Source organism: Myxococcus qinghaiensis (assembly GCF_024198215.1).
Lineage (GTDB): Bacteria > Myxococcota > Myxococcia > Myxococcales > Myxococcaceae > Myxococcus > Myxococcus qinghaiensis.
The window spans coordinates 1-230218 of sequence record NZ_JAKCFA010000013.1 but is presented as its reverse complement, the minus strand read 5'-3'; the positions used below and the strand labels follow the sequence as shown (position 1 = coordinate 230218).

General features: G+C 69.9%; 184 protein-coding genes (1 of these 184 cut by a window edge). 96 read left to right on the top strand and 88 right to left on the bottom strand.

Going from position 1 to position 230218, the window contains the following annotated elements; all coding sequences use genetic code 11:
• The 3 genes in view from LZ199_RS25040 to LZ199_RS25030 are tightly spaced (each overlapping or abutting the next) and all read right to left on the bottom strand, a layout consistent with a single transcriptional unit that may run on beyond the window.
• Nucleotides 1-368 carry the 5' portion of a type II toxin-antitoxin system HipA family toxin gene (locus tag LZ199_RS25040; protein ID WP_253996266.1) on the bottom strand. The gene continues 190 nt to the left of window position 1, outside the view, so the window shows 368 of its 558 coding nt (coding positions 1-368); its start codon is at nt 366-368; its stop codon lies beyond the left edge, outside the window.
• Nucleotides 299-718: a HipA N-terminal domain-containing protein gene (locus LZ199_RS25035; RefSeq protein WP_253996265.1), complete on the bottom strand. Its 420-nt coding sequence runs from the start codon at nt 716-718 to the stop codon at nt 299-301. The genes LZ199_RS25040 and LZ199_RS25035 overlap by 70 nt, the downstream gene beginning before the upstream one ends.
• Nucleotides 705-1046 (bottom strand): helix-turn-helix domain-containing protein, encoded by a 342-nt coding sequence (locus tag LZ199_RS25030; RefSeq protein WP_253996264.1) that lies wholly within the window; start codon nt 1044-1046, stop codon nt 705-707. The genes LZ199_RS25035 and LZ199_RS25030 overlap by 14 nt, the downstream gene beginning before the upstream one ends.
• Nucleotides 1047-1515: 469 nt before the next feature.
• On the opposite strand from LZ199_RS25030, the gene LZ199_RS25025 reads away from it, so the two are divergent.
• From LZ199_RS25025 to LZ199_RS24990, 7 genes are all read left to right on the top strand, one after another.
• Complete coding sequence (locus tag LZ199_RS25025; protein ID WP_253996263.1) at nt 1516-2037, top strand: hypothetical protein; 522 nt, start codon at nt 1516-1518, stop codon at nt 2035-2037.
• Between the two features lie 198 nt (nt 2038-2235).
• Nucleotides 2236-2601 carry a VOC family protein gene (locus LZ199_RS25020; RefSeq protein ID WP_253996262.1) on the top strand — a complete coding sequence of 122 codons (366 nt, stop codon included), beginning with the start codon at nt 2236-2238 and terminating at the stop codon, nt 2599-2601.
• A gap of 247 nt (nt 2602-2848) precedes the next feature.
• A complete protein-coding gene (locus tag LZ199_RS25015; protein ID WP_256569411.1) occupies nt 2849-4165 on the top strand; it encodes a CapA family protein in 1317 nt (438 codons plus the stop codon).
• Nucleotides 4166-4267: 102 nt separating this feature from the next.
• A complete protein-coding gene (locus LZ199_RS25010; RefSeq protein WP_407667244.1) occupies nt 4268-6565 on the top strand; it encodes a membrane dipeptidase in 2298 nt (765 codons plus the stop codon).
• Between the two features lie 203 nt (nt 6566-6768).
• Entirely contained in the window at nt 6769-8856 is a 2088-nt protein-coding gene (locus LZ199_RS25000; protein ID WP_253996259.1) for a putative metal-binding motif-containing protein, read from the top strand.
• A 174-nt stretch (nt 8857-9030) separates the two neighbouring features.
• Nucleotides 9031-9843 (top strand): hypothetical protein, encoded by an 813-nt coding sequence (locus LZ199_RS24995; RefSeq protein ID WP_253996258.1) that lies wholly within the window; start codon nt 9031-9033, stop codon nt 9841-9843.
• On the top strand, nt 9840-11936 hold the full coding sequence (locus LZ199_RS24990; protein WP_253996257.1) for a putative metal-binding motif-containing protein: 2097 nt from the start codon (nt 9840-9842) through the stop codon (nt 11934-11936). Before LZ199_RS24995 ends, LZ199_RS24990 begins: the two co-directional genes overlap by 4 nt.
• Here the strand turns inward: LZ199_RS24990 and LZ199_RS24985 are convergent.
• Nucleotides 11921-13228, bottom strand: a complete 1308-nt coding sequence (locus tag LZ199_RS24985; protein ID WP_253996256.1) for a chloride channel protein — start codon at nt 13226-13228, stop codon at nt 11921-11923. The genes LZ199_RS24990 and LZ199_RS24985 overlap by 16 nt on opposite strands.
• Nucleotides 13229-13449: 221 nt before the next feature.
• On the opposite strand from LZ199_RS24985, the gene LZ199_RS24980 reads away from it, so the two are divergent.
• Complete coding sequence (locus LZ199_RS24980; protein WP_253996255.1) at nt 13450-14538, top strand: SGNH/GDSL hydrolase family protein; 1089 nt, start codon at nt 13450-13452, stop codon at nt 14536-14538.
• A 96-nt stretch (nt 14539-14634) separates the two neighbouring features.
• Here LZ199_RS24980 and LZ199_RS24975 read toward each other — a convergent pair whose 3' ends face one another.
• Complete coding sequence (locus LZ199_RS24975) at nt 14635-15555, bottom strand: hypothetical protein (RefSeq protein WP_253996254.1); 921 nt, start codon at nt 15553-15555, stop codon at nt 14635-14637.
• A gap of 95 nt (nt 15556-15650) precedes the next feature.
• Here LZ199_RS24975 and LZ199_RS24970 point away from each other — a divergent pair, with 95 nt between their 5' ends.
• From LZ199_RS24970 to LZ199_RS24950, 5 genes are all read left to right on the top strand, one after another.
• Complete coding sequence (locus LZ199_RS24970; RefSeq protein ID WP_253996253.1) at nt 15651-16307, top strand: hypothetical protein; 657 nt, start codon at nt 15651-15653, stop codon at nt 16305-16307.
• Nucleotides 16304-17950: an apolipoprotein N-acyltransferase gene (gene lnt / locus LZ199_RS24965; RefSeq protein ID WP_253996252.1), complete on the top strand. Its 1647-nt coding sequence runs from the start codon at nt 16304-16306 to the stop codon at nt 17948-17950. The genes LZ199_RS24970 and lnt overlap by 4 nt, the downstream gene beginning before the upstream one ends.
• A gap of 258 nt (nt 17951-18208) precedes the next feature.
• Nucleotides 18209-19372, top strand: coding sequence for a bestrophin family protein (locus LZ199_RS24960; protein ID WP_253996251.1), 1164 nt, complete (start codon nt 18209-18211; stop codon nt 19370-19372).
• 104 nt (nt 19373-19476) lie between these two features.
• Nucleotides 19477-19887, top strand: coding sequence for a hypothetical protein (locus LZ199_RS24955; RefSeq protein ID WP_253996250.1), 411 nt, complete (start codon nt 19477-19479; stop codon nt 19885-19887).
• Between the two features lie 217 nt (nt 19888-20104).
• Complete coding sequence (locus tag LZ199_RS24950; protein WP_253996249.1) at nt 20105-20248, top strand: hypothetical protein; 144 nt, start codon at nt 20105-20107, stop codon at nt 20246-20248.
• 59 nt (nt 20249-20307) lie between these two features.
• On the opposite strand, the gene LZ199_RS46745 is transcribed toward LZ199_RS24950, so the two are convergent.
• Nucleotides 20308-21834, bottom strand: a complete 1527-nt coding sequence (locus LZ199_RS46745) for a GMC family oxidoreductase (protein ID WP_253996248.1) — start codon at nt 21832-21834, stop codon at nt 20308-20310.
• 165 nt (nt 21835-21999) lie between these two features.
• Between LZ199_RS46745 and LZ199_RS24940 the strand changes: the two genes are divergently transcribed.
• Nucleotides 22000-22905: an alpha/beta hydrolase gene (locus LZ199_RS24940; protein WP_253996247.1), complete on the top strand. Its 906-nt coding sequence runs from the start codon at nt 22000-22002 to the stop codon at nt 22903-22905.
• 10 nt (nt 22906-22915) lie between these two features.
• Here the strand turns inward: LZ199_RS24940 and LZ199_RS24935 are convergent, their stop codons facing one another.
• The 18 genes from LZ199_RS24935 to LZ199_RS24845 form a co-directional block, all read right to left on the bottom strand.
• Entirely contained in the window at nt 22916-24373 is a 1458-nt protein-coding gene (locus LZ199_RS24935) for a reverse transcriptase family protein (RefSeq protein WP_253996246.1), read from the bottom strand.
• A gap of 409 nt (nt 24374-24782) precedes the next feature.
• On the bottom strand, nt 24783-26627 hold the full coding sequence (locus tag LZ199_RS24930; protein WP_253996245.1) for an SWIM zinc finger family protein: 1845 nt from the start codon (nt 26625-26627) through the stop codon (nt 24783-24785).
• A complete protein-coding gene (locus LZ199_RS24925) occupies nt 26624-33154 on the bottom strand; it encodes a HEAT repeat domain-containing protein (RefSeq protein WP_253996244.1) in 6531 nt (2176 codons plus the stop codon). The genes LZ199_RS24930 and LZ199_RS24925 overlap by 4 nt, the downstream gene beginning before the upstream one ends.
• 41 nt (nt 33155-33195) lie before the next feature.
• On the bottom strand, nt 33196-35925 hold the full coding sequence (locus LZ199_RS24920) for a hypothetical protein (protein WP_253996243.1): 2730 nt from the start codon (nt 35923-35925) through the stop codon (nt 33196-33198).
• Between the two features lie 117 nt (nt 35926-36042).
• Nucleotides 36043-36882 (bottom strand): phospholipid scramblase family protein, encoded by an 840-nt coding sequence (locus LZ199_RS24915; RefSeq protein ID WP_253996242.1) that lies wholly within the window; start codon nt 36880-36882, stop codon nt 36043-36045.
• Between the two features lie 54 nt (nt 36883-36936).
• Complete coding sequence (locus tag LZ199_RS24910; protein WP_267145161.1) at nt 36937-40281, bottom strand: carboxypeptidase-like regulatory domain-containing protein; 3345 nt, start codon at nt 40279-40281, stop codon at nt 36937-36939.
• A 59-nt stretch (nt 40282-40340) separates the two neighbouring features.
• The gene (locus tag LZ199_RS24900; RefSeq protein WP_323389810.1) at nt 40341-41030 is read right to left on the bottom strand and encodes a lysophospholipid acyltransferase family protein; all 690 of its coding nucleotides are present in this window, start codon (nt 41028-41030) and stop codon (nt 40341-40343) included.
• 99 nt (nt 41031-41129) lie between these two features.
• Entirely contained in the window at nt 41130-42683 is a 1554-nt protein-coding gene (locus tag LZ199_RS24895) for a cyclic nucleotide-binding domain-containing protein (RefSeq protein ID WP_253996241.1), read from the bottom strand.
• A 224-nt stretch (nt 42684-42907) separates the two neighbouring features.
• Nucleotides 42908-46159, bottom strand: a complete 3252-nt coding sequence (locus LZ199_RS24890) for a carboxypeptidase regulatory-like domain-containing protein (RefSeq protein WP_253996240.1) — start codon at nt 46157-46159, stop codon at nt 42908-42910.
• Nucleotides 46160-46286: 127 nt separating this feature from the next.
• Nucleotides 46287-49280, bottom strand: coding sequence for a carboxypeptidase regulatory-like domain-containing protein (locus LZ199_RS24885; RefSeq protein WP_253996239.1), 2994 nt, complete (start codon nt 49278-49280; stop codon nt 46287-46289).
• Nucleotides 49281-49679: 399 nt separating this feature from the next.
• Complete coding sequence (locus tag LZ199_RS24880) at nt 49680-52898, bottom strand: AAA family ATPase (protein WP_253996238.1); 3219 nt, start codon at nt 52896-52898, stop codon at nt 49680-49682.
• Nucleotides 52895-54151: a metallophosphoesterase family protein gene (locus LZ199_RS24875; RefSeq protein ID WP_253996237.1), complete on the bottom strand. Its 1257-nt coding sequence runs from the start codon at nt 54149-54151 to the stop codon at nt 52895-52897. The genes LZ199_RS24880 and LZ199_RS24875 overlap by 4 nt, the downstream gene beginning before the upstream one ends.
• 88 nt (nt 54152-54239) lie before the next feature.
• A complete protein-coding gene (locus LZ199_RS24870; RefSeq protein ID WP_253996236.1) occupies nt 54240-57497 on the bottom strand; it encodes a carboxypeptidase regulatory-like domain-containing protein in 3258 nt (1085 codons plus the stop codon).
• Between the two features lie 68 nt (nt 57498-57565).
• A complete protein-coding gene (locus tag LZ199_RS24865; RefSeq protein WP_253996235.1) occupies nt 57566-57766 on the bottom strand; it encodes a hypothetical protein in 201 nt (66 codons plus the stop codon).
• 132 nt (nt 57767-57898) lie between these two features.
• Entirely contained in the window at nt 57899-58768 is an 870-nt protein-coding gene (locus LZ199_RS24860; protein ID WP_253996234.1) for an SAM-dependent methyltransferase, read from the bottom strand.
• A complete protein-coding gene (locus LZ199_RS24855) occupies nt 58765-59502 on the bottom strand; it encodes a hypothetical protein (RefSeq protein ID WP_253996233.1) in 738 nt (245 codons plus the stop codon). The genes LZ199_RS24860 and LZ199_RS24855 overlap by 4 nt, the downstream gene beginning before the upstream one ends.
• Nucleotides 59499-60854: a sensor histidine kinase gene (locus LZ199_RS24850; protein WP_253996232.1), complete on the bottom strand. Its 1356-nt coding sequence runs from the start codon at nt 60852-60854 to the stop codon at nt 59499-59501. Before LZ199_RS24850 ends, LZ199_RS24855 begins: the two co-directional genes overlap by 4 nt.
• Nucleotides 60851-61168 (bottom strand): hypothetical protein, encoded by a 318-nt coding sequence (locus LZ199_RS24845; RefSeq protein ID WP_217911304.1) that lies wholly within the window; start codon nt 61166-61168, stop codon nt 60851-60853. Before LZ199_RS24845 ends, LZ199_RS24850 begins: the two co-directional genes overlap by 4 nt.
• A gap of 388 nt (nt 61169-61556) precedes the next feature.
• On the opposite strand from LZ199_RS24845, the gene LZ199_RS24840 reads away from it, so the two are divergent.
• Genes LZ199_RS24840 through LZ199_RS24830 form a run of 3 tightly spaced genes read left to right on the top strand, consistent with a single transcriptional unit; the run spans nt 61557 to nt 64069 of the window.
• On the top strand, nt 61557-62456 hold the full coding sequence (locus tag LZ199_RS24840) for a halocarboxylic acid dehydrogenase DehI family protein (protein ID WP_253996231.1): 900 nt from the start codon (nt 61557-61559) through the stop codon (nt 62454-62456).
• Nucleotides 62453-63352, top strand: a complete 900-nt coding sequence (locus LZ199_RS24835; protein ID WP_253996230.1) for an alpha/beta fold hydrolase — start codon at nt 62453-62455, stop codon at nt 63350-63352. Before LZ199_RS24840 ends, LZ199_RS24835 begins: the two co-directional genes overlap by 4 nt.
• Nucleotides 63353-63403: 51 nt before the next feature.
• Entirely contained in the window at nt 63404-64069 is a 666-nt protein-coding gene (locus tag LZ199_RS24830; RefSeq protein ID WP_253996229.1) for a hypothetical protein, read from the top strand.
• Between the two features lie 41 nt (nt 64070-64110).
• On the opposite strand, the gene LZ199_RS24825 is transcribed toward LZ199_RS24830, so the two are convergent.
• A complete protein-coding gene (locus LZ199_RS24825) occupies nt 64111-64845 on the bottom strand; it encodes a TRM11 family methyltransferase (protein WP_253996228.1) in 735 nt (244 codons plus the stop codon).
• A gap of 239 nt (nt 64846-65084) precedes the next feature.
• Between LZ199_RS24825 and LZ199_RS24820 the strand changes: the two genes are divergently transcribed.
• The 3 genes from LZ199_RS24820 to LZ199_RS24810 all read left to right on the top strand — a co-directional run bounded on the left by LZ199_RS24820 (nt 65085) and on the right by LZ199_RS24810 (nt 67488).
• Nucleotides 65085-66083: a slipin family protein gene (locus tag LZ199_RS24820; RefSeq protein ID WP_253996227.1), complete on the top strand. Its 999-nt coding sequence runs from the start codon at nt 65085-65087 to the stop codon at nt 66081-66083.
• A gap of 154 nt (nt 66084-66237) precedes the next feature.
• Nucleotides 66238-67023 carry an alpha/beta fold hydrolase gene (locus tag LZ199_RS24815; RefSeq protein WP_253996226.1) on the top strand — a complete coding sequence of 262 codons (786 nt, stop codon included), beginning with the start codon at nt 66238-66240 and terminating at the stop codon, nt 67021-67023.
• A 24-nt stretch (nt 67024-67047) separates the two neighbouring features.
• Entirely contained in the window at nt 67048-67488 is a 441-nt protein-coding gene (locus LZ199_RS24810) for a hypothetical protein (RefSeq protein WP_253996225.1), read from the top strand.
• 24 nt (nt 67489-67512) lie between these two features.
• Here LZ199_RS24810 and LZ199_RS24805 read toward each other — a convergent pair whose 3' ends face one another.
• The 4 genes from LZ199_RS24805 to LZ199_RS24790 form a co-directional block, all read right to left on the bottom strand.
• Nucleotides 67513-68094, bottom strand: coding sequence for a GNAT family N-acetyltransferase (locus tag LZ199_RS24805; protein ID WP_253996224.1), 582 nt, complete (start codon nt 68092-68094; stop codon nt 67513-67515).
• A gap of 36 nt (nt 68095-68130) precedes the next feature.
• Nucleotides 68131-68502, bottom strand: a complete 372-nt coding sequence (locus LZ199_RS24800; protein WP_253996223.1) for a type II toxin -antitoxin system TacA 1-like antitoxin — start codon at nt 68500-68502, stop codon at nt 68131-68133.
• A gap of 227 nt (nt 68503-68729) precedes the next feature.
• Nucleotides 68730-69449, bottom strand: coding sequence for a molybdopterin-dependent oxidoreductase (locus LZ199_RS24795; RefSeq protein ID WP_253996222.1), 720 nt, complete (start codon nt 69447-69449; stop codon nt 68730-68732).
• Nucleotides 69442-70119 carry a cytochrome b/b6 domain-containing protein gene (locus LZ199_RS24790; protein WP_253996221.1) on the bottom strand — a complete coding sequence of 226 codons (678 nt, stop codon included), beginning with the start codon at nt 70117-70119 and terminating at the stop codon, nt 69442-69444. The genes LZ199_RS24795 and LZ199_RS24790 overlap by 8 nt, the downstream gene beginning before the upstream one ends.
• A 204-nt stretch (nt 70120-70323) precedes the next feature.
• Here LZ199_RS24790 and LZ199_RS24785 point away from each other — a divergent pair, with 204 nt between their 5' ends.
• A complete protein-coding gene (locus LZ199_RS24785; protein ID WP_267145160.1) occupies nt 70324-72933 on the top strand; it encodes a right-handed parallel beta-helix repeat-containing protein in 2610 nt (869 codons plus the stop codon).
• Between the two features lie 8 nt (nt 72934-72941).
• On the opposite strand, the gene LZ199_RS24780 is transcribed toward LZ199_RS24785, so the two are convergent.
• Complete coding sequence (locus LZ199_RS24780; protein WP_253996220.1) at nt 72942-73793, bottom strand: class I SAM-dependent methyltransferase; 852 nt, start codon at nt 73791-73793, stop codon at nt 72942-72944.
• A gap of 75 nt (nt 73794-73868) precedes the next feature.
• Here LZ199_RS24780 and LZ199_RS24775 point away from each other — a divergent pair, with 75 nt between their 5' ends.
• The gene (locus LZ199_RS24775; RefSeq protein ID WP_253996219.1) at nt 73869-74993 is read left to right on the top strand and encodes a serine hydrolase domain-containing protein; all 1125 of its coding nucleotides are present in this window, start codon (nt 73869-73871) and stop codon (nt 74991-74993) included.
• Here LZ199_RS24775 and LZ199_RS24770 read toward each other — a convergent pair.
• Both LZ199_RS24770 and LZ199_RS24765 read right to left on the bottom strand, forming a co-directional pair.
• Nucleotides 74974-75879, bottom strand: a complete 906-nt coding sequence (locus LZ199_RS24770) for an SRPBCC family protein (protein ID WP_253996218.1) — start codon at nt 75877-75879, stop codon at nt 74974-74976. The two genes, LZ199_RS24775 and LZ199_RS24770, sit on opposite strands and share 20 nt — an antisense overlap.
• A complete protein-coding gene (locus LZ199_RS24765; protein WP_253996217.1) occupies nt 75876-76223 on the bottom strand; it encodes an ArsR/SmtB family transcription factor in 348 nt (115 codons plus the stop codon). The genes LZ199_RS24770 and LZ199_RS24765 overlap by 4 nt, the downstream gene beginning before the upstream one ends.
• Before the next feature lie 104 nt (nt 76224-76327).
• Between LZ199_RS24765 and LZ199_RS24760 the strand changes: the two genes are divergently transcribed.
• Complete coding sequence (locus LZ199_RS24760) at nt 76328-77293, top strand: hypothetical protein (RefSeq protein WP_253996216.1); 966 nt, start codon at nt 76328-76330, stop codon at nt 77291-77293.
• Nucleotides 77294-77314: 21 nt separating this feature from the next.
• Here the strand turns inward: LZ199_RS24760 and LZ199_RS24755 are convergent, their stop codons facing one another.
• Nucleotides 77315-78676 (bottom strand): porin, encoded by a 1362-nt coding sequence (locus LZ199_RS24755; RefSeq protein WP_253996215.1) that lies wholly within the window; start codon nt 78674-78676, stop codon nt 77315-77317.
• A 349-nt stretch (nt 78677-79025) separates the two neighbouring features.
• Between LZ199_RS24755 and LZ199_RS24750 the strand changes: the two genes are divergently transcribed.
• The 7 genes from LZ199_RS24750 to LZ199_RS24720 all read left to right on the top strand — a co-directional run bounded on the left by LZ199_RS24750 (nt 79026) and on the right by LZ199_RS24720 (nt 87879).
• Complete coding sequence (locus LZ199_RS24750; protein WP_253996214.1) at nt 79026-80162, top strand: porin; 1137 nt, start codon at nt 79026-79028, stop codon at nt 80160-80162.
• A 106-nt stretch (nt 80163-80268) separates the two neighbouring features.
• Entirely contained in the window at nt 80269-80358 is a 90-nt protein-coding gene (gene kdpF / locus LZ199_RS24745; protein ID WP_141641721.1) for a K(+)-transporting ATPase subunit F, read from the top strand.
• Between the two features lie 10 nt (nt 80359-80368).
• Nucleotides 80369-82087, top strand: coding sequence for a potassium-transporting ATPase subunit KdpA (kdpA, locus tag LZ199_RS24740; protein ID WP_253996213.1), 1719 nt, complete (start codon nt 80369-80371; stop codon nt 82085-82087).
• Nucleotides 82088-82090: 3 nt separating this feature from the next.
• The gene (gene kdpB, locus LZ199_RS24735; RefSeq protein ID WP_253996212.1) at nt 82091-84151 is read left to right on the top strand and encodes a potassium-transporting ATPase subunit KdpB; all 2061 of its coding nucleotides are present in this window, start codon (nt 82091-82093) and stop codon (nt 84149-84151) included.
• Between the two features lie 20 nt (nt 84152-84171).
• Nucleotides 84172-84795, top strand: coding sequence for a potassium-transporting ATPase subunit KdpC (kdpC, locus tag LZ199_RS24730; RefSeq protein ID WP_253996211.1), 624 nt, complete (start codon nt 84172-84174; stop codon nt 84793-84795).
• 82 nt (nt 84796-84877) lie between these two features.
• Nucleotides 84878-86041 (top strand): sensor protein KdpD, encoded by a 1164-nt coding sequence (locus LZ199_RS24725; protein ID WP_253996332.1) that lies wholly within the window; start codon nt 84878-84880, stop codon nt 86039-86041.
• A complete protein-coding gene (locus LZ199_RS24720; RefSeq protein ID WP_253996210.1) occupies nt 86038-87879 on the top strand; it encodes an ATP-binding protein in 1842 nt (613 codons plus the stop codon). The genes LZ199_RS24725 and LZ199_RS24720 overlap by 4 nt, the downstream gene beginning before the upstream one ends.
• A 54-nt stretch (nt 87880-87933) precedes the next feature.
• On the opposite strand, the gene LZ199_RS24715 is transcribed toward LZ199_RS24720, so the two are convergent.
• On the bottom strand, nt 87934-88398 hold the full coding sequence (locus LZ199_RS24715) for a hemerythrin domain-containing protein (protein WP_253996209.1): 465 nt from the start codon (nt 88396-88398) through the stop codon (nt 87934-87936).
• Nucleotides 88399-88751: 353 nt separating this feature from the next.
• Here LZ199_RS24715 and LZ199_RS46740 point away from each other — a divergent pair, with 353 nt between their 5' ends.
• Together LZ199_RS46740 and LZ199_RS46735 are read left to right on the top strand one after the other, a co-directional pair.
• The gene (locus LZ199_RS46740; RefSeq protein WP_323389805.1) at nt 88752-90230 is read left to right on the top strand and encodes a Tox-REase-5 domain-containing protein; all 1479 of its coding nucleotides are present in this window, start codon (nt 88752-88754) and stop codon (nt 90228-90230) included.
• A gap of 11 nt (nt 90231-90241) precedes the next feature.
• Nucleotides 90242-90961: an immunity 52 family protein gene (locus LZ199_RS46735; RefSeq protein WP_323389804.1), complete on the top strand. Its 720-nt coding sequence runs from the start codon at nt 90242-90244 to the stop codon at nt 90959-90961.
• Between the two features lie 37 nt (nt 90962-90998).
• Here the strand turns inward: LZ199_RS46735 and LZ199_RS24695 are convergent, their stop codons facing one another.
• Nucleotides 90999-92351: a sigma-54-dependent transcriptional regulator gene (locus LZ199_RS24695; protein WP_253996329.1), complete on the bottom strand. Its 1353-nt coding sequence runs from the start codon at nt 92349-92351 to the stop codon at nt 90999-91001.
• A gap of 242 nt (nt 92352-92593) precedes the next feature.
• On the opposite strand from LZ199_RS24695, the gene LZ199_RS24690 reads away from it, so the two are divergent.
• The 7 genes from LZ199_RS24690 to LZ199_RS24660 all read left to right on the top strand — a co-directional run bounded on the left by LZ199_RS24690 (nt 92594) and on the right by LZ199_RS24660 (nt 97974).
• Nucleotides 92594-92959: a hypothetical protein gene (locus LZ199_RS24690; RefSeq protein ID WP_253996208.1), complete on the top strand. Its 366-nt coding sequence runs from the start codon at nt 92594-92596 to the stop codon at nt 92957-92959.
• 140 nt (nt 92960-93099) lie between these two features.
• The gene (locus LZ199_RS24685; protein ID WP_253996207.1) at nt 93100-93465 is read left to right on the top strand and encodes a hypothetical protein; all 366 of its coding nucleotides are present in this window, start codon (nt 93100-93102) and stop codon (nt 93463-93465) included.
• Between the two features lie 184 nt (nt 93466-93649).
• Nucleotides 93650-94006 (top strand): hypothetical protein, encoded by a 357-nt coding sequence (locus LZ199_RS24680; RefSeq protein WP_253996206.1) that lies wholly within the window; start codon nt 93650-93652, stop codon nt 94004-94006.
• Between the two features lie 95 nt (nt 94007-94101).
• Entirely contained in the window at nt 94102-94596 is a 495-nt protein-coding gene (locus tag LZ199_RS24675; protein ID WP_253996205.1) for a PTS sugar transporter subunit IIA, read from the top strand.
• A 319-nt stretch (nt 94597-94915) separates the two neighbouring features.
• Entirely contained in the window at nt 94916-95410 is a 495-nt protein-coding gene (locus LZ199_RS24670; RefSeq protein WP_253996204.1) for a PTS sugar transporter subunit IIA, read from the top strand.
• A 95-nt stretch (nt 95411-95505) separates the two neighbouring features.
• Nucleotides 95506-96582, top strand: a complete 1077-nt coding sequence (locus tag LZ199_RS46495) for a saccharopine dehydrogenase family protein (RefSeq protein WP_323389803.1) — start codon at nt 95506-95508, stop codon at nt 96580-96582.
• Nucleotides 96583-96813: 231 nt separating this feature from the next.
• Nucleotides 96814-97974 carry a methyl-accepting chemotaxis protein gene (locus LZ199_RS24660; RefSeq protein ID WP_253996203.1) on the top strand — a complete coding sequence of 387 codons (1161 nt, stop codon included), beginning with the start codon at nt 96814-96816 and terminating at the stop codon, nt 97972-97974.
• A gap of 65 nt (nt 97975-98039) precedes the next feature.
• On the opposite strand, the gene LZ199_RS24655 is transcribed toward LZ199_RS24660, so the two are convergent.
• The 8 genes from LZ199_RS24655 to LZ199_RS24620 all read right to left on the bottom strand — a co-directional run bounded on the left by LZ199_RS24655 (nt 98040) and on the right by LZ199_RS24620 (nt 110236).
• Nucleotides 98040-99695: a formate--tetrahydrofolate ligase gene (locus tag LZ199_RS24655; protein WP_253996202.1), complete on the bottom strand. Its 1656-nt coding sequence runs from the start codon at nt 99693-99695 to the stop codon at nt 98040-98042.
• A 73-nt stretch (nt 99696-99768) separates the two neighbouring features.
• Nucleotides 99769-100809: a sulfite exporter TauE/SafE family protein gene (locus tag LZ199_RS24650; protein ID WP_253996201.1), complete on the bottom strand. Its 1041-nt coding sequence runs from the start codon at nt 100807-100809 to the stop codon at nt 99769-99771.
• Entirely contained in the window at nt 100806-101708 is a 903-nt protein-coding gene (locus tag LZ199_RS24645; RefSeq protein WP_253996200.1) for a rhodanese-like domain-containing protein, read from the bottom strand. Before LZ199_RS24645 ends, LZ199_RS24650 begins: the two co-directional genes overlap by 4 nt.
• Nucleotides 101709-101838: 130 nt before the next feature.
• Nucleotides 101839-102546 (bottom strand): MBL fold metallo-hydrolase, encoded by a 708-nt coding sequence (locus LZ199_RS24640; RefSeq protein WP_253996199.1) that lies wholly within the window; start codon nt 102544-102546, stop codon nt 101839-101841.
• 171 nt (nt 102547-102717) lie between these two features.
• Nucleotides 102718-104004, bottom strand: a complete 1287-nt coding sequence (locus tag LZ199_RS24635) for a sigma-54 interaction domain-containing protein (protein WP_253996198.1) — start codon at nt 104002-104004, stop codon at nt 102718-102720.
• 36 nt (nt 104005-104040) lie between these two features.
• Nucleotides 104041-105264, bottom strand: a complete 1224-nt coding sequence (locus LZ199_RS24630; RefSeq protein ID WP_253996197.1) for an NAD(P)/FAD-dependent oxidoreductase — start codon at nt 105262-105264, stop codon at nt 104041-104043.
• 312 nt (nt 105265-105576) lie between these two features.
• Complete coding sequence (locus tag LZ199_RS24625; RefSeq protein ID WP_253996196.1) at nt 105577-108303, bottom strand: DUF748 domain-containing protein; 2727 nt, start codon at nt 108301-108303, stop codon at nt 105577-105579.
• 349 nt (nt 108304-108652) lie between these two features.
• Entirely contained in the window at nt 108653-110236 is a 1584-nt protein-coding gene (locus tag LZ199_RS24620; RefSeq protein ID WP_253996195.1) for a TolB-like translocation protein, read from the bottom strand.
• A 326-nt stretch (nt 110237-110562) separates the two neighbouring features.
• Between LZ199_RS24620 and LZ199_RS24615 the strand changes: the two genes are divergently transcribed.
• Nucleotides 110563-112251 carry a DUF885 domain-containing protein gene (locus LZ199_RS24615; protein WP_253996194.1) on the top strand — a complete coding sequence of 563 codons (1689 nt, stop codon included), beginning with the start codon at nt 110563-110565 and terminating at the stop codon, nt 112249-112251.
• Between the two features lie 10 nt (nt 112252-112261).
• On the opposite strand, the gene LZ199_RS24610 is transcribed toward LZ199_RS24615, so the two are convergent.
• Nucleotides 112262-112720, bottom strand: coding sequence for a fibril protein (locus LZ199_RS24610; RefSeq protein ID WP_253996193.1), 459 nt, complete (start codon nt 112718-112720; stop codon nt 112262-112264).
• A gap of 287 nt (nt 112721-113007) precedes the next feature.
• Between LZ199_RS24610 and LZ199_RS24605 the strand changes: the two genes are divergently transcribed.
• Nucleotides 113008-113505, top strand: coding sequence for a hypothetical protein (locus LZ199_RS24605; RefSeq protein WP_253996192.1), 498 nt, complete (start codon nt 113008-113010; stop codon nt 113503-113505).
• A 13-nt stretch (nt 113506-113518) separates the two neighbouring features.
• Here LZ199_RS24605 and LZ199_RS24600 read toward each other — a convergent pair whose 3' ends face one another.
• The 4 genes from LZ199_RS24600 to LZ199_RS24585 all read right to left on the bottom strand — a co-directional run bounded on the left by LZ199_RS24600 (nt 113519) and on the right by LZ199_RS24585 (nt 120007).
• Nucleotides 113519-116095 carry a carbohydrate binding family 9 domain-containing protein gene (locus tag LZ199_RS24600; RefSeq protein WP_253996191.1) on the bottom strand — a complete coding sequence of 859 codons (2577 nt, stop codon included), beginning with the start codon at nt 116093-116095 and terminating at the stop codon, nt 113519-113521.
• A 95-nt stretch (nt 116096-116190) separates the two neighbouring features.
• Nucleotides 116191-117351 carry a 4-hydroxy-3-methylbut-2-enyl diphosphate reductase gene (locus tag LZ199_RS24595; RefSeq protein ID WP_253996190.1) on the bottom strand — a complete coding sequence of 387 codons (1161 nt, stop codon included), beginning with the start codon at nt 117349-117351 and terminating at the stop codon, nt 116191-116193.
• Nucleotides 117352-117521: 170 nt separating this feature from the next.
• Nucleotides 117522-119612, bottom strand: coding sequence for a M56 family metallopeptidase (locus LZ199_RS24590; protein WP_253996189.1), 2091 nt, complete (start codon nt 119610-119612; stop codon nt 117522-117524).
• Nucleotides 119609-120007 carry a BlaI/MecI/CopY family transcriptional regulator gene (locus tag LZ199_RS24585; protein ID WP_253996188.1) on the bottom strand — a complete coding sequence of 133 codons (399 nt, stop codon included), beginning with the start codon at nt 120005-120007 and terminating at the stop codon, nt 119609-119611. The genes LZ199_RS24590 and LZ199_RS24585 overlap by 4 nt, the downstream gene beginning before the upstream one ends.
• Nucleotides 120008-120405: 398 nt before the next feature.
• Here LZ199_RS24585 and LZ199_RS24580 point away from each other — a divergent pair, with 398 nt between their 5' ends.
• Complete coding sequence (locus tag LZ199_RS24580; RefSeq protein WP_253996187.1) at nt 120406-121332, top strand: hypothetical protein; 927 nt, start codon at nt 120406-120408, stop codon at nt 121330-121332.
• Between the two features lie 59 nt (nt 121333-121391).
• The gene (locus LZ199_RS24575) at nt 121392-122048 is read left to right on the top strand and encodes a hypothetical protein (RefSeq protein ID WP_253996186.1); all 657 of its coding nucleotides are present in this window, start codon (nt 121392-121394) and stop codon (nt 122046-122048) included.
• A gap of 90 nt (nt 122049-122138) precedes the next feature.
• Here LZ199_RS24575 and LZ199_RS24570 read toward each other — a convergent pair whose 3' ends face one another.
• Nucleotides 122139-122957 (bottom strand): sterol desaturase family protein, encoded by an 819-nt coding sequence (locus tag LZ199_RS24570; protein ID WP_253996185.1) that lies wholly within the window; start codon nt 122955-122957, stop codon nt 122139-122141.
• Between the two features lie 313 nt (nt 122958-123270).
• On the opposite strand from LZ199_RS24570, the gene LZ199_RS24565 reads away from it, so the two are divergent.
• On the top strand, nt 123271-123540 hold the full coding sequence (locus tag LZ199_RS24565) for a hypothetical protein (RefSeq protein WP_253996184.1): 270 nt from the start codon (nt 123271-123273) through the stop codon (nt 123538-123540).
• Nucleotides 123541-123557: 17 nt separating this feature from the next.
• On the opposite strand, the gene LZ199_RS24560 is transcribed toward LZ199_RS24565, so the two are convergent.
• Together LZ199_RS24560 and LZ199_RS24555 are read right to left on the bottom strand one after the other, a co-directional pair.
• On the bottom strand, nt 123558-124706 hold the full coding sequence (locus tag LZ199_RS24560; RefSeq protein ID WP_253996183.1) for a hypothetical protein: 1149 nt from the start codon (nt 124704-124706) through the stop codon (nt 123558-123560).
• Nucleotides 124707-124725: 19 nt separating this feature from the next.
• Complete coding sequence (locus tag LZ199_RS24555; RefSeq protein ID WP_253996182.1) at nt 124726-126153, bottom strand: vWA domain-containing protein; 1428 nt, start codon at nt 126151-126153, stop codon at nt 124726-124728.
• A gap of 286 nt (nt 126154-126439) precedes the next feature.
• Between LZ199_RS24555 and LZ199_RS24550 the strand changes: the two genes are divergently transcribed.
• The 3 genes from LZ199_RS24550 to LZ199_RS24540 all read left to right on the top strand — a co-directional run bounded on the left by LZ199_RS24550 (nt 126440) and on the right by LZ199_RS24540 (nt 130498).
• A complete protein-coding gene (locus LZ199_RS24550; RefSeq protein WP_253996181.1) occupies nt 126440-127927 on the top strand; it encodes a M91 family zinc metallopeptidase in 1488 nt (495 codons plus the stop codon).
• Between the two features lie 393 nt (nt 127928-128320).
• Nucleotides 128321-129841 carry a M91 family zinc metallopeptidase gene (locus tag LZ199_RS24545; protein ID WP_253996180.1) on the top strand — a complete coding sequence of 507 codons (1521 nt, stop codon included), beginning with the start codon at nt 128321-128323 and terminating at the stop codon, nt 129839-129841.
• 12 nt (nt 129842-129853) lie between these two features.
• Entirely contained in the window at nt 129854-130498 is a 645-nt protein-coding gene (locus tag LZ199_RS24540) for a hypothetical protein (protein WP_253996179.1), read from the top strand.
• 7 nt (nt 130499-130505) lie between these two features.
• Here the strand turns inward: LZ199_RS24540 and LZ199_RS24535 are convergent, their stop codons facing one another.
• Complete coding sequence (locus LZ199_RS24535) at nt 130506-131165, bottom strand: hypothetical protein (RefSeq protein ID WP_253996178.1); 660 nt, start codon at nt 131163-131165, stop codon at nt 130506-130508.
• A 6-nt stretch (nt 131166-131171) separates the two neighbouring features.
• Entirely contained in the window at nt 131172-134033 is a 2862-nt protein-coding gene (locus LZ199_RS24530; RefSeq protein WP_253996177.1) for a PAS domain S-box protein, read from the bottom strand.
• 226 nt (nt 134034-134259) lie between these two features.
• Between LZ199_RS24530 and LZ199_RS24525 the strand changes: the two genes are divergently transcribed.
• Nucleotides 134260-135999: a sensor histidine kinase gene (locus LZ199_RS24525; RefSeq protein ID WP_253996176.1), complete on the top strand. Its 1740-nt coding sequence runs from the start codon at nt 134260-134262 to the stop codon at nt 135997-135999.
• Between the two features lie 27 nt (nt 136000-136026).
• On the opposite strand, the gene LZ199_RS24520 is transcribed toward LZ199_RS24525, so the two are convergent.
• Both LZ199_RS24520 and LZ199_RS24515 read right to left on the bottom strand, forming a co-directional pair.
• Nucleotides 136027-138552: a sensor histidine kinase gene (locus LZ199_RS24520; RefSeq protein ID WP_253996175.1), complete on the bottom strand. Its 2526-nt coding sequence runs from the start codon at nt 138550-138552 to the stop codon at nt 136027-136029.
• Nucleotides 138553-138652: 100 nt separating this feature from the next.
• Nucleotides 138653-139168 (bottom strand): GreA/GreB family elongation factor, encoded by a 516-nt coding sequence (locus LZ199_RS24515; protein ID WP_141641679.1) that lies wholly within the window; start codon nt 139166-139168, stop codon nt 138653-138655.
• A 189-nt stretch (nt 139169-139357) separates the two neighbouring features.
• Here LZ199_RS24515 and LZ199_RS24510 point away from each other — a divergent pair, with 189 nt between their 5' ends.
• The 3 genes from LZ199_RS24510 (at nt 139358) to LZ199_RS24500 (ending at nt 142213) form a co-directional block, all read left to right on the top strand.
• Nucleotides 139358-140860, top strand: coding sequence for a DUF6891 domain-containing protein (locus tag LZ199_RS24510; protein WP_253996174.1), 1503 nt, complete (start codon nt 139358-139360; stop codon nt 140858-140860).
• An 81-nt stretch (nt 140861-140941) separates the two neighbouring features.
• Entirely contained in the window at nt 140942-141223 is a 282-nt protein-coding gene (locus LZ199_RS24505; protein ID WP_253996328.1) for a rhodanese-like domain-containing protein, read from the top strand.
• 81 nt (nt 141224-141304) lie between these two features.
• Nucleotides 141305-142213, top strand: coding sequence for a DMT family transporter (locus LZ199_RS24500; protein ID WP_253996173.1), 909 nt, complete (start codon nt 141305-141307; stop codon nt 142211-142213).
• A gap of 15 nt (nt 142214-142228) precedes the next feature.
• Here the strand turns inward: LZ199_RS24500 and LZ199_RS24495 are convergent, their stop codons facing one another.
• The 3 genes from LZ199_RS24495 to LZ199_RS24485 form a co-directional block, all read right to left on the bottom strand.
• Entirely contained in the window at nt 142229-143164 is a 936-nt protein-coding gene (locus LZ199_RS24495) for an alpha/beta fold hydrolase (protein ID WP_253996172.1), read from the bottom strand.
• Between the two features lie 201 nt (nt 143165-143365).
• Nucleotides 143366-143845, bottom strand: coding sequence for a peroxiredoxin family protein (locus tag LZ199_RS24490; protein WP_253996171.1), 480 nt, complete (start codon nt 143843-143845; stop codon nt 143366-143368).
• Between the two features lie 76 nt (nt 143846-143921).
• Nucleotides 143922-144161 (bottom strand): hypothetical protein, encoded by a 240-nt coding sequence (locus LZ199_RS24485; protein ID WP_253996170.1) that lies wholly within the window; start codon nt 144159-144161, stop codon nt 143922-143924.
• A 217-nt stretch (nt 144162-144378) separates the two neighbouring features.
• Between LZ199_RS24485 and LZ199_RS24480 the strand changes: the two genes are divergently transcribed.
• The 4 genes from LZ199_RS24480 to LZ199_RS24465 all read left to right on the top strand — a co-directional run bounded on the left by LZ199_RS24480 (nt 144379) and on the right by LZ199_RS24465 (nt 148680).
• The gene (locus tag LZ199_RS24480; RefSeq protein WP_253996169.1) at nt 144379-145728 is read left to right on the top strand and encodes an AHH domain-containing protein; all 1350 of its coding nucleotides are present in this window, start codon (nt 144379-144381) and stop codon (nt 145726-145728) included.
• A 9-nt stretch (nt 145729-145737) separates the two neighbouring features.
• Nucleotides 145738-146304, top strand: coding sequence for an imm11 family protein (locus tag LZ199_RS24475; RefSeq protein WP_253996168.1), 567 nt, complete (start codon nt 145738-145740; stop codon nt 146302-146304).
• Between the two features lie 111 nt (nt 146305-146415).
• The gene (locus tag LZ199_RS24470) at nt 146416-147717 is read left to right on the top strand and encodes a phytoene desaturase family protein (protein WP_253996167.1); all 1302 of its coding nucleotides are present in this window, start codon (nt 146416-146418) and stop codon (nt 147715-147717) included.
• Between the two features lie 3 nt (nt 147718-147720).
• Nucleotides 147721-148680, top strand: a complete 960-nt coding sequence (locus tag LZ199_RS24465; protein WP_253996166.1) for a sigma-70 family RNA polymerase sigma factor — start codon at nt 147721-147723, stop codon at nt 148678-148680.
• 117 nt (nt 148681-148797) lie between these two features.
• Here LZ199_RS24465 and LZ199_RS24460 read toward each other — a convergent pair whose 3' ends face one another.
• Nucleotides 148798-149592 (bottom strand): prolipoprotein diacylglyceryl transferase, encoded by a 795-nt coding sequence (locus LZ199_RS24460; RefSeq protein WP_253996165.1) that lies wholly within the window; start codon nt 149590-149592, stop codon nt 148798-148800.
• Between the two features lie 636 nt (nt 149593-150228).
• Here LZ199_RS24460 and popC point away from each other — a divergent pair.
• The 3 genes from popC (at nt 150229) to LZ199_RS24445 (ending at nt 155101) form a co-directional block, all read left to right on the top strand.
• The gene (popC, locus tag LZ199_RS24455) at nt 150229-151656 is read left to right on the top strand and encodes a subtilisin-like protease PopC (RefSeq protein WP_253996164.1); all 1428 of its coding nucleotides are present in this window, start codon (nt 150229-150231) and stop codon (nt 151654-151656) included.
• Nucleotides 151657-151719: 63 nt separating this feature from the next.
• Nucleotides 151720-152133, top strand: a complete 414-nt coding sequence (gene popD, locus LZ199_RS24450) for a PopC secretion inhibitor PopD (protein ID WP_253996163.1) — start codon at nt 151720-151722, stop codon at nt 152131-152133.
• Nucleotides 152134-152746: 613 nt separating this feature from the next.
• Nucleotides 152747-155101, top strand: a complete 2355-nt coding sequence (locus LZ199_RS24445) for a transglycosylase SLT domain-containing protein (RefSeq protein WP_253996162.1) — start codon at nt 152747-152749, stop codon at nt 155099-155101.
• A gap of 55 nt (nt 155102-155156) precedes the next feature.
• Here the strand turns inward: LZ199_RS24445 and LZ199_RS24440 are convergent, their stop codons facing one another.
• The 9 genes from LZ199_RS24440 to sitA5 form a co-directional block, all read right to left on the bottom strand.
• Nucleotides 155157-155903, bottom strand: a complete 747-nt coding sequence (locus LZ199_RS24440; protein WP_253996161.1) for an SDR family oxidoreductase — start codon at nt 155901-155903, stop codon at nt 155157-155159.
• 214 nt (nt 155904-156117) lie between these two features.
• The gene (locus LZ199_RS24435; RefSeq protein ID WP_253996160.1) at nt 156118-157335 is read right to left on the bottom strand and encodes an aminotransferase-like domain-containing protein; all 1218 of its coding nucleotides are present in this window, start codon (nt 157333-157335) and stop codon (nt 156118-156120) included.
• Nucleotides 157332-157814, bottom strand: coding sequence for an Lrp/AsnC family transcriptional regulator (locus LZ199_RS24430; RefSeq protein WP_253996159.1), 483 nt, complete (start codon nt 157812-157814; stop codon nt 157332-157334). Before LZ199_RS24430 ends, LZ199_RS24435 begins: the two co-directional genes overlap by 4 nt.
• Before the next feature lie 337 nt (nt 157815-158151).
• Nucleotides 158152-158391, bottom strand: coding sequence for a membrane protein insertion efficiency factor YidD (yidD, locus tag LZ199_RS24425; protein WP_253996158.1), 240 nt, complete (start codon nt 158389-158391; stop codon nt 158152-158154).
• A gap of 107 nt (nt 158392-158498) precedes the next feature.
• Nucleotides 158499-158732, bottom strand: coding sequence for a DUF4177 domain-containing protein (locus LZ199_RS24420; RefSeq protein ID WP_253996157.1), 234 nt, complete (start codon nt 158730-158732; stop codon nt 158499-158501).
• Nucleotides 158733-158970: 238 nt separating this feature from the next.
• Entirely contained in the window at nt 158971-159909 is a 939-nt protein-coding gene (locus LZ199_RS24415) for a TraB/GumN family protein (RefSeq protein ID WP_253996156.1), read from the bottom strand.
• 75 nt (nt 159910-159984) lie between these two features.
• Nucleotides 159985-160395 carry a hypothetical protein gene (locus LZ199_RS24410; protein ID WP_253996155.1) on the bottom strand — a complete coding sequence of 137 codons (411 nt, stop codon included), beginning with the start codon at nt 160393-160395 and terminating at the stop codon, nt 159985-159987.
• 87 nt (nt 160396-160482) lie between these two features.
• Complete coding sequence (locus LZ199_RS24405) at nt 160483-161091, bottom strand: hypothetical protein (RefSeq protein WP_253996154.1); 609 nt, start codon at nt 161089-161091, stop codon at nt 160483-160485.
• A 22-nt stretch (nt 161092-161113) separates the two neighbouring features.
• Nucleotides 161114-162580 (bottom strand): SitA5 family polymorphic toxin, encoded by a 1467-nt coding sequence (gene sitA5, locus LZ199_RS24400; RefSeq protein WP_253996153.1) that lies wholly within the window; start codon nt 162578-162580, stop codon nt 161114-161116.
• A 269-nt stretch (nt 162581-162849) separates the two neighbouring features.
• Here sitA5 and LZ199_RS24395 point away from each other — a divergent pair, with 269 nt between their 5' ends.
• From LZ199_RS24395 to LZ199_RS24370, 6 genes are all read left to right on the top strand, one after another.
• On the top strand, nt 162850-163587 hold the full coding sequence (locus LZ199_RS24395; protein ID WP_253996152.1) for a TetR/AcrR family transcriptional regulator: 738 nt from the start codon (nt 162850-162852) through the stop codon (nt 163585-163587).
• Nucleotides 163588-163598: 11 nt separating this feature from the next.
• Complete coding sequence (locus LZ199_RS24390; protein ID WP_253996151.1) at nt 163599-164594, top strand: 3-oxoacyl-ACP synthase III family protein; 996 nt, start codon at nt 163599-163601, stop codon at nt 164592-164594.
• A 15-nt stretch (nt 164595-164609) separates the two neighbouring features.
• Nucleotides 164610-166163: an acyl-CoA synthetase gene (locus tag LZ199_RS24385; protein ID WP_253996150.1), complete on the top strand. Its 1554-nt coding sequence runs from the start codon at nt 164610-164612 to the stop codon at nt 166161-166163.
• Between the two features lie 91 nt (nt 166164-166254).
• A complete protein-coding gene (locus tag LZ199_RS24380; protein WP_253996149.1) occupies nt 166255-166854 on the top strand; it encodes a hypothetical protein in 600 nt (199 codons plus the stop codon).
• Between the two features lie 180 nt (nt 166855-167034).
• The gene (locus tag LZ199_RS24375) at nt 167035-168693 is read left to right on the top strand and encodes a hypothetical protein (RefSeq protein ID WP_253996148.1); all 1659 of its coding nucleotides are present in this window, start codon (nt 167035-167037) and stop codon (nt 168691-168693) included.
• Nucleotides 168694-168695: 2 nt separating this feature from the next.
• A complete protein-coding gene (locus LZ199_RS24370) occupies nt 168696-169877 on the top strand; it encodes an alpha/beta fold hydrolase (protein WP_253996147.1) in 1182 nt (393 codons plus the stop codon).
• A gap of 421 nt (nt 169878-170298) precedes the next feature.
• On the opposite strand, the gene LZ199_RS24365 is transcribed toward LZ199_RS24370, so the two are convergent.
• Nucleotides 170299-171321: a lipase family protein gene (locus tag LZ199_RS24365; RefSeq protein ID WP_253996146.1), complete on the bottom strand. Its 1023-nt coding sequence runs from the start codon at nt 171319-171321 to the stop codon at nt 170299-170301.
• Between the two features lie 153 nt (nt 171322-171474).
• Here LZ199_RS24365 and LZ199_RS24360 point away from each other — a divergent pair, with 153 nt between their 5' ends.
• A complete protein-coding gene (locus tag LZ199_RS24360) occupies nt 171475-172512 on the top strand; it encodes a synaptic vesicle VAT-1 family membrane protein (protein ID WP_253996145.1) in 1038 nt (345 codons plus the stop codon).
• Between the two features lie 27 nt (nt 172513-172539).
• On the opposite strand, the gene LZ199_RS24355 is transcribed toward LZ199_RS24360, so the two are convergent.
• Nucleotides 172540-172776: a hypothetical protein gene (locus LZ199_RS24355; protein WP_253996144.1), complete on the bottom strand. Its 237-nt coding sequence runs from the start codon at nt 172774-172776 to the stop codon at nt 172540-172542.
• Between LZ199_RS24355 and LZ199_RS24350 the strand changes: the two genes are divergently transcribed.
• From LZ199_RS24350 to LZ199_RS24340, 3 genes are all read left to right on the top strand, one after another.
• The gene (locus LZ199_RS24350) at nt 172775-175972 is read left to right on the top strand and encodes a serine/threonine-protein kinase (protein WP_253996143.1); all 3198 of its coding nucleotides are present in this window, start codon (nt 172775-172777) and stop codon (nt 175970-175972) included. The genes LZ199_RS24355 and LZ199_RS24350 overlap by 2 nt on opposite strands.
• Nucleotides 175969-176847 (top strand): sigma factor-like helix-turn-helix DNA-binding protein, encoded by an 879-nt coding sequence (locus LZ199_RS24345; protein WP_253996142.1) that lies wholly within the window; start codon nt 175969-175971, stop codon nt 176845-176847. Before LZ199_RS24350 ends, LZ199_RS24345 begins: the two co-directional genes overlap by 4 nt.
• Nucleotides 176848-176948: 101 nt before the next feature.
• Entirely contained in the window at nt 176949-178214 is a 1266-nt protein-coding gene (locus LZ199_RS24340; protein ID WP_253996141.1) for a matrixin family metalloprotease, read from the top strand.
• Nucleotides 178215-178408: 194 nt separating this feature from the next.
• On the opposite strand, the gene LZ199_RS24335 is transcribed toward LZ199_RS24340, so the two are convergent.
• Nucleotides 178409-179833, bottom strand: coding sequence for a hypothetical protein (locus LZ199_RS24335; protein WP_253996140.1), 1425 nt, complete (start codon nt 179831-179833; stop codon nt 178409-178411).
• Nucleotides 179834-179843: 10 nt separating this feature from the next.
• On the bottom strand, nt 179844-181502 hold the full coding sequence (locus LZ199_RS24330) for a hypothetical protein (protein ID WP_253996139.1): 1659 nt from the start codon (nt 181500-181502) through the stop codon (nt 179844-179846).
• 249 nt (nt 181503-181751) lie between these two features.
• On the opposite strand from LZ199_RS24330, the gene LZ199_RS24325 reads away from it, so the two are divergent.
• The 3 genes from LZ199_RS24325 to LZ199_RS24315 all read left to right on the top strand — a co-directional run bounded on the left by LZ199_RS24325 (nt 181752) and on the right by LZ199_RS24315 (nt 185718).
• On the top strand, nt 181752-182405 hold the full coding sequence (locus LZ199_RS24325; RefSeq protein ID WP_253996138.1) for a hypothetical protein: 654 nt from the start codon (nt 181752-181754) through the stop codon (nt 182403-182405).
• A 143-nt stretch (nt 182406-182548) separates the two neighbouring features.
• Complete coding sequence (locus LZ199_RS24320; RefSeq protein ID WP_253996137.1) at nt 182549-184129, top strand: LVIVD repeat-containing protein; 1581 nt, start codon at nt 182549-182551, stop codon at nt 184127-184129.
• A 65-nt stretch (nt 184130-184194) separates the two neighbouring features.
• On the top strand, nt 184195-185718 hold the full coding sequence (locus LZ199_RS24315) for an acyl-CoA synthetase (protein ID WP_253996136.1): 1524 nt from the start codon (nt 184195-184197) through the stop codon (nt 185716-185718).
• 29 nt (nt 185719-185747) lie between these two features.
• On the opposite strand, the gene LZ199_RS24310 is transcribed toward LZ199_RS24315, so the two are convergent.
• Nucleotides 185748-186932, bottom strand: a complete 1185-nt coding sequence (locus tag LZ199_RS24310; protein ID WP_253996135.1) for a hypothetical protein — start codon at nt 186930-186932, stop codon at nt 185748-185750.
• Between the two features lie 305 nt (nt 186933-187237).
• Here LZ199_RS24310 and LZ199_RS24305 point away from each other — a divergent pair, with 305 nt between their 5' ends.
• The 3 genes from LZ199_RS24305 (at nt 187238) to LZ199_RS24295 (ending at nt 191165) form a co-directional block, all read left to right on the top strand.
• Nucleotides 187238-188770, top strand: a complete 1533-nt coding sequence (locus LZ199_RS24305; protein ID WP_253996134.1) for a ricin-type beta-trefoil lectin domain protein — start codon at nt 187238-187240, stop codon at nt 188768-188770.
• Nucleotides 188771-189048: 278 nt separating this feature from the next.
• Complete coding sequence (locus tag LZ199_RS24300; RefSeq protein ID WP_253996133.1) at nt 189049-189777, top strand: response regulator transcription factor; 729 nt, start codon at nt 189049-189051, stop codon at nt 189775-189777.
• Nucleotides 189774-191165, top strand: a complete 1392-nt coding sequence (locus tag LZ199_RS24295) for a sensor histidine kinase (RefSeq protein ID WP_253996132.1) — start codon at nt 189774-189776, stop codon at nt 191163-191165. Before LZ199_RS24300 ends, LZ199_RS24295 begins: the two co-directional genes overlap by 4 nt.
• On the opposite strand, the gene LZ199_RS24290 is transcribed toward LZ199_RS24295, so the two are convergent.
• Both LZ199_RS24290 and LZ199_RS24285 read right to left on the bottom strand, forming a co-directional pair.
• Nucleotides 191166-191768, bottom strand: coding sequence for a DUF2378 family protein (locus LZ199_RS24290; RefSeq protein WP_253996131.1), 603 nt, complete (start codon nt 191766-191768; stop codon nt 191166-191168).
• A gap of 103 nt (nt 191769-191871) precedes the next feature.
• A complete protein-coding gene (locus LZ199_RS24285; protein ID WP_253996130.1) occupies nt 191872-193512 on the bottom strand; it encodes a methyl-accepting chemotaxis protein in 1641 nt (546 codons plus the stop codon).
• Between the two features lie 542 nt (nt 193513-194054).
• Here LZ199_RS24285 and LZ199_RS24280 point away from each other — a divergent pair.
• Complete coding sequence (locus tag LZ199_RS24280) at nt 194055-194420, top strand: helix-turn-helix transcriptional regulator (protein WP_253996129.1); 366 nt, start codon at nt 194055-194057, stop codon at nt 194418-194420.
• 52 nt (nt 194421-194472) lie between these two features.
• Here the strand turns inward: LZ199_RS24280 and LZ199_RS24275 are convergent, their stop codons facing one another.
• Genes LZ199_RS24275 through LZ199_RS24260 form a run of 4 tightly spaced genes read right to left on the bottom strand, consistent with a single transcriptional unit; the run spans nt 194473 to nt 199413 of the window.
• Nucleotides 194473-195999 (bottom strand): response regulator, encoded by a 1527-nt coding sequence (locus LZ199_RS24275; protein ID WP_253996128.1) that lies wholly within the window; start codon nt 195997-195999, stop codon nt 194473-194475.
• The gene (locus LZ199_RS24270) at nt 195992-198040 is read right to left on the bottom strand and encodes a hybrid sensor histidine kinase/response regulator (protein ID WP_253996127.1); all 2049 of its coding nucleotides are present in this window, start codon (nt 198038-198040) and stop codon (nt 195992-195994) included. The genes LZ199_RS24275 and LZ199_RS24270 overlap by 8 nt, the downstream gene beginning before the upstream one ends.
• A complete protein-coding gene (locus LZ199_RS24265) occupies nt 198037-198723 on the bottom strand; it encodes a hypothetical protein (RefSeq protein WP_253996126.1) in 687 nt (228 codons plus the stop codon). The genes LZ199_RS24270 and LZ199_RS24265 overlap by 4 nt, the downstream gene beginning before the upstream one ends.
• Nucleotides 198724-198750: 27 nt before the next feature.
• A complete protein-coding gene (locus LZ199_RS24260) occupies nt 198751-199413 on the bottom strand; it encodes a cobalamin B12-binding domain-containing protein (RefSeq protein ID WP_407667241.1) in 663 nt (220 codons plus the stop codon).
• Between the two features lie 281 nt (nt 199414-199694).
• On the opposite strand from LZ199_RS24260, the gene LZ199_RS24255 reads away from it, so the two are divergent.
• Genes LZ199_RS24255 through LZ199_RS24245 form a run of 3 tightly spaced genes read left to right on the top strand, consistent with a single transcriptional unit; the run spans nt 199695 to nt 201628 of the window.
• Nucleotides 199695-200180, top strand: a complete 486-nt coding sequence (locus LZ199_RS24255; RefSeq protein ID WP_253996124.1) for an RNA polymerase sigma factor — start codon at nt 199695-199697, stop codon at nt 200178-200180.
• Nucleotides 200177-201004, top strand: a complete 828-nt coding sequence (locus LZ199_RS24250) for an ActD-like protein (protein WP_253996123.1) — start codon at nt 200177-200179, stop codon at nt 201002-201004. The genes LZ199_RS24255 and LZ199_RS24250 overlap by 4 nt, the downstream gene beginning before the upstream one ends.
• A gap of 6 nt (nt 201005-201010) precedes the next feature.
• The gene (locus tag LZ199_RS24245) at nt 201011-201628 is read left to right on the top strand and encodes a peptidase (protein ID WP_253996122.1); all 618 of its coding nucleotides are present in this window, start codon (nt 201011-201013) and stop codon (nt 201626-201628) included.
• Nucleotides 201629-201636: 8 nt separating this feature from the next.
• Here LZ199_RS24245 and LZ199_RS24240 read toward each other — a convergent pair whose 3' ends face one another.
• Nucleotides 201637-202137 (bottom strand): DUF6748 domain-containing protein, encoded by a 501-nt coding sequence (locus LZ199_RS24240; protein ID WP_253996121.1) that lies wholly within the window; start codon nt 202135-202137, stop codon nt 201637-201639.
• A 261-nt stretch (nt 202138-202398) separates the two neighbouring features.
• Here LZ199_RS24240 and dnaN point away from each other — a divergent pair, with 261 nt between their 5' ends.
• Both dnaN and LZ199_RS24230 read left to right on the top strand, forming a co-directional pair.
• Nucleotides 202399-203505: a DNA polymerase III subunit beta gene (dnaN, locus tag LZ199_RS24235; RefSeq protein ID WP_253996120.1), complete on the top strand. Its 1107-nt coding sequence runs from the start codon at nt 202399-202401 to the stop codon at nt 203503-203505.
• A gap of 305 nt (nt 203506-203810) precedes the next feature.
• Nucleotides 203811-205019, top strand: coding sequence for a hypothetical protein (locus tag LZ199_RS24230; RefSeq protein WP_253996119.1), 1209 nt, complete (start codon nt 203811-203813; stop codon nt 205017-205019).
• Between the two features lie 26 nt (nt 205020-205045).
• Here the strand turns inward: LZ199_RS24230 and LZ199_RS24225 are convergent, their stop codons facing one another.
• The gene (locus LZ199_RS24225; protein WP_253996118.1) at nt 205046-206308 is read right to left on the bottom strand and encodes a DUF1990 family protein; all 1263 of its coding nucleotides are present in this window, start codon (nt 206306-206308) and stop codon (nt 205046-205048) included.
• Complete coding sequence (locus LZ199_RS46730; RefSeq protein WP_253996117.1) at nt 206301-206942, bottom strand: DUF1990 family protein; 642 nt, start codon at nt 206940-206942, stop codon at nt 206301-206303. The genes LZ199_RS24225 and LZ199_RS46730 overlap by 8 nt, the downstream gene beginning before the upstream one ends.
• 124 nt (nt 206943-207066) lie before the next feature.
• Between LZ199_RS46730 and LZ199_RS24215 the strand changes: the two genes are divergently transcribed.
• A complete protein-coding gene (locus LZ199_RS24215) occupies nt 207067-207357 on the top strand; it encodes a hypothetical protein (RefSeq protein ID WP_253996116.1) in 291 nt (96 codons plus the stop codon).
• A gap of 19 nt (nt 207358-207376) precedes the next feature.
• Here the strand turns inward: LZ199_RS24215 and LZ199_RS24210 are convergent, their stop codons facing one another.
• Nucleotides 207377-208486: a DNA alkylation repair protein gene (locus LZ199_RS24210; protein WP_253996115.1), complete on the bottom strand. Its 1110-nt coding sequence runs from the start codon at nt 208484-208486 to the stop codon at nt 207377-207379.
• A gap of 238 nt (nt 208487-208724) precedes the next feature.
• Between LZ199_RS24210 and LZ199_RS24205 the strand changes: the two genes are divergently transcribed.
• Nucleotides 208725-210644: a sensor histidine kinase gene (locus tag LZ199_RS24205; RefSeq protein WP_253996114.1), complete on the top strand. Its 1920-nt coding sequence runs from the start codon at nt 208725-208727 to the stop codon at nt 210642-210644.
• A gap of 105 nt (nt 210645-210749) precedes the next feature.
• The gene (recF, locus tag LZ199_RS24200) at nt 210750-211889 is read left to right on the top strand and encodes a DNA replication/repair protein RecF (protein ID WP_253996113.1); all 1140 of its coding nucleotides are present in this window, start codon (nt 210750-210752) and stop codon (nt 211887-211889) included.
• A gap of 4 nt (nt 211890-211893) precedes the next feature.
• On the opposite strand, the gene LZ199_RS24195 is transcribed toward recF, so the two are convergent.
• Nucleotides 211894-212292 (bottom strand): hypothetical protein, encoded by a 399-nt coding sequence (locus LZ199_RS24195; RefSeq protein WP_253996112.1) that lies wholly within the window; start codon nt 212290-212292, stop codon nt 211894-211896.
• Between the two features lie 384 nt (nt 212293-212676).
• Between LZ199_RS24195 and LZ199_RS24190 the strand changes: the two genes are divergently transcribed.
• The 6 genes from LZ199_RS24190 to LZ199_RS24165 all read left to right on the top strand — a co-directional run bounded on the left by LZ199_RS24190 (nt 212677) and on the right by LZ199_RS24165 (nt 218661).
• A complete protein-coding gene (locus LZ199_RS24190) occupies nt 212677-213177 on the top strand; it encodes a hypothetical protein (protein ID WP_253996111.1) in 501 nt (166 codons plus the stop codon).
• Nucleotides 213174-213995: an MlaE family ABC transporter permease gene (locus tag LZ199_RS24185; RefSeq protein ID WP_253996110.1), complete on the top strand. Its 822-nt coding sequence runs from the start codon at nt 213174-213176 to the stop codon at nt 213993-213995. Before LZ199_RS24190 ends, LZ199_RS24185 begins: the two co-directional genes overlap by 4 nt.
• Before the next feature lie 6 nt (nt 213996-214001).
• Nucleotides 214002-214826 carry an ABC transporter ATP-binding protein gene (locus LZ199_RS24180; protein ID WP_253996109.1) on the top strand — a complete coding sequence of 275 codons (825 nt, stop codon included), beginning with the start codon at nt 214002-214004 and terminating at the stop codon, nt 214824-214826.
• Nucleotides 214823-216043, top strand: coding sequence for an MlaD family protein (locus tag LZ199_RS24175; protein ID WP_253996108.1), 1221 nt, complete (start codon nt 214823-214825; stop codon nt 216041-216043). Before LZ199_RS24180 ends, LZ199_RS24175 begins: the two co-directional genes overlap by 4 nt.
• Nucleotides 216044-216259: 216 nt before the next feature.
• Complete coding sequence (locus LZ199_RS24170; protein ID WP_253996107.1) at nt 216260-218479, top strand: peptidase domain-containing ABC transporter; 2220 nt, start codon at nt 216260-216262, stop codon at nt 218477-218479.
• Complete coding sequence (locus tag LZ199_RS24165) at nt 218476-218661, top strand: hypothetical protein (protein WP_253996106.1); 186 nt, start codon at nt 218476-218478, stop codon at nt 218659-218661. Before LZ199_RS24170 ends, LZ199_RS24165 begins: the two co-directional genes overlap by 4 nt.
• Here the strand turns inward: LZ199_RS24165 and LZ199_RS24160 are convergent.
• Together LZ199_RS24160 and LZ199_RS24155 are read right to left on the bottom strand one after the other, a co-directional pair.
• The gene (locus LZ199_RS24160) at nt 218647-219609 is read right to left on the bottom strand and encodes an ATP-grasp domain-containing protein (protein ID WP_253996105.1); all 963 of its coding nucleotides are present in this window, start codon (nt 219607-219609) and stop codon (nt 218647-218649) included. The two genes, LZ199_RS24165 and LZ199_RS24160, sit on opposite strands and share 15 nt — an antisense overlap.
• 52 nt (nt 219610-219661) lie before the next feature.
• Nucleotides 219662-219841 (bottom strand): hypothetical protein, encoded by a 180-nt coding sequence (locus LZ199_RS24155; RefSeq protein ID WP_253996104.1) that lies wholly within the window; start codon nt 219839-219841, stop codon nt 219662-219664.
• Nucleotides 219842-220000: 159 nt separating this feature from the next.
• On the opposite strand from LZ199_RS24155, the gene LZ199_RS24150 reads away from it, so the two are divergent.
• The 4 genes from LZ199_RS24150 to LZ199_RS24135 all read left to right on the top strand — a co-directional run bounded on the left by LZ199_RS24150 (nt 220001) and on the right by LZ199_RS24135 (nt 224447).
• Nucleotides 220001-220912, top strand: coding sequence for a zinc metalloprotease (locus tag LZ199_RS24150; RefSeq protein WP_253996103.1), 912 nt, complete (start codon nt 220001-220003; stop codon nt 220910-220912).
• 112 nt (nt 220913-221024) lie between these two features.
• Nucleotides 221025-222320, top strand: a complete 1296-nt coding sequence (locus tag LZ199_RS24145) for a M20/M25/M40 family metallo-hydrolase (RefSeq protein ID WP_253996102.1) — start codon at nt 221025-221027, stop codon at nt 222318-222320.
• Between the two features lie 82 nt (nt 222321-222402).
• Entirely contained in the window at nt 222403-223563 is a 1161-nt protein-coding gene (locus tag LZ199_RS24140) for a pyridoxal-phosphate-dependent aminotransferase family protein (RefSeq protein WP_253996101.1), read from the top strand.
• A gap of 272 nt (nt 223564-223835) precedes the next feature.
• On the top strand, nt 223836-224447 hold the full coding sequence (locus LZ199_RS24135; protein ID WP_253996100.1) for a TIGR02265 family protein: 612 nt from the start codon (nt 223836-223838) through the stop codon (nt 224445-224447).
• Between the two features lie 60 nt (nt 224448-224507).
• Here LZ199_RS24135 and LZ199_RS24130 read toward each other — a convergent pair whose 3' ends face one another.
• Nucleotides 224508-225233, bottom strand: coding sequence for a ferritin-like domain-containing protein (locus tag LZ199_RS24130; RefSeq protein WP_253996099.1), 726 nt, complete (start codon nt 225231-225233; stop codon nt 224508-224510).
• A gap of 13 nt (nt 225234-225246) precedes the next feature.
• Entirely contained in the window at nt 225247-225948 is a 702-nt protein-coding gene (locus LZ199_RS24125) for a ferritin-like domain-containing protein (RefSeq protein WP_253996098.1), read from the bottom strand.
• Nucleotides 225949-226612: 664 nt separating this feature from the next.
• Between LZ199_RS24125 and LZ199_RS24120 the strand changes: the two genes are divergently transcribed.
• From LZ199_RS24120 to LZ199_RS24110, 3 genes are all read left to right on the top strand, one after another.
• Nucleotides 226613-226981 (top strand): response regulator, encoded by a 369-nt coding sequence (locus tag LZ199_RS24120; RefSeq protein WP_253996097.1) that lies wholly within the window; start codon nt 226613-226615, stop codon nt 226979-226981.
• A 131-nt stretch (nt 226982-227112) separates the two neighbouring features.
• Nucleotides 227113-229254 (top strand): cation:proton antiporter domain-containing protein, encoded by a 2142-nt coding sequence (locus LZ199_RS24115; RefSeq protein ID WP_253996096.1) that lies wholly within the window; start codon nt 227113-227115, stop codon nt 229252-229254.
• 5 nt (nt 229255-229259) lie between these two features.
• The gene (locus tag LZ199_RS24110; protein WP_253996095.1) at nt 229260-230078 is read left to right on the top strand and encodes a helix-turn-helix domain-containing protein; all 819 of its coding nucleotides are present in this window, start codon (nt 229260-229262) and stop codon (nt 230076-230078) included.
• The last annotated feature ends 140 nt before the right edge of the window (nt 230079-230218 follow it).

Here is a 230218-nt window from a genome sequence, read left to right as displayed (position 1 = left end):
TTGGCGCGGCGATTCTGGGCGCTCCCCACTTCCATGGCGAGGTCCCGCTCGGTGCTGGCCTGGGGCATGGGCGTGAGGTCATAGGCGGGAGACAGGCTCCATTCCGAGCCGGTGGCAATCAGCGCATGGTTGCGGGGATGGTCATCCACGTTCGAGATGAGCGCGTTGAAGACCATCCGAGAGAACAGCTCGCGCAGGTCCTCGTCGGGATGGCCCACCCAGCGCTTCAGCTCATCCGCCAGTCGGATGTATGACCATTTCGAGCGGTCCAGCGGATTCTCGTCGGCGCGGAGGACCGTCAGGGCGCTGACCATGCGGTGCCGCAAGTAGCCTTCGCCCTCAAGGCGTTTCCGGTCGAACCGGCGCACCAGCAGGACAACGCACCCGCTCGGTCCTCGGGGGAGTGGAGCAGGAAGTCGACTTCGGTCAGCGCCGTGCGCCCGAGCTGCCGTTCGATGACCGTGCGCCCCCAGGCATCGGGTGAGGAGTCGCGCAGGGCACCAAAGATGCCGCCGAGCCTGGCCGTTTCGAATGTGCCCGAGCGCAGGGCGAGCTCGAACTTCTCCAGTTCGACCGCACGCGGATTGGCGAGGTAGCTGTTTCCGTAGACGAAGCGGCCGACGTTGTCCTGCTGGACGAACAGCCCGCAGGTGACGACGTCCAGGGTGCCCGGAAGCTGGAGATAGACGTAGCAGCGGGCTTCCTCAGAAGTCGGCATCGAGTCCTCCCGATGACCGGACTCGCTTCGGTTGGCGCGCCAGCTCCAGCGTCTTTCCCACGTCGTCCTTGTCCGGCGCGCCGAGGTTCTCGAATTCTCGCTCGAGTCCCAGCGCCCACAAGGCGGCGAAGTAGGCGCTGATCGCCGTGGTGGGGTTGCCCGCTTCAATGCGCTGGAGTGTCCCGAGCGCGAGCCCCGTCTTCTTCGAGAGGTCCGCCTGCCTCAGGCCTCGTCGGATGCGAGCTCGCATGATGTTCTGCCCCAGGCGACGGACCGCGCGGACCACATCCAGGGGCGTCGTCTCGGGGGTGAGGTTCTGTCGGGGCATGGTTCAATCAACTGGGCATATGTCGTGGTCAGATCCAATCTAGTGATCTGAAAATGGGTTTACAGCCAATCTATTGATTTTCGAGGCGTTGGGTCGCAGACGCCTGAGAGGACGGGCCTGCATGGTCGCATGAGCGGCAGACGGGCCTCGCCGCGATGAGCGTTGAAGCGTGCTCGCGGCAGCTCCGGATTGAGTGGACTCCCATGCGCTCCCACGCCCCTGGGGACATGCGGGGCACTGGTGCCTGTACCTTCGAACCAGGACAGCATCCACGGGGTAACGGAACCAGTCGCTGGCGCGTGTATCAACGGACGATGACTCAGGGCGGATGGGCAAGAAACAGCGCCTGCTCCGTAGGCTTTACGTGACGGAAGTGACGGAAGTGACGGAGCGATGGGTGTTGCTCCGAAGGCTTCCGTTACGAGCCTCACGTCCGTGAAGTGTCGTCACTTCGCTAGGAGCCGTTGTCATGACGTCCACCGTTCTCTTCAAGTCCTTGTCTGGGTTTTTCCTGGTGGTGTCCCTGTTCGTCACGGCGGAGGCGCGGGCGCAGACCGTTCTCCTCACGTGTGTCGGGGCGGAAGTCACCGAATTCGAGCCGGGCCTCACCAACACCGCCAAGCCAACCCACGTCTCGGCCATTGGCACCCACGGGTGTGCGGGGTTGCCGCTGAACCTGCCCTCCGCCGTCGCCACCACGGAGGCGGATGGCATCATCGGCTGTGGGATTGGCCAGGCGACCTCCACGATTCAAATCAAGTGGAGTGACAACACCGTGAGCGTCGTGACGGGCACCACCGTGGTGAACTTGAAGCCGGCGGGGGAGAACGTCATCGTCCTCACCGGGACGGTGGTGAGCGGCCGGTTCCTGGGGGCGACGGTTCTGCGCACGCTGACGCTGCTCAACACGGATCCATTGGGATGTTTCACGGCGGGGGGCGTCACCGACGTCGCGGGCCCTGTCACGCTGGTGGTGGCGAAGCTGTTCTGACGGCTGGGTGCACGCCGGGGCGGCGTCGGGCAAGTGCCTCGCCTCGGTGCGCAGTCCTGTCGTATCCTCAGGACCGGTCGAAAAACGGCGGACCGGTTCGGTGAGCCCCGGTCACTCCCATGGTGGGAGCGCTTGTTCCTCCTTCACGGATGAGAACCCCCGGCCTTGAGGGCATCGCCATGCCCCGAGGGTCTCACCATGAAGCTGAACCACATCGACCTGCAGGTCCCCGACGTCCAGTGCACCGCGGCGTTCTTCGAGCGCCACTTCGACTTCGAGCACACCAGCAACCGAGCCTCCCCGGCCATCGCCATCCTCACGGACCGCGAGGGCCTGGTGCTCGTGCTCCAGCGCCTCAAGTCGCCCGCGGAGAAGTACCCGGAGGGCTTCCACATCGGCTTCCTCGTCGACGACGAGGCCACCGTGCTCGCATTCCAGGAGCGAGCACGCGCCGAGGGGCTCGAGGTCAGTGACGTCATCCGCAACAACCGGGGGACGATGGTCTACTGCCAGGCCCCCGGCGCGCTGCTCGTCGAGGTGGGTGTCTGGCCCCGCGCGCGCTGACCGGAGCCAAGGCGCCGTGAGCCAAGGCGCGTCGCGCCGAGCGACGATTCCTGTCGCCGAGCGCGGCGCGCCCCCGTCGGATGTGGCCGAGACGCGGCGCGTCTCCTCGGTGGGCCAGTGACGGGACTGCGCGGGCGCGAGCATGAGGCGGGGCGGCGCTCACCCAGGGTGTCCACGGCCAGGGATTCTGTGTCCGTGGAGGGGGTGGACTAAGGTGACAGGCGTGCCTTCGCCCGCGCTGTTGCTCATGCCCCTGCTGCTCGCCGCCGCGCCCGCCTCGCATGTCGAGCTCGTGTTCGGTGGGGATGTGATTCCGCACGGCGAGGTGAAGACGGTGGCGAAGCTGCACGCGCGCACCGGGGCGGTGCCGCCCGCGGGTGGAGTGGCGCCGTCGCTCAACAACGAGGGCTGGGACCATGTCTTCGGTCCCATCGCGGACGTGCTGCGCACCGCGGACGTGGGCGTGTTGAATCTGGAGACGCCCGTCACGGACAACAAGAAGGCGGTGACGCGGGAGCTGCTCTTCAACGCGCCGTCGGCCATGGCGCGAGCGCTCGCCGCCGCCGGGGTGAAGGTCGTCTCCACCGGCAACAACCACGCGAGGGACCAGCTCCCCACGGGGCTGGTGGAGACGCTGCGCCACCTGGACGCGACAGGCCTGCGCCACACGGGCACCGGCGCGACGAGGGACGCGGCGTGGGAGCCCGTCATCATGGGCGTGCGCGGAATGAAGGTGGGCTTCCTGTCCTTCACGCGACTGCTGAACGGCTTCAGCAATCCGAAGGACGCGCAGTCGCCGCACGTGGCCTACGTACCGTACCCCGCATACCGCCTGCACCGGGGGCTCACCACCGACGAAGCGGTGGAGAAGGTCCGCGCTGTCGCCGCGCGCTGTGACGCGCTCGTCGTCCTGGTGCACTGGGGGACCGAGTACGCCGACGCGCCGAACGCCGAGGACCGCAAGCTGGGCCGCGAGCTGCTGGACGCCGGAGCGCTCGCGGTCATCGGCCACCATCCGCACGTGCTCCAGCCGCTGGAGGGCTACACGACGGCGGACGGGCGCAAGGGCCTCATCGCCTTCTCCCTGGGCAACCTGGTGGCGAACCAGGACCGCTTCTACCACCACGCGCCGGGCAAGAAGGGCGAGGCGGGGGACAAGCGCGACTCCATGCTGCTGCGAGTCTCCCTGGCGCGCTCCGGGCCCGGAGCGCCGGTGGTGCTGGGGGACGTGGCGGTGCTGCCGGTGTGGATTGAGAACAACGCGGTGGGGCGCAAGCGCAAGGAGCGGCGCAACATCCAGCCGGTGCTCATCGACCGGGAGCTGGAGGCGGTGACGGAGCGGCTCGCGGCGCTGGCGGCCCGGCCCGCGCCGTTGGACAAGGAGACCCGCGCGGAGAAGGCGCTCCTGGAGAAGCGGCTCGTGGGCTCGCAGCACCGGCGCACGCGCATCCTCCGCATGCTGCCCGAGGGCTTCGCCGTGGCCTCCTCCCAGCTGCGCCAGCGCACGGCCTTCGTGCCGCCCGCGCCGGGGACTCGGAGCCTGGCGACTCAGACGGCGCCGTAGCGGTGCGGTACCGTTGCGTCAGTTACTGAATGGCGACGGCTGGCTTGAACTTCGGGTGTCGGGTGGCGCTAAGTGGGGGGCTCCACTTGCAGGGAGTCCCCCATGTCCCGTTCGCGTCGTCTTCGATGGTGTTCCACCTGGGTCTTGGCCATGGCGTTGTCGTGCGTGCCGGTGGAGGAGGAGGGACAAGCGCCCGCCGAGCCCCTGGACACGGAGGAGCAGGCGCTGGGCGTGCCGGGCTTCGCGGAGCTGCACCACCACATGTTCGCGGAGGAGGCGTTTGGCGGGGGCTGGTTCCACGGCACCGTCACGGACGCGCTCACGCGGTGTGACGGCGGGTGGCCGGAGAGCGACCACGCTCGGGTGCGGATGGACTTGAGCCACCTGCTCAACCTGTGTCCGAACTCGAGCAACATCGACCTGCGCGGGGTGCCGGTGCTGTCGCAGTTGTTCGGCGTGGCGGGGGCGGTGGGCTCGGAGTTCCTGGGGAAGATTGAGGGCACGGAGGGGGACACGGGCCTGCACGACGGGCGGCGCGACCCGAACACGGAGTGGCCGCGCTGGGACACGATTGCGCACCAGCAGTCGTGGGAGGGGTGGCTGCGGCAGGCGCACCAGGGCGGCATGTCGCTGGTGGTGGTGTCGGCGGTGAGCAACGGCTTCTTGTGTGAGGCGCTGCCGCCGCAGAACCGCACGCGGCCGTGTGACGAGATGGTGGACGTGGAGGTGCAGTTGCAGAAGGCGCGCGAGTTCGCGGCGACTCGGGACTGGGTGGACCTGGCGCTGACGCCGGCGGACGCGCGGCGCATCATCTCCGAGGGCAAGCTGGCGATGGTGCTCTCCATCGAGACGAGCAAGCTCTTCGGCGCGAAGGACTGGCGCGCGGAGCTGGAGCGCTTCCACGGGTTGGGAGTGCGCACGTTGCAGCCGGTGCACCAGTTGGACAACCGGTTTGGAGGCGCGGCGCCGCACAACGCCATCTTCCAGGCGGCGCAGTTCATCGAGAACTGTCACATCGACACGGACTGTGGGCTGACGGTGGGAGGCATGACGCTGGGCTTCGACGTGGACGGCAGCTGCCGCAACGTGAAGGGCCTGACGGCGGAGGGGCAGTCGCTGATGCAGGCGATGATGGACAAGGGAATGCTCATCGACCTGGCGCACCTGTCGGAGAAGGGCGTGCGGGATGCGTACTCGGTGGCGGAGCGCAACAAGTACTACCCGCTCTATGTGAGCCACGGGCACTTCCGCGAGGTGATGAACGGGAAGCTGGCGGAGAACGAGAAGACGACGCCGGCGTGGGTGGTGCAGATGTTGCGGCGCACGGGTGGCATGTTCGGTCTGCGCACGGCGCATGACGAGACTCGGACGTATACGAAGTCTGGAGTCGCGAACAACTGCCAGGGGTCCACGCGTTCGTTCGCGCAGGCGTACGAGTTTGGCCGTCAGGGGTTGAAAGTGCCAATGGCGTTTGGCGCGGACTTCAACGGGTTCATCCAGCAGACGCGGCCGCGGTTTGGAGACGACGGGGCGTGCTCGGCGGGGTTCCAGGCGGAGGCGGATGCACAGGCGCGTCAACAGACTCTGCAGGGGCCTGGGCGGTTGGGGACGCCGTTCGACGAGCAGGGCCTGGCGCACGTGGGCCTGTTGCCGGACATGGTGAAGGACTTGCGGAACCTGGGGGTGAACACGGCGGGGCTGACGGGCTCGGCGGAGACGTTCATCCGGATGTGGGAGCGCACGTCGGTGGTGCGCACGGGGATGGCGGACGCGGCGCTGGATATCGACACGTCTGGGGTGGCGGCGTGGGTGAAGCCGGAGGACCGCGAGGGGGCGTACCCGACGGTGTGTGGGAAGCCCTATTCGCCGGACAGCAAGGAGCTGAATCAGGAGTGCCGGTTCGACGACGAGTGCTTGAGCGAGCAGTGCACGTCGGTGTTGTGCAGCACGTTTGATGGGCGGTGCGTGTGCAACGGGGACGAGGATTGTGGAGGGGTGGGGTACTGCCAGAAGGACACGCCGGGGAATCCGGCGGACAACGACTGCGTGCCGAAGAAGGCGGACTGGAGTTCGTGCAGTCGGGATGGGCAGTGCCAGTCGGGGGAGTGTGGCGGGTGCGCGGACACGGTGGGGTGGTGCTACACGCCGCGGTCGAAGGCGTACGGGCAGACGTGCAAGTCGGATAACGAGTGCACGACGGACCGGTGCAGCGCGGACTGCTACGTGAATCCGACGGGGAGTTGCCTGTGTGACAGCGACTCGCACTGTGGTGCGAGCCAGTACTGTGGCTGGGGGCTGAACTCGGGCAAGTGCCAGAACAAGAAGGGCCGCGGGGCGGCCTGCGGCTCCGGGCGCGAGTGCCAGTCGGGGGAGTGCCGGTGGTCCTTCACGTGTAAGTAGGCGTCAGCCTTGGGGATGCTGGGGGCGAGGAGCCCCTGGCGTCCCTGGGTGCGGGTGGGGGGCTCGGAATCTTGGATGCTGGGAGAGGGGGGCGGGGGCCTGTGTGCCTGGACGGCCGGGCGGGAGTTTTGCGGGGGGAGTGGCAGCGCGGCGGGGCGGCTTGGGACAGGCCGCCGGAGAGAGGCTGGGGTAGAGTGCGCGCCATGCGTCGCCTCCTCCTATTCGCGCTCCCCCTGTTGGCCGTGGCCTGTTCCAAGGAACAGTCGAACGTCGCCATCAATATCGACTATACGCCGAGCTTCAAAACGGGCTGCATCGCGGTGCAGATCCAGGATGCGGCGAACGCGGCGAACATCACCGAGACGAAGACCTTCACGGACCTCGCGAACAGGTCGCCGCCATTGAAGCTGGGGGTTGCCCTTCCAGTGGGCTGGGGCACGAAGGTGAACGTGACCATGACCGCGCATGAGCAGAACTGCGCGGGCAAGGAGGTGGCCAGGGTTGTGTTGCCCGTGGACCTGGCAGGCGAGGGAGAGAAGTCGCCGATCACTACGGACAGGCTCAACGCCCCTGACGAGGATGGTGATGGGTACGTCGCCAGGCAGGCGGACGACAAGGGCGGCACGGACTGCGATGACAGCGGACCTAATGCCAAGCTGAGGTTCCCGGGCAACCCAGAGGTCTGCGACAAGGTGGACAACAATTGCTCGGTTAATGATGTGGCGGACGAAGGGCTCGACAAGAATTGGTACCTGGACGCGGACGCCGACGGCGTTCCCAGGGGGCCTGACTTCATCACTCAGTGCGATGAGCCCGCCGGGAACTATATCGAAGGGTATGCCGAAGCTGGGCCGTTCGACTGTGATGAGACCAGTGTGAATGCAGCCAAGCGATTTCCGAACAACGAAGAACTCTGCGACGACATCGACAACAACTGTGTGGATGGTATCGACGAAGGGTTCGCCCCACCGAGGAACCAGTCGTGCAATTCCGAGTGCGGAGGCATGACGATGTGCTCGGCGGACGGCAAGGCCGTGGTGTGCAGTCAGGCCCCCGGGCGGTACTTCTACCCAGACAAAGATGGTGATGGTCAGGGGGCCGCTGGGTCGACCCGTATTTTGAAGTGTGGGACTGCCGCAGCGGATCCTGACACGGTTTCCAACGATGACGACTGTGATGACGCGGACCCTGCGGCGCGCGAGGGTCTTGCGGAAGTGTGCGATGCCATTGACAACAATTGTGATGGGACCGTGGACAACACTACTGCGGTGTCGTGCGGTGGCACGCTGAAGGACGTGGTCAATCATCATGTGGGTGGGAATTCACACGACTGGAGGACGGTGTCGACGGGGTCGAATGGCTATCCGGTGTGGATTGCCGGTCGCGGAGGCAAATTGGCGGTGCGCAGGACGGCCAACAGTAAATTCGAGAGTTTCAGCTTCGGGGATGGGACTGGTACGCCACCGGATGGAAGCCTGCCGCCCAACAGCAACAACTGTGGCAATGCGAATTGGACAGTCTCCTGGGTGAACTCCGAAGGTACTGTGTTCCTGGGCGGCGAGAATGGAGCGTTGGCCATCCGTACCTTGAATGCTGCTGCCTTGTGCGGCCCAGGCGCCGTTACAATTCCCTGTGACAACATCACAGGAATGGTGGGCTTCGAGGCTGGAGGGGTGACCACCATCTACCTCACTGACACCTCAGGCCGTTTGATCAAGTGGGTGGTAGGTGGTAGTCCGCAGCACGTCTTGGTGGAAGATAGCAGCATCAACTACTACGGCATCCACGGCCTGAGTGAAAACTTCCTGCTGGTGTCAGGGGGAGTCACGTCAGGGGATCTTGGCCAAGCGTTTCAGTCCTATAGCGATAGCATTCCCTCCGTGTTGCTCTCGACCCAGCCAAACAATGGGGAGGGCACCGCAAACGCGGTGTGGATGGGGAGGCCTGACAAGGCGTGTGCGGTGGGTGATGGAGGATTGGCGTGGCGCTGGGATGGCTCGACGACGTGGAATCAGGCTGAATCCTCGGGGACGACGGTTGATTTCAGCAGCGTGGTGATGCGGTACGACGTGCTGAACACGTCGAACCCGCTGAACAACCAGTGCTACATCGTGGACAAGAGTGCGAACGGCAAGCTGCGCCGGCTGACTCCGTTTGGCTGGGCCAAGCCGTTGGACCTGCTGCCGTCGGACAGGGCGAACGTCCCCCTGCGAGACATCGCCATCACCCCGACCGGGGACCTTTGGATCGTTGGTGACGATGGCCGGGTGTTCCACTACCCAGAGCCGTAGTCGTCGCTCGGGACCTGCCACGCTTCGGGCCTGATGGGTCGGAGCGTGGTGTCTTGGACAGGAAAGGGCTGTCTGAATTTTCCGTGGTTCCGTGGTCGGACTTAGAGTCCAGGCATGTCCAAGTCATGCCTGTGGGGGGAATGCCTAGCGGTCTTTGTCTGCGTGTCAGTGGCCATGCCGCTGCGCGCGCAGGGAGCCGAAGGCGAGGTCCAGCGCCAAATCAAGGAGGCCATCCGCCTCTACGAGGACCTCGAATACGAGCGTGCTCTGGAGCGACTGAAGCACGCCAGTCGCCTGCCGCACGGCCCTGACGAGGCAGTCTCCCTGTCCCTGCTGCGCGGCATCATCCAAGCGGACATGGGAAGGTGGGAGGCGGCGCGCAAGGACTTCCGCGAGGCGCTCCAACGCCAACTTGACGCGACGCTTCCTTTGCACGTCTCGCCCAAGGTGAGTGGCGAGTTCGAGGCGCAGCGCACGAAGGTGCGTGAGGCCACGGCCGGTCGACGAATGGCCGCGCCTCCAGTGCCCACGCCGCAGGTGGTCCAAACCGTGCCAGAGCCTGTGGGCGCGAAGCCGCTGGTCACGGAGCCAGAGGTGGTCCGGCCGGACCTGACTCCTCCCAGCAGGGAAGAGAAAGCCCCACCTGATTGGGCAACAAGTACCGAGGCGGAGGATGTGGAGCGCGTGTCCCAGGGCGTGCGCATCGCGGGACGCCGGGTTCCGGTGGTGAGCTGGGCGCTACTGGGGGCTGGAGTCGCGGCGGGTGGAGTGGGGGCGGTGTTCGGGCTGTCATCGCAGAGTCAGGTCGACGATGCGCGGGCAGGACAGCTCAAGGACCTGGAGGCGAATCATTCACGTGCGCAGGGAAGTGCCCGGACGGCGAACATCCTCTTCGGCACGGCGACCGCCGCCGCAGTTGGTGCGCTGGCGACGTGGCTCTTGATGGACTTCGCCGAGGAGCCCGTGGCCGAGGGAGGTGCGCGATGAGCCGCACGGTGTTCCTGGTTGTGTCTGGCCTGCTGGTTCTTGGAGGTTGTTCCGTGCCGAGCCTCGTAGAACTCGAGGCCGAACGAAGTATCCCTGTCACGGTTGATTACTCGCCGAGCTTCAAGGCGGGCTGTATCGCGATGCAGGTCCAGGATGAGGCTAATCTGGCGAACGTCGCCGACCTGCAGACCTTCACGGACCTCGCGAACACTGCCCCTCCAGTATTGCTCAAAGGCCTTCGCAGGGGGAACTCGGGCACCAGGGTGCGGGTGACCATCACAGCACACGAGCAGACGTGCGCGGGCAAGGAGGTGGATAGGGTGATGCTGGCCGCAGACCTGTCGGGCGAGGGAAAGAAGGAGTCGCTCACTGCGACCCTCAACACTCCGGATGAGGATGGCGATGGGTACGTCGCCATTCTAGGGGACGGAAAGGGCGGCACGGACTGCGACGACAGTGGTCCGAATGCGGCACTGCGCTTCCCGGGCAATCCCGAAGTCTGTGATGCATTGGATAACAATTGCTCGGGAGTGGCGGACGAGGGGCTCGACAAGAACTGGTACCTGGACGAGGACGGAGACGGAGTGCCCCGTGGGCCCGACTTCGTTTTGTCATGCACGTCGCCAAGTGGTAATTACATACGGTATTCTGCGGCAGGCCCGTTCGACTGCAGAGACTTTGGCCCGGATGCGGCGAAGATGTTCCCTGGGAACTCAGAGAAGTGCGACAATGTCGATAATGACTGTGACAACATTATCGATGAGGAATATTTCTCCGTAGGGGCGACTTGCAATGCCGAGTGTGGAGGCGTGACGGTGTGCTCGGGGGATGGCAACTCCGTGGTATGCAGTCAGGATCCCGGGCGGTACTATTACACAGATAAAGATGGTGATGGGCAGGGCGCCGCTGGGTCGAACGCTACTTTGAAGTGTGGGACTGCCGCAGCGGATCCTGGCACGGTTTCCAATGACGACGATTGTGACGACGTGGACCCTGCGGCGCGCGCGGGTCTCTTCGAGGTGTGCGACGCGATTGATAACAACTGTGACGGTGTTCTGGATAATACCGCGCTGGCGTGTGGTGGCACGCTGAAGGATGTGGTCAATCATCACGTAGGTGGGAGTTCCCACGACTGGAGGGCGGTGTCGACGGGGCCAAGTGGCTATCCGGTGTGGATTGCCGGTCGCGGAGGCAAATTGGCGGTGCGCAGGACGGCCGGTAGTAAATTTGAGAGTTTCAGCTTTGGGGATGGGACCGGTACGCCGCCGGATGGAAGCTTGCCGGCCAATAGCAACAACTGTGGCAATGCGAATTGGACAGTCTCCTGGGTGAACTCCAACGGAGCTGTGTTCCTGGGCGGCGAGGGGGGATTGCTGGCCGTCCATACAGGAGATACTGCTGCCGCGTGCGGCACAGGCGCCGTGACAATTCCCACTGACAACCTAACGGGGATGGTGGGCTTTGAGGCTGGAGGGGTGACCACCATCTACCTTACTGACAGCTCAGGCCGTTTGATCAAGTGGGTGGTGGGTGGCAATCCGCAGCACACCCTGGTGCACGACAACAACATCAACGTCTATGGACTCCACGGGCTGAGCGAGAACTCTCTGCTGGTGTCGGGAGGGAGCACGGGAGGCAGTACTGGGCAGGAGTTTTTATCCTATGCCAATGGTAATCCCTCTGCGTTGCACACGAGCTTGCCGAACAAGGGGAGCGGCTTTGCGAACGCCGTGTGGATGGGGAGGCCTGACAGGGCGTGTGCGGTGGGGGATGGAGGGTTGGCGTGGCGCTGGGACGGAGCGACGACGTGGAACAGGGCTGAATCGTCGGGAACGACGGACGACTTCAGCAGCGTGGTGATGCGGTACGACGCCCAGAACACGTCGAACCCATTGAACGACCAGTGCTACATCGTGGACAAGGGTTCGAACGGAAAGCTGCGCCGCTTGACGCCCTTTGGTTGGGCCAAGCCGCTGGACTTGTTGCCTTCGAACCGAGCGAACGTTCCCCTACGAGACATCGCCATCACCCCGACAGGCGAACTCTGGATCGTCGGTGACGACGGCCGCGTATTCCACTACCCGGAGCCGTGACCTCCCGGTCCTGAGTCCCCGGGCCTACGGGGCCCGGGGTCCTCCAGCTCCCGCAGTGGCACCCACCGCTCCAGCAGCGGCCCGCCGTGCTTCCTCCGGCCAATCCGCTGCGACGGATAGATCCCCCGGTGGCCCGTCAGCAGATACGCCACCGTCGCCACAATCATCACGTGTGGCAGCACCCCCGCGCCCACCAGCTCCACCGCCATGATGGACAACGCCAGCGGTGTATTCGCCGCGGCCGCGAACAGTGCCGCCATCCCCACTGCGGCCCCCAAATCCACAGGCAACCCCAACACCCGCGCCAGCACATTCCCCAAGCTCGCCCCAATGAAGAACAGCGGAGTCACCTCTCCGCCCAGGAACCCCGAGGCCAGCGTCACCACCGTGAACGCCAGCTTCCACGCGAACGCTGACACCGGCAGCGCCGGGTCCTCGAACGCCCGCACAATCCCCGGCACCCCCAACCCCAGATACGCATCCGTCCCCACCCACAACCAAAGCAACACCACCGCCGTCCCACCCATCGCCATCCGCAAAGGCAACCACCGCACCCGCTGCTCCAACACCGCCTTCACCCGGTGCAGCCCCTCCACGAACACCACCGCCACCACCGCCACACCCACTGCGAACACCAACCACTTCCCCAACACCTGCGCTGTCAGCGGCAACACCCCCGGCACCGGATACACCGTGTGGTGAATCCCCAATCCCCGCGTCACCAAGTCCCCCACCACCGAAGCCACCAGCGCCGGCAGCAGCGCCTCGTACCCGAGCCGCCCCACCACCACGACCTCCAACCCGAACACCGCCCCCGCCACCGGCGTCCCGAACACCGACCCGAAGCCCCCCGCGATTCCCGCCGCCAGCAGCTCCCGCCGCAAGTCCGCCCCCGCCCGGAACCGGTGAGCCACCCAGTCAGCCAGGCTCCCACCCATCTGCACCGCCGTGCCCTCGCGCCCCGCGCTCCCGCCAAACAGGTGCGTCAGCACCGTCCCCACCAACACCATCGGCGCCATCCGCAGCGGCACCTGCGCATCCCCCGTGTGCACCGTCTCCAGCACCAGGTTGTTCCCCCCGCGCACCGGCCCACCCCACTTCGCGTACACCGCCCCCAACACCCACCCCGCCAACGGCAGCGCGTACACCAACGCCCCCTGGCCCTCCCGAAGCCGCGTCGCCGCGTCCAACAGCCACAGGAACCCCGCGGACGCCACGCCGCACACCACCCCCACCAGCGCCCCCAGCACCAACCACTGCCCCAGGACTCGCGCTCCTCCCGTCCACCTCACCCGGCCTCCCTCCCCATCTGTTGAAACATCGTGAAACACCGCGTCATACGTCGCGACGCGTCAGGAATCAGACACCCCAAGGGCGCGACACTTTGGGTTCCATGCAATCCTCGAATTCTGACTGCTCGCGTTATTCCAGTTTGCGGGTGATTCGTGAATCGACGGCGTGTAGCCTTCGGTTTCCCCCTACATCCCCCCAGCGGGAAGAAAAGAGAGCGGGCATGTCCTTCCGTCGCAATGGGCTGTCCTTCGCCGCCGTTGTCGCTGCCGCCACGGTGAGCGGTAGCGCGATGGCGAGCACCATCAACCAGAACACGTCGTGGACCATCGACCGGTCCACGTCCACGACGAAGTATCGCGTCGTGGCGTACGGCGACTCCATCTATGCCGGCTACAACGGCGGCATCGGCGGCGTCGCGCGCCGCGCGGCCCCCGTCGTCCAGGGCGAGTACCTGGCGAAGCTGTGGAACACGGACATCGAGGTCATCCGCCGCACGAAGTCCGGCGCGAAGGCCGACGACATCTACAACAACAAGATTGTCTCCGAGCGCTCGTACATGCAGACGGCGAACACCCGCGCCGTGATGTTCGAGATGTGCGGCAACGACTACCTGCAGGCGCGCAGCGCCTTCACGGACCAGACGGGCACCTGTAACTACAGCGGCCTGGAGGCGGCGCTGGCGGCCTGCACCACGTACACGGAGAGGGCCATGCAGGCCATCAACCAGTACGCGACCTCCGCCAAGGTCAAGATTGTCTCCAACATCTACTACCCGGGCTTCGCCGCGGACAACGTCCAGACGGCCTGCCGTGACTCGGCCACGGGCGCCACCATCAACAAGCAGGTGAAGTTCCTCCCCCTGCTGGCCCGCAGCAACTGGCGCACCTGCAACCTGGCGGCGCGGTACGGCTTCCAGTGCGCGGACTCCTTCGCGGAGATGATGGGCGCGGACTACGACTCGAACGGCGACGGCCAGGTGGACTCGGCCGCGCTGCGCTACCGCGCGGGTGAGACCGAGGACGCGTACGTGGCCCGCATCACCGGCGCGCTGCGCTCCACGCTGCGCGACGCGAACACGCACTTCGTCAACGCGTCCACCAGCTACGACTACATCCAGTCGGACAACACCCACCCGACGTACTTCGGCACCACCATCAGCGTGAGCATCTTCTCCGGCTCGGGCTCCGGCACCGGCGCGCCCCAGTTCACGGACGCCCAGGTGGTCGACGGCAAGAACCCCGAGTGGAACAAGACGGGCCACGAGCGCATGGGCTGGGAGAGCGCCCGCTTCAACCCCGCCGCTCCGTGATTCTCGCGGCACCTGCCTTCGGCGGGTGAGCTTCACCTCGAGGCCTCCGATGCTCGCACAGCGTCGGAGGCCTCTTCGTTTCCAGCGCCGCTCACGTCACATCAGGAAGCGCGACGCGGTGAAGGCCATGATGCCCGCGTAGTACACCAGCCGGCACACCCACTCGGCGCTCCGCCGCGCGCCGCGCGTCCACGACGGCACGAAGCGCGCCGCCGCCAAGGACACCAGCTCCGCCACCCCGCGCCAGAAGCACGCGATGAGCAGCAGGCTCAGCGTCACCGGCGCGTAGTAGCGACCGAACGAGCGCAGATACGCCGTCAGTCCGTTGAGCTGGTACTCGCCGAACGGACCGCCGAAGGCGATGTACTGGTGCGCTCGGAAGAAGATGCCCGCGGGCACGAGCGGGAAGACGACCAGCTTCAGCACCAGGTGATACCAGCGCTTGCGCCACAGCTCCCGACGCGCGCGCCCGTAGCGGACCAGCGGATGCACCACCGCCGCGCCCAGCGAGCCCTCGCGTTGCCCCAGCGCCACCAGCAGCGGCACCGCGTCCTCGACCTCCAGGCCGTACTCGAGCGCTCGTCCTGACTTCAGGCGCAGAGTCAGTCCGGGCCCGGGGAGCGGCAGTCGCCAGGGGCGCACGGACTCCACGGCGTCGAGCGGAATCTCCAGCCGGGCGCCGTCGCGCAGCGTGAGCGTCAGGGTGCTGGCACCGACCTCCAGCGTGGCGCGGGCCTGGGAGCGCAGCGCGGCGACGAGGGCCAGGGGCAGGCCTCCGCCCAGGACGAGGCTCCACACGAGGGGCTCGGCCTTGAGCGTCTCCGCGCCTTCGATGATGTCCCACAGCAGCCAGGCGGTGAAGAAGAGCAGGCTTCCCACGGTGACGAAGCGGGCCGACATCGCCACGCCGCGTCGCGCGGAGGTCCAGGCGTGGAGCGTGAAGCGCTCGGGCTCGGCGGTGGGCGCGGCTGTGGGCGGCGCGCTGACGGGGAGGGTGTCGACGGAAGGGGAGCTCATGGCGCGAGGGGCGGGGAGGGGTCGCCGGCAGAGGCCACATTGCCTCGGCGAGAGGGTGTCCGTAGCATACGCAGCGCGGAGGTCTCACGGCGAGCATGCGGCCGCAGCACCCATCCCCTGAAAGGCGTGTCGACAGCGACGGCGTCACCCATGTCGCCCCGACTCGCTCCTCCTCCGGAGGCGGTGTCGCGCGGTGGCTGGTGGGCGGCGCGCTCGTCTTCACCGTGCTGTGCATCGCGCTGAGCGCGTGGCTGAGCGCCTCCGACGTGGCGGTGGAGGGCGAGCCCTTCGTCGAGGCCCCGCCTCCTCCCGTCGTCGAGCCCGCGCCCGTGGTGGCTCGCGCTCCCGTGCGCAAGCCTCCCGTGAGGCAAGCGCCGCAGGGCGACGCCACGCCTGTCATGGGCGAGCCCACCGCGCCACCCGAGCCCGCCACGGAGCCCGACGTGCCCTCCTCCGGCCCCACGGGGATTCAGCTCTATCGCCCCGGCACCAAGCCGCTCAAGCGCGGCCTCGTCGTGCCCGAGGGCTTCGAGCTGCCTCCCGGCTACGTGCGCCACTACCAGTCCACGGACGAGGGTGAGCGCGTGGAGGCCATCCTGATGTTCCATCCGGACCACCAGCCGGTGGATGCGAACGGGCAGCCGCTGGAGATTCCCGAGAATCGCGTGGTGCCCGCCGAGCTGGCTCCCCCGGGCATGCCGGTGCGCATGTTGGAGCTGCCCAAGTCAGACGAGTCCAAGGACTCGCCTTGACGCTGCTGGGGCGAGAGGACGCGTCGTCCGGCCGTCGCTTCGTCTGGAATCTGGGCGCCGTCGTCGCGACCACCGTGGCGTTGTGGGCGTTCTCGCTGCTCCGGATGCCGTGGACGTTGCTCGGCTGGTTCGCCTTCGTGCCGTGGCTGGTGGTGGTGGACCGGGCCCGCTCCTCGCGCGAGGCGCTGCTGCTGGGCGCGGGGCTCAGCGTCACCTTCAGCGCGGCGGTCTTCGGGTGGTTTCCGAGCGCGCTGCAGTCGTACTCGGGCGCGCCGCTGTGGCTGTGCTGGTTGTTGATGATGCTCCTGGCGCCGGTGTTCCAGCTCCAGTTTCCCCTCACGGCGCTCGCGCGACACTTGGCCCGGCGCGCGGTAGGGAATCGGGCCCGGTGGCTGCCGCCCATGGTGTGCGTGTTGGTGTACGTGGGCGTGGAGTGGCTGGCGCCCAAGCCCTTCGCGGACACGCTGGGGCAGGGGTTCGTCTACTCGCCGCGACTGCGGCAGCTCGCGGACATCGCGGGCGCGCCCGGGCTCACGCTGGGGTTGTTGGTCGTCAATGAGTGCCTGTTCGCGATGGGGCACGCGTTCCGGACGCGCGGGGCGCCAGGTGCGCTCAGGCCCCTGACGGCGGCGGTGGCGCTGGTGGTGGCGATGCTGGGCTATGGCTCCTTCCGCCTCTCCCAGTACCAGGACGAGCGGAACCCCCAGTCCGCGCTGGTGGTGGGCGCGGTGCAGGCCAACATCACGAACTACGAGAAGCTCAAGGCGGAGCACGGCGCGTACGAAGTGGTGCGGATGATTCTCGACACGCACTACGCGATGTCGGACGCGCTGCTTCGTGAGGCGCCGGTGGATGTGCTCATCTGGCCGGAGACGGTGTACCCGACGCCCTTCGGTGTGCCCAAGAGCGAGGCGGGCGCGGAGCTGGACGCGGAGATTTCCGCCTATGTCGCCGCGCGGAACGTGCCGCTCATCTTCGGCTCGTATGACGTGGAGGGCGGACAGGAGTTCAACGCCGCCATGTTCCTGTCGCCGGGTGAGAAGGAGGGCGAGGCCCCGACGCGCAAGGTGTACCGCAAGTCGAAGCTCTTCCCGTTGACGGAGTGGGTGCCGGAGCTCATCGACTCACCGAGCCTGCGCGAGTGGCTGCCGTGGACGGGGCGCTGGACGCCGGGCCCGGGGCCGCGAACGGTGATGCTGCGCCGGCGCGACGGGCGGATGCTCACGGTGGCGCCGCTCATCTGCTACGACACCATCTTCCCCTCCTACGTCGCGGAAGAGGCGGAGGTCGCGGACCTGCTGCTCACGCTGTCGAATGACTCGTGGTTCGGGGGCACGCACGGGCCCAGGTTGCACCTCACGCACGCGGTCTTCCGCAGCATCGAGACGCGCCGCCCCCAGGTGCGGGTGACGAACTCGGGCATCTCCGCGCTCATCGACGACACGGGCGAAATCCTGACGGAGATTGGCGATGGCCAGCGCGGCACGGCCGTCATGCGCGTGCACTGGCACACCGCGAGCCATTTCCTGGCGCGCATGTGGGGCAACTGGCTGGGACCCGTGGCGCTGATGATGGCGGTGGCCTTGTTGGGTGGCGCGGTGCTCGGCGGCGCGGTGCTCGGTTCACGGAGCGACCGGTACTGACGAGGCCGTGCGTGGTTCGTCAGGGCCGCGTGGCTCGGACTCGGTGCTGCTGCTCGCGGGCCGTGACGTGGCGACAACGGCGGAGGCAGGGGCGGGCTTCCGGAGTGGCTCTGCTCGCTCCAGGACACTTCGTCACCCGGCAGCGCGTCTGCGTGACACATCCGAGTGACGGCCTGACGTGGGCCGTTGTCGGCCCGCACCGTCGGCACTAGACGCTCCGCGCAGAGGCGCCTCACTCAGGAGCGGAGCACTCGCACGATGATTGTCGGTCGGCGGCTGTCGTGGCACATCATCCTGCGGTACACGGGCATCCCCGTCGCGGTGCATGTCTTCTTCGCCCTCGCCATCATCGTGGGCTATCGCGTGTTCCACGCGTCCTGGATGGCGGTGCCCGCGATGCCCATCTCCGTGCTCGCCGCGGCGCTGGGCGTGCTGCTCGCCTTCCGCAACAACTCCGCCTACGACCGCTGGTGGGAGGCCCGCACGCTGTGGGGCGGCGTGGTGAACTGGTCGCGCACCTTCTCACGCCAGGTGCTCACGTTGCTGCCCCGGCCCGGGCACGAGCCGGGCGACGCCATGACGGAGCTGGAGCTGGCCGCCGTGCCCTCGCGTCTGCTGCGCAGCGCGGTGGAGCGCCCCGGTGCCCTGCTGGCGGTGCGAGGTACCCGGGCGAGCGACGGCGCGGTCCGCGACAGGTTCGGTCAGGCCCGGGTGCGCGCCGCGGACCGCGACACGCCGGCCGACGTCGCCGCGCTCGGCACGCCGCTGCAGGAGCAAGGAGAGCCGCGCGGAGTCATCACCCGCATGGTGGAGGACATCACCGAGGACGCGCGCGAGCTGGTGTACGCGCAGATGGGCTTCGTGCACGCGCTGCGCTGCCACCTGCGCCGACAGGACCCGCTGCCGGAGATTGTCTCCTTCTTCCGGCCCGACGTCATCGGGGCCCTGCGCGAGGAGCACAACGTCCCCTCCGCGATTCTCCTGTGGATGGCGACGCGCCTGCGCCGCATCTACGGACAGGTGTCCGACCCGCAGAAGGTGCTCTTCCTCCACGTGACGATGGACCGGACGCTGACGGAGCTGACCAACCTGCTGGGCGCGTGTGAGCGCATCAAGAACACGCCGCTGCCTCGCCAGTACGACAGCCTGCTGTTCGCGATGACCCGCGCCTACCTGGTGCTGCTGCCGCTCGGTGTCGTGGAGGAGCTGGGCTGGCTCACCCCCGTCGTCACCGCCATCATCGCGTTCCTCTTCATCGGACTGGATGCTGTCGGGCGCGACATCGAGACGCCCTTCGAGGACGACGTCAGCGACACGCCGATGACGGCCCTCAGCAGGACCATCGAAATCAACCTGCGGCAGATGCTCGGGGAGAACGAGCTGCCCCAGCCCGTGCAGCCCAAGGACGGGCTGCTCTACTGATACTGAGGCCGCGAGCTTCTCGAATGGGCCCTGTCAGCGCCGCGCCGTCCGTGCCGGCGGCCCGCGTTGCGGCAGGGGCGGACGGGGCGTATACCCGAGGCATCGTGTCCGGACTGTCTCGGCTCCTCACGCTCGTGCTGCTCCTCGGCTGGCAGGTCGCCGCCAGTGGTGTGGCGGGGCTGGGGCACTACTGCGAGAAGCAGGTCCAGACGCGCGCTTCCAAGTGCCGCTGTCATGAGCACTCGAAAGCGGACTCCTCCCACGCGGACTCCCACGGCCAGCCGACGCTCCAGTGGGACTGCTGCGAGGAGCCGCACTGGGACCTGCCTGCTCCCCTCGAAGGCAGTGTCTCCAGCGCCAGTGTCTTCGTCGCGCCGCCTGTGGCTGTACCGCCGGTCGCCTGGCTGCCGCTCAAGGCGCCCGAGCGGGGTCCTCGTCGCTCCCTGTCCCTCTGGAACGTGCCCCCGTCGCAGGGGCCTCCTGTCTTCCTCCGCATCCGCACGCTGCTCCTCTGAGCGCTCCGGCGTACGAGGCTGGCTCGTGGTGCATCCTCGACTCGACGGGTGTCGTGTCGAAGGCCCCATGACTGTCGCCCCGTGCCCTGGGCGAGGTGCCTGTGTCCCCGTGACTTGGGGCGCGCGCGGCCTCGCCTCCTGAACGCAACCGAGGAGCCGTGTGCGCGAGGTCTGTCGCTCCGGCTCGCCGTCAGCCCGACTTCAGAAGAGCGAGACCATGGACATGATTTGGGAGTTGATGATTGGCACTGTGGTGTTGACGCTGCTCATCGTGGTGATGACGCCCGCGATGTGGAGCTCCAGAACCAGCCTGCGCGAGAAGCCCAAGGAGCACGAGAAGCCCCCAAAGCCCGACGCATGAGGCCTGGCTTCGAGGACGCGGCCACGTGCAGCGAGGTGGTCGCGTCCCTCGTGTCAGGCCTAGAGTCTGCCGGCCTTCAGCTCGTCGACCAGGTGCGCGCTGGCTCGCACGGCGAGGGCCATCATCGTCAGCGTGGGGTTCTGGGGGCCCTGAGAAGGGAAGCAGGCGCCGTCCATGACGAGGAGGTTGGGGACGTCCCAGCTCTGGTTCCACGGGTTGAGCACGGACGTCTTCGCGTCAGTGCCCATGCGCGCGGTGCCCACCTCGTGGATGGCCATACCCGGCGTGGACAGGGTGTCGTTCACCTTCTCCACCGTGAAGCCCGCTTCCTTCATCATCTCCTGGCACGACGCCACGGCGTCCTTGCACATCCGCAGCTCGTTCTCTGAGTGGCGGCAGTCGATGTGCGCCGCCGGAATCCCCCAGCGGTCCTTCACCGTGGCGCTCAACGTCACGCGGTTGCCCGCGCGCGGCACCATCTCCCCGAAGGGGACGAAGTGGCAGCTGTCCGCGAAGGTGAAGACCTGCACGCCGTAGCCCCGGGCGAAGCCTTCTTCTCGAGACGTGACGTTGCGGAACTGGGGGATGTACGCCCAGCTCTGCTCGGCGCGCTGCTGCTCGGGCGGCAGGTTCATCTTCGCCTCGATGCCGAGCAGGTACGTGTGGTCCATCAGGTTGCGGCCCAGCTGCCCCGAGGAGTTGCCCAGCCCGTCCGGGAACGCCGCGCTCTTCGAGTTCAACAGCAGGCGCGTCGTCTCGATGGTGCCCGCGGCCAGAATCACCACGCGCCCGTGCGCCTCGTGCGTCTTGCCCGTGTCGGTGTCGACGTAGGTGACGCCCGTGGCCTTGCCCGTCTTCGCGTCGTGCAGCACCTGGTTCACCACCGCGTGGGTGCGCAGGGTGAGCCGGCCCGTCTTCAGCGCGGCGGGAATGGTGATGGGGGCGCCCGCGGTGCGACGGACGACGACGCGGCGCTCGGGCCAGCGGCGCTCCACGTGCGCCTTGAGGTGCTGCTCCGCGGGGTTCATCGCGATGGAGGAGGCGAAGATGGAGTCGGGCAGCGTGTCCAGCCCGTCCGCGTTGCCGGAGAGGCCCATCCACCGCTCCACCGTCTCGTAGTGCGGCGCCAGCTCCGCCAGCGTCAGCGGCCAGTCCGGGCCCTGGCCATCCTGCCCGCCTGCCTTGAAGTTGAAGTCAGACAGCCGATAGAACTGGCGGCCGTGCGCCTTCACCGACGTGCGCCCACCGACCTGCCGGGCGCGAATCCACGCGAAGGGCGCGTCGGGCGGCGTCGTGTAGGGATTGTCGACGTCATCCACGAAGGCGTGCGGATGGAAGGGCCACGCGAAGGTGGTGGACTGCACCGACTGGCGCTGCTTGCGCGCGCTGTCCGTCTCCGCCTGGTAGCCGAGCAGCTTCTGACGCAGGCGGTGCCACACCCAGAGCATGCGGTCCGCGCGGTTGCTCCGCCCGGCCTCCAACACCAGCACGTTCAGCCCCGCCTCCGTGAGCTGCTTGGCCGCCCAGCCGCCACACGCTCCGGAGCCCACCACCACCGCATCGAAAGTCTTCTTGGACGTGCTCACGACATCCCTGCGAGTGCAAAGGGGGTGCGCGGTACGCGTCACCGCGAGTTGAATCACCTCAGTGTAAGCTGGGCCGCGCGAGGTTGACCATGGACGCCCCCCTGTGTCGCGGGTGACTCGCGTGTGCTGGACGAGCAGCCGGGCAGGACCCGGGGAAGGTGTTTCATGAAGTGGTGGCGAGTCGTCGCGGGCGTGCTGGTGTTGGGGGTGCTCGTCGCCCTGGCCCTCTTCGGACGGGCCCTGCGTCACTCGGAGGCGTACTTCCACTATCCCCGCACGCCCCCCGCGCGGCCCGCGGACTTCGCGCAAGCGCAAGACGTGCGCCTGTTCACCGAGGATGGGTTGGAATTGCGTGGCTGGTATTCACCCTCGCGCAACCGCGCCGCCGTGGTGATGGCGCATGGGTTATCCCAGACACGCGCGGACCTGCTGCCGGAGGCGCGCATCCTCCGCGACGCGGGCTACGGCGTGCTCCTCTTCGATTTGCGCGCTCACGGTGAGAGCCAGGGCGAGACGTCCACGTGGGGTGACAAGGAGCGGCTGGACGTGCGCGCCGCGCTGGCCTTCGTGCGAGCCCGCCCTGACGTGGACGCGGAGAAGGTGGCGGCGCTCGGGTTCTCGATTGGCTCCGCCGCCGTGGCGGAGGTCGCCGCGAAGGACTCGGGCGTGCGCGCGGTGGCGCTGTTGTCGCCGTTCAACACGCTGTGGCTGGCGGCGGCGTATGACTTCCGCCGCTTCGGCTTCGTGTCCCAGTCCGGCGCGCTGGTGCCCTTCTGGCGTCGGGGAATCGCGCTCGACGAGGTGCGCACCATCGACGCGGTGGACCACATCCGTCCCCGGCCGCTGCTCATCGTCATGGGCACGGAGGAGTCCGGTCAGCCGCTCGCGGACGAGCTCTTCGCCCACGTGCGCGAGTACGCGCAGACCTGGCGGATAAAGGGCGCGGGGCACGGCGGCTTCAGTGACGTGGAGCCCCAGGAGTATCCCCGCCGGCTGCGCGCCTTCTTCGACTCGGCGCTGCTGGCGGGCGGGGAGGGTGCTTCCGGAAGCGCGGCCCCTGCGGTGCCCTGACGACTCCGCGTCAGGCGACCTTCGGAGCTTCCTTCTCGCGGGCCTCGAGCTGCTCCAGGTCCTTGAGGAAGGCGCGGCCCTTGTCCGCGTCCGTCATGTAGACGAAGGCGGCCATGCCCTTGAGCTGCTCCAGGGACTCGCCCTCGCGGCCGGGCTTGCCCTTCTGGCGGTTGTGGATGGCGGCGCGCAGACGGCGCACCGTGTCGCGGGGGACTCGCGCGGTGGCCACGCCGTCGCGGGCCTTGTTCACCACCAGCCCTGTCACTTGCTGCCGCGTGCCCTTGCGGCTCACCCGCGTCTTGTCCGGGTGCACGGTGAAGCCCTCGGCCTCCACCACTTCCTTCACGCGCGTGAGCAGCACCGACACCGCGGGGCCCTGCGCCCGCTTCGCCTTGGGCTGCTTCGTCTTCGTCCAGGAGAAGGTGAGGTCGTCCGCGTAGCGCGTGTAGATGAAGCCCAGGCGCTTCGACAGCGCGGACAGGCGCTTGTCCAGCTTGAGGCACAGCGCGTTGGTGATGCCTGGAGACGTGGGAGCGCCCTGCGGCAGCGCGCGCGGACCCTTGGCGACGTAGAGCGTCTTGCCTCGGAACTGCACCGTCTCGCGAGGCGCCTCGGTGGCCATCAGCGACAGCAGCGTGGCGGTGTTTTCTTGGAGTCCGCCCTTGCGCAACAGGCCCTTCACCCGCCGCCACGTCACGGTGGGGAAGAAGTCCTTCAAGTCCACCTTCACCACGACGTCCGCGCTGTGGTGGGCCAGTGCGTTGGTGAGGATGGAGCGTCCCGAGACGAAGCCGTGCGCCGCGCCGTGCACGGGCAGCCGCTCCACCACGTTGGACAGCACCCAGCGCTGGGCCTGCTTCAGCTCCGGCTTGGGGGACGTAATCGTGCGCGTGCCACCGTCGCGCTTGGGGATGCCCCAGCTGATGTAGTGCGAGCCGGTGTCCACCTCGCGGTGGAACGCGAACCAGCGCAGCTTGGAGACGCTGAGTCCGAGCGCCTTGGCGAGCGCGTCCACGGTGCCCAGCTCCGGCAGGCCGTTGGCCTTCGCCCGCTCCTCGCGGTGGGCCACGTCGAACTTGTCGGAGCCGGCGTCTTCCTTCCAGTGCACGCCAGCGCCCAGGTGGCTGATGTGCGTGGCCTTCCAGGCCTCATGGGCATGTCGGCCCAGGGCGCGGAACTCGGCGGCCTCGGCCTTCTTCTTCTCCTTCCAGGCCGTCTTCTCCTTCTCGGACGCCTCGGAGAAGTCCAGGTCCGCCACGGCGAGGCCGCGCGAGACGAGCTGGCCCTGGGCCCACGCGTCGGCGCCGCCCGCTTCGGTGATGGCCTTCCAGCGGATGAGCAGGGCTTCGTGCGCGGCGTGGCGGGCCTCGCGCTGGGCGACCGCGTTGGCCGTGGACGCCTGGGGCGCGGGCGTGGCGACAACCTGCGGCGCTGCTGCGGGGACGAACGACTCCAGCCTGGCGGTCATTTCAAGAACCTCGAGGGGGCGCGTCGGCGTCGGACAAGACGGGCAGTCATCGCGAGCAGTCGAGGGAGGCCAGGAAAGCACCACCATCTTACCTGGTGCACGGTAGCCTCACCGGCTCTCCCCTCCTAGTCACTACGGCCGGGGTGGGCAAACGGCGGTCGCGTCGTTGGTTCCGCTGCCCACCCCGGCCGTAGTGACTAGGAGGGAGAGAGCCAAGAACAGGCTACCTTGCGGAGAGTGTCCTGCATTCCAACCGGAGCGGCGCAACGCCGCTCCCGCGCTCGAGGCGCTCAGGCTGATGAATTCCAGACCTCTCTCGGCTGCTCGCGCGTGAAGCGCGTCTCATCGTGTCTTCCGTCGCACCTGCCCTTTCGGCCGCTGCGTGAGCGGCCGAGCCGTGAGTGGGGGTTTACACCAACGCCGATGCCGCGTCGATGAAGCCTTCAGCCGAAAGCTTCTCCAGGCGCGTGAAATACGCGGTCCGCGCTTCCGTGTCCGTGTCGAACCAGAGCCGCTGATGACGCGCCTCGCCAGTGCGAGGGCCCCACTCCACGGCGACGACCTGGCCGTCCAATGACACGCGATACACCAGCTCCTGTCCGCTCTCCGCGTCGCGCCGCACATACGAGCGCGTCTCCGCGCGGATGAGCTTGCGACCCTCGGGCGTCTTGCGCAGTGCCTCTTCCTCGGCGCGGCGGCGAGCGTAGGCCAGGCGCAGCGCGAGCTGATGCTCGCAGGGCCCCTCGCGCATGCCGGAGCGGCGGAAGTGAGGACACCCGCAGGACGCGTCCTTCACGCGGCCTTCGAGGTCCAACGTGAAGCTCGGGAAGAAGCTGCGCACCGCCTCGCGGTCCACCACTTCGCCGTGGATGCGGGTGCCTTCGCCGACGATGTCATGCACCTTCGTCAGCTTCACCTCGCCCGCGCCCGGGCCGCCGTCACCGAGCAGGCGGTGGGCCCGCGCCTCGCGCTCGCTGCCGAAGCGGATGACGGACTCGTCCACCGGCTTCGCCATCAACTCGCGAGGACGGTACTGGCCCTTGGCGACGTCGAAGAGGATGCGGCCTCGCAGACACTCCAGTTGGAGCGCGGCGCGCACGTGCTCCTTCGACGCGCTGCCCGCCGCCGCGACGAGCGTGTCGAAGGGCTGGGGGCCGTCCGCGCGCAGCTTGTCGCGCAGCTTCTCCGCGAGTCCGTCCGGCACCGCGCGGGGCATGAGGACATCGAAGGCCGCCGCGGAGGACCAGCCGCTCTCCGTCCAGCCCGTGAGGCCCAGCGTCAGCGTGGCCGCGCCCATGTCGATGACCCAGAACACCGGCAGGCCGGGGCCCATCAACTGGAGCCGCACCGACTTCGCGTGGGGCAACAGCCGGGCGAGCGCCACCAGACGCTGACGGCCGAACGTCCTCACCACGGCGGGCGCGGTGCCGTTGTACGTGCCGCCATGGCACTCCAGCACCAGCTCCCACGGCTCCAACACGAGGCGAGGCGCGGCGCCGGGGACCAACTCGAAGCGCAGCGCGCGCGGGGCCTTCTTCGCCTTGCGGGTGCGCAGCGCGAAGAGGAGGTTGTAGAGGTCGATGGGCGCCAGCACGCAGGAGCTGGCCGGCAGCGTGGCGGCGGACTGCACCTGGAGGAAGCCGCGCAGCCAGGCGTGCGGCACGTCCACGTTGCGAGGCTCGCGGGCCGTCTTCGCGGGCAGGGCGACGTGGGCCTCCAGCGACACGGGCAGGTAGGTGCGCAGCCGGTCCATCCGCGTGGCGAGGTTGGCCGGGACGTCCAGGAAGGTGGAGCCGTGCGCGGCCTCGCGGCCCTCGAAGAGGCTGTTGTCGAAGGACAGGCGCGCGTAGGCGCTCTCGTCGCGGGAGAAGACCTCCAGCGACACGCTGTCCGGGTCCACGGTGAGGACGGGGTCCAGCACCTCGTCCTGCTTCTCCTCACCGTCGAGCGCGTTGTCGAGGAACGCCTTCTGCGCCTCCCAGATTTGCGCGCTCGCCCGCTTCCCCTTCGACATGAGGTAGGCGAGGTACGCGGTGCGGTCCTTGCCCCGGTAGCGCAAGTCGCTGGAGAGGATGCCGAAGGCGGCGGTGAGCGCGTCGCGGAAGAGGGCTGCGTCCTTCAGCTTTCCGCGCACGCCCACGGTGCCGCGCGAGCCCTCCAGGGCCAGCAGCACGCGGGACGCGTCGGACGTGGACTCCACGTCGCTCGCGGTGGCGTAGCGAAGCTCGACGGGGTGCCGGGTGGCGGTCGTCACGACGGGGTTCCTTCCTTCCGGTTCCGCGCACGCTCGACGGCGCGACGTGCACGTTTGTGGGCGCGCCACGCGGCCTTGCGCAGCTCCACGGACTGAGACTTGTCGAAGGCGGCCTCGTGCAGCAGCTTCGCCGCTTCGTCACTTCCGAGCCGACCCAGGCCGGCCCACGCTTCCTGCTTCAACTCCGGCTTCGCATTCTGCGCCAACGCCTTCAACGGAGCGATGGCTCCGTGGCCCAGCAGCGCGGGCTCGGCGAGGCGACGGCCCTCGGAGGTGACGAGCGCCTCGGCGGGCACCTTCGCGCCCGTGGGGCCCAGGGCCACCGGGTCGAAGGGCTTCACCTCCAGCGCCCACGTCGCGGCCTTCTCCGGCGCCAGTCGCGCCAGGGCATCCGCCGCCGCCGAGCGCACCCGCGCGTCCGGGTCCACCAGCGCGCCCTTGAGCGCCTCGGCCGAGGCCGCGAGCTCCTTGGCGTTGGTCAGCACGGCGCCAGTGTCCTGGCCCACGAGCTTGAGCGTCGAGCCCGCCGTGCCCAGTCGAGACAGCACCCGCGCCGCCTCCTGCCGCACGGTGGCTGGAGACGCCGCCTCGCCACCCTGGAGGAGGGCGCGCGCGGAGTCCGCCAGGCTGGCCGCGCCCAGTCGAGAGCCCGCCCACAACAGCCGCTCCCACGCGGTGGCCAGCACGTTGCGCTTCTCGCCCGGGGGCGAGGCCGTCCATTCGGCCGCCGTCTTCCGCTCGGCCGTCACCAGCGCACGGGACAGCGCGGCGACGTCCACCTGACCGGCCTGACGCGCCTCACCGGTCCACGTGCCCACCAGCAGCGCGGCTTCCTGCCGGGCCTCCGGCTTGTCGTTGGCCAGCAGGGCCACCGTCTCCGGCACGGGCAGCGCGCCGCGACGGGCGAGTCCCCGGCGCAGTCGCAGCCGCAGCTCCTCGTTGGTCAGCGTGGCGAGACGCGGCACGAGCAGCGCCGGGTCCCCCTCGCGCGACAGGTACGCCGCGGCGGGCTCGGAGATGTCCTCGCTGATGCTGGCCACGGCGAGGAACTCGACGCGGGTGCGCTCCTTCGGGAAGAGCGCGTCCAGCGCCTTGCGCGCTTCCTGGCGCAGGTCCTCGTCGCCGTCGTCGAGGATGGTGGCCAGCGTGGCCTCCGCCTCCACGTCCTTCAGCTTGCCCAGCTCCTGGGCAATGGTGATGCGCACCTCGTCGCGGGTGCTCGTGTCGAGCAGCAGCGCCTCCAGCTTCACGCGGGCGCGCTCTCCGCCGATGGCGCGAAGGCCCTTCACGCCGGCCTCCTGCAGCTCGGAGGTGGAGCCCTCCACCGCGGCGGCCTCCACCTTCTCCTCGACGCGACGGCGCTCCTCACCCTCGGGCAGGCGGCCCGCGAGACGGCCCAGGCCCTCCAGCGCCGCCCACACCATGGACGGCTCGGTGGGAGCCTCGGGCGTGCCACCCGCGGCCACCGTCTCCAGCTCGCTCAGCGCGCGCGGGTCACCCAGCGTGCCCAGGGCGAGCAGGGCGCGCTCGCGCTGTCCATCCTCACCCGCCCGGGAGTACAGCAGCAGGGGCCGCAGCGCGCTGGCGCCGCGCAGGTGCGCCACGCCCTCGGCGGCCGGGAGCATCAGCTCGCGCGTCCCGCCGCGCAGCACGTCCTCCAGCGGACCCACCGGGATGCCGTGCTCGACGACGCGCTTGGAGTACAGCGCCACCGCCTCCGCGCGCACCGCCACGTCCCGGTCCGAGAACAGGCCCACCAGCAGCTCGGCCTGCCCGGCCTCCGTGCCGTGCTCCAGCTCCTTCAGGGCCGCCAGCCGCACCGCCACGTCGTTGGACTTCACCGGCGAGCGGAGGAAGCGCACCGCGAGCGCGGCGTCCCGCTTCTTCACGTCCGGAGGGCCCGCGATGTTCATCGCGGCGGCCACACACGCGACGCGCACCGAGCTCGTGTCGTCCTCCACGCTCCGGCGCGCGAGCACATCCAGCGCCTCCGCGCGCTTCGTCTGTCCCAGCGCGGCCACCAGGCGCAGCCGCTCGTTCGCCTCCGTGGCGACGGCCACGCGCGCGGCCAGGGCGTTCACCGCGGAGGGCGTGGCCAGTCGGGCCAGCGCCTCCGACGCGCGCTTCGCCACGGCCGACGTCTCCGAGCGCAGGAAGGAGGCCAGCACCTCCACCGCGCGGTCATCCCCGCGCCACGCCAGGAGCTCCGAGGCGCGCAGGCGCAGGTCCTCGTGCTCGCTGGCCATGGCCCGGCCCAGCGCCTCGGTGACGCGTGAGTCGTTGGCGCCGGCCAGCCGCTCAATCACCCCGACGCGCAGGTCCGCGTGCTCACTGCCCAGCGCGGCCAGCAGCGGCTCCAGGCTTCCGGCCGGGCTGAGCTTCTCCAGCAGCTCGAAGGCGTAGCGACGCACGTCCGGCAGCGGCGAGTTGAGCGCGGCGGTGATGCGCGGCTTCGCGGCGTCGCCACGCTCGGCCAGCTCGTCCAGCGCGGCACGAGCCACGTCCGGCGCCAGCGAGGCCAGGGCGAGCGACAGCGGCTCATCGCTGCCCGCGGGGAACAGCTCCTTGAGGCCCGTGAGGGCCGCCTTGCGCACCAGCTGGTGCGGGTCCTCCAGCGCGCGCAGCAGCGCGGCGACGGCGGCGGGAGTCCCTGCGAAGCCCTCCAGCGTGAGCTTCACCACGCGGTCCACGGCGTCGCGGCGGACGCGGTGTCCCTCGTCGTCACCCGCGGACACCTGCCGCAAGAGGCCCACGTACGCGCCGAAGGCGAGCCGACGCAGGTGCTGCCGCTCCGCGCTGGCGGCGGCCTCCGGAGAGGCGCCCGGCGTCCCCGGCTTCACCGCCGAGAAGAGCCGACGCAGCCAGCTCTTTCCCTGGCCCTGCACGGGCGAGGCTCCAGGGGCCGTGTCCGGCTTCCACGGGGCCTCCAGCGTGCGCGGGCGGGCGACCTTCTGGGCCTCGCGGAAGTAGTCGAGCGGCTTGTTGCGCAGCAGCAGCACCTGGGCCGCCGCGTAGCGCTGCTCGGGCTGCTCGCTGGAGAGGGCCTCGGCGAGCCCCACCATGCGCTTCGCGCGCTCCTCCTCGGCGGGCCACTCCTTCATGTCGCCGGCCTTCTCAGGGCGCGGCGGCAACAGTCCCTCGACGAGGTTCGTGCGGTACGCGTCCGTCTCCGTGCGCAGCTCCAGCGCGCGGGCCGCGGCGTAGCGCACCTCCGGCCTGCCGCTGGACAGGGCGCTGGCGAGCAAATCTGGCGGCTCGCCGCGACGGCTGGCGCGCAAGTCACGGGCGAGGACGATGGCGAACACCATCTCCTGCACCTCGCGGGCGCGGTCCTCCAGGCCGTGCAGGAGGCCACCGTCGCCCTCGGGGCCCAGGGCCGCGAAGGAGAGGATGGCGCCCAGGCGGATGGGCAGGTGCTCATGGCGCAGGTTGCCGGTGAGCACGGGCAGCGCGCGCGCGTCACCCAGGCGCGACAGGCCGTCCGCGCCCCACGAGCGCACCGCCACGTTGGCGTGGCCCAGCGTGTCCAGCAGGTAGCCCTCGTCGCCCCGACGGCCGGCGGTGGCGAGGCCTCGCGCGCCCTGCTCCTGGAGGTCGCCCAGCTCGCTGGGCACCAGCACGGTGGCGAAGAACGACAACAGCCGGCGCGAGCCCAAAGAGGCCAGCGCGCGAGCGGCGCGGATGCGCAGCGGGATGAGGTACGCCGGAGTGTAGAGCCGCTCCAGGTCCTTGTCGGTGATGAGCCCGCGCATCGGCTCGATGATGTCCTCGGCGCCGCGCGGGGCGAGCAGCTCCGCGGCCCGCACGCGCACCTGCAACTCGCCAGCGGCGATGCCCGCGAGCAGCGGCCCGTTCTCCCCGGGCACCAGCTTGTCCAACGCCTCCAGCGCGGCGACGGCGACGACGACTTCCTCGTCCTGCACGCGCTTGAGCAGCGGCGAGCGCAGCGTCTCCACCGGGGCGTGCACGGAGCCCTTGGCGCCCAGCACGCGCACCGACGGGTGCGTGGACGCGAGGGCCGCCAGGTGCGGCTCCGGCTTCTCCTTGCCGACCAGCTTCACCCACGCTTCGTACGCGGCGGTGGCCACGCCCGCGTCGCGGTCCTCCACGGACTTCTTCAGGCGCTCCTGCGCCCAGCCCTCGGTGCCGCGCTGCGAGAGGACTTCCACCGCGCGGCCGCGCAGGTCCGGGAAGCGGCCGGCGAGCGCCCGGTCCAACGCCTTCTCCGGCACCTTCTCGTTCCACGCCCACAGCGTGCGGAAGGCCTCGCCGCGCACCTTGGCGGACTCGTCCTCCAGCGCGTCGCCGAGCAGCGGCTCCGCGCCCTGCGTCGCCGCGCCCAGCTTCACCAGCCGGTCCAGGCCGCGCACGCGCACGTCCTCGTGGCCGGAGCGCAGCGCCGCCTCGGCGGAGGACAGCGGCGCCTCCACGTCCAGCGTCACCACCGCGTCCAGCGCGGCGGCGCGCACGTCCGCGTCCTCGTCGTCCAGCATCCACACCAGCCGCTCGCGAGCGCGGGCGTCCTGGAGCGCCTGGAGGGCGGCGGCGGCCTGACGGCGGATGGGGGCTTCCGGCTCGCGGGAGAGCTGGAGCAGCGCGCCCAGCGCCCGCGCGTCACCCAGCTGCGCGAGGCCGCGAGCACCGCGCACGGCGGTGTCCGGCGTGCGGCAGGCCATCGCGGCCAGCAGCGGCTCCAGGTCACTCTCCGCCAGCGCGCCACCGACGGCGCCCTGCGCGGGCATCGCGTCGCGAGCGGCCTGCACGTCCGCGTCGGTGATTGTCAGGGCGGCGCCGCTCGGGCCGCGCGAGCGCGCGACGAGTCGCCGGGCCACGTCCTTGACGGAGCGGGCGAAGTCCTCGTCGCGAGCCTCCAGCGCATGGGCCAAGGCCCGGCGCTCCAGCACGCGGATGGTGAAGGCCACGCGGCGCACGTCCGCGTCCGCGTCGTCCAGCGCCCGAGCCACCAGCGGCTGGAGCTGCGGATGACCCAACAGGCCCGCTCCGGCGGCGCGGATGAGCACCTCCACGCGAAGCCGCGCGGGGCCGCGCTCGAAGGCGGTGCGCAGGGGCTCGGTGTTTCCGCCCGGTGTCACCTCGGAGAGCGCGTCCAGGGCGGCCAGGCCCACGGCGGCCTCGGTCTCGCTCAGCTTGCCGGCGATGAGGCCGGGCACCAGCGGAGAGGTGCCGCCCAGCTTCGCGAGCCGGCGCAGGCCCGCCACGCGCATGTCCACGAAGCGCGAGTCCAGCGCGGCGCGGGGCGCGGCCAGGGGCGACTCCGTCTCCAGCACGTCGAGCGCCTTGAGGGCCTCCTCGCGCACCTGGGGATGGTCGTCGTTGAGCCGCTCGCGCAGCTTGGGGCGCGCGGCGGTGCGGCCCCTGGCGGCCAGCTCGCGGGCGGCGAGGCGACGCACCTCCGCCTCCTTGTCCGAGCCGAGCACCTGGAGCACGAACTCCAGCGCCTCCGGCTCGTCCAGCGCGGCGGCCTCGCGCACGGCGGCCTCGCGCTTGGGACGGCCGGCCTTCACCGACTCCGTGAGGAGGTCCAGGCCGTGCTGCGAGATGTCCTGGTCATTGCCCGGCTTGCCGTCCGTCTCGATGCCGAAGCGGAACGCACGCCGGTCGTCGCTCGCGGTGAAGACGGAGCCCAGCGCCGTGCGCGCCGCGCGCGGGTTGGCGGGCGGCATGAAGGCCAGCGCATTCACCGGCTTGCTGCCGCAGTCGAACGTGCGCGGCTTGCGGCGCTCGTCCACCCGCCACACCTTCACCTTGCCGTCGCTGCCCGCGGACCAGATGCGGTCTGAAGGCTCCTCGTCGTCCTTCGCGGCGGGCGTGGGCGGGAAGAGCAGGGCGAGCACGGAGCCGGCATGGCCGGAGTCCTTGTCGCCGCGCACCTCGAACTCCACCGCGCCGACGAGGTACCAGAGGCGCAGCTTGCCGTCGTCGCCACCGGAGACGAGCCGTCCGTCGCGAGGCGTGAAGGCCAGCGCGCGCACCGCGCCCTCATGGCCCACCATGTCCCGGCGCTCACCGGAGGCGCGCGTGAAGGAGCGCACCACGCCGTCGTCACCCGCCGTCGCGACATACGTCCCGGACGGGTCCACCGCCACGGCGCGCAGCGGCTGGGGCGACGCCTTCCACTCGTGCAGCTTGCGCGTGGAGTCCCACTCCCAGCCGCGCACCACGCCATCCGCGCCCGCGCTGAAGAGGACCTTGCCGTCCGGACTGGAGGCGAGCGCGGTGACACCGCCGGGGTGCGCACCCTCGAGCTGCCACTGCACGTTGCCGTCGGCGTGGGTGCCGAAGCGCAGCGTGCCGTCCGCGCAGGCGGCGGCGAAGCGCTCACCCGACAGGGCCAGGGCATTCACGGCGGCGGGGAGCTCGGTGCTCCACAGCACCTTGTTGGTGCCCGGCTCGAACGCGGTGACGTGGCTTGCGGCGGAGGCGCGAGCGCCGCCGAGCAGCAGCACCCGGGGGGTGGCCGCGAGGGCTCGGAGCTTCTCGATGTTGTAGATGGCCAGGACAATCATGGTGTTCTTTCGAGGCTCGTTGGGAGCAAGTGACGCGAGGCTCAGAGGCCCCCGAGCTGCGCGCTCGGATGCGCCGTGCGCAGCTGGACCAGGGACGCAAGACAGCTCTGCCACTCACCCTTCGCCAGCGAGCCGGTGAACTCCCCCAGCACGGGCGACACGACGCGGGCGAAGTTCTCGTCCTCCAGGCCCAAGTCCCGCACCAGCTCAATCACGCGGCGCTTGGCGACGCTGGCCGACAGGCGCTTCTGCACCTCGCCCTCGCGCGCTTCCTTCGCCCGGCCCGGAGGCAGGCCGAACAGCATCTTGCGCAGGAAGTCCCGCAGCGCCGCGACGTCCGCGAAGCGCTCGCCGCCACCCGCCGACGGAGCCTCCTTCGCGCCCGCCGGCTTCCAGCCCTCCGGCAGGTGCGTGGGACGGTGCTTCTCCCAGAGCAGGCGCACCGCGAACAGGCCCACCTCGCGGTCCGCGCTCTGCATCAGCCACGCGAGCCGCTCCGCGCCGCCCAGCCGCGCGTAGTGCCGACGGATGAGCTCCACCGCCACTTCGCGCGTGCTGCGCTTGGTGCTCTCCGTGAGGGAGAAGACCTTCACCGCGTCCAGCTCCTCCGGGTGCAGCACGTAGCGGGCGTCAGCGCCGTCCTCGCCCGCGCGCAACAGCGCGTCATAGGCCAGGTTGCGAATCTCCTTCGCCTCCGACTCGGCCAGCTCGTACACCCGCGTGTGCCAGCCCCAGGCGCGCAGCTCCGCGCGGGTGATGGCCAGGGCGAAGCGGCGCACGTCGTCGCGCGCGTCGAACAGCGCGGGCCACAGCTTCTCCGGCGTGTACGCCTTGCGAGGCGCCTTCGGCTTGAGCTCGTACGACTTCGACTCCGGCTGCTCCGGGCCGATGACGGGGTGGTGGCAGCGCAGGTACGTCTGGGCGAACGTGCGCACGGGCACCGGCTGCTTGGCCCCCAGCGCCAGCTCGAACAGGCGCTCCAGGCCCGCCGCCGCGTCACCCGTGTCGCTGAAGTCCGCCGGCACCACGTACTCCAGCAGGTAGCGGTGGGCGAAGTCGTGCAGCGTCGGGTCCGCCCGGCGCGCGAGCGCCAGCAGCCAGGGCACCGTGAGCTGCCGCGCGGTGAACAGCTTGCGGTTGCCCAACAGCGCCAGCGCCACTTCCCGGTGCTTCGCGCTGAAGACCAGCCCCTTCACCTTCTCCACGTCCAGGCCCGGCAGGCTGTCCGCGCGCTTCAGCCACGTCGCCATCTGGTCGCCGAACGTCGGGTTCGCCGCCTTGTCCAGCAACCACTCCGGACCTATGACCGCGGGCGTGTAGGCCGACAGCGCCTTCACCACCAGCCCCTCCACCGGGTAGCGCTTCTTCTTCAGGCGCGGGTCCTCGAGCAGCTCCTTCCAGAAGGCCACCGGCATCTCCCCGGCGGCGTACTTGGAGGACACGAAGCCCTTGGCCCAGTTGAGCTGCTCGGAGGTGCCCAGGTACATGTCCCGCAGGAAGCCCGACGTCAGCTCCGCGCGGTCGAACGACTGCTCCAGCGACTTCGCCGCGAAGGCCGCCGTCGGCTTGTACGACAGCAGCCGGCCCAGCAGCTCCAGCCCCAGCTCGCGCGGGTTGCGCTTCTCCAGCACCGCGGCGGCGAAGGACTTCACGTCGCTCTCGCCCCGGGCCACCAGCTCCGCCAGCCGGTCCGCCGGCAGGTCCTGCGCGTGCGCCCGCGCGTACTCAATCGCGTACGTGCGCGCCTTGCCACTGGGAGACAACAGCAACGCGAGCACCGCTTCGTGCAGGCCCAGCGCGCGCAGCTTGCCCTGGTGGAACTCCGGCGAGCCCTGCAGCGTCTCCACCAGGAAGTCGTGCGCGCTGCCCAGCGGCCTGCGCGCGAGCCGGTCCAACCACGCGGGCGTCACCTTGCGCAGCGTCTCCGGGAAGTCCTTGCGCAGGCCCTGGATGGCGAAGCGCGCGGCCGGGTCCGACAGACACGTGTCGAGCAGCCGCATCAGCGGGTCCGGCGAGCGCTTCCACGCGTCGGGGAACGCGCGGTGCTTCAGCGTGTCGTTCGGCGGCTGGATGGCGAAGCTGCTGGCGGTGTAGCTGCCGCTGCCGTGGGCCCAGATGTGGTGGGCCACCCAGACGGAGTACCAGGTCGTGTCCTCGTCGTAGTGACGCAGCACCTCCGCGGCGAACTGCGGATACAGCTCCGGGACGGCGGCTCCCAGGTGGCGCAGGTAGCGCCACGCGCGGCGGCGCAGGTACTGGAGCGTGCCGCCGGAGACCTCGTGCCGGTACGCCTGCCGGCGCTCCACGTCGAAGCGCCAGGCGAGCACGCCGAACAGCTCCGCGTCGTGGTTGGCTTCCGCCAGCTTGTAGATGCGCTTGAGGCCGCCCCACAGGCCGAACTTCAGGTCGGCCGCGCGCGCCACCTCCAGGATGACGGCGCGGGAGGCGTCGGTGTTCTTCGCGTAGAGCGAGACGAGCAGGTCCGCCAGCGCGAGCCGCGCGGGCTGGGGCAGGTCCTTCTGCGCCTGGAAGCGCTGCCACGCCTCGGCGGAGGCCTCGCGGCGACTGGCGGAGTTGTAGCGGGCCTGCGCCTGGGAGAGCGAGCGCAGCAGCTTCTCGAAGGTGAAGGCGTCCTTGGGCGGGGCCTTGCCTTCCTCGGGCTCGGGCTCCGACTGCTCGAGGAGGGCGAGCACGGCATCGGCCAGGTCCGGCGACTCCGCCTGGGCCAACCGCTCGAGGTCTGCTGCGTTCAGCGCATCGCTCGTCGACATGGGCCTGGGGACTTACCACAAGCCGCCTGCCTGGACAGCGATGGAGCGCTCGCGCCTGGGAGTTCTCGGTTTCGGCTGTTCCGCGAGTCCACCAAGCCAGCGAGCCACCGAGCCCGGCTACGAGCCCAGGTCGAACAAATCTCCGCCCCCACCGAACATGGAGCGGTTCTTCCGGCTGTCGAAGTACGTCAGGTCCACGAGCAGCGCGGTGGCCAGCACCATTTGACGCAGCCTGCCGTCGTTGCACGCGGGCTGGAAGTCCAGGCTGAAGTTGTCCGCGTCGCTGAAGGCCTCCTGCAGGAGCCCGCTCCACTTCTTGCGGATGACGGCGACCTCTTCACCGCGCTGGAGGATGCGGAACGTCCAGGGCTTGAAAAGGGGGCCCTCCGCGGTGGCCATCAGCACGCCCGCGGGCGAGAGGATGTCGAACTGGCGGCCGAAGAAGCGGAAGCGCTGGACGATGGTGCCCATGAGCCGGCCGTCCCACGCCGTCACCTCCGCGCGCGCGAAGAGGATGTGCCAGGGCAGCTCCATCGCCAGGGCCAGCGTGCCGCCCACCGTCATGCACTCCAGCCGCGCGCGGTAGAAGGGCCAGAAGTTGCGCTTGAGCCGCGACGCCCAGCCCTCGCCCGTCTCGCCCACGTACACGGTGTTGCGGCCCTCCGCGTCGCACACCTCGTAGCGGTTCTTCCCCTCCCAGCCGATGAGGATTTCGAGCGCCTCCCGGAACTGGCGCATGCGCACCTGGGCCGCCGTCAGCACGGCCTCCAGCGACAGGCGCAGCTCCACGCTCATGTAGCGCGGGTCTCCCGGAGGGCCCTTGCCGGCGAGCATCTCCTGGGGCGGCTCTTCCTGGAGCTGGGGGCCTCCCTGCTCATCCGCCTTGGGACGCGGCGCGCGCGCGCCCCAGTCCAGCTCCAGCTCCGCGTCGTTCCCGGCCCATGGCTTGTTGCCCATGTCGCGGAGCCTTAAGCGGCGCCCCCACGGGACGCAAACGGGGCGCTTCGGACCTCAGGGGGAGTCCGGCAGGGGAAGCCAGACAGGAGGGAGGTCCAGCGTGACGGCGCCCTGGGCGGGCAGGTCCACCTCGCCTCGGTGGATGACCCAGCTCGGGCTCATGTGGTTCCTGCCCATCACGACGTAGGTGTAGTGGCCCGCGGGCAGGCGCTCGAACGTGGAGTCGAAGTCCGACGCGGAGGCAATCCCCAGCGCGTCCGAGTAGCGCTCCAGCTCGCCCATGTCCTTCGGGACGGGCACGGTGCCGGAGAACAGGTGGTAGCGCACGGCCATCACCGAGGAGGTCGGGTTCATGACGGCGAAGGGCGGAGGGCGCAGCTTCAGCGACGCGCCGCCGGTCAGCGCCTGGAGGTGGAGCTCCTTGCGCTCGCCAGGGCCCAGCTTCACGCGCTGGGGCATGAAGCGGAGGGTGTCTCCCCGGGACGACGTCGCCGCCCTGGCCACGAGGGAGTACTCCCCGGGCGCCAGGCCCGTCGCGTGGAAGGCGCCCCCGTCCTCTTCCATCATGATGGAGTCCGAGCCGATGGGGGACAGGGGGTGCAGGTGGAGGAAGGTGCTGATGAGCCTGCCCTCGTGGTCCTTCACCGTGCCGTCCAGCCGGGCGCCCGTGAGCAGGCGCAGCTCCAGCGTCGTCTCGCCCGGGCCCACCTGCTGGCTCAGCGGCAGGTAGTCCGGGTGGGAGAGCTCCACGCGGAAGGCGGTGCCCGCCTCCAGGGGCGGCAGCACGAAGGCGCCATCGGGGCCGGTGCGCGCGTGCGCCAGGGACTGGGTCTCCTCCGATGCGTCTTCCTCGCCCGAGGACGCGGGGACGACGACGTTCGCCTGCACCTCCACGCCGACCACCGGTGTGGACGTCGCCGCGTCCAGCACCCGGCCGCGCAGCCGGCGTCCCGCCTTGAGGACCACGTCACCCAGGTCCGTGTCCCGCCCCGCCTCCACCTGGACTTCCCGCAGCACGCGCGTGAGGCCCGGCGCCTCCAGCGTCACCCACACTCGGCCCGGCTCCTCCACGGCGATGTGGAAGGTGCCGTTCGGCTCGCGAAAGGACTCCTCGTTGACGTCGAAGCGGGTGATGGGCGTTCCGTCCTCGCGCACCAGCCGGCCCCGGATGCCGCCCTGGTAGCGCAGCACCAGCCTCACGTTCGTCGTCCCGGCCGCCACGAGCACCTGGGGCGTTCGCGAGCGGGCCCCGTCTTCGTCCTGAAGCGGCTCCGCCATCAACTCGAAGCCCTCCTTCCTGACGCTGAGCTTGCACGCGCCCGGCGACAGGTGGTCGAACGTGAAGCGCCCCTGCGCATCCGTGGTGACGCTGGAGCCGTCATGCAGGGCGTAGCGCCCATGGTGGAGGAACCTCGGCTGGAGCGTCTGCTCGCTCAAGACGTATGCGTGCACGTCGGCGCCGGACATCGGCTTGCCCGCTTCGTCCACGACGAGGCCCGACAGCGACAGCCCCGGCTCCAGGCTCAGCGTCACCGTCTTCGTCTCCGCGCCCTGGAGCACGACGGGGAGCCGCGCGCGTGGCGGGCCCCCCCGGGTGCGGAAGGCTCGCAGGGAGTACCGGCCCGGAGGCAGGCCCCGCAGGCTGAAGTGGCCCAGCTCGTCGCTGGTGACCTCGGCGGAGGAGGCGGAGTCCTGGCCGTCTTCCCACAGCGAGACTTGAATCGACGACAGCGGAGCGCCGCTGGTGTTCACCACGGTGCCCTCCACGCTCGCGCCCCGCCGCATCACCAGGCGCACGTCCCGGGAGGGGGCCTGCGCCTCCTTCCACTCCGTCTCCAGGAAGCCTGGCGCCTGCGCCTTGAGGCGATGGAGCCCCGGCTCGCTCAGGTTGAGCACGAAGCGCCCCTCCTCTTCGGTGGAGGCGTAGGCCGTCTCCGCGTTGTTGGCGAAGTCGTCCAGGTCCTCGGCGGAGTCCGGGGTGCCGTCGCGCCGCGGCCCTGGCCCGGTGCGCCACTTCATGGCGGTGACATCCGCCTCCGTCAGCGGGTTTCCCTCCGTGTCGGTGACGAGCCCCTCCAGGACGAACGCGCGCTTCAGGGTGAAGTCCAGCGGCGCCGGCTTCTGTGTCACCACCACGTCGCTCACCGAGAGCTGCTGATAGCCCTCGGCGAACACCGAGAAGTCGTTGTGGCCCAGCGTCGCGGAGTGGAACACGAAGCGCCCGTCCGCCCCGGTGTCGACCTGGGTGGTCATGGACACGTCTCCGTGGGTGTCCAGCGTCACCTTCGCGTCGGGGACAGGTTGCCCCGCCTCGTCGCGCACCACGCCCTCCACCGTGACGACGGTGCCCAGGTGCACCGTCACCTCCGCCTCGGCCTGCTCCTCCGCGAGCGTGGTCTCCGTCTGCCCCCGGTGGTCGCCCTGCTCCGCCCGCAACACGTAGTCGCCCGGTGCCACGTCCTCCAGGACGAAGCGCCCCTGGGCATCCGTGATGCTGGTGAAGGGGGACTCGGCGTCAGGCTCTGGCTCGTACTCGCCATCGTGGACCCGCACCCGCACGCCCGCGACGGGGCGCTCGTCCAGGAGCACCTGGCCCACGATGCGCCGGGGCCGGTGCAGCACCAGGTCCTCGGCCGAGAGGTCCTCCGCGATGAGGTCCGTCAGGTGCGCCGTCAAGAACCCCGGACTGGAGACGACCAGCGCGTAGTCGCCAGGAGGCAGGGGCCCCACGCGGAAGCGTCCCTCCGAGTCGGTGCGGGTCTCGAAGTAGCGCGAGTGCTCGGCGTGGAAGAGCGTCACGCTGGCGTCCGCCACGGGCCGCACGGCCTCGTCCACCACGCGGCTGGTGAACACGTCGCTCGGCTGGAGGATGAGCTCCACGGCCTGTGAGCTCGTCGCCACGTCGAGCTCCAGCGCGGAGCCCTGGGGCCCCATGGCCCACAGCGCGACGCTGCCCTCGGGCAGGCCTTCCAGCACGAAGGTGCCGTCCTCCGCCGTGGTGGCGCGCGTCAGCAGGGGCGCGGCGCCGCGCCCTTCGTCGATGAGGCCGCGCAGCGCGAGCAGGGCCTGGGGGTCCACGCAGGCCGAGGAGGACAGGGGCGTCTCGGCGTCCTGGCCGCAGGGGAGGGCGGACAGCGATTCGCCGGGCAGGGCTCGCGACGCGGAGACCTCCACGCCCCGGACGGGCGCCCCTTCGTCGGTGAGCACGCGGCCCCGGAGGGACAGCGCGCCGCGCGGCGGAGGCGAGGGCTCGCGGGGGCCGGGCAGCTCCCGGGAGGTTGGCCTGGAGGTGGAGGGCGCGTCGTCGCCGTCGGAGGGCGCGCGGAAGGTGATGACGGCGATGACCGAGCTCAGGCCAATCACCCCGAGCATGAGCCCCACCATGGCTGGCCTTCGCATGGACCCCTCCCGTTGGCCCCCCAGGCTAGCAGGGCGCTCGGGGCGAAGTCGCCGGGGGCTCAGGTGCGGGCGGGGAGCGACTCCAGGCGGGCCTTCTCGGTGGCGATGAGGTCCCGGACGTAGTCACGCAGGACGGCGACGTCGTTGAAGCCGTTGATGTCCACCGGGGGCATGACCTGCACGTGGCAGTGGGCGGAGGTCTGCATCACCAGGCCGTGCTTGGGCAGGACGCGCGCCGTGCCGGTGAGGACGATGGGGATGACGGGGCAGCGCATCTTCAGGGCCAGCGCGAAGGCGCCATCCTTGAAGGGCTTGAGCTGGCCGTCCGCGGAGCGCGTGCCCTCCGGGAACATGAGGATGGGGACGCCGCGCTCCAGCCAGCGCTCACTCAGCCGCATCATCTGGATGATGCTCGGCTTGTCGCCGCGCACCAGGGGCACGTAGCGGTTGAGGCTCATGTTCCAGCCGATGAGCGGCAGCCGGAAGTTGGCCTGCTTGGAGACCCACTTGAAGGGGCTGTACAGGCCGAAGAGGACGAGGATGTCGCCCAGCGACTCGTGGTTGGCCACGAGCACCGCGGGGCTGTTCCACGGCAGGTGCTCGCGGCCGTCCACCCGCAGGTGCCACAGCGGGTTGACGTAGAAATACAGCTGCGCCCAGAAGCACGAGTACAGGTGCAGCACCCGGCCGTTGCGGTCGAACGGCGTGGTGACAGCCCACACCACGACGGCGCCGAGGAAGAGCACCACGCTGGAGAGCGCGAGGAACGCCCAGAAGAGGATGGAGAACAGGAGTCGAATGGCGCCCGCAGTGTGCCACAGGGTTTCGAGGGGTGGGGAAGTGAGTTGTCACGCCCGCGCGTGCGGAGTGTTCGCGGGTGGCCGTGCCCATGGGCGCGTCAGGTCCACGGCGAGCTGGAGCTCCGGCGACGCCAGCCGTGGCAGCACGACGAGCCGCGTGTCCTCCAGGGTGACGACGGGGAGCGGGCGCTCCACCTCCAGGAGCAGGGCCCCTCGGGCCGTCAGCCGGGGCGAGGCATGCGCCAGCTCCACCGCGCCCAGCACCATGAACAGATGGGAGCCCGGCTCCAGGAGCAGCTCCCTCCTGGGGGCGAGCACGTGCTCCTGTCCCCGCAGCAGCCACGCGCGGCGCTCCTTGCGGCCCAGGTGGGAATAGCGGAGCCGGCCCCGGACCAGGTCGTCGAAGCGGCGCTCCGCGAAGGTGCCCCAGACCCGCCGGCTCAGGTCCGCGTCCGACTCCAGCAGCTCGCGCAGCGCGGCGCCCGGAATCCGCACCACGGTGGACGCCGACGCCGTGCGCACCGAGGCGGAGCGCCGCCCGCCCGCGAGCGTGGACTGCTCTCCGAACACCGTGCCGCTGCCGAGCTGGTTCACCAGGTCCTCGTCGGCGCCGTGGGTGGCGAGCACGTAGGCGGCGCCGCGCGCCAGCAGGTACAGCTCATCGCTCATGTCGCCCTGGCGGAAGACGAAGTGGCCCGCGGGCAGCTCCTGCACCTGGGCGCGCGCGGCGAGCGACTCCAGCGCGCGCGTGTCGAAGTGGGCGAACAGCGGAGAGGCGCGCAGCTGTCGGGCCACCGTCGAGCGCAGCAGGCGAGAGCCTCCGGGCAGCCGGTATGCGAGCTTCATGGCCGGCTCCACGGGCTTGCGCAGGACGCGCCCGCTCATGACGCGCAGGACGCTGAGGACGTTGCCCATCGTCACCGGCGCGAGCGTCAGCAGCCCATGCCCCAGCGTGTAGCCCGGGTTGGTTTCGAGGAAGAAGCGCGCGGACCGCTTGTCGCACTGTTGCCAGTAGTCCTGCTCCACCTCGGACTCGCGGGTGCGCCAGCCCACGTGGCGCAGCAGCGGGTTGCGCGCGTCGACAGGGGCCAGTCCGAACTGGGTGCCCAGCTCGGCCAGGAAGTCGCGCAGCCTGGGCGGCACGGGCTGTTCGTGACGCGGCCACAGCTCGTCGCAGTACTTCGCGAGCAGGGCATAGCTGGACGGGTGCACCAGCGCGCCCAGGTAGTACGCGGGGCGGCCCGGGTGGCGGAGCAGATATCTGAGGATGAGGGACAACCCGAAGCGCGTGTTGGTGTTGCCACCCCGGTAGGCGCGCAGCGAGCCGGCCTCCGCGCGGAACACTGCCGTCGTCACGCCGTTCAGTTGCTTCTCGAAGACGTGCAGTGCGAAGTAGCCGACGAGTGTGCCCTCGTCGTTGCGGTGGAGCTGAATCCAGGTGTGCTCGGCGGTGGAGTCCACCACGTACTTCGCGAAGCCCTCGCGCTCGACTCCCTCGAAGATTTCCTGGTGCACGGCGTACAGCGCGTCCGTCAGGCGTCGCCGCTGCTCGGTGGACAGGGACTGGGGGGTGACGACCTCGGTGCTCGCGATACGGGACATGGTGGGGCGGCTCTCCGTTCTTCTGGCGGCGGACCAGTGCGGCTCCGCTGCCAGGTAAGTCCGGACACGCCGCGCGACGGTGCTCCCGAGCGTGGATGCCGAGTCCTCAACGTCGAGCGCGTTTCAGGGCCTGCGCGCGCGTTCGAAGATGATGCGAGCCCTTGTACGAAGGTCTGGTTCGTTCCCTGGCCCTGTTGAGTGGGCGCGAGGCGGACGAACGGGATTCACTGCTTGACGGCCTGCCATGTCGGCGTCACGTCGCGCACCACCGTGCCCGCCTCGGGGATGTCGATGTCCTCGCGATGGCTGCCGCGCCAGTCGTTGGTGATGAGGATGAGCGTCAGCTTTCCGGACGGGAGGTTCCGGAAGGTCCTCGTTCCCTCCTTGCTGACTTCATGAGGAAGGGAGCGTTCGCGCAGTGACGAGAGGTCGTAGCCCTGTCTGGGCCAGGGGGCCTCACTGGGGACGAGCGCCAGGGTGAAGAGCAGGGGGCTGCTCACGCGCAGCTCCAGGGTGGCGCCTTCGGAGCGCGCCTTCAACGTGATGGAGACTCCACCGCTCGCGGGAATCTGGACGCGCCGCGACTCGTAGCTTTCCAGATGCCCTTCGCCTGCGGAGGCGTGCACCCGCCAGGTGCCTGGCGCGATGTTTTTCACGACGAAGGGGCTCTCGGCGGGGACCTCGATGCTGTAGGGGGGCGACTCCTCGTCTTCGCGGTCCAGGAAGACGGTCGCACTCGTGGGCTGACCCTTCGCGTCCAGGACGGAGAACTCCACCCGCGCGCCCTTCTCCAGACGCACCGTGAGGTCCTCCTGAGAACCAGGGGGCAGGTTCAGCTTCGTGGAGAGATAGCCGTGGGCCTGGACGTTCAGCGTGGCGGAGCGCTCGTCCACACGCTCGATGGTGAAGCTCCCATCCTCCTCGGTGTAGGCCTGGGTCCAGGTTGAGGAGGGGTGGAGCCTCACGCTGTCGGAGTGTTCCATGTCCGGGACGAGCAGGGCGCTCTCCACGGGAGCAGAGGTCTCCGCGTCCAGCACGCGTCCGGCCACCTTGCGTCCCGCGCTCATCCGAAGCTCGCCCAGGTCCACCACCTCCGTGTCGTGAGGCACCTCGACCTGACGGAACACCGGCGCCAGGTCCTTCGCCTGAAGGATGACGGGCCACGAGCCCGCGCCCACCACGTCCAATGAGAACTCACCTCGGGGATGCTCCACGACCTCCCGCATGAGCCGGAAGCGCGTGAGGGGCTCGCCGTCCGGGCCCACCACGCGCCCGTGGATGCGCGCCTGTCGCGACATGACGAGGCGGACAGGGGGGCCGCCTTCATGGGCATGCAGTGAGTCGAGCCCGGGTTTCCCGCCGGTGGACAGGTGGGGGGCGAGGCGAAAGGACTCCTTCTTCACGCGCAGTTCCACGTCCTGGCTCGGCAGGTTGCGCAGCGTGAAGCGCCCGTCCGTCCCGGTCCGCGTGAGGAGGTCCACGGTGTGGTGGCGATAGCCCGCGCGCCACTTGGGGGTGGAGTCCGGCGGAGGCTCGAGGAAGACGTCAGCTCCGGAGAGCGGTTGCCCCTGGGTGTCCACCACGGTGCCCGACAGCGTCCAGCCCGCCGCGAGGCGCAGGTCCACGTGGGTCTCCTGCCGCTCTCTCAGCTCCAGGTGTCGGGTGACGAAGCGCTCCACGGCGCCGGATTCATGGATGGCCTCGAGTACGTACCGTCCTGGCTTCATGCCCCCGAACGCATAGTGGCCCTGTGCGTCGGTCCGAGTCTCACTCAGCACGTCCGGCCCGGGGCTGCTCGTCGTGCCTTCTTCGGGAGGTTCGCTCGACAGGCGCACGAGGAGCCCGGACAGGGGCGTGTCCAACTCGTCGAAGACCCCGCCGGAGACAGTGGCTCCTCGTTTCAAGACCCAGCGGACCTGGGTGTCGGGGGCGCGGACCTGGAGTTCCTCCATGCGGAAGCGAGGCTCGTCGAGCAGCTTCAGGAGGAAGGACCCCGGCGTGGGGAAGTTCAGGTGGAACCGGCCCTGTTCATCCGACGTGGCCTCGTAGGGCGCGAGGAGGAGCGTGTCGTCGGTGTCCTCGGAAGGAGGGTTGTCGACGGTGATGCGCACGTCCGGGACGGGGCTGCCTGCTTCATCGACGAGGACCCCGTCGACCCAGAGTGGGATGCGCAGCGTGAAGTCGAGCTGCTTCGTGTCGGGGCTCAGCTCCGCGAGGGATTCGCCGGTGGGAAAGTGTCGCGGGGAGGTGAGCTCCAGCTCATGGGGAGCCAGGGCCAGCGGGCCGAGCCGATAGTGGCCCGTGGCATCCGTGGTCGTCTTCACGTACCGGGGCTGGAATCCGCGCTCCTGGATGTGGACGAGTGCGCCCTCGATGGCGGCTCCGGCTTCGTCCTTCACGGTGCCTTCCAGCATGGCCCCAGGGCTCAGGTTCAGGATGACCTCCTCCTTGGAGTCGTGGGTCCACATGTGGACCTCGGCCCTGCCGTGATGCTCGCCCTGGGTGGCCTCGAGCCGGAACATTCGAATGGAGAGCGCCTCGAAGGTGAAGCGCCCCTGGGCGTCCGTGGTCTCCTGCTTCGAGGACAGCAGGGGAGGGACGATGCCCCGCTCGTTGAAGGTGATGTCTCGCAGGTGGACTGTCGCGTGGGGGACGGGGGCGCCCTGTCGCATCACTCGACCGACGATGCGATGGGGACGCAGGAGCTTCACGGGCTCGGCGAACCAGGAGTTCTTGAGGTCGGGAATCCAGCCGTCCCTGGAGAAGGCGAGGGCGTAGTCTCCGACCGGCAGCGGGCCGATGCGATAGCGACCGTCCGCGTCCGTCTCCACGTCGAAGAAGCGCGTGAAGCCTTGATGCACGGCCGTCACCTGGACCTGGGGCAGGGCCGCGAGGTCCTCGTCGATGACCTGTCCCTCCAGGAACACGCCGTCTTCGAGCCGGAGCTGGAGTCCCTCCGTTCCCGCGACGACTCCCGGTTGCAGCCGCGCACCTCGCGGGTCGAGGGCCCAGAGGGTGAAGGTTCCTTCGGGGAGCTGGTCGAGGGTGAAGCGGCCCTCCGTATCCGTGACGGTCTCCGCATACAGAGGGGCTTCTCCTTGTCGGGAGAGGAGCAGCTCCAGCGTGGTGGCGGGTTCCGTGAAGAAGCAATCCGCGAAGTCGTGACGGTCTCCGCGACGGTGGGGCAGCACGTCCTCACACGTCAGCTCGGAGAGCGTCTGATGTGCTTCGGAGCGCGTGGCGGAGATGCGGACTCCCGCGAGGGGACCGTGGTCTCCGTGCACGATGCCTTGGATGCGCAGTGCACCTTCGACCCGTAGCGCGGGCGCGGGGAGGATGAGGCCCGTGCTCTTTCGAGGCGCGGGGGCTCGGCGAGAGGTGGGCGCATCTCCTGACCTCAGGAGGTAGGGCACTCCCAGCGTGCCCAGCAGCGTGAGCACTCCGAGGATGAGCGCCACCCGTCGCCACTTGTGCATGTCTCGTCCACTCGCCACGTCCGTGAGCGTAGCAGTGGAGGCCCCCGGGGCGCTGACGCGAACCTCGCGGGCTCCTCACCTACGTGCGTGTCGTGTGTCGATGCGATTCGTGAGACTCGACAAGTCTCTACGGGGTGAGGCGCTTGAACCGCTGCCATGCAGGCGTCACGTCGCGCAACACCGTGCCTTCCTCGGGGATGTCGATGAGTTCCCAGTGGATGTATTCCTGGTTCGGCCTCATCAGGACGAGCGTCACCTTGCCAGGAGGCAGGTCTCGAAAAACCCTGGCTCCGGAGTCGCCGAGCTGGCTGGGCAGTCCACGGCTCTCCAGCCCACTGACGTCACTGGCGCTCTCTGGCAGAGGGACTTCACCCACGAGGAGGATGGGGCTCAAGCTGTCATCGGTCTTCACCCCCAGCTTCAGGGTTGCCCCTTCGTGCCGGGCCTTCAGGGTGATGGCAACCCTCCCGCTCGCTGGAACCTGGACGCGTTGGGGTGCGTAGGTGGCGAGACGCTTGAGGCGAGCGACGGCGCGCACCTGGTAATCGCCGGGTTCCAGGTCTCGCACGACGAGCTGGCCGTTCTCTGGGATTCGGATGGGGTAGGCGGCTATGGCCTCGCCATCGCGGTCCAGGTGGACGGTGGCACCGGTGGGCTGCCCCCGCGCATCCAGGACGGAGAACTCCACCCGCGCACCTCGCTCGAGGAGCACCGTGAGACCGTCCAGCGGACCGGGTGCCAACGTCAGTTGCTTCACAAGGTAGTCACTGGCCTCGATGAACAGGGTGAGGGGACGCTCCTCCACGTTGGGAAGCGAGAAGGAGCCATCCCGGGTTGTCTCCACCTGTGCCCCGAGACTTTGGAGTGGCTCTCCGCGCATCAGGTCTGGAGCGACGCGAAGTGTGGCGCCCTCGATGGGGGTGGACGTCTCCGCGTCCAGCACGCGCCCGGCCACCTGGCGTCCAGGGCTCATCCGCAGCTCGCCCAGGTCCACGACTTCAGACGCGTCATGCAGTTCGACGCCTCGGGATATCGGCGCCATGCCCCGTGCCGTGATATCGAGGCGGAGTGAGCCTGGGCTGTCCACGTTCACGGAGAACTCACCGCGTGGGTGCTTGACCTCCCAGGGCATCTTGAAGTGAGTGATGGGCTTTCCGTCGGGGCCCACGACGCGCCCCAGGACGCGCCCCTCCCGCTTCATGACCAGGCGCACGTGGGTGTCACCTTCGCGGACGAGAAAATCCCCGAGGTCGTGGTGGCCGCCCGTGGAGAGGTGGGGCGCGAAGCGGAAGCCCGTCTTCCATACGCGCAGCTTCAATCTTGGGTGCTGGAGGTTCCGCAGCGTGAAGCGTCCATCGGTCTGCGTACTGGCGGAGGGCGGCCCTTCACAGCTCGTCTGACGACGTCGCCATTCAGGCGTCTGCTCCGAAGTCTCGAGGATGCTGACCGCGGCTCCCGCGATGGGCTCGCCGGCGGTGTCCTCGACGATTCCCGACAGCGTCCAGCCCGCGGCGAGGCGCAGGTCCGCTTGCGCTTCTTCCTGGTCGCGCAGCTCCATCGATTGAGAGGCGCTGCGCTCCACGGCTTCGGATGCGTGGATGGCTTCGAGCACGTACTGCCCCGACTTGAGCCCCCCGAGCGTGTAATGGCCTTGTGGGTCCGTCGTGGTTCCGCTCACGGGGAACGCATCGGACTCCTTGCTCCACAGGCTCACGCTGACTTCAGGCAAGGGTGTCCCCAGCTCATCCCAGACCGTCCCCGCGATGCTCGTCCCCTTCTTCAGGACCCAGCGGACCTTCGTGTCGGGAGCCTGGACCTGAAGTGAGTCCTCCACGAAGTGCTCTGACTGGGCCTTCAGGGTGAAGGTGCCAGGCAAGGCGAAGTCCAGGTGGAACCGTCCCTCTCCATCCGACTGGGCGTGGTGGCTGGGAAGTGATGGGTCGAGGGGTTTTTGCGGCTCCTTGTGAATCTTGATGGTGACGTCCGGAATCGGGCGACCTGCCTCATCGAGGACGACGCCATCGACCCAGACGGTGGGGCGGAGCGTGAAGTCGAGTTGCTTCGCGCGGGGACCCAGCTCGGGGATGGCGTGCTTGATGCGAAAGTAGCCACCCTTCAAGACCTCGACCTCATGGGGCCTGAGGGGCAGAGGACCCGTCCGATAGTGGCCAGCGGCGTCGGTTCTCACACTCGCGGCTTCGTTGTGGTCGACGTCACTGACGGTGATGGTGGCTCCTTCGATGCCAGCTCCAGCCTCGTCCCGCACGGTTCCTTCAAGAAGGGCCGCACCGCCCAGCTCCAGGGTGACCTCGGACGAGGTCTCAGGGACCGTCAGGTCGACCTCGGCCAGGGCGTGTTGCTCGTTCTGGATGGCACTGAGCTGAAAGGGATGGGGCGGGATGTCTTCGAAGGTGAAGCGCCCCTGCTTGTCCGTGATGCGCATCGCGGTGGGAGGGCTCCTGGAGTACCGCCGGGTGACGTCATGCAGGGAGACCGTCACGTTGGGAGCGGAGGCGCCCTGGCTCAACACCTGGCCGGTGATGCGTCTGGGGCGAAGGAGTGTCAGGGGATTGTCGAGCCACTGGTTCTGCAACGTGGGAAGCCAGCCGTTTTTCGCGAAGGCGAGGGCATATTCTCCGGAAGGAAGCGGACCGATGCGGTAGCTGCCGTCCGTTCCCGTTTCCCCGTCGAAGAAGCGGGTCGACTCTTCATGCACGACCATCACCCGGACCTGGGTCAGGGGCGCGAGGTCCTCGTCGATGACCTGTCCCTCCAGGAACAAGGCTTCTCCGAGCCGGAGCTGAAGTCCCTCCGTGCCCGCCGCGACTTCCGGCTGGAGTCGTGCGTCGCGCGCTCCGATGACCCAGAGCGTGAAACGACCTTCGGGCAGGTTGTCGAGGGTGAAGCGACCGTCTTCCGTGGTGAGCGCCTCCGCGTACACGGGGGCTTCGCCCTGGCGTGCGAGGAGCAACTCCAGGGTGGTGTCTTCCTCATCGAAGAAGCACGCTGGAAACTTCGCGTGACTCCCGTCGGTGTGCCGCCGCAGCACCTGCGCGCAAGGTAGCTCGGAGAGGGTTTGACCTGGCTCGGGGAGCGTGGCCGTGACGCGGACCCCGGCCATGGGACCTTCATCTCCAACGACGATGCCTTGGATGCGCAGGGAGCCTTCGGCCCGTGGCGCGGGTGCAGGCAGGATGAGGCTTGTGCCCCCGCGAGGCGCGGAAGCTCGGGGCGCGGATGGGGCATCCCCGGGCTTTGGCGAGAGCCACATGCCCAGCGCCCCCGCCAGTGCCAGTGCTCCGAGTGTGACCGCCATCTTCCGCGACGTCCGCATACCGCCTCCGCTCGCCACGCTCACGACTGTAGCAACGGCTGTGGCCAGGGCACTGACACCCAGGTTGGGATTTGGTTCGCGCGGCGATGGTTTTTGTTGCGACGTGCTGTCGCACGACGGGGGTACGGGCGCATGTGCGGGGCCTCACCCGCGCACTCCCATGCCCGCTTCAGGGGAGTATTTGAGTCAGACGGCGCGGAGCGTGGCGGCGGAGTCTCTGGACTCCAGCGTTTGCGTCTGTGCGCCCTCGGCCTCGAACAGCTCGCGCAGCCAGGGGTGGCAGGTGAAGGCAATCACCTGCTGGTGCTCGGCGAGCTGAGCCAGGAGCTGGATGGCGCTCCGGGCCCGGCCAGGGTCGAAGTTCACCAGCACGTCGTCCACGATGAGCGGCAGCGCGCTCCGCGTCTCTCCGAAGTCGCGCACCACCGCGAGGCGGAAGGCGAGGTAGAGCTGCTCGCGGGTTCCTCGGGAGAGCTGGGCCGCGCTCCAGTCCCGCGCCCCGTCACTCACGCGCAGCTCACGCTCGTCACCTGCGGGGATGAACACGCGGCGGTAGCGCCCCTCCGTCAGCAGGGCGAAGTGCTCCGAGGCGAGCTGCACCACGCGCGGCTGCTGCTCCTCCTCGAAGCGCCGACGCGCGCGGCCCAGCAGGGCCAGCGCCAGCTTGTCCTCGGCGTAGCGCGTGGCGAGCTCCGCCACCTTCGCGCGCAGGGTCTCCTCCTGGATGCGCAGGCGCGCGAGCAGGTCGTCGTTCTCCCACTGCTCCAGCTGGTTCTGGGTGGCGCCCTGCTCGGTGAGCACCTCCTTCGATTTCTCCTGGGCCTCCGCATGTCGCGCGCGCACCTGGCTCAGCACCGTGCGCAGACCTTCTTCTCCGCCCAGGGCGCGCAGGGCCTCGCGGGCCTCGGTGTCGGACAGGCCCGTGCGAGCCTCGATGCGATGGGCCAGCTCTCGCGCGCGGTGGGTGAGCTCCGCGTACCGGTGTGCCTGCACGGCGCGTCGACGGAAGGTCTCCTCGTCACCGCCGCCTCCCTCGGCGAGCAACGCGGCGAGAGCGGCCTCCTCCGTGCGACACAGCTCATCGAGGCGGGCCTTCTCCTCACGCAGCTCGCGACGACGCTCCTCCGCCGCGCGCCGCTCCGTCTCCTGCGCGCGCGCCGCTTCCAGGGCCGCGTTCACTCGCATGACCACCAGGTCCATGGACCCTGATGACTGGGACACAGGCGCTTCAGCTTCGGGGAGGATGCCTTCCGCCGCCAACGCTCGCAGTCGTGAGACCACGTCCGCGCAGGCCGCTTCATCCGCGGACAGCGCCGCTTCGTCCGCGACCAGGTCCTGCCACCGCTGTCGCAGCGCCGAGGCATCTCGCCACAGGGCCAGCGCCGCCTGCGCGGGGAGCCCCGCCGGGAAACGTCGCGCCGACAGACACGCGGTCAACTCCGCGCTCAGTGACGCGTGTCGCGCCTCGTGCCCGCGCAGCAGCTCATCCGCCTGTCGTTCATCACGCAGGGCCAGGTCATGCGTGGCGCGCAGCGTGTCCCGCTCGCGCGACAGCGACTCACGTCGCCCCGCCTGCTCCAGTGTCTCCTCCAGCGCGCTCTCGCGGGCCGTCATGTCCGAGGACGTCGCCGCCGGAGACAGCCCCGCATCCGTCGCGGAGGCGAGCAGCTCCCGCCGCGCCAGCTCTTCGCGAGCCACATACCCCGCGAGCTCCACGCGCAGCCGCTCCTCCTCCTGCTTCCGCGAATGCTGCTGAGCCTCCCGCCCCTCACGCTCCGCATCACGCGCGGACTCCACCTTCCGCCGCGCGAACTCCAGCAGGCCCGTCAGCACCAGCCCACCCACGAGCCCCAGCACGCCCACCCCCGTGCCCCCGAGCAACCACGCCGCCACCGCGAGCGTCACCGCCACGGCCGCCGCCACCGGCACCAGCCACACTGGAATCACCGGGCTCGATGAACTCGGAAGCTCCGTCACCGGCCCCCGCAGCCCCTCAATCCGCCGCCGAGCCTCCATCTTCTGCTCACCCAGCCGCTCCAGGTCCGCGCGAGCAACGCGCATCCGCGCCAGCCCCGCCTGCTGCTGCCGCACCTGCGCCGGCCGGACGTCAGGAAGCGCCGCGAGCTCCGACTCCGTGCGCGTCAGCACGCCCTCCAACCGCTCCCGCTCCGAGCGAGCCCGAGCCAGCGCCCCACCCACCTCGCGCCGCCCCGTCTCCTCCACGTCCAGCCGGGATGACAGCGCCTCCAACCCCGCGCGAGCCCCCGCGCTCAAGTCCAGCGCCACCAGCCCCGGCCCATCCACGCCGAGCCCCAGCTCCTCCAGCGCCGACTCCACCTGACGCCGCTTCATCCCCAGCGCCGCGCGCCGCGCCGGCAGCGCCCGCACCAGCTCCGAGCGCTCCGAGTACGCCGCCACCGCGGCCCGCAGCGCATCCTCCCGCCCTCGCACCGGCGAAGGAGCGGACAGCCGCTTCAGCTCCGCCTCCGTGGAGACCAGCCGCTCCGCGAGCCGAGCCACCTCCGCCCGATAGCTCCCGCTCCGTTGGAGTGCATCCTCCAGGCGCGCCTCTCCGCCCTCGGGGAACGTCTCCAGCGAGGGAAGGGACTCCAGCTCCGCCCGGGTCGTCGCCAGCGAGGAGACATCCCCCAGCGCCAACTCCAGCCGAGCCAGTCGCTCCAGCTCGCGGCCGTCCTCGCGCACGCGCGAATCCAATCCCCCCAGCTCCACGCCAAGCGACTCCAGCCGCTCCCGCTTCGAGAAGTAGAGCGCGGGTCGGTTGCCCACCTCGCGGAGCTGCTCCTGCACCTCCTCCAGCTCACGCAGCTTCACGTTCAGCTCGGGGTTCGAGCCATTCGGCTTGTAGAGCTGCTCCGCGTTCTTGCGCAGCAACGTCATCGCCTCCGGCAGGCGCCGAGCCCCCCGCATGCTCGCGGCGACCAGGGCCTCGGAGGCGCCGCGCTCCTCGGTGAGTTGCTCGAACCCCGCGAGTTCCTCCAGCCGGAAGGCGAAGACATCGAAGAACAGCTCGCGCGTGACATGGCCTCGCGCTTCCTTCAGGCGTTCCTCGGACACAGGCTCGCCGTCCGGCCCGAGCACCGTCAACGTCTCCGACTTCCGTCCCCGAGGCGCCGCCATGCGCCGCACGAGCAGCGGCCCCATGCCCGTGGAGAGTCGAAGGTCTCCGCCGAAGGGAGCATCGTCCTCGGCAGGCGCGTACCGCTCCGGACTCCCGCGCTTCTCGAAGCCGAACAGCACGGCGCGCAGGAAGGCGAGCAGCGTGCTCTTGCCCGCCTCATTGGGTCCGTAGAGCAGGTGTAGCCCGGGCCCCAGCTCCAACGTCAGGTCCGAGAAGTGCCCAAAGCGCCGCACTCGCAGCGTGTCGATGCGCAACCCTGGCTTCATGCCCCCTCCTCCTCTTCGTGCAGCGCCTCCACGCCCAGCAGGCTCGCGCGGGAGACCCACTCCATTCGTGGCGCCTCCAGCACATCCACCCCCAGGCGCTTCAGCCGCTGGCCCAGACTGCCCAGCGCCTCCTGCTCCCACAGTCGCGCCAGCGCGGCCGGGTTTTCTTCCAGCGAGCGCGCTTCTTCCAACAACGTGCGCGCGAAGCCGCCTTCGGCCTGGAGGGCTTCCCAGTCCAGTTCCGGACGACTTCCATCCCGCAGCGACTCCAGCAGCACCGGCGGATGTCCCTGCGCCAGCCGCGCGCGCAGGTCCGCCTCCAACTGCGCCAGCGCTCCGGGCCGCGCCAGCTCGCGATGCAGCGGCCCGCGCCCTGTCAGCACCAGGCGCACCGCGTGGCCATCCAGCTCCCGCGCGCACTCCGCCTCCACCACCTCGCCCACCGTGCCCAGCAGCGCATCCAGCGTGGCCACTCCCGTCAGCGGCACCTCCAGCCGATGCCAGCGCACCGTGTCCACCGGCACGAAGCGCCGCCGCATGCCGCCGTCCTCCACCTCCACCAGCACGCAGCCCCGCTCGCCTGTCTCCAGCGCGTGTCGCCCCTGCGGATTGCCCGGGTACACCGCGATGCCACCGCCGGGCAGCATCAGCTCGGCGCGCGTGTGCACGTGCCCCAGCGCCCAGTAGTCCAGCCCGCGCGCGCCCAGGCCCGCGGGCGTGCAGGGCGCGTAGTTGGCGTGGCCCTCCGCGCCGCCCAGGTTCGCGTGCAGCAGGCCCACGCTGAAGCCGTCCCCGGTGCGACGGAAGCGCGCGGACAAGTCGTCGCGCACCTCCACGTCCGGGTAGGAGATGCCCTGCACGCGGCACAGCCGTCGTCCCTCGCGCCGCACCTCCGCCTCCTCCCAGTCCGGACCGAACACCTTCACGGAGGACGGCAGTCCGAGCGTCCCGGTGTCGCCGCTGAGCGGATCATGATTGCCGTGGACGATGAAGGCCTCGATGCCCGCGTCGTGCAGCCGGCCCAGCTCGCGCCGCAGCACCAGCCGCGCGCGCACCGAGCGGTCCTTCACCTCGAACAGGTCTCCCGCCAGGAGGAGGAAGGCGACGCGCTCGCGCAGGCACAGGTCGACGATGCGCGACAGCGCGCGGAAGGTGGACTCCTGGAAGCGCCCCAACAGAGGGCCTTGAGCGGCCACGCCACGGAAGGGGGTGTCCAGGTGCAGGTCGGCGGCGTGGACGAACTTGAAGTGCATGACGAGGCCCGCACCGTACCCGAAGCACGACGAGGAGCCTGCTTTCCACCCCGCAGCTCCCGCGTGCTGTCAGGCAGGCAAGAAGCGCTCACTTCGACGCGACGTCGAGCCTCCTCCAGGACGGCTGTAGGGTGAGTGACACCGTCCCTCCCGCCGGGATGTCCAGCTCCTCGGTGTGGAAGCGACCGGGCATGGCGGACGTGTAGAAGAAGACGGTGACCCTGCCCTCGGGGACATGGGTGAAGGTGACCTCCGGGTCCTCCTCTTTGTACGTCCAGGGGAGGGTCTGGAAGACGAGGTGGCGCAGCGCCGACCAGGTGCTGGGCGGCGGCACACCGCCGGGCACCAGCCCCAGGCCCACGCCCTCTTGCGTGGGCAGGCGCACCTTCACCGTGGCACCACCCGTCGCGGGCAGGAAGGCCACCGACAGCGCTCCTCGCTCGGGCAGGTCCACGCTCATCGGCTGGAAGTCCGGGAGGGGCTCATTGCGCAGCCGCGCCGTCAGCCGGAGTGCGTAGCGTCCGGGCTCCAGGCCGCGCAGCTCGGCCATGCCCTTGCCCAGCTCGAACAGGCCTTCAGCGCCTCCAGGCCCCTGGTAGCTGACGAACCCGTCCACCGGGCGGCCCTGGCGGTTCTTCGCCGTCACCTTCACCCGAGCGCCGGACTCCATCCGCGCCGTCACCTTCTCCTGCGTGGCGGACACCGGCACGAGCAGCTCGCGGTAGTGGCCTTCGTGGCTCATCCGGAGCGTGTGGGGGCCGGAGGCCACCTTGTCGAGATAGAACTCGCCGTCGTCGTTCGTGCGCGCGCCCGCGAGCTGGCCCCGCTGCCCGTCCTCGTCAGGCTCGGCGTCGATGCGGACCGTGACGCCCTTCACCGGCGCGCCTGTCTCCGCGTCCAACACCTGTCCCTGGAGGGAGCGCCCCTCCTCCAGCCGTATCTCTCCCAGGTCGACATCCGCCGCGTCCACGCCGCCCTTCACCGCGCGCGTCACCTTGGGCTGCTCGTAGACGCTGAAGATGTACTGACGGGTGATGGGCTGCTCGTGGAGCGGGATGGCGAAGGTGCCGTCCTCGCTCTGGACCCGCGTGTCTCCGACGGAGAAGTCGCGCTGGGGCGCGCCGTCCGCTCCGAGCAGCCGTCCCCGGACGTGGGGGTGGCGCCGGAACACCAGCCGCACCTGCTTCGTGTCCGCGGTGACGTGGACCTCCTCGTCTCCGGGCACGATTCCCGAGCAACGTTCCGGCAGCAGCTCATGGCCTGGTTTGATGGTGCGCAAGGCATGGTCGACGGGTCCCAGGCCGCGCAGGACGAAGCGCCCCTCCGCATCCGTGAGGACCCCGAACGGGGTCTCGTGGCTGTCCTCTCGCATCTCGATGAACTTGGGACCGTCGTCCTTGACCAGGGACCGGGCTCGCACGGTGAGGCCCTGGACCGGTCGCCCCGAGGTGTCGACGGCGATGCCCTCCAGTGAGTGCTCCTCCTGGAGCCGCAGCTCCACCTTCGTCACCGTGTCGGCCAGCAGCTCCACGTCGGCCCAGGCCCTCCGGTCCACGCTGGAGGACTTCTGCTTCGCCTCCACGCGATAGCGTCCCGGATGGATGCCCTTGCGGCGGAAGTGGCCCTGGTCATCGGTGCCCTGCGTCTCCAGGAAGCGCTCCTCGTCGTCGTCATGGTCTCTCGGGAGCACGTTCACGATGAACCGCGCCAGCGGCAGGCCCTTCATGTCCGTCACCGTCCCCTCCACCGTCGCGCCCGCGCTCAAGGTGAGCGTCACCTCGCGGCCGGGGACCTTCGCCACCACGCTCTCCTGGACGTAGTCCTCGCTGCGCGCCGTGATTTCGTAGGAGCCGGGCCGGGTGGCATCCATCACGAAGCGGCCGTCCCGGTCCGAGAAGGCCGACTCCTGCGGCTCGTAGTCCAGAGGACTGTCGATTCCCAGCGGCTCCATCGCCAGGGGCACGCCCGATATCGGCCGGCCCGCGCTGTCCACGACGCGACCGGTGAGGGTCTGCGTGCGCTTCAGCGTGAAGTCCCGAGGGCCCATGCCGACGGCCAGCTCGTGCTCCTGGCCCATCGTCAGGTCCGCATGGCCGCGAGCCTCGACGGTGAACTCCCAGTGGCCGGGCTCCACGGGGCCCAGACGGTAGCGGCCGTCCGCCTCGGTGACGGTCTCCAATGTCTCCCGTCCCCCTCGCGAGAAGCGCGCCTTCACGCGCGCCCCCTCCACCCGACCGCGCGCGTCGTCGAACACCGTGCCCTCGACGTGGAGCGCCTCGCCCAGCTTCAGCACGACCTCGGGCGGAGGCTTCGAGTCCAGCTCCACCCGCGCGAAGGCATACCGGCCACCGTGCTCCACGGTGAGCGCGTACTTGCCCGTGCTCAGGTCGAGCTCGAAGCGTCCCTGCGCGTCCGTCTTCGTCCGGGGAACCGGAGCCCCGTCGTCCATGGCCGCGCGCGATGCCCGGACCTCCACGCCCGCCACGGGGGCTCCGTCGGACAGCACCCGGCCGTGGAGCACGCGGGGCCGATACAGCACCACCTCCCGAGGGTTGTCGCCGTACCGGTCTGGGTCCAACGACGCCAGCCAACCTTCCTTCGTCGCGAGCACCTGGTAGCTCTGTCGAGGAAGGGGCCCCACCTTGAAGCGGCCCTGGTCGTCCGTGCTCGTGTCGAAGAAGCGGGTGTGGTGCATGCTGACCGCCGTCACCGAGGCGCCCGCCAGCGGCTTGCCGTCTCCGAGCACGATGCCCGTCAAGAACCACGGCTGCTCCAGGACCAGCTCCACGTCCTGGACGCCGGAGGGCACGGCGGGGCGCAGCGCGGTGCCCTTCTCGGAGAGCGCGAGGAGGGTTTGAGGGCCCTCGGGAAGTCCCTCCAGCACGAAGGCGCCGTCTTCGCCCGACACGGCCTCCGCGTGGATGGTGACCTCGCCCCGCCGGGCGAGCAGCAGCGGGGTGAGGATGTCCTCCACCTGCGGCAGGCACCACGGGAGCTTGCGCCGCGGTGCGTCCGAATCGACCAGCGCCTCCCATGAGGGAAGGGCCTCGTCGGGACAGGGAATTTCCGACAGCGTCTCGCCCGCCTCCGGCCACGACGCGGAGACGCGAGCGCCGGCCACGGGTCGACCCAGCGAGTCCACCACGGTGCCGCGAATGGACCGTCCCGCTCCCTGCGCCGCGCGCGTGGGCGCGGACGTGCGCGGAAGCGTGTCCACCGGCACACGTCGGGGCGCTGGAGCGACTTCGCGCATGGGCTCCGGAGCTTCGGTGCCTCCGAGCATCCACCACCCCAGGAGCGCCGCGAGCACTCCAGCGATGACGCCCCCCACAATCCACCCGCGCATGATGTGCTCCGGCTGTCCGACGACGAGTCGTCAGGATAACAGCCGGAGCCCACCTGTCGCGGCGAGGGCTACCGCACGGTGCCCGCGTCCGTGCCCTGCATCTGCGGCTGGCCGGAGCCGCCGGTGCCCTGGTGGTTCAGGGCGTCCTTGTTGTTACCGGAGCCGCCCATGGCCCCCGAGTTGTCCTCCCGACTCCGCTCCCGACACCCCGTCATCGTCAGGGCCGCCGCCACCGCCGCTACCGTCAACCATCGCGTGAAAGTCCTCATCGCGCGTACCTCCCCTTTTAAAGACTGGCCCAAGGCTGGGGTCGCGCTTCTCGCGAGGCACGTCGTCCCGGGGTGCTTGCCTCCTCGTCAGCCCCGGGCCGGAGGACAGGCGCGCTGTCGACTCGGCGGCCCTCAGTCCTCGCGGCGCAGCACGAGCAGCGCGTACTCCAGTCCGCCATCCATCAGCGCCTGCTGGAGTCGCAGGTGCTCGCGGCGGGACTCCCCCCGGGCGAGGACGCGTGACGGAGGTTGGCCAGGGGCCGCGAAGCGCTCGTGCGCGAGCAGCTCCAGCGTGAGGGACCAGAAGCCCACCGCGCGCGCGGACACGTCGTCGCGGACCTCCAGCTCCAGGCCGGCGGCGTGCGCGGTGGACAGGTATTCATCCAGGGAGCCGATGCGCGTGCGCCAGTACCGGTCGAAGGGCGCGGCCAGCTCGGGGCGGCCGAGGAAGCAGTCGGCGATGGCCACCACGCCCCCGGGCCGCAGGAGCGTGCGCACGCGGCGGAACCACTCCGCGCGTGGCAGGTAGCTGCTGCTCTCCACCGCGATGACGGCGTCGAAGCACGCGCGGCCCGGCACCGCGAGCGCGTCACAGTGCAGCGGCTTCACGCGCGCGCCCACGCCCTCGATTTCGGCGAACGTGCGCACCAGCTCCACGTGCGTGGCCACGTTCGTCACCGCCGTCACCCACGCCTGATGCTCGGCGGCCCAGTACAGCGCGCCGCCGCCCAGGCCACAGCCCACGTCCAGCACGTCGCCCCCGTTCGGGAAGCGGCCCACCGCGCGCGCCAGCTCCGCGAGCAGCGCCTCCTGCGAGGCGTGGACGCGCTCACGCACGAGCGGCTCCGGCTCGCCCGGGGGAGGCACGTCGTCCACCAGTCCCACGTGGAAGTGGATGCGGGGCCCGGGCCCGTAGCGACGGAGGATGCGCTCCGTCTTCTCCTCGTAGTAGGCGGCCACCGCGTCATGACGGGCCTCGCTCCGCGTGGGTTCCGCCCTCATGACTCCACCTCCGGAAGTATCGGTTCGATGCGCCGCAGCGCCGCGTCCAGGCAGCGCAGGTCCTCGGCGCGCAGCGCCTCCGCGGCCTGCCTGCCCCACGTCACCACCGTGAGCCTGTCGCTCGCGGGCATGGAGGTGAAGCGCGTGTCCCGGGAGCGGATGTCCTCCGCCACGTGCGCGGCCATGCCCAGGCTCATGCCCACCGACACCGCGCGCTCCTCCAGCCGCGTCTGTGCCCAGAGCACGCGCAGGTACGCGGCCCACTGCCGCCCGGCGATGCCCTCCGCCACCCGGCGGAACAAGGGCGCGCTCCACTCCCGGGCGCGTACCTCCAGCGCCTGCGGTCCCGCCGCCTGGGCCAGCAGGCGCGCGCTCTCCTCCAGCGCGTTCAGGGGCACGTGCGCGCGAGGCTCGGCCAGCGTGGCCCAGGCCAGGTTCTGCAGGAGGAACTGCGTGCACGGGGCCACGCGCACGGGCGCGTCGTAGTAGGTGCAGTCGCCGTCGATGAGGTCGTCGGCGAGGTTTCCCGCGCAGAAGTTGAAGAAGAGGCCCACGCCGCGCGCCGTCAGCACGGGGCGCTCCAGTCCAGCCTCCGCGCCCGCCTCGTAGAACAGGGGCAGCGGGCCGGGCTGCGCGGCCTCCAGCGCGGCGAGCACGTCGTGCTCCGACTCCTCGGGCAGCTCCAGTCGCCGCAGCACCCGCAGGGCCTCCTGATAAAGGGCTCCTCCGCTCATCGGTACTCCCTGGGCAGGAACAGGCGCAGCAGGGCTCCGCCGTCCGGGGCGTTGCGTCGGTACAGCATTCCGCCGCTGGCGCGCAGCAGGCACTCACTGGTGTACAGGCCCAGGCCGGTGCCCTCGGGCTTGGACGTGTAGAGCTCCTCGGCGGGGACATCGAGGAGCGCGGCGGGGAAGCCCGGGCCGTCGTCCGCGATGACCACCTCCAGCCTTCCGCTGAGCGGCTCCACGCGCGCCTGGATGCTCACGCGCGAGGCGCCCTGCTTGCCGTCTCCCTCGCAGGCGTTGAGCACCAGGTTCTCCACCACCCGCCGCAGCGTGGTGGCCCCGCCGCGCATCAGCGCGCGCAGCGGCTGCCCCGGCTCCACCGCCACTTCGATGTCCACGTCCGGGTAGCGCAGGCCCATGCTGGTGCGCACGCCCTCCAAGAGCGGCGTCAGCTCCACCGGCTCCGGCTCCGAGCCGACGTAGCGCCGGCCCTTCGCGCGAATCTCGGAGACCATGTTCCGAATCTGCGTGAGGCTGTCGTTGAGCGTCTTGACCAGGTCCTCGAAGTCCCCTCGGGCCAGCGCGTTGCGCTGCACGCCGAGCACGGCCAGCATGTCCGCCGCGGTGCCCGCCGACATGAGCGCGCTGTCCAGCTCGTGGTGGTAGCCGAGGATTTCCCCCAGCGCGCGCGACAGCCGCCCCACGTCCTGCTCCTGCTGCTCCAAGAGCTGCGCCTGCACCGCGGCGCGCAGGCGCTCCGCCTCCGCGCGGGCCCTGTCGTGCTGCACGGCGAAGGTGCCCAGGTACAGCTCCGCGGTGAGGGCCGCGGGGCCGATGACGCCGAACAACACCAGGTGCTCGTGGCTCTCCAGCAGGGGCAGCGCGGCCACCAGCGCCAGCGCCGTGCCCAGCGCCAGGAAGGGCTGCCTGGGGGTCACCCGGTGCAGCCGGCCGTGGAACGCGGTGGTGAAGAGGAAGAGGGAGGTGATGACGGTGGCGCCCTGCAGCTCCGACATCGCCATCAGCGCGGCGAGGAAGAAGTGCAGCGACGTGACGCCGAGCAGCAGCCACAGCCAGCCCCACGTCTCGATGTGGCGCCGCTTCCGGTGCACCGCGGAGAAGAGCAGGCCGCTGACCAGCATGGGGGACGCGCACAAGAGGCCGTCGGCGAAGGAGATGCCGAAGAGGGTGCTCGCGCCCGGGGCCCACGCGACGGCGGCGAGCACCGCCAGCACCACGGTGGTGAGCGCCCACCAGGCCCCCACGCTCGCGGCGGCGAGCACCTCCGCGCTGTCCTGGGCGCGCGTCCAGCGTCGGAAGGAGGCCATGACGGCGGCGGCGCCCGCCACGCGAGGACTCATACGGTGGTGGACAGGGTGCAACCCGCCACTCGCTGGAGCTCGTTCACCTCGCGGGTGGCGTCGTCGACGCGCTGGCGCAGCTCCTGGACCAGCCGGGGGTGGCCACGCCGCGTGACGCGGACCTCCACCTCGCCACCAGCGAGCAGGTGGTGCAGCGCCTCCATCACCGGCTCCAGCGCGGGGTTGAGTCCCACCGCGCCACCCGGGCCCTCCACGGCGCCCAGGTCCTGGATGCGTTGGAGGTAGTCGCTCACCGCGCCGACGAGGGGGACGCTGACGAGCCGTGGTCCCCAGGTGTCGTTGTCGCTGCTCATGTCGTCTCCCCCGGGCGCCGCAGGGCGTCCTCTTGGCGATGGTGGCGCGCGGGGCTGGTCGCCCGTGGGGGACTGCTTCGAAGTGGACTCCTGACGAGACAGGTGTCGAAGCCACATGCTGGTTGCCCCCCCGCGAACCAGGCAGGCGCGACTCCTTCGTCGCGCGAGAGGAAGCAAAGCGAGCCGTCCAGGATGGAGTCAAACCGACCTGGGCCCGAGTGTTCTTTAGTGTCCGACGGCACCTCCCCTCGGGACGGCGGAGTGGTGGAGAGCCGACGCCCTGTCAGCGAGGGGCCTGCCCTGGGAGCGGGGACTTCCGGGCGGTCGGGCCGCGCGGGGGAGGTGTCCACGCCGCCGCGCCGTTCCCACCGTTGCCGGGGGTGCCGGCATGGCCAGGGTGAAACAGGTGAGCGAGCACGGGGCGGAGGGCGGTGTCGAGCGCGTCTACCACGAACTGCGGCGGACGATGCGCGTGACGGGCGTGGACGTGTCCTTGCGCACGTGGGCGGCGTACCCGCGCTTCTTCGTGGCGATGTGGGAGGCGATGGAGCCGAACGTGGAGACGCGCGCCTTCGAGGAGGCGGCGCTGGGGCTGTGGCAGGAGGTCCTCGACTCGACGGTGCAGTGGGAGGTGCTGGGCGCGTGGAACGCGGTGACGCTGGGCCCAAGCCAGCGCTTCCACGCGCGCGGCGCGCTGGAGCTGTACGAGACGATGCAGCCCCGGGTGCTGCTGATGGTGTCCGCGGTGCGGATGGCGCTGGAGGGCCAGGTGGTGGGGCAGTCAGGCGCCCTGGGCACGTTGGAGCGACTGGAGCGCGGCGTCCCCTCGCGCATGGCGGCGATGGAGTGGGTGGCGGAGAAGCCCGCGGACGCGGCGCTGCGCTCGCTGTTCGCGGACATCGTGAAGACGGTGGGGCCGCCGGGAGTGCCGGGTGAGTACCGCGCGATGGCGTGCTGGCCCTCCTATCTGGAGACGGCGTGGCGCCGGCTGAAGCCGCGCATGAAGGATGAGGACTTCCAGGAGGAGGCCGACAGGCTGTTGGAGTCCGCGCGGCGGCGGGCTCGGGCGCTGCCGTATCCGGTGGCGCTGAGTCGCGAGCGGGTGGCGGCGCTGGGGGAGGACGCGGACGCGGTGCTGAAGGTGACGCAGGCGCTGGAGCGGCGCTCACCGGCGCTGCTGTTGAACCTGTCGCGGATGGTGCAGGACGTGCCGGACATGCTGCGGCAGCCGATGCCGGGCGCGTCGCGGCTGGTGCCGGACTGGGTGGCGGCGGAGGAGCTGCGATGAACTGGCGCGAGTGGCAGGAGCGACAAGAGGTGGCGGAGCTGGGCAACCGGTTCCTGAGCTACGTGGACTGGGGCTCCGGGCCGCCGGTGGTGTTGCTGCATGGCATCCCCACGTGGAGCTACTTGTGGAGTGGGATTGCGCAGGGGCTGGCGGTGTCGAACCGGGTGCTGGCGCCGGACCTCTTGGGCTACGGGTTCTCCGACAAGCGGGACAGGTTCGACCGGTCGATTGCGCGGCAGGCGGAGGCGGTGGAGGCGTGGCTGGACCGCCTGGGCGTGGTGGACGCGACGGTGGTGGGGCACGACGTGGGTGGCGGCGTGGCATTGCAGCTCGCGGTGCGCTTCCCCCAGCGGGTGGGGCGGCTGTGTCTGATGGACAGCGTCTGCTACGACGCGTGGCCCAAGGGACTGATGGCGCAGCTGGGCACGCCGGGGATGGCGCGCAGGCTGACGCCGGAGCGGCTGACGCGCTTCCTGACGCCGGCGCTCAAGCGCAAGGGCTTCGCGACGCCTCAGACGGCGGAGCTGCTGGAGGGGTTGCTGGCGCCGTATGCGACGGAGGTGGGGATGGTGTCGCTGTCACGCGACGCGGTGGCGCTGAACACCAACCACACGCTGGAGCTGGCGTCGAAGCTGGGCCACCTGGCCGTGCCGACGCTGGTGCTGTGGGGAGAGAAGGATGGCCTGCTGCCCGCGAAGTTCGGCGAGCGCCTGGCGTGGGACATCCCCGGCGCGCGGTGCGTGAAGGTGCCGCAGGCGGGGCACTTCCTCATGTGGGACGCGCCGCACGCGGTGGCGATGGAGCTGTTCGACTTCCTGGAGAGGGCGGCGCCGGTGAACCATGTGCCGCGGCGCTCGGTGGCGGAGGAACTCTTCGGCTCGGAGGCGCCCGTCTGAGGGAGGAAGTTGGCGCTCGCTCCCGGGCCGTCGTCGCGCTAGAGGCGCGGGATGCGTGACCGAATCCAGGCGGTGCTCCGCCAGCTGGCCCAGTCGCCCGAGCTCGAGGCTCGCTGGCTGCACACCCTGTCCCTCATGGAGTTCATCGGAGCGCGGAAGATTTCGCGCACGGTGGCGGACCGTCATCCCTCGCTGGAGGTGCTCGGGCACCTGTCGGACGAGACGCGCCACGCGTTCGCCTTCAAGCGCCTGTCGGCCGAGGTGGCCGGCGGCGAAATCACCACGTTCCTCTGTCCGGAGGCGGCGGGCCGCTACTTCCAGGCGCTGGACCATGAGCTGGCGACGTGGGCCACCGCGCACACCGGCAAGGCCGACGTGTACCTGCACTACCTGCTCACCACGACGACGATTGAGCGCCGCGCCATGGTGCTCTACCCGCTCTACAAGGCGGCCTCGCGCAACGCGAGCGTCCGCGAGGAGCTGGGGCGCGTCGTCACCGAGGAGCAGGGCCACCGCCGCACCATCGAGGACGCGTGCGTGGAGCGCCTGTCCGCGGTGGGCGCGTCGCTGGACGAAGCGCTGGCCCTGGAGGAGCGCCTCTTCGGCGCGTTCATCGCGGAGCTGGAGCCGGTGGTGGCGAAGGAGCTGTCGCTCCAGGTCATCGCGTCCTCGGACGGGGCTGGGCCGACGGTGCGTGCGTCGTCCGCCGTGAAGTAGGTCGTCGAAGAGGAGAAGCTCGTGGAGAAGCGGGTCGTGGACTACGACAAGGACTGCGCCGAGTAGTCGCTCGACACCAGCACGAGCTTCCCCTCGCGCCACTCCGCGCGCAGGTTGCGGGCCTTGCGCGCGCGCTTGCGGCTGAGCTCCACGCCCACCGCGTCCAGGCCCATGGCGTTGGCCACGGCCAGCGCGGTGCCGTGGCCGCAGAAGGGGTCCACCACGGTGCGCGTGGAGGTGTTCTCCAGGATGAAGCGACAGGCGAGCTGACACGCGTCCACGCCCATGCCGCGCGTCCACGTCACCTCGCCCGCGTCCGCGAGGACATCCGCGGTGGACTTCGCCAGGTCAGGCCGCACGCCGCGCGAGAAGCACAGGAAGTGGGAGTACGCGGGTCGGCCATACGTCACGGTGCCGGGGGTGCGGCGACAGACGACCTTGTGCCAGAGCAGGCCCAGGCCCGTCTCTTCCGCGGCGCGCGAGACGAGGTAGCCCTTGTCGACCCAGAGGCCTTCGTCCTTCACGTCCGTCTGGTAGAAGATGGCCACGCCGTCGTCGGGCACGCGCGTCATCACCAGCGCCGCCGCGCGGATGAACCAGGCCTTCCACTCCGGCAGGGACAGCGAGGGGAACTCGGACGCGTCGGGCAGTGACGCCACCGCCGAGCACCCCGCGAGCACCGGCTGGGCTGAAAGCCACGTCAGCGCGTCCTCGCAGTGCACCGTGCGCTGGGCTTCGCGTGGAGTGCCGCCCGTCCCGTCCCGTTCATCCGCCATGAGGCGGCGGACTCTGCCAGAGCGGGGCGCCGCGCGTCTCGGCTGGAGGAGGCAGGACGTTCGGGCGCGCGGGGGGGGGGCGCTCGCGGGCCGTGCACGAGGGGCGTTTACGGGAGCGCGGAGTTCACCGGGGCTTCTTCGACGGCGGAGGAGGCTGGGAGCCCGGAGTCGTCGGGACTGGACGAGAAGTCGCGCCCTTGCGCGAGGGGCCGCAAGCTGCCCGTGGGGAGGTGTTCCGCATGGACATCGAGCAGCTCAAGCAGATGAAGGAGCTCGCGCAGGCGGGCATGGACGCGCGGCGCAAGAAGACGGGGCAGCCGGGCTCGGGGTCGGAGCATGTGTCGCTCGGCAAGCCGCTGCGCGCGGTCATCTTCGTCGTCACCTGGGCGGTCTTCACCGGACTGGGCGCCCTGGTGGGAGGCCTGGTCGCCGGGCCGCTGGGGGCGGGCGTGGTGCTGCCGGTGGCCATGGGCATCGCCCTGCTTCCCGCGTGGTGGGCCAGTCGCATCTGTCGCGTGGCCGCGCAGTGGGAGCGCGCCGTCATCCTGCGGCTCGGGAAGTTCCACAGCATCAAGGGGCCGGGAGTGCTCTTCGTGTTCCCGGTGTTCGACAACGCGTGGTTCGTGGACACGCGCCTCTTGACGCTGGACATCCCGCATCAGCAGGTCATCACCCGCGACAACGTGCCCGTCGCGGTGGACGGCGTCATCTTCTTCCTGGTGAAGGACACCGAGCGGGCGGTCGTCACGGTGCAGGACTATCGCTACGCCATTGGCCAGTACGCGCAGGCGGCGCTGCGGGACGTCATCGGCAGCATGACGCTGGACGAGCTCTTGAGTGAGCGAGACCAGATTCAGTCGCGCATCGCCCAGGCGGTGGAGGAGCGCAGCGTGGCGTGGGGCATCCACGTGGACTCCATCCGGCTGCTCGACATCAACATGCCGGAGGACCTCAAGCGGATGATGAGCCGGCAGGCCTCCGCCGAGCGCGAGAAGCGCGCCACGATTACGAAGGCCGAGGGAGACAAGGAGGCCGCCATCAACCTCGCGGCGGCGGCCACCACGATGGCCCGCAGTCCCGGGGCGATGCAGCTGCGCACCCTCCAGTCACTGGACGGCCTGGGCACCTCGCCGTCCAATACGGTGGTGTTCGCCGTGCCCACGGACGTGCTGGAGCTGGTGCGCGGCCTGGCCCACCGCACCCTGCACGGCACCCCCGCCGAGCCTCCCGAGCCCTGAGCCCGCGGGGCGCTGGCACGCTCAGGGCCAACCCCACTCATACCCACCGCGAACTCCTACATGGGCCCCTGGCACTCGCTGGAGTGTCATGGCTTGCTTTCGCTCCTGCACATTTCTTCAATACTGCTTTATCCTTTTCGTCTGAGGAGACGACATGAGCACGACTTCCGCATCTGACGGGACTTCGCTTCACTATCGCGTCGTAGGCGAGGGGCCGCGCACGGTGGTGTTGGTGCACGGGTGGATGATGTCGGGTGCGGTGTGGGACTCGATGGTGGAGCGGCTGGACGTGGCGGGGCTGCGGCTGGTGATTCCGGACGCGCGTGGCACGGGGCAGTCGGGGCAGTCGGCGGACGGGCATTCGGTGGAGGGGTTGGCGAAGGACGTGCTGGCGGTGGTGGAGGCGGTGGGGGCCCAGCGCTTCACGGTGGTGGGGCACAGCATGGGTGGGCAGGTGGCGCAGTGGATTGCGTCGCACGTGCCGGAGCGGGTGGAGGGGTTGGTGCTCCTCAACACGGTGCCCGCGTCGGGGCTGCCGTTGCCGCCGGAGGCCGCAGGGCTGTTCCGGACGTCGGCGGGAGACCGCGAGAAGCAGAAGACGATTCTGGGCCTGGCCTGCAAGAAGCTGTCGCCGGAGGCGTTGGAGTCCCTGTTGAAGGTCGCGGGCGCGGTGAGCGCGGCGTCGATTGAGAACGCGTTCGACGCGTGGACGAAGGGCGGCTTCGCGGAGCGGCTGGCGAAAATCGTGGCGCCGACGTTGGTGGTGTCGACGGACGACAACTTCCTGCCGCCGGCCTTCTTGCGTGAGGCCGTGGTGGCGCCCATCAAGCGCGCGCGCATGGCGCACATCCCGGGCCCTGGACACTATCCGCAGGTGGAGCATCCCCAGGAGACGGCGGCGGTGTTGTCGGCCTTCCTGGCGGGTTCCGCGCCCGCCTGATTCGGCTTGGAGGGAGGCAGCACGATGGCCTGGAACATGTCCTTCGAGTACGACGCGGAGAACGACGTCGTGACGGCGTACTTCACCGACTGCGTCCTGGTGAATGAGGAGGACGTCCTGCGTTGGCGGCGGGAGGTGGAGGCGCACCTCGCGCGCTATGCGGGGTCGGGCAAGGTGGACCTGCTCATCAACCTGGATGGGTTGGTGGTGAAGTTCACGGCGGGGCGTGTGTTCGGCAAGGAGCGGCGTGAGGTGTTGGAGCGCTTCACGCATCGCTCGTACCGGTTTGGTGGGGACGACATGACGCAGATGTTCGTGCTCACCAGCGGGGCCATCAACGGCGCGGCGGTGAATCACTACGCCACGCGCGACGCGGCCCTGGCCGCGCTGAAGGCCGAGCGCGAGGCCCTGCGTCAGCGTGGGTCGTCTCCGTTCGGCGGAGGCTTCGTCGGCAGCAAGGCGTGAGCGCGGGGCCCTGGCGCGCGTGGGTCAGGGCGCCGCAGAGTACATGTCACGGATTGTTGCCATGGACAGGAAGAGCCGCAGCGGCCACGGGGACGTCGGCGATTCGTTTTCAGGGAGAAGCGGCTCGTAACCGAACTTCTTGTAGAAGTCGCGAGCGTGGGCGTCCTTGGCGTCCACGATGACCGCGACAGCTCCACTCTGCTCGTTGATGGCGAGCGCGCGGAGGTGGGCGTCACCGAGGAGGACTTCCCCGTGGCCCTGCCCCCTGACGCGAGAGTCCCGTGCGAGGCGCGCGATGAGGACCGCCGGGAGAGGGTAGTTCGGCAGTCGTTTGCCCAGGTCGGGTGGGAGCGTCTCTCGTTGGATGGTGGTCAGCGAGAGCGTGTAGTAGCCCAGGACCAGCGGTAGCGCGGGGTCATCGGATGCGATGCGCCGGAGAACCCAGGTCCGACTGATGTCTCGCTCCTGGTTCTGCCGAGCGGACTCACGGAAGAAGCGATTCAGGGCTTCGTGCTCGCACGTGAAGCCACTGCCCGTGTCGCTCCGGGTCGCCGCTTGAGTGATGGGGGCGGGAAGGACGAGGTTGGACGAAGAGGCTGGTGGCATGAAGGCCAGTTAGTCCTCCTCACCACGTTTCTTCAATCAACGTTGAGAGCGTTGCTGCTTTCGAACGAGGGCTCGAAGCGCGGGCGTAGGTGGGGAAGGATTTTCGAGCTTCGCTACGAACCTGTCGAAGTCCTTATCAGGCAGAACGATTTCCGTGGGGTCCGCATAGGCCGCCTGCTCCATGTGCGTGAGCAGAGGCGTACTGAATTCTCGAATGGTTCTTTCGGAAGTCGGAGACAGGAACGCCAGCTTGAACCCTTGCCTGGCCTCCCGGACTGCCTTCGTGAAAAGGCTGAGCGCCTCTTGAACCACCATGCTCTTGTCGACGCCCAGTTCCTCACTCAACTGGGTGAGTTCCTTCATGGAGAAGGATGGCAACGAGGCCTGTAGTCGCTCGGTTTGTGGCATGCCTATCTCCTCACTCGGAACCTATGTAGGAAAGTACTGAGTTCCAGCTCAGGACGTCCCTGGGGTGCATCGGAGAGCACTCTGATTCTACTCAGAGTAGAGTAATAGCGACATCTCTATTCCGCAAGCGGGTTGCTCTCAATCAACCCGCTTGATTGTTCCGCAGGGGGAAGAGTGGGGTGTCCAGCCCGTGGATGACCGCACTTTTTCAGAGAGGTCTGAGGCGGCTACATGCCCGCGTACCACTCGTAGCCGCGCTCCTCCCAGTAGCCGCCGGTGGGCTCGGGGAGGAAGTTCACCTCGGTGAGGTACTTCACCATCTTGTAGCCGAGCTTCACCGCCGAGTAGAGGCGCAGCGGCGCGCCATGCGCCGGCGTCAGCGGCTGCCCGTTCATCCCGTAGGCGAGAATCGTCTGCGCGTGGAAGGCGCTCGGCCTGTCCCACGAGGACCAGTAGCCCGAGTCGAACGAGCGCAGCTCCACGTAGCCTGCCTTCGGGTCCGCGCCCACGTACCGGGCGACGTCGCTCACGCGCACGCCGTGCCACGACGCCACCGCGCTCCAGCCCTCCACGCAGTGGTGACGGATGCGGTACTCCGTGCGCGGCAGCCGTCGCAGGTCCTCCAGTGACAGCACCGACGGTCGCTCGACGAGCCCACCCACCTTGAGCGCCCAGCCTCCTGGCGCGAGCGGCATGGACTCGGAGACGAAGTACTGGGGGAAGTCTCCGGGCGCCGTGGCGTCCTCGGGCGCCAGCTCCGGCGCGAGCTGGTCCTCGTCGAAGAGGGCTTCTTGAAGCCGCTGGTTGACGCGCTCCATGGTGCCGAGAAATCCCGCGCGAGGACGGGCGCTGTCGCAGGCGGACGCGGTGAGCGCCGCGGCCCCGAGCAGCGCCGAGCGCCGCGTGAGGAGCACCGGACGTCGCAAGGGAACCAGGAGCCTACGCATCGGGTCTCCTCCCGCCCGTCACCATCTCCCCGAGCGAGCGCGGATGCAGCAGCACCATGATCACGTGCCCCACGGTGAAGAGCACGAACGCCGCGAGCACGAGCAGATGGATGGCGCGCGCGGTGTCATAGCCGCCGAGCAGCCTGGCCAGTGCACCGAGCTGCACGGGCTTGTAGAGCACAAGCCCGGAGAGCACGGCGAGGACTCCCAGCACCAGCGCGCCCGTGTACGCCAGCCGCTGCAGGCCGTTGTAGAGCTCCTGCGGCGGCGGCTCCTTGCGCAGGCGCAGGTAGAACGCGAGCGTGCTCACGGCGTTGCGCGTGTCGCGGCGAGGGAAGAAGAGGCGCCGCCGCCACTCGCCGCTGAGGGCCAGGTAGAGCAGGTAGGCGAAGCCGTTGAGCGCGAGGAACCCACCGAAGGCGAAGTGCCAGCTCCGCGCGCCCGCGAGCCAGTCACCGAGTCGGGCCCACGCGGGAGGAGGGATGCCCTGGAAGGGATACCAGGCATATGGACGCCCCTGCGCGCCGAGCATGGGATACGCCGCGAGAATCTGCAGCCCGCTGCCCGCCATGATGACGAGCAGCGGCACGTTGACCCAGTGGGCCACGCGGATGGGCCAGGGCTGTGGACGGCGTGACTCGGGGGCTCGCACGATGCGGCAGGAGAACACCGCGCGTCCTCTTCGCGCCGACACTCCCGACCCACTGCCCGCTTCCCAACCGCGCGGCTTGCCCGATGTCGTCCGCACGACGCGCAAGCTGCCTCACGGGATGTCGTGGGCAGGCGTACAGCCGGGACTGTCTGGCCGGTTGCTTGGGGGCATGGCGGCTTGCCGCTATCGTGAGACACCCGACATCGCCGAGAGGACGTCACCATGAACCGAGCGAACGCACTGCGTCTGGCCCTGCTCGCCAGTGCCCTGGTGACGGCCATGGGGTGTCATCAGGAAGACCCGCCAGGTGCGCAGGTGGAACCCGCGGGCTCGGTGCGCGTGGTGGCGGTGCTGCCGCGCTCCCTGCCGCTCGACGCCGTTGCGCGCGTGGACGTGTCAGCGACACCAGCTCGGGCCACGGCCGTCACCGCGTCCCTGGCCAGCTCCGAGACCCTGTCGTGGCAGGGGTTGTTGCGAGGCCTGCTCTCGGGAGAGGGGACAACGGTGGGGGCGCGGGTGGTCGATTCGGCGGGAGCGGTGCTGGCGCAGGTGGAAGTCCCGGCCGTGGAGCTGCCGAGACACCATGCCGCGCTTGTCGTGCTGGTGCCGCGTGAGACGGATTCAGAGGCGACCCGCACGGCGCCCCTCATCGATGCGGTGGTGGCTTCGCGAGCGTCGGTGTCTCCGGGCACCGCGCTGAAACTCCGTGCGCTGGCGCGGTCCGCCGACGCGTCGGAGTCGCTGACCTATGCATGGCGCGCGAGCTCCGGCTCCTTCGCCGATGCGACGGCCGTCGACGCGGAGTGGACCGCGCCGCTGCGACGTGGCGCGGTGAACCTCACGCTGGAGGTGACGAACGCGCGAGGCGCGGTGAGCACGCTGCGCTTTTCGGTGGACGTGGAGCTGGCGGGAGGCGGAGACCTGGAGCACACGGCCTCGCTCAATCACGCACCCGTCCTGACGGAGCTGGGGGCCAACCCCGTGTCCCAGTCGCGCGTGGGAGTCCCGGTGGCGCTCCAGGCGGTGGGCGTGGACGACGATGGAGATGCCCTGACCTTCGCGTGGAGCTCGACGTGTGAAGGGACCTTCGAGCGCACGGATGTGGCGGTGACGCGCTTCACCCCTCGCGTCGCCCCTGCCGCCGCGTGTGACAACTGCCGACTGACGTTGCGAGTGAGCGACGGCTTTGGCGCGCAGCGCGAGCGCTCGCTGGACTTGTGCGTGACGAATCCATTGCCGCCCTCCATCACCGAAGTTTCTCAATCGGAGGAGGACGCGACGGCGGGGCGACCGGTGCGACTGTCCGCGACGGCGAATGACCCGCAGGGGGAGCCGCTCACCTTCGTCTGGACGACGAACGCGGGCCTGCTGGGGAACGCGGCGCGCGCGGGGGACTCGGGCTCGGCGGACTGGGTGGCGCTGTCGTGCCTCCCCGCGGACGCGGCTCCCGTCATCACGTTGACTGTCACGAACGCCTCGGGCCTGAGCGCGACGCGGGAGTTCGCGGTGGCGTGGGGCGACTCGCTGTGTGGCGAGTACCCGCCGTGTGCCGCGACGCTCAACGACTCAGCAGTGGTGACGCTGACGGCCGACTGCACCACGGAGCAGACGGTGTGGATTCCGGACGGGTACACGCTCGACGGAGCGGGGCATGTGCTCACGGCGGTGGACGCGCGTGAGCGGGGCTTCCGAGGCGCGGTGCTGAGCAGCCTGGGGACGACGGCGCACGTTCGAGCCGTGACGGTGGCGGCGCGCGGCTTGTCGGAGCGGGTGTGTGACGGCGGCTCGGCGCGGCTGCGCGGCATCCTGTTCGAGGGAGCGAGCGGCTCCATCGTCGACAGCGCGGTGTTGGACGTGAATCAGAAGGCGGGTGAGGGGGGCTGTCAGGAGGGCGTGGGCATCGAGGTGCGCAACGCCCTGAGCGCGGAGTCGGTGGCGAAGGTGGAGGTGCTGCGCAACCGCGTGGAGCGCTACCAGAAGGCGGGCATCGTCGGCACGGGGAAGGTGGAGCTGAGCCTGGAGGACAACCGGGTGGACGGCGGCGGCCCGGTGCCGTTCATCGCGCGCAATGGCATCCAGCTCAGCGATGGCGCGACGGGGCGGGTGGTGGGGAACACGGTGAAGGGGAATGCCTACACGGGAGACACGGCGACGGGCTCGGGCATCCTCATCGCGGGCGGCCCGTACTACGGGATGGCGTTGTGTCAGGACGTCGTCATCTTCGAGAACACGCTCGAGGACAACGACGTGGGCATCAACCTGTCGCAGGGCGTGGCGAACGGTGGACCGCTGCCCGCGCCGACGCGGCTCCAGGTGACGCGCAACAGGGTGACGCATGCGGGGCCGGTGACGAACGGCTATCCCTATCAGGCGGGTATCTCCGACCTGGGCGGTGCCAACCTCATCAGCCAGAACCGCGTGGACGGGCCGGGATATGCGAGAGACACGCAGCCCGGGGCGACGTTCGACGTGGACGTGGTGGCGGGGGCGGCGGCGCGGCTGGACTTCGTGACGCCCGAGCGTGAGGCGCGGGTGGGGCAGTGCTCGGAGGCGGTGGTGGTGCAGAGCCAGGACGCGCTGGGCAACCTGTCCGCGCTGACGGCGCCGGCCCTGGTGGTGGAGGCGACGGGCACCGCGGCGCTGGCGGTGGGGTTGTACGCGGATTCGGCGTGCACCGAAGCGCTGGCCCCCTCCGGCGCGGGGTGGGCCCTGACGCTGACGGGGGCTCAGCAGGAGGCGACGCTGTACTTCCACGCGGCGCAGGCAGGAGCGCTGACGCTCATCGCCACGGGGACTGGCGCGAGCGGGACGCAGGCTCACACCGTTCGCTGAAGCTCACGTCACGCTCGTGACAGGGGCCGTGGTCCCGACGCGGTCACCTGTCGCATGCCCCAGCGCAGGGGGATGGTGCCGTCGGTGCGTCGCAGGGGCTCCACGGCCTGGAGGAAGGCCTGCTGGAGCGTGGCCTTCGCTGACGCCGAGAGCCGGTCCGCGTCATACGTCGTGCTGAGCGACTCCCACGCCTGCTCCGGAGTCCCATCCGCCTGGACCTCCAGCCGGCGAAGCTCCACGTCCGTGAAGCCGCCAAACAACTCCTTCAGCCCCTCCACGGAACGGAACCGCGCATCCCCCAGCGGCAGCGGTGGCCGCGCCTCCCGCGCCAGCATCGGCTTGAGCAAGCCCAGATACACCTCGAACGCCTCACCCTTCACCAGCTCTCCGCCGACCACCGCGGACACCCGCCCCGTCGGCTTCAACACCCGACGTAGCTCCGCGAGCACCTGCTCCACGTCATCCATCAACATCAGCGCCAGATGGCTCAGCACCACGTCGATGCTCGCGTCCGCGAACGGCAGTGACTGCGCCCGTCCCTGATGCAGCGTCGCCGCGCCCTTCAGTCGAGCCCGTGCCGCCTCCAGCTCGTGCTCACTCATGTCGAGCCCCAGCAACGTGAGGCCGCCCTCGCTCCTCCGCGCCAGCAGCTCCAGCAGGTACCCATCCCCACAGGCCACGTCGAGCACCACCCGTGGCGAGTCCCCTCGCGGCACCGCCGCCTCCAGGAGCGCATAGGTGGAGGCAAACACCTCCCCGTCGCGCAGCACCGGAGCCCCTCCGAACTCGCGCGAGGTCACCCCGGCGAGGCGACGGTGGAAGTCGAGCAGATAGGACTCGGCGGGAGAGGGCGCTGTCATGACGGAATCAACCCACGTTCAACGCGCCCGCGCCACCTTCCGCAACTTTCCGGGAGTACTCGTGTTGCTGTCCGCATGCCCATGCGTGCCCTGCTCCTGCCCCTCGTCTGTGCCGTCCTGGCCTGTGCTCCGCCCTCTCCAGAAGAAGGAGCCCCCGAGTCACCCGCCCCTCAAACCGAAGCCACCGTGGCGCCTCCCCGGGACGTCCCACACACCCTGATAGCGCCCCTCGTCTTCCCCACGACTGACGCGAGCTGGCCCACGGTGAACCCGGCCACCGCGGGCTGGGACGTGGCGAAGCTCAACGCCGCGCTCGACTTCGCGGGCACTCGCGACAGCCGCGCCATCGTCATCCTCCAGGATGGGAAGATCCTCGCCGAGCGCTACTGGACGGTGAACTCGAACTTCATGCGCGACATCGCCTCCGCGCAGAAGAGCGTCGTCTCCGTGCTCATCGGCATCGCCGTGGACAAGCAGCTGCTCTCGCTCGACGAGCGCGTCTCCGCCATTCTCGGCGCTGGCTGGTCCAACACGGGCGCCCTGGCCGAGGCTCGCATCACCGTGCGCCACCTGCTGACGATGACGAGCGGCCTGACCCCATCGCTCGGACTCCAGGCGACCCCGGGAACGACGTGGCTGTACAACAACGACGCCTACCACCGGCTGCGCATGATTCTGGAGCAGCGCACGGGCCTGGGCATCCAGGCGCTCTCCCAGGCGTGGCTGTTCAATCCGCTCGGCGCCACGCGCAGCGAGTGGGTGCAGCGCCCGGAGACGGACAGCAAGGGCATGCCCCTGTGGGGCCTGACGATGAGCGCGCGAGACCTGGCGCGCTTCGGCCTGCTGCTCCAGGCGGATGGCCTGTGGGCGGGGACCCGCGTCGTCTCCTCGGCGTACCTCAACACCGCGACGCAGTCCTCACAGACGCTCAACCCCGCCTATGGCCACCTGTTCTGGCTCAACGGCAAGGCCTTCACCCTGATACCTCCCGTGAGCGCGCGCATCGACGGCCCGCTCATCCCCAGCGCGCCGCAGGACGTGTTCGCCGGACTGGGCAAGGACGACCAGAAGGTCTACGTCAGCCGCTCGCTGGGCCTCGTGGTGACGCGACTGGGCCAGCAGGCCGGGACTCGCTCGGCGGAGACGCTGTCCGACTTCGACGAGGAGCTGTGGGCCCGAATCATGGCCGCGCGGCTCTGAGTCGCGAGGCGAGGTGGGCCGCGAGCCGGTCGAAGTTCTGCTCGTTCGCGGCCTCCACGAATCCGCGCACCTTCTCGACTTCGTCCTTCGACTCGAACCGCATGCGCCAGGTGAGTCGCGTCCGCGCGCCTTCGTCCGCGAAGTCCATCCGCATCATGAAGTGATGGGTCTGCTGGTGGTGCTGGATGACGACGCGCTCCTCGGGCACCACCTCGATGAACTCCTTGTCCATCGCGTAGCGTGCCCCTTCCGCGCTCTGCATCGTGAAGCGCCACCTGCCGCCGGGGCGCAGCTCGAACTGCTCGAACGTATTCGTCGAGCCTTGCGGCCCCCACCACGAGGTCAGCTGCGCCGGGTCGCTGAACGCCTCGTAGACCCGCGCTCGGGGCGCATCGAACGCCCGGGATGAGACGATGTCGTGCGAGGCCTCCAGCACGAGCGCCAGCCGGTCGAAGTGCGCCGCCGTGCCCTCCTCGCGAGAGCGGGTGCCGTCCTCACCGTCGAGGAACGCGGCCTGCTCGGTGAAGACCATCCGCGTGCCACCTGTCTTCGTGGCGTGGAGCTCCACCGTGGCCAGGGACGCGGAGAGGTGCTTGTCCCCCACGTGCATGTCGTAGGCGTAGACCATCCGCTCGTCCGGGATGATGTCGTGATAGCGCGCGGTGAAGACAACGGAGTGCTTGCCGCCGAACTGCCCGTGCAGCAGCTCCTGGCCTCCCACGCGGAAGTCCAGCTCGCGCTTCACGAGCGTCCAGCGGTCCGGTGGACCGATGAACCACTGCGCCTTCGTCTCCACGTCCGCCCAGGCGGCGAAGACTCGTGCGGGAGAAGCCTTGTAGGTGCGCTCGAGGGTGAACGAGCCATGAACGACGGGAGGTGTCTTCATGTTCTTGCCTTCTTTCGAGAGGGGACGGGGCCATCGAGCAGCTCGCCGAGCCTGTCGAAGCGCTGCTCCCAGAGTCCACGACGGTTCGCGAGCCAGTCCTCCGCCACGCGCAGTCCTTCTGGGTGGAGCTGACACGAGCGGACGCGCCCGAGCTTCTCGGTGCGCACCAACCCGCTCTCCTCGAGGACCTGCAGGTGCTGCACGACGGCGGCGAGCGTGATGTCGAGCGGCTTCGCCAGGGCGCTGACCGACAGCGCACCCCGGCTCAGTCGTTCGATGATGGCGCGCCGGTTGGAATCGCCCAGGGCGTGGAAGATGCGGTCGACGGCACCATTGTTAAGCATGGACTTGAGTATCGGCAAAGGCGCCGGATAGTCAAGTCGCGACTTGAGTATGGGTCGAGCCCGAATTGAAACGGGCTCGCGGAGGACCCGGTTATGGTGTGCGGGTGAGCCACTTGCTGAGGGAGTTGCTGGGACGCGCGCAGGAGGCGCTCACTCGACGGGAGGACGATGCGGCCCTCACGCTTCTGTTGGAGGCGTGGAACGCGTGTCGAGCCGAACCCGTCATCGCGCTCATCGAGCAGCTCTCGGACCACCTCGCCACGGGGCTTGCCTTCTTCGAGGTGCCCGTGCGCTGGATGCTCGAGGAGGTCCGCGGGCATCCCACGGACCTGCCCCGAGTGCTGGGAGAGTTGAGGGAGCGCGCGGCGCGTCGTTCGCGCTGTGCGTTCTCCACGGACCTCGACCGGCTGCGACGATGGTGGCCCGCGGATCCGCGCATCATTCCACTCCTGCTCGCCCTGGTCCGTCTTCCGGGAGCCGAGACTCCGGCGGAGCTGAACATGCTCTCCAGCCTCTTCATGTACGTGGGGGCGCCCTATGACGTGGAGCCCCTTCGCGAGCTGAAGGCCCGGCTCCCCTCGACGCAAGGGGCGGAGGTCGAGCGGTTCGACCTCGCCATCCGACTGGGGGCTCGGTGGGTTCCTCCCGAACTGGCGAGCTTGCTGTCCGCGAACAGCTCCGTGAGGCGGCTGGAGTTGAAGAGCTCGTTTGAGGACGGCCTGGCGGATGCGCTGACGGCCCTGCCCCACCTGACGTGGCTGACCATTCCCCATGCCTCGACGGACCTCTTCATCCGGTGTGCCCACTCCCGTCTGGCTTCCCAGTTGGAGTACTTCAAGGTCTCCGGAGAGGAGGGGTCCTGGAGGCTCGAGGTGACCCGAGGCGCGGAGGTCCCCATCCGGGCCTCCGTCAGCGGACCGCATGTGCAGCAGGTCGCGCCCGTCCTTCTTGCCGCCGCGAGGTTCAGCTCCCAGGGGCTCCGGATTGAATTCCGAGAGGGAGCCGAGGAGAAGGGCGGGGCGCCGCTGCGCGAGGCGCTTGCCGCCCATGCACGGGTCATCCGGGAGTGAGCGGAGGACTCCCGCGCACGCTCAGAGCCTGAAGTTCGCGGCGACGAGCAGCAGGGTCTGCTCACGGCGTGAGTCCACGGTGAAGCCCTCGGTGGGGCCGCCCTGGAAGCCATCTTCCGACGTGGTGCCACCGCGGCCGGCGAAGTAAGGCACGCTGGAGCGCCGCCACACGCCCTCCAGGCGCAGGCCGAGGAAGTCGGTGGGCATCACCTCGAACGTTCCGGTGAAGCCCCACACGCGCAGGTCCGTGCCCGGCTGGGACGCCAGGTCCGGCGGCGGGTATTGCGCCAGGTAGCGCGTGGGGTTCGTCATGTACTCACCGCGCACGGTGAAGGAGAGCCGGTCCTCGTAGAACCACGCGCGGTGCGCGATGGACGTGCCCAGCATGTACGCGTCCGACGCGCCCGGCAGGCCCGCGCCGCCCGACTCGAAGCCCGCGTGGTTGTTGATGCTGAAGGCCAGCCTGGACAGCCCCTTGGCTCCGGGGGCGTTGAAGTAGCGCAGCAGGACGCTGTGGTCGTGGTGGAAGCGCACGCGCTCGGAGACACCCTTGGTGTCCGTGCCCGCGTAGAAGTTGCCGAAGAGGCTGAGCGCCTCCGACGGGCTCCACCGCAGCGCGAGTCCCCCCGACGGCGCGGTGTTCCACTTTCCATACGTCTGCCAGCCGTTCATCACCCACGGCTCGATTTTGAGGTTCGGCGTGGGGAAGTACTGGGCGCGGACGCCCTGGAAGTAGAAGGGCGTGTGGTCGCAGACGAGCGAGCGCGTGTAGTTCCAGTTCTCCGCCAGCAAGTAGCTCTCCAGGCCGATGTACGACATGAAGATGCCGCCCTCGACGTTGAGGCCGGAACCGACGTCGAAGTGGTAGCCCAGCGTCGCCTCGCGGATGTAGCGCAGGTTCTGCGCCGTCAGCGAGCGGCCCCGCGTGACGGTGCCGTCGAGGTCCTGGACGATGTTCACCATGTTGCCGTACTGCAGGCTCAGCCGGCCCAGCACGTTCCGGTAGTTCCAGTCGATGCCGATGGACGCGAGGTTGATTTCAAACTCGTTGTGCCGGCCCACGCTCGCGCTGCCCGTCAGCGTGTTGTCGCGAGGGTTGTTGAGGCTGAACGCGTAGTTGGCGTCCAGGTACAGGCCGAGCACCACCGCTGAAGAGAGCTGGAGCGGGAAGTCCTTCTGTCGGCTCTGCCCGTTCATCCAGGTGAAGTCGCCCCACGCGAAGGGCGCGGGCGCGGACTCCGTGACGGTGGCGGGCTCGCTCGACGCGGTCGTCGTCGAAGGCTCGGCGTCCTGGGCGAAGGCGGAAGGTGTCAGCGCCAGGAGACTGGCGGCGGCGAGTGAGCGCGCCGCGAAGCAGCTTGCAAGGGAAGAGGTCGGGGACATGCCCGGGTGCGAAGCAGCCGGCGTGCCTTCGCCAGGCTCCGTCGCGTTTCCCAGCAAGTGTGGCGACTTGAAGCGGCTCCCGACGTCCGCGCCGCTCCCGCCTGCCGTGCGGGATGCGAGGAGGCGGGCTCGGGCTCGTGCAAGGCGCACGGTGACGCGGGCTCGGGACGGCCATGGGGCGGGGAGACGTCGCCCAAGCACCAGAGCCCTCAACGTGCACGACGAGGAGGGGCCTGTCGTGCAGGTTGCAATCCGCTCCCGTCGGGTCTGTCCGCAACCTCCTGGAACCTCTAGGGTCCTCGCGGGAGTGGATTGGTACGAGCGGTGCTCAAAGGGGGGGCACATCTCTATGTGGCCATTCACCCCGCCTCCAGTGCTGCTCTCCCTGCTGCTCCAGCAGGCCGACGCCTCCTCGCCACCTCCTCCGGGACCCACAGATACCGGGGCCGAAACAGAGGCCCCTGGCTTCTTCTCCCGGCTCAAGCCCGAGGGAGGCGTCGACGTGTACTTCGGCCACAACTTCAACCGGCCCGCGAACGCGGCGAACTTCATCCCCGGCACCGGCACGACCGCGAAGCGCGACAGCGAGGTGGCCATCAACCTGGCCTCCATCGGCGTGAGCGTGGCGCCGGAGCCCGTGGGCTTCAAGGTGCTGCTGGGCTTCGGCACGGGCGCGGAGGTGGTCCACGCGGCCGAGCCCGAGGGCGTCGCCTCCGGGCCCGACCTCTGGCGCTACGTGCAGCAGGCCTCGCTGTCCTTCGCCACCGGGCCGCTGGCGCTGGAGGCCGGGCTCTATCCGAGCCACATCGGGCTGGAGTCCTTCCAATCGCAGCTCAACTGGACGTACACGCGCTCGTGGATGGGCGAGCTGTCGCCCTACTACCAGACGGGCCTCAAGGGAACCTGGGCGTTGGACTCGGCGTGGAGCGTGCAGCTCCAGCTCCTCAATGGCTGGCAGACCATCGGTGACAACAACCGGGGCCTCGCGCTGGGCACTCAGGTGGCCTACGCGGGCGACCGGTTGTCCGCGTCCTTCAACACCTTCATCGGCAACGAAGGCCCCGAGGGCGACGACGGCTTGCGGCTCTTCGCGGACGCGGTGGCGACGTATGCCGTGACGGAGTCCTTCAAGCTCGCGGCCACCGTGGACGCGGGCACGCAGCGGATTCCCGGCGCGGACCGCGCGGTCTGGTATGCGGCGGGCCTCAACGCCCGCGTGCAGCTCACCGAGCCCGTGGCGCTGGCCGCGCGCGTGGAGGCGTATCGCGACGCCGACGGCCTGATGACGGGCGTGGAGCAGACGCTGTCGGGGGCCACGCTCACCCTGGAGGTGAAGCCCGTGGAGCACCTCACGCTCAAGCTGGAGGCGCGGCATGACCGCTCGACGGCGGACGTCTTCGCCAGCCGCGCCACCACCGACGAAGGCACCCCCATTCTGAAGGACTCCGAGACGCTCATCGTCCTCGGAGCCACCGCCTGCTTCTGAGTCTGGAGTCCATTCATGGATGTCGTCCTCCTCCTCGTCACCCTCGGTTTCTTCTCGCTCGCCTGGGGCTACGCCCACGGCTGCGAGCGCCTGTGAGGTCCCCCCGATGACTTTCGAATACGCCGCTGGCGCCGTGCTCGCCGTGCTGCTCACCGCCTACCTCGTCTACGCCCTGCTCCGTCCCGAGCGCTTCTAGGGACCTCGCCATGACCCTCATTGGTTGGTTGCAGATTGGTTTGTTCTTCGCCCTGCTGCTCGCGCTGACGAAGCCGCTGGGCCTCTACCTCTTCCGTGTCTTCGAAGGGGACACGCAGCCGCTGCCGCGCGTGCTCGGTCCCGTGGAGCGCGTGCTCCTGCGACTGACGGGCGCCAGCGCCCGGCGCGAGCAGACGTGGGTGGAGTACTGCGGCGCGCTGCTCGCCTTCAGCGTGCTGGGCATGGTCATCCTCTACGGGCTCCAGCGCATGCAGCACGTGCTGCCGCTCAACCCCCAGGGGTTGGGCGCGGTGGGGCCGGAGCTGTCGTTCAACACGGCGGCCAGCTTCGTCGCCAACACCAACTGGCAGTCGTACGCCGGCGAGTCCACCATGAGCTACCTCACGCAGATGGTGGGGCTGGCGTGGCAGAACTTCGTCTCCGCGGCGGCGGGGCTCGGTGTCGCGCTGGCGCTGGCGCGAGGCTTCACGCGTCGCGCGGGGCCGGAGGGCGCGAAGACGCTGGGCAACTTCTGGGTGGATGTGGTGCGCGGCACGCTCTACGTGCTCTTGCCGCTGTGCTTCGTCGCCGCCCTGTTCTTCGTCTCGCAGGGCATGTTGCAGAACTTCTCGCCGTACCCCGAGCTGACGACGCTGGAGGGCGCGAAGCAGACGCTCGCCATGGGTCCGGTGGCCTCGCAGGAGGCCATCAAGATGCTGGGCACCAACGGCGGTGGCTTCTTCAACGCCAACAGCGCGCACCCCTTCGAGAACCCGACGCCGCTCACCAACCTGGTGCAGATGCTGCTCATCTTCTGCATCCCCTCCGCGTTGACGTACACGTACGGGAAGATGACGGGGGACACGAAGCAGGGCTGGGCCCTCTTCGCGGCCATGTCAGTCCTCTTCCTCGCGGGTGTCACCGCCGCGTACGCCGCCGAGTCCCAGCCCAACGCCGCCGTGGCCTCCGCGCACGTGGCACAGGTGGGAAACCTGGAGGGCAAGGAGGTGCGCTACGGCGTCACCGCGTCCGCCCTCTTCGCCACCGTCACCACGGATGCGTCATGCGGCGCCGTCAACTCCATGCACGACAGCTTCAACCCGCTGGGCGGGCTGGTGCCGCTGGTCAACATGCAACTGGGCGAGGTCATCTTCGGAGGAGTGGGGGCGGGCCTCTACGGCATCCTCATCATGGTGGTGCTGTCCGTCTTCATCGCCGGACTCATGGTGGGCCGCACGCCGGAGTACCTGGGCAAGAAGATTGAAGCGAAGGAGATGAAGCTCGCGATGCTCTACGTGCTCATCTTCCCGGTGTTCATCCTGGGGATGTCCGGGGTGGCGGCGGTGCTCCCTCAGGGCGTGTCCTCGCTCAACAACGCGGGGCCGCACGGCCTGACGGAGATTCTCTACGCGTTCACCAGCGGCACGGCGAACAACGGCAGCGCGTTCGCGGGCCTGAATGCGAACACGCCCTTCTGGAACCTCTCGCTGGGCCTGGCCATGCTCGGCGGGCGCTTCCTGATGATTGTCCCCGCGCTGGCCATCGCCGGCTCCATGGTGGGCAAGAAGGTGGTGGCGGCGGGCCCCGGCACCTTCCCCACGAATGGCGCCCTGTTCACCGGCCTGCTGGTGAGCATCGTCGTCATTGTCGGTGCGCTCACCTTCTTCCCCGCGCTCTCCCTCAGCCCCATCGTCGAGCACTTCCTCGCCGGGGCCGGAAAGGTCTACTGAGCCATGAGCTCCGCATCTTCCAAACCGGCGTCGCTCCTCGACGCGTCCCTGCTGAAGCCGGCGCTGCTGGACAGCCTGAAGAAGCTCCACCCGCGCGACGTGGCGCGCAACCCCGTCATGTTCGTGGTGTGGGCGGGCAGCCTGCTCACCACGGTGTTCGTGGTGAAGGACCTCGTCTCGCCGCACGCCGATGGCGCGCCCCTGTGGTTCACCGTGGCGGTGGCGCTGTGGCTGTGGTTCACCGTGCTGTTCGCCAACTTCGCGGAGGCCGTGGCGGAGGGGCGAGGCAAGGCCCAGGCCGGTGCGCTGCGCAAGATGCGCAAGGACACCACCGCGCGGAAGCTGACGGACGGGCGCGAGGAGCGGGTGCCCGCGTCTGACCTGCGCAAGGGTGACCTGGTGGTCTGCGAGGCGAGCGACCTCATCCCGGGTGATGGCGAGGTGGTGGAGGGAATCGCCAGCGTGGACGAGTCCGCGATTACCGGCGAGTCCGCGCCGGTGATTCGCGAGTCCGGTGGAGACCGCTCGGCGGTGACGGGCGGCACCAAGGTGTTGTCGGACCGAATCGTGGTGCGCATCGCCGTCAACCCGGGCGAGTCCTTCCTGGACCGGATGATTGGGCTGGTGGAGGGCGCGGCCCGGCAGAAGACGCCGAACGAGATTGCGCTGCACATCCTGCTGGTGGGCCTGACGGTGGTGTTCCTGCTGGCGTGTGTGTCGCTGGTGCCGCTGGCGCTCTACTCCGGGGTGCCGCTGTCGGGCACGGCCGTGGTGGCGCTCCTGGTGTGCCTCATCCCCACGACGATTGGCGGCCTGTTGAGCGCCATCGGCATCGCCGGCATGGACCGGCTCTTGCGCAAGAACGTGCTGGCCATGAGTGGCCGTGCGGTGGAGGCGGCGGGGGACGTGGACACGCTGCTGCTCGACAAGACGGGCACGATTACGTTGGGCAACCGCATGGCGACGGAGCTGTTGCCCATGCCGGGCGTGCGCATGGAGGACCTGGCGGAGGCCGCGCAGCTCGCGAGCCTGGCGGACGAGACGCCCGAGGGGCGCTCCATCGTCACGTTGGTGAAGGACACGTACAAGATGCGTCCGCGCGAGCTGCTGGCGCACCAGGCGACGTTCGTCCCGTTCACCGCGCAGACGCGCATGAGCGGGTGCGACCTGGTGGACCCGAAGCCCCGGAGCATCCGCAAGGGCGCGGTGGATGCCATCGTCAAGCACGTGCAGGCGCAGGGCGGCGCGGTGCCGGAGGAGCTGGCATCGGCGTCGGGTCGCATCGGCGACGCGGGAGGCACGCCGCTGGCGGTGGCGGAGGGAGCGCGGCTGCTCGGCATCGTCCACCTGAAGGACGTGGTGAAGGGCGGCATCAAGGAGCGCTTCGACCGCTTCCGGGCCATGGGCATCCGCACGGTGATGATTACCGGCGACAACCCGCGCACGGCGGCGGCGATTGCGCGCGAGGCGGGCGTGGATGACTTCCTGGCGGAGGCGACGCCCGAGGCCAAGCTGGCGCTCATCCGCACCGAGCAGGGCAAGGGCAAGCTGGTGGCGATGACGGGCGACGGCACCAACGACGCGCCCGCGCTGGCCCAGGCCGACGTCGGCGTGGCGATGAACACCGGCACGCAGGCGGCGAAGGAGGCGGGGAACATGGTGGACCTCGACTCGAACCCCACCAAGCTGCTGGAGGTGGTGGAGGTGGGCAAGCAGCTCCTGATGACTCGCGGCACGTTGACGACGTTCTCCATCGCCAACGACGTGGCGAAGTACTTCGCCATCCTCCCCGCGCTGTTCATGGGCGTGTTCCCGCAGATTGCCCCGCTCAACGTGATGGGCTTGTCGTCGCCCTACAGCGCGATTCTGGCGGCGGTCATCTTCAACGCGCTCATCATCATCGCGCTCATCCCCCTGGCGCTGCGCGGCGTGCGCTACCGCCCGCTCGGCGCGGCGGCTTTGTTGCGGCGCAGCCTGCTCATCTACGGGCTGGGTGGCGTCATCGTTCCCTTCGTCGGCATCAAGGCCCTGGACGTGTTGCTCACGGCCGTGGGCCTGTCCTGAACGTGAAAGGACTTCACCTCATGGTCTCCACTCTTCTCACCGCCCTGCGCGCCTGTGTCGTCACCCTGGTGCTCACCGGCGTGCTGTACCCGCTCGCCGTCACCGGGGTGGCGCAGCTCCTGTTCCCCTCCGAGGCCCAGGGCTCGCTCGTGAAGGACGAGCAGGGCCGCGTGGTCGGCAGCGCCCTGATTGGCCAGGGCTTCACGCAGGGTGGCTACTTCCAGCCGCGTCCCTCCGCGGCGGGGGCGGGCTACGACGCGGCGGCGTCCTCGGGCAGCAACCTGGGGCCGACGTCGCGCAAGCTCCAGGAGCGCGTCACGGCGGACGTCGAGCGCCTGCGCCGGGAGAATCCGGACGCGCCAGGACTCGTGCCCGGGGAGCTGGTCACCACGTCGGCTTCGGGGTTGGACCCGCACCTGTCGCCGGAGGCGGTGCGCTGGCAGGCGCCGCGCGTGGCGAAGGCGCGTGGAGTCGCGCCGGAGCGGGTGCTCGCGGTGGTGGCCTCGCACGTGGAGGGAAGGACGCTCGGCGTGCTGGGCGAGCCGCGCGTCAACGTGCTGCTGTTGAATCTGGCGCTGGACCGTCAGTTCGGGCGGCTCGCGTCGGAGCCCGCTCAGCCGATGGGCGCGGTGGCTCCCGAGTGACGGAGTCCATTCTCCTCATGCATTCATGCGGAGGCGCGGGCATTGTCGCTCGCGCCTCCACGGTGGAGGTCCGAGGGTGACGATGACGCGACGCTCGCGCGCGGAGGACTTCCTGGAGCTGGTGGAGCGGGGCCGGCGCGGTCGGCTCAAGCTCTACATCGGCTTCGCGGCCGGCGTGGGGAAGACGTACCGCATGCTGGAGGAGGCGCACGCGCTGAAGCGTCGAGGCGTGGACGTGGTGCTCGGCTTCGTGGAGACGCACGGCCGCAAGGAGACCGAGGACCTGGTGTCCGGGCTGGAGGTGGTGCCGCGCAAGGAGCACACGTACCGCGACGTCACCGTGGAGGAGATGGACCTGGACGCGGTGCTGGCGCGCAAGCCCCAGGTCGCGGTGGTGGACGAGCTGGCCCACACCAACCTGCCGGTGTGCCGTCACCGCAAGCGCTACCAGGACGTGCAGGAGCTGCTCGACGCGGGCATCAACGTTATTGGCGCCTTCAACGTGCAACACCTGGAGAGCCTCAATGACCTGGTGGAGCGCACCACCGGCGTCATCGTGCGCGAGACGCTTCCCGACAGTTTCCTCAAGGGCGCCGACCAGGTGGTGAACCTGGACCTGTCGGTGGAGGACCTGCACGAGCGACTGAAGGCGGGAAAAATCTACGCGGAGGACAAGGTGCCGCGCGCGCTGGAGAGCTTCTTCAAGGGAGAGAACCTGTCCACGCTGCGCGAGCTGGCGCTGCGCGAGGTGGCGGAGAGCCTGGACCGTGCCACCTCGGGGCTGTCGTCTCGCACGGGGGATGAAGGCTCGCAGAAGGGCGCGGCGTGGGGACGGGTGCTGGTGGCGCTGTCGAGCTACCCACCGCGCGCGGCGACGCTGCTGCGCCGGGGCTCGCGCATGGCGGGCCGGCTGAACACGGACTGGTTCGTGGTGTACGTGGAGACGCCGCGCGAGGCACCGCACCTCATCGACGCGGAGGCGCAGCGGCACCTGCTCGCGAACATCGAGAAGGCGAAGGAGCTGGGGGCGGAGGTGGTGCGGCTGCGCTCGAAGGACCCGGTGGAGGCGATTCTCGACTTCGCGCGCTCACATGGCGTGGGCCACATCATGGTGGGCCGCTCGCACCAGCCCTGGTGGAAGCGGGCGCTGGGACGCGCGGCGGACGTGCGGCTGCTGCGCGAGGGCGAGGGCTTCGACATCCACGTCGTGGCCTTCGACCCCTCGCCCGAGGAGAAGCGCTCATGACGCTGCGACTGCGGCTGCTGCTGGCCCAGGCCCCGTTGGCGCTGGCGCTCGTGCTGGTGGGCGTGGTGGCCGTCGTCACGCTGGCGCGGCTGGGGCGCTCGGGGCAGCACATCCTCCAGGACAACTACCGCAGCGTGCTCGCCGCGCAGCGGATGACCGAGCAACTGGAGCGGATGGACAGCGCCGCCCTCTTCATCGTCGCGGGCGAGCTGGAGCGGGGACAGGCGCAGCAGGCCGCGCAGCGTCAGGGGCTGGAGTCGGAGCTGCGGTTGCAAGAGAGCAACGTCACCGAGCCGGGCGAGGCCGAGTCCACCCGTCGGCTGCGCGCGGGCTGGGCGCGCTATCAGGCGGCATATGACGTGTTCCTCGCGCAGTCGTCGGAGGTGGAGCGCAAGGCGGTGTACTTCCGGAGCATCGAGCCCGCCTTCCGCGAGGTAAAGGACGCGGCGTCCGCCGTCCTGGCGCTCAACCAGGACGCGATGGTGCACAAGAGCGAGGAGCTGCGGCGACAGAGCGACCGCGTCAACACCCTGATGGTGCTGGCGGTGCTCGCGGCCTTCGGCGTGGGGTTGTTCGCCTCCACGTCCCTCACGCATCGCGCGCTGCGGCCCGTGTCGGTGTTGTCCCAGGCGGTGCGACGACTGGGCCGAGGGGACTACGCGGTGCGCGCGGTGGTGGAGGGGAAGGATGAAATCGCGCAGCTCGGGCAGGACTTCAACTCGATGGCGGAGGCGCTCCAGCAGTATCGCCAGAGCAGCCTGGGCGAGCTGCTCCAGGCACAGGCCGCGTCGCAGGCGGCCATCGACAGCCTTCCGGACCCGGTCGTCGTGTTCGGCGCGGATGGGGTGTTGCTCAACGTCAACCGCTCGGCGGAGGACGTGCTGAAGCTGTCGCTGGAGGGCGGCGGGGACGTGCTGGGCCGGGTGGTGCCGGAGGCGCGCGAGGTGGTGGAGCGCGTGCGGGGCCATGTGCTGGGCGGCAAGGGCGCGTATCAGCCTCGGGGTTACGAGGAGGCCGTGCGCGTGGAGCTGGCGGATGGCGACCGGTGGCTCCTGCCGCGTGGGAGTCCGGTGTACGGAGAGACGGGCGAGGTGGTGGGCGCCACGGTGATTCTCCAGGACGTGACGCGGCTGCGGCGCTTCGACGAGCTGAAGAACGACCTGGTGGCCACGGTGGCGCATGAGTTCCGCACGCCGCTGACGTCGCTGCGCATGGCGGTGCACCTGGTGGCCGAGGGCATGGTGGGCGCGGTGACGGAGAAGCAGGCGGACCTGTTGTTCGCGGCGCGGGAGGACTGTGAGCGCTTGCAGGGCATCGTCGATGACCTGTTGGACTTGTCTCGCATCCAGGCGGGGCAGCTTCGGTTGGAGGTGCGGCGGGTGTCCCCGGAGGAGCTGGTGGATGCGGCGCTGGACTCGCAGCGCGCGGCGGCGGCGGAGCGCGGGGTGCGACTGGTGAAGCAGGTGGGGCTGGACGTGGAGTCGGTGGATGTGGACCCGGACCGGCTGGGGTTGGTGCTGGGAAACCTGGTGGGCAACGGGGTGAAGCACACGCCCGCGGGCGGCGAGGTGGAGGTGCGGGTGGCTCGGGAGGGGACTCGGGTGCGCTTCGAGGTGCGGGACACCGGTGAGGGCATCGCGCCGGAGCAACAGGGACGCATCTTCGAGAAGTTCTACCGCGCGCCCGGGGCACCCGTGGGCGGCGCGGGGCTGGGGTTGTCCATCGCGAAGGAAATCGTCCAGGCGCACGGCGGCGAGCTGGGCGTGGTGAGCGCGCCGGGGCGGGGGAGCACGTTCTGGTTCACGCTGCCGCAGCCGACGGCGGTGGAGTCGGCGTGACGCTCCCGCCCGTGCTCCTCGTGGGAGGCTCGGGCGGGAGGTCTGCCCGCGGCGTCAGACGGAGGCTTCGCCCCAGTCCTTCATCTCCTCGCGGCGAATCTTGGAGGCCTCGCGGACGAGGTCCTTGCAGGACATTCCGATTTCCTTCTCGGTGATGTTCTTCGCGACCTGCGGGAGGATGTTCTGCTCCTCGTCGGCGATGTGGCGCTTCACCACTCGCTCCAGCGAGTCGACCTTGGTCTTCATGGCGTTCATGTCGTCGCGCAAGCCGACGATGTCGGTCAGGAGCTTCGTCATCTCCTGATGGTCTTCCTCGGCATGTTCGATTTTATCGTCGCCCACGATGCGCGTGGCCTTGGGATAGACCCAACGCTCCTCGATGGTGGTGTGCAGCATGAGGGCCTCCGCGAGCTGGATGCAGAGCTCCTTGCGGCTCTCGTCATCCGAGGCGTTGCGGAACGCCAGGAACAGCGCGTCGACTTCGCGGTGCTGTTGAATCAAGAGGTCGATGACGTCCACGGGTGCGCTCCTTGTTGTGTCGTTGAGGTCGCCGAACAACGGTCCGCATGCATGAGGGTCGTGGCAATCACAGGCATGGGCGCGCAAGCTCCCTCGCCATGTCTGGCGTGAGGGAGCGGGGAGGGGAGCGCTTCAGTCGGTGGTGCCTGGCCGGGCGCGACTCGCGGACAGGCGGCCAGGAGGGATGGGAAGGGCTTGCCCTGCCTGGTGGCGGACACGGGACGTCGGAACGAGAGCGTGTGTCGGAGCAACGTCGGGGGGCCTCCGCGCCGCGAGTTGGCGCGCGCCTTGTCAGGGGCGAATGCCAGCATTCACGCCGCTTGCCTCTCGTGAGGGAAGCAAGTGGGTGAGGAATGCGTGCTGGCCTATGGATGCTGTGCGCCGCGCTACTCGTCACGGGCTGCGCTGGTGTTGAGCCGTCCACTCGTGGCGGGCTGCTGCGGCAGCGCTCCTCGGTGTTGGGGGAGCGAGGACTGGAGAGAGGCTTCCTGGAGGCTCGGCACGTTGGAGGCGCGCGCGGCGACTCGTTCGATGCGTTGCTGCATGACGCAGGGCTGGAAGCGCACGACGAGAGCCCTGTGTCGGGCGATTCGCTCACGGCGACACAGGCAGCGAGGCTGCTGCGGGTGCTGCTGGGCAAGGACGTGACGCTGGGACAGTTCCCGGCACGTGTCGCGGTGGGCTTCATGCTGCGCGAGGTGATGGGCGCGGGCGAGGTGCCGCGGGCCGAGCTGGTCAGGAGGGTGGAGCGGTTCACCTCGCTGGCGGTGCTCCGGCCAGATGGATGCCTTGCGTGGGTGCGCAGCGGGAGGACGCAGCAGCGCGTCGGCACGGTGGAGTGGAAGGACGGAGCCTTCCTCGCGCACGGCTTCGAGGTCGGCCGCTTCTATGACGGGCGCACGGGAGTCTTCCGCGCGCTGGATGCGAACTTGCGGGAGGTGGATGGCTTCCCGCTGGCGGACGTTCACGACGATGCCGACGTCATCAGCCGCACGCTGGACGGAGCGGAGGAGGCGTTCGTCGGGCTGGCCCTGGCGGTGGGACAGTTCGTCTCCACGTCGCCCGCTGACAACCTCGGGGCGTTGAAGCAGATGCCGACCGCCGTGGCGGCGCTGCTGGCCTCATCGCCCGAGTACGTGGAGCGCTTCCAGTACATGACGCGGGGCGAACAGGTGCAGGCCGTCTCCAAGCTGGTGACGAACCTCCTCGCCACGTGGGGCACGGCCTCCGCCGCGACGCGCACGCTGCAAGGGGCGACGCTCGGGATGGCCGAGGTGCCGGTGCTGTCGCTCTCGGCACAGGGTGCGCTCGCCATGAGAGTCGTGGCCGTGCCGGTGGGACGGGCGGCGGCGGTGCTGAGCGGTGGCCCTGGCGCGGCCATCATCCTCCAGCGAGCGAGCACGGCAGCGAAGCAAGGTGGGCCGTCGAGTGGCCCTGGACAGTGGGGACCGGCCAAGGAGTCCATGCAGCCCCGGGCACGGAGCTACCAGGAACAAATCACGGGCCACTCCGCCGACGAGGCATACTGGGTCGGAGGCGTGGGCAGGGACAGCGGAGGCGTGAAGTTCGATGGTTTCGAAAAGGGCGTCCTGCTGGAGGCGAAGGGGCTGGGATATGCCAGGTTCTTCGAGGAACTCGACCCGAAACGCTGGTTCAAGAGTACGGGGGCGAAGGCTCTGGTTGAGCAGGCGGACAGGCAGTTCAGGGCAGCGAATGGAGCGCGTATCCGCTGGCATGTCGCGGAAGAGAAGGCCGCCAATGCGATCCGGAAACTGCTGAAGGATAACGAGGTGGAGGGCATCGAAGTCGTCTTCACCCCTCCACTCTTCTGAGGTTCATCCAGGTGAGCGAGACCTACTACGCGGGTAGCTATTGGGGGATTCGCAAGGAGCCTCCAGACAGTTGTGCAAGGCGTCTTGAGGACTTCCTGCTCGGGCTTTCGCGTGTCGATTCGTCCTTCGCGCATTGGTACGAAACGGCAAAGTCGCTGAAGGAGTCCTTGAAGCGTCCACTGCGCCCGATTCGCGAAGAGTTGGTGAAGTTCGTTCAGAAGAACAAGGACCCTGCCTTCGATGATCTCGGGTTCAGTCTTGGGGCATGGAACGGTGCTCCCAACGACCACGAAGATTGCGCCTTTCTCATCAGGTGTGGGGGCCACCATGCACGTGCGAACAATCGATGCGTGTTCAGTCTGCCCAGCAGGGGCTCGAGTGCAGAGCGTGTCCTGACAGCGTCCGTGTTGGCGGACATGCTGCGAGCCACCGCGAGTGCCTGGGAGCCTGATTGGGGCGTGGCCATGTCGCACTCGCACCGTGACCTGGTCGAGTCTCGGCGCGTTCCGAAGGCCCCTTACCTCGGCTGGGTGACGTATCTCGCTCGTCATCGAGGCACAGTGCCGCCACTGCCTGCCCCTGTGCGCGTCGAACCCGTGGAGGACAAGGGCACCCTCATTGTCCTCACCCCGGAGCGCTTCACGGCCAGCAACCCGGAGCACGTGGCATTGGCCGAGACGGTGCGCGAGCTGCTGGACCAGGCGGGGCTGTTGAAGCCCCTCATGTCGTGACCTCAAGGCCCAGGAGCGCACTCCCGGCCTCTCAAGCTCAGTCCTCGCCCTTGCCTCCGGACTCGTACTTCTTGCGCTTGCGCCACAGCGTGGACGCGTCGATGCCCAGCACCTTCGCCGCTTCGTCCAGCGTCGGCGCGGACGTCATCACCCGCAGGGTGTGCTCGCGCTCCACCTCCTCCAGCGTGTGCGGCCCGCCCAGCGTCACCACCGAGCCCGCCGCGGCGGCGATTCGCTCCGGAAACGCCTGCGGCTCCAACACCCCCGCCGGCCACACGATGAGCGCTCGCTCCACCGCGTTGCGCAGCTCCCGCACGTTGCCCGGCCACGGATATGCCAGCAGCATCTTCTCCGTCGCTGGCGACAACTCCGGCGTCGTCGGCCGCTGCGCCGTCTTCGCGAAGAACGCCACGAAGCGCCTCGCCAGCGACAGCAGGTCCTCCGGCCGCTCCCGCAACGACGGCAGCTTCACCTCGATGACGTTGAGCCGATAGAGCAGGTCCTCGCGGAACCTTCCCTCCGCCACGTCCTTCTCCAAGTCCCGATTCGTCGCCGCCACCACGCGCACGTCCGCCTTGCGCGTGCGGCCTTCACCCAGTCGCTCGAACTGCTTCTCCTGCAGGAATCGCAGCAACTGCGCCTGGAGCGCCGGGCTCATCTCCGCGATTTCATCCAGGAACAGCGTGCCTCCCTCCGCCTGCTCCACCCGCCCCGGCTGGTCCTTCACCGCTCCCGTGAAGGCCCCGCGCACGTGGCCGAACAGCTCGCTCGCCAGGAGCTGCTCCGACAACGTCGGACAGTTCACCGTGACGAACGGCCTGCGCCGCCGCGCGCTCATCGAGTGCAACGCCCTGGCGAGCACTCCCTTGCCCGTGCCGCTCTCACCGCGCAGCAGCACCGCCGCATCCGCCGTCGCCGCGCGAGAGACCAGTCCAATCGCCGCGTGCATCACCGGCGAGCTCGTCTCCAGCGTCGCCTCCGGCACCGCCTGCGCGAGCTGCCCCTCCAGGCTCTCCAACTGCGAGGACAGCGCACGGTGCTCCCGCGAGCGGTCCAGCACATGCCGTATCTGCGCCGGCGTGAAGGGCTTGGGCAGGTAGTCCCGCGCCCCCCGCCGCACCGCCTCCACCGCCGTGTCGAACGTCGCGTACGCGGTGATGAGCACCACGTCCAGGTTGGGCGACTCGGCGAGCAGCTTTGGCAGCAAATCCAAGCCGCTCGCGGTGCCCAGCCGCAGGTCGACGAAGGCCAGGTCGGCCGGCCCCTGGGCGAGCGCCGCCAGCGCGGCCTCGGGCGTGGCCGCCTCCCGCACCTCGCAGCCGAACCCCTCCAGGCACACCCTCAGCGTGTGGCGGATGTTGCGCTCGTCGTCCACCACCAGCACCCGCATCGGGCGCTCCCCGGAGACGGGGTCCTGCTCCTGCCTTGCATCCATGCGTCAATCCTAAGTGCATCACCCGCGCCCCGCCGTGCGGACCGCACGACACGAGTCCTCACGGGGACTTCCACGCCGCCCCCTTCACCCCTGTCGTGCGGTCCGCAACCCGGACCCGGCCCTTTCGTGCAGGCTGCAACACACCCGACGCAACCAATGCTGGCGTTGGTCCCCGGTTTGCGATGGAACAGGGGCCTATGGGTTTGAACGGGAACGACGAGGGAGCCGAGGACAACATCTTCACCCGCGACAGGCCCCCCTCTCGCAACCAGAAGCGCGTGCGCCAGGGAGTGATGCTCGGCATCGTGCTGCTGGTGCTCGTCGGCGTGTGGGCCTATCTCCAGGGCGGAGAGAACCGCGCCATCAACGCGATGTCCCCCGCCCAGCGCGAAGCCCTCTTCGAGGAGACGCGCGACAGCTTCCACCTCATGTGCCTGGGCGACGCCGGCCCCCGCCTCCAGCGGCGCTGCCAGAAGCAGGCGGAGTTCATCATGCGCTTCTCCGAGTGTGACGAGGCCTGTCGCCAGGAGCTGGCCCCCGCCCTGCGCAACGCCGTGCGCTGACGCCCTCTCGACTCGAGAAGGCTTGCGCGATGCACGGCCGCTCGCGTGCGCACTTGCTGGATGCAATGGCCGCGGAGACCGCGTCCCTCGGGAGACCTGCTCCACCGCGCGGCACGGGGCTTGCCCCTGGAGACGCCGTCATGCGTCCCAAGCCGCCCCTGTCCATCGTGTCCTCCGTCCCTGACTCCAGCACCGGGCCGGAGCCTCTCTCGCTGGCGCGTCCCTGGTGGAAGGACCTGCTGTGGGTGCTCGGGCTGGGGGTGGCCCTGGCGGCCATGGTTGGCTGGCTGGCCTCGGAGCGTCGCGCCGTGCTGACGCTTGCGCCCGAGGACCGCGCCGCCGTCTTCGATGATGCGTGGGCCGGCTTCCAGCGGCTGTGCTCGGCCCCCCTGCACACCGGGCTGGTGCCTCGCTGCCGTGAGCAGGCCCGCTTCCTGTTGCTCTTCCCCGAGTGCCAGGGCGCGTGTCGAGAGCAGGCCCGGGTACACGGGCGTGCCCTGCGCTGAGCCCGGGGCGGGTCGCGACCTGAAGGGCTTGAAGGAGGCCCGGGTTGCACTCCGCACGATGGCGCGGAGGCGGGGTGCGGGAAAGGCCTGGGGTTTCAGGCACCTGGAGCCAGTCCCGCGCGGCACGGCGGATGCGATGGGAAGGCACGTGCGGCGGGTCATGAGGGCCCGGCACGGAGGACCCATGTGGCTGCCCCGCTTCGTGAAGTCACTGCCGTTGTTCCACGCGTTGGCCGCCAAGGAGGTCGGTCCGTCGCTCGGTGAGGCACCGCTCAAGGCGGTCCGCCTGCTGGGCGTGGAGCGACTGGTCGAGGCCCGGGCGCGTGCTGAACATGCCTTGAGCGGCGCTCGGCGGTGCTCGTGCTGCAGAGGCGTGCTGGAGCATGTGTATGACCGGCTGGGCTCCACGCTGTTCCTGGATGACGACCCCGAGCAGCTCGCGCGGGCCTTCGACGACGACGAGCGGGACGCCTTCACGGCGCGAGTGCTGGCCGCGTGCATCGTCCTGTCCGGACGCGAGCGCGTGGCGGCGATGGGGTGAGGTCCGACGTGGGACGCGCGCGCGAAGGGCTTCGCGCCAGCGTCCCGCGGGTGAGTGGCGGTGCGGGCGGTGTGGTGTCGCCCTGGGAGGAAGGCATGTTGAGGTGGACCGAGTTCCTGGACGTGGAGGCTATCCGCCTGTCGCTGGCGGCGAGAGACCGGGTGGCGGTGCTGCATGAGCTGGCGGGGTTGATGTCGGCCCGGGCGGGGGTTCCCCAGCGAGAGCTGGCGGTGCACCTGCTGGCGCGCGAGCAGCTCGGCGCGACGGCGATGGAGGGCGGCGTCGCGGTGCCGCACTGTCGCCATGCGCGCGCCGGGCGCATCGTCACCTGCCTGGGCCTCCACCGGGGCGGGCTGGCGTTCGGCGCGCCGGAGGACGGGCTGGTGCGAATCTACGTGGGGCTGGTGTCGCCGCCGGACACGGCCGGGCTGCACCTCAACGTGCTCTCCCGCATCGCGACGCTGCTGAGCGATGAGCGGCTGAGAACGGCGCTTGGGGCCGCGCCCTCCGCCGGGGCGATGCACGAGCTGCTCGTCAGCGCGGAGGAAGCGCACCTGCCGCTCCGCAACGAGCTCGCGCTGTCTCCGTGAGGGCCTGCCCTGGAGGACGAGGTGGATGTCGCGCACGGACAGCGGGCCGAGGACGGCGGGGCGTGTGACGGGGCGCGGAAGCGGGCCTCGCTTCCCGGTGCGCTCAGGGTCCTCACTCGATGACGCGGTGAGCGGTGGAGTCGCCTTCGACGAGGTTGAGAAAAAGCGAGCGGGGCGGGGTCGAAGCGACTGACCCCGAATAACCCGAGAGAAGTGTGTAGTGGGCTCGAAGAAAAACAGGAGAGGGATGCGGAATCGCGGTGGTGGACACATCTCTGCGCCGACTCGGGAGGCGGCGGTGGGCCCGAGGAGGTGAGCCATGCTGCGGTGGACTGATTTCTTGGAGGTCGAAGCTGTCCGCCTGACGTTGGAGGCGCGCGAGCGGGTGGGGGTGGTGCACGAGCTGGCGGGGCTGATGGCGGCCCGGGCGCGGGTGTCCCCGAAGGAGCTGGCGTCGCATCTGCTGGCGCGCGAGCAGCTGGGCTCGACGGCGATGGTGGGGGGCGTGGCGGTGCCGCACTGTCGGCTCGTCGGCGTGCCGCGCATCGTCACCTGCGTGGGCATCCATCCCCAGGGCGTGGACTTCGGCCAGCCCGACGGAGGGAAAGGGCGCATCTTCGTGGGCATGGTGTCGCCGCCGGACACGGCCGGGCTGCACCTGAGCGTCCTGGCGCGCATCGGCGCCCTGTTGCGCAATGCCCGGCTTCGCGAGGCGCTCCTGACGGCCCCGTCTCCGGCGGCCCTGCGCGCGCTGCTCGTCTGCGTCGAGGACGCGCACGTGAATCACCGGTCCGAAGTCGCCCTGGCCCGGTGAGGGTGGGGCGGCTGGAGCAAGGACGCTGACAGATAGCGAGCACAGCCCGAACCCGGGCCGGCCCGCGCCTGGCCCGCCTGCTAGCGTCGCCGGCCGTGACGACGACTTCGAGCTCGACTCCCCGCTGGTTGCTGTATGGCGCCTCTGGCTACACCGGCCGCCTCATCGCCGAGGAGGCCGTGCGTCGTGGCCACCGCCCCGTGCTGTCCGGTCGCTCTCGGGAGAAGCTGGCCCCCCTCGCTGACGCGCTCGGCCTGGAGGTCCGTCCCGCTGCCCTGGATGACGCCCGCCAGCTCACCGCCGCCATGGAGGGCCTGCCCCTGGTGCTCCACGCCGCCGGGCCCTTCGTCCACACCAGCGAGCCCATGCGCCAGGCCTGTCTCGCCTCGCGCACCCACTACCTGGACATCACCGGAGAGATTCCCGTCTTCGAGGGCTCCTTCCGCCATGACGCCGAAGCCAAGGAGCGCGGCGTCTCGCTCATGTCCGGCGTCGGCTTCGACGTCGTCCCCACCGACTGCCTCGCCCGCTACGTCGCCGACCAGGTCCCCGGCGCCACCGAGCTGGACATCGCCATCGCCGCCGGCTCCCAGGCCAGCCCCGGCACCACCAAGTCCGCCCTCCTCCAGCTCCCCGAGGGCGGCAGGGTCCGCCGCGACGGCGTCCTCCAGCCCTACCCCATGGGACAGGGCGCCCGCCCCCAGCGCTTCATCGACCGCGAGCGCACCGTGATGCCCATCCCCTGGGGCGACCTCTCCACCGCCTACCGCACCACCGGCATCCCCAACATCACCACCTACATGGCCTTCCCCTCGTCCTCCGCCCGCGCCCTGCGGTGGACCTACCCCGCCCTCCGCCAGCTCCTGAAAGTCGGCCCCGTGCGCGACGGCCTGATGAAGCTCGTCGAGTCCCGCGTGACGGGCCCCACCGCCGACATGCGCCTGTCCGGACGCTCCCAGGTCTGGGCCCAGGCCCGCGCCCCCGACGGCCGCTCCGCCCAGGCCTGGCTGGAGGTCCCCGAGGGCTATGTCTTCACCGCCCGTGCCTCCCTCCACGCCGTGGAGGAGCTGCTCGCCCAGCCCTCCCCGGGCGCCCTCACCCCCGCCGGAGCCTTCGGCGCCGACTTCGTCCTCCGCATCGACGGCTGCCGGCGCCTCGACTCCCTGGGGTGATCCACCCAAAGGTGGTGTCTTTTTCAACCCAGACTGGTGGAAACTCCTGGGCTGGCACTGTGGGATGACCTTTTGGGGGTGGCTTAGCAGCCAGTGTTCAGTTGGCTATCCTGTGCTTCGGCGGATCACCGGTCCGTCCGAACTTCAGGGGGTCCACGGGGCCCCACGGAAGGATGGCGACATGAGCTGGCGCAGCACGCTCTTGAGGGTCGCTGAGAGGCAGGGGGTTCGGTGCGATTGAAGCTGAAGCAGAAAGTGATGCTGTCTCCAGCCGTCGCCGCGGTGTTCCTGGCGGTCATCTTCTCGGTGGTGCTGGCGCACGGGGCCTCGTGGCTGGTGGGGGCGCTGTCGCTGGTGTGCCTGGCGTTGATGGTGGCGCTGTCCATCTGGCTGCACCGCGAGGTGGCGGAGCCCATGGCGCGGCTGACGGCGGTGGCGCAGCGCATCGCCCAGGACGGGGATTTGACCCAACCCATCGACACGGCCGGGCAGGACGAAATCGGCGACCTGGGCCGCAGTCTCCAGGTCATGGTCAACCGGCTGCGTGAGGTGCCCGCGACGCTGCGGTCCGTGGTGACGGAGCTGTCCTCGGCGGCCACGCGGCTGACGAAGGCGAGCCAGGACCAGGTGAACTTCCTCACCGACCAGTCCCGCAGCCTCACCGAGGCGAGCACCACCATCGCCGAAATCGCGCAGACCTCCAGCATGGCGGCCAGCCGCGCGGAGATGGTGCTGAAGGTGGCGGCGCAAGCGGATGCGTTCAGCTCCTCGGGCCAGCGGTCGATTGAGCAGAGCGCGGAGGGCATGCAGCAGATTCGTCAGCGGGTGGGCACGCTGGTGGGCAGCATCGCGCACCTGAGCGACCAGGCCGTGCACGCCGGCGAAATCATCAGCAGCGTGAAGGATTTGGCGGACCAGTCCAACGTGCTGGCGCTCAACGCGGCGATTGAGGCCGCGCGCGCGGGTGAAGAGGGCCGAGGCTTCGCGGTGGTGGCGCGGGAGATGCGCGCGCTCAGCGGCCAGTCGCTCCAGAGCACGCAGCGCATCGGCAAGATTCTCCTCGAAATCAACCAGGCCATCCGCCAGACGACGTCGATTGCCGAGGGCGACAGCGAGAAGATGGAGGAGAACATCGAGCAGGTGCTGTCCTCGGCCAGCTCGCTGAAGGAAATCACCACGGTGGTGCAGGAGAGCAGTCAGGCCGCGCGCCAGATTGTCGCCTCCGTCACCCAGCAGAACGCGGGCATCGCGCAGATGACCGAGGTGATGACGCAGCTCTCCTCGATGATGGCGGACGTCGTCACCTCCACCATGACGGCGGAGGAGGCGGTGACTCAAATCAACGCCACGCTCGGCCGCCTCCAGGACTTGTCCACGTCGTTCCGCGTCTGAGCCGAGCGCGGGTGGCGGCCCGACGTCCGGGCCGCCCGCGCTCGTGGGGATGTACCGGGCGACGGCTACTCGCCCTGCATCAACCCGGTGATGCGGCCGTCTTCGTGGACGGTGATGCGCCGCGCGGCGGGCTCGCGAGGCAGGCCCGGCATGGTGAGGATGTCGCCCGTGAGCGCCACCATGAAGCCCGCGCCCGCGGACAGGCGCACCTCGCGCACCGTGAGTGTGAAGCCGCGCGGCCGGCCCTGCTTCGTCGGGTCATCCGACAGCGACAGGTGCGTCTTCGCCATGCACACCGGCAGCTCGGAGCCGCCCAGCTCGCGCACCATCTCCAAGTCCTTGCGCGCCGACGCCGTGAAGGCCACGTCGTCCGCGCCGTACACCGTGCGGGCAATCGCGCGGACCTTCTCCTCGGGCGACTGCTTCACGTCGTAGAGGAAGCGCGGCGTCGGCGGGGCCGCGTCCGTCGCGTCCAGCATCGCGAGCACCCGGTCCGCCAGGTCCAGCGCGCCTTCTCCTCCGCGCGTGAAGCCCTCGCACACGGCAGTCTCCACGCCGCGCTCCTTGCCGAAGGCGCGCAACTCGTCGAGCTCCGACTCCGTGTCCTGCGGGAATCGGTTGACGCACAGCACGGCCGGCAGGCCGAAGGCGCTCACCGACTCCAGGTGTTTTTCCAGGTGCGCGAAGCCGCGAGCCAGCGCGGCGCTGTCCGGCTCGGCTACGCGCGCGAGCGGGGCGCCGCCGTGGTACTTCAGCGCGCGCAGCGTCACCACCAGCACGACGCCTCGGGGCCACAGGCCGGTGTTGCGGCACTTGATGTCGAGGAACTTCTCCGCGCCCAGGTCGAAGCCGAAGCCCGCCTCCGTGACGACTTCGTCCGCGTAGGCCAGGCCCATCCGCGTGCCCACCACGGAGCTGCACCCGTGGGCGATGTTGCCGAAGGGCCCCGCGTGCACCAGCGCCGGGCCGCCCTCGCGCGTCTGCACCAGGTTGGGCATCAGCGCGTCCTTGAGCACCGCCACCATGGCCGCCGCCGCGTCCACGTCCCGGGCGCGCACGGGCTTGCCGTCGGGCGAGTGGCCCACCACGACGCGGCCGAGTCGTTCCTCCAGGTCCTTGAGGTTCTCCGACAGCGCGAGGATGGCCATCACCTCGCTGGCGGCGGTGATGTCGAATGCGGCCTCGCGCGGGACGCCGTGCGCCTTGCCGCCCAGGCCGATGATGACGTTGCGCAGGAACCTGTCATTCATGTCCATCGCGCGCCGCCACCGCACGCGCGTGGAGTCGATGGCCACCGGCTGGCCGTAATACACGGCGTTGTCCACCAGCGCGGCGAGCAGGTTGTTGGCGCTGGTGATGGCGTGCAGGTCTCCGGTGAAGTGCAGGTTGATGTCCGCCGCGGGCTCCAGGCTGGACTGTCCGCCGCCGGTGCCTCCGCCCTTCACGCCGAAGACGGGACCGAGCGACGGCTCACGCAGCGCCGCCACGGCTCGACGTCCGCGCCGACGCAGGCCCATGGCCAGGGCCACGGACATGGTGGTCTTCCCCTCGCCCGGAGGCGTGGGGTTGATGGCGGAGACGAGCACGAGCCGGCCCTGCCGACCTGCCTGCTTGCCGAGCGCGCCGAGGGACACCTTGGCGCGGTTCGTTCCCCAGGGATGCACGTCGTCGGGCGCCAGGCCCAGCTCGGCGCCCACTTCTGCGATGGGTCTCAGCGTCATGCCGAGGACTCTCGACGCGCGGGCGCCACGGGTCAACGGGGGAAGTGCGCGGGATGCCTTGCCGGCGTCAATGTCACCGCGCCGCGCGTTGACGGACCACGCGCAGCCGCCACAGCAAGGCCACGGGAAGTCCCACGCCCACGGTCATCGCCAGCCACGGCCAGGCCCCCGCGCTGGAGAGCCCCTGTCCCAGTCGTGCGCGCAGGTCGATGGGGAGCTGGGCCCACGACAGGAAGGTGGCGGTGGCGAGCACGAAGACGGCGAAGCCCCTGCGCAGCGAGCCCGGCGCCACGCGGCCCGCGAGCTTTCCTCCGAGCACGCTTCCCACCAGCGCCACCGCGAGGACCTCGCCGGTGAGTCTCCACGGCAGCTCCAGGTGGCCCAGGTGTCCGACGAGCCCGGCGGCGCACTGGAGCGCGATGACCACCAGCGAAGTGGCGGTGGCCATCGGCGTGGACAGGCCGACCAGGGCGAGCGCGGGGACGATGAGGAATCCGCCGCCCGCGCCCACCAGCCCCGACAGGAGTCCCACGCCCATGCCCTGAAGGACGATTCGTCCCACGCGGCGCGCGGAGAGTGTGTCCCCGTCGAGCCCGCGCGGGGTGGAGTGGAACAGGCCGCACGGCGTGAGGAGAGGGGGCGCTGTTCCGTCCGCATGGCTCGTGTCGGTGGAGGAGTTCTCCGCCTTGCGTCCTGGTGCGTGCGTGGCGACTTCGGTGGACACCGTGCCCGTCGTCGCGATGGACGCCCGTGTCGTCTCCGCGCGCAGCAGCATCGCGATGGCGGCGGCGACCATGACGCCCGCGAAGAGCAGCATCAGCGTGCTCGACGAGAAGAGGGGATTGAGCTTCCCACCCAGGAATGCGCCAGCCATTCCGCCCGTGCCGAACACGATGGCGGTGCGCCACCGCACCCGTCCTGCTCGCGCATGAAGGAGCGCTCCGTTGGCGCTGGTGACCCCCACCACCACCAGCGACATGGCGATGGCCGTGCGGGGCTCCACGCCGAGCACGTACACCAGCAGTGGCACCGTGAGGATGGAGCCACCGCCGCCCAGCAATCCCAACAACACGCCCACGAGCAACGCGCCCGCGAGGCCCACGTACAGCATCATCGCGAGGTGCCCCCGGGCCTTGCGACCGCGAGCAAGTCCCTGAGCTCTCGCAGCGCCCGCTCGAAGCTCGCGGGGTCCACCAGCCCCGAAGGGGGCGAGGCCTGGAGCGCGTCCAATGCGGCGGTCAGCTCCGCGCGAGAGGGCTCGCGTGGCGGTGTCTCCTGCCTCAATGGAGGCGTGGCCAGGAGTGTGTCCAGCACGGTGCCGGGCTCCGTGCGTGAGGGCTCTCGCGGCGGTGCCTCCAGCCTCGGAGGAGGCGTGGCCTGGCGTGCGTCCATCACGGCGCCAGGCTCCGCGCGTGAGGGCTCACGCGGCGGTGCCTCCAGCCTCGGAGGAGGCGTGGCCAGGAGTGTGTCCAACACGGTGCCAGGCTCCGCTCGAGAGGACTCTCGCGGCGGTGCCTCCAGCCTCGGCGGAGGCATGGCCTGGCGTGCGTCCATCACGGCGCCAGGCTCCGCTCGAGAGGACTCTCGCGGCAATGCCTCCTGGAGACGGTCGCGCAGCGTGTCACGCACGTCAGTCAGGGTCGGCGGTTCGCCAGAGCGCAGCCGCACCACGGGCAGTTCCTCCGTATTCCACGCGAGCATCCCTCCGCGCAGGTTCATCACCCGCGTGAAGCCCAGCTCCACCAACTGCGCGGCGGCCTTCGCCGAACGCGCCCCCGAGCGACAGATGAGCAGCACCTCCGTGTCCCGAGGCCACGGGGCCACCGCCTCGCGCACCGTGGCCAGCGGTGCCGGGCTCACGCCTTCGATGTGCCCCAGCACGCCCTCCAGCTCGGAAGGCTCTCGCACATCCACCAGGCGAAGGCCCGGGGGCCGCTCGGTCGCGAGCGGCCGCACGTCCACATCGCGGTAGCCAGCGGGTTGAGGGTGCGCGCTGTCGTAGAGGTGACTCAAGACGATGACTCCTTCCCGGTCCGCCGCCAGTGACGGAACGCGGGCAATGAGGTGCCGCTCCGCTTCCCTCGCGGGAGGCGGTTCGACACGGAGAACAGAGAGACGCAGCCATGCCCGAAGGCACGTCACGTCACGCGGATGACGGAGCCGAGGGCTCGGTGTCCAGACCGCACGCGCGGTTGGCGGGAACGGCCACGTCCAGCTTGCGCGGCGGAGGAATCTGTCGCTCGTTCATGAAGCGGATGAAGTCCTCGCGCGACCTGCCGGCGAGGCGCGGGTTGTGCCGCTTCTCCTCGCCCACGGAGGAGATGGTGAAGCCCGCGTAGTCGTGGCCGGGATACAGCTCCGTCGCGTCGGGCAGCGTGAAGAGCTCGCGGGTGATGGAGTCGTAGAGCTGCCCCGGGTCCCCATTCTGGAAGTCGGTGCGGCCCGTGCCGCGAACGAGCAACGTGTCGCCGGTGAACAGGCGCCCGTCACACAGGAAGCAGAGGCTGTCGTCGGTGTGCCCCGGCGTCTCCAAAACACTCAGCTCCAGCCCGCCCACGCGCACCCGGTCCCCGTGCACCAGCGTCCTGTCCACACACGGCGCCCCTCGCGCGGAGGCCATCACCCGTGCACCCGTGCGCTCCCGCAGCAGGCCCGCCGAGGTGATGTGGTCCGCGTGCACGTGCGTCTCCAGCACCACCGTCAGCTTCAGCCCCAGCTCCTCAATCAGCCCCAGGTCCCGCTCCGCCTGCTCCAGCACGGGGTCGATGAGCACGGCCTCCCGCGTCGCCAGGTCCGCCAGCAGGTACGTATAGGTCGAGGACTCCGCATCGAAGAGCTGTCGGAAGAGCATGGTCCACTTCCCTCCTGAGGAGGCCGTCGTGCGTGCTGGCCTGACGATATTGCGAGCGTCGTGCCAGGACTGCGCTGCCCCGTGAGAACGACCCCGCTCGGGCCGCGAGTCGTTTCCCGGGAAACACCTGCAACACCCTGGTGAAACAGTTGCCGCGCCGGCGAAACGGCTTCACCGCGTGGCCTCGCCCAGGGCGCGCAGGCGGCGCCACAGCGTCACGCGGCTGACGCCGAGCAGGCGCGCGGCCTCGGAGCGGTTGCCGCCGGCTCGGGCCAGGGCCGCGCGCACCCGTTGCGCGTCGAGCGGGCCCGCCTCCTTCGGGGAGAGGGTGACACTGTCGGCAGGCGCGTTCTTCGCCTCGGAGAACTCCGGAGGCAGGTCGGCCTCGCGCAGCACCGCGCCCTCGCCGATGACGTAGGCGTACTCCATCACGTTGCGCAGCTCGCGCACGTTGCCCGGCCACCCGTGTGACTCCAGCAGCCGGCGCGCGCCCGGGGCGATTTTCTCCACGCGTCGCGTCCCTCGCTGGTGCAGCTCTCCCAGGAAGCGCAGGGCGAGCGGGAGGATGTCTCCTCGGCGCTCGCGCAGCGTGGGCAGGAAGATGGGCACCACGCGCAGCCGGTACATCAGGTCCGCGCGGAAGCGGCCCGCCTCCACCTCGCGCCGCAGGGCCCGGTGCGTGGCGGCGATGATGCGCACGTCCACCGGCACCGGCGCCCTGCCTCCCACGGGGATGACGGTGCGCGTCTCCAGCACGCGCAACATCTTCGCCTGGAGGTCCAGCGGCAGCTCCGCCACCTCGTCCAGGAACAGCGAGCCGCCGTGCGCCAGCCGGAAGTGGCCCGGACTGTCGCGCACCGCGCCGGTGAAGGCGCCGCGCACGTGGCCGAACAGCTCGCTCTCCAGGAGGTTCGGAGGCAGTGCGGCGCAGTTGATGGCGCGCAGCGGCCCCTTGCCGCGCGTGGACAGCGCATGCAGCGCGTGGGCGATGTGCTCCTTGCCCGTGCCCGACTCGCCGCGCACCAGCACGCTCGACTCCGCGCGGGCCACCTTTTCGACGATGCGGAAGACCCGCCGCAGCTCGGCGTCCTGGGTCCACAGGCCGTGGAAGACCTCGGCGCCCTCGGTGCTTTTCGCGGTGGGCTCCCGGGTGACGGTGAGCGCCCAGCCCTCCTTCTCCAGCGCCACCGCGCGCACGCGCACCGCATGCGAGCGCAGCCGCGCCGTCGTCTCACGGCCCGTCGCGAGCACGGTCTCCAGGCGCTCGGCGCCGCCCTGGGGCACCAGCACCTCCGACAGCGGAGTCCCCTCGCGCACGGCGGCGTCGAGCTGTGCTTCCAGCGCGGGCGTCAGGCCCACCACGCGCCGGCTCGCATCCACGAGCAGCACGGCGCCCGACAGCGCATCGAGCGCGGACAGGGCGAGCTGGGACGGGCGTGGGGGACGGGACGTGGGCATTCGTCAGTGCATAGCCCGGCGCGCGGCGGCTCGCACTCAGGCGCGTCCGCGCATCATCCAATTCCAGTAGAGCTGGGGCAGGCCGTACTTCTTCATCAGCCACATGTCCCGCCGCTCCTTGAGCGTGTCGATGAGGGGGAAGCTGGGCGCGGGCGTGCCTTCGTAGTCGAACTCCGCGAGCAGCAGCTTGCCGTAGCCCGTGGTGAGCGGGCAGGACGCGTAGCCGTCATACCGCGCGGTGGGGACGCGGCCGGCCATGACGGCGCGGAGGTTCTCCACCAGCACCGGCGCCTGCTTGCGGATGGCCGCGCCCGTGCGACTGGTGGGCAGGTCGGAGGCGTCCCCGAGCGCGAAGACTTCGGGAAAGCTCGGGTGCTGGAGCGTGTACTTGTCCGCGCGCACCCAGCCGACACACGCACCCTCACGCGAGGACAGCGGGCTGTTCTTGATGAAGTCCGGCGCGCTCTGGGGCGGGGTGACGTGCAGCAAGTCGTAGCGCAGGGTGACGCGCGTCTTCCGCCCGTCGCGCGTGGTCTCGAAGATGGCCTCGCGCCGCGCGCCGTCCACGGCGACGAGGTTGTGCTCGAAGTGCGTCTGGATGCCGTAGCGCTTCACCACGTCTTCGAGCACGCGGGCATAGGGCCGCACGCCGAAGATGGCCTTGGCGCCCGAGCCGAACACCACCTCCGAGCGCTCGCTCACCCCCGTGCGGCGGAAGTGGTCGGCGGCCAGGTACATGATTTTCTGCGGCGCGCCCGCGCACTTCACCGGCGTGGCGGGCTGGGTGAAGAGGGCGGTGCCACCCTGGAAGCGCTGGAGCATCCGCCACGTCTTGGGGGCGAGCTTCACATCGTAGTTGCTGCTGACGTGCTCGGTCTCCAGCGCGTCACGCAGGCCGGCCACCTTGTCCCAGTCCAGCTGGATGCCAGGCGCGACGACGAGGAAGTCGTAGCCCACGCGCAGCCCGCCCCGCGTGCGGACCTCGCGACGGACGGGGTCCACCTCCTCCGCGGCGTCCTTCAGCCACTTGACCCCGCGAGGGATGAGGCTGGCCTCGTCGCGCACGGTGTCCTCGACGCGCGCCTCACCCGCGCCGACGAGTGTCCAGAGTGGCTGGTAGTAGTGGCGCTCGGAGGGCTCCAGAATCGCGACGCCCTCCTGGCCCAGTCGAGCCAGGCGCGCCGCCACGCAGATGCCGGCCGTGCCTCCGCCGATGATGAGGACCCGGTGACGCTCGCTCACGGGTGCCACGTGGGGCATGGGCGTCACCGCTGGGTCCGTGCAGCCTCGGTCCTCGCTTGGGGGCATCTCGCGCTCGCTTCCTGTCCTGTCTGGGGACGTAGACAGGGGGCCTCAAGCAGGGCGCGTGCCACCATTGTCCCCGAGGGCGACACGCATGTCGCTCGGGAACGTGGGGTGTTTCACACCGTTTCAGCGCGTTTCATGAAACGTCAGGGGCATGACGGTGGCGCAGACCGGCCCGAGCATCGTCAGCGGGCCGGAGTGGGCCCGCGAGCCCCGGATGCGAGCCAGGGAGCTTCCCTGGCCCGCGGACCCGTGAGGCGGGCTGGGCTACTTCTTGTTGCCGAAGATGCCGCGCAGACGCTTCTTCGCCTCTTCCTCGGCGCGCTTCTTCGCCTCGGCCTCCAGCCGCGCCTTCTCCTCGGCGGCCTTGGCCTCCAGCTCCTTGCGCTTGGCCTCGGCGTCGGCGCGCAGCTTCTCCTCGCCGCCTTCGATGACCTGCTGCACCTGCTCGCCGCGCTTGCCGCCAATGAGGTTGCCCGCGAGCGACGAGGCCGCCAGCTTCGCGAGCGTCGTCACCGCCGGCTTCACGTCCACGCCCGTGACTTCGGGCTTCCACGCCGGGCCCGTCAGCTTCAGGCCCACGGGGATATCCGAGGGCGGCGTCACCTTGCCCAAGGTCAACGTCTTCACCGTGGAAGGCGTCAGCGCCACCGAGCCGATGAGGTCCAGCGTACCGTCCAGCTTGATGCCGCCGTCGAAGCTCATCGCCGCTTCCGGCCGCGTCCAGGTGATGGGCTTGGAGAGCTGCGCGACGCCGTTCTTGATTTGCACGCCGAAAGGCAGGTTCTCACTCAGCGACGTCACCTCGCCGCTCTTGAGCGCCTTGGAGGCGAAGGGCAGGGCCTTGGCGAGCGGCTCGGAGACGGACGCCACCAGGTCCTTGCCCAAGAGCGTGCCGCCCAGGATGTTGCCGCTGATGCCGCCCAGCAGCGTCTCCTTGAGCTTCTCCGGCGTGTAGCCGACGCCCTTCACGTCCACGTTCCCGTTGAACGTGCCCGTCATCACCTTTTTCGGCGTGGCCTGCGCAATCGCCTCCGCCATCTGCACGCCGTCCACCTTCACCTTCGCCTCGAAGGGGCGCTGCGCGGCGGCGGGGCCCAGGCGAATCGTCGTCCCGTCCGCGGCCACCTTGCCGCCGAAGACGCCCGAGGAGAACTTCTCCACGGTGATGAGGTCGTCGGTCATCTTGATGACGCCCGTGACGTTGCTCAGGTCCATCTTGCTGTAGCGCAGCGCACCCACCGCGAAGCGGATGTCACCCCGGTAGCCGTTGAAGCGCGCGGGGTCCTCGGGAGGCAGCTCCGCCGACTCGGGCGCCGGCACGGTGCCGCCGTTGCGCGCCGCCAGCTCCTCCTCGTCGAACAAGAGCGCGTCCGCGTCCAGCTTGTGGGCCTTCACGTCCGCGGAGAACGTCGTCGTCTGCTTCTTGCCCACCCCCGCGAGCGCGAACGACGCGCTGCCCGTCACCGTGTCCGCCAGGATGTTCGCGGTCATCTTGGGCACCTCCACCTTCATGCCCACGCCGCCCTTGCCGGGCGCATAGGTCCCCGTGGCGGCCAGGTCCATCCGCTGGCCGGGCGACTTGTCCACCAGCAGGCCGGGCCGCAGGTCCACGCCGGACAGGTCCGCGTTCGCGTCGAACTTCAACGCCCCGCCGCTGGCCGCCGCGCCCGTCACCTTCGCGGTGAGCTTCATGGCGCCGCCCGCGCTCTTCACGAGCTGCGCGGGCACGCGCAGGCGCACCGGCGTCAGGTCCACGTCCACGTTGATGGCCTGCGCGTCCTGCGTACCGCTGCCGCGCACTTCCAGGCCGATGGGGCCGGCAATCATGCCGTTGAGCTGCTTCTTCAGCGGCGGGTAGTACTCGGCGAGCACGGCCGGGTCCAGGTTGCGCCCCACCAGCTCGAAGCCCTGCACGGACGGCTTGTCCGACAGCAGGCCCTTCACCTGGCCCTTGCCGGTGATGTTCGCGGGGCCCAGGTCCAGCTTCAGCTTGTCGAGCGACAAGTCACCGGTGGCGATGTCACCCGCGACGTCCGTGTCCAGCACCACGTCCAGCGCCTTGCCACCCTCCGAGCCCGCGAAGCGCAGGCCCAGCGCGGAGATGACGCCGACGAGCCGCGTGGGGCCCTTGCCCCCGGGCACCGCGCCGCCCAGCTCCGCCTTCCAGTCCGCGTCCACCGTGCCGGCCTGGAGGCCCACGTCGGGAGGCAGGAACGGCCCCAGCGGAGACAGGTCGATTTTCTGCGCCTTGAGCGTCACGCGCTCCGGCGTGGGAATCAGCGTGGGAGGCAGCGGCGCGGCGTGCAGCGACAGCTGGAGGTTCTGCTTGTCCGCGAGCACCGCCGCGGCCAGGTCCACCACCAGCGGCTTGCCGGCGCGCAGGTCCTTCACTTCGATATCCAGGTCCTTCACCGCCAGCTCGCGCGCGGCCTGTCCCCCCGCGCGGTCCACGAAGCGGATGGTGCCGTCGGTGAGCGCGGCGCGCTCGACATGGACGCCGGAGAGGTCCGTGGGCTGCGACTCATCCTCGGGCGGCTTCTCTTCTTCCTTCGGGCTCTGCTCCTCCAGCCGCTGCAGCAGGCGCTGCACGTTGGTGGTGCCGTCGGCCAGGCGCACCACGTTGACGGTGAGGCCGGACAGCTCGGCGTTCTTCACCTGGATGTCCTTGCCCCGCGAGGACAGCAGGGGCCCGGCCGCGACGCTGATGTCCAGTGACGCCATCTGCGCGAGCGGCAGGTCCTCACCCTCGGCGGCGCCGATGGAGACGTTCTCCACCTCCACGCCCACGGTGGGGAAGAGCTGGGTGGAGATGTCCCCGATTTCAATCGGGCGACCCAGCTTCTGTGAATAGGTGGCGGCCTGCTCGCGCGCCGTCTTCAGCAGGATGGCGTCGAGCCGCCAGAGGACCCCGAGCACGACGACGACGAGGAGCGCGAAGACTCCTCCGAGCACGTAGGGCCAGCGGCGCTTCTTCTTCACGACGTCGGACATCGCTTGGTACCTCCTCCAGCGAGCGGGCCCCGGGACTCGGCCCGGCGCGGGGCCTGGGCTGCGGTGTGACGCTTAGCCCAGCCGGGGCCTTGCCGCACGCGTCAGGCGCGAGAACCTCCTGCGTGCGGCGGGAAGACTCATTGCACCCAGGACGGGGGCAGGGGCGTGGAAATGCACGGCGCCCCGCTGGAGCGGGGTCGTCCGGTCGTCCCAAGGGCGAGAAACGGAGGCGCCAGCCGGCCCTCTGGCGCCTCCAGCCACCCAACATGCTCGATGTGCGCACGGAGCAGGCGAGAAGGAAGGGGCTATCTCTCCTCAGGTCGCCTTCAACCCCCGGAAAACGCGCGGCTCAGGGGCCGCTCGGAGGGGGAGCGACAGGGGTATTCACGGGTGGGCTCGTGGGTTTCACGGAGGGCTTCACCGCGGGCTCCCACTTCACGGGGCCGATGGGGACGCCCAGGCGGTCGGCATGGGTGGAGCGCAGCGCTCTGCCCCGAGTGTCGATGGCCAGGGGGGTTCCCTCCACGGTGCCCAGGACCTGGGCGGTGTTCAGGTCCAGCAGCCAGCCCATGTAGAGCAGCAGTCGCTCTCCCGCCATGTCGTGGGCGTATTCGCCCTCATCGCCCAACAGGCGTTGGTCGCCCGTGTCCGCGCTCCACAGCCACAGTCGAGCCTTCCCCTGCTCCGCGCCGTCCTGGGAGGGTTTCACCTCCAGCAGCGCGTGGGTTCCGAAGGCATGGACCCATGAGCTGTCTGGGAGGGGAGGGGTCACCAGGGCGTGTCGCTCCATGTCCAGGAGGAGCAGGCCGTAGGTGCTCGAAGTGTCCTTGTCGTGCAGGACGAAGATGGGCAGCAGTCGAGGTCGCGGTTCAATGGGCCTCCTCATCAGTGAGCGGGTCGACACCTCGCGCTCGAGTGACACGTGCAGCTCAGGCCCGTGCAACTCGAGGTTCGTGTCCTCCGAGTCCGTCTTCGTGCAGCCCACGACGAGCAGCCGACGGGGCTCGTCCACGTCATACAGCCGGGCCTGGCAGCTCGCGGGCACCCAGGTCGTCCGTTGCCCGTGCTCGTCTTCGTAGTCGAGCGCACCATCCGGCGCGGTGCGAATCAGTCCATCACCGAAGGGTCGAAGGATGTCCTTGCCTTCGAGGAGCGGACCTCCCTCCAGGCGCTGGAGGCGGCGCACGGGCTTGTCTCCCTTCCAACCGCCATGGGTGCTGGAGCTGACCGGACCTCGGCACATCGCGGGAGCCAGGGAGGTCTGTTCCTGGGGCCAGGTCAGCGTGCCGTCAGCGTTGGTGTCCTCCGCCACCACGTCGAAGAGGACCCAGCGCCCGCCGTCATGCAGGAACGCTTGTCCGAGCAGCCCAGGCCCCGCGTCCAGCACGCGCTCCTGGCCCCGTGCGACGTCCCGCAGCACCGCCACCGTCTTCCCTGCCTCGTCGCGCCGCAGATAGAGCAGGCGCTTGCCGTCACGCGAGAAGCTGGCGCGCACGGGCGGCTGGGGCGACTTCGAGTCCACGTCGTCGGCGGCCCACGAGGCGAGCACCTGCTCCGTGCCCTTCACGGTGTCGAGGAGTCGGAGCGCGCCCTCGCGCACCAGGACCAGGTGTCGCCCCGAGGTGTCCCACGCGAGCACGTCCTCGATGGCGACGCCCGCTCCTGGCTCCAGGAAGAGATAGGGCCGGGCCTCGTCACCCAGGAGCTCACCGTGGAAGTCCACCTCGACCTCGATGGCTCCATCCTGGTTGGTGTCCTCGCGCACCTGACACGCGAGCAGCCACCGTCCATCGGGCGCTGAGGCCTGGAGCAGGAAGGGGTGCGGAGTTCCGTACTCTCCCGTGGGGAGCTCCGTGCTCGGCAGGCGCTCACGCGAGGCGCACGCGGTGAACAGCCACACGATGGACAACAGGAGACCTGCGCGCGGAGTCATGTCCCGCAAGCCTGTGCCACGTCGTCATGGGTGGGCAAGCAGGCATCGTGAGCGTCCGACTCAGGACGGACCCACGCGCGTGTTCGCGCAACGGTGAGTCAGCACACGTCAAGGGGGACCTCCGGGGCGACCCGACGGGTTGAGCGCACGACGGCGTCTTGCGAGCGCGCTTGTTTCCGCCTACCCCTTACCCACACGAGTGCCGAGACTTCGGCCCGTCATCCTTGAAGAGAGCCCTCATGCGCATTCGTGTCGCAGTCATTTTGCTGGCCAGTCTCTCCGCGTGCGCGTCGCGCTCGAAGGACGGGTCGGAGTCATCCTCCTCCTTGCCCTCGCCCTCTCGCGCCGCCACCGCCTCCTATTCGCACTTCATCCGCGAGTACCTGGATTGGTTCTCCGCCGCCAACCCCGTGCGCGCGACGCGACTGGGCTTCCATGCGCATGACGCGCGCCTGCAGGACGTCTCGCAGGAGGCGCTGAAGCGCAAGGCCGAGGCGCTGCGCGGCTGGCTCACGCGACTGGAGCAGGTGAACTGCTCCGCGCTCACGGGCGACGAGGCCATCGACGGCGTGGTGTTGCAGAACGCCATCCGCGCGGAGTTGTTTGAGCTGGAGGAGGAGCGCATCTGGGAGAAGAACCCCGGCGCCTACGTGGGCCTGGTCTCCGGCGGCCTGTCCACGTTGTCCTCGCGCGACTTCGCGCCGCTGGGCGAGCGGATGCGGGACATGCGCTCACGCATGGCGCGAATCCCAGACGTCCTGGAGGCGGCGAAGACGAACCTCAAGGGCGTGCCCCGGTTGTGGGCGGAGCAGGCCATCCGCGACGCGCGCGGCACGCAGGTGTATCTGCGCGTGGACCTGCCGCGGGCCCTGGAGGCCCAGGGCCTGGACAAGGTATCGCCCGCGGAGCGCGAGGCCTTCCACGCCGCGCGCGCGGACGCCCTGCGGCAGATGGAGGGCTTCACCGAGTGGCTGGAGGAGGAGCTGCTGCCCCAGGCGAACGGCGACTTCCGCATGGGCCGCGCGCTGTTCGAGAAGAAGCTGGCGCTGGAGGAGCACATCACGCTGAACGCGGACCAGCTGCGCGACATCAACGAGCGCGCCATCCGTGAGTACAAGGCCTGGGTCGCGCGCGAGACGGCGAAGGTGGACCCGACGAAGACGCCGGAGCAGGTGATGGCGGCCCTGGTGAAGGACCACCCCACCTCCGAGGAGCTGATTCCCCTGGCGCGCACCCAGCTGGTGGAGCTGCAGCGCTTCGTGCGCGAGAAGGACATCCTGACCCTGCCCTCGGACGCGCTGCCGTCCGTGCGCGAGACGCCGCCGTACGAGCGGCTGGGCTTCGCGTCCATGGACACGCCGGGCCCCTTTGAGAGCAAGGCGAAGGAGGCCTACTACAACATCACCAACGTGGAGGCGGAGTGGTCCACGGAGGAGAAGTCGCAGCACCTGACGTACTTCAACCGCGCGGGCCTGTTGGGCATCACCGTGCACGAGGCCATGCCCGGCCACTTCGTCCAGCTGCTCTACGGGTCCAAGATTCCCACCGACGTGCGCAAGGTCTTCACCCCCGCCTCCGTGGTGGAGGGCTGGGCCCACTACGCCGAGCAGATGATGGTGGACGAGGGCCTGGGCGAGGGTGACCCGTCGGTGCGCCTGGGCCAGCTGCGGCGCGCGCTCCAGCGGCACGCGCGGTGGTACGCGGCGCTGGCGCTGCACGTCTACAACGAGCCGGTGGACGCGGTGGCGAAGCGCTACGCGGAGATTGCGTACTTCGAGCCCTTCCCCGCGATGCGCGAGGTGGAGCGCGGCACGTCCAACCCCACGTACCTGTACTACGCGGCGGGGCGCATGCAGATTCTGAAGCTGCGCGAGGACTACCGGAAGCACCTGGAGGCGAGCGGGAAGAAGTTCGTCCTGAAGGACTTCCACGACCGCTTCCTGCAGCTCGGCCTTCCGGTGTCGCTCGCGCGCAAGGTGCTCATCCCCAACGACGAGTCACCGTCGCTGGAGTGAGCGCGACGGGCTACAGCTCGATGACGTCCGACGGAGTCGTCGGCGTCTCGCGCGCGGTGAGGCCCTCAATCGTGAAGCCCTGGGGCGCGCGGATGGCGGCCCCGTGGTTCGGGTCGATGAACAGGCGCACCGGGTCGGTCAGGCCCTCGTAGCCGACCTCGAACACCTCCAGCCCCGCGTACTCGAGTGACGGCGTGGGCCCGGTGTCGCAGCACGGGCCCAGGCGTTTCCAGGCGACGCGCTGGCCCTGGGGGCCGCGCAGCAGCTCGAAGAAGGCCATGACGCCCGGGTTGCCCCAGCCCACGCGCACGGGGTCCTCCGCGCGGTAGCCGTAGGTGCTGCCGTCCTCCGCGAGGCTCGCGACAGCGGGAGCCTCCTCGCGAGGGGCCCGCACCACGGCCGGGTTCGACGAAGCACACGCCGACAGTGTCAGCAAAAGCCCGAGACAGGCGATTCGAAGCGAAACCATTGCACCCTCCTCCTCCACGCCACCCGCGGCGAAAGTGGGAACGGCCTTTCGCGCGTGCACGAACTCGCCCGCCGGAGTCGTTCGACAGCCAACGCTCCCAAGCCCTGGCGGCGGGCCCTCGATTGCCCGTGCCTCTGAGACGGCCGTGCTCATGACTTTCCAGAACCCGGCACTCGGCTCTCAGGGCTCCGTGGAATGCCGTCCCGGAAGGCCCCTGGCTTTCCACCGTGGGACAGCGCTTCCCGGCTCGAATTGACTCTCGGGGACGACGCGCCGAGCGTGGGTGCGTGCGCCCGCTCTCACGTCCAGTTCGCGGTGGTTCGCGCGGCGCGGCGAAGTCCGGCCGCCGCCGTGCCATGGCGTGGGGATTGGCCGCCGGGTGCCTGGCGCTGGCCACCGCGTGTCAGCACCGCAGGGAGGAGTCATGTGCCGCCGTGCAGGCCCTGGTGATGGAGGAGCTGCGCGTGACGGATGGCCTGGGGGACAGCCAGCATGACGCGCACTCGCTGGCCTTGAACGCGAGCCAGTTGGAGGAGCTGTCCTCGCGACTGAAGGCCCTGCGAGTCAGTGACGCCGCGCTGCGAGAGGCCGTGCGGCGCTATGGCGCGGACCTGGACGTGCTGGCGCAGTCGCATGCGCGCATCGCCCGGGCGCGGGCACTCCCAGAGCAGGATGCCGCCGCGATGGACGATGGACAGGTGGGCCCCGGCGTCACGCTGACCGCCTATGAGGACTCGGTGAACGAGGCGCGCTCCGCCATCTCCCGCCTGTGCTCCGGGCCGTGAGGCCCCCGCCACCTCACGTGCCCCAGTAGTAGCTCCACTTGAGCATCACCGCGTCGTTGGCGGCTCCCGCCATCAGGCGCCGTGGACGCAGCGTCGCGAAGGGCCGCTCTCCCTCCGGCTCCGGCAGGCCCTGCTGCGAGCGTGAGTAGACGACGAAGAGCGTGGAGCCGAGCTGGTACTCCCACCGCGCCACGACATTCACGTTCAACGCGGTGTCGTAGAAGCTGCTGTCGTCCGCGTGTTCGATGGGCGTCAGCGAGTCCAGCCGGATGCGCGTCCGGCGCGCGTCGGACGTCGCCGTGAAGAAGGGGCCGTAGGTGCCGTGCGCGGTGAAGAGCTGCGCGTAGCCCTGCAAGGTGAGCCGGGGCGTCAGCACCCACTGCTGGCGCAGCGTGAGCGACAGGTAGCGCGAGTCCAGCGCGCCCAGCAGGAAGCCTCCGTCGGCCCGCGTCTCCACGTAGCGCGGCCCGTGGTCCGTCTTGTCGTTGCTCACGGAGAGCTCCGTCTGGAGCGAAGGGTGCGGCCGCATCGACAGCGTGGCCTCCGCGCCCCAATCCCAGGCAGGAGCGCTCGGTCCGCCCTGGAAGCGGTGGCCCACCGACGCGTAGCCCTCCACCGAGACAGGGCGGTTGGGATTCGTCTCGGCGCTGACGGCCACGAACATCCGGTCCGGCCGCTCCAGCGGGACGCCCGTCTTCCCCAGCTCCCGCACGTCGTAGGCGTTGAGGTCCGCACCCGTCTCCACGCTCACCGTGTCGAAGCTGGGCAGGGTGGCGCTCGCGAAGAGGTTGAACCAGGTGACCCGGTGCTCGCTCCGGTCATCCGCCGTCCACCGTCCGCCGACGTGGGCATTGGCGAACAGCGCCTTGAACGGGCCCAGGCCATTGGGCCGCGCGTAGCGAAGCGAGGCCCGGGGCGCCACCTCGTTCTGCGAGCGCTGGAAGCCCGTGGCCACCAGCGACAGCTTCGGCGTCGCGACATCCACGCCGACCTCCGGACGCAGGCCCTCGCCACCGAAGCGGCCCGCGCGCAGGTAACCTCCCACGCCCGAGTCTCCGCCCCGCAGCAGCGTGCCGTCCGCGAGCACGCGCTCCGGTGGGCCGCCGTCCACGCGCGACGCCACCATCATCCCGTACACGCCCCAGGTGCTGTCCGCCGTCTTCAAGTCGAAGTCGAGCGCGCCGGTGAGCCCGCCGCGTCCCCGACACGACGCCGGTTGCAGCGCGCCTTCCAGGGCCGCGTCCTCGGCGGTGCAGGTGCCCGACAGCGGGTTGGCCATGGCCACCGCGCCGCCCACGCGCGAGCCCGCGCCCACCTTCCCGCGTGCCACCGCCACCAGGTAGTGCGTCGTCGCGGAGGGCTCGTCCGGCAGCTCCAGCCCCGCGCCCAGGTGCAGCGGCCTGCGCCAGTCGAAGCGCAGGCGCTTGTCCGGGCTCGCCTCGTCGCGCGCCTGCCAGGGCCCTGTGACGAGCGCGTCCAGCACGCCCACCTGCACGCCGCCCACCGAGCCCGTCACCTTCGCCGCGCCGAGCAGCGGCGTGTCCAGGCCGATGCGCCGCGAGTAGAAGAGCGCCAGCGGCGCGTCACCCACGCCCATGCCCACCGGCTGGAACAGCTCCATGCCCTGCGTGAAGAAGGGGCGGCGCTCCGGGAAGTACGCCTCGAACGTGCTCAGGTTGAGCAGCAGCTCGTCCGCCTCCACCTCGCCGAAGTCCGGGTTGAACGTCGCCGCCAGCGCCAGCTCGCTGGTGAGCGAGGCGCGCACGTCCAGGCCCACGTCCATGGACGGGCTGAGCAGGCGCGGCGCCGGCCGTGACGCGTCCGAGAACTGGGGCCGCGCCAGGCCCCGCGCCGCCAGGTACGGCATCAGCTCCCACCGCCCGCGCGGCTGGAGGTTCTCCAGGCCCGTCAGGTGGCCCAGCCGCGACACGTTGGCGTTGTGGTTGCGCGGGTTGTCCACTGACTCCAGCTCCTCGTTCTTGCGCGCGATGTCGCGGCGCACCGAGAAGCCCCACGTCTGCACCGGCGCCTCCGGGAAGCGCAGCAGCGAGAGGGGAATGGCGAACTCCGCCACCCAGCCATCCGCCACGTCGCCCGCGGCCCCGGCCCAGATGCCGCTCCAGTCCTCCGTGTAGTAGCGGTCGTCGTAGAACAGCCCGTCGCTCTGCACGCCGCCGGCGGTGACGGAGAAGCTGTACGCGGTGCGGTGGTCATGCGTCGGGTCGATGAGCACATGCACCGTGTCCGAGTACGGCGCGCTGTCCCGCCGCCCCAGCCGCCTGTCGATGCGCGAAGGCTCCGAGTCGCGCGCCACCACGCCCACGTACAGCATGTCCTCGTCGTAGAGCACTCGCAGCTCCGTCTTCTCCGACGGTGCCCGGCCCGCCGCCGGATAGCGCTCCACGAAGCCGTCGAACACGGGCGCGCGCGCCCAGTCGTCCTCATCCAACCTGCCGTCCACCTGGACCGGGCGGGTGGCTCGCGCCGCCTGGAGGAACTGCTCCTTCCCCGGCCCCTCCACCGCCGCGCCCGCCGCCAGACTCCACAGCGACACCCCGAGCGCGATGGCCCCTCTGACACCGAATGACATGACCCTCTTCCCTCGTGCCCCACGCAGCGGGGACACCGGGCTCCCTTGGTGGAGAACGTGAGTGGAGACAGAGATTCCGGAGTGGCCCGGGAGTGCTACTTGCCGTCCTTGCCGCCTCCCGACATGGAACGCATGAACGTCTCGTCGATTCCATGGATGCGCAGACGCACCAGCTCCTCCGGGGTGATGTTCTTGTAGCCCGCGTCGCGCAGCTTCTTCACGAACTCGGGCGTCACGCCGTGGATGCGGAAGGAGACCAGCTCTTCCTGCGTGATTTCCTTGAAGCCCAGCTCTCGCATCTCCTTCACGAAGGGCGTGGTGACCTGGTGGATGCGCATGGCGACGAAGTCGTCCGCGTCCAGGTCCTTGAAGCCCAGCTCCCGCATCTCCTTCACGAAGGGCGTGGTGACGCCGTGGATGCGCATGGCGACCAGCTCGTCCACATCCAGGTCCTTGAAGCCCAGGCCGCGCATCTCCCGGGCGAACTCGGTGGTGATGCCGTGGATGCGGAAGGCAACGATTTTCTCGGCGTCCAGGCCGCGGTAGCCCATGGCGTTCACCTCGCGGATGTACTCGGGGGTGACGCCGTGGATGGACATGGCGAGCAGGTCCTCCCAGGACAGCTTGGGGAAGCCCGAGGCTGCCAGGTCCTTCGCGCGCTGGGGCGTGACGCCGTGGATGCGGCCCTGCACCAGCTGCTCGAGGGTCAGCTTCCCGTAGCCCACCTTCGCCAGCTCACGGATGTACTCGGCATTCACGTTGAAGATGGCCACCGTGAGCAGCTGCTCGCGAGGAATCTCCTTGTAGCCGAGGGCCGCCAGCTCCTTCACCCGCTGGGTGGTGAGGTGGGTGGCCGCGAACTGGAACTGGTCGCGAGGGGTGAGGTTCGGGTAGCCGAGCGCGGCCATGGCCTTCGCGTAGGCCTCGCTGGGAGCGAAGGTGTAGTGGCCCGCGCCTTCACCGCCCTGGAAGGTGCCGGTGAAGGAGAGGACGCCGGCCTCGCGGGTGAGGGTGAAGGTGGACGGGCCGTCCGCGGTGGACAGGCCCTGGAAGGAGGCGCGGGGCTCGGTGAAGCCCATCTGCCCCTTGCCGCCGCCCTCATCGTCGGGATGGATGAGGTTGATGTGGAAGCTCTCAGGCGACGACTTCTCGCGGACGGAGGACGTCCACGTGCCGCGCAGCTCATTCGCGGCGGAGGTGGTGGTGGCCACCAGCAACAGGACACAGCAGGTCAACAGCGACGACAGGCGACGCATGGCGAGGCTCCTTCGGTTCTTGGATGGACCCCTCCCGTCCAGCGCGCGCCGGTGTGGGCGCGTCCGTGGGGAAGGGTGTGTGTGAAGCGGGGAGAGGCGGTGTCACGGGCCCGGGGAGCGAGCGATGCGCCCCGGGCTACTCGGTGACGGATGTGACGGTGTAGCGGGTGTTACTTGGAGTCGCGCAGCCGCCGGATGAACTCGGCGTCCACGCCGCCGGAGCGCAGGCGCACCAGCTCATCGGCGGAGAGGTTCTTCAGGCCCGCGGCGTTCAGCTCGCGCAGGAACTCCGGGGTGACGCCCAGCGCGCGCAGCTCGGTCAGCTGGTCCGGGTCCTTCGTCTCCACGCCGGCCGCGCGCATCTGCTCCAGCCACGACGGGGTGACACCCACCGCGCGCAGCTCCTGGAGGTCATCCGGGGAGAGCTTGGGCAGGCCGAACTTGCCCAGCGCGCCGATGTACGCCGGGTCCACGCCCACCGCGCGCAGCTCGGTGATGTCCTCCAGCGACATGCCGGAGTAGCCCGCGGCCTTCAGCCCGCGCACGTAGTCCTCGTTCACTCCCACCGCGCGCGCCTCCACCACGTCGTCCGGGTCCTTCGTGTCGAAGCCCGCGCCCTTGAGCGCCGCCAGGTACTCCTGCGTGACACCCATGGCGCGCAGCTCCACCAGCGTGTCGGCGTCCAGCTTGCGGCCGAAGCTCGCGCTCATCTGCTTCGCGTACTCGGGGGTGATGCCCATGTGGCCCATCTCGACGAGGTTGGCCACGGTGGGCTCGTAGCCCATCGCCTCCAGCTCCCGCACCCGCTCCGGCGTGACGCCCGCCGTCTTCAGCGCGACGAGCTGGTCGACGGAGAGCGGCTGCCCCGCGCCCACCCGGGTGCGCTCGTCGGCGTCGTCACGGCCGGAGAACCCCTGCACCTTCACATTCACCTTCGGCGCGACGGCCAGCTTGATGGGGGCGTTCACCTTGACGTCGACGAGAGGGCTCAGCGGCGCGACGTGAACGCGGGGCGCGGAGGGCGCGCTCGGCGGTGTCACGGAGATGCGAGGCGCGGTCGGCGGCGCGGGAGGCTCCATCGCCTCGGACGGCGCGGGGACGGCGGCGCCCGGCTGGGCCTTGGACGAGGTGTCGGACGCGGGGCCCTGGTTCAGCACCAGCGACGTCAGGGGCGCGGCCACCGCGAGGCTGCTGACCAACGTGAGCACCGACGCTCCGGCCACCCAGCGGGAGGAGCAGCGCGGCGCGGGAGGGGAGACCAGGCGGCGCACGCGCTCGGGCAGCGAGCCACCCAGGGCGGACATCGCGTGGCTCGGCTCCGAGGGCAGCACCCGCAGGGCCTCCAGCGCGGTGAGGGCCCGGGCGTAGGAGACGGAGTTGCCGCTGGCGCTCACCGCCACGTCGTCGCAGCAGTGCTCGCGCTCCACGCGGATGATGTTGGACATCCACCGCACGGCGGGGTGGTAGAAGAAGAGCGTCTCCACCACCACCTGCGCCAGGTTCACCGCGAAGTCATGCCGGCGGATGTGGGCCAGCTCGTGCGCCAGCACCATCTCCAGCTGGCGCGTGGGAAGTCCACAGAGGGTGGACACCGGCAGCAGCACCACCGGCGACAGCCAGCCCACCGTCGAAGGCACGTCCACCTCGGTCGACTGGAGCAGCCGCACCGCGCGCGTCAGGCCCAGCCGTCGCGACAGCGTGTCCAGTCGCTCCTGCCACTCGCGCGGCGCGGGCAGGGCACGGCGCGCGAGCCGGCGCAGCTGCACCCACTCCGCCGTCAGCCGTCCGGAGCTGAGCCCCACGCCCGCCACCCACGCGAGCACCACCCACCGCAGCAGGCTGTCCAGCGACGCGCGAGCCTGCTCCACCAGCCGCATCAACACGCTCGCCGGCGCAAGTTGCGTCCATTCGGACATGGTGGCCCGCGTGGGCTCGCGCTCGGAGGAGACGACGGCGCGGGGCGTCCCGGCCCACCGGGGCTGAGCGCGAGGCGCGAGGCGCGGCTCCTCATGCACGGCCCGGGTAACCGCGGCGTGCTCCGCCTGAAGCGTGGCGCGCGCTCGAGTCGCGTGCCGCCACCCGGTGGCCGCGGGCAGCACCACGGTCAGCACCAGCGCGCCACAGGCCAGCGCATAGCGCGCGTTGGCCGCCCGGCGTCCCACCGTCACCAGCGCCACCGCCAGCCCCAGCGCCACCAGCGCGCCCTGCCAGAGCGAGTGCACCAGCGCCCATCCCAGCGACTCCATCCACAGGCTGCTCATTCGTCCGCTCCTTCCAGGGAATCGAGCAGCTGGCGCAACTGGGCCAGCTCCTCCGGGCTCGTCTTGCGAGAGGACAACGCCTGCATGGCCAGCCGCGCCGGAGAGCCGCCGAAGGCGCGCTCCACCAGGTCCGTCACCAGCTGCCGCTGCGTGCGCTGCTCCGTCGCCCGGGCCCGATACACGTGCGCGCGTTGGGACTCGTCGCGCTCCACCAGGCCCTTGTCCGTCATGATCTGCATCAGCTTCAGCACCGTCGTGTAGCCCGTGGCCTCCGCCGGCTCACGCCGGTGAAGCGCCTCGTGCACCTCGCGCACCGTGCTGTCTCCGCGCTCCCACAGCACCCTCAGGATGGCCAGCTCGCCATCCGTGGGGCGCGGCAGCTTCGACTCGCTCATGGCTTCCTCGCGTCCAACATGCACGACTCATCATACGAATGACTTCGTAGATGTCAACGAAGGTCTTCGTAGATGCCATGCGTGAGGTGGGATGCGCTCCGGAAGTGCGGGCCAGTTCCCAGCTTGGAAACGCGAGGCCTCACCTTCGTGCCTGCCTGCTCCCAGGCTTTTCCCAGGAAGAGAAGTTGTCGCCTTTTGCCGCGGGAAGCGTTGTTCCCACCTGAGGGAACGCGGGTTCCGCGCAAGGTGCCCGCGCGTCCCGCCTGCTCGCTCTTGGGGGAGGTGGGTCCGTCGCGGCGGAGGCGACCTGACAGGTCCTGCGCGTGGCACATCCGGTGAAAAAGGCCCGTCCGACGCGAGCCATACAGGCTTGAGACGATGCAAGGCGGGACAAGCAAATGAAGGCGTTGAGCGGTTGGATGGGGGCGGCTTGTGCCGCCGCGGTGGGGCTGGCTGGTGTGGCGGAAGCCCATGATTTGACGTGCTCGAAGCTGGTGAACGGGCAGTCCTCCGTGGAGGCGACGTCGTACCCCTTCACGGCGAACTTCAGCTACCAGGTCAACAACGTCCACCCGCTGCTGCCGTCCGTCCTGCTGTCCGCCGCGGATCCGCTGCTGGCGCTGGAGGGCTTCTCCTTCAGCCCGCCGCCGCCGGTGGTGATTCCGGTGGGCCAGTCGGTGACGTCCAACTTCGCGGTGACGTTCAACAGCTACGACGACTGCCGCACGCTGGCGCTGCTCGACGGGCTGGAGGACAACAACATCGACAACGTGTTCACCGCGGGGTTCGACCTGGGCTCCTCGCTGTGCACCGCGCGCGTCACCTGCGTGCAGCCGCCGCCGACCGTGTGCACCAGCGCGACGCGCACGCTGGGCTTCTACAAGAACCACATCCCCGCGGTGCAGCAGTGCCTGGCGGGTGGCCCCATTCCGCTGGGCGGCATCGGCGTCGCCGCCTCGCTGCCGGGCTCGGAGGGGCTCCTCTGGGGTGACCCGGACAGGTATCCCATCACCGGCCTGCCGCGCAGTGAGCTGGACCGCGTCCGCTTCCTGGCCGCGCGGCAGATGCTGGTGGCCACCTGCAACCAGCGCCTGTTTGGCGGAATCACCACGCCGCCCAACCTGCTCGAGCTCGTGCTGACGGCGCTGGGCACCGTCAACTGCACCACGCTCAACAACCTCGCCACGCAGTTGGACACGTACAACAACTCGTGTGAGTCGGCGCCGTTCCCCGGTGGTTTCGACCCGGGGCCCGCGACGCCCGCGGCTGCCCAGGCGCTCGCCGTCGACTTCACCATTCCCACGGGCCTCAGCTGCCTGCCGTGAGCCCCGTCACATCCCCTTTCCAGACATCGATTCACTGAAAGCTTTCGAGGAGCCACGTCATGAAGAAGTTCCTGCTGTCCACCCTGGGGGCCTCGGCCCTCGCGCTCGCCGCCTGCAGCGGTGAAGACCCCGCTCCGCTCCCCGGTGACGAAGACCCGGGCGTGGAGACGCCCGTCCCCGGGGATGAGGGCCCCGCTCCCACTCCCGGCGGTGAAGGCCCCGGACCGACCCCTCCTGGCGGCGAGGGCCCGGGTCCCACGACGCCCGGCGGTCAGGGCCCTGGGACGCCCTCCACGCAGAGCTTCGAGCTGCGAATGCGGGCCGAGGGCGTGGCGGACTACACCTCGATGAAGGTGCCCGTCTCCGACGTGCTCATCACCGCCGAGGGCAAGCCCGTGCCCGTGCAGGTGATGTCCAACATGCTGGAGCTGGCGACGCCGGGACACTCTCCGCTGGCCGCGCGCTTCACCGTGCCGCCCGGTGTGGAGAAGGTCCAAATCACCGTGCACTTCAACGCGCTGGGTGACTTCGCCCGCAATGGCGCGCAGGCGTCGGAGCTGGATGCGCGGGTGGCACCCGTGACGTTCGAGGCGCGCGTGAGGGACTTGTCCGTGCGTGGCCGCGCGGTGCTCGTGCTGGACATGGCGCGCTCGATGATGGCGACGCAGAAGTCCAACTCGATGCTGATGCTGCCCAACGGCACGGTGAAGTACTAGCCGCGTCGGGCACGTGCGGAGGGCGTCGTCACGGCGCCCTCCGGTGAAGTCTCGCGGCGAGCCTCGCGTGAAGGCCCGCCGCGCTTCGTTCTACGGCTCGCCGCCAGCGCGTACGTCCTCGGGCTGCGTGCCCTGGCCTTCCTTGCCCTGCCAGAAGCGGCGCGGGTGGTCATCACCGCGGGTGCCATTGGAGAGCTTGTCCACCCACGGGTAGCGCTTGGCCTCCTCGGCGGTGTAGCCCAGGTTGAAGACGGTGGGGCTCTTGGGCTTCTCACCGGCCTTCGAATAGAAGGTCCCGAAGAGGCGGTCCCAGAAGTAGTTGGTGATGCCGTAGTTGCCCTGCTCGTTGTGGTAGTGGTGAGACAGGTGCAGGCGCTTGATTTCCTTCAGGAAGCCCAGCTTCGGCGTGTAGTTCAGGTGCTGGATGCAGTGGCAGAACTCATAGAAGCACGTAATCACCATCGCCCAGCCCAGCGCCGCCGCCGCTCCCGACCTGCCGCCAATCAGATAGCCGATGGGCGCAATCACTCCGCCCACCGTCGGCAGCACGTTGGCCAGCGCGCCGAAGAGCACGCGCAAGTCATTGGGGTCCTGGTGGTGGTCGAAGTGGATGCGCTTCCACGTCGCCGCGGTGAAGGGCGTCTTGTAGAGGAAGCGGCTGTGCAGGATGTTCTTGTGCACCAGGTACCAGCCGAACGGGAACACCACGCTCGCGGCCAGCATGGCCAGCAGCATGCGCCCCGGGTTCTCGAACCACTTCACCGCGTAGACGAAGCTGACGATGCCCACGGCGATGTAGGCCACGACGGCGTAGTACGTGAAGAACGAATAGACGAGGTCACCCAGCGTCATCCGGTCCAGGTTGTGCTTCCGGTGCTTCAGAAACGAAAAGGGTTGGCTGACCGCCACGGTATCCCTCGCGATTGGACGCTGACCGCCCATGCGGCGTCGTTGTGAGTAGCAGGGGCCCGGCACCCTTGCGCCACAATCATCAGGCCCGCTTTTACGTTTTTCTGCGGTGCAAGAGAAGCTCCGCTGCTCGCCTGCCCGCCGACTGGACGCCTGCCCTCCTACCTGGGTGGGGGCCGAGTCGGAATGCGGACTTCCCCGAGGGACACCCACGGCCCACTTTCGACGAGGGGATCAGCGCGTGGAGGCTCCCATGGCGGAAAAGGCAGGGGAAAACAAGTCGCGAGGGAGCAGGGCCCGGGGGCAAGTCGCGGTGGCGACACGAAACGTGGAGACGGAGGACCGAGGCACCCTCGCCCTACGTCGGACCACCTCGGAGTACCGTGCGGCGGCGGAAGAGCAGGCGGCGCGGGTGCGTGAGGAAATCGAGGCGGCGCTCATCATCGCCCGGGACACGCGGGAGGCCATCGAGCGGAGAATCGCCGACGAGCTGCACGCGCCTCCCGGCAGCTTCAGGGCCCGGGCCCAGCCCAAGGCCCCTCGGCGCAAGGCCGCCGCCCGGAAGAAGAAGGCGAGTGCCTGAAGAAGCGTGGGGGCGCCTCAGCTCCGCAGGCGCGTGGCCTCGGGCGTGGTGGGGCGCGGGGTGTCCTCGTGTGAATCCACGGGGGCGGGGGGGAGGGCGGACTCCTCGCCCATGCCCTTGAGCCGGCGCGCCAGCTGCGCGGCCTGCTCGCCCTTGGCACCCAGCTCATGGCCCTGCGCGCCGATGAAGGACACGCGGGCGCGCTCCAGCAGCGCCACCTGCGCGTGGAGCTGGGCGACCAGCCGCTCGCGCTTGCGGCTCAGCGCATCCAGGTGGTTGAGCTCCTCGCCCAGGGAGGACGCGGCCAGCTCCAGCTGACGGCGCGCCACGGTGTCCTGGATGGCGGCGGCGCGCGCGCGCAGCTCCTTCACCTGCGCGTCCACGTCATGGGCGACGACGGAGTCCAGCTGCGCGGTGAGCGCCGAGTGAGCCTCCGCGAGCGAGAAGCTCTCCGAGGCCATCTTCTCAATCACGCCCACCAGCTCCTGCCGTCCGGTGCTCGCGGGCATGCGCAGCACCGCCGCCTTGCACTGCTGGTACAGCCCGAGCGCGCGCGCGGCCAGCTCCTGGGCCTCGCCCTTGAGCGTGTCGCCGAGCGCCAGGCCCCGGGCCTCCACCGTGTCGGTGTGCAGCACCAGGTGCGAGGGCAGCGTGCCGATGCTCCAGAACAGGGCCACACAGGCGAAGCCCACCACCAGGGACACCAGGCTCATGTCGCCCAGGAAGCGGGCGTCCAGCACCTGCTGCACGTACAGGCCCACCGGGGCGAGGATGCCGGCGGCGGCGGCGCTCGCCGCGACGGCGGTGGAGGTGCCCGCGCTCTCGCGGCCGTTGCCCAGCCAGGTCACCAGCGCCGCGGCGATGCAGGCGGCCAGGCTCTGGGGCAGCGGGTGGGGCGCGGAGAAGAGGAAGGGGAAGACGGGCAGCACGGCGAGCGCCGCGCGCAGGCCCCACCCGTAGCCCTTCAGGGGCTTCGCGGCGGCGAGCGCGGCGGCCACCACCGCGAAGTAGCCCGGCTCCAGCGTCAGCCGGACGATGGGCGAGAAGGGCTCCCAGACGCGCAACGCGAGCGCCGCGAAGATGCCCATGCAGGCTCCTCCCCCCAGCGCGCGAAAGGTGCGGGATTCGAACTCCTCGCGGTGGAGGAACTGCAGGGAGAGGGCCATGGGCTGCACACCGTCCTGACTAATAGGCGTTGTTCTCGCCGAAGTTCTTCATCGTCTTCTTGTAGAGGTTCAGCGACTCGCGGCGAACGTCACCGTCATTCGACGCCCGCCCATAGGCTGCCTCTGTCTGGTCCAGCTCCGCAAGCTCCCCCGACAGCGCGGCGGGGGACGAGCCGAAAAGCTTCCGGGCGTTGCCCAGCAGACCCACGGCGCCCTTGCGGTTGCCGCGCTTCATCTCCTCCACGGCGGCGCGCATCTGCTGGGTTCCCAACGCTCGCACCGCGTGCACGCGCACGTCCCGGTCCAGGTGGGCGCGCACCAGGGCGGCGTCCTCGGTGACCTGGGCCTTGAGGGGCAGGGTGGTCTCCGCCATCCCGTCCCTGGCCACGTCCAGGTAGCGCACGGTGGCGTCGAGCAGGGGCAGGGGCTCGGTGGTGGCGCTCGCGCGCAGCGTCAGCTTCACGACGACGCGGACGGACTGCTCTCCGGCCAGGTCGTACAGCGGCACCTTGACGACGGCGCCCTCGCGGGTGGAGGGCAGGCCCATGACCTCCACGTCGCGGACGGAGGGGGGCAGGGTGAGCCGCAGCTCCACGCGGCGGGCGACGGTGCTGGTGGCCTGGTCCAGCTCGCGGGAGAAGACCTCCGCCAGCCGGGAGGAGTCATTGAGGAAGCCGGAGAAGCCGCCGCCCTGCTCGGCCATGCCGCGCATGAGGGAGGCCTGGAAGTCCTCGCCCACGCCGAGCGCGCTCACGGTGATGCCCTCGTCGCGCAGGCGGCGGGTGAGCTGGAAGAGCTCCGGCTCCGTCACCAGGCCCGCCGTCGGCTGGCCATCGCTCAGGAGGATGGCGCGGCTGACGCGGAACTGGGAGAGGTGGCCGCGCAGCGCGGAGGCCGCCTCGGTGAGTCCGCCGCTGATGTTGGTGGAGCCGTCATCCTGGATGCGGTCGATGGAGGCGAGCAGCTCCTCGCGGACCTCGGGGGTGACCAGGCGGCTGGGGATGACCTTCACGTCGGTGCCGTAGTGGATCAACGCGAGCCGATCCTCGGGCGTCAGGCGGTTCACCAGCTCGGTGGCGGCGCGCTTGGCGTCCGCGAGCTTCTGGCCGGACATGGAGCCGGAGCGGTCCACGACGAGGGCCATGTTCACGGGGACGCGGCGCTGGGCCTCCACGGGGCGGGCCTTGAGCTCCATCCACGCGAAGGCCTCGCTGTCGCCCGTCTGGACATAGGAGCCGGACAGCTTGCCGGTGAGCGTGAGGGCCCCGTCGGAGGGCTGCGCGACGAGCAGCGGCAGCACGGCGGTGGCGGGCTGCTCGTCCGGCTGGGCCACGGTGTGGCTGGTGTCGGTGACGGGAGGAGGCGGCGGCGGGGAGGGCTTGCCCAGCGAGAGCGCGCCCAGGGCGAGCAATCCAGCGGCGGACAGCAGCAGCAGGGTGCGGTTCATGTGTGGCCTCGGGGTGTGAGGGCTGAAGTGGGTGGCACAGTCGCCCGTTCGAGCCTCGGCTCGCATCGGTCACTGGGAGGAGGGTCCCCCCGATGACCGATGGAGCGATGTCAGGCGTTGCGTGGGTGGAGGAAAACCCAGACGTCTGTCCATGCCCCAGGTTTGGTGTCCAGTACCCGGTGGCCGGTGGCTGGGGTGAACCCCTGGGGACGCCGTGGATCCACCGATTCGCTCCCAGGAGTCGAGAAACGACGCAACTCCCACCCGGGGGCCTCGATAATCGGGAATGACCACGATTGGAAAGCCTGGTTCGCGCCCCGCCCTCACCGTGAAGCCCGAGCCGAAGCCGGAGCCGGTGAAGCAGACCGCCCAGGCCCAGCGCCCGGACGCGGTGAAGACGGCCGTCGCGCAGCGGATGAAGGACGGTTTCGACGCGGCCCCTCGTACGGGCTCGGCGTCCCGTCCGGTGCTCTCCGAGATTCGGGGTGAGGGCGCGCCGGTGGGGCCTGGCAGCGCGGCGGGCAAGTCCAAGCAGCCTGTCGCGGCCACGGGCCCGCAGGTGAGCACCAACGCCAACGGTCAGACGGTGGTGGACCTGGGCACGGGGAACAACACCGCGACGGTGTCGCAGGGCCAGGACGGCTCGCTGACCGTCACGTCGGGCAAGGACTCGGTGACGCTGACGCCGGAGCAGGCCAAGGGCGCCATCATCCAGGGCGGCGACGGGAACGACACGATTACGCTGGACGCGAGCGTCACCCAGGACGTCACGGTGGACGGCGGCGCGGGCAACGACAAGCTGACGGGCGGCAAGGGCAACGACACGCTCATCGGCGGCGCGGGCAACGACGCGGTGCTGGGCGGCGCGGGCAACGACGCGGTGTCGGGTGACGACGGCGACGACTACGTCGAGGGTGGCGCGGGCAACGACCTGGTGAACGGTGGCGCGGGTCGCGACGTGCTCTACGGCCTGGACGGCGATGACCTGGTGAACGGTGGCGAGGGCCGCGACTACATCGACGCGGGCGCGGGCAATGACACCGCAGCCGGCGGCGCGGGTGACGACCAGGTCATCGGTGGCCGGGGCGACGACTCGCTGACGGGTGGCGAGGGCAACGACGCGGTGGCCGGTGGCGAGGGCAAGGACACCGTCAGCGGCAACGGCGGGACGGACAAGCTCTACGTCGAGGAGGGCGAGGAGAGCGCCGACTCGGCCGGGGACACGCGGACGATTGTCGACATGACGGACGCGGACAAGCGCGGCAGCTCCGTGTCGGTGAAGGGCACTCCGGAGTTCCAGGCGCGCGTGCAGTCGGACCTGGACGCGATGCGCTCGCTGCCGTCGGGCCAGGACCTGCTGCGCTCGCTGGATGCCAGCGGCAAGACGACGACCATCTCGGAGACGAGCGGCGGAAACACGGCGTCCGGCACCGCCTTCAACGACGGCTTCTTCAACAAGGACGGCACGCCGGGCAAGGGCACGGACGCGACGGTGAACTACAACACCTCGCGCATCTCCCTGGGCGCCGACGAGTGGATGAACCGGCCTCCGATTGTCGGCCTGTTCCACGAGCTGGTGCACGCGTCCGACATGAACAACGGCACGCTGGCGAACGGCTCGAAGGACGGCACGCGCAACCTGGAGACGTCCGCGGTGGGCCTGCCCATCGACCTGGACCAGAACCCGGCCACGCCGGACGTGGTGCAGGGCGGCCGCCCCGGTGAGAACGTCCTCCGCGACGAGCTGAACCTGCCGACCCGGCCGCACTACTAGCCGCTCGCGTGGCACGTGAGCCCGCCGGCCGTCGCTCCACCTCGGAGCTCGGCTGGCGGAGCCGAAGCGCGACCGCCTCGAAGGACGGATTCGCACGCCCTGCTCGCTGCGGCTCCTCCACGGAGTTCGCCTGGCGGAGCTGGAATGCGACCGCCTCAAAGGGTGGATTCGCAGGGCCCGTCGCACCTGGCACCCCAGAGAGGTGAGAGCAGACCCACCAGCAGGTGCTGAGTGGGGTCCGCCGCCATGGGGGCTGATGATCCGCTCCCGGCTTTCGAGAAACGACGCAACTGTCTCCGGCGTACCCCGATAATCGGGAAGGTCGGCGTTCGTCCGCCCCGGCATTGGCCGCTGGGACTGTACCGGGTGCCTCGTCCTCAGGGAGAAGTCGTCATGACCACGATTGGCAAGTCCGGTTCGCGTCCCGCCCTCACCGTGAAGCCCGAGCCGAAGCCGGAGCCGGTGAAGCAGACCGCCCAGGCCCAGCGCCCGGACGCGGTGAAGACGGCCGTCGCCCAGCGGATGAAGGATGGCTTCGAAGCGGCCCCTCGCGCGGGCTCAGCGTCCCGTCCGGCGTCTGCACAGGGCAGTGACTTCGAGGGCGCCCGGCCTCCGAGCGGCCCCGGTTCCACGGTGGGCAAGGCCGTGGCCGCCGTGGCCAACAGCATCAAGCAGGCCGCCGCGGGCACGGGCCCTCAGGTCAGCACCAACGCCAACGGTCAGACGGTGGTGGACCTGGGCGCCGGCAACAACGATGCCCGGGTGACGATGAACCGGAGCGGCGGGCTGACCATCACCTCCGGCTCCGACTCGGTGACGCTGACGCCGGAGCAGTCCAAGAACGCCATCATCCAGGGCGGCGCTGGCAACGACACCATCACCGTGGATCCGAACGTCACGGTTGACCTCACGATTGACGGTGGCGCGGGCAACGACAAGCTGTCGGGTGGCGCGGGTCACGACACGCTCACCGGTGGCGTGGGCAACGACACGCTCATCGGCGGCAATGGCAACGACTCCATCTCCGGTGACGACGGCGACGACTACATCGAGGCCGGCGCGGGCAACGACCTGGTGAACGGCGGCGCGGGTCGCGACGTCATGTACGGCCTGGACGGCGACGACCTGCTCAACGGCGGCGAGGGCCGCGACTACATCGACGCGGGCGCGGGCAACGACACCGCCACGGGCGGCGCGGGTGACGACCAGGTCATCGGTGGCCGGGGCGACGACTCGCTGACGGGTGGCGAGGGCAACGACGCGGTGGCGGGCGGCGCGGGCAAGGACACCGTCAGCGGCAACGGCGGCGACGACAAGCTCTACGTCGAGGCGGACGAGAAGACCGACGACGTCGCGGGAGATACGCGGACCATCGTCGACATGAAGGACGCGGACAAGCGCGGCAGCTCCGTGAAGGTGGAGGGCAGCCCGGAGTTCCAGGCGCGCGTGCAGTCGGACCTGGACGCGATGCGCTCGCTGCCGTCGGGGCAGTACCTGCTGCGCACGCTGGACGACAGCGGCCACTCGACGACCATCAAGGAGACGACGGGCGGCAACTCGGCGTCCGCCTCGAACAAGGACGACGCCTGGTTCAACGCGGATGGCACGCCGGGCAAGGGCACCGACGGCACGGTGAACTACAACACCTCGCGCATCTCCCTGGGCAACGAGGAGTGGATGAACCGCCCGCCTGTCGTGGCGCTGTTCCACGAGCTGGTGCACGCGTCCGACTACGCCAACGGCACGCTGGCGAACGGCGAGAAGAACGGCACCAACAACCGCGAGACGTCCGCGGTGGGCCTGCCCATCGACCTGGACCAGAACCCGGCCACGCCGGACGTGGTGCAGGGCGGCCGTCCCGGTGAGAACGTCCTCCGCGACGACCTGAACCTGCCGACCCGGCCGCGCTACTAAGCACCGTCGCGCATGAGAGCCCTGCTCCAAGCTGGCGCCTGCTGCCTGGCGCTGGTGATATTCGTGGGCTGCACGCGGGCTTCGAATCAGCCCGCGAATCCGGGAGGACGCGTGGCCCAGGCGGAAGTGGAGCTGAAGGTGGAGTCGGTGACGAGCGGGCCCGAGGGGCTCGCCGTCGCGTACGCGGTGCGCAACGCCACTTCCCAAGCGGTGCTGCTGGTGGACGGGCTGCCGGAGTGGGGTCCCACGGGCTACGTGGGCCTCGCGCCCGAGCGTGCCTATGTGGACCTCTCCGGTGACACCGCGCTGCTGCTGCGTCAGCTCGTGCCCGTGCCACAAGACACGGACGTGGAGGCCCCCGAGGTCCCCGCCTTGAGCCGCGTGGAGCCCGGCGCCACCGCGTCCCGTCGTCTGGTGGTGCCCCTGCCGCTGCGCACGTCGATGCCCTACGCCAGTGGGCCCGAGGTGACGCGCGAGCTGTCCACCGTGCGCGAGCTGCGGCTGCGCGTGGGCTATGTGCCGGAGGCGGCCGATCTGCGCCTGCATGGGACGACGGAGTCGGCGGGTCTCACGTACCGCACGGCCGAGTACGGCCAGGTGCTGACGCGCCAGCAGATACTGGACAGCGGCCCGCTGCCGCTGGACGGCGTGAAGTAGGCCGCGCTCAGGGCGCGTGTCGCAGCAGCAGGAAGGTCGGCTCGTCGTGTCCCGGCGTGGCGAAGAAGCGGAACGACTCCACGCGAGGCAGCTCGCGGAAGGCGTCTGACTTCACGGCCTGGAGCACGGCCGCGTGCGCGCATTGGAGGGTGCGCACCAGCAGCAGCTTCTTGAGCGGCTTGAACACCGCCAGCTTGCGAAGCGCTTCGTCCTCGGCCAGCTCCACCAGCGTCTCTCCGAGCGAGCCCAGCTCGAAGCCGCCAGAGGTGTCGAAGTTCGTCGCGCCGAACTTCAGCACGTTCTCCGACGCCGTCTCCTCGTAGTGGTAATCGACGAGCCCCTGGCCCCACACCACCTGCGGCACGTAGGGGCTCACGTCCCCGCCCGCCCAGAAGAGGAGCAGGGCGGACAGCGGCCGGATGCGCGCCGTGCGCACGCCGTCGCGCTCCTCCCAGGCATAGGCCTCCGGACGCAGGTAGCGAGGCTGGCGGTACATGCCGAAGCTCTTCACCAGCCCCGCCTTCATCTCGGCGACGAGCCCTTCGTCAATCGCCTCGGCCTGGGCCACCTGCTCGCTGACGAAGGCGAACCCGTCCGCCTGGCGCACCTCCTCCAGCAGTCGCGCCGCGCAGGCCGGAAGGTCCCTCAGCTCCACGTCATTCCACATGAGCCCTCACGCCTCCGCGGTGGGACGCCGCAAGCGGACCAGGTCTTCCACCACGCGCCGCACGCGTCCCTCGTCGAACGGCTTCTCCAACAGGATGTTGGGAATGCTCGCGAGGAACTCGCGCGCGCCGGTGGTGAAGGCCCCGCCCGACACGAAGACGAAGCGGCCCTCCAGCCCCGCGTGCTCGCGCCGCACGGACTCGTAGACGTCGCGGCCCGTCAGGTCCGGCATCATCACGTCGCACAGCACCGCGTCCGGCTCCAGGCCCTGCTCCAGCAACTCCAGCGCCTGTCGCCCGCTGCACGCCACCTCCACCTCGTGGCCCCGGAGGATGCGCTGCAACACGCGCCCCACCGCGGGCTCGTCGTCCACCACCAGCACCCGCCCTCGGGGCTGGCCGAGGGGCCGGGGCGTCACGTCGAGCGCCGCCGCCGCCGCGCGCGCGTCCTGCTCCATGGTGGGCAGGCTGACGCGGAAGATGGTGCCCTTGCCGGGCTCGCTCTCCACGGTGATTTCACCGCCGAGCCCGTGGATGATGCTGTGACAGATGGACAGGCCCAGGCCCGTGCCCACGCCCACCGGCTTCGTGGTGAAGAACGGGTCGAAGATGCGGTCGATGACCTCGCGCTGAATCCCCACGCCCGTGTCCTGCACCTCCACCACCACCCGCGCGCGTCCGTCCCGCCGCGTCGCCAGCCGGATTTCATGCCGGTGCGCGGAGCCCTCCGGAATCGCCTGCGCCGCGTTCACCACGAGGTTCAGGAACACCTGGCTCAGCTTCCCCTCGTTCGCCATCACCGGGGGAATGTCGCCGTAGTCCCGCCGGAGCTGCGCGCGGTGGCGAATCTCGTTCGCCGCCATCATCGCCACCGACTCCAGCACCCCGTGCACGTCCAGCGGCGACACGTTCTCCTCATCGGGCCGGGAGAACGTCTTGAGCTGACGGACAATCTGCCGCACCCGCTCCGCGCCCTCGCAGGCCTCGTGCAGCACCTCCACCCACTCGCCCAAGTCAGGCTCGCCGCGCAGCCGGGCCTGGAGCGCCGTCGCGCCGTCGCCAGGGGGCAGGTTGCGGCGGAACTCGTCCGACAGGAAGCTCAGGTTGGACAGCACGAAGGCCAGCGGGTTGTTGATTTCGTGAGCGATTCCCGCCGCCAGCGTGCCCACCGACGCCAGCCGGTCCGCCAGCGTCAGCCGCGCCTGGAGCTGCCGCTGCTCCGTCACGTCGCGGGCGATGGACACCACCGCGGGCTGTCCGTCGAAGCGCAGGGGCAGTGAGACGACCTCCGCCACGCGCGTGCGTCCATCGCGCCGCACCAGCCGCCGCTCGCCGGTGAGCGCGCCCGCCCTCACCGCCTCCGTGCCGCGCATGTCCTTCACGAACTCCGACAGCTGGCGGCCCACCAGCTGCTCCGCGCGCTCGAAGCCCAGCGTGCCCACCAGCGCCGCGTTCGCGTAGACGATGTGCCCGTCCCGCTCAATCGCCGCCGCGTCCGGCACGCCCTCCAGCAGCGCGCGGAAGCTGGCCTCGGACAGGCGCAGCGCCTCTTCGGCCTGACGTCGCTCGGTGATGTCGCGCGCCAGGCCCTCCACCGCCACCATGCGCCCCATTGCGTCCGTCACCGGCACGACGACGTGCTCCAGCCACAGCGTGCGCCCATCCGGATGCAGGTAGCGCACCGTCACCGGAGCGCCTGCCGACGCGCGCGGGGCCTCCAGCAGTCGCTCCAGCGCGTCGCGGTCCTCCGGGTGCACGCGCCGGTACCACAGGTCCGCGTCGCCGTAGTGCGCCACCGGCCCGTAGCCCAGCTTCGCGTGCGCCACCCGGCTGACGTAGACGAAGCCTCGCGGCGCCTCGCAGCGGTACAGGTACAGCACGTCGGACGCGTTCTCCGCGAGCTGGCGGAATCTCCGCTCACGCTCGCGCAGCGCGCGCTCCGACTCCCGCCGCTCCAGCGCCACGGAGATGGCGCCCGCCGCGGCGGACAACAGGTCCACCTCCAGCTTGTCCCACCGCCGCGCCTCCGAGCAGTTGTCGAAGCCCACGAAGCCCGTGAGCACGCCCTGCACGCGCAGCGGCAGGACGAGGATGGAGAGGATGCCCTGCGGCTCCAGCAGCTCGCGCTCTCCGGTGGGGAACGTCTCCACCAGTCCCTCGATGACGTCGCCGCGCGACAGCGTCTTCAGCCACCGGTCCAGGGTGGGCATCATCGGCAGGTTCTGGAGCTCCGGGTTGTCTATCTCCGCGCGCACGCCCGGCGCGCACCACTCCGCGCGCTGACTGCACAGCCGCTCACCCGACGGGTCCGGGTGCAGCTCGAAGACGTACACACGGCTGGCCCCCGAGGACTGGCCCAGCGGCTCCAGCACCGGCCCGTACAAATCTCCTCCGTCGCGCACCGCGAGCAGCCGCTGCTGCACCTCCACCAGCGCGGTGAGGTAGCGCTCGCGCCGCGCCAGCGCGCCGTCGGATGCCTTGCGCTCGGTGATGTCGTTGAGCGTCCCGGACGTGCCCAGCACCGCGCCGTCCTCGCCCAGCATCAGCCGCCCGTAGACCTCCACCCACCGGAAGCCGCCGCCGCGATTCACGTAGCGCACCTCCGTGCGCACGTACTCCAGCTCCTTCGTCACCAGCTTGCGCAACCCCTCCAGGCTGCGCCGCTGGTCCTCCGCGTAGACGAACTCCGAGAAGTGCTTGCCCAGCGAGTCCTCCACCGGGTGGCCCGTGATTTCCGACCACGCCGGATTGAGGAACGTCCACGCACCTTGTGCGTCGGTCTGGAAGACGACCTCCTTCAGGCTGTCGATGACGAGCCGATACCGGCGCTCGTGGGGAGTCCAATCAGGCCTGGCGGGCGGCGTCTGCATGTTGAGGCTCGAGGAAGTGGACGCGTCGTCCGAACGAGGAGTCCGGGCGATGTACAACTATCCAACGATTCAGGATTTCCTGCAGGACAGGCAAGGGGGCTGGCCTGACCCCCGGAAGGTTGGGATTCAGACCGCGCCCTCTCAGGTGTTGAGCGAGGGCAGGGAGTTGTCTTCCTTCGGGCGGGTCGGGATGCCACCATGCCACGAGCGGAAATTCCCTGAACTCATGTCCTCTGGCCGCGCCCCGCTTTCGAAGATTCATCAGGTGCTCGCGGAACGGGCGGAAGCCCGGCTGAGCGACGCCGCCCTGCGCCTGCTCGTCGAGCAGACAGGCGAGGCCGTCGTCCTGATGGATGCCCTGGGCCAGGTGCTCCTCTTCAACGCCGAGGCGGGGCGCCAGTTCCGCATCCCCATGCCGCAGCGCCTGGAGCGAGGCGGGCTGCCTGGGTGCGACTGGGTGCGCGCCGACAACATGTCCGTGTCACTGGAAGTTTCTCCACTGACGCGTGCGCTCGCGGGGGAGCAGGTCCGCGAGGAGCGCTGGGGTCTTCGCCGACCGGACGGCACGGTGGTGGTGCTGCGAGGCAGCGTGTTCGCGGTGTGGCCGGACGGGAGCGTGAAGCCGTCGGGGGTGCTCCTGCGTGCGCGGGAGGAGCTGTTGCCTCGCCTGGACGCGACGCGCGGCGCGAAGCTGCTGGCGGAGGCGGGAGCGCTGCTGGGCGCCGAACTGGAGACCGAGGCGCAGATGGAGCCGCTGCTGCGGCTGCTGGTGCCCACGCTGGCGGACGCCGGGGTGCTCTTCCTGGGCTCGTCCGGCGAGTCGGTGCGCGCCGTGGCCGCGGTCCACGCGGAGCCGGAGCGGCACGTGCTGCTGGTGGAGATGCTGTGCCGGTATCCGCCAGACTCGCTGGACCCTCGAGGGCTGCCCGCCCTGTTCCTCACGGGCCGCACGGAGCGGACGGCGCAGCTGTCGGAGGAGCACCAGGTGGCCCTGGCCCGGGACGCGGAGCACGCGCGGCTGCTGCTCTCGCTGGGGCTGAGCAGCTCCCTGGGCGTGCCGCTGGTGGCGCGCGGGCGCATCATCGGCGCGCTGGTGCTGTACCGCACGGATGGGGCGCCGAGCTTCGGCGACGAGGACGAGCGACTGGCGGAGGAGCTCGCGCGGCGCACGGCGCTGTCCCTGGACAACGCGCGGCTCTTGCGCGAGGCGCGCGAGGCGGTGCGCCTGCGCGACGAGTTCCTGGGCATCGCCAGCCACGAGCTGAAGACGCCGCTGACGCCGCTGCACCTCAAGGTGCAACTGCTCCAGAGGCAGGTGGAGCTGCTGGCGTTGAACGGCAAGCCGGTGTCCGCCGAGCGCGTCTCGGAGACGCTGGACGTGGTGCAGCGCCAGGTGCGCAAGCTGACGAGCCTGGTGGACAACCTGCTGGACGTGTCGCGCATCACCGCCGGCCGCTTGAAGCTGGAGCTGGAGGAGATGGACCTGGCGAGCGTGGCGGCGGAAATCCTCTACCGCTTCGCGCCCTCTGCCGCGCAGCTCCACTGCTCGCTGGAGCTGCACGCGCCGGTGCCGGTGCTGGGGCGGTGGGACCGGCTGCGGCTGGAGCAGGTGGTGACCAACCTGCTCTCCAACGCCCTGAAGTACGGCGCCGGCAAGCCGGTGCGCATGAGCGTGGAGGCGGATGGCCGCACCGCGCGCCTCACCGTGGAGGACGGCGGCATCGGCATCTCCGCCCGAGACTTGCCCCGCATCTTCGAGCGCTTCGAGCGCGCGGTGAGCGACAGGCACTACGGCGGCCTGGGCCTGGGGCTCTACATCACCCGGCAGATTGTCGAGGCGTTCGGCGGCACGGTGAAGGCCACCAGCGAGCTGGGGCGCGGCTCCACCTTCGTGCTGGAGCTGCCGCGCGGCGACATCCCGGAGGAGTGGCTGTCGGTGCACGGCGCGCCCGAGCCCTCGCCGTGAGCCGAGCGTCTTGGTTCCTCGGTCCGCTCAGGCCGCCACGTCGCTGATGCGCGGCACGACTTCGCGGGGCAGGCGCACGTGGAAGGCGCTGCCCTGCTGGGGCCCCGGGCTCTCCGCCCAGATGGTGCCGCCGTGGCGCTCCACGATTTCGCGGCAGATGAAGAGGCCCAGGCCCAGCCCGCCGTAGTGGCGCGCGGTGGCGTTGGACGCGCGCGCGAAGGGCTTGAAGAGACCGGCCAGGCTCTCCGGTGGAATGCCGATGCCCTGGTCCTTCACGTGGATGAGGACCTGGTCCCCGGCCTCCTCCAGCGTCATGCACACCGCGCCGCCCTGGGGCGAGTAGCGCACGGCGTTGCTCACGAGGTTCGTGATGACCTGGTCCAGCCGGGGCGCGTCCCAGTCGCCCTCCACGGGGTGCTCGGGCACGCGCAGCTCGAAGGTGACACCGCCCTCGCCGCGCAGCTCGAAGCGCTCCAACACCTCGCGCAGCACCGGCGTCAGGTCCACGCGCTGGCGCTCCAGCTCGAAGCGTCCGCCCTGGATGCGCGCGGTGTCGAGCAGGTCATCCACCAGCCGCGCCAGCCGCTCCGTCTGCCGGGCCATGGAGCGCAGCGCCTTGAGCAGCCGCTCGCGCTCCGGGAAGTCGCCGCTCTTCTCCAGGCGCTGGAGCGTGAGCGCGGCGAAGCCCTTGAGCGGCGTCAGCGGCGTGCGCAGCTCGTGGCTGGCCACGCTGAGGAACTCCTCGCGCGTGCGCACCGCCTCCTTCAGCTCCCGCTGCGCCGCGCCCGTGCGGTCCGCCATCTCGTTGAAGCCGCGCGCCAGCTCTCCGAGTTCGTCGTCCTCCTCCACGTCCACGCGCCGGTCCAAATCCCCCGCGGCCAGGGCGGCGGTGGCCTCGCGCAGCGTGCCGAGCCGCCGGATGACGTCGCGCGCGACGAGCTGGGAGAGCCCCAGCGCCAGCAGCACGCCCATCAGCACCAGGCCCACCACCGCCGCGCTCATGCGCGTAATCGCCGCGTAGGCCACGCCCAGCTCCTGCGTCACCACGACGCTCCACGGCGAGCCCTCCACCGGGGCCTCGGCCGCGAGCACCCGCCGGTCCGCCGCGTCGAAGGCCTCCAGCACGCCGCCACCCGGGCGCTCCAGCTCCTCGCGCAGGGCCTCCGGCAGGTGGGCCGCGCCCAGCAGCCGCGCGCCCGTCGCCGTGTCCCGCAGGACCTTCTGTCCGCGCCGGTCCATCACCTGCACTCGGAAGCGCTGGGACGCGGGCGTGGCGGCCTCGCTCAATCGCTCCAGGGACAACAGGCCCACCAGCACGCCACGCCGCGAGCCCTCCAACTCGAACGGCAGGGCCACCGCCACCAGCGGATGGTTGTGGGGCCGCATGAAGGGCAGCGACAGCGGCAGCTCGCCGGGCGCGGGCGGCTGGGGGAAGTACTCCTGGATGTTGAAGCCCCAGCCCTCCGGCCCCTCGGACGTGGCCAGCACCTGGGCGTTCTCGTCCATCGTCAACGCGGCGTGGAAGGTGCGCTCGCGGGCGGCCAGGTTGGCCAGGTACGGCTCCAGCCGCTCGCGCTCTCCGCTGGCGAGCGCCGCGCGGAAGCCTGGGGACTCCAGCAGCAGGTGCAGCGACTCGCGCGAGTCATCCAGGTAGCGCCGCAGGAAGTCCGCCTCGCCCGCGGCGGCGTAGCGCGTGTCGTCGCGCACCTGCTTCTCGATGGCCTTCTGCGCCAGGTAGGCGGCGAGGCCTCCCAGCGCGAGCAGCGGCACCAGCCCGGCGAAGGCCAGCCCGCGCAAGAGCTTCCAGCCCACGGTGCGCGGCGCGCGCGGACGCCAGTTCAGCGCCTGCGCGACGCAGGAGAGCGCCAGCACGGTGTACACGGCCGCGCCCAGCCACGAGGCGCCCCGGGCCAGCGCGTAGGCCAGCAGCGCGAAGGGCACCGCCAGCGTGGCCAGCAGCAGCGGCGGCATGCGCGGGTGCAGCCAGCGCGAGGGCAGCAGCAGTCCCACGCCGCCCGCGGTGAACAGCAGCCCCACCAGCGGACGCAGCGGCGACAGGTGCGCGTAGACGGACAGCGGGAAGCGCTCGGGCACGGCGAGCATCGCCAGGCCGAAGGCGGTGCCGGTGAGGGCCACCATCGCGCGCAGCGTGGGCCGCTGGCGCATGGAGGGCCACGCCTCCAGCAGCAGGCCCATGAAGAACAGCGGGTACATGACGACGCCCGTGAGGCTGCCGGGCAGGACATTCAGCACCCACCAGTACAGGGCGATGGCCGCGCCCAGCAGCACGCGTCCGCCCACGTCCAGCCAGCGCGGCGCGCGCGGGTACAGGAGCGCGCCCATCAAGCAGATGCTGCCGGTGAGGTAGGTGACGCCGAGCAGGCGCACGTACGGGTAGAGCGGCCGGAAGGCGGCGACGCGGAACTCGTACGGCACATACGTCATCAGCACGCCGAACAGCAGGCCGATGAGGGCGGCGGGCCACGTGAGCGGCAGCAGCGTCGCGGTGGTGGAGGGCGCCTGGAGTGAACGCGGTGCGGGAAGTGGGGACATCTTCCCGGATTCACGCGTGTCGGGGCCCATGGGTTCTAGTGCTCGCTGGTGTTTCGTCGGGGGCAGGACACCCCGGACGACGTGGGTGGGACACCTGGGCTCATGCGACTTCGAGCACCGTCCACTCGCGCACCTCGCCCGCCAGCGTCACTTCGATGGTGTCGCCCGCCTTGCGGCCCATGAGCGCGCGGCCCACGGGGGAGGCGGGGGTGATGACGGACAGGAAGCCGTCGCCGCCCGGGCCCGTCAGCTCCGTGCCCGCGCCCACGGGCAGCACGAAGAAGGTGCGCTCGGCGAAGCCCTCTTCGTCCTCGGTGCTCACATCCACCAGCGCGCCCAGGCCCACGGGCCCCTGGCGCGGGAAGCGCGGCACCGGCCCCTGGCCGAAGTTGGAGAGCGCCTTGAGCTCCTCCTGCACGCGGCGGGCGCGATTCGCCTGGCCCGTGGCAAGGCTGCCGAACTCCAGCGCGGCGCGGCCGTCCTCTCGCTTCTCCGACTCGGTGGCCAGACTGCGGGCCGCCTCGCGGGCCTCGGCCTCGGCCCGGTGGGCCAGCCTGTCGCTCTGCTGGAGGCGCTCGGCGAGCTGCAGCATCAATGCCTGCTTGTCGAGTGACATGATGGCACAGAACTGTAGCGCCCCTGCGTGACACCTCCAGTTTTCGGCCGCGCGTTCACGGTGGTGCGGGCCATGGGAGCGGGCCTGTGCATGAAGGCCGGTGGGGTGCGACATCCCGTGCGGCCTCTCGTTCTCCTGCCGGTACGTGGCCCGCGTCTTCGCGATGCTCTCAACGAGAAGGAGCCCGGTGTGAACGAGGAAGAGCTGAAGGCGCGGGTGCGCGCCATCTCCGCCGAGGTGATGGCCGGTGTGGAGAATGTGAATGTCGCGACGTATCCGACCTCCCGCACCGCGTTCGTGGGCATCGACCTGGTTGATGAGAGAGTGGGACTCGTCATCACGCGCTTCCTCGCGTCGACGCGGGGCGAGGTGAGGTTTCCGTTGTGGGCGCGGCAGCGCGGGCTGCTGGAGCGGGCGACGGAGCTGGCGCGGCGGCTGGGGGCCCTGGACACCGGGCCGCTCGCGGACGACGACGTGGTGTCGCTGAAGGCGCTCGCGCTCGGCCAGGAGCTGCTCGAGCCCGAGGGGCATGACGCGGCGACGGAGTGGCTCGATGACGGGCACCTCGCGGTGGGAATCGAGACGTTCGACGAGGAGGACTGGAGCTTCCGCTTCGAGGCGCTCGCCACGACGCACGGTGACGTGCCGATGCCGGGGCTGGCGCGGCGCTTGGGGTTGGAGTCGCAAGCGGAAGCCCTGGCGAAGCGGCTGGGGGCGATGGGCTTCGTGCCCCAGGAGGAGCTGCCCGAGGACGAGGTGGCCCTGGTGCCCGGCGTGGTGGAGGGGGTGATTCGGGTCTTCGAGTACGGCCATCATCCGCTGGACCAGGTCTTCGACCACACGGGCAGCTCCGACTGGGACGACGTGGCGGATGTCCGCGTTCAACGGATGGTGATGGAGCGGTTCCTCGCGTTCATCCGGGCGCGGGCGGAGGAGGAGAAGACGTGGCCGGAGGTCATCCCCTCCGACCAGTTGGAGGCGGCCTTCCAGGAGCTGCGGGACGCGGGCTTCGTCGCGGAGATGTCGGCCTCCACCACGATGAGCGGCGGGTGGGAGGTGTCCCGGGACGTGGCGGATGAGCGCCGGGCCCAGGGGGAGACGATTCGGGGCACGGTGTTCTTCCACGAGCAGGACACGGACTCCGCGCTGGAGGGGCATCCGCTGTACCTGGCCTACGGCCTGGTGAACGACGTGGAGGACGACGACAGGGAGGGCGAGCTGTCGGAGGAAGAGGACGCGAAGGTGTCAGCGCAGGCGGAGGAGGTGGGCCGCGTCGTCGTGGAGACGCTGCGCAAGCACGGCTTCGAGCCGGAGTGGGATGGCCACGCGCGCTCCCGCATCGTCCTCATGCCCGCCTTCACCTGGAGGCGCCGACGTGTGCATGTCGACACCACGCAGGCGCTGAGGCTCGGCTCCCAGCAGTCCGCCATGAGCCTGCTGGTGGAGTTTCTTCCCCGGCTGAGCAGCCTCACGTTGGAGATGGACGGAGGGATGAAGCTGGAGGACGTGCGCTCGGACAGCGTGACGCAGCTCACCCTCGAGTACACGCGGGAGGAGGACGCCCGCGACAGGCTGGACGGGCTCGTCGCCCTGGTGAAGCCGCGCTTCCCCTGCCTCCAGACGCTCATCGTCCAGGCGGAGGAGGGCTTCACGGAGACGGTGGACCTCCACGCGGGAGGGGCGGATGACTGAGCGGCGCGTTTCGCCGTGAAGGCAACAGGGGCTCGTGGGATGCGCGAGCCCCTGCTCCCTGAATCAGGCATGCTGCTCCGCATGACGCCCCAGGAACTGTCCCAGAAGGCCCGGCAGCTCGTCGCGGAAGGCGCGGTGCTGCTGGATGTGCGCACCCCCCAGGAGTTCCAGCAAGGACACCCGGACGCCGCGCGCAACATCCCCGTGCAGGAGCTGCCCCAGCGTGTCGCCGAGGTGGGCCCGCCCGGCACTCGCGTGGTGGTGTACTGCGCCGCCGGTGGCCGCAGCGCGGTGGCCTCACAAATTTTGCGCGCCAATGGTTTCCCGGACGTGTTCGACCTGCGGTCCGTGAACAACTGGTAACCCCCTGTCCGGGTGGGAGGGGCCGGACGCGCGGCGCGTGACATGGGGGGCGGCTTGGAGCAGCGTGCCGCCGCTCCCGCCATGAATCGCACCGCTGGCTTCCTCATCGTGGCCCTGTCCGGAGCGTGCTTCGGCGCGCTCGGGCTCTTCGGTCGCCTCGCCTACGCGGCGGGTGCGGACGTCTTCACGCTGCTCTTCCTGCGCTTCACGTCCGCCGGAGCGGTGCTGGCCGCCTTCATGGTGGTGGGACGCCAGCCGCTGCCCAGGGGTCGCCTGTTGGTGGGGCTCATCCTGCTGGGCGCGGTGGGCTACGTGAGCGAGGCGGGCGTGTACTTCGCCGCGCTCCAGTTCGCTCCCGCCGGACTGGTGGCGCTGCTCCTGTATTCGTTCCCCGCGCTGGTGGCGCTGCTGCAAGTGGTGGTGTTCCGCGAGCGCCTGGGCCGGCTCAAGTGGGTGGCGGTGGGGCTGGCCCTGTGTGGCACGGGGCTGACGGCGGACCTGCGGCAGGGCGCGGTGACGCCGACGGGCGTCTTCCTGGGGCTGCTGTCCGCGCTGCTCTACGCGGTGTACGTCGTCACCAGCGCGCGCGTGGCGGGCAAGGCGGGGCCGCTGGCCTCCAGCACCGTCATCCTCTCGTCCGCGGGGATTGTCTTCGGCCTGGCCATGCTGGTGAAGGGGCCTTCCTTTCCCACCACGGGCCTGGGCTGGAGCGCGGTGGTGGGGCTGTCGCTCATCTCCACCGTGGCCGCCGTCTTCCTCTTCTTCCTGGGCATGGCGCGCATCGGCCCGGTGAACACCTCGCTGGTGTCCAACATGGAGCCCTTGACGGCGGTGGTGCTGAGCGCGCTCTTCCTCGACGAGCGGCTCAGCCTGCGTCAGGTGCTCGGCGGTGCGCTCATCCTCACCGCCGCGGTGCTGCTGGCCCGCTCGGACACGCCGGGGGAGAACCTGCCGCCCCCCGAGGACGCGAAGGCCGAGGGGCCGGCCTGAGACACGTGTCGGGTGTTACCGGGACACGCGGCGCAGGAACTGGCTCACGTCGCGTACGAACGTCTGGGGAAGCTCCGCGTGGGGCGCGTGGCCGGTGTTCGGGTAGAGGATGAAGCGCGCATCGGGCAGCGCGTTGACGAGCGCCTGCTGCTGCGCGACGGGGAAGAAGCCGTCCTGGTCTCCGCCCACCACGAGCACGGGCACGCGGATGCGGTGCAGGCGCGAGGAGTGGTTCTCCGCGAGCATGCCGTCGAGCGTGTCCTGCCACACGCGAGCGGGGACCTTCAGGCTCTCCGAGACGAGCGTGTCCAGGTACGAGGCCGGCACGGGACGGATGAAGGTGCTCGACTGGAACTCGCGGACGAAGACGGGGTCCACGGTGCCCACCTGCTCGTCGACGACGGACTTGAGGAACAGGGCCACCTCGTTGCCCGCGACGGTGGGCGCCGAGCCGACCAGGACGAGGGCCTCCACGCGGCGCGGGAAGTCGAGCGCCACCTGCTGCGCGATGAAGCTGCCCATGGAGTGGCCGACGAGGATGGCGTCGCGCTCGCCCACGGCGTCGAGGAAGGCCGCCACGTCCGCGGCGAAGTATTGCTGCGTGTAGCAACACACCGGGCGCGTCGAGTCACCATGTCCACGCTGGTCCAGCGCGTAGATGTGGAAGTCGCGGGAGAAGAGCGACAGGTTCAAGTCCCAGGTGTGGTGCGAGTCCGTGTAGCCGTGGAGGAAGACCACTGCGGGCCCGTTGCGCGAGCCCTGCTCCACGTAGCGCAGGGTGACGCCGGTGCGCAGGCGGACGGAGCGCTCGCGGGGGGCGGTGGAGGACAGCTCGCTGGACTGCTCGGTCAGCGCTTCGGACTGAGCCGGAGTCTCGGCGGGAGCGGGCTCGGAGGCCGGGCCACAGGCGAGAAGGGGCAGCGTGAGCAGGGCGGCGAGGAGCGTCTTCATGGAGGCGTGCCTTGTTCAGGGCCGGCGGGATATCCGCCGTGACTCGCATCATTCTACGCCTACCTCTGACATTGCCTCCCGTGGCATGACGTGTGGGGTTCCATTCACTCAGGCCCGAGTTGAAACAGACCCGGAAGCCATGTCTGTCATCAGCCGGAGCGGAAGGTTTTCATCCGGGCGAAATCATGTGTGAGACATGTTTCAGCGCAGGAGCTGGAGGGCCTCGAGGAGGCCTTCGTTGGCGGGGCGGTCATCGCGGTCGTCGCCGAGATAGCGCCAGACGATGTGGCCCCGGGCATCGACGAGGAAGGTGGCGGGCCGGGCGATGTGGATGCCGTCGAGGCCGAGCGCCTTGTAGACGTCATAGGCCTTGGCGACGGTGCGTTGTTCGTCGACGAGGAGGGGGAAGGGGAGGGAGTTGAGGGCGAGCCAGCTCTTGACCCAGTGCCGGCCCTGGCAGACGACGCCGACCAGGTCCACGCCTCGGGCCTGGAGGGTGGAGTGGAGGGGCGAGAGGCGTTCGAGGAAGGCCTGGCAGGACGAGCACCAGGTGCCACGCAGGAAGGTGATGAGGGTGGGGCGGCCGTGACGGAGCAGGGGGCGCTCGACGTCGTGGGCGGGGTCCAGCAGGAAGAACGACGGAGCGAGGAGTGGCTGTGGCGGGGCGGCGAGGAGAGGCATGGGCGGCACGTCCAGGGAGGCGCGAGCGTGCGCGCCATGTGACGAACCCTGGTACGTGCGACCCTTCCGGGAGGTTTCAGGAGGCTTCGTCGGCGGCCTTGGACTCTTCTTTTTCCCCGTCCGGTGCATCCGAGGCGCGGTCAGGTCCGTACACGGGCTCGCTGGTCGGGACGGGGTCCTCCTCCCATCCGCCGGGCTGCTGGGTGAGGCTCCTGGGGTTCGGGGTGGAGGGGAGCATGGGGTAGAGCCACCAGCGGCTACACCCGCTCAGCAGCAGTCCCGCGATGACGGCGATGGCGATGGTGGCGTGGCGCATGAGTGACTCCAACCGGCCCCGAGTGCCCGCACCATAGCCGGGATTTCCGACCGTGTGACTCGGGATGAAGTCACGCGGGGGAGGGCACGCGAGGGGATGACACCTGAGCGGTGGAACTGGCGCATCCGGGGTACCCGCATGGTGTTGCGCCCTGCACGACGCGCCGCGTCCTGGTGTGGATGAGGCTCGACGCTCAAGGTGATGCAGGAGGCTGCTCATGAGACTGCGTTCCGTGGTCCCCTTGTTCCTGGCGCTGGTGGCGGTGGGGTGTTCATCGGGACGTGTCGTCCGCCTCGAGACGGGCCTGGACTCATTCGTTGTCACACCCCGCGAGGAACCAGGCGCGGAGTTGAAGGCGGCGGAGCTGGGGGCTGATGATTTCGAGCAAGCCGTCGCGGAGCTCGCGCGAGATGTGCGGCCCTTTCGGCATCCCATGAGAGAGGCGCGAGCGCTCTTTGGCGTTCTCTCCCGAAGTGGGACGTTCCTGTACGAGCCCCAGGGCCAGCGCCTCGTTCCGCGGCAACAAGAGGTGGACGGCCCCCGGCTCCTGGAGACCTATGCGGATGAGGAGCTCACGCGCGCTTACGGCGAGTGGTGTGCTCGCAGGCGGAAGGCAGGGGACTGCCTGCGCCTCCTGGATGAAGGTCCCTTGTTGGGGAGTGACGGCAAGTACACGCTGGCCATGGCCCTTGCGATGGATGCGGTGTGGGACGAGACGGCCGAGGCCTTGGAGGGCATGGTGGACCCTGACGTTCTTCAAGCCACCGTCCTGGCCTCCGTCACCATGTACATGCTCCTGTGGTCGCTTCCCGAGCCGGTGAGCAAGGGCCTCGCGGCGGTGATGACCGCTGCCGCCATCGCCTATCTGGGCGTGGATACGGTGCTCCGCCTCATCGATGGCTGGGTGTCGTTGGTTCGGAAGGTGGATTCATCCAGGACGTTCGCGCAGCTCAGCGAAGCGGCGGGCGAGTATGGCGAGGTGCTGGGCGAGAACGCAGCCCGAGTCTTCGTCATGCTGGCGACAGCAGCCATCGGGAGCACGGCGGGGTTGGCCGCGAAGTCAGTGGGGTTGCCGGGCTCCGCGCAGGCGGCGCTCGCCGTGGAGTCGCAGGCCGGTTTCTCGTATGCCGCACTGGGTGGCGTTCAGTCCATTGCGACAACCACCACGGGGCTCACGGTGGTGCTGGTTCCTACCGCGGTGGCCATGGCCGCGCGTGCGCCGCAAGGTGGCTCGCGTCCGCATCAACATCATCTCGCCACGGACAAGAACGACATCTCCGCTGCCCGAGGAGGACCCTGGACTCCAAGGTTCCGGCACATCTTCCAGAAGGCGGGGATGGAGCTGAAGGACCCAGAGAACATCGTGCCCCTCAAGGGACATCGAGGGCCGCATCCTCAGCGCTACCACGAGCTGGTCTTCGAGGAACTCGATGCGGCGACGCTGACCTGTCGAACGGTGAAGGCCTGCCGAGCTTCCCTGCAAGCCGCGTTGCGGCGACTCGCACGGGAGGTCGCTACTCCAGGGACGGAGTTGAACCTGCTCGTCACTCGCGGAGCAAAGCCGTAGGTTCCCTTCATGTCCCGGCGCTTCTTCGAGCTGCATGATGATGTCCAGGTTCCTGGGCGCTGGCATCTGGGGATGCCCGTCGACGTGCGAGGCCGTGCCGTGAAGGAGCCCGAGCGCTTCCGGGTGGGCACGCCCGTCCAGTTGGAGGGGCGCTTGCGACTGCCTGTCGAAGTACCGGGCCGCGCCCTCGACTTCACCGAGGCGGGAGTGCGAATCCCGGTGGTACACGTCAAGGTCGCCACGGTCTTCTCGGAACTGGCGCCCGGCGACGTTCAGCTCGTCCCGGTGGGCATCGACAAGCAGGAGGACGCGTATCTCATACTGGTGGCCACCCGCCTCATCCGCTGCATCGACGAGAAGGCCTCACGGATTCAGCGCTGGCTGCCCGAGGACGGCGTGCCCGAGAAGGTGGGCCAGTATGCCTCCGTGCGGGGCCTGCGAATCGATGCCTCGCAAGTGGGTGAGGCCCGCGTCTTTCGGCCGGAAGGATGGCCAGGAGCCCTCATCATCTCAGAGGACCTTCGAGCTGCACTGATGAGTGTCGGGGCGACGGGACTGGCGCTCAAGGAGGTGTGAACCCCGGCGTCCAGAGGTCTTCGCCGAGCCTCTGTAACCTTTCGCCCCCCATTTTCGTGGAGCCGTCGAGTGCTCGGGATTTTCCCGGGCGTGAGTCGACGGAGGGCGGACATGGACGCGAAGAAGGTGGCGGTGGTGGGAGGCGGATTGGGCGGGCTCACGGCGGCGGCCCTGCTGGCGCGCGGTGGCTGCGCGGTGACGCTGTACGAGCGCTCCAAGCACCTCGGCGGACGTGCGCAGACCTCGGACGTGGAGGGCTTCCGCTTCAACCTGGGGCCGCATGCCCTGTACCGCGCGGGAGCCGGCATGCGGGTGCTCGGCCGCCTCGGCGTGAAGCCTCGGGGGGCCACCCCCGGCCAGTCGGGCGCGGCCTACGCCCTGCGCGCGGGCCGGCTGCACACCTTGCCACGCGGCCCCGTGTCGCTGATGACGACGGACGTGCTGAACCTGCACGGCAAGCTGGAGATGGCCCGGCTCCTCGCGAGCCTCCGCCGCATCGACGCGGACACCCTGGCGCACGTGTCCCTGCGCGAGTGGCTGGACACACGCCTGTCTCGCGACGACGCGCGCGCCGTCATCGCCTCGCTGGCCCGCGTGGCCACCTACTGCGGAGACCTCGACGCGATGAGCGCGCAGGTCGTGGTGACGCAGCTCCAGCTCGCGCTGGAGGCGAACGTGCTCTACCTCGACGACGGCTGGGCCTCGCTCGTCTCGTCGGTGGAGTCCGTCGCGCGCGAGGCCGGCGTCACCCTGGAGCTCTCCGCGCGAGTCGACGGCGTCGTCATCCAGTCGGGCCAGGTCCAGGGTCTGCGAATGGGCGACGGCACGGTGCGCGCGGCGGACGCGGTGGTGCTGGCCGGCAGTCCCGGTGACGTGTCCCACCTCCTGCCCGACGACACGGTGCTCGCGCGCGAGGCCGCCGAGTCGATACCGGTGAAGGCCGCCACGCTGGAGCTGGGCTTGTCGCGGCTGCCCAGGCCCGAGGCGCTGTTCGCGCTCGGCATCGATGGTCCATGGTACGTCTCCGTGCACTCGGCCTTCGCGAAGCTGGGGCCGGAGGGAGGCGCCATGGTGCACGTGATGAAGTACCTCGCGACGCCCGACACCGAGGCGAGTGAAGCCGAGCTGGAGGCGGTGATGGACGTGCTGCAACCCGGCTGGCGCGCGCACCTCGTCGCCCGACGCTTCCGGCCCTCGCTGGTGGTGAGCCACCGGATTCCCACGGCGAAGTCAGGAGGGCTCGCGGGCCGTCCGTCGCCGGAGGTGCCCCACCTGCGCGGCCTGTACCGCGTGGGAGACTGGGTGGGCGACGAGGGCTTCCTGGTCGACGCCTCCTTCGCCAGCGCGGAGTCGGTGGAGCGCGCGCTGCTGAGCCAGCGCCACGAGGAGCCGCGCCTCGCGGTGGGAGCCTGAGCCATGGCGGACTCGTCGCACGGAGCACTGGCGAAGGCGGCGCGGGAGCACGAGCGCTACCTCTGGGGGCTGTGCTACCGCATGACGGGCGTGGCGGCGGACGCGGACGAGCTGGTGCAGGAGACCTTCGCCCGCGCGCTGACCTCGCCTCCAGCGCGTCACGAGGAGCTGCGCCCCTGGCTGACGCGCGTGGCGGTGAACCTGTCGCGAGACTCCCTGCGCCGCCGCCGACGCGAGGGCTACATCGGCCCGTGGCTGCCCTCGCCGCTGGAGACTGGTGACGAGGAGGTGCCGCCCGCGGTGGAGGCGAGGCTGCCGGGCGGAGGCTCGACGGAGGGCCGCTACGAGCTGCTGGAGAGTGTCTCCTTCGCCTTCCTGCTGGCGCTGGAGGCCCTGACGCCCAAGCAGCGCGCCGTGCTGCTCCTGCGCGACGTGTTCGACTCCACCGTGCACGAAGTCGCCGAGGCCCTGGGCATGACCGAGGCCAACGTGAAGGTGGTGCACCACCGCGCTCGCGCCGCCATGGCCGCGTACGACGGCGCGCGCTGCCTCCCGACGAAGGACCTCCAACAGCGCACCCGCGCGGCGCTCGAAGGCTTCCTCGGCGCGCTGCTGACCGGAGACGTGGCGGCCGCCGAGGCGCTGCTCGCCCACGACGTCCTCACCCTGACGGACGGCCGGGGCGAGGTGCGCGCGGCCCACGTGCCCCTGGTGGGCCCGAAGCGCGTGCTGACGTTCCTGACGCGGCTGATGGAGCAGCGCGGCCCGCCCCTCGCGGTGGAGCTCCAGTGGCTCAACGGCCTGCCCGCGCTGGTGCTGGTGTACGCGCCTGGAAAGGATCCGCTGCTCGCCACGCGCGCGGTGGTGCGCGTGGAGCTGGGAGCGGATGGACGCATCGCGCACATCCACTCCGTGCTCACGCGGCGCAAGCTCTCCGCCGTGCGCATGCCCGCGCCCGCGTGAGCCCCCGCGGATGAACCGGAAGACGCCCGCGCGCGGAAGGAAGTCACGCGGCCCGGACTCCGGACAGCAGAAGGCCCTCGCGAACCACCGCGAGGGCCTCGGGAAACGACAGCCTGCCTACCGCGCCGTGCCCAGCGTCTTCCCGGGTGGCGCTGACGTCGCGCTCGACTCGCGGCGGCGCAGCAGCCCCCACAGGCCATAGGCCACCAGCGCGAAGCAGCCGTACTGCGCGGGCGTCAGGCCGAAGTAGCGCGCGTCCACGTAGTTCATGTCCGTGGCGCGCAGGAAGTCGAAGCTGAACCGGCACGCCGCGTACAGCAGCGACAACAGCGGCAACAGCCGCCCCTTCATCTTCTCCACGTCGCGCAGCGCGTACAGCAGGCCGGAGATGAGGAAGAGGGCGATGGCGTCGTACATGCCCAGGTCGTGCCGGGCCCCGTTGGGGAACGCCACCGCGAGGAAGAAGTCGGTGCGCACGCCCGGGTGGTCATGCACCGCGAAGCAGCCCAGCCGCGCCACCGCCCAGCCCGGCGCCACGCCCAGGGCGAACGCGTCCGCGTAGTCGTTGAAGCGCAGCTTCCGGTGCCGGAAGAAGAAGATGGCCGCGATGATGCCGCCCACCAGGCCGCCGAAGGACGACAGCCCGTCCCACACCTTCAGAATCTGGAGCGGCCCCTTGGACAGCTCCTCCGGGTGGTAGAAGAACAGGTGCACCCAGTGGCCCACCAGCACGCCCACGCCCACGCCCCACGGGGCGTAGTCGGCGAGCGGCGTCGGGTCCAACCCTTGGCGCTGCGCCTGGCGACCGAGCAACCGCGCGGCCAGCAGGATGCCCACGGCGACGAAGATGCCGAAGGGCTCGATGGTGAGGGGCCCCAGCTTCAGCGAAGGGGCATGCCAGTAGGGAATCACGTCGATGGCTCCAAAGGACGGACCGCTTGCGCCCACTTAATCCGTCGCGGGCGACGTAGGCGAACAATTGTGGGGACCCGAACTTCCCCCTCGCTCCCCGCCCCTTCCGACACCCCGGGTCGGCTGGCGGACACCGCTCTTGTGACGCTCCGAGCAGTCTGGGGGACCTCCTTCATACTTCCCGACGCTCCGGAAAGTCCCGTAAGGACCGATTCAGGGGGGCTCGTGCGTCTACAGCAAGGAATCCCAGGTTTAATTGTCAGTCCCGTCCTGTCCAATCTCACAATGGGTTCGGGGATTCCTGGAGGAGAGAGAAGCCATGGAAGGGCGAGCCACAGCCACCGGAGGTCGGACGCCAGTGAGGGCGACGGACCGGGGTGTACGAGGGCTCGCGCGCGAGGACGCGGTGGCGTCCTTGAAGTCCTGGGGGGTCGGGGGCCGGAGGGCTGCCCCATGCAGCAAGGAGGTCTCGTGCGCCGGGGAGGAGGACCCGGCTGTTTCGCGCCGCTCGGAAGCGCGCGCCATCCACATCCGCCGGGCTCGCGAGGCTCCGGGCGCGGCGGACGCAGCTTGGGTGCCGGTGGCCCTTGCCTCACGCCGCCAGCGTTGCACGGTCGTTCAAGGAGTAGACAACCCATGAAGTCCTACCTGTTGGTTCCCAAGGAGTCCATCGAAACGCAGGCCCGCGTCGGGCCTCGCGGTACGCAGCAGGGCGAGCGCGTGCTGCCTCGCACCACGGCCCTTCGCTTCGCGGTCGCCAACCGCGCACCGGACACCCTGTCGTCGCTGGGCCTGCGCTCGGCCACGCTGCCCGGCCCGCGGCCGGCCGTCAGCGGCCAGGAGGAGCGCAAGCGCGTGGCGAAGGGGTCCAAAATCAAGCGTCCCACCACGCGCGGCGCCGACTCCACGACGGTGCCGCTGCCGGGCGCGCCCGTGACGGAGCAGACCGGCAGCGAGGCGGGCAGCTTCCGCTTCATGCCGCTCATCGGCGCCACCATGGCCCACTTCTACTCGGAGGACACGGAGCGCGAGGCGCGCGGCGAGCTGTCCGACGACTTCGAGTTCATCCCCGACGTCGTGCCCCTGTCCTTCCCCGGCCCCGTGTCGGCGGGACAGTCCGGTCCGCGCAACCGGGGCATGAGCTCGCTGGCCGAGCGCGAGTGGCCGGAAGAGAGCGGTGTGCCCCTGGCCCACGCCCAGGGCATCCGCGGCGCGGGCGTGCTGCTCGGCGTGCTCGACACCGGCGTGGACGCCGACCACCCCGAGCACGCCGCCAAGGTCATCCAGTTCCGCTACGTGTCGCTGTTCCCCAACTCGCCGCACAATCCGGCACGCGACATCCGCGGCTTCGACCCGGATGGTCACGGCACGCACGTGTGCGGCATCGCCGCGGGCACGCACCACGGCGTCGCTCCGGAGGTGGACCTCTACGTCGCGTCCGTCATTGAATCGGAGACCATCCGCACCAGCCTGGGCCGCGTGGCCGCCGGCATGGAGTGGCTGCTGCACCAGTTCAGCAGCCCGCAGAACGTCACCCGTCCCGCCGTCGTCAATCTCTCGCTGGGCTTCCCGCTCAAGCCGCCTCCGGGCATCTCCGAGGCGGACTACAAGCTCAACCAGCGCGCGCTGCAGACGATGATTCGTCGGCTGCTCGACAGCAATGTGCTGCCTGTTGTCGCGGCAGGTAACAGTGGACCCGACTCGGTTGGTTATCCAGCCGCCTTTGACGAGTCCCTGGCCGTCGGTGCAGTCGACTTCGAGCGCAACGTGGCCCATTTCTCGGCCAGCGGTGTCGTGGAGCGCCGCGTCGTGCCCGACATCATGGGTTACGGGGTGAACGTGTATTCCAGCACTGAAAGGCGCTGCAACAATCAGGCGTTCTACGAGCGAATGAGTGGCACGAGCATGGCGGCGCCTTATGTAGCGGGTATCGCGGCGCTCTACCGATGCCGTGCCCCTGACTTGACGGCGCTCGAGGTGCGGGATTTGATTTTGGCCAATGCGGTCAAACTTCCTCGCTCAGGCGGACACCGGACAGGCAAGGGCCTGGCTGTATTCAGGTGACGGCGGGTTGAAGCCGGGGTCGGCGCCAGTGGAGCGCCGGGCCCGGGGGAGGAGGATGAGGCCATGAGCAGAAAGATTGGCGAGCCAGGGGACGGCTTCGCGGCGGGTTCGTCCCGTGTCACCTCGGCGGTCCGTCCGTTGCCCGGCCTGGCCGGCGCGCGGACGCAGCCTGAATGGATAGATGTCACAGTGATGCCCCGCGAGGAGCCCAAGGCTGCTCGTGGACGCACTCCTCCCCGTCCTCCGCCCCTGTCACGGGCGGAGGTCCAACGGGCCGGGCTGGCGGAGAGCGCTCGCTTCCACGAGAGCTTCATGCGCTGGCTCGAGGCGCACCACCTCCTGGGCTCCGTGCGTTCGGTGAGCGAGCCGGGCTCGTTGCCCATGCTCCACCTGCGCTGCGCGCCGCGCGTGCTGGACCAGCTGCGGCGTGCTCCGGAGTTCGAGGCAGGCACCATGATGCCCGTCGACCTCTACTAGCGGTGGGTGCCCCTCGCCGTGCACCCCTGGTCTGGGCTCCCCTCCAATGACGTGGAGGGCGGCCCGTGGTGGTTCGTTCCACCGTGCGCGAGGCCCTTGAGCTGCTCGCGCGGGAGAAGGGCAGGGACGTCGCCGTTTCCAATTCGGGAAACGCACGGGTTCTCCGCTTCTTCCTGACTAGCGTAGAAAGTCGCGATTCTCCTGTCATCCCGCAATCGTCCCGCGGGGCATGTATGCGTCGTGGGGCGGTTGGTAGAGGACAGCCTGGCGCATGCTGAAGGCGCTCCAGCCCTCATATGAAGCGCTGAACCGCGCGCTGGCGGAGCGGGTGATGGCGGAGCAGGCCAGGCTCTCCGTGCCCGCGTTGCACTGAGCGCCTGGCGGTCCGCGTTCCTCCGAGGGGCCTCGTGGCGGGTGGTCTTCCGCGCCACCCCCGCGCAGTCGCACCCACGTGTAGCGCGCTGTTCCGTCGTGTTTCGAGCAGTGGCGCGCGGACACTTCGCGCGCGTCTATCGCCTGGACGACGCGTGTGCGCTCGACGTGCCTGGCGCCCGGTCCCAAGTCTGCCCTGCGTGCAAATCCTCAGTGGCCCGAATCGCGGAAGAGGGCATGCATGGATGGACGACGGCGGCTGCGCGTGGGTGCCTTGGCGATGTGCGTGGCCTGCGCGGGCCTGGTGGGTGGCGCGGGTTCCGCTCGAGCCCAGTCGCTCGAGGATGACGGGCCGGGTGAGGGGCTGTCGGAGGAGCAGTTGGAGCAGCTGCTCGACGCTCCGGCGGAGCAGCCCTCTGGCGCGGAGCTGTCGGTGGTGTCCTTCGGGCCCGAGCAGCTCGCGCCCTACTTCGCGGAAGGTGTCCTCGCCAAGGCGCGGGACGAGCTGCGCCGGGGCCGTCATGCCCGCGCGCGTGCCCTGCTCAAGGACGAGGAGTCCACGCTGCCGGTCCGCTTCCTGCGCGCGCAGAGCTCGATGTTCGCTCGCGACTACGCCACCGCCGCGGACGAGTTCGCCGCGCTGGCCGTCGACTATGTCCCGCTGAAGGACCACTGCCTGCTGTGGGCGGCGCAGGCGAACGAGAAGCTGCGTCGGCTGGAGCTGGCGACATCCCAGTATCGCGAGGTGAGCCCGGGCTCACCGCTCTACGCGGAGGCGCGCTTCAGCCTGTCGCGCGTGCTGCAGCGTCGCAACGACATCCCCGGGGCGCTGCAGGCGCTCCAGGAACTCATCGACAGCCGACAGGCGCGAGGGCCGGATGCGCTGCGGATGAAGGCGCTCCTGGCCATCTGTGATCTGGCGCGCGCCCAGGGCCTCTACAACGTGGAGCACCGGGCGCTGCTGGAGGTGTGGGCCACCAGCCCCCTGTCGCGCGAGGCGCAGCGGGCGCGTCAGCGGTTGCAGGGCCTGCCGTTGCCCACCAAGTGGAAGGTGCGTCGGGGTGAGGCGCTGGTGGAGCTGCACCGTCACGCCTCCGCGATGGACATGCTGTGGGGGGTGATGTCCACGGTGGACCTGCCCGACGAGCTGTCCTGTCGCGCGCACCTCGCCTACGGACGCGCGCTGCGCAAGGACCGGCAGCACCGCCGCGCCATCCAGCTCCTCACGCCCGTGGCGGAGAAGTGCATGTCCGCCGAGCAGCGCCCCCAGGCGCTCTATGTGCTGGGCTACTCGCAGTCGGTGGTGGACCCCAAGGCCGCCATCACCACCTATGCGACGCTGGCGCGCGACTATCCCGAGCACGGCTATGCCGACGACGCGCTCTTCTTCGAGGCGTGGCTCCTCCAACGGACGGGCCAGGTCGACAGCGCATTGGAGCGCTATGAGGAGACGGCGCGGCGCTACCCGGCGGGCAACTTCGCGTCGGAGGCGCTGTTCCGGGCCTTCTGGCTCCACTCGCGCAAGGACGCTCCCGCCGCGGCGATGGCGGCGCTGGAGGCCGTGGAGAAGCTGCCCGCGGCGTCTCGCACGGACGAGGCGCTGTGGCGCTCCCGCTACTGGCGCGCGCGCGTGCGGGAGCCGATGCCCCTGACGAACGCCACGGCCCTCGATGAGTACGAGCTGCTGGCGACCGAGCGCCCCGCGACCTGGTACGGGATGCTGGCGCGCTCGCGGCTGGCACTGCTGGCGCCGGAGCGGCTGACGCGCCTGACCCCGCCCCCCGTGGCTGGTGACAATGCTCCGCCGCCGGACGAGGTGTGGCCGCTGCCGCCCGGGCCGCTGCGCCATGACGCGCGCTTCGCGGCGGGTGTGGAGCTGATTCGACTGGGGCAGCCGGGCGCGGCGGAGGAGTTGCTCGCGGTGAACTCGCGAGGGTTGCCGGAGGCGCCGGCGAGACTGCTCTACCAGACGATGCTGCGCACGGGCCGCAAGCGGGCCGCGCGGCAGGTGGCGCGCGAGTCACTGCGCCAGGAAGTGCAGGGGCCCCTGAGCGCGGCGTCGCGTCCCGTGTGGGAGGCGACGTGGCCGCTGGCGTTCCGGAACGTCATCCAGCGCTATGCGCGCGCCTCCAAGGTGGACCCGGACCTGATGCAGGGGCTCATCCGCGAGGAGAGCCGCTTCCGTCCGCAGGCGCGCTCGGCCACGGGGGCGCTGGGGCTCGCGCAGCTCATGCCCGCGACGGCGCGCCAGGTGGCCAGCTCGCTGAAGCTGGGCGAGGTGGGGGAGGCGGCGCTGCTCCAGCCCGCGCAGAACGTCCGGCTGGGCTCGGCCTACCTGGGACAGTTGCTCAACCGCTTTGGCGGGAACATGGCGTACGCGGTGGCCGCCTACAACGCGGGGCCAAGGGCGGTGGACCGCTGGCGTCAGGCGCTGCCGCAGGCGGAGCTGGACGAGTGGGTGGAGCACATCGCCTTCGACGAGACGCGCGAGTACGTGAAGCACGTGCTCGGCAGCTACGGCGCCTACAAGCTGCTCTACAAGGGCGAGCCCGTGCTGCTGCACCAGACTCAAGTGGGCGACGTCAGCCGAAGGTAGGTTGGCTGCGGCGACGCGTCCCCGGATGAAGCGGAGACGCGTCCCGAGTCGCGGCCTAGAAGTTGAGGCCGCCGTCCACGTCGATGGTGCGACCGTTGAAGTAGTCGCACTCGAGGATGAACTTCACGGCCAGCCAGATGTCCTCGGGCAGGCCGATGCGGCCCACGGGAATCGAGGCCACCAGCGCGTCGCGGGCCTTCTGGTTCATTCCCTGCGTCATCGGCGTCTCAATCATGCCCGGGGCCACCGCGCCCACGCGGATGCCGAAGGGGCCGAACTCGCGCGACCACGTCACGGTGTTCGCCGCGAGCGCCGCCTTGGCGGACACGTAGTTGGACTGACCGCGGTTGCCGTGCCGGGCGATGGACGACATGTTGACGACGACGCCGTTGCCCTGGTCCGTCTCCACCATCTTCGCCACCACCTCGCGCACCATCAGCGTGGCGCCCGTGAGGTTGACGCCGATGACCGCGTTCCAGTCGGCGGTGGACAGCTTCTTCACCTGGCCCGTGGTCCGGTCCTTCTTCACCAGCAGCGCGTCGCGGAGGATGCCCGCGTTGTTGATGAGGCCGTTGAGCCCGCCCATGGCCCCGTGCGCCCAGCTCACGAAGGACGTGATGTCCTCCTCGGACGACACGTCCAGCTTGCGGCGGTGGATGCTCGCGGGCAGCGCCGCCAGCTTCTCCTCGTTGACGTCGCCCACCGCCACCTGCGCGCCCGCCTCCACCAGCCGCTGCGCGAAGTGCGCGCCCATGCCCTGGGCACCACCCGTCACCACCACCTTCAGGTCCTTGAGCTGCATGTGTCTGTCTCTCCGGTGTGTTGGGGGCGGCTGGGGAACCTGGGGGCTTCCGTGCCGCCGTTGAAACCCGCCGCGCAGGGTACGCAACCCGGCCCGCCCTGGCCAGCGCCGATGAAGTTGAAACCTGAATCGACATTCAACTCAGGTAGAAATGAAAACGCCGCGTCGGGGAGTCCGACGCGGCGCGGCACGGCCTTGAAGTGTCAGCGCGGGGTTACAGGGCGCCGGAGATGACGGCGCCCAGCCGGCGCATGCCCTCGGCAATCAGGTCGGGCGGCCGGTTGGAGTAGTTGAGGCGGATGAACTCCGAGCGCGGGTTCATGGCGAAGAAGGGGCTGCCCGGCACGAAGGCGACCTTCTGCTCGACGGCCCGGGGCAGCAGGGTGTCGCCGCTGATGCCGGGGGGCAGCCTGGCCCACAGGAACATGCCGCCGTCCGGGTGTGTCCAGCTCATGCCCTCCGGCATGTGGACCTTGAGCGCGTCCAGCATGGCGTTGGCGCGCTCGCCGTAGACAGGGCGCAGCGAGTCCAGGTGCTTGTAGTAGTCGAAGTTCTGCAAGAGCTTCACCACGGCGCGCTGGGCGACGGTGGCGGTGTGCAGGTCCGTGGACTGCTTGGCGATGGTGAGGCTGCGCACGAAGTCGCGCGGGCCCGCCACCCAGCCGATGCGCAGGCCCGGGGCCAGCGTCTTGGAGAAGGTGCCCAGCGACACGACGACGCCCTGGTCGTCGAAGGCGGCCAGCGACGGCAGGTGCTCGCCGCGGAAGCGCAGCTCGCCGTACGGGTCGTCCTCGAGGATGAGGAAGCGGTGCTGCTGCGCCAGCCGCACCAGGGCCTTGCGGCGCTCCAGCGACAGGGTGGTGCCCTTGGGGTTCTGGAAGTTGGCGACGACGTACAGCATCTTCGGCTTGTGCGTGGCCAGCACGCGCTCCAGGTCGTCGATGCGCATGCCGTCGTCGTCGCTCTCGACGGTGGCGAACTTCGCCTCGTAGCCGCCGAACGTCTGCAGCGCGGCCAGGTAGCTGGGGTTCTCCACGATGACCAGGTCACCGGGGTCCAGGAGCACCTTGGCCACCAGGTCGATGCCCTGCTGCGAGCCGTTGGTGATGAGAATCTGGTCCGCGCCGCACACGCGGCCGGAGCGGGCCAGGTGCGTGCAGATCCACTCGCGCAGGGGGGCGAAGCCCTCGGTGGTGCTGTACTGGAGCGCGGCGCGGCCCTCCTCGGCCATGACCCTGGCGTGGGCCTCGGCGATGGCCTCCAGCGGGAAGAGCTCCGGCGCGGGCAGGCCTCCGGCGAAGGAGAGGATGTCCGGGCGCTCGGCCACCTTGAGGATTTCGCGCACCGCGGACGTCTTGATGCGCGACATGCGTTGGGCGAGTCGCCAGACCGGTGGCGGGGGAAGGGGTGCGCTCATGGCGTCGGCGCTCATCTTTCACTCTCCTTGGCGAGCTCGGGAGGCACGCGGACATGCGTGTCCTCCTTGATGGAAGACAGGACGATGGTGGTCTGGGTCCGGGTGACGCCCGCGATGGTGCGCAGTGTCTCCACGAGGAGCGAGTCGAGCGTCCGCGTGTTCGCCGTCTTGACCTTGACGAGGTACGAGTCCTGCCCGGCGACGCGGTGGCACTCCAGCACGTCCGGCAGGGCGAGGACCTTCTTGGCGAAGCCCTCGAAGTACTTCGGATGCTCGATGCTCACCCCGATGAAGGCGGTGATGTCCTTGCCCAGCTTGGTCGCGTCGACGCGCGCCGCATAGCCGGTGATGACGCCCCGCTCCTCCAGCTTGCGGATGCGCTCGGCCACCGCGGGCTGGGACAGCCCCACCGCGCGGGAGAGCTCCAACTGCGTCGCGCGGCCGTCGCGCTGCAGCAGGTCCACCAGGCGGAAGTCGAGCTCATCCATGTGCATGGGCGGGGTGGACCTTATTTTTATAAGTCCCTGGACGTTTCGACAGCTAAATTAAATTTGGCGTCCAAAATAAGCAAGTGGGGCGGAAGTGCAAGTCCGAACGACGTGGAAGGTCGCTCGGAGGGCGGATTGCACACGGGGAGTCAGGGCCACGCGGGCTTGAATGCACGCGTGGTGCCGAGGGGCGGACAGGTGTTGGGCGCGGGGATGGGGAGCGCGGTCGCCACGGCGGGCGCGCGGGAGGCTCCGGGTGCTGCGCGTCGCGGCGGAGGACTGGCCTCAGGCCTCTTCGCGGGCCCAGAGGTGTTGGAGGGCTCTGGGGCGGGTGGGGCAGCCCTCAGGGCTCATCCGTTCCCCCTAGATAGAGGGCCCCATTGCAGCGACGGATTCGGGCCCATGTCCGCGCGGCTCCCCGCGCAACCCCATACCTCTGGATGGAGCGCAGGCCGTACAGCGAGCACGTCGGCGTGTAGATGCAGTGACGCTTCCATGCGTTGGGGAGCAGGTGCCGGTAAAGCAGAATGAGTCCCACCGCGAGCCAGGCCAGGGGATTGAGCCACCAGGGCAGTCGCGACATGGGCGGCGAGGCGGAATCCCGACTGCTCCGCACCGGAGGCGGAAAGCGCGCCAGTGCGGAGTATTCATTCCCCTCCCAGGGGCTGCTTCGGGAGCGGGGGCTCGGGGTCATCCCGTCCTCTGCCGTTCGAAGACGCAGACCAGCCACGAGCCCTTGCTGGTATTGCAGCCACTGTTCGTCGTGACCGCGCGGTACTCGCTGGAGTGCAGCTTCCAGCCTTGGGTCGCGTAGTTGTTGAGGAACTTCGCGAACTCCGCGCAGCGCTGCGGGCTCCAGCCTGACTCCGTGCTGCCACAGCCCGGCGCGGGCGGCACGAACGCATCCACATGGTACTCGTACATCTTGGACTCCCCCACTTCTGCTCAAGGAATGGCGGAACTCCTAGCGCAGGGGGTGCAGGGGGCAAGAAATCGTCTTGTGAGGGATTGCGGTGTCAGGGCGGAGGATGTGGGCTGTGAGTCGTTGTCTACCCTGGGGCGCTTCATCCGCTTCGGTGAGGCCAATGTCCTGCTGCAAGGACTTGTCGCGTCCCGTCCCATCCCGAGGCGTGGCCGCCTGCCCTCCAGCGCGCCCCGCGCCTCACTCCACCGAGGCATCCCGGGGCAGCTGCCGCACCGTGTGCCCCTTCTTCTGGAGGAGCGCCACGATGCCCTCCGCGCCCACCACGTGCCCCGCGCCCACCACCACCAGGTGCACGCGCGGCTCACCCAACAGCGCCTCCAGCCGGTCCGCCATCTGCACGTTTCGCTCGAAGAAGACCCGCTCGTACACGGGCCGATAGGTCTCATCCTTCGCCCCTTCGAGCAGCAGCCCCGCCATCCCCTCCGCGTCCCCCGCCCGCCACGCGGACGTGAGCGCCTCCACAATCTCCCCCGGCCCCTGTTCCCGCCGCAGTTGGTCCCTCAACATCAAATCCTGGAGCGTGTCTGGCGTGCCCGCGAGCATCCGCAGTTGCCCGTCCGCGGTCTCCAACTCCATCACCTGCTTCTTCGCCTCGTGAGCCCGGTCCAGGAACGCCCGGTCCACGCCGTGCCCCTGCTTGTAGCCCGCCGCCTCGAACTCCAGGTTGTTGAGCACCAGCCCCGCCAGCCACGGACGCAGCCGTTCGAGTCCCTGCGCCTGCACCCCGAGGCGGGTGGCGGCGCGGCTCAGGAGGTCGCGGGTGCTGGGGTCCAGGCGTTGGGAGAGGCTCTGGCCTTCGGGGAGGGTGCCCAACTCGCGCACGAGCTTCTGCATCGCGGTGGGGTCGGTGCGGGTGGTGTCGACCTCGACGGCGAGGACCTGGGCCTTGGAGAAGGCGGACTCCATGGAGGAGGGGAGGGTGAGGGCGCCGGCCTTGCCCATGTGGATGGAGCCGACGAGGTAGGCGGTGCCGCCGCGCGGGTCCTTCACTTCCCACAGGAAGGCGTTGCCGGAGTCGACGGGGACATACTTCCTCGCGGCGGGCGTGGAGGCACAGCCGGCGCCGAGCAGCGCGACGAGGAGCAGGGATAGCGGCAGGGACGACGGGCGCTTCATGGCGTGGGCTTCCCCTTGAGTGTCCATGCATCGAACCACCCGGGCGCCTGTCGCGTCGAGGTGCGATGGCGCGGGTCAGTCCCGCTTCAGGATGACGCCGTCGTCACTGATGGCGTAGCTCGCGCCGGGGTCCATGACCTCGGGCTGGAGGCCGCAGCGCTCTGCTTCGTTGGGTGTGAAGTGGACGTATGTCATCCGCTCTCCGCGCACCAGCCAGGCGTCATAGGTGTCGGGGGCGAGCAGGCACCGGGTCATGGCGTCGGCGCCCTTGGGTGGGGGCTTTCCCGGATGCAGGAAGTCCTCCATGGCGATCTGGAGCGCCTTGAGCTGGTGGCCCTCCACGATGATGGAGGCGTCCTTGGTCCAGGAGGGGAACTGGATGCTGTTGGCGACCTCGGGGGGCGCGAGCGGCGCTTGAGGGCGTGCGCGAGAGAGGTGGCAGCCCCCCAGCGAGAGCGCGAGGAGGCAGAGGGGGAGAGGCTTCATCCGGAGGAGCATCGCACGGGTAGGAGTGGGTTCCGCCGACATGGGCCTCGCGGATGGGGTTGAGTGTATCCCCTGGGCGGTTGCCCGTCAGAACCTCACGCCATCGAGTGTTTGCAGGACGTCGCGGAGCGCCTCCTCGGTGGTGCCGAAGCGCTTGGCGACAGCGGGTGCAGAATCGGTCGCGGCCACAGTCTCCGGAGGTGAATCCACAAGGACTTCCGCGACGATGCGGCTCGTGCCGGGCCAGGGCGCGGCGAGCAACTCCTGCCGCCTGCGAGTGGGGTCCAGGAAGGTGAAGCAGGGCCAGGACGGGAGCTTCAATGTGTCGACGTCGCAGTTGAGGAATCGGCAGGCGTTGAGCCGCGCTCCGGAGAAGTCGCAGTCCTCGATGCCGCCCAGTGCCTGCACCGCCTCCTCGTCGAAGGGCCAGCGACCGAAGTCGTTTCCGGTCATCTTGCCGGTGAAGCGGCAGCCTTTCAGGGAAGCTCGATTCCATCGAAAGTTCTTGAGCTCCTGCTTGACCTCGATGACGCAGTCAATGAATCGCACCTTGCTGATGACGAGGCCACGAGCAGGCACGCGAATGATGACCGTGCAGTTCCTCAGGGTCAGGTCATGTCCCAGGTAATAGAGGTCCGTCTTGCTGTTCAGCACCAGCCGCTCGCCTTGGATTTCTCGGTTCTGGAACTGAATCATGAGGGGCCTTGGGAGGGCTTCTTCAGAAGGTGACCATCCGGAACATCAGGTCCGCGAGTCGCCGACCATGCAGCGCGAGGTTGGATTCCGTCCCGGAGAGCACCTCGTAGCGGTAGCCGGTGGAGGGATCAACCGCGTCCACCCCCTTTTTGCTCCATTTCAGCATGGGGAACTCGTCGCGGAGTTGTCGCTCCACGCTTCGTCCGCGTGCCTCTCGTTCGAGCAGCCGTGCCAGCCAGTGCGCTCCTTTCGCGATGGCCTGTCGAATAGCTTCTGTCTCTTCTCGTGAGAGTTGATGGGGCCCCCAGCGTTGGGCGAGGCGCAGTGCCGCGGCCTGAAGCTGGTCCCCGACCGGGTCACTCTTGGGGATGGCGCTGGCCGGATTACCAGCGGGCACATGCCAGCGCTGCCCGTTGATGACCACCTGCTGATTACCTCCCTGGTGTTGGACGAGGACGCGGACCGGTGAGCTCGGCGTCGCGGGAGGCACCGTGGCTTGCGCGCCGGGCCTGCGTGCCAGGATGGAGAAGGTGCCCTCGGAGGTCGCCGCCACCGACTCCACTTCGGCTAGCGTCGCCAGCCTCGTGCCTCCCTGGACCTCTGCCTGCGCTGCGGCCTGCGCATAGCCCGGCAGCCCGGGCATCTTCTTGGAGAGCTTCCCCGCGCCAACACCCACCGCCGCCGTGACGAGCATCACCAGCACCCGCGCGGTGTTCTCCCCCATCACCTTGCCGTAGGTCTCCCCGGCGTCTTCCAGCTCCCCGAAAGTGGTGGCCCGGCCCGCTTCCTCCATCAGCCGAGTCCAGCCCTGCATCAACCCCCAGACGGTGTCGACGCCCAGCCACGCCAGCATGCCCACCGTCAGCGCCGCCGCCACGCCCTTCGAAATCGGCTCGGGGAGTGCCCAGAGGACGAAGTAGAGCGTGGCGGACCACACCACGAGCGCCAGCACCGCCGCGGGGTCCGCCATGTCCCGAAGCGAGTGCCGCGTCTCTTCCAGCACCGAGCCCATCGCGAGCGCCAACGCCACCGCGTACCGGTCCTCGCTGCCCAGCACGGGCCCGTCCACCAACAGTCGCAGACAGTCCCCGCCACCCTGCGTGCGCTGACACCAGCGCAGGTACTCCCGCTTCAGCTCCGCCTCCTCCGCGGTCTCCGGGCGCACCTTCAAGGAAGCCAGCCGATAGATGGGCCCACCACCCACGGCGCTCGCGGGCTCGGAGTCCGGTGCGTGCGCGAGGAGCTGTCGGACGACCTCGGGAGAAACCCGTCCGGGACGCACCTCACGGGCCAGCCGCGCAACGGCCCGGGTGAACTCCTCCTTGTCCAACTCCACGGGCTCCGCGTCCGAGCCGCCAAGCGGGACGACCCGCTGCGAGTACCAGGCGTCCGCCGCCTCTTCGCTGGAGGCCGTACGCGGGACACGCGCCGCACCCCCACAGGCGGTCAGCAATGCGAGCAGGAGGGCACCAGCCCGACGGAGCACCATGAGTCTCCCTTCAGCGGCGAGGATCTCCGACGCTACGAGGAACCCATTTCCACCACGAGGACGTTGCGCGTCGCGCCACCTCGCCAGAACGGACGTTCTTCCCGGGGTGATGACCACCCCGCTGACCCCCACGCCATTCGGGGTACGCTCCGCCGAGCGAGACATGCGGTCTCCAGGTGACGCCCTGCGTCGCCCACAGTCCATGACGCGCGGAGCCATGCTCCGTGCTTTGACAACCCCGTCGAGCGGGTGCTACCGCTAGGTGAAACATGAATCGGCCTTCAACTTCTCCAGACCGCTCCGGACCCGTCACGCCGCGAGGACAGCGGACGCGTGCGAAGCTGCTGAAGGCCGCCGAGTCGGTCTTCGGAGAGAAGGGCTACGAGCGCGCCTCCATCGCGGACATCACCCGCAAGGGCGGCGTGGCGCTCGGCACGTTCTACGTCTACTTCCCGGACAAGCAGTCCATCTTCGTCGAAGTCGTCGACGACCTGGGCACCCGCCTGCGCCGCCTCATCGGTGACTCCACCGCCGCGTGCGAAAGCCGCATGGACGTGGAGCGCGAGGGCCTGCGCACCTTCTTCCAGTTCGTCCGCCAGCACCCCAACCTCTACCGCGTCGTGCGCCAGGCCGAGTTCGTCGACGCCGACTGCTACCGCCGCTACTACGACCGCTTCGCCAAGGGCTACGTCAACGGCCTGTCCATCGCCATGGACGAGGGCGAAGTGCGCCGCATGGACCCGGAGGCGCTCGCCTACTGCCTGATGGGCATCGCCGACTTCCTCGGCATGCGCTGGGTGCTCTGGGAGGAGGACCCGGGCCTGGAGCGCGTGCTCGACACCGCCATGGGCCTCATCCGCCACGGGATGGACGCCCGCTCGGCCGCTCCCGCGCGCAACAGCGTCAAGTCCACCGCTTCCAAGGCGAGCCCCTCGAAGGCCGCCCCCGCCAAGAAGAAGAACACCCTGCGTCCCGCGCGCCGTCCGGCGCGGAGCGCCCGGAGCTGAGAAGACCGCACATGCGATACGCGCAGATCCTCGCCACTGGCCGTTACGTCCCCGAGAAGGTCCTCACCAACGCGGACGTCGAGAAGATTCTCGGTGAGCCGGTGGACGAGTGGCTCCAGCAGAACGTGGGCATCAAGGAGCGCCACGTCATGGCCGACACGGAGGCCACCAGCGACCTCTGCGTCGCCGCCGCCCGCCAGGCCCTGGAGCGCTCCGGGACGAAGCCCGAGGAGCTGGACCTCATCATCGTCGCCACCGACACGCCCGACTACCTGAGCCCCGCCACCTCCTCCGTGGTGCAGGCCAAGCTGGGCGCCTCCAACGCCGGCACCTACGACCTCAACTGCGCGTGCGCGGGTTGGGTGACGGCGCTGGACGTGGGCTCGAAGACCCTCGCCGCGGATGACGCCTACCACCGCATCCTCGTGGTGGGCGCGTACGGCATGACGCGCTATGTGAACTGGAAGGACAAGAAGACCTGCACCCTGTTCGCGGACGGCGCGGGCGCGGTGGTGCTCGGCGCGGGCGACAAGCCCGGCTTCATGGGCGCTCGGCTGCTGGCCAATGGCGAGTACCACGACGCGCTCGGCATCTACACCGGCGGCACCCACCGTCCCGCCACCGCGGAGACGCTGCCTCTCACCGGAGGCAAGCCCGCCGTCCAGTTCGTCCGCAAGTTCCCGGCCACGTTCAACACCGAGCGCTGGCCCATGCTGTTGGACCAGCTCCTCAAGAAGCAGTCGCAGACGCTGGACGACGTGAAGCTGTTCGTCTTCACCCAGCTCAACCTGCGCACCATCGAAGCCACCATGAAGGTGCTCGGCCAGCCGATGGCGAAGGCGCACTACACCATGGACAAGTGGGGCTACACCGGCTCGGCCTGCATCCCGATGACGCTCGATGACGCCGTCGTCCAGGGCAAGGTGCGCCGGGGCGACCTCGTGGCCTTCTGTGCCAGCGGCGGCGGTCTCGCCATGGCCTCCGCCCTCTACCGCTGGACGGCCTGAGACGTGGAGGCGCGCATGTTCATCGGCGACTGGATGGGGCGGGGCGCCCTGTACTGGCCCGAGCACGTCGCGGTGGTGGACACGGCCAAGGGTGACGCCGGCCGCTTCACCTACCGTGCCCTGAACACGCGCGCCGAGGCGCTCGGCGGCTGGCTGCGCGACGTGGCCGGTGTGAAGCGCGGCGACCGCGTGGGAATCGTCGCCCACAACGGCGTCGAGTACCTGGATGCGCTCTACGCCTGCGGCAAGCTGGGCGCCATCTTCGTCCCCTACAACTGGCGCCTGCACGCCACCGAGCTGACGGACCTGGTCCGCGCCATCCGCCCGCGCGTGCTCCTCTTCGGCGACGACTTCCGCGACGCCGTGGCCCAGGTGCGCGAGAGCATCGGCGACTCGCTCGGCCTCGTGTCCCTGGAGTCACAGGGGCTGCCCGGCGCGACTCAGTACGCGGACGTCCTCGCGCACCGCTCCGCCGAGCCCGTGAAGAACGACGCGGTGTCCGAGGAGGACACGCTGTGTCTGCTCTTCACCGGCGGGACGACGGGCCGCTCGAAGGGCGCGTGCATCAGCTACCGCATGGTGGCGTGGAACACGCTCAACACGCTGGTGCACGAGCTGCGCCCCGGCGACGTCACGGTGACGCACACGCCCATGTTCCACACGGGCGGGCTGCTCGTGTACTCGGTGCCGCTGCTCACCGCGGGCGGAACCATCGTCATCATGCGCCGGTGGGACCCGGAGGAGCTGCTCGCGCTCATCCCTCGCGAGAAGGTGTCGCTCTTCTTCGCGGTGCCCACGCAGTACCAGCAGCTGCTCGACTCGCCGCGCTTCGCGACGACGGACTTCTCCACCGTGCGCTTCATGACCAGCGGTGGCGCGGCGCTGCCGGTGCCGCTGATTCAAGCGTGGCAGGCCGTGCACGCGGTGCCCTTCAAGCAGGGCTTCGGCATGACGGAGTTCGGCCCGGGAATCTTCAGCATGGGGCCCGAGTTCGCGGTGTCGAAGGCGGGCTCCATCGGCCGCCCCAACTACTTCATCGCGGCGAAGCTGGTGGACGACGACGGCCGCGAGGTGCCGACGGGCGACGTGGGTGAGCTGCTCCTCAAGGGGCCCTCCATGTGCTCGGGCTACTTCGAGGACGAGGCCGCCACGCGCGAGGCCATCGACGCGGACGGCTGGTTCCACACGGGCGATCTGGCGCGCAAGGACGCGGACGGCTTCTTCACCATCTCCGGCCGCAAGAAGGACATGTTCATCTCCGGCGGAGAGAACGTGTACCCGCTGGAGCTGGAGTCGGTCCTCTACGAGCACGCGGCCGTGCAGCAGTGCTCGGTCATCGGCGTGCCGGACGCGAAGTGGGGCGAGGTCGGTCGGGCCTTCGTGGTGCTCAAGCCCGGGGAGGCGTGCTCCTCGGAGGCGCTGCTGGAGCACCTGCGCGGGAGGCTCGCGCGCTTCAAGGTGCCCAAGCAGGTGGTGCTGGTGGAGCGCCTGCCCATCTCCGCGGCGGGAAAGATTCTCAAGCGCGAGCTGCGCGAAGCGGCCATCGCCGCCGATGCGGAGGGCCGATGACCCCTTCCGTGTCCAACGCGCCGCGCTGAAACATTTTTATCGGCTGTCGTCACATCCCGGCGGTGACGCCGGAGAGAAGAGGAGCACTCACATGAAGAAGAAGCTGCTGTCCGCGGTCATGGTTTGCGCGCTGGGCCTCGTAGGCTGCGGAGATGATGACGACAAGGACCCGCCCGTCGAGGCGCCCAAGCTGAACAGCTCCGCCAACATCCTCGCGTTCCTCGAGGGCAAGACGCTGCTGATGACGGGGGCCAACATCCCCAGCCACCCCAACGGCTTCAGCGAAGATATCGACTTTGGTGCGTCGTCCCAGTGTTACCAGAGCGTCACCATGTCGGTGGCTGGTGGCAACTTCAAGGTCGACAGCGTCCCGGGCACCATCACCGACAACGTCTGCAACCATGACGCGCCGAAGAACCCGCTCTCCTTCACGTCCAACACCGTCCTCATCGAGAACGTGGCGTCCGACGGCAGCTGCTTCGACGTGACGTTCACCTTCCCGGGCGGCCTGGTGCAGGAGGGCCGTGGCGGCTTCACCACGGACCAGAAGACGCTCAAGCTGGAGCTCTTCTTCAAGAACCAGTCGACGGGCAGCCGCTGCGCCAACGGCGCGGTGGGCACGTCCAGCTCCGTGACGCTCAACGGCCAGCCCTTCACGGGCAACGCCGTGCAGACGTACGCCATCCAGTAGGCCCGAGTCACACCTCGTGCCGGAGGGAGGGCGCGCTCCCGCCCTCTCTTCCGGACGAAGGACTGGACGCGGGCGCTCGCCGCCCCGTCCCAGGAGCACGGCCGTACGCAGCGCCAGCGACAGTGGTGACATCCGAGCCCGGTGCACCGGGAGTGCCCCGCGCGCGGGGCCGAGGTGGATATGACGGGAAGTGGGTTTGAAGCACGCGAGTCGCTGCGGCGAGGCGCGAGGATGCTCGCGGCGCTGGGGCTCGTGGGACTGGCGACGCCGGCCGCCGCGCAGAGCACCCCGGTGCCTGGGCTGTACGCCGAGTGGATGGAGGCGAAGGACCGCGAGGAGGACGCCGAGCCTCGTGAGCTCACGCTCATCAACTACTTCTTCACCCGCGTCTCCATGACGAACCAGGTCGGTGACCCGGCGGGCCTGCGCGGCGTGTCGCTGGGGCCCATCGGCTCGCCGGTGGGCAGCGCGGTGAGCACCGAGTCGGGCCGCTCCGCGTACTTCATCGAGCAGCGCTGGATTCCCGTCATCGAGTACAGCCCCTTCTTCGTCGACGGGCTGGCGTCCTTCCGGGCGCAGTTCGAGGTGGACTTCCTCTGGGGTCGCTCGGCCAACACCATTGGCCAGAACGAGGGCGGCGGCTTCAACGCCGACCAGGTGAACATCCAGACGAAGAACGTCAACGTCGCCATCTACCCGACGCGCAATCCCAGCCAGCTCACGCTGCTCGTCGGTACGCAGCCCGTCTACGACAGCGCCTATGACCCGACGCGCACGCCGCTGTCGGACCTCACGCGCACGGGCTACAAGCTGGCCTTCCTCGGCAGCGACGCGACGGGCCTCTCCATCTTCAGCGGCTACAAGGGCAACGCGCGCCTGAGCCTGATGCCGCTGGGCAGCGCGCAGGCGGACCGCGCGACGCGGAACGACCCTCGCCTGAAGTACATCTGGCTGGCGATGGCGGACTACGTCTACCCGGTGCGCCCCAACACCAACGTGGGCGCGTCGTTCTGGTATCTGAACGACGACACCAAGGGTGACGCGTACGCCTTCGAGGGCCTGGTGAAGAGCGGCCCGTCGTCCTCGGGCCTGCCCGGCTTCACCGGCACCGCGCGCTTCAACATCAACCGTCCCACCGGCAACGTCTTCTGGGCGGGCGCGCACTTCAATCACAACATCGACTTCCGCAACGGCCGGCTCGGGGCCTCCGGCTTCGTCATGTACAACGGCGGCAAGTACGAGAGCGACGACCCGGAGAACTCGGTGCTCGACGAGCTGAACATCTCCGGCGTGTCCGCCAACCTGGAGGTCATGTACCAGTGGGGCCGAGGCCCCGGTGACGTCATCACCGTGGAGGGCATGTTCTCCTCCGGTGACAACAACCTGGAGGACGACAAGTACACGGGCGCCTTCACGCTGAACCAGTACGGCCTGCCGGGCGCGGTGTGGTTCAACCACAAGATGCTCATCCTGTTCCCGTTCACCAGCACGGTGAACAACTACACGGGCGCGGTGACGGACATCTCCAACCAGGGCTACGGCCTGCGCGCGGGCATCGCCTCGGCGGCGTGGGACATCATCCCCAACAAGCTCAACCTCAAGGTGGCCACGGGCCTGGCCAACGCGGGGGCGGACCCGACGCGCTGGGTGGCTGACGTGCGGCGCGGCCGGTTCATCGGCGCGGAGGTCAACGCGGAGCTGCGCTACCACCTCCGCTACCTGATGACCGTGGGTCTCCACGGCGGCTACCTCTTCCGCGGCAGCTTCTACGACGGTGCGACCACCGTGCAGAGCGACCCGTGGGCGGCCTTCACCACCTTCACCTGGTACGCGTTCTGACCATGAGCTCCTCCCGCGCTTTCACCGCGTTGCTCCTCGCGGCGGGGCTGTCCTCCGCCGGTTGCGTGCGCTCGTATGCTGGCGAGTCCGCGCTGTCCTTCCAGGACCTCGACTACTCCACCGAGGGAACGAAGCAGCCCTGGCCCGTGCACCGCGCCGCGCTGCCGGACGTCACCGCCCGCTACAAGCTGGCCACCGAGCTGAACGTCGCCTACGTGGACCTGCCGGCGTCGTCGCCGGACGCGAAGACGGTGGTCTTCGTGCATGGGCTCGGCTCGTATCTGAAGTTCTGGCGGGCGCAGCTGGATGTGTTCCAGGCGCAGGGCTACCGCGTCATCGCGGTGGACCTGCCCGGCTACGGCAAGTCCGACAAGCCGGCGACCTTCCCGTACACCATGGAGGCGATGGCCGACGTGGTGCACGAGCTGACGCGGGTGCTGGGCGTGGACAAGCCCATCCTCGCGGGCCACTCGATGGGCGGGCAGACGTCGCTGTCGTACGCCATCCGGTATCCGGAGGCGCTCAGCGCGCTGGTGCTGGTGTCTCCGGCCGGGTTCGAGAAGTTCTCCTGGAAGGAGAAGGCGTGGTTCGCGCGGGTGATGAGCTCGGAGTTCATCAAGTACGCGCCGGAGGCGAACATCTGGGGCAGCGTGCGCCAGGGCAACTTCATGCACTGGGGGCCTCAGCACGACTGGCTGATTGAGGAGCGCGTGCGGCTGGCGAAGTCGCCGGAGTTCGACTCGTACGCCTACGCCAACGTCCGCACGGTGCGGGGACTGGCGCACAACGACTTCGTGCGCGAGAACATCCAGCACATCACGGTGCCCACGCTCATCGTCTACGGCACGGATGACCGGCTGATTCCCAACCCGTTCCTCCACGGCGGCGAGGCGCGCGAAATCATGGAGTACGGCGCGTCCCGCATCCCCGGCGCCGCGCTGGCGCCGATGAAGGGCTGTGGCCACACGGTGCAGCTCGACTGCCCCGCGCCGTTCAACGAGACGGTGCTCGCGTTCCTGAAGGACCCGGCGGCGGCGACGCCCTTCGTCCCGAAGGAGGCGCCGAAGGACAAGGCGCCCAAGCCGGGCGAGCCCGCGCCGGTGCCGGGGGCTCCAGGGAACCAGCCCTCGCCCACGCCCGCGCAGAACGATGCGCCGGCTCCGTCGGATGGCCCGAGGCCGTGAGCGTCGGTGCCGCCGCTTCCCCGGTGGGATGCGGCGGCACGAGCGATGCGCGCGACGAGGCGCGTTACTCGCGAAGTGAGGCGGCCTTGGCGTTGGCGCGGATTCGAGGTCGTCGTGCGGCGCTCGCGGAGTGAGGCGGCTCGGCGTTGGCGCGGATGCGAGGTCCTCGCGCTGTGCTCGTGACGCGGGACGGCCTCATCCTCGGTACGGATGAGGCGCGTCGCACCAGCCCGTGACGCGAGGACGGCGGCATCCACTCCCCCACGGCGTGGATGGGCCGTCGTCCGGTGCCTCCCGTGAAGGAGGCGCCGAACCTCGCTGTCACGGTGCTGTGGAAGGACGAGGTGCTCTCGCCCTTCATGTGTCGATGTGACTCCCGGCGGCGCCTGGACTTCGGCGTGCCGGGAGCCCGTGGCGAGCCTTACGGAATGGTGTGGTTGCGCACCATGCTGTACTGCACCGCCGCCGTCAGGTCCTTGGAGTTGTAGTGCCCGTAGGGATACGCCGAGTAGACCTTCTCCCCACTCTGACCGGGGATGCGGGAGGTGTACTCGCCGTAGACGACGCCGCCGTAGCCGATGATTTCATCGGCCGTGGAGTAGATGCTGTAGCGGTAGGCGCCCTCGTAGCCGCTGGTGGAGCGGAGGTTGTCCAGGAACGTGGAGCGCCCCATCACCAGGCCGAAGTAGAGGTAGCCCGGATACAGGCCGTTGGTGGAGCCACACGTCGGAGTCGAGGGGCCCGTCTGGTAGCAGGACGTGAGGCCCAGATTCGCGCCGGCGATGCCGACGAAGGTGTCCACCGAGCTGGTGAGCGCCGCGCCGACGTTGTACGCGCCACCGTTGGCCGAGTCATTCGCCGCGCCGCCGAGGATGGCCTTGCGCGCGAGCGTCACGCCCATGGAGTGGGTGATGATGTCCACCTTCGACGCGCCGGTGTACGCCTTCACTGCCTCGATGAACTTGCGCACCTTCATGATGTTCGGCTTCGAGTGGTACTGCACCGCGGTCTGCATGATGTCCGCGGGGCCCCACGTCGTGGCGTACAGCTCGCTCGGCTTGTAGCCATTGGCGAGGAAGTACTCGAGCGACGCGTTCCAGCCCGACTGGCCCGCGGTGCCGGTGCCCACGGCCTTGTCGGAGTTGCCGTGGATGAAGATGACGGGCGTGTTCACCACGGTGTCGGTGCTGCTCGCCTTGCCACCGAAGCTGCCGCCGGTGAGGCCGGCTCGGGGGAAGTCGTAGCTGTCGTAGCCGTTGGCGGTGAGCCACTGACGGAAGTGCGGCGTGAGGCCGGCGGTGGAGACAGCGGCGGACTCATTCGTGCCGAGCTGCTCGGCGGCGGGGGCTTCGGGCGCGAGGGGCTCCTCGAGCTCGGTTCCGCAGCCGGTGAGGGCGCCGACGAGCAGGGGGGCCATGAGGAACAGCGAATGCCGCAATCGCATGGAGGACTCCATCTGTTGTGGGGGGATGCGCGCCCGGACCAATGAAAGTCATCGAGCGCGAGACACAGTGTAGAGACATCTCGCGCGCGAGTCGTCCGCCGTGTGGACGTGCGCGCACGTTGTCGCGCTGCGTCGCGTGATACTCACGGGGACATGAGCGCACGCAAGGTCGTCATCCCGAAAGCCGGTGGGTACGAGCAGCTCCGACTTGAAAACCTGAATCAGCTTTCACCTGGGCCAGGGGAGGTGGTGGTGGCCACCGAGGCCATCGGGGTGAACTATGCGGACTGCGTCATCCGCATGGGCCTGTACGCCTCCGCGAAGGAGTATGTGGGGTGGCCGATTACCCCCGGCTTCGAGTTCGCGGGCACGGTGCAGTCGGTGGGCGCCGGGGTGGAGGACCTGGCGCCCGGAGCGCGGGTGTTCGGGGTGACGCGGTTCGGCGGGTACGCGACGCACGTGGCGGTGCCTCGGCACCAGGTGTTCGCGCTGCCGTCGAAGCTGACGATGGAGCAGGCGGCGGGGTTTCCGGCGGTGTTCCTGACGGCGTACTACGCGCTGTTCGAGCTGGCGCATCCGAGGCCGGGGACGAACGTGCTGGTGCACTCGGCGGCGGGCGGGGTGGGCAGCGCGCTGTTGCAGTTGGGGCGCATCGCCGGGTGCCGGATGGTGGGCGTGGTGGGCGGGACGCACAAGGTGGAGGCGGCGCGCGCGCTGGGCGCGGACGTGGTCATCGACAAGAGCCGCGAGGACTTGTGGAAGGCGGCGGAGGCGGCGTCACCGAAGGGCTACGAGGTGGTGCTGGACGCGAACGGGCCGTCGACATTGCGCGACAGCTACCGGCACCTGGCGTCACCGGGGAAGCTGGTCATCTACGGGTTTCATTCGATGCTGCCGCGCACGGGCGGGCGGCCGAACTACGCGAAGCTTGCGTGGGATTGGATGAGGACGCCGCGCTTCGACCCGTTGACGCTGACGAACGACAACACGAGCGTGCTGGCCTTCAACCTGTCGTATCTGTTCGAGCAGCGCTTCGTGCTGGAGGACAGCATGGCGCGGCTCCTGGCATGGGTGGAGGAGGGGAAGCTGGTGTCGCCGCAGGTGACGAAGTTCCCGTTGGACTCCGTCGCGGAGGCGCACAAGGCGCTGGAGTCCGGAACGACGGTGGGCAAGCTGGTGCTGGTGCCGTGAGCGCGGGTGGCTGATTCCGCGCCTGCTTCAGCGCACGGCCTTCTCCAACTCCTCGCGGCTGAAGTCCCGCGAGAGGTGGCTGGAGTCCCAGAGCGCGGCCAGCTCGAGGATGACCGGGAGAATCGCCTGGATGTGCTCCTCGCGCCTGGCGCGCGTGAGTCCCCGTAGGAGACGGAGCCCCCGGTAGAAGCTCGCCTCACCGACGACGTACTCTTTTCGGGTGGGATAGATTTCCGGCCAGGTCGGTCTGACGGACTTCCTCATGACTCCGTGTCCTGACGAGAACGAGCTACTGGACTGGGAGCAGGGGCGCCTGTCCGCGGATGCCGTCGCCCGCCTGGAGACCCACCTGGACGGGTGCGCGGCATGTTGCGCGGTGGTGGCGGGCCTCAGGGGAGACGGAGTCCCCTCCCCGGAAGGCGGGGGGCCCCTGGCGGCGCCTCGGCTGGGAGGTCCGCCAGGGCCTGGAGCACGCGTGGGGCGCTACGTGCTGCTGCGCCGCGTGGGGGAGGGGGGCATGGGAATCATCTTCGCCGCGTATGACCCGGACCTGGACCGGGAGGTGGCGCTCAAGCTGGTGAAGCCCGAGGCGGCGGCGGACGCGGAGGCCCGCGGGCGGCTGGTGCGGGAGGCGCAGGCCCTGGCCCGGCTGTCCCACCCGAATGTCGTCACCGTGCATGACGTGGGGTTGGACGGCGACACCGTCTTTCTCGCCATGGAGCTGGTGCGGGGGCGGACGCTGCGCCACTGGCTGGCGGAGCTACCACGGCCGTGGCACGAGGTGCTCTCGCGCTTCCTCCTGGCGGGACAGGGGCTGGCCGCCGCGCACGCAGTGGGGTTGGTGCACCGCGACTTCAAGCCGGACAACGTGCTGCTGGGGGACGACGGCCAGGTGCGTGTCACCGACTTCGGCCTTGCCCGCGCGGAGCCCATCCTCCTGACGCCACGGGAGCCGTGGGCCGAAGAGGACTCCGCCAGGCAGCCCCTGACGACGACGCAAGCCGACACCCGAACCGGCGTCCGGCGGGGCACGCCCGCGTACATGTCCCCAGAGCAGTGGCAAGGCCTGCGCGCGGACGCCCGCAGCGACCAGTTCAGCTTCTGCGTCGCGCTGTACGAAGCCCTCTTCGGCCACCGGCCCTTCGCGGGAGCAACGACGCGCGAGCACGCCCAGGCCCTGCGTGAGGCGCGAGTGGCACCGCCGCCCCGCGGCTCGCGCGTGCCCGGCGCCGTGCGCCACGCCGTCCTGCGGGGCCTTGCCGCCGAGCCGTCCTCGCGCCACCCCTCCATGGTCGCGCTCCTCGCCCGGCTCGAGTCCGGCGCGCGCTCGCGGCGCTGGCGCTGGGTCGCGGCGGCGCTGGCCACGGGCGTGGCGGCCAGCGCCGCCGCGGGCTTCGGCCTGGCACGAGGTGACGCCGCGCGGGCGTGCACCGGCTTCGAGGGCCGGCTGGAGGACACCTGGGGCGAGGCGCACCGGGTCCGGCTGGAGCAGCGCTTCAGACAGGGCGGGCCGCCGGTGCCGGGGGACGCCTTCGAGTCCACCACGCGGGCGCTCGACGCCTATGCCCAGGCGCTGGTGACCCAGGAGCGACAGTCGTGCGTGGACACGCGTGTGCGGCAGGCGCAGTCCGAGCGGCTCATGGACCTGCGCGCCGCGTGCCTGGATGGCCGGCGCCAGGCGCTGCGGGTGTTGGTGGAGCTGCTGGAGCGGGGCGAGCGAGAGGCGCTCACGCGGGCGCCCGAGGCCGCGCGGCAGCTCCCCTCCCTGGCCGCGTGCGAGAACCGGGACGCGCTCGCCCGCGTGGACCCGCTGCCAGAGTCCCCCGAGGCCCGGCGGGAGCTGGCGCGCCTGCGCCAGGAGTTGGACGGGCTGCGCGTGCAGGGCGCGGCCGGATTCCATGAACGCGTGCTGCCCCGGCTGGAAGCGGTGGTGGGGGACCTGCGAGGGCTGGGGCACCGGCCCACGCTGGCGGGAGCCCTCCTCCTGCTGGGCGAGCTGCGAGGCACCGCCGGGAGCTTCGCCGCCGCGCGTGAGGCGCTGGAGGAAGCGGTGCGCGTAGCGGAGGCAGGGCACGATGACGAGGCGGCCGCGCGCGCGTGGAATCGCCTCCTGTATACGGAAGTCCAGGGCATGGGGCTGGTCAAGGAGGCCCAGCGCACCGCGCGCATGGCGGAGGCCGCGCTGGAGCGGTTGGGCCCCGAAGCCTCCCTGGAGGTGGCCGCGGAGCTGCACCGCGTCCTCAGCAGCCTCGGTTACCGGCAGGGCGATTACGCGCGCGCGCTCACGGACGCCAGCAAGGCCCTGGCCCTCCTGGAGCGGGCGCGCGGGCCTCGGGATGTGGCGCTCGCGGATGTCCTGACCGGCATGGGTGTGGCACTCAACGCGCTGGGGCGCCACGCGGAGGCGGAGCAGCACCATGCGCGCGCCCTGGCGCTCGTCGTGGCGGTGTACGGCCGCGAGCACCCGCTAGGCGCGGTGCTCCTCAACAACGTGGCCACCGCGCTTCGGCTCCAGGGGAAGGTGAGCGAGGCGGTGGCGCGCCATGGCGAGGCGCTCGACCACAGCGAGCGCGTCTTTGGCGTGGAGCACTCCAACACCAGCATGATCCGCGTGAACCTGGGCGACGCGCTCGCGCGACGGGGGCAGTTGGGGGAGGCGATTCCCCACTACGAGCGCGCCCTGGCCAGCCTGCGCAAGGGCGAGGAGAGCGAGCAGCTGCGGGTGGCGACCGTGTTGCTGAGCCTGGGCAATGCACGGGCAGACCTGGGTCAGCTCGCGCAGGCGGAGGCGGCCTACCGAACGGCGCTCGAAATCCAGGAGGCGCGGCTGGGGCCCCGGCACCCGGACGTGGCCCTGTCGCGCAACAACCTGGGTTCAGTGGCGATGGACGCGGGCCGCCTGGAGGATGCACGTGCCCTCTTCGGCGAGGCGCACGCGCTGTGGGAGGCCACGCTCGGCCCCGACCACCCGAAGGTGGCCAGCGCGCTCTACAACCTGGGGCACGTGGAGCTGTGCCTGCGCAGGGTGCGCCCGGCGCTCGTTCACCTGCGGCGGTCGCTGGCGGTGCGCGAGAAGGCGCTCGGAGCGGAACACCCCCGGGTGGCGCAGACGCTCGGGCTGCTGGGCGAGGCGCTGCTGGAGGGCGGCCGGCTGCGTGAAGCCCGTGAGCCGCTGGAGCGGGCGGTCGCGCTCGCCAAGAAGGTGGAGCTGGCCCCGGCCGAGTCGGCCCGGGCGAACTTCGCGCTCGCCCGGGTCCTCTGGCCGTCACGCGAGGAGCGGCCCCGGGCGCTCGCCCTGGCGCGAGAGGCCCAGAAGGCCTATGCGCGAAGCGCGCCCATCCACGCTCCTCGCGCGCGCGCGGTGCGCTCCTGGCTGGCCACCCACGACGCCCCCTCGGCCAAGGCGCCCCGTCTGGCTCCCACCCGCGCGGGCGAGAGTGTCGGTGGAGGCGCTCCGTGACGTCCGCGCTGACCGAAGCCTTCCTGTCCCGGGCGCCGCACGCGCTCGTCCCGGCGCTGAGGGCACTTCCCGGCCTGGAGGAGGCCCTTGATGCACTGGTGCGGGAGGCACGCGAGGCGTGGCCGGAGGTGCGCATGGACGCGGAGTCCTTCGTGGCGCACGTGGCGCAACGGCTCCCCTCCACGGGAGCGGCCCACGACGTGTTCGCGAGCCTGCACGCGGCGGATGTCTTCCTCGCCTTCGCCTGCGCGCGCGGGGATGCGAGGGCGCACGAGGCGCTCGACTCGCACGTGCTGTCCCAGGTGGGGACATGGCTGCCAGGGAAGGCGCCCACCCTCGTGGACGAACTGCGGCAGGCGTTGCGCCAGCGGCTGCTGGTCCCGGTGAATGGCGCACCACCGAAGCTGGCCTCCTACTCCGGGCGCGGTCCGCTCGGGCAATGGGTGCGGGCGGTGGCGCTGCGGCTCCACATCGACCAGCAGCGCGCCGCGCCGCGCGAGCTGCTGAAGCGGGCCCCGGTGGCGCTCGCGGAGCGGCTGGGCGCGGACCCCGAGCTGGCCTTCATCCGTGAGCGGCATCAGGAGGACTTTCGCGTGGCCCTTCGCGCCGCGCTGGGTCGTCTGGAGGCCCAGGAGCGCAACCTGCTGCGGTTGCACCACGTGCATGGAATGGCCATGGACGCCGTGAGCGCCACGTATCAGGCGCCTCGCTCCACCGTGGCACGCTGGATTGCCCGCGCGCGCGCGCGGCTGATGGAACTGACCCGCGAGGAGCTGACGGCGCGGCTGAGGCTGACTCCCGACGAGTTGGACAGCATGCTGCGCCTGGTGCGCAGCCAGCTCGACGTCAGCCTTCGCGAGTTCATGGCTGACTGACTTTTCCGTCATAGCCATACTTGACGGTTTTTCTTGTTTCTCATGAGACGAGCGTCCCGTGTCCCCGTCCTTCAGGCGTGTCCCAACCCGGAGGAGAGCGCATGCGCGAAACCAGCCTCAAGAAGACGGCGATGACGATGCGGCACAAACGTTCCTGGCTGTTGCCCCTGGCGCTCCTGGGTGCGCTGGGGTGCACCAACGACGGGGTCGAGGAACCCGCCCCGCCCGTTCAGGAGGACGTGCAGGTGACGGCGTGGGTGCCCGGCACGCCCCCTCCCTCCCACACGCACGTTGAAGGAACGGAGCATTCGCTCGTGATGGACTGGGTCCGTGAGGAGGGCTCGATTGAAGACCTGACCGACCACTCCGCGTTGGTTGTCCGCGGCCAGGTGGAGTCCACGCGTTTCGACGTCATGCGCGCCCACGCGCAATCCAAGGTGGAGGGGCAGCCCACCGGCGAGGCGAGCGGCGCCTACAGCGATTTGCCGGTGGTCATCGCGACCGTGCGGATCGACGACATCGCGCGCGCCTCGGCGGGCCTCAAGAGCGCCTCGGGCGGCGTGGTCGCCCAGGGCGCCACCGTGGACGTCGTGTTCCCCGGCGGCCTGCTCTCTGATGGGTGCATGCTCGCGCCGGCCGACAACCCGCTGCCGAAAATGGGGGAGCGGGCGGTGTACTTCCTCACGCCGCAGGGAGGCGACAAGCCCGTGGCCGCGAGCGCCAGGACGGAGCTCTACTCAGTGACTGGCGGGCCGCTGGGACGGGTCCTGGTGCAGGACGGCCTCGCGCAGGGCGGGCCGGTCGACGCGCTGTTCGCACGGGTCGAGGCCCGCGCTCGCAGCGTCCAGTACCTGGGACCCGACACGCACGTGGAGACCTTCAAGCCGGACCCCGGCACGGTGACCGCCCAGAACTGGTGCGGGCTCGTGAGCTTCGGTTACAGGTGGTGCCGGAGGCCCGCGAACATCACCTTCACGGACTACACGAGCACGCGTTGGCCTGTCGGAGATGCCATGAACGCGTGGATGTACACGAGCATCAGCAACAGCCTCTATCTCCACTGGCGCGCCAGCGGCGCCTCGGACGTCATGGTGTACGAGGCCTGGTACGGCGCCACTGGCTGGGCCGGGTACGCGACGAACTCCTGGTCGGGCGCCTGCATGACCCGGAGCACCCTCCAGTTGAACAACTCGTACCACTCGGGTGCGCACTACGCGAAGACCGTCTCCATCCATGAGGTCGGGCACAGCCTCGGCTTGGCCCACCATGGGAACTGCAACTCCATCATGTACTCGAGCCCCACCCAGTGCGCGGCCACCACCACGACTTGCGACGCGCAGGCGGCGGCGGAGCTCTATCCGTACTGAAGGCGGGTGAACGCCGGTTGGACCCAAGCGCGCCTCCCGGCCCATCACCGAGGAGGCGCGCGCGTTCGAATCCACTGTCCGTCGAAGAAAGACAGGGGCCTGGCTGGAGCCGTCTCAGCGGTCGAGGTCCGCGGCGCCCGGCTCCTGTCCCACTCGCGTTGACAGGCTCCGCGGGGAGGAGTCCGCGGTCCACTTCAGCGCAGGGTCTTCTCCAACTCCTCGCGGCTGAAGTCCCGCGAGAGGTTGCTGGGGTCCCAGAGCGCGGCCAGCTCGAGGATGGCCGGGAGAATCGCCTGGATGCGCTCCTTGAGCCTGGCGCGCACGTGCGCCTTGAACCGCTCGTTCCCCAGGCGCGCCAGCTCGCGCACCTCCTCCGGGACGCGGTTGACCAGGTCGTCGATGGGGCGCAGGCCCTTGTCGAGTGCGCTGTCGACCTCGCTCTGGATGTTGGCCGGCAGGGCCTTGAGCTTGCCGGCGGCGTCCTTGCGAGTGACCTCCTCCAGGTGCTGGCGGAAGAGGTAGGTCTCGGCGAGCTGCTCGATGGTCTCGTTGCCCAGGGACTGGATGAAGATGCCCTTGAACTTGTCGCGGAACTTGCCGTCGAGCTCCTCGGTGAGCTTCCAGTCGGTGTCGATGGCCGCGCAGACCTTGTCCTTGAAGGTGGAGGCCTCGCTCTTCTGGGCCGAGCTGGGCACGCGTGAGGCCCAGTCGGAGAGGTAGCCCTTGGCCTGGTCGAGGATGACTCTGGCCTTCCCCAAGTCATTCTTGGAGTAGTACGCGTCGACCTCCGCCCGGGTCGAATTGAAGAGCAAGAGGACGCTGCCCTTCTCCGCCTGCACCAGGCTCTGGTAGGTCGCCACCAGGTTGCGGTAGTGACCCTTCTGCACCTGGTAGACGTCGGCGCCACCCTGGATGGCGTCCAGGAGGTCGCGGCTGATTTCGTCGGGGATTTCGACATCGAACACCGCGGCGACGTACTTGGCGATGTCCACGCCCTTGCCACCCAGCAGCTTGTCATCGAGCTGGAGGGCCTTTCCGAGCGACTTCGAGGTGGCGCGCGAGATGCCCTCGCTGGCGCGCTTGAGCACTCCCGGAGCGAGCTCGTCGATGATGGACTGCGCCATCCGAGAGATTTGCTGCACCACCTGGCGCTGGTCGTTCTCGAAGACGACGTCCTTGGACAGCAGGAAGGTCCACTTGTCCCACAGCTCGCCGAGCATCTTGTTGAGCAGGTCCTGGTGGACCAGCAGGTCGTCGTGGAGCTGGGGCGTCTGCACCTTGGCCAGGGAGTCGAAGAAGGCCATCTCGTGCTCCAGCGCCTGGTACCAGAAGAGCTGGAGGGAGGGCGACAGCATGTTGTCCTGGGCGGCATCGCCAAAGGCGCGGCTGATGTCGGCCGTGGCCGTGGCGCAGCGCTCCTGCCACTTGCGCTGAGTCCCCAGATTGCCGGCGCTGGTGCGCTCGCTGGCATCGAGCATGGCCGAGAGAGCCTGGTCGGCCACGTTGCCGACCTTGACGATGGCGTCGCTCAGGGCGCGCTTCACCGGGTCGGCGGCGCCCTCGGAGGCGCGGGTCAGTCGTTCGTTGAGTTCCGAGACGCGGCTTGAGTACCAGCCCATGGACTTCTCCTTACAGGCTCTGCTCGCTGGTGATGCGCCAGGGACCGCCGTTGCGGCGTTGGACCGTCCATTTCCGCCGCACCTCGACCGAGTTGAAGGTGCGAGTCTGGCCCTCGAAGAGGCCCACGTGGTCCACCTCCAGTTCGACCTGCTCGATGCGCGGCAGGCCCGGGGCCTCGTCGCCCTTGATGACGACCCGTGCCTCGCTGCTCCAGCGCACCCGTGCGTCGAGCACCTTGTCGAGCAGGAGGCGCCGCGAGCGCACCCACTCGCTGTCCCGGCCGTTCCAGGTCCAGACCGGGTAGTAGATGGGCCGGTGGTCATCAGGCACGGCGCGCCAGTTGGCGAAGAGGCTGTTCCAGGTCTCCTGGTCGCCACGCTTCACGGCCGCAATCATGGCGGTGAGGAGCTCTCGCGGGCCCGCGTCATCGGCCGGGGCGCCGGAGGTCTCCTGGCTGAGCGTCTCTTCTCCGGCGAAGCGCGGTCCCCCCTCGCTCGAATCACTGACATCGACGCAGACCACGCCGCCGACCAGGGCGGCGACGGGCTCCACTTCCAGACCGGCGGCGGTGCGGCCCGAGCCCGCGAGCAGGCGCGGGTCCGGAAGAATTCGGCCGAGCACGGCGATGTCGAGCCTCACGTTCGGCGCGACGCGCCTCTGATAGCGCTGCATGGCGGTGAAGACCTTCTGCATGGCCGGAGTATCGACGGGGCAGAAGACCCACGCGCCCGACTGGTTCCAGGCCAGGTAGCCCTTGCCCATGTCGACCAGCCACTCGCGCTGAGTCACGGTCGGCAGTGAGACCAGCTTGCCGGTCACCGTCGAGCGGTCGCCACGGAAGGGGTCGACGACGGGGAAGGCGCCGAGCGTCTCTCCCTCATGCGCCGCCAGCAGGGCCTTCCAGGACGCCGCGGCCTGGAGGCCGATGGCCTTCACCTGCTCCTCGCCCCGGGTGCGGAACTCCAGGGCATCCGCCGGGAGCGTGACGAGGTCTCCATCGAGACAGGCGCGCACCGTCTCCCAGTCCTCGCGCATCGCCGTCGCGAAGGGGCCGGGGTGATGCTCCACGAGGTAGTCGACGCGGGCCTTGTGTACGAGGTGGTTCGCGAGCTCACTGCGCGTCCCTCGCGAGGTGCGCCAGGCGCCGAAGGTGCTGTCGAGCAGGCGCTCCCAGTCGAAGACGCGCTTCTCGAGCCAGGACATCCAGGCCCCGTCGAAGCCGTCGCGACCCATGCGGTCGGGTCCGCCCGGGCCGATGATCTGCCGCGTCGTGTCGACGATGCTCCAGGTGCGTTCGTGGAGCAGGGCGCCGCTGAACTCGTGCTCCTCCCAGCCTTCGCCGGGCTCGCGCCGACGAGTGATGCGCACCTGGACCTTGTCACCCTCCTTGCGCCCCTGCCTGGCCCAGGTCTGGTTCTCGGCGTACTGGCCGAGCATGAAGGGCAGGGTGCGCTGCGTGGTGGCCTGGTCGGGTGGCTTGACGACGGGCTGGCCGTCGATGGCGATGACCCGGTCGCCCACGCGCAGGCCCGAGCCGCGAAAGCCACTGTCCCAGGAGATCCACGCCACGTGGAGGTGGGGCACCAGGGCGTCGAAGCGCGCGTCGAGCTTGAGGCCGCTGCGCAGTCCGTCTTGAAGGTATTCCTTCTCGGCGCCGCGATTGTTCATGAAGAAGGCCGTCCCCGCCGGTGGCTCCCCGCCCCCTGCGGAGATGCAGGGTCGTTCTCTACCTCGCGGACCTCGGCTGTTCAAGGAAGGGGGCTCGGGGCTCACGGTGTCGTGCGCGAACCGTGAGCCTGCCGTGAGGAATCGGGGGGCATGGCCCTGCAGGCTGTCGCCATGTCTCCGAGTTCGGTGCGCCGGGTCGCTCTCTGTCTGGTCCTCCTGTCCGCGGCATGTGCTTCGAGAGGAGGTGCCGTGCGGACTCCCGAGGATGATTCCATTCCTTGGGGGCAGCTCTGTGATGGGGACTGGGAGAAGGAAGCTGCCTGGCCCAGCCTCATTCCCCAGGGAGTGCTGTCTGTCTCCTACGAGCCCGACTTCCGGGCGGTCTTCAATGGGCGCCGCAGGGACTCGCGTGCGCGCTGCCGGTACTCGAGGGTCTTGAACAGCATGGAGGAGCCAGGCCTGTGGCCTTCGGCGACGGGCTCCGAGGTCTACCGCTTCACCTGGATGCGCTCCTTTGAAGAGGACATCGCCATCCGCGTGGAACGGCACGGCACGGTGGCGGTGCTCCATGCGAAACAGCTGAAGCTGCCCTCCAAATCCTCGGACGGTGCCAGCCCGCTTGACGTGAATCAGTCCCGCCTGCTCCTCCCGCTCCAGTGGGCCGAGTTCCGTCGCCGGTTGGAGGTCCTTTCCTTCTGGACTCGCAAGTCGGCGCGAGAGGGCACGTACACCATCTATCTGGATGGCTCGCGCTGGCTGCTGGAGGGGGCCCAGGATGGCGGCTACCGCGCTTATGACGTCTTTCTGCCCTCCACGGCTGGAGAGAGCGGCGCGTTTCGTGATGCCTGTCTATATCTGGTCGAGCTGTCCGGCCTCTCGATTCCTTCTCGGGATGTCTATTGAAGTCAGGGTGAATGTCTTGGATTGAACGCCACCCGGTTCGCCACGATATGGAGTTGGCTCCATTTCGTTCGCGATTATCCGGGTCGGCTGTCTTCCTTTGCTCGTGCCTCCAGGTCACGCCGGCCCCATCCCCGGGGGCTCTCATGGTGAAGTGGACGTGCGGTGTCGTCGCGACGTTGATGTGCGTGGGTTCGCTGGGGGCCTGCAACAGCAGGGATTACGAGGTCGTGGAGGTCCCCGTGGACCTGTCACCGGGTGCGCCCATTCAGGACGCGGCTGACTGGGTCCCGGAGCCCGTGGCCGCATGTTCGCTCCGCCCCACGGTCCTCACCCCCGAGGATTGTCGTTCGCTGGATGCCTTCGACCTGTCCGGCTGCGACATCCAGAGCCTGCGCGGACTGGATACGTCCGGCATCTTCAATATGCGCCTCCACATGGCGGCGACCGCCACGCTCCCGGCGTCCGCTGAAATGTGGGGCAAGTCTTTGTACGTCGAGCCGAATCCCCCCAATGGGGAGCACCCCATGCGCGACCTGATTGAGCTCCGCTACCCGGACGGGAGGCTCAACGTGATTCATGATGTGGGGTGCTCGGCGCGGGGCACGGACCAAGTGACGGGATGCAGAGTGATGTGCATGGGGAACGATGCCCCCAGGGTGATGACGTATGAGGGCGTCCGGGTCCGTCGTCGTCAGGGCGAGGAGGAGTCCTCCGGCGGGCTGAAGCTGCTGGGCGAAGCGTCCATCGGTCCGGGCATGGGGATGCCCGTGGATATCTACGTCGCCAAGGGCCACGCCTATGTCGTGTCCATCGATGATGCCCAGGACGCCGGTGGCCTCTCCGTCTTCGACCTGAAGGACCGCGCGGCACCCCGGCTGGTGAAGTCCGTCCAGCTCGAAGGCGACGGCTACTGGAATGGTGTGTGGGCGAAGGACAACGCGCTCTATGTCGCCAGCTCGGACCGGGGCGTGCTCGTGTTCGACATCACCGACGCCGCGAACCCCACGTTCGTCCGGGATTTGTCTGGCGGCAGCCGCATAAACATCCACACCGTCTTCGTGGCGGGCAGCCGGCTGCATGCCATGGCGACCCGGGGCTCGGTGGGGACGGCCATCTACGACGTGACGAACGCGCGGGAGCCGGTGCGCCTGGGAGGGCATGTCAACGACAGCCTGGGCCCGAGCGCCGTCTCCTACCCGCACGACGCCACTTCCCTGAACCACCTGCTCTTCGTCAGTCATTGGAACGCGGGCCTGCTCATCCTCGATGCGAAGGACCCGGCGAACGTGAAGAGGCTGGGCGCGTACACGCCGCCGCATGCGAGCAGCCACACCTCGCGCGTGGCGTACTTCAACAACAACCTCATCGCCTTCGAGGGCGGAGAGGGCTGGGGCGCGCACCTGCGCGTGCTCAACCTGAACGACCCCGCGAACCCCACGCTCATCGGCGAGTACAAGCTGTCGCCCGAGGTCTCCATCCACAACATGGAGCTCGTCGGCGGTCGGCTCTATCTGACCCACTACCAGCACGGCGTTCGCGTCCTGGACGTGTCCAGACCTGCTCGTCCCCGGGAGATGGCGTACTTCAACACCTGGCGGGATACGGGGCCGGACTACAGCAGCTTGTCCGCCTATATCGGCGCCATCGGCATCCGCGTCCCGGGAGACGGCTACGTCTACGTCGTCGACACGGAGCGCGGCCTGCTCATCTTCCCGGAGCTGTGAGCCAGACAGCGTTCTGGTGACGAGCGCCGGGCACACTTCCCGGCGCTCGGCTAGCGTGCGGGGCCATGCCCATCGTCCATGACTGGCTGGCCCGCCGCGCGGCTCTGGACCCAGACCACCCCGCCCTCGTCGACTCCACCCGGGGCGGGCGCCGTCGCATCACCTATCGCGAGTGGAACACCGCCGCCTCGCGCACCGCTGAGTACCTGCACCACGTGCTCGGCGTCCAGCGCGGGGACCGCGTCGCCGTGCTCGCGCACAACTGCGTGGAGACGCTGGACCTCGTCTTCGCCTGCGCCAAGCTGGGCGCCATCCTCCAGCCGCTCAACTGGCGCCTCAGCGCCGTGGAGCTCGTCGGCATCCTCGCGGACGCGGAGCCCTGCGTCCTCGTGTACGGTCCGGAGCTGCGCGCCCAGGTGGACACCGTGCGCGCCCGCGCCCCCTTCGTGCGTCACTGGCTGGGCCTCGCCGAGCCTGGCCCGGGTGAGCGCTCCTTCGTCGAGGAGCGCAATGCGACCCCTCCCTCCCCGCTCCCCGCGCTGGAGCTGGAGGCCGAGGCGCCGTGGATGCTCTGCTACACGGGCGGCAGCACCGGCATCCCGAAGGCCGCGGTCCTCACCCATGGCTCCGTGACGGCCAACGCCGCCAACACCGTGGTGAGCTGGGGCCTGACGTCCGAAGACGTGGCCGTGCTCAACGCGCCGCTGTTCCACACCGGCGGCCTCAATGTCTTCACGCTGCCCCTGGTGTACGTGGGCGGCGCCTCCGTGGTGTGCAAGGGCTTCGACGTGGAGCAGGTGTTCGAGCTCATCCACCAGCGCGAGGTGAGCCTCGTCTTCGGCGTGCCCACCATGTTCATCGAGATGCAGCGCCACGTGCGCTTCGAGTCGGTGGACTTCTCGCGGCTCAAGCTGCTCGTCAGCGGTGGCGCGCCGTGTCCGCTGTCCGTGTTCGAGCGGTTCTTCACCCGGGGCGTGGCCTTCAAGACGGGCTATGGCCTCACCGAGGCGGGCCCCAACAACTTCTGGCTCTCTCCGTCGGACGTGCGCCGCAAGCCGGGCTTCGTCGGCGTGCCGCTCTTCCACGTGGAGGCGCGCATCGAAGGCGAGCGACAGCCGGGGGACGTGGGCGAATTGCTCCTGCGCGGCCCCCACGTGTGCGCCGGCTACTGGCGCCGCCCCGAGGAGACGGCGCGCACCTTCGTCGACGGCTGGCTGCGCACCGGAGACCTGGCCTTGCGCGACGCGGACGGCTGCTTCCGCATCGTCGGCCGAGGCAAGGACCTCATCATCTCCGGCGGAGAGAACATCTACCCCTCCGAGGTGGAGAGCGTCCTCGCCGGCCATCCCGACGTCGCGGAGGTCGCCGTCATCGGCGTGCCCGACGAGAAGTGGGGAGAGACGCCGCGCGCGCTCGTGGTCCTCCGCGCGGGCACCTCACCTGGCGCCGAGGCCCTGCTGGCTTTCTGCGATGGCCGCCTGGCTCGCTACAAGATGCCTCGCTCCATGCGCTTCGTGGAGGCCCTGCCGCGCACCTCCGCCGGCAAGGTGGACCGCCGCGCGCTGGCCGCCGCGCACGGTGCGCCATGAGGTGTCCTCGGGGCACACGCTCCAGGGGGCTACTGAATCATTCCGTCGAGCTTCTCCTGGGCGGGTGACGTCTTCGCGGACCGCCGTGCCTCCTCCTGTCGAAGCTCATACCCCGGCTTGATGCAGGCGACCGGGTCGTCCGTCAGCTGGCACATCCGCCACGTGTCTTCTCCCTGCCAGCCCGTGCAGCGCGTGAAGTTGAAGGCGGCTGCCCTGGCGGGCTCGGCGCTCCACCCGGGTTGAAACAGCACGCCCGCGGCCTTGAGGCACTGCTCGGGAAAGCTCCGCAGGTACAGCAGCCGGTCCGACCATGCCCATTGCGAGGCCAGGTCTGGCGCGGCGCCTTCGGTGACGGGGAAGAGCTCACCCACCAGCTCCGCCGCGCTCAGCGGTGCCTGACGGGCCCGGTAGACGCTGTCCGCGATGAGCTCGCGGCGAGCGGTGGGCCTCAGCTTCGCCGCGCGCTTGCGCAGGTCCGCCAGCTCGTCGGTCGGCAGGCGGTTCAGCCACTCGAACTTTCGTGCTTCGAAGAGTCCCTGTCCGCGCTGAGCCGCCTTGAGCCAGGGGCGCCATTCCGAGGGCGCCTTCAGCCAGACGCTCACCCGCTCCAAGGTGAGCACCGTGCGCACCGCTTCCGGATGGAAGTGCTGGATGGCCAACTGGACTTCATCCCTCCCGTCCCAGTCCAGGACGGAGAAGGCGTCGGGCTCGAGCGTGAACCAGCGCGGCTCGCCACAGCCGGCTTCCAGGAGCTGCTCGCGACCCTTCGTGAACGAAGGCCCCTTGCGTACCTCCTCGAGGGGTGGACACTTGGGTGGACGGTTCGCCTGTCCCTTCAGGAGCGCCGCGAGGACACGTCCTCCCTGACCCGACTTCTCCAGGTAGCTCGCCAACGAGAAGCGGTACGCCCCGCGGTATTCCACTTGGAGGTACTCGGTGAGGTACCAGCCCGAGCCTCCCTCCCAGGTCTGGGAGAACCGGGTGGAGACCATCGGGCCGACGACGCTCTCCAGGGAGACGGAGTGGTCCTCTCCTACCGAGAGGCGCGCATCGTTCGTCGTGACGGTCAGCCGTTGGCGTGAGCCCTCGACGTTCCAGGTGAGCACCCGCTGGGCCGGGGCTGGCTCGGTCCCCGCCTCGTCGTCCTGGGCCGCGAGGCTCCCTTGCGCGAACACGAACAGGATTCCCAGACACAGCCTTCGCAAGACATTCATGGTGGCCTCCATCGTGTCCTGCCTTGACGCAGACGTCATTCGAGACCAGGGCAACCCCTGCCTGGGGCCATGGGAGCGCGACTGGCGGGTCAGCTTGGTCCACCAAGTGGAGAAATGACTCCAGGGTACAACAGGCGGCTATTGGGCCTTGTGTCGACGACTTTATTGTTTGTCCGGCAGAAGTGTCGTGATTTTCTAGAAATACTTGAATTGTTTGACTTGGCTCCTGAATCCCGCTTCCGTGGTCATGCGGACCGGCCCGTTCGCCGGTGCGCGTTCCCCGTGTCGAGTCGAAAGGAAGCCCCATGAACCGAAGACTCCAGGCGCTCTCCACCGCGACGGTGCTGTTCGCCGGCGCCGCCGTCCTCCCCATGTCCGCGCGGGCCGCTCCCGCCGACGAGGCCTCGCTCGCGCAGGACGTGTCTCCGGAGGTGCTGCACGCGATGCAGCGCGATTTGGGCCTGACGGCCGCGCAGGCGCGTCAGCGGCTCGTCACGGAGGCGCTCGCGGCGCGCACGGAAGCCACGCTGCGCGGAGAGCTGGGCGGGACGTTCGGCGGCGCGTGGCTGAGCGAGGAAGGAGACCGGCTCATCGTCGGTGTCACCACCGCCGCCGGCGCCGAGGCCGTGTTGAAGGCGGGCGCCGAGCCGCGCTGGGTGGCGCGCACGGAGCGCGAGCTGGACGCGCTGAAGGCGGCGCTGGACAAGGGCGCGGACGTGGCCAGCAAGGACATCCATGGCTGGTACGTGGACGTCATCACCAACAGCGTGGTGGTGCTCGCCAAGGACGCGGCGGTGGTGAACGCCGAGCGCTTCATCGCGGAGAGCGGCGCGGCGGACCGCGCGGTGCGCGTGGAGGTGTCCTCCGAGCAGCCGCGTCCCATGTATGACCTGCGCGGGGGCGACGCCTATTACATCAACGGCAACGTGCGCTGCTCCATCGGCTTCTCCGTGGCGGGAGGCTTCGTCACCGCGGGCCACTGCGGCGGAGTGAACTCCAGCACCGTGGGCTTCAACGGCGCGGCGCAGGGCACGGTGCGCGGCTCGTCCTTCCCAGGCGATGACCACGGCTGGGTCCAGGTGAACGGCTCGTGGGCGTCGCAGCCGTGGGTCTACAACTACGCGGGCGGCAACGTCATCGTGTCGGGCTCCGCCGAGGCGGGCATCAACGCGTCCGTGTGTCGCTCCGGCTCCACCACCGGCTGGCGCTGTGGCGTCATCGAGGCGAAGAACGTCACCGTCAACTACAGCGTCGGCCCCGTGTACGGCCTCACGCGCAGCAACGCGTGCGCGGAAGGGGGCGACTCGGGCGGCTCGTGGATTTCGGGCAACCAGGCGCAGGGCGTGACGTCCGGCGGCGTGGGCAACTGCTCCACTGGCGGCACCATGTACTACCAGCCGGTGAACGAGATTCTCTCCGTCTACGGCCTGTCGCTCACGACCAACGGCGGCGGGGGCGGGGGACGCGCCATCGTCGGCCTCAACGGCCGCTGCATCGACGTGGACCACTCCAACACCGCCAACGGCACCCCCATCCAGCTCTGGGATTGCAACGGCAGCGCCGCGCAGAGCTGGACGTTCCACGGCGACGGCACGCTGCGCGCGTTCGGCAAGTGCATGGACGTCACCTGGGGCTCCACGGAGAACGGCGCCCTCATCCAGCTCCACGACTGCAACGGCAACGCGGCCCAGCGGTTCGTGCTCAGCGGCGCGGGGGACCTGGTCAACCCGCAGGCCAACAAGTGCATCGACGTGAAGGACTGGAACCCGAACAACGGCGCGCGGCTGCAAATCTGGGAGTGCGCGGGCACCGCGAACCAGAAGTGGACGCTGCGCTGAGGCAGGGCGTCGGCCCCTTGAGGTGAAGGGCCCGAAGGGGCTCCGCCCGGCTGTCCGGTCGCCGGGTGGGCCTCCCGTAACAATCCGTCATCCCAGGGACGCATCCTGGACACATCCCGGTGCCACCCTCAGGGCGTGGCCCGGGAGCGTGAATGCCCTCGACGGACCCGGCCGGAGTGTCCTTCGAGGCGCCAGACTCCTCCCTGCTTGCTCCCGGGCCACGGCTCCGCTGTTACTTTCCCCTCCGGAAGGTCCGCGGAAGCAGGAGGAGCACGCGCATGGAGCAGCTCAATCGTCCCGGCCTGGAGGAAGGCACCATCCAGGTCCTGCTCGTGGAGGATGACGAGCGGCTGGCCCGGCTCACCGCCCGCTACCTCCAGGAGCATGGCGTCGTCGTCACGCTGGCCCACTCGGGCACCGACGCGCTGGTGGAGTCCAACCGCCATGTCTTCGACGTCATCCTCCTGGACCTGATGCTCCCCGGGCGGGACGGGCTGGAGGTGTGCCGGGATTTGAGGGGGCGCACCGACGTGCCCATCATCATGGTCACCGCGCGCGGCGAGGAGGCCGACCGCGTGCTCGGCCTGGAGACGGGCGCGGACGACTACCTGCCCAAGCCCTACTCGTCGCGCGAGCTGCTCGCCCGCATCCGCGCCCAGGTGCGCCGGGCCCGAGGCAAGGCGGGCCCCTCCTCGCAGCCGGTGCACGCGGGGCGCCTGCTCCTGGACCCGCGCAGCCTCCGCGCCACGCTGGATGGACGGCCGCTGCAGCTCACCACGTACGAGTTCAGCCTGCTGCGCGTGCTGGCGGAGCGCGCCGGCCGCGTCCTCAGCCGGGAGCAGCTGTTGGACCTGGTGAAGGGCAGCGCGGACGAGGTGTTCGACCGCTCCGTGGACGTGCACATCTTCCGGCTCCGTCAGAAGCTGGAGGTGGACCCGCGCAATCCCCTCTTGCTGAAGACGGTGCGTGGCGCCGGCTACATGCTCGCCACGGGTGAGGAGTCGTGAGTCTTCGCCCGCGGCCCCCGGGCAGGTTGCTGCTGCGCATCTACCTGGTGGGCCTCGCCCAGCTGGTGCTGGTGGTCGCCACGCTCTACGTCGCCCGCTTCTTCATCCTGGACAAGCCGCTGAAGCACGGCTTCGCGCGCAACGCCGCGTACAACATCCGCGAGTGGGAGGAGCTGCTGGGAGACCCGGTGGCGCTCCAGGCGTCGCTGGACCGCGCCGCGCGACTGCTGGAGGCGCGGGTGACGCTGAGGGACGCCTCCGGGCGGCTCATCGCCACCAACTACGCGTCACCGTCGCCCGCCCTGAATCCCGTGGAGCTGGAGCAGCTGGCCGAGCGCGGTGAGCGCCTCTCCGGGGGGCCTCCTCCGCACTCGCTCACGCTGCCCATTCCCGAGGACGGGCCGGTGGAGGCCTACGCCACCATCATCACCCGTCCGCCCGAGCCGCCCCCGGCCAACACCGCGCTCGTGCTGGGCGCGGTGCTGCTGTGCACGGCCATCACCTCGCTGGCCTTCGCGCGCACCCTGGCGGAGCCACTCCAGCGACTGGCGGCGGTGGCGCGCGCGCTGGGCGAGGGGAAGCTGGACACCCGCACGGGCATCCGCCGGCGCGACGAGCTGGGACAGGTGGCGGAGGCCTTCGACGAGATGGCGGGACGCATCACGAATCTGCTGCGCTCGCAGAAGGAGCTGCTGGCCAACGTGTCGCACGAGCTGCGCACGCCGCTGGCGCGCATCCGCGTGGCGCTGGACCTGGCGGAGGAGGGGGACGCGGCCACCGCGCGGGAGATGCTGACGGACATCACCGGCGACCTGGCCGAGCTGGAGCGACTGGTGGATGACGTGCTCACCACCGCGAAGCTGGACCTGGCCTCGGAGGGCGCCAGCACGGGGACTCCGTCGCTGCGGCCCGAGCAGGTGGAGATTCGCAGCCTGGTGGAGAAGGCGGCCTCGCGCTTCCGCTCCGCGCGTCCGGGGCGGGTGCTGGAGGTGAGCGTGGACGGCGCCATGCCCACGCTGGAGGCGGACCCGGTGTTGCTGCGGCGCGCGCTGGACAACCTGCTGGACAACGCGGGCAAGTACTCCGAGTCGGGGACGGCCGTGCGGCTGCGGGCCCAGTCCGGCACGCCCGGAGAGCTGTCGCTGGAGGTCGCCGACGAGGGCATCGGCATCGAGCCGCAGGACCTGTCCCGCGTGGGCACGCCGTTCTTCCGCACGGACCGCAGCCGCGCGCGGCGCACCGGTGGCGTGGGCATGGGGCTCGCCCTGGCCCGGCGCATCGTCGACGCGCACGGCGGGACGCTGACGCTGGAGAGCCGGCCCGGCGTGGGCACCACGGCGCGCATCCTGTTGCCGGTGCCGCACGGCGAGGCGCGCCTGGAGGGCTGACTACAGGCCGACGTGAAAGGTCGTCACGGCCCGGGCCTCGTCGTGGTTCAGGAGCGTGACTCGGGCCGTGGGCGCGCCGCTGTGCTGGAACGCGAAGGTGAGCAGGCCTCGCATGAAGTGCGGCGGGTCCGCCAGCCGGCGGGGGTGGTCCACGAACTCCCGCACCGGATAGAGGTTCAGCTCCCAGCCGCCGTCGTCGCCCCGAGGCGCCACCGACACGTCGAGGAAGTTGTTGATGGAGCGCAGGTTGCGCGCCATGCGCAGCAGCATCTTCTCCGGGCCCACCACCTGGGCGAAGTCCTGGAGCGCGGTGCCCATGCGCGCGTCGATGAACCGCTCCCCGAAGCGCAGGCCCAGCGCGTACTCCGCCGCCTCGCGGTCCGTGTGGGGCGAGCCGCTGGCCGCCGCCAGCAGCTGGATGGCCTTGGGCCACACCGCGCACGGGTAGGCGGTGTACAGGGGGCGGTGCGCGAAGAGGCCCTGTCGCTCCAGCGCCTTCAGGGTGAGTGGTGTCAGGGGCGCCGCCGTCGACAGCAGCGTCTCCAGCGCGTATCCGAACACCACGGGCTCGCGCCCGGGGGCCCGCGTCAATGCCAGCGCCATGTGTCTTGCCTCCGAATGGGGACGGCGAGAAGCCGCGCCCCCGTGTGGAGGTGGAGACTGCCCCGCGCCCCTGTCCCGGGCGTTGCGCGGGTGTGAAGAAAGGTTAACGCGGGCCCGACGTGGTGAAGCGGGCAGCCAGCTCCCGCAGCCGCGAGGCCCTGGCCCGCAGGTCGTCCACCGAGCGGGCGATGCGCTCCACCCCCGAGACTGACTCCGCCGAGCGCACCGAGAGCGCCTGGATGCGCCCGGCGATGGACTCGCCCGACGCGGACTGGCGCGCGTTCTGCTCCGCCATCGTCTCCACGCGCTCGCCCAGCTCCTTCACCCCGGACAGCAGCCGCGCCAGCGCCTCGCCCGCGGCCGAGGACAGGCCCATGCCCTCGCTCACCTTCGACGTGCCCCGGCGCATCAGCTCCGCCGCCGCCGCGGTGTCCGCCTCGTTCTTCACCAGCAGCTCGCGCACCTGGCTGGTGGCCTCGTGCGTGCGCTCCGCCAGCTTGCGCACCTCGCCCGCCACCACGGAGAAGCCCTTGCCGTGCTGCCCCGCGCGCACGGCCTCAATCGCCGTGTTCACCGCCAGCATCCGCGTCTCGTCCGCCACCGCCTGGATGACCTGGAGCATCCGCGCCGTCGCCCGGCCGGACTCCTGCAACTGCTCCACCGTGCGCGCCGAGCGCTCCACCACGTCGACAATCTCCCCCATCTTCCGGGACGCCTGGTCCACCGCCACGCCGCCCGCGCGCGCCACCTGTCCGTGGCCCACCGCCGCCTCCGCCGCCACCCGCGCCGCCGCCGCGCCCCGGGAGACATGCAGGCTCATGTCCTGCACCGACTCGGCCGCGCGCTGGAGCGACTCCGACTGCTCCCGCGTCGTGCGCGACAGGCCGTCGGTGGAGACGCGGATCTGCTCGGCGTCCGCCGCCGTGGCGCCCGCCGCCTCCACCAGCGCCTCCACCACCTCCCGCAGGCCCGTCACCATGTCGTTGAAGGCCTGGGTGAGCTGGCCCACCTCGTCCTCGGTGCGCACCTCCACCCGCACCGACAGGTCTCCTCGCGCCACCCGGTGGGCCGCCGCCGCGAGCGCGCGCACCGGCCGCACCACCCGCCGCGACACGTACGCTCCCGCCAGCGCCGCCAGCACCAGCGCGCCGCCCATCGCCAGGAGGATGCGCTGCCTCACCGCGGCGACCTCCCGGTCGATGTCCTCCACGTACACGCCCGTGCCCAGCACCCAGCCCCACGGCTCGAAGAGCTTCACGTAGCTCTCCTTCGGGATGGGCTCCGGCGAGCCCGGCCGCGTCGCCTCGTAGGCGAGCGAGCCTTCCCCGTGCTGGCGCACCAGCGTGACGATGTCCACGAACACCGGCCGCCCGCGCACGTCGCGGTAGCCCTTCATGTCCTGGCCCACCATCTTCGGCAGGTGCGGGTGCATCACCAGCCGCGTGTCCAAATCATTCACCCAGAAGTACTCCACGCGGGAGTAGCGCAGGGACTCCAGCAGCGCGGCGGCCCGCCGTTGCGCCGCCTCCCGCGTCAACGCGCCCGAGCGCTCCTGGGCCTCGTACTCGCGAAGGATGCCGTAGGCCGTCTCCACCGCCTGCCGCAGCCCGCGCACCCGGTCCGCGTGGAGCTGCGCGCGAAGCTGCGGCAGCACATAGCCGAGGATGGCGACGAGCAGCGGCAGGGCCACCACGCCCATCGCCACGCAGAGCTTCACCAGCAGGTTGCTCCGTCCGAGCGCCATCGCCGCCCAAGCCTAGTCCCCCCGCCCCCGGCGCGCGCGACTCCCAAGGTCGTCTGCCCCTCGAATGCCACCGGTGGTCCCAGGTCCTGCCCCGCGCTGCGTACACCGCGTGCGGCAGGGCGGGCCCGCGGGCCAACGCGGGCCTGGTGAAGCCACCACGGCGCGGGTTCACCGCGACAGGCCATGGGCCCCCGGCGCGGTGCGCGGGGCCGGTGACGTGATGAAGCGGCGAACAGGGGATACAACCTTGGGGGGAGGCCCTCGTCGCAGGACTCTCCGGCACCGTAGGAAAATCCCCGCCCAACGTCACAGGTCGTCCGCTCAGAGGGCCTCTTCCTCTGATTTCGGGGGGCCGGGTTGTGCCTGGAAGACGGGTCTTCCGTCGAGGAAAAGGGGCGGGTGCGGAGGCACTCGGGACCCCGAAAGTCTCCCTCTGGGACGGTAACCCGCTGGGTGAACAACCTGAGGCTGACCCGACAAGTTCTGTCTGTCTGCCTCTATACGTCCTATGCCAGCGGCCAAACGTTTCGGGTCGGTAAGGCATGGACAAGAAACTGGCAACCACCATCGGAGCGGCTGCGCGAGTCGCGCGGAACCGGCTGGAGCTCACACAAGCTGACGTGGCCGAACGCATCGACGTGGCCACAGAGGTCTATGGGCGACTAGAGCGCGGCGGCATGCTTCCCAGCGTGCAGACGCTGCTGAAGCTGTGTCACGAGTTGCATGTGTCAGCGGACGAGCTGCTGGGACTCGCCTCGCATGGCACCGCGTCTTCACGCACCAGCGAGCCGTCGTCAGCACCCCCCGAGCGACCGGAAGTCCGTCGCCTGCTTCGCACCGTGCGTCAGCTCGAAGCCCCTCACGTGAAGTTGCTGGGGCTGGTGGCCAACGCCCTGGGCCGGCGCTAGCGCGTCGCCCACTCCAAGGGCGCCGGCCCGCGCCTGATTCGTTCCACTCCACTCACAGATTCGACAGCAGGCGATCCAACTCGTCCGGCTTCACCGGCTTGACGATGTGCAGGTCGAAGCCCGCCTTGAGCGCCCGGTCGTGTCCCTCCGGCCCGCCGTAGCCCGTAATCGCCACCAGCCGGATGCCGTTGCCCACGCGCGTGCGCAGCTCCTCCGCCACCCGGTAGCCGTCCAGGCCCGGCAGGCCGATGTCCACCAGCGCCAGCTCCGGCCGCCCGCGCACCGCCAGCTCCACGCCCTGCAATCCGTCCGGCGCCACCTCCACGTGGTGGCCCCACAGCTCCAGCAGCTCCCGCATGGCCTGGCGCGCGTCGGGGTTGTCCTCCACCAGCAGGATGTGGCGTCCGGGCCGGGTGCGCCGGGCGAGCGGCGTGGCCACGGGCTCCTCCACGAGGTGCAGCAGCGGCAGCCTCACCTCGAACTCGCTGCCCTTGCCCGCGCCATGGCTGCGCGCGGTGACCTGGCCGCCGTGGAGCTGCACCAGCTGACGCACCAGCGTCAGTCCAATGCCCAGGCCCCCGCGCGTGCGCTCCAGGGACGTGTCCGCCTGGGCGAACAGGTCGAAGATGCGCGGCAACACCTCGTTGGCGATGCCGATGCCCGTGTCGCGCACCCGCACCACCGCCTGCGCGGCGCCGTCCACGCCCTCGCGCTCCACGCGCAGGGAGATGTGGCCGCTGTCGGTGTACTTGGCGGCGTTGTCCAGGAGGTTGGTGAAGACCTGCTCCAGTCGCGTGGCGTCCCCGCTCAGCCACAGCGGGCTGTCCGCCAGCGACACCTCCAGCCCCAGGCCGCGCGCCTCGGCGGAGGGGCGGATGATCTGCACGACCTGGAGCAGCACCGCGCACAGGTCCAGCCGGCCCGAGCGCAGCTCCACCTTGCCGCGCGTAATCCGGCTCACGTCCAGCAGGTCATCCACCAGGCGCGCCAGGTGGTGGGTCTGCCGGTGGATGATGCCGCGCATCCGCGCTTCCTTGGTGTCCTCGGTCGGCTTGCGCTCCAGGATGCCGATGGCCGTCATGATGGCGGCCAGGGGGTTGCGCAGCTCGTGCGCGAGCATGGCGAGGAACTCGTCCTTGCGCCGGTCCATCTCCGCCAGCTCGTCGGCGCGCCTGCGCGCGGCCTGCTCCGCGTGCCGCAGCCGCTGCAGCGAGCGCACCGTGGCCACCAGCTCCGAGGCGTCGAAGGGCTGGGTGAGGTACGCGTCAGCGCCGGAGTCCAGGCCCCGCGCCTTCTTGTCGGAGGTGACGAAGGTGGCGGACGTGTGCATGACGGCGATGCCCGCCGTCTCCGGGTTGGCGCGCAGCCGCGCGCAGACCTCGTAGCCGCTGACGTCCGGCAGCTTCACGTCCAGGACGATGACGTCCGGCCGGTGCTGCTCGGCCATGAGCAGCGCGGACATGCCGGTGGCGGCCTCCAGCACGTGGTAGCCCGCCATCTCCAGGATGCGATTGACCAGGTAGCGGTTGGCGTCGTCGTCGTTGACGTTGAGCACTGTGGCCAGGCGAGGTTCAACCACGTCTCCCCTCCTGTGGGATGTGGGAGCCGAGGCCGGCCTTGGCCAGGGCATCGCGAATGCGGCTGATGGCCACCTCGCGGCTGAGGGTGTGCTTGGAGAGAATCGCCGACGTCTCGTGGGCCAGCCGGGCGCGCTCGTCTTCCCGCAGCTCGTGTGAGGTGTGGAGGATGACGGGAATCTCGCGCGTGCGCGGGTCCGACTTCAGCTCGTCCAGCACGTCGAAGGCGGTGATGTCCGGCAGGATGAAGTCCAGGAAGATGAGCTGCGGCACCTGCTCGCGCGCCTGTCGGACGCCGTCCACGCCGCCCGCGGCCTCCAGCAGCGCGTAGGGCATGTCCTTGAGCAGCTGCTTGAGCAGGTAGCGGTGCACGTCGTCGTCATCGATGATGAGGATGCGCTCCACCGGCCCGCTGCGCGCCAATTCCTGGAGCTTGCGCTGGAGGCGGACCTCGTCCACCGGCTTGAGCCAGAACTCGTCGGCGCCCAGCGCGCGCGCCTTCTGCTCGCGGTCCGTCACCGTGACGACGAGGATGGGGATGTCCCGCGTGGCCTCGCCGTTCTTCATCTCCGCGAGGAAGTTCCAGCTCGTCTCGCCCTCCAGCATGACGTCCAGCACCATGGCGGCGGGCCGCACACGCTGGAGCACCTTGCGCGCCTCGTCCGTGCTGCGCACCGGAATCACCTGGAAGCCCGAGCGCGCCAGGTACTTCTCGTAGAGGAACAGCGTCTGCCGGTCGTCCTCCAGCACCAGCACCGGCGCGCGGCCGGGCTCCAGGTGCTGGCTGCGCTCGGCGAGCCCCGCCATCTCGGAGACCTCCACGTGCACGCGGGGGATGGTGACGGTGAAGGTGGAGCCTTCTCCGAGCTTGCTCTGCAGGGTGAGCGTTCCGCCCAGCAGCTCCACCAGCCGGCGCGCCAGCGGCAGGCCCAGGCCGGTGCCCTTCACCTTGCGCTGCAGGTGGCTGTCCAGCTGGCTGAACTCCTCGAAGATGAGCTCGTGGTCCTTCGGGGCGATGCCGATGCCCGTGTCCTTCACGGTGAAGATGACCGTGTCGCGCGGACCCGGCGTCGCGGACACGGTGACGTGGCCGGCCTCGGTGAACTTCACCGCGTTGGACACCAGGTTGCGCAGCACCTGGCTCAGCCGCGTCTCGTCCGTCTCCATCTCCAGTGGCTCGGCGGGCTCCACCAGCCGCAGCTCCACCGGCGAGCCCTCGGGCACCAGCGGACGCATCATGCCGCGCAGCGAGGCGAGCAGGTCATGCACCACGAAGTGGCTGTGGCGCAGCGTGGCCTTGCCCGCCTCCACCTTGGACAAATCCAAGAGGTCGTTGACCAGCTCGAAGAGCGAGTCGGCCGAGTTGCGGATGAAGGTGACCTGCTTCTCCTGCTCGGCGGACAGCGGCCCGTTGATGGGATTGAGCAGGACCTTGGACAGGCCGAGGATGGAGTGCAGCGGTGTGCGGAACTCGTGGCTGACGTTGGCGACGACGCGGTTCTTGATTTCGGCGGCGCGGTGCAGCCCCTCCGCCTTCTCGTCCAGCGCGGCGTGCAGGCTGCGCATGCCCCGGTTGGACTCGCTCAATTCCTGGTTGAGCCGCGCCAGCTCGTCCGCGCGGCGCTTCAGCTCGCGACGCTGTCCCTCCGTCTCGCGGTGCAGCGCGGACAGCTCGCTGAGCGTGGTGCTGACCTGCTCCAGCGCGTGGCCGTAGTCCTCCGGCACCAGGCTGCCCACCAGCAGCACGCCGCCCTGGTGCGGGCGCGCGCGGAAGGCGAACGTCGTCGGCACGTCGCCCCGGCAGAGGATGAGCTCCCAGCCATTCACGCGCTCGTCGCGGGCCTGCACCAGCAGCTTGTCGACCTTGTCCTCGGTGCCCTGCGCGGCCATGGCCCGCAGCGCCTTGCCGGGCCGCGCGTCGAGCACCTCCCGGGCGCGCGCATCCACCCAGGTGAGCTTCCCCTCGGCATCACACGTCAGGGCCACCTCGCGGCTCAGGTCGTCGAACGCGGGAGTGTCGTCGGGTGTGGTGGAGATTCTCATGAGCGCGTCTCCTCCCATGAAACGCCGGCGGTGGCGAGCAGCGCGCGGGCCTGGGGGTGCCTGGCTCCGAGCACCGCCTTCAGCATCCCCAGCACGGTGGGAAATGCCAGCAGTCCGAAGCCCCGACGCGGCCAGAAGCCCACGTACCAGCGCACGTGGTCCGCCATCAGCTCGGGCTTGCCCGCGGCGAGTGCATCCGCGAGATATGAGAGCTGCAGGCGCAGTTCATCCTCCAATCGGGGCCGGTCCTCCGCCGTCAGGTAGAGGGCCAGTCGTGAGGTGGCGGCTCGGGACAACTCCGAGGCGTCATCTTGCAGCGCGCGCGAGGGCCCTTCCGGATAGCGCAGGGCCTCCCGGGCGGCGCGTACATGCTCGTACGGCTCGGTGCCTGGGCCCCAACCCTCGGCCTCCAACACGGCGGCCAGCCCGGCGAAATTCAGGTCGAGGTGGAGGGTGGCCATTCCTCGTGACACGAGCAAGGTGCGAAGCCACCGCGCATACTCCTCCATGACCGAGGGGCGGTGCTCGTCGAGGGATTGCACAAGGTAGCGCACATGGAAGCGGGCATCCTCGTCGCCGAAGCGGCGGGAACGCTCGGCGCCGTAGCGCGCCTCCCAGAAGGGGTCCTGATACATCGCCTCGACGGAGGCCTTGGCGAGGGCATCGGCGCGCGCTTCGATCATGCGGCTCGGTGTCTCCATGCGGGTTCCTCAAACTCCCAGGGTGCGGCAGGCGGCGGCGACCAGCTCGCGCGCGTCCTTGCCGTGAAAGCTCACATCGAGTTCATGCTCCAGCCCCGGCGCCCAGCGGAACGCGTGCCCGCCCACGGCGATGGGCAGCTCGGGCATGGCGCCGCGCGCGTGCTCCACGGCGCGGCGCAGGGCCGGCAGGTGGTAGGACATCGTCACCGAGAGCGCGAGCAGGTGGGGCTTCACCTCGCGCAGCATGCGCGCCAGGTGCTCGGGCGGCACGTTGGCTCCGAGGAAGTGCACGTCGAAGCCGGCCATCTCCAGGAAGTCGCTGGCCATCCGCGCCCCCATCTCGTGCAGCTCGCCCTCCACGCACGACATCATGACGAGCTTGCCGTTGGGCGGGTCTCTCGGCAGGTGACGGTAGAGGTGGGCGAGCGCGAGCTGGGAGATGGCGGTGGCCTGATGCTCCTGGGCCACGGAGATGATGTTCTCCTGCCACAGGCGACCAATCTCGTACTGCGCCTGCTGGATGACCTCCAGATGGAGCACCTGGAGGGGGACGCCGACGAGCAGTCCCTCATCCACGAGCAGGCGGAGGGCTTCTCTCCGGTTGCCCGCGAGCTGCGCACTCAGGTAGCGCGCCCGAAGGTGGGGCAGGGTGTCTTCAATCACGGATGTCACGGGCTCGGGGGGAGGTCGAGTACCGGAAAGTAGTGATGGGGTCCTGTTTCGTTACAGTCGAGTACAACCGAGACGGGGTGTTTTCATCGACAACCCGACACTCGACGAGGGCGACGCCGAGCGCCTGTCTCGCTGGTCGCCCTGTAGATTTTGCAGGCCCAGGGGAAGGATGGGTTTGGCCACCCGGGGGAAGCGGGGTAGGGACGAAATCGCGAAGCGGCCGGTGACAGTTTCGCGAACCCCCGGTGTTCCCTTCACCGGACGAGGGAGGCGCGACGCCGGTGTCAATCGATGTGGAGGCCTACTACCGCCGCTACGGCCCCCAGGTGCTCCGGCGCTGCCGCTTCCTCCTGCGTGACGAGGAGAAGGCCGTGGACGCCATGCACGATGTGTTCGTGCAGTTGCTGCGCTACCAGGGGGCGCTGAAGGACGCCGCGCCGTCCAGCCTGTTGCACCGCATCTCCACCACCGTGTGTCTCAACCGGCTGCGGGGGGCGAAGCGCAGGCCCGAGGACCGCGAGGATGAGCTGGTGTTGCAGATCGCCTCCGCGGAGGACACCGAGTCCCGCGCCAACGCCCGCGGGATGTTGGACCGGCTCTTCGGCCGCGTGCCGGCGTCCAGCCGGGACATCGCGGTGCTGCACCTGGTGGATGGGATGACGCTGGAGGAGACGGCCGCCGAGGTGGGCCTGTCCGTGTCGGGCGTGCGCAAGCGCCTGCGCGCGCTGACGTCGGCGCTGCAAGAGCTGGAGCTGGAGGCCGCATGAATTCCCCCCAACGCATTCCGGACTGGCTGCTGGAGCGAATCGCGCTGGGCGAGCTGCCGCCCGAGGAGCTGGCCGCCGCGCGCGCCCGGCTGGAGCAGGAGCCCGGGGGCCTGGAGCGGCTCGCCGCGCTGGAGGCCGACTCGCGCGCCACCCTGGAGCGGCTGTCTCCCGCGCGCGTGGCCCGCGAGGTGGACACCCGCTTTCGTCGCGGCGCTCCGGCGCGCCAGGCTCCGGCTCGTTCCCCGTGGCTGACGTCGGCGATGGGGCTGGTGCCCGTGCTCGCGGCGCTCGCGCTCTTCGTCATCGCGCAGCCCGACCCGGGCCCCGGCGGAGCCCCCGGCTCTCTCGGTACGGAGCCGACGGGCCCGGTGGCGGGCCTGGATCCGGAGCCCACGCGCTCCAAGGGACTGACGCCCCGGCTGGAGATCCACCGGCAGCGGGCCCAGGCGGACGAACTGCTCGCCGAAGGCGCCTCCGCCGTCGCGGGCGACGTGGTGCAGCTGGCGTACGTGGCGGCGGGACACACCCACGGCGTCATCCTCTCCGTGGACGGGCGCGGCTCGGTGACGCTGCACGCGCCGGAGCACGGGGCCCAGGAGGCCGCGACGCTGTCGCCCTCCGGCACGCAGCGGCTCGCCGGGGCCTACGAGCTGGATGACGCACCGCGCTTCGAGCGCTTCTTCCTGGTGACGTCGGACCAGCCCTTCGCGGTGGAGTCCGTGCTGGAGGCGGCCCGGGTGCTGGCGGCCTCCCCGGACGCGCACACCGCGTCCCTCTTCTTGCCCGAGGGCTTGACGCAGGTGTCCTTCACGCTTCAAAAGTAAGGAGTGATGAAACCCTGCGCCCTTCTCGCACTGTGGCTGTGGGCGGGGGCGGCGGCCGCGGACGTCAGCGCGGTGCGCCCCCTCCCGTTGGTGGAGGGTGAAGGCACGTTCGCCCAGGACTCGGCGCAAGCAGCCCCCGCGCCCGGCGTCCGTCGCGGACTGCGTCGCGGCAACGTCCACATGGAGCTGTGGGGAAGCGACATCCAGCTCGCCAACCTCGCGGTGAAGGTGGGCGGAGGTCCGCTCTACCTGACGCTGCTCGCGGGCATCGAACCCGGCAGCCGGAACGAGGCGCGCTTCAGCTTCGGCCTGGGCGTGGGCGGCCATGTGGTGCTGTCGCACCGCTTCTGGCTGGATTTGGACGTGACGGGCGGCGCGGTGCAGCCGGTGCAGAAGCCGCTGGAGGGTGACGGCGGCAACGTGCTGGGCCAGGCCCGGGTGATGCTCGGGGTCCAGGTGCTGCCTCGACTCGCCGTGTTCGCCGGCCCCACCTACAACATGTGGTTCGTGTGGGGGCAGCCGGACTTCGCGTCGGTGACGCGCATGTCCGTGAGCCAGAGCCAGCCAAAGGCGGACCAGCGCATCCAGCACTGGCCCGGCCTCCAGCTCGGCCTGCACTTCTAGCGGCGCGCCTACTCCAGCTTGCTGGCGCGCAGCACGGTGGCGTCGCCCGCGGGGCCCGCCTTGGCACGCGTCTCCAGCGAGCCGCGAACCTTGAGGCCGCCCGCCGTCGTGCGCTGCATCAGCGACTCCATCTGCTGCTCGTTGCCACCCGTCACCGCGGACAGGTCCAGCTCGTGCACCGGAATCGCGTCCATGTCCGGCTTGTCCGCCAGGACGGCGTTGTAGCTGGGGCAGGGCGGGGCGATGCAGCGGATGCCGCTGTCCTTGACGATGTAGACGGCGCTCTCACCCGCCTTGGCCTCGCCGCCGTTGCCGGGGGTGGGAGGGGGCACGACGGGGGTGCCGCTCTGGTCTCCGCTGGGGGGCGCGGCGTTCTCCGCGGCCGGCCGGGAGTCGCCGCTCGGCGTGCCGGGCTCGTTCGAGGGCGTCGAGGAGGAAGCGGACGGCTTGCTGCAGCCGGCGGCGAAGCCCAGCGCGAGGGCGGCGAGCAACAGCGGGCGGACGTTCATGGGGGAGCTCCGGAAGGCGAGTAGACAGGGAGTGTCCATCGCCCACGGGGCAAGGGCCAGTCCCCTGTCAGCCTGGCTGACCGCCAGTCAGTTGAACGGAGGGTGCCTGAATGCCCGTGCAGCGCGACTGGGAGTGCCAGGGTGGGGGCCCGAGCGCGACGACAGAGGCTCCCCCGTCCTTGACCCTCCCCATCCCACCAGTTACATCGGCCCCCTGATCGGCCCCTGGGGCCGGGACCTTTAAGGACGGGACGCCCTCCGATGGAATTCCGCATCGCCGCCGACGAGCTGAAGAAGGCCCTCTACCGCGCCCAGGGCATCGTGGAGCGCAAGACGACGATGCCCATCCTCGCCAACGTGCTCGTCAACGCGACGAAGGGCGGCATCACCGTCACCGCGTTCGACCTGGACATCGGCATCGTCTCCGAGCACCCCGCCGAGGTCATCAAGCCGGGCGCCGTCACGCTCAGCGCCAAGTACGTCTTCGACATCGTCCAGAACCTGCCCGACGCGCAGGTGACGCTGAAGAAGCTGGCCAACAACTACGTGGACATCTCCAGCGGCTCGGCCCACTTCAAGATTGTGGGCATGGCCGCCGAGGAGTACCCGAAGCTGCCCAAGGAGGAGAACGCTCCGCTGGTGCAGGTGGGTGGCAACACGCTCCTGGAGATGATCAAGAAGACCCAGTTCGCCATCTCCAGCGACGAGACGCGCTACATCCTCAACGGCGTCTTCTTCGAGCCGCAGGCCTCCGGCAAGGTCCGCATGGTGGCCACGGACGGTCACCGGCTGTCGCTCATCGAGCGCGAGCTGACGGGCGACTTCAAGCTGAAGAGCGGCGTCATCATCCCCCGCAAGGGTCTGATGGAGCTCAAGCGCCTGTTGGACGAGGCGCCGGACGCGGAGTGCCACCTGGGCTTCGCGGAGAACTCCGCGCTGTTCAAGAAGCCCGGCCTCACCATGGTGATGCGGCTCATCGACGGGCAGTTCCCCGAGTACCAGCGCGTCATCCCCAAGGAGGGCGAGAAGGTCGTCCTCGTCCCCAAGGTGCGCTTCCTGGAGGGGCTCAAGCGCATCGCGCTGTTGTCCGCGGACAAGAGCAACGCCGTGCGCATCGGCCTGGAGACGAACAAGCTGGTCATCACCGCGAGCAACCCGGACCTGGGTGAGGCGCGCGACGTGGTGGAGCTGGCGTACCAGGGCAATGACATCACCGTGGGCTTCAACGCGCGCTACCTCACGGACGTGCTCGCCGTCACGGACACGGACGAGGTGAGCTTCGAGCTGGGTGACGAGCACAGCCCCGGCGTGCTGCACGCGCCCGGTGACCGCACCTTCACCGCGGTCGTCATGCCCATGCGCGTGTGAGTCATCAGAGGGCCCCAAGCTCCAAGCCCTCCCGAGTCGTCCTCGAGCCCATGCGAGTCCGTGCCACGTCAGGCCGGGTCGCATGGGTTTTTCATGGCCGGTGACACGCGGGCCTTGTGGGAGCGTCGGGTGCGCCGACGGAGCCGGGCCCCTCGCGGCAAGTGCCGGCTGGTGGACGGGAGGGCCGCCGTTGGAGCGGGGGGCCTGTCGGGTGGAACAGTCCTGGGCGACCCATCGTTCACTCTCGCGGGGCCCATTGCGCCCGAGGGCCTGCCGGAAGCGGGGGCCGCTTTTATAGTGAGGGCGTGGCCACGCACCCGGACAACCTGCGCGCACGACTCGAGGACCGCGCGGACCTCCTGGAGGCCACGCGCCTGCGCTACGTGGCCCTGCGAGGGATGCTGGAGGCGTTCTTCTGGAAGGACCGCGTGCGCGCGCACTTCGAGCTCTTGCGCGAGGTGGCGCAGGTGCAGCCGGAAGTGGACGCCACGCTCGCCGCGCTGAAGCGCCGCGCCGCCGCGGAGGCCTGGCCGCGCGAGGCCGCGCCCATGAAGTTGATGGCGGAGGTGGAGCGGCTGCGCGCGGCCGTCGAGCACGTGGCGCTGCGGCGGCTGCCGGAGGCGGAGCGCTCGGTGTCGTTGGGCGAGGCGCTGCTGCGGTTGGAGGAGGTGGTGCTGGAGGCGGGGCCGCTGTTGGGCGGACGCACCTGGGCCCGGGCCGTGGAGTTGCTGCCGCGCAACCTGCCGGAGCTGCGCGCCGCGTGCGCCGCCGCGGAGGTGTGCGAGCGCGTCTTCAAGCGCCCCACGCCCGAGGGGGTGCTGCCCTTCAACGAGGCGGAGGCGGAGGAGCTGCGCCGCGCCCTGCCCCTGGCCGAGTCCGCGCTGGCCTCGCTGTGGCAACGCCTGGAGCACTTCGACACCAGCGGGAAGGTGAAGGACTTCCTGGCGCGCCGGGCCTCGCGCGTGCCGTTGCATGCGCCGCGCAGTGGACCGGAGCTGGTGCTGCACGCGGCCTTCTGGCACGGCGTGGCGCGGGCGAGGTTGCGCGCGCTGCTGGAGAGCCGCCTGGCGCCCGTCCTCCCGTTGGAGCGGGAGGTGCCGGAGCTGCTGCCGTGGCTGGCCGCGCGCGAGTCGAGCGGCGGGGCCGAGGCGAGGCTCGCTCCGGGCGAGGCCTTCGATGAGGGCCGCGCGGGCCTGTTCGAGCTGGCGGCTGAATTGGCCACCCTGTCTCGTGAGCGTCCCGTGGGAGCCTGGAGCGAGGAGGCCGCCTGGACGCGCTTGTGGAGCGCGGCGCAGCGGGCGCGCGACGAGGGCGGCACGGACGTGGAGCGGCTTCGAGACGCCCTGCGCCTGTTCATCATCCTGCATGGCAAGGCGCAGACGCCGGCCCGGCTGTTCTCACCGTCGCGCGCGCGGACGCGTGCCTCGGACGACCTGGGGCCGGACATGACCCACGTGAAGGACCTGCCCGCGCTGGTGCAGGCCGCGAGGAACGCGGCCTCCCGCCAGGGATGAGCGCGGGAGGCCTGGACGTTGCCGCTTCAGCTCGCCGTGGCCGTGTCGTCCACGAGGGGCATCAGCCGCGTGGCGAGCGCCGCCAGCAGCGCGTCCTCCGCGAAGGCCGCCGCCAGGGCGGGGATGTGGAGCTTCCCCGTGGCCAGCTTCCTCAGCGAATAGAAGGCCCAGGTGGAGGCCACCGCGGCCAGTCCGCCCATCGCCGCCGCGAGCACGACGCGCCGCCGCGTCTGCCCCGACACCGACGAGGCCGCCGCCACCGTGCCCATGAAGATGCGGCCCGTCATGGGCACCCACTTCACGCGCGCGGGAGTCATCGGCAGCTTGTCCGCCACCAGCTCGCCCAGCGCGAGCACCTCCAGCACCCGAGGCACCCAGGGCTTCGACAAGGCGACGGACAACGGGTCCGTCCTCGCTTCCGGCGACTGGGCCAGCTTGCGGCTCACCAGCGTGGGCGCACTCAGACTTCGCATGCCCGCGAGCACTCCCAGCCCCACGGGGGTCAACCAATGTCCTCGTTCCACGGCGTCCACCTCCTCTTCCAGCTGTGACTTCAGTCGTCCCGGCGCGCGCATCGCGTAGAAGCTCACCGGGCCCAGCTCCCCCAACTCGTGTCCGGAGTGGTCCACCTTGCCGTGATGCGCGGGCATGCCGGCGAACTCCGGGTGATTCCGCGTCAGCTCGCGCAGGCGCGCATGCGTCAGCCGGTGCCAGGCGCGCTGGTAGCGCTTGCCCACGAGCGCGAAGCCCACGCGGCTCCACGCATTGGGGAACGTCCCGGGCCGCCAGCTCGCCTCGATTTCGAAGCGCACCTCTCCGGTGTCGTGCTGCTTGCGCAGGAGGAACCACTCCCTGCCTTTTTCGAGGTGGCCGTCCAGCGTCTCGAAGCTGAAGCCATACACGCTGCACGTCTCGCCAATCTCCAGGCGCGTGTCGCCCACGCGCACCGCGCACAGGAAGCGCAGCCGCTCGGCCAATGACTTCAGCTCCAGCAGCACCGTGCGCCCATGCAGCGGCGTGTCGGAGGAGAAGTGCCAGCGGACGATGCGCGGGTCGGAGAAGTCGAAGGTCTCCAGCACGCCCCGGGCACGCTCGAACAGGCCCGTGGGAGACGGCGGGCCCGGCTGCTCGCGGCCCAGCGTGGACACCGAGTGCACCTGGTTCCAGCCCGCCTCCAGCGTCATCTCCCCCGACGCGGCGGTGAAGTTGCGCACCAGCGCGCCCGCCTTCTCCAGCCGGGGGGCCAGCTCGTCGTCCGTCCAGCCGGAGAACCAGCGCCACTCAATCATCGGCGTCGTCTCCTCGTGCGAGGAAGGTGGGCCCGGACATCACGTCTCCACCTCGGGGCTCTTCCTCCAGCTCCCGCGTGTCCGCGTGGATGCCGCCCACCACGCCCTCGCCCGCGGAGAGGGCCACGCGCAGGACGAACTCCGTCCAGGTGTTGGTCTGCATGGCCTCGCCCGCGGTGACGAAGCCCCAGTGGTGCATGTGCGAGCCGGAGCGCGCGCGGCTGCGGATGTGGAAGAGCACGTCCCCGTACTCGTTGCGGTACGCGCCGAAGGTGATGCGCCCCGCCTCCGGGTGGCCCGGCAGGGTGGCGAGCGTCAGGCTCTGGCGGTCCTTGTGGATGACGCGCACGCCGAACTTCCCCGCGCCGACGATGTGCACGGTGAGCAGCTCGCCCTCTTCCAGCGGCTGGTCCTCGCGGGACGGGGACTCGCGCGTGAAGACACACAGCTCCTCCGGCGCGAACTCGGAGAACCGCCGCGCCACCCATTCCAGGATGGCGGCGGGCCGGTGGCGGCAGTGCCGGATGAGGGCCCAGTAGTCGCGTTGCAGGAGCGGGCCCGCGCCTGTCTCGGGAAGCTGGAGTCCTCCCGCTTCTCCGCCCGCCCTGTCCGGTGTGGTGTTGTCGTGGTCCACCCTCTCGCCCTTCGCGTGGTTCGGTCACACCATGATGGGGACCGCGACGCCGGGAGGCATGGGGCTTTCCCGCGAGTGCGGGGATGAGCGGCCGACCTGCCCGGCTGCTCGGGGAGGAAGCACGATGACCCTGGACGTCAACCCCGCGAGTGCCGCGTCGACGCATGAGTACGAGCTGCCCCCCGTGTTGCGCGCGGAACACGCCGACAGCTCGTTCACCCGGCTGCTGGAGCAGCAGGCGGCCAAGATTCCCTCGCACGTCTTCCTCTTCGCCAGCCTGTGCTCGATGGGCGTGTCCCTGGGCCTGGAGCTGGCGGGCCGCAGCCAGCCGGCCCGCTTCATCGGCTCCTGGGTGTCGCCGCTCCTGGTGATGGGCGTCTACAACAAGCTGGTGAAGCTGCTCGGGCCGCGTTGAGGAGGCGGCCCGAGCGGCTTCACTCCACCACGTCCACCTCGCCCAGCGGCAGGTCCACGCCATTCACCCGCGCCTCGAAGCGGTGCGGGCCCGGGTAGTGGCGGCGCGTGGAGAGCCGCGCCAGCGACACGCGCTTGCCCAGGGTCTCCTCCTGGCCGGGCGCCAGCGTCAGCGCGCGCACCTTGAAGACCTTGGGCTTGGGCGCCTCGCCACGCGCCTTGAAGAAGTGCACGGCCAGGTCCACCACGAGCGACTGGGTGCGCTTGGAGCGATTGGCCACCACGAAGCGCACGTCCACCGCGCCACCCAGCTTCGCGCCGCGGGGCAGCTCGGTGACCCGGGCTTCGATTCCGGTGGGCTTGCCCGCGCCCAGCACCTCCAGCGCCGCGGGCTCGCCTCGCTTGATGGCGGAGCGCAGCGCGTGGCGCACCAGCCACTCCCGCTCCGGCGGGGCGTCCTTCAGCCACGCCTTCGCCACCTTCACCAGCACGTCCGGGTGGTCCTTGCCGATGTCGTTGAGGTTGTTGGCCACCGAGCGGCGCACGTACAGGTCCACGTCGTCCTTGAGCAGCTCCAGCAGCTCCAGCACCGGACGCGGGTCCTGCTGGAAGGCGCGCAGGCGCGAGGCCCACGGCAGGCGCGGACGCGTGCCCTCCGACACGAGCCTTCGCACATGGACGCTCTCGTCCTTCGTCCACTCGCGCAGGCGCTTCAGCGTCTTCTCCGGGTGCCGCTCCAGGAAGGGGCGGATGGAGAACTCCGCCGTGAAGCGCTGGGTGAGCGCGTGCTGGGCCCGCATGGACTCCTCGAAGTGCTCCAGGCCGTGCTCGGACACGAACATCGTGTGGGGGAGGTAGAAGAAGACCTCCATGCCCACCCGGTCCGTGTCGCGCAGCGGGCCCAGCGAGCGCACCACCACCTCCACCGCCTTCGGGTAGTCGCGGGGCAGGGCCCGGTGCATGGCCTGGGAGATGTGACGCGCGCGGCCGATGAGCTCATGCCCCTCCAATCCCTGACGTGCCTCCGCGAGGAAGGTGTCCAGGGGGAAGGAAGGCCGGGCTTTGTGCAGCGCGGTGCCCAGCCGCTCCACCAGCCGGGCGTCGAAGAAGGTCTTGAGAGGCTCCGCCATGGGCCGGACCAAAGCCTTTCGTGACGGGGTCCACAAGCCATGTCCAAGCCCTGTCCTACCTTTCAGCGCTGCCAGTGAAGTCTGTCTTCTGCTACTCCTGCGGGTCGTGGCGACGCGCAAGGGCCAGGGCCCTCGGGGTGGGAAGGCAGACGTCGAGGCAGGGCGAGGTTCCGGTGGGGGCCGGAGCGCGCGTGCGTCCTCGTCCTCCGCGCTCCCGCTGCGCGAGCAGCTGGCCTCCGTGACGACGGACCCGCTGGTGTTGCTGGAGGGGTTGTTCCTCCACTCGCCGGTGCCGTACGCCATCTTCGACGCGCAGGGGCACTGCCGGCTGTACAACCCCGCCTACGAGGCGATGTTCGGCTCCAGTCCGCCGCCGGAGTACAGCCTCTTTCGCGACGAGCTGGTGGCGAAGCTGGGGCTGGACGTGCTGCTGCGCCGGGCCTTCGCGGGCGAGACGGTGCAGACGCCGGTCATCTGGTACGACGTGAAGGAGCTGCGGCACGTCGAGGTGAAGGAGGCGCACCGCATCGCCATCGCCTGCACCTGCTTCCCGCTCGCGTCCTCCGCGGGCGAGGTGAGCCACATCGCCCTGGCCTACAAGGACGTGACGGCGGAGCTGGCTGCGCGCGAGGCGGAGCAGCTGGAGCGGCGCAGGCTCTATCAACTGCTCACCCAGGCGCCGGTGGCCATCAACCTGATGCGCGGACCCGAGCTGCGCTTCGAGTTCGCCAACCCGCTGCTGCTGACGCTGATGGGCGGCCGGGAGCTGGTGGGGCGCACGCTCGTGGAGGCGATTCCGGATATCTCTCCGGAGCTGGTGAGCCTGTACCGCGGGGTGTTGGAGACGGGGGAGCGGGTGGTGGCCCACGAGTATCCGATGGCGCTCGACTACGCGGGCCGGGGGCAGGTGGAGACGCGGTACTGGAACCTGCTCTACGAGCCCTTGCGCGACGAGCGGGGCCGGGTGGACGGACTGGTGACGTTCGCCTTCGAGGTGACGGAGCAGGTGCTCGCGCGCCAGGCGGTGGAGAGCCAGCACCGGTGGCTGGAGGCGGTGCTGGACTTGATGCCCATGCCGGTGGTGATGGCGGACCCGGGCACGGGGGACCTGACGTTCTCCAACGCCGCGGCGGACCGGCTGCATGGCCGGGACATCCCCATGCGGGTGCCCGCGTCGCAGTATGGCGAGCTGTTCCACCTCACGGACCTGTCGGGCCGGCGGCTGGGCGCGGAGGAGATTCCCTCCTCTCGCGCGGCGCGGGGCGAGAAGCTGGAGGGCCTGGAGGTCGTCTGGCACACGCACAGCGGGGAGTACGTGCTCAGCATCTCCTCGGAGATGTTGCCCGCGATGCATGGGCATCCGGCGGTGACGGTGCTGCCCTTCCTGGACATCACCCGCCTGAAGACGGTGGAGCAGCGGCTGCAGGAAGCCATCCGCGCGCGCGACGAGTTCCTGTCCGTGGCGAGCCACGAGCTGAAGACGCCGCTGACGGTGCTGGGCCTGAGGCTGCAGGCCTTCGCGCGCGCGACGCTTTCGGACCCGGACTCCGCCTGGGCGAAGCGCCATGGCCGCGAGGTGCAGGGGATGTTGCGGCAGGTGATGCGGCTGGCGGACCTGGTGAACGGGCTCCTGGACGTGTCGCGCATCGGCACGGGGCGGCTGCGGTTGGAGTACGAGCAGGTGGACCTGCGCGAGCTGGTGCGGGAGGTGGTGGCGCGCTTCCAGCCGGAGGCGGAGCGGGCGGAGTGTGAAGTGGACGTCTCCGGCGTGGAGTCCGCGACGGGCGCGTGGGACCGGATGCGGCTGGAGCAGGTGGTGACGAACCTGGTGTCCAACGCGCTCAAGTACGGCGCGGGGCGGCCCGTGCGGGTGTCCGTGGCGTTGGAGGCGGAGCGGGCGCTCTTGCGCGTGCGCGACGAGGGCATCGGCATCAGCCCCGAGGCCCAGACGCGCATCTTCCACAAGTTCGAGCGCGCGGTGTCCGAGCGCAACTACGGCGGCCTGGGGCTGGGCCTGTATGTCGCGCGCACGCTCGTGGAGGCGATGGAGGGCCTCATCCGCGTGGACAGCCGGCCGGGCGAGGGCGCCACCTTCACCGTGGAGTTGCCGCTGCGGCCATCGGAGCCCGCCGTCGCCGTCAAGAGCCTGGCGTCCTGAAGGGCTCCTGTTCGAGCGTGTCTGTGTTTCGCCCGGCCCCTCGGTGAGCGCGGGCGCGAGATAACCTCCCCGCGCCGGCGCGGAGGCGGGTATACGGTGGGGGCCGTGCGCCTCCTCGCACTCCACGTCCAAGACTTCCGCAATCTCGCGCAGGTGACGCTCACGCCCAGCGCCCATGCCACCATCTCCGTGGGGCAGAACGGGCAGGGCAAGACGAACCTGCTGGAGGGGCTCTACTTCCTCGCCACGCTCAAGCCGCTGCGCGCCGGGCGCCTGTCGGAGCTGGTGCGCTGGGGCACCCAGACGGCGCGCGTGTCCGGCCGCTTCCTCCTCAAGGGAGCCGAGCGCGAAATCGCCGTCGAGGTCGGCGGCGGCACGCGGCAGGCCTTCGTGGACGGAAAGAAGGCGGCCAGCCTGGAGGAGTACTTCGGCGGCGTCTCCGTGGTGGCCTTCACGCCGGATGATTTGGAGGTGGTGAAGGGCGGGCCGGACTCACGTCGCGGCTTCCTGGACCGGGCGGTGTTCAACCGCTTCCCCGCGTACCTCCGGGAGAGCCGCGAGTACGCGCGCGCGCTGAAGAACCGCAACCGGCTCCTGCGCGAGGGCGGCGCGGCGGACCCGGCCTACCTGGACGCCTACGACGAGACGCTGGCCAAGGCCGGGGCGCGCATCTACGCGCGGCGGCGGGCGCTGATGGCGGAGCTGGCGCCGCGCGCCCAGGCGACCTTCGCCTCGATTGGTCGCACGGTGGAGCCGGCCTCGTATGGCTATCACCCGGCGCACCTGGGCGGGGACTTCGCCGCGGCGGATGAGGCCTCGCTGGCCCTGGCGCTGCGCGAGTCGCTGGGCGAGCGCCTGCGCAGGGATTTGGACCGGGGCTTCACCTCGGTGGGACCGCACTCGGACGACGTGACGGTGACGCTGGGCGGCCGCAGCGCCCGGGCCTATGCGAGCCAGGGGCAGCAGCGGGCGCTGGTGCTCGGCTGGAAGATTGCTGAAATCGAGAATCTGGAGACGAGCATGGGCTTCCTGCCGCTGCTCATGCTGGACGACGTGTCGAGCGAGCTGGACCCGGAGCGCAACGCCTACCTGATGGACTACCTGGCGAAGAGCGGCGCGCAGGTGTTCCTGTCCACCACGGATGGCTCGCTGGTGCGCGGGGCCGCGGCGGAGGACACGCTGTGGCTCTCCGTGCACGCGGGGCAGGTGACGACCCGGGACGCGGACGTCCCCGTCGAGGGCTGACGACTCACGGCGCCGAGCGGCGCCGGTGCCAGGGCCAGTGCACGTTCATCCGCCGGGCGTGGTGCGGGCGCCGGGGCGGCAGGTCTTCCTGCCGGACGTGCTCGAAGAAGGCGAAGCGGTACTCGGCCCAGAGCACTCCAAAGGCCACCGCGAACAAGAAGGTCCCCAGGCTCAGCCACCACACGGTGCCGGTGGCGACCGCGACAGTGGCGAGGGCCAGCAGCCCCAGGCTCAGGCCCAGGGAGATTTCCCGCAGCTTCTTCGACTCGCTGAAGGCCATGCCCATGGACACGAGCGCCATGGCGAGCAGCCCTATCGCCACGCCGTAGGCCGTGCGTGCGTACAGGCTGGCAATCGACAGGAGGAAGAGGCCGAAGCCGAATATCGCGAGTCCCCCATCCATGTGTCGCCTCCTCGTGTGGTGACTTCTCCCAGAAGCGGGAGGAGGGGACGGGCGGGTCGCCGTGTCCCGGTGGGGTGATGACTGGAACATGCGGACACGAGGGGCACCAAGGGACTCCCCCTGGGCTCGCGCCCGGTGAAATTGATTGTCGACGGGGCACTCGACCTGCCCTTTTCCGGACGGGGAATGCGGCGGCGAGACGGCGATATCAGGCGGCTCGGTCGTGAGACCTGGAAGGTTCAGTGTCGAGCATCCGCCGTCCTGGGGTGGAGGGAGGGGTGGATAGTGGACGTTTTATCGCGCGGAATTCCTTGCGGCGCCGCTCCTGGTGTCGCATGACTTGCCCGCACAAGGCCGGAAGTGCCGACGCGAAGAAACGGTGCCATGTCGAGGATGACGCTGCTGCTCGTGTTGCTCGCATCCCTGGTGGGCTGCCGCCGCGTGAGCTTCGAGGACTCCGTGTTGTCCAAGCCGGAGGTGCGCTACCGCGTGGGCGAGCTGCCCAAGCACTGGCGCCGGGTCTGGCTGGAGGACAACGATTTGGCCTTCGCCGAGGAGGGCACGGGCCGCGCGGTCTCCATCAACGCGACGTGCAAGGGGCACGACGACCCGCCGCTCCCGGTCCTCACGCGGCATTTGCTGATGGGCTTCACCGAGCGCCAGGAGGTGTCCAGCCACCTCATCGCCATGGACGGGCGCGAGGCGCTGCGCAGCCGCTACCTGGCGAAGATGGACGGGGTGCCCGTGGAGCTGGAGCTGGTGGTGTTGAAGAAGGACAACTGCGTCTTCGACTTCTCCTACGTGGCGCCGCCGGGGCTCGCGGCCGAGCGCATGCCGGACTTCGACGCGTTGCTCGCGGGCTTCGAGTCGGAGCACTTCGGATGAGCCCCTCGGCGGAGGCGGAGGCGCCGGAGGTGGTGGAGGTCGCTGCACAGGAGCGCCCCAGCGTGGTGGAGCGCGCGAAGCAGCGGCTGGAGTCGCTGGGCGCGATGACGCAGATGACGGGGCAGGTGCTCAGCCGCGCGGTGCGGCCTCCGTTCGACGGCGCCGCGCTCATCTTCCAGGTGGAGACGCTGGGGGTGCGCTCGCTGCCAATCGCGCTGCTCACGGCGACGTTCGCCGGGCTCGTCATCTCGTTGCAGTTCGGCTACTTCCTGGCGCGCTTCGGCGTGCAGTACACGGTGGGGCGCGTGGTCGTCCTCACGCTGTTCCGGGAGCTGGCGCCGGTGTTGACGGCGCTCACGGTGGGCGCGCGCCTGGGCAGTGGCATGGCGGCGGAGCTGGGGGCCATGACGGTGACGGAGCAGGTGGACGCCATCCGCGCGCTGGGGGCGGACCCGCTGCGCAAGCTGGTGGTGCCCCGCGTGCTCGCGTGCCTGCTGGTGATGCCGGTGCTCACGGTGTTCGCGGACGTGGTGGGCCTGGTGGCGGGCGCGCTGGTGGTGAACGCGCAGTACGCCATCTCGCTGGACCTGTTCTTCCAGGGCGCGCTGGACGCGGTGTTCATGATGGACTTCGTGTCCGGCGTGTTCAAAGGCGCGGTGTTCGGCTTCATCATCGGGCTGGTGGGCTGCTTCAAGGGCCTGACGGTGGAGGGCGGCACGGAGGGCGTGGGGCGCGCGACGACGCAGACGGTGGCGATTACCTCCGTGGCGGTGTGCCTGGCGGACTTCTTCATCACCAAGGTGACGTTGTACCTGTGACGCGACATGGCCTTCTCCCACCGCAAGAAGGAAGCACCCACGTTCGAGTTCCACCGGCCCACGCCGGGCGAGCAGCTCATCCACTTCGAGCACCTCCAGAAGGCGTTCGGCGCCAAGCGCGTCTATGACGACCTGGAGCTGGACGTGCGTGCGGGGGAGACGCTGGTGGTGCTGGGGGGCTCGGGCACGGGCAAGAGCGTGTTGCTCAAGTGCCTCATCGGGTTGCAGCGGCCGGACGCGGGACGCATCCTCTTCCAGGGCCACGACGTGACGGGCTTCTCGGAGGAGCAGTTCATCCCGGTGCGACGGAACGTGGCGATGGTGTTCCAGGGCGCGGCGCTGTTCGACTCGTTGAGCGTGGGGGAGAACGTGGCGTATCCGCTGCGGGAGCACTTCCCGGACATGCCGCTGGACGAGGTGCGGCAGCGGGTGGCGGAGAAGCTGGCGTTGGTGAACCTGCCGGGGACGGAGCGGCTGATGCCGTCGGACCTGTCGGGCGGCATGAAGAAGCGCGTGGGGTTGGCCAGGGCCATCGCCACCAACCCGGAGGTCATCCTCTGGGACGAGCCCACGACGGGGTTGGACCCGGTGACGACGCAGTCCATCAACTCGATGATCAACTCGATGAAGAAGAAGCTCGGCTGCACCTCCATCGTCGTGACGCATGACCTGGTGAGTGCGTTCGCGGTGGGGGACCGGATGGCGATGCTGGCCAACCGGCGCATCGTCCAGGTGGGGACGCGGGACGAGTTCCGGCGCTCCAAGGTGCCGGAGGTGCGGGCGTTCCTGGATGCGCGCCGGGTCGAGCTGGAGCCCGGAGGCATGTCATGAGCCTGTTCACGTCCTCGTCGGGCGAGAAGCGGCTGGCGTTGCGCGCGGGGCTGTTCGTGGCCATCGGCCTGGCGGTGGCGGGCGTGGTGGTGTTCTTCATCGGCCAGGAGTCGCGGCTGTTCCAGCGGCAGATGACCTACCGGGCGTACTTCACCAACGTGCAGGGCTTGAGTGACCAGTCCCCGGTGTGGCTGGGGGGGCTGGAGGTGGGGAAGGTGACGGGCATCTACTTCTCCGAGGACCCGAAGGACCCGAAGCTGGAGGTGCGGCTTCAGGTGGCGTCGAGGTACGCGGACCGCGTGAAGGAGGACTCGCTGGCGCAGCTCACGAGCATGGGCGTGCTGGGGGACAAGGCGGTGGACATCTCGCTGGGCAGCCCCACGTCGCCGCCGGTGGAGCCGGGCGGGGTGTTGTCGTCCTCCACGAGTGGAGACCTGTCCAACCTGCTCAAGAGCGCCAGCGAGGTGATGGACAACTCGGTGGCCATCAGCAAGTCGTTGCTCAAGACGGTGGACGCGTACGGGGACCCCCAGCTCGCCAAGGACGTGCAGCGGAGCATGGCGTCGCTGCGGGGGTTGTTGGAGCAGGTGGAGAAGGGGGACGGGGTGCTGCATGCGCTCATCTACGACAAGGAGGCGGGGCGCGAGGTGCGCACGCTGATGGCGAACGCGTCGAGCGCGGCGCAGCGGGTGGACGGCGCGGTGGGACATTTGGAGGCGCTGCTGCGCGAGGTGCGCACGGGTGACGGCACGGCGCACGCGCTCATCTACGGAGACGAGGGCGCGATTGCGCTGCGGGAGCTGGGCTCGGCGGCGGGGCAGCTGGCGGGGCTGATTGAGGACGCGAAGAAGAGCCCGAACGGGGCGGTGCACCAGCTGGTGTACGGCGATGCGAGCGGGATGTTCGCGGACCTGGGCAGCGCGGCGGAGGACCTGAAGAAAATCACGGCGACGGTGGCCAAGGGCGAGGGCACGCTGGGCGGGCTCATCAGCGACCCGACTGTCTACGAGGACCTGCGCGAGGTGCTGGGCAACGTGAAGCGCAACCGCATCCTCCGGGCGCTGGTGCGCTTCTCGTTGGACAACAGGAAGGACCTGGACCAGATGGGCAAGGTGCAGCGCGTGGAGCCCAAGGCCGAGGCACCGAAGCCGGCGGAGCCCGTGGTCGCGCCTGTGCCCGTGGATGCGGCGCCCGCCCCGGTGCCCGCGGCGGAGTAGCTCGGGTCAGCGGGTGGGCAGCTCGCGGAGGGCCCGACGAGGCCTGGTGCGCCCGTAATGCCAGCAGGGTCATGAGTCTGGGCGCACCGCGAACCAAACCTGAATGCACACTTGCGCGCCTTCGGCGTGGCATGCGGGTCTGATGAGGGCAGGTCTTCCTGCGTCGTTCCGGACGGTGGCTGGTTGCACACCGCGCTCCGTGATAGCGATTCCGGTGTGCCTCGCTCCCGGCTCGCCGTCGCCCTGGAACGGTATCCCCTGCGCCACCAGCTTGAGGAGGCTGACTGTGGCCCCGCGTGTCTGGAGATGGTCTCCGCGTACCACGGCGCCACGCACTCGCTCGCCGCGCTCAAGGAACTCGCGCACGTGCAGGTGGTGGGCACGTCGCTGCCGGACCTCGCCAGCGCCGCCGAGCAGGTGGGCTTCAAGGTCCGCGCCTTCCATGTCGAGGACCCCTCCGAGTTGGAGGACGAAGAAGGCCAGGCGCTCCTCCCCGGCATCGCCCACTGGGAGGACAACCACTTCGTCGTCCTCTACTCCGTCACTCCCAAGGAGGCCGTCATCGGAGACCCCGCCCAGGGACTCCGACGCATCCCTCGCGCGAAGCTCGGTGAGTACTGGGACGGCATCCTCCTCTCGCTGGAGCCCACCGACGCGCTCTTTCGTCCCGCGCCGCTTCCTGTCGCCACCGTCCCTTCACGTCGTCTCGGTGCGCTGAGCCGCTTCGGCCGGGGGCTGCTGCGCTACCGCCTGCTGTTGTTCCAGGTGTTCGTCACCACCGTGCTCCTCCAGGCACTGGCGCTCGCGCAGCCCCTGCTCATCCAGGGGCTCGTCGACAAGGCGGTGGGCGGCCGGAACGTGTCCCTGCTCACGGCCATTGGCGTGGGCCTCGGTGTGCTGCTCGTTGCTCAAATCGCCGTCGCGATTGCTCGCGGCGCGGGGCTCTTCCTGTTGTCCCGAGGCTTCTCCGCCCTCCTGCTCGCGCGGTTCTGGAAGCGTCTGCTGTCCCTGCCCGTGACGTTCTTCGCCCGGCGCCACCGCGGTGATTTGCTCAAGCGCATCGAGGACCACCAGCGCATCCGCCGCGTCCTCCAGGGCGCTTCGGTGTCCGTGTTGCTCGACCTGGTGATGCTCGTGGGCTACGGCGTCGTGCTCTTCCTCTACGACGCCACCGTGTTCGGCATCTTCGCCGCCTGCGCGACGCTGTACTCGCTGTGGACGCTGGTGCTCATGCCCCGGCGCACCGTGCTGGACCACCAGCGCTTCCGGGTGGCAGCCGAGGCGAGCCGGCTGGAATTGCAGATGCTCGGCGGCATCCAGACGCTCAAGGCCTGCGGCGCCGAGCGCCAGGTGCGCACCCGCTGGGAGAAGCTCCAGGCCCGCGAGGCCGAGGCCGCGCGCCGCATCTGGCTGCATGACACCGTCCACACCTCCGGCGCGCAGCTCGTCAACCAGTCCATGTACGTGGGCATCCTCGTCTACGAGGCCCACCTCGTGCTCCAGGGCCAGCTCACGCTGGGGCAGATGGTCGCCACGCTCGCCATCCTCGGCCTCGCGCTTGCGCCGATGCAGAACCTGGTGATGTTCATCCACCAGCTCCAGGACGTCGTCATCTCCCTGCGCCGCGTGGACATCGTCTACGAGTCCCAGCCCGAGCTGCGCGACGACACCGCCCCCGTCACCGGCGCGCTCACCCAGGCCCCCGAGCTCCGACTGGAGGGCGTCACCTTCCGCTATGGCTCGCCCAACGAGCGGCCCGTGCTGGACAACGTGAGCTTCACCCTGCCGGCGGGGAAGATGACGGCGATTGTCGGCCGCTCGGGCGCGGGCAAGACGACGCTCACCCAGGTGCTCTACGGCCTCTATCGCCCCGAGCAGGGCCGCGTCCTCTACGACGGCCAGCCCCTGGAGACGTTCGAGCCGACGGCGCTGCGCCGCTCGGTGGCCTTCGTCTTCCAAAAGACGGACATCTTTGACGGCACGTTGGCGGAGAACATCGCGCTGGGGGACGAGGCCCCGGACCCGGAGCGCCTGCTGCACGCCGCGCGCACCGCGTGCCTGGACGAATTGCTCGCGCTGCCCAACGGCCTGAAGACGCGGATTGGCGAGGCGGGCGTGCGGCTGTCCGGAGGCGAGGAGCAGCGGCTCCAGCTCGCGCGCGCCATCTACCGGCAGCCGCGCGTGATGTTCCTCGACGAGGCCACCAGCCACCTGGACGCGGCGCTGGAGCGCGCGATTACCGAGGCCCTCCAGCGCGAGGCGGCGGGGCGCACGCTCGTCGTCGTGGCCCACCGGCTGTCCACCGTGCGCCGCGCGGACAAGATTGTCGTGCTCGACAAGGGCCGCGTCGTCGAGGAGGGCACCCACGACGAGCTGGTGGTCCTGCCGAACGGCCGCTACCGCGCGCTCGTCGAGAACCAGATGGAGCAGCGATGAAGCCCGAGCCCGGCCATGACGTGGACGACGTCGACGAGGAACCCGTGATGACGGACGAGCTGCGCGCGGTGATGCACCCGCGTCCGCACCGGGTGCTGCTGTTCACCGCCGTGCTCGTCGTGGTGCTTGGCGCACTGGCGTGGCTCGCAACCCGCACGGTGCTCGCGTCACTGTGGCGATGAAGCGCGCCGCGCATGCCGGACCAGCGTCCGCGTGAGGTGTCCCGCCACGTCCGTCCCCGCGCCCGCGTCGAACCCCAGGAACATGGGCGAGCCGTTCAGCTCCAGGAACTTGAGCTCCCCATCCAGGCCGCGCTTCAAGTCCAACCCCGTCCACCTCAGGCCCAACACCTCGCACGCCCTCACGCACTGTCGAGCCACCTCCGCCGGCAGCACCACCTGCTCCATCCGCTCCTCGTTCTGCCGGAAGTCGAGCGCGGACGTGACGATGCGCAGGGAGGCGATGACCTCGCCATCCAGCACGTACACACGCAGGTCCTCGCCGGGCAGCAGCTCCTGGAACGTCACCGGCGCGGCGGCCAGCGCGGCGAGCCTCTCCTCCGTGAGGTCCTCCGGCAGCAGCTCCCGAGTGGCGGCGCCCCCCAGGATGGGCTTGTAGGCCACGCGCCCGTTCGCGGCGAAGCGGCGCACCGCCTCCGCGTCATTCGTCCACAGCGTCCGAGGCACCGGCAGCCCCGCGCCCTTGAGCGCCGCGAGCTGCGCCGGCTTGTGCAGCACCCAGTCCGCGGAGGGCGGGTTGTACAGCGGCACGCCCAGCCGCTCCCACCGCCCGATGAGCCCCAGCAGCAGCGCGGCCTTCTCACGGAACGCGGTGAGCGTGGTGCGCCAGTCCTCCGTCATGGCCTCCTCGGCATCCACCATGAAGGCCAGCGGGTGCGCGTGCAGGCCGCGCAGATACACGGCGGCGGGACGCCCCACGGCGCGCCCGTCCACGAGGATTCCGTCCAACGCCTCCGTGAGCGATATCCGCGTCTCGTCGGGGAAGGCCAGCGTGTCGACGATGGCGCTGTCCACGCCCTCCGCGCCCAGGCGCCGCGCCATCTCCTGGACGTGCGCGTCCTCGCGCGAGCCCACCAACACCACCCCGCCTGTCCCCGCCGCTGGCATCATGGTTTGAGAGCGAACCAGATGCCCCGCAGGGCCGCCAGCACCATGCACCGCGTCAATCGCGCGTGCCCGGGTCTCCGTCCTTCGTCTCCTCGCCCACCGCCATCGTCGTTATCTGTCCGGGCTTGGGCTTCTTCGGACCCGGCTTGGCCTGCTCCCGTGTGGGCACCAGGTCCTTCACGAACAGCCCGCGTGAAGCTTTCGCCCTGCGCCCCAGTGTTTCACGTTGTTTCATGTCGGCCTCCTGCGTCGAAGAGTGTGTCGCCGCGCGGCAAGACGCCACTTCAACCCAGACATGGCTTGTCCGACAGGGAGGGGCTCTCCTGACCCGTTTGACGTAAGGGGAATCATTCATAAATATCCCGGTTCCCCCGCATTTTCCGAGGAGTCGGGAATGTCTCGTATCGTTGCTCGTCGTGGCGGCCGTTTCGCGGTTCTCGTCGGCACCATCGCCGCGCTGTCCGGCTGTTCCAACGCTCCTCCGGAGGCGCAGGGCGAGCCCACGCCTCCCGCGACGGAGGAGCAGCCCACGCAGCAGGTGCTCAACGCCCGTGGCTGTGGCGTGAATCCGTCCGCCGAGGAGATGGCGGAGATGGAAGGCCGCTTCGCCATGGAGCGCGCGGTGTCTGACTTCGCGCGCGCGAATGGCTCGGTGACCATCCCCACCTACTTCCATGTCATCAACAAGGGCACGGGCGTGGCGAACGGCGACATCACCGCCGCCATGATTACCAACCAGATGAACGTGCTGAACGCCGCGTACGCGAACACGCCGTTCAAGTTCACGCTGACGGCGACGGACCGCACCACCAACACCACCTGGTACAATCTGGCCTCCGGCTCGTCGGCCGAGCGCGCCATGAAGACGGCGCTGCGCAAGGGCGGCAAGAACGCGCTCAACATCTACAGCGCGAACCTGAGCGGCGGCCTGCTGGGCTGGGCGACGTTCCCCTCCAGCTACGCCAGCAACCCGACGATGGACGGCGTGGTGATTCTGTACTCCAGCGTCCCCGGCGGCAGCGCGTCGCCGTACAACCTGGGCGACACGGGCACGCACGAGGTCGGCCACTGGCTGGGCCTGTACCACACGTTCCAGGGCGGCTGCTCCGGCTCGGGTGACTCGGTCAGCGACACGCCGGCGGAGGCCTCTCCCGCGTACGGCTGCCCCACGGGCCGCAACACCTGCTCCTCCACGGGCAACGACCCCATCACCAACTTCATGGACTACACCGACGACTCCTGCATGAACACGTTCACCGCCGGCCAGTCGGCCCGCATGGACTCGCAGGCCCTCACCTACCGCTGAAGCGGGGTGTTGGACAGCCGTTGACGAAGTCGCGACGCCGGGGCGCTCATCACGCTCCGGCGTCGTCGTTTTCAGTGACTTCCTCCGGAGACCTGGGCTCCAATCCGCGCCCATGCAAGCGCTCGCCCTCCGTGAGGCCCGTTTCCTGGATGTGCTCCGGCGACTCATCGCCCTGACGCCCAAGCTGCAGAACAACCCGGGCGCGGGGCTGGTGCCAGAAGAGCGGCTCGCCGCGCAGGTGGTGCTGGACACGCTGGGGCCGCACATCGCCAGCGGCTTCATCCAGGCCGAGTCCCTGGCCTCCGCCGGCAACGAGTCCCGCCCCAGCCTGGTGCTCACCGTGAAGGGCACGGGCGAAGGCGCGGTGGGCTTCGTCGGCGCGCACTTCGACGTCGTCCCCGCGGACCAGCAGGCCGAGGGCTGGGAGCACAGCCCCTTCCAACTGCACGAGGGCCCGGACGGGCTGCTCTACGGACGCGGCGTCACGGACTGCCTGGGCCATGTCGCGGTGGCGACGGACCTGCTCGCGCAGCTCGCGGAGTCGGGCGTGCGTCCGCGCCGCACGCTGAAGGTGGTGCTCATCGCCAACGAGGAGTCGTCCGATTTGCCGGGCCTGGGCCTGGGCTACGTCGCGGAGCAGGGGCGGCTCAAGGACCTGGCCGGGCAGCCGGTGTACTGGCTGGACAGCGCGAACTTCGGCCCCACGCTGGGCACCGCGGGCATCAGCCTGTGGTCGCTGAAAGTCACGGGCGTGGGCGGCCACTCGGGCATGCCGCAGAACTGCGTCAACGCGCTGGAGCTGGCCATGGCCGCGTCGCTGGAGCTGTCGCGCTGGTTCCATGCGCGCTACCCGCCCTCCGACGACGAGAAGCGCTGGGGCTTCCTGGCCACCTCCAGCCTCAAGTCCACGGTGGTGGAGGCCGCCAACGCCAAGGAGACGAAGATTCCCTCGGACGTCACCGTGCGCGGCGACATCCGCCTCACGCCGTTCCACGATTTGGCCGAGGTGCGGCGGGCCACCGAGGACTTCATGAAGGCGCTGGACGCGCGGCTGGAGCGCGACGACGTGCCGCCGGGCTTCCCGCGCACGCGCACCGCGGACGGCCGGCGCGGCACGCTGTCGCTGCGCTTCGAGGGAGGAGGCACCGAGGGCATCGCCTGCAAGCTGGACTCGCCGGGCCTCCAGGCGCTGAAGGACGCGATGAAGCAGGTGCGGGGCGTGGACGCGCAGCCCTTCTCGCTCACCGGCTCGCTGCCGCTGGTGAGGGACCTGCAGCGTCAGGGCTGCGACGTGCAAATCACGGGTTTCGGAGAGATGAAGTACTACCACGCGCCCAACGAGCAGGCGCACCTCCAGGACTTCCGCCAGGGCTTCTCCATCCTCCGCGAACTGCTCGAGCGGCTGTGAGCGGGCCAGGCCAGGGTTACAGTGGGACATCCACAGCTTCGGCCCGCGTCGGGCCGGAGCGCTGCCGAGGAGCGGTGACGCCGTGAGAGATTTGCTGATGATTCCGGGGCCGGTGGAGTTCGAGCAGGAGGTGCTCCAGGCGCTCGGCGCTCCCTCCTATGGCCACACGGACCCGGCCTTCATCGCCATCTTCGGCCGCGCGCTGAAGCGGCTGCGCGAGGTGAGCCTCGCCCCCGGCGCGCAGCCCTTCGTCGTCTCCGGCTCCGGCACGCTCGCCATGGAGCTGGCGGTGGCCAACCTGGTGGAGCCCGGTGACGCCGCCCTGGTGGTGAACACGGGTTACTTCAGTGACCGGATGGCGAAAATCCTGGAGCGGCATGGCGCGAAGGTGACGCACGTGCGCGCTCCTCCCGGTGACGCGCCGACGGTGGAGGAGGTGGAGGCACAGCTGAAGCGCGGCGGCTTCAAGGTGATGACTGTCACGCACGTGGACACGTCCACCGGCGTGCTGACGCCCGTGGAGGGCCTGTCGCGGGTGGCGCGCGAATTGGGCGTGCTGTCGGTGGTGGACGGCGTGTGCGCCACGGCGGGCGAGGCGTTCCACCAGGACGCGTGGGGCGCGGACGTGTACCTCACCGCGAGCCAGAAGGCGGTGGGCGTGCCGCCGGGGCTGGCGCTGCTCACCGTGGGGCCGCGCGCGCTGGAGGCGTGGCGGAAGCGCCGCGTGCCGGTGGCCAGCGTGTACTCCGACTGGGCGGAGTGGCTGCCCATCATGGAGGCGTACGAGGCGGGCAAGCCGGCCTACTTCGCCACGCCGCCCGTCAACCTCGTGTGCGCGCTGGACGTGAGCCTGGGGCAGATTCTCGCCGAGGGACTGGAGGCCCGCTTCGCCCGGCACCAGCGCCTGGCGCGCGCCTTCCGTGCCGCGTGGCGGGGGCTGGGCCTGCGCATGCTGCCGGTGTCCGAGGCGGTGACGGCGAACACGCTGAGCGCTGTGTACTACCCGGACGGCGTGGACGCGTCGCTGGTGGGCCGCGTGAAGGCGGAGGGCGTGGTGGTGGCCGGTGGACTCCACCCCGACCTCAAGACGCGCTACTTCCGCGTGGGCCACATGAACCGCGTGGGCCCCGCGGACTTGCTGACCACCGTGGGGGCCGTGGAGCGCGCCCTGCTCGCTGCGGGATATCGCTGTGAGCCCGGTGCGGGCCTCGCCGCCGCCGAGGCCTCTCTCACCGCTCGATAAGCCCGCACTCCCTGGGTCCCCCGCACCCTGGACGCGGCGTGTCCTCTCGGGTCCTGGGAGTGAAATGTGCCCGAAATCCAAGGGGTTCGTGTGGTGGATGAACCCTTCCACGGACCCTGGGGCGTGCTGGAATCATTCGACAGGGGTAGAAAAGTATGAGAGGGTTGGCATCTAGGAAGTGGGGGGAAGCCGGCGAAATCTGAAAATCCATCGGAAACGCCGGACGTGTCCCCTGAGTCGAGGCAGTGCGAGTCCCCTCGGGGGAGACGACCATGTACGTAGGTACGGAAGCGAGCAGTGGCGGCGGGGCGGCGTGGGAGCTGGAGCAGCGCCGCTTGGCGGCGACGGACGAGGACCAGGCGCGGGGCATGTTCTTCCAGGGCTCCCTGCACGTCATCGCGTACCTGGGCGGTGACGGCGCGGTGGCGCGGTGCAAGGGCGTGGCGGGGGTGTGGGAAATCAACCCGTTCCACCTGTACTCGGTGTCGCGCTACCTGCGGATGGTGTCCACGGCGGCGCGGCTGCTGGGCCCGCAGCTCAACGGCTTCGAGAGCGTGCTGGGCCGGATGGGCTCGCAGGCGACGAATGACTTCCTGGCGTCGCTGTTCGGCCGGCAGCTGCTGGCGGAGGCCGCGGGCAGTCCTCGCATGTTGCTCGACTCGCTGGGTGACGCGTACCGCATGGCGGTGAGCTACGGCGAGCGGTACCCCTTGTGGACGGGTGAGCGCAGCGCGCGCTTCATCATGCGCCGCGACTTCATGCCGGCCGCGTACCACGAGGGCGTGCTGCGCGGCGCGCTGGAGGCGGTGGGCGCGCGCGACGTGCGGGTGAGCGGCCGGCAGGTGGCGTTGCTGGACAGCGAATACGAGCTGTCCTGGCGGTAGCAGGGAGTCCGCCGCGGCGGCCCGTGAGCTGGGCGCGCCGCGTGTGGGAGGCCGAGGGCGTCAGTTCGCGTCGTTGACGGCGAGGAGAGGCAGGGCTTCCAGTCCGCTGCCGCCGCCGAGGCTCTCGGTGGAGGAGACGAAGGGCTGGGGCACCACCCGCGCCGTGTCCAGGGCCGGGGTGACGTCCACCAGGGCATCGATGAGCGCCTTGAGCACCATGAAGTGCTGCGTGTCCACGCCTTCGATGGAGGCGAGGATGAAGCGGTGCTCGGGTGTCTGGAGGCCCTTGAGGACGCGGTTGAGTGCAATCGCGGCGCGGCGCTCCTCGTTGGCGGCGAGCTTGAGGACGTTGCCGACGGAGGGGCGGAAGCCAGGCGGCGGGGTGAACCGGGCGTCGTCCTCGCGGACGGCGGTGCCTCCCAGGTTCGTCACGGTGGTCGACAGCAGGGCGGCGTGGGCTTCGTGGTCCTGCTGGAACTCGGTGGCGAGCGCGAGCGCGAGCGCGGCCAAATCCCTTTCCTCCTGGGGGCGCCAGGGGGCGTCGCGCGCGTCGGTGAGGATGACGGCGCTTTGGGCGTAGGCGTCGAGGAGGGTGTACTCGGCGACGAGCAGGGTGTTGAGGGCGCTGGCCTCGCGGGCGCGGTCGATGGGGCCGAGCTGGTGTTGGGAGTCGGAGCGCTCCAGGGCCTCGCAGGCGGGGAGCGTGGAGGCGGCCGTCGCGGCGGCGAGGACCTGGAGGAGCTGGCGGCGGGCGAGGACGGAGTCGGGGTGGTTCTGGGTCTTCATGGGGTGGGGCTCCTCACCGTGTGACGTCGTAGAAGGGCAGGTCCGTCTCGTCGTCGAGGCCGGGTGCGCCGTCGACGGTGATGGCGAAGGACCTGGGGACGAACCGGGCCGCCACGGGGGCGAGCGCGTCGGCGGGCTGGTTGACGGTGGAGGCGGGGGGCGTGACGAAGCCGCTCGCGGCCAGGTTGAGGACGACGAAGTGCTGGGACTCCACCGCGCCGATGGCGGCGGCCAATTCCGCGTTGTCCGCGAGCACGAGGGACTTCTGCGCGTCGGTGTAGCCGATGGCGGCGGCCTTCTCCGCGTTGGTGGCCAGGTCGATGACGTTCTTGATGCCAGGCACGAAGTCCGCGGGGACTTGCGCGGTGCCCTCGCCCACGTCGTCGACGCCGGCCAGGCGGGTGATGTAGCGCGCGAGTCTTTCGGCGTGCTCGGTGTGTTGCTGGCGGAAGTGCAGGGCGATGGCCTTGACGATGCCCTGGAACGGGAAGAGCGGGTCGGTCGGGGTGGCGGTGTCGAGCACGCTGACCGCGGCGTCGTAGGTCTTGATGGCGTTGCGTTCAGCGGTGAGCAGCGCCTTGAGGGGCGCGAGGTCATCCTGGGGTGACAGGGCCAGGGCGGGAGTGGCGCGGGTGAGCAGGCCCGTGGCGAGGCCAAGGCTCGCGGCGGCCGTGGCGCGTCTCAGAGCGGCACGGCGAGAGAGTTCTTCGGTCATGGGTCCATCCGAGGAGGCGGTCGGAAGTGGTGGATGCCGGGCGCCCCCTGAAGCCCGGCACGGGCGCATACGCCGAAGGTGTGGAGGGGGATTTTCCGGCGCGCGGTGGAATCGCCGACGGCGGCGTCCGCGTGACACACGGCGCGAGGCCCTTAGGTCTCCGGGGCGGGCCCCCGTTCGTCGGTGGACCGTGTCAATGGATTGGAGTCCGCTCCAGGATGCTGGAGTGGGACGGGGTGGCACCTGGACACTGTCGCGTCACGGGCGTCCGGGAGTGACTCCAGGGCATGTGGGGGCGGCGAGGGGCTGGGGGCCCTCCACCGTGACGCGAGCACCAGCAGGAGCGCTCGCCTCCTCCGTCGCTCCGCTCGAAATCACGGAGCTTGAGACATCGCGAGTCTCAATCCACCCGTCGCTCCCTGGAATCCAGAGATGCAATCCCGCGCCGAGCCGCATATTGGCCAGTGCTCAACAACCCCACGGCCCGAACGAAACGGGCATGGGACACGGCGGCTGTTTCACGAGAGAGGAATGACGCCAGCGTCGGGAGCGCGCGCTAGTCTCGACGCTCGACGGAAGAAGTCCGGGTGTGGCGCGTCGCACGGGGCCTGCTGGGCGCGTGCAAGCGGGCGCGGGCGGGTTGCCGCGACAAGGAGGCGAGTGAGTGACTGGGCCGTTGCTGGTGGTGGATGACGACGCGGACCTGCGCGAGGCGCTGGAGGAAGTCCTGCGCGACGCGGGCTACGAGGTGATGGGCGCCAGCAACGGAAAGCACGCGCTGGACGTGCTCGGCGCCACCCGCGAGCTCCCCATCCTGGTGCTGCTCGACATGATGATGCCCGTCCTGGATGGCGCCGGCTTCGCCCGCGCCATGCGCCAGGTGCCAGAGTGGCGCGACATCCCCGTGCTCGTCTTCTCCGCGTCCGCCAACGCCCGCCAGGTCGCCGAAGAGATTGGCGCGTGCGGACACCTGCGCAAGCCCGTGGACGTGGACACGCTGCTGGACGCCGTCCGCAAGCACCAGGCGTCCTGAAGCGCTCGCGACGTCTGCCCGCTCTCCGACATGCCGGCACACCCAGGGCAGCCAGGCGCAATGCCCGTTTGACGCTTCGCGAGGGGGGCTGGTAAGTGCCCACTTAACACGCAAGCTTCGACGGAGGTCAGATGCACACCAACGCGCTCACGCTGCTCATGATGCAGCTCATCGTCATCATCGGCGTGTCGAGACTGATTGGGCGTGGAACGCGCTGGTTGGGCCAGCCGCTGGTCATCGCGGAGGTGGTGGCGGGCATCGTCCTGGGCCCCTCGCTGCTCGGGTGGCTGGCGCCGGACCTGATGAACGCGCTGTTCCCCACCGACTCGCTGCCCGTGCTGAAGATGCTCAGCCAGGTGGGCCTGGTGCTGTTCATGTTCCTGATTGGCCTGGAGCTGGACCCCAAGCTCCTGAAGGGCCGAGGCCACGCGTCGGTGGCCATCAGTCACACCAGCATCGTCGTGCCCTTCGCGCTGGGCGCGGTGGCGGCCGCGCTGTGGCTGTACAAGGACTTCTCCGACCCGAGCGTGCCCTTCTCGTCGTTCGTGCTCTTCATGGGCGTGGCGATGAGCATCACCGCCTTCCCGGTGCTCGCGCGCATCCTCACCGAGCGCGGCCTCCTGCAGTCGCGCATCGGCGCCATCGCGATTACCTGCGCGGCGGTGGACGACGTCACGGCGTGGTGCCTGCTGGCCTTCGTGGTGTCCATCGTCCGCGCCTCGAACCTGGCGCAGGCGGGGCTCACCACGGCGTTCGCCATGGGCTACATCGCCTTCATGCTGCTGGCGGTGCGGCCCTTCCTCGCGCGCCTGGGCGCCCGGGTGGCCAGCCGCGAGGGCCTGACGCAGAACGTGGTGGCGGGCACGCTGCTGTTGCTGCTGGCGTCCGCGTGGGCCACGGAGCTCATCGGCATCCACGCCCTCTTCGGGGCCTTCCTCTTCGGCGCCGTCATCCCCAAGGAGGGCGGTCTGGCGGAGGCGCTCTCGGAGAAGCTGGAGGACGTGGCGGTGGTGCTGCTGTTGCCCGTCTTCTTCGCCTTCAGCGGCCTGCGCACCCAGATTGGTCTGCTCAACACGCCCGAGGCGTGGCTCACGTGTGGCGCCATCATCCTGCTGGCCTGCGTGGGCAAGTTCGGCGGCAGCGCGGTGGCGGCGCGGCTGACGGGCATGCGGTGGCGCGAGGCGGGGGCCATCGGCATCCTGATGAACACGCGCGGCCTGATGGAGCTCATCGTCCTCAACCTGGGCCTGGACCTGGGCGTCATCTCGCCCACGCTCTTCACGATGATGGTGCTGATGGCGCTGGTGACGACGTTCATGACCACGCCGCTCCTGCAGCTGTTCTATCCGACGGAGGAGCTGGCCCGGGACAGGCTGGTGATGGACCCGCCCGCTCCCGCCGGCTCGACGCCCTACACGGTGTTGATGTGCGTCTCCCACCAGCAGGCGGGCCCCGGCATGGCCAGCCTCGCCAAGGCGCTGTCCGGGGGAGAGGGCGCGCAGTTGCACGCGCTGCACCTGGTGCATCCGGAGCGCGTGTCGCTGCGCACGGAGTCGGAGCCCCGAGCCTCGGAGCACGAGCCGGAGGGGGATGGCGCGCTCGCGCCGCTGCTGGGTCGGGCCAAGAGCCTGGGGCTGGCGGTGAGGCCCCTGTCCTTCGTGTCCACGGAGCCCGCGCAGGACATCTGCCGCACGGCGGAGGCGAAGCACGCGGACCTGGTGCTGCTGGGCTGGCACAAGCCGCTGTTCAGCCAGACGGTGCTGGGCGGCACGGTGCACGAGGTGATGCAGGCCGCGTCCGGCACCGTGGCGGTGCTGGTGGACCGGGGCCTGTCGGACATCAAGAAGGTGTTGGTGCCCTTCATCGGCAGCCGGCATGACCGCGCGGCGCTGAAGCTGGCGCGGCGGCTGATGCGGCAGTCCGGCGCGGAAATCACGGTGCTGCACGTGACGTCGCGGGAGAGCAACGGCGCGCGCGCGCAGGTGGACGAGCTGTTCCCGGCGGAGGAGGGCTCGGGCGTGCGGCTGAAGGTGGTGCAGCACGCGTCGCCCGAGGAGGCCGCGCTGGAGGAGGCTCGCCACGGAGGCCACGACCTGGTGGTGGTGGGCGTGGGCGCGCCGTGGGGCCTGGAGGACCGGGTGTTCGGTCTGCAGCGCGAGCGCATCGTCCGCGACGCCCCGGGCTCGCTGCTGGTGGTGCACGAGTCGGAGCCCGTGGTGGAGGCCGCCGCCGCGTCCCAGGCCGCCGCTCGCGCGGTGGCTTCGAGGAGCTGAGCGTCATGCACCTGGGCGCGACGCTGCGACTGCTGCGGGTGGACGCGGGCCTGTCCTTGAGGGACATGGCCCGCCGCATCGGCGTGTCGAGCGCGTACCTCAGCCGGGTGGAGCACGGCGTGGACGCGCCGCCCACGGCGGAGCGGCTGACGGCGATTGCTCGCGAGCTGGACGTGCCGCCCGCGCTGCTGATGGACGTGGCGAACCGGATGAGCCCGTACGTGTCCGAGTACCTGGAGGACGTGCCGGGCGCCGGGACGCTCTTCCTGGAGCTGGCACGGCGGCGCCTGTCGGGGTCACAGCTGGCCCGGGTGCGCGACTTCCTGGACGTGGAGTTCCCCGTGAGGGGCGGCCTGTCCGACGCGCCGGTGCCGGCGCTGGCGCCGCTGCTGGCGCCGGAGCGGGTGGTGCTCCAGCTCTCCTGCGGCGGCTGGGAGGACGTGCTGGACGTGGTGGCGGGACGGCTGGCCGCGACGCTGCCCGGCATGGACGCGGCGCGACTGGCGGAGCGGCTGCGCCAGCGGGATGACGAGTCCTCGTGCGCGGTGGGCGGCGAAGTCGCCGTGCCCCACGTCTTCCTCCAGGGCGCGGCGCCGGTGGCCGCGCTGGTGACGCTGGCGAAGGGCCTCCAGGTGGACACCCCGGACGGCCGGCCGCTGCGGCTGGTGGTGGCGGCGGTGGACGGCGAGCGCGGCCGCGTGCGGCTCACGCGCATGGCCCACGTGGCCCGGCTGGCGGCGCGCGGGCTGGCGGCGAGGCTCGACGAGGCCCGGCAGCCCGGACAGGTGCTCGCCGTGCTGGAGGAAATGGAAGCGCTGCGCTGACTCAAGGCCTCCGCTAGTCGCAATGCTGATCAGTTAGGTAGCCCTTGCATGGGGCTACCAAGCTGGTTGAGGGTGTGGCGATCTCGCTCTTGGAGATCGCTACATGGGGCTGGCTCAGGCCGTCCAGGGCGCCGCGTTGG

What these genes read in the sequence shown, in the direction of transcription:
- LZ199_RS25035 (WP_253996265.1), bottom strand. Translation starts at nt 718, where the DNA reads ATGCCGACTTCTGAGGAAGCCCGCTGCTACGTCTATCTCCAGCTTCCG.
- LZ199_RS25030 (WP_253996264.1), bottom strand. Translation starts at nt 1,046, where the DNA reads ATGCCCCGACAGAACCTCACCCCCGAGACGACGCCCCTGGATGTGGTC.
- LZ199_RS25025 (WP_253996263.1), top strand. Translation starts at nt 1,516, where the DNA reads ATGACGTCCACCGTTCTCTTCAAGTCCTTGTCTGGGTTTTTCCTGGTG.
- LZ199_RS25020 (WP_253996262.1), top strand. Translation starts at nt 2,236, where the DNA reads ATGAAGCTGAACCACATCGACCTGCAGGTCCCCGACGTCCAGTGCACC.
- LZ199_RS25015 (WP_256569411.1), top strand. Translation starts at nt 2,849, where the DNA reads ATGCCCCTGCTGCTCGCCGCCGCGCCCGCCTCGCATGTCGAGCTCGTG.
- LZ199_RS25010 (WP_407667244.1), top strand. Translation starts at nt 4,268, where the DNA reads ATGTCCCGTTCGCGTCGTCTTCGATGGTGTTCCACCTGGGTCTTGGCC.
- LZ199_RS25000 (WP_253996259.1), top strand. Translation starts at nt 6,769, where the DNA reads ATGCGTCGCCTCCTCCTATTCGCGCTCCCCCTGTTGGCCGTGGCCTGT.
- LZ199_RS24995 (WP_253996258.1), top strand. Translation starts at nt 9,031, where the DNA reads ATGCCGCTGCGCGCGCAGGGAGCCGAAGGCGAGGTCCAGCGCCAAATC.
- LZ199_RS24990 (WP_253996257.1), top strand. Translation starts at nt 9,840, where the DNA reads ATGAGCCGCACGGTGTTCCTGGTTGTGTCTGGCCTGCTGGTTCTTGGA.
- LZ199_RS24980 (WP_253996255.1), top strand. Translation starts at nt 13,450, where the DNA reads ATGTCCTTCCGTCGCAATGGGCTGTCCTTCGCCGCCGTTGTCGCTGCC.
- LZ199_RS24975 (WP_253996254.1), bottom strand. Translation starts at nt 15,555, where the DNA reads ATGAGCTCCCCTTCCGTCGACACCCTCCCCGTCAGCGCGCCGCCCACA.
- LZ199_RS24970 (WP_253996253.1), top strand. Translation starts at nt 15,651, where the DNA reads ATGCGGCCGCAGCACCCATCCCCTGAAAGGCGTGTCGACAGCGACGGC.
- LZ199_RS24960 (WP_253996251.1), top strand. Translation starts at nt 18,209, where the DNA reads ATGATTGTCGGTCGGCGGCTGTCGTGGCACATCATCCTGCGGTACACG.
- LZ199_RS24950 (WP_253996249.1), top strand. Translation starts at nt 20,105, where the DNA reads ATGGACATGATTTGGGAGTTGATGATTGGCACTGTGGTGTTGACGCTG.
- LZ199_RS24940 (WP_253996247.1), top strand. Translation starts at nt 22,000, where the DNA reads ATGAAGTGGTGGCGAGTCGTCGCGGGCGTGCTGGTGTTGGGGGTGCTC.
- LZ199_RS24935 (WP_253996246.1), bottom strand. Translation starts at nt 24,373, where the DNA reads ATGACCGCCAGGCTGGAGTCGTTCGTCCCCGCAGCAGCGCCGCAGGTT.
- LZ199_RS24925 (WP_253996244.1), bottom strand. Translation starts at nt 33,154, where the DNA reads ATGATTGTCCTGGCCATCTACAACATCGAGAAGCTCCGAGCCCTCGCG.
- LZ199_RS24920 (WP_253996243.1), bottom strand. Translation starts at nt 35,925, where the DNA reads ATGTCGACGAGCGATGCGCTGAACGCAGCAGACCTCGAGCGGTTGGCC.
- LZ199_RS24915 (WP_253996242.1), bottom strand. Translation starts at nt 36,882, where the DNA reads ATGGGCAACAAGCCATGGGCCGGGAACGACGCGGAGCTGGAGCTGGAC.
- LZ199_RS24910 (WP_267145161.1), bottom strand. Translation starts at nt 40,281, where the DNA reads ATGCGAAGGCCAGCCATGGTGGGGCTCATGCTCGGGGTGATTGGCCTG.
- LZ199_RS24895 (WP_253996241.1), bottom strand. Translation starts at nt 42,683, where the DNA reads ATGTCCCGTATCGCGAGCACCGAGGTCGTCACCCCCCAGTCCCTGTCC.
- LZ199_RS24890 (WP_253996240.1), bottom strand. Translation starts at nt 46,159, where the DNA reads ATGCACAAGTGGCGACGGGTGGCGCTCATCCTCGGAGTGCTCACGCTG.
- LZ199_RS24885 (WP_253996239.1), bottom strand. Translation starts at nt 49,280, where the DNA reads ATGGCCGGGGTCCGCGTCACGGCCACGCTCCCCGAGCCAGGTCAAACC.
- LZ199_RS24880 (WP_253996238.1), bottom strand. Translation starts at nt 52,898, where the DNA reads ATGAAGCCAGGGTTGCGCATCGACACGCTGCGAGTGCGGCGCTTTGGG.
- LZ199_RS24875 (WP_253996237.1), bottom strand. Translation starts at nt 54,151, where the DNA reads ATGCACTTCAAGTTCGTCCACGCCGCCGACCTGCACCTGGACACCCCC.
- LZ199_RS24870 (WP_253996236.1), bottom strand. Translation starts at nt 57,497, where the DNA reads ATGCGCGGGTGGATTGTGGGGGGCGTCATCGCTGGAGTGCTCGCGGCG.
- LZ199_RS24865 (WP_253996235.1), bottom strand. Translation starts at nt 57,766, where the DNA reads ATGAGGACTTTCACGCGATGGTTGACGGTAGCGGCGGTGGCGGCGGCC.
- LZ199_RS24860 (WP_253996234.1), bottom strand. Translation starts at nt 58,768, where the DNA reads ATGAGGGCGGAACCCACGCGGAGCGAGGCCCGTCATGACGCGGTGGCC.
- LZ199_RS24855 (WP_253996233.1), bottom strand. Translation starts at nt 59,502, where the DNA reads ATGAGCGGAGGAGCCCTTTATCAGGAGGCCCTGCGGGTGCTGCGGCGA.
- LZ199_RS24850 (WP_253996232.1), bottom strand. Translation starts at nt 60,854, where the DNA reads ATGAGTCCTCGCGTGGCGGGCGCCGCCGCCGTCATGGCCTCCTTCCGA.
- LZ199_RS24845 (WP_217911304.1), bottom strand. Translation starts at nt 61,168, where the DNA reads ATGAGCAGCGACAACGACACCTGGGGACCACGGCTCGTCAGCGTCCCC.
- LZ199_RS24840 (WP_253996231.1), top strand. Translation starts at nt 61,557, where the DNA reads ATGGCCAGGGTGAAACAGGTGAGCGAGCACGGGGCGGAGGGCGGTGTC.
- LZ199_RS24835 (WP_253996230.1), top strand. Translation starts at nt 62,453, where the DNA reads ATGAACTGGCGCGAGTGGCAGGAGCGACAAGAGGTGGCGGAGCTGGGC.
- LZ199_RS24830 (WP_253996229.1), top strand. Translation starts at nt 63,404, where the DNA reads ATGCGTGACCGAATCCAGGCGGTGCTCCGCCAGCTGGCCCAGTCGCCC.
- LZ199_RS24825 (WP_253996228.1), bottom strand. Translation starts at nt 64,845, where the DNA reads ATGGCGGATGAACGGGACGGGACGGGCGGCACTCCACGCGAAGCCCAG.
- LZ199_RS24820 (WP_253996227.1), top strand. Translation starts at nt 65,085, where the DNA reads ATGGACATCGAGCAGCTCAAGCAGATGAAGGAGCTCGCGCAGGCGGGC.
- LZ199_RS24815 (WP_253996226.1), top strand. Translation starts at nt 66,238, where the DNA reads ATGAGCACGACTTCCGCATCTGACGGGACTTCGCTTCACTATCGCGTC.
- LZ199_RS24810 (WP_253996225.1), top strand. Translation starts at nt 67,048, where the DNA reads ATGGCCTGGAACATGTCCTTCGAGTACGACGCGGAGAACGACGTCGTG.
- LZ199_RS24805 (WP_253996224.1), bottom strand. Translation starts at nt 68,094, where the DNA reads ATGCCACCAGCCTCTTCGTCCAACCTCGTCCTTCCCGCCCCCATCACT.
- LZ199_RS24800 (WP_253996223.1), bottom strand. Translation starts at nt 68,502, where the DNA reads ATGCCACAAACCGAGCGACTACAGGCCTCGTTGCCATCCTTCTCCATG.
- LZ199_RS24795 (WP_253996222.1), bottom strand. Translation starts at nt 69,449, where the DNA reads ATGCGTAGGCTCCTGGTTCCCTTGCGACGTCCGGTGCTCCTCACGCGG.
- LZ199_RS24785 (WP_267145160.1), top strand. Translation starts at nt 70,324, where the DNA reads ATGAACCGAGCGAACGCACTGCGTCTGGCCCTGCTCGCCAGTGCCCTG.
- LZ199_RS24780 (WP_253996220.1), bottom strand. Translation starts at nt 73,793, where the DNA reads ATGACAGCGCCCTCTCCCGCCGAGTCCTATCTGCTCGACTTCCACCGT.
- LZ199_RS24775 (WP_253996219.1), top strand. Translation starts at nt 73,869, where the DNA reads ATGCCCATGCGTGCCCTGCTCCTGCCCCTCGTCTGTGCCGTCCTGGCC.
- LZ199_RS24770 (WP_253996218.1), bottom strand. Translation starts at nt 75,879, where the DNA reads ATGAAGACACCTCCCGTCGTTCATGGCTCGTTCACCCTCGAGCGCACC.
- LZ199_RS24765 (WP_253996217.1), bottom strand. Translation starts at nt 76,223, where the DNA reads ATGCTTAACAATGGTGCCGTCGACCGCATCTTCCACGCCCTGGGCGAT.
- LZ199_RS24755 (WP_253996215.1), bottom strand. Translation starts at nt 78,676, where the DNA reads ATGTCCCCGACCTCTTCCCTTGCAAGCTGCTTCGCGGCGCGCTCACTC.
- LZ199_RS24750 (WP_253996214.1), top strand. Translation starts at nt 79,026, where the DNA reads ATGTGGCCATTCACCCCGCCTCCAGTGCTGCTCTCCCTGCTGCTCCAG.
- kdpF (WP_141641721.1), top strand. Translation starts at nt 80,269, where the DNA reads ATGACTTTCGAATACGCCGCTGGCGCCGTGCTCGCCGTGCTGCTCACC.
- kdpA (WP_253996213.1), top strand. Translation starts at nt 80,369, where the DNA reads ATGACCCTCATTGGTTGGTTGCAGATTGGTTTGTTCTTCGCCCTGCTG.
- kdpB (WP_253996212.1), top strand. Translation starts at nt 82,091, where the DNA reads ATGAGCTCCGCATCTTCCAAACCGGCGTCGCTCCTCGACGCGTCCCTG.
- kdpC (WP_253996211.1), top strand. Translation starts at nt 84,172, where the DNA reads ATGGTCTCCACTCTTCTCACCGCCCTGCGCGCCTGTGTCGTCACCCTG.
- LZ199_RS24725 (WP_253996332.1), top strand. Translation starts at nt 84,878, where the DNA reads ATGACGCGACGCTCGCGCGCGGAGGACTTCCTGGAGCTGGTGGAGCGG.
- LZ199_RS24720 (WP_253996210.1), top strand. Translation starts at nt 86,038, where the DNA reads ATGACGCTGCGACTGCGGCTGCTGCTGGCCCAGGCCCCGTTGGCGCTG.
- LZ199_RS46740 (WP_323389805.1), top strand. Translation starts at nt 88,752, where the DNA reads ATGCGTGCTGGCCTATGGATGCTGTGCGCCGCGCTACTCGTCACGGGC.
- LZ199_RS24695 (WP_253996329.1), bottom strand. Translation starts at nt 92,351, where the DNA reads ATGCGGGTGCTGGTGGTGGACGACGAGCGCAACATCCGCCACACGCTG.
- LZ199_RS24690 (WP_253996208.1), top strand. Translation starts at nt 92,594, where the DNA reads ATGGGTTTGAACGGGAACGACGAGGGAGCCGAGGACAACATCTTCACC.
- LZ199_RS24685 (WP_253996207.1), top strand. Translation starts at nt 93,100, where the DNA reads ATGCGTCCCAAGCCGCCCCTGTCCATCGTGTCCTCCGTCCCTGACTCC.
- LZ199_RS24680 (WP_253996206.1), top strand. Translation starts at nt 93,650, where the DNA reads ATGTGGCTGCCCCGCTTCGTGAAGTCACTGCCGTTGTTCCACGCGTTG.
- LZ199_RS24675 (WP_253996205.1), top strand. Translation starts at nt 94,102, where the DNA reads ATGTTGAGGTGGACCGAGTTCCTGGACGTGGAGGCTATCCGCCTGTCG.
- LZ199_RS24670 (WP_253996204.1), top strand. Translation starts at nt 94,916, where the DNA reads ATGCTGCGGTGGACTGATTTCTTGGAGGTCGAAGCTGTCCGCCTGACG.
- LZ199_RS24655 (WP_253996202.1), bottom strand. Translation starts at nt 99,695, where the DNA reads ATGACGCTGAGACCCATCGCAGAAGTGGGCGCCGAGCTGGGCCTGGCG.
- LZ199_RS24650 (WP_253996201.1), bottom strand. Translation starts at nt 100,809, where the DNA reads ATGATGCTGTACGTGGGCCTCGCGGGCGCGTTGCTCGTGGGCGTGTTG.
- LZ199_RS24640 (WP_253996199.1), bottom strand. Translation starts at nt 102,546, where the DNA reads ATGCTCTTCCGACAGCTCTTCGATGCGGAGTCCTCGACCTATACGTAC.
- LZ199_RS24635 (WP_253996198.1), bottom strand. Translation starts at nt 104,004, where the DNA reads ATGCCCACGTCCCGTCCCCCACGCCCGTCCCAGCTCGCCCTGTCCGCG.
- LZ199_RS24630 (WP_253996197.1), bottom strand. Translation starts at nt 105,264, where the DNA reads ATGCCCCACGTGGCACCCGTGAGCGAGCGTCACCGGGTCCTCATCATC.
- LZ199_RS24625 (WP_253996196.1), bottom strand. Translation starts at nt 108,303, where the DNA reads ATGTCCGACGTCGTGAAGAAGAAGCGCCGCTGGCCCTACGTGCTCGGA.
- LZ199_RS24620 (WP_253996195.1), bottom strand. Translation starts at nt 110,236, where the DNA reads ATGACTCCGCGCGCAGGTCTCCTGTTGTCCATCGTGTGGCTGTTCACC.
- LZ199_RS24610 (WP_253996193.1), bottom strand. Translation starts at nt 112,720, where the DNA reads ATGGTTTCGCTTCGAATCGCCTGTCTCGGGCTTTTGCTGACACTGTCG.
- LZ199_RS24600 (WP_253996191.1), bottom strand. Translation starts at nt 116,095, where the DNA reads ATGTCATTCGGTGTCAGAGGGGCCATCGCGCTCGGGGTGTCGCTGTGG.
- LZ199_RS24595 (WP_253996190.1), bottom strand. Translation starts at nt 117,351, where the DNA reads ATGCGTCGCCTGTCGTCGCTGTTGACCTGCTGTGTCCTGTTGCTGGTG.
- LZ199_RS24590 (WP_253996189.1), bottom strand. Translation starts at nt 119,612, where the DNA reads ATGAGCAGCCTGTGGATGGAGTCGCTGGGATGGGCGCTGGTGCACTCG.
- LZ199_RS24585 (WP_253996188.1), bottom strand. Translation starts at nt 120,007, where the DNA reads ATGAGCGAGTCGAAGCTGCCGCGCCCCACGGATGGCGAGCTGGCCATC.
- LZ199_RS24580 (WP_253996187.1), top strand. Translation starts at nt 120,406, where the DNA reads ATGAAGGCGTTGAGCGGTTGGATGGGGGCGGCTTGTGCCGCCGCGGTG.
- LZ199_RS24575 (WP_253996186.1), top strand. Translation starts at nt 121,392, where the DNA reads ATGAAGAAGTTCCTGCTGTCCACCCTGGGGGCCTCGGCCCTCGCGCTC.
- LZ199_RS24560 (WP_253996183.1), bottom strand. Translation starts at nt 124,706, where the DNA reads ATGGCCCTCTCCCTGCAGTTCCTCCACCGCGAGGAGTTCGAATCCCGC.
- LZ199_RS24555 (WP_253996182.1), bottom strand. Translation starts at nt 126,153, where the DNA reads ATGAACCGCACCCTGCTGCTGCTGTCCGCCGCTGGATTGCTCGCCCTG.
- LZ199_RS24550 (WP_253996181.1), top strand. Translation starts at nt 126,440, where the DNA reads ATGACCACGATTGGAAAGCCTGGTTCGCGCCCCGCCCTCACCGTGAAG.
- LZ199_RS24545 (WP_253996180.1), top strand. Translation starts at nt 128,321, where the DNA reads ATGACCACGATTGGCAAGTCCGGTTCGCGTCCCGCCCTCACCGTGAAG.
- LZ199_RS24540 (WP_253996179.1), top strand. Translation starts at nt 129,854, where the DNA reads ATGAGAGCCCTGCTCCAAGCTGGCGCCTGCTGCCTGGCGCTGGTGATA.
- LZ199_RS24535 (WP_253996178.1), bottom strand. Translation starts at nt 131,165, where the DNA reads ATGTGGAATGACGTGGAGCTGAGGGACCTTCCGGCCTGCGCGGCGCGA.
- LZ199_RS24530 (WP_253996177.1), bottom strand. Translation starts at nt 134,033, where the DNA reads ATGCAGACGCCGCCCGCCAGGCCTGATTGGACTCCCCACGAGCGCCGG.
- LZ199_RS24525 (WP_253996176.1), top strand. Translation starts at nt 134,260, where the DNA reads ATGTCCTCTGGCCGCGCCCCGCTTTCGAAGATTCATCAGGTGCTCGCG.
- LZ199_RS24520 (WP_253996175.1), bottom strand. Translation starts at nt 138,552, where the DNA reads ATGTCCCCACTTCCCGCACCGCGTTCACTCCAGGCGCCCTCCACCACC.
- LZ199_RS24515 (WP_141641679.1), bottom strand. Translation starts at nt 139,168, where the DNA reads ATGTCACTCGACAAGCAGGCATTGATGCTGCAGCTCGCCGAGCGCCTC.
- LZ199_RS24505 (WP_253996328.1), top strand. Translation starts at nt 140,942, where the DNA reads ATGACGCCCCAGGAACTGTCCCAGAAGGCCCGGCAGCTCGTCGCGGAA.
- LZ199_RS24500 (WP_253996173.1), top strand. Translation starts at nt 141,305, where the DNA reads ATGAATCGCACCGCTGGCTTCCTCATCGTGGCCCTGTCCGGAGCGTGC.
- LZ199_RS24495 (WP_253996172.1), bottom strand. Translation starts at nt 143,164, where the DNA reads ATGAAGACGCTCCTCGCCGCCCTGCTCACGCTGCCCCTTCTCGCCTGT.
- LZ199_RS24490 (WP_253996171.1), bottom strand. Translation starts at nt 143,845, where the DNA reads ATGCCTCTCCTCGCCGCCCCGCCACAGCCACTCCTCGCTCCGTCGTTC.
- LZ199_RS24485 (WP_253996170.1), bottom strand. Translation starts at nt 144,161, where the DNA reads ATGCGCCACGCCACCATCGCCATCGCCGTCATCGCGGGACTGCTGCTG.
- LZ199_RS24480 (WP_253996169.1), top strand. Translation starts at nt 144,379, where the DNA reads ATGAGACTGCGTTCCGTGGTCCCCTTGTTCCTGGCGCTGGTGGCGGTG.
- LZ199_RS24475 (WP_253996168.1), top strand. Translation starts at nt 145,738, where the DNA reads ATGTCCCGGCGCTTCTTCGAGCTGCATGATGATGTCCAGGTTCCTGGG.
- LZ199_RS24470 (WP_253996167.1), top strand. Translation starts at nt 146,416, where the DNA reads ATGGACGCGAAGAAGGTGGCGGTGGTGGGAGGCGGATTGGGCGGGCTC.
- LZ199_RS24465 (WP_253996166.1), top strand. Translation starts at nt 147,721, where the DNA reads ATGGCGGACTCGTCGCACGGAGCACTGGCGAAGGCGGCGCGGGAGCAC.
- popC (WP_253996164.1), top strand. Translation starts at nt 150,229, where the DNA reads ATGAAGTCCTACCTGTTGGTTCCCAAGGAGTCCATCGAAACGCAGGCC.
- popD (WP_253996163.1), top strand. Translation starts at nt 151,720, where the DNA reads ATGAGCAGAAAGATTGGCGAGCCAGGGGACGGCTTCGCGGCGGGTTCG.
- LZ199_RS24445 (WP_253996162.1), top strand. Translation starts at nt 152,747, where the DNA reads ATGGATGGACGACGGCGGCTGCGCGTGGGTGCCTTGGCGATGTGCGTG.
- LZ199_RS24440 (WP_253996161.1), bottom strand. Translation starts at nt 155,903, where the DNA reads ATGCAGCTCAAGGACCTGAAGGTGGTGGTGACGGGTGGTGCCCAGGGC.
- LZ199_RS24435 (WP_253996160.1), bottom strand. Translation starts at nt 157,335, where the DNA reads ATGAGCGCCGACGCCATGAGCGCACCCCTTCCCCCGCCACCGGTCTGG.
- LZ199_RS24430 (WP_253996159.1), bottom strand. Translation starts at nt 157,814, where the DNA reads ATGCACATGGATGAGCTCGACTTCCGCCTGGTGGACCTGCTGCAGCGC.
- yidD (WP_253996158.1), bottom strand. Translation starts at nt 158,391, where the DNA reads ATGTCGCGACTGCCCTGGTGGCTCAATCCCCTGGCCTGGCTCGCGGTG.
- LZ199_RS24420 (WP_253996157.1), bottom strand. Translation starts at nt 158,732, where the DNA reads ATGTACGAGTACCATGTGGATGCGTTCGTGCCGCCCGCGCCGGGCTGT.
- LZ199_RS24415 (WP_253996156.1), bottom strand. Translation starts at nt 159,909, where the DNA reads ATGAAGCGCCCGTCGTCCCTGCCGCTATCCCTGCTCCTCGTCGCGCTG.
- LZ199_RS24410 (WP_253996155.1), bottom strand. Translation starts at nt 160,395, where the DNA reads ATGAAGCCTCTCCCCCTCTGCCTCCTCGCGCTCTCGCTGGGGGGCTGC.
- LZ199_RS24405 (WP_253996154.1), bottom strand. Translation starts at nt 161,091, where the DNA reads ATGATTCAGTTCCAGAACCGAGAAATCCAAGGCGAGCGGCTGGTGCTG.
- sitA5 (WP_253996153.1), bottom strand. Translation starts at nt 162,580, where the DNA reads ATGGTGCTCCGTCGGGCTGGTGCCCTCCTGCTCGCATTGCTGACCGCC.
- LZ199_RS24395 (WP_253996152.1), top strand. Translation starts at nt 162,850, where the DNA reads ATGAATCGGCCTTCAACTTCTCCAGACCGCTCCGGACCCGTCACGCCG.
- LZ199_RS24390 (WP_253996151.1), top strand. Translation starts at nt 163,599, where the DNA reads ATGCGATACGCGCAGATCCTCGCCACTGGCCGTTACGTCCCCGAGAAG.
- LZ199_RS24385 (WP_253996150.1), top strand. Translation starts at nt 164,610, where the DNA reads ATGTTCATCGGCGACTGGATGGGGCGGGGCGCCCTGTACTGGCCCGAG.
- LZ199_RS24380 (WP_253996149.1), top strand. Translation starts at nt 166,255, where the DNA reads ATGAAGAAGAAGCTGCTGTCCGCGGTCATGGTTTGCGCGCTGGGCCTC.
- LZ199_RS24375 (WP_253996148.1), top strand. Translation starts at nt 167,035, where the DNA reads ATGACGGGAAGTGGGTTTGAAGCACGCGAGTCGCTGCGGCGAGGCGCG.
- LZ199_RS24370 (WP_253996147.1), top strand. Translation starts at nt 168,696, where the DNA reads ATGAGCTCCTCCCGCGCTTTCACCGCGTTGCTCCTCGCGGCGGGGCTG.
- LZ199_RS24365 (WP_253996146.1), bottom strand. Translation starts at nt 171,321, where the DNA reads ATGCGATTGCGGCATTCGCTGTTCCTCATGGCCCCCCTGCTCGTCGGC.
- LZ199_RS24360 (WP_253996145.1), top strand. Translation starts at nt 171,475, where the DNA reads ATGAGCGCACGCAAGGTCGTCATCCCGAAAGCCGGTGGGTACGAGCAG.
- LZ199_RS24350 (WP_253996143.1), top strand. Translation starts at nt 172,775, where the DNA reads ATGACTCCGTGTCCTGACGAGAACGAGCTACTGGACTGGGAGCAGGGG.
- LZ199_RS24355 (WP_253996144.1), bottom strand. Translation starts at nt 172,776, where the DNA reads ATGAGGAAGTCCGTCAGACCGACCTGGCCGGAAATCTATCCCACCCGA.
- LZ199_RS24340 (WP_253996141.1), top strand. Translation starts at nt 176,949, where the DNA reads ATGCGCGAAACCAGCCTCAAGAAGACGGCGATGACGATGCGGCACAAA.
- LZ199_RS24335 (WP_253996140.1), bottom strand. Translation starts at nt 179,833, where the DNA reads ATGGGCTGGTACTCAAGCCGCGTCTCGGAACTCAACGAACGACTGACC.
- LZ199_RS24330 (WP_253996139.1), bottom strand. Translation starts at nt 181,502, where the DNA reads ATGAACAATCGCGGCGCCGAGAAGGAATACCTTCAAGACGGACTGCGC.
- LZ199_RS24320 (WP_253996137.1), top strand. Translation starts at nt 182,549, where the DNA reads ATGGTGAAGTGGACGTGCGGTGTCGTCGCGACGTTGATGTGCGTGGGT.
- LZ199_RS24315 (WP_253996136.1), top strand. Translation starts at nt 184,195, where the DNA reads ATGCCCATCGTCCATGACTGGCTGGCCCGCCGCGCGGCTCTGGACCCA.
- LZ199_RS24310 (WP_253996135.1), bottom strand. Translation starts at nt 186,932, where the DNA reads ATGAATGTCTTGCGAAGGCTGTGTCTGGGAATCCTGTTCGTGTTCGCG.
- LZ199_RS24305 (WP_253996134.1), top strand. Translation starts at nt 187,238, where the DNA reads ATGAACCGAAGACTCCAGGCGCTCTCCACCGCGACGGTGCTGTTCGCC.
- LZ199_RS24300 (WP_253996133.1), top strand. Translation starts at nt 189,049, where the DNA reads ATGGAGCAGCTCAATCGTCCCGGCCTGGAGGAAGGCACCATCCAGGTC.
- LZ199_RS24290 (WP_253996131.1), bottom strand. Translation starts at nt 191,768, where the DNA reads ATGGCGCTGGCATTGACGCGGGCCCCCGGGCGCGAGCCCGTGGTGTTC.
- LZ199_RS24285 (WP_253996130.1), bottom strand. Translation starts at nt 193,512, where the DNA reads ATGGCGCTCGGACGGAGCAACCTGCTGGTGAAGCTCTGCGTGGCGATG.
- LZ199_RS24280 (WP_253996129.1), top strand. Translation starts at nt 194,055, where the DNA reads ATGGACAAGAAACTGGCAACCACCATCGGAGCGGCTGCGCGAGTCGCG.
- LZ199_RS24270 (WP_253996127.1), bottom strand. Translation starts at nt 198,040, where the DNA reads ATGAGAATCTCCACCACACCCGACGACACTCCCGCGTTCGACGACCTG.
- LZ199_RS24265 (WP_253996126.1), bottom strand. Translation starts at nt 198,723, where the DNA reads ATGATCGAAGCGCGCGCCGATGCCCTCGCCAAGGCCTCCGTCGAGGCG.
- LZ199_RS24250 (WP_253996123.1), top strand. Translation starts at nt 200,177, where the DNA reads ATGAATTCCCCCCAACGCATTCCGGACTGGCTGCTGGAGCGAATCGCG.
- LZ199_RS24245 (WP_253996122.1), top strand. Translation starts at nt 201,011, where the DNA reads ATGAAACCCTGCGCCCTTCTCGCACTGTGGCTGTGGGCGGGGGCGGCG.
- LZ199_RS24240 (WP_253996121.1), bottom strand. Translation starts at nt 202,137, where the DNA reads ATGAACGTCCGCCCGCTGTTGCTCGCCGCCCTCGCGCTGGGCTTCGCC.
- dnaN (WP_253996120.1), top strand. Translation starts at nt 202,399, where the DNA reads ATGGAATTCCGCATCGCCGCCGACGAGCTGAAGAAGGCCCTCTACCGC.
- LZ199_RS24225 (WP_253996118.1), bottom strand. Translation starts at nt 206,308, where the DNA reads ATGATTGAGTGGCGCTGGTTCTCCGGCTGGACGGACGACGAGCTGGCC.
- LZ199_RS24215 (WP_253996116.1), top strand. Translation starts at nt 207,067, where the DNA reads ATGACCCTGGACGTCAACCCCGCGAGTGCCGCGTCGACGCATGAGTAC.
- LZ199_RS24210 (WP_253996115.1), bottom strand. Translation starts at nt 208,486, where the DNA reads ATGGCGGAGCCTCTCAAGACCTTCTTCGACGCCCGGCTGGTGGAGCGG.
- LZ199_RS24195 (WP_253996112.1), bottom strand. Translation starts at nt 212,292, where the DNA reads ATGGATGGGGGACTCGCGATATTCGGCTTCGGCCTCTTCCTCCTGTCG.
- LZ199_RS24190 (WP_253996111.1), top strand. Translation starts at nt 212,677, where the DNA reads ATGTCGAGGATGACGCTGCTGCTCGTGTTGCTCGCATCCCTGGTGGGC.
- LZ199_RS24185 (WP_253996110.1), top strand. Translation starts at nt 213,174, where the DNA reads ATGAGCCCCTCGGCGGAGGCGGAGGCGCCGGAGGTGGTGGAGGTCGCT.
- LZ199_RS24180 (WP_253996109.1), top strand. Translation starts at nt 214,002, where the DNA reads ATGGCCTTCTCCCACCGCAAGAAGGAAGCACCCACGTTCGAGTTCCAC.
- LZ199_RS24175 (WP_253996108.1), top strand. Translation starts at nt 214,823, where the DNA reads ATGAGCCTGTTCACGTCCTCGTCGGGCGAGAAGCGGCTGGCGTTGCGC.
- LZ199_RS24165 (WP_253996106.1), top strand. Translation starts at nt 218,476, where the DNA reads ATGAAGCCCGAGCCCGGCCATGACGTGGACGACGTCGACGAGGAACCC.
- LZ199_RS24160 (WP_253996105.1), bottom strand. Translation starts at nt 219,609, where the DNA reads ATGATGCCAGCGGCGGGGACAGGCGGGGTGGTGTTGGTGGGCTCGCGC.
- LZ199_RS24155 (WP_253996104.1), bottom strand. Translation starts at nt 219,841, where the DNA reads ATGAAACAACGTGAAACACTGGGGCGCAGGGCGAAAGCTTCACGCGGG.
- LZ199_RS24150 (WP_253996103.1), top strand. Translation starts at nt 220,001, where the DNA reads ATGTCTCGTATCGTTGCTCGTCGTGGCGGCCGTTTCGCGGTTCTCGTC.
- LZ199_RS24145 (WP_253996102.1), top strand. Translation starts at nt 221,025, where the DNA reads ATGCAAGCGCTCGCCCTCCGTGAGGCCCGTTTCCTGGATGTGCTCCGG.
- LZ199_RS24135 (WP_253996100.1), top strand. Translation starts at nt 223,836, where the DNA reads ATGTACGTAGGTACGGAAGCGAGCAGTGGCGGCGGGGCGGCGTGGGAG.
- LZ199_RS24130 (WP_253996099.1), bottom strand. Translation starts at nt 225,233, where the DNA reads ATGAAGACCCAGAACCACCCCGACTCCGTCCTCGCCCGCCGCCAGCTC.
- LZ199_RS24125 (WP_253996098.1), bottom strand. Translation starts at nt 225,948, where the DNA reads ATGACCGAAGAACTCTCTCGCCGTGCCGCTCTGAGACGCGCCACGGCC.
- LZ199_RS24115 (WP_253996096.1), top strand. Translation starts at nt 227,113, where the DNA reads ATGCACACCAACGCGCTCACGCTGCTCATGATGCAGCTCATCGTCATC.
- LZ199_RS24110 (WP_253996095.1), top strand. Translation starts at nt 229,260, where the DNA reads ATGCACCTGGGCGCGACGCTGCGACTGCTGCGGGTGGACGCGGGCCTG.